The sequence below is a fragment of the Burkholderia savannae genome (genome assembly GCF_001524445.2).
GTDB lineage: Bacteria > Pseudomonadota > Gammaproteobacteria > Burkholderiales > Burkholderiaceae > Burkholderia > Burkholderia savannae.
The window spans coordinates 1946896-2177581 of the sequence record NZ_CP013417.1 but is presented as its reverse complement, the minus strand read 5'-3'; the positions used below and the strand labels follow the sequence as shown (position 1 = coordinate 2177581).

The window sequence follows — 230686 nt, the reverse complement described above, 5'->3', positions numbered from 1 at the left end:
ACGACCCGTGCGTTCGCGCGGGTCTCGGTGGCCCCGTCGCCTATCCTCGTAGGGCGACGGTTTTGCCCGCGCTTCTCGTGAAGCGCGGGCTATTTTTTTGGGTGGTCGGGCGTGAATGCGCGAAAGCCCGCTCGTGTCGATTCGCGTATGCTGAGCCCTTTGTCACGCAGCAAAGGAGATCTGCATGTCCGAAGTCGCCGTCGTCGCGTTCATCGTCGCCAAGCCGGGCGCGGAAGCAAAACTGTTGGAGCAGCTCGAGGGAATCGTCGGGCCGACGCGCAACGAAGAGGGCGCGCTGCAATACGATCTGCACCGCGATCTCCATGAGCCGCGCCGTTTCATCTTCATCGAGCGTTGGGCCAGCGAGGCGGCGCTCGCCGCCCATGCGCGTTCCGCTCACATCGGCGCGTACAAGCGCGCGGCGGCGGACTGGATCGAGAGTTCGGAAATTCGCGTCGCGTCGAAGATCGCGTAGCGAAGAGGGCGGGCCGCGCGTCGCGCGGCCCGATGGGCGCATCGGCGATCAGTGCGATGCGTTCGGGACGTCGAGAATCAGGATGATCGTCCAGTCGGCGTCGCCGTCATGGTGGTATTGCCGCTCAGCGACGATGAACGGCTGCTGCTTGCCCTGCGGACCGAGGAAAAGCACGTCGCCTTCCGTCGGCAGGCATTCGATCGGCGGCAGCGCGAGGAACGCGTCGTCGGAGCCGCGCGGCATCAGTTGCTTGATCTTGCGCGTCGCGGCTTCGGTCCATTCGATGTCGAGTTGGATGTTGCTCATTCAGTCCTCCGCACCGGAGTGCGCACGGTTGAAAAGTACGGTGCGCGACTTTAGCATAATGCGCTACGCGCTCATTGGGGCGCGCCAATGAAAAAGCCGAACCCGGCATGCCGGATTCGGCTTTCGCGCAAGCGGGGCGTGCCGTTATTGGCCGGCGTCGCTCGCCGGAGCCGCCTTGGCGGCTTTCTTCGCGCCCTTATGAGCCTTCTTCGCGTGATGCTTGTGCTGCTCGTGCATCGGTTTCGCCTCGGCGGCCGGCTCGGCTGCCTGCTGTTGTTGCAGCGCTTGTGCGCGTTGCTCGATTTCTGCAATCTTTGCCGGATCGGTGATCGTCCTGATTTCCGTGCTCTCTTGCGCATGCGCTGCGCCAGCCAGAGCCGACATCGATACCAGGATAGCCATGGTCATCTTCTTCATTGCTTACCTCCGCTAAGTGGTGATGGACCCGAGTGTTGCCGATTTGTCTGGCGTCTGCAATCGAGTGAGGCGAGTTTATCAAAAGTGACGGATCAGTGCATTCGATTGCGTCATGGCGCCTGGTGGCGTGGATCGGGCGCAACAGTGCGGCAACCCGTCATCGCCGCGCCATTCGCGTGCGCAGAATGGGGGGCTGGCGGCAATGGAGCCGTGACGATCGGGCGCGCCGAATGTGCGCCGAATGTCGCATGTGCCGCTAGAACCAGCCGAGACGGCGATACACGTGGAACTGCGCGACACCGACGATTTCGTGCAGCGCCTGCTCCGCGTTGACGAGGTTGGCCGCGCGCGGCAGCCAGCCGAGCTGCGCGTTCCTGCGATTCGCGTAGACAGGCTGCGGCACGATCCCGAATCGGCCGAAATCGAGCAGCGCGCGTTTCATCTGATATGACGAAGTGACGAGAATCAGATCATCGTAATGTTGGGCGCGTAATATGGGAGCAGTGAAACGCGCGTTCTCGTAGGTCGTGTGGCTGCGCTTCTCGCGGATCAGGTCGCCGTTCGCGACGCCGCGCGCGAGCAGATAGGGCGCATACGTGTCCGCTTCCGTGACGCCGCGCACCTGCGGATCGCCGCCCGACACGACGACCGTGCAGCGCGTCGCTGTTCGTTGGCATGCCGAATAAAGTTCGGCTGTCTTGTCGATGCGGGCGAGCGCGTCGCGCGGCGGCAACGCGATGCCGTCGCGGCGCTTGATGCCCGAGCCGAGCATCACGATTGCCGTTTCGCCCGTCATCGCCGGATGCGCGACCGGTCGCACGCCCGATTCGGCGAGCGCGATGAGCGGTGCGGCGAGCCAGCCCGAAGCGATCGACCATAGGAGCAAGATGCCGATCGCGAGTATCGCGGAGGCCCCGCGGCGTTTGCGGCAGAGCAGAAAAACGACGAAGAGAATTCCAAATGAAATAAACAGAATCAATTTGATTGCGGTAAGGTAGTTCTTTGGGAAACGATTGGCGATCTGTCCCTGCTTTGCGCGAACGAAGCATCGGGGAACGGGTCGGAAGGAGTGGAGGGATTATAAGGACCCCTCTTGAGCTGCGTGGCGGTGCCGGCGGGCGAGGAGTCCGCTTGGCGGAGCCGCTCTGCAATGTCGCCGCACTTTAAGAAAGAATCGAGATGGCCACGTATTCCAACGAAGCAGTGCTCGACGCGCTGAGGCGCGTCCAGTACCGTCAGGTTCCGTGGGCGAGGCGTCCGGGTGTGTTCGAATACCTGCGTGCGCTCGGCTTGATGGATACGGTTCGGCAGAAGACTGTCGCGCCCGCGCCCGGTTTCCACGCGCCCGTCGATATCGCCGTTCTGACGGACAATGGTCGAGCCGAATTCGCACGGCTCGAGCGAGACGAGAGGCAGCCCGACTGGGAGGCGCGCCGGATCGAAGATTACGCGCTCAGCGAAGCGAGCGCCGTGTCGATTCTCGAGAGTCGCTTGTAGCGCCGGCTTCGCGCTGCATTTTCCGCACGAAAAAAAGCCCGTATCGCGAGGATACGGGCGGTACCGGGTACATTGCTGCTGCCACGCTGTGCTCATGGCAACGATCAGACTCGGCGCGCGCCGCGCAGTTCCCGGGGGTGCGGATTTTTCCCGTTGTCGCTTCAGGGGTGGTTCGTATAACTCGGCGGACGTTGCGCGTCGTTGCGCGCGCGCGCGTTGCTGGCGATGTCGCCGCGCAGATCGCCGCGCGGCACGTTTGGCCGTGCGCCGCGCGCGGCCGCGCCCGCTTGCGTGCGGGCGGCTTGTTCTCGCTGTCCGTGCTGCTTCGGAGAAAATTGATCGGCGCGCGAAGGAGCGGCGAGCGCCAGCGAAACGACAATGCCGCATGCCGTGAGAAGTGACATGGGTTTCATCGTTGGGAGCTCCCTTTCAAGCCGTCGAACGGCTCGTTCGTATACCGCTACGTTATGCGGGGGAGCGAAGGCGCGCTGTAAATATTAGTAAATAGATGTATCGCCGGATCGCATCGTCAGGAGTCCGTGCGAATGGGTGGCCATGCGCCGCGGCGGGCGCCAAAAATGATTCTGGGCGGCCGATGCCGCCCAGAAATCGAATTCATGCCATCTTGACGGGAGCGCGCCAGGATTCCGGGTTGGTCCAGAACGCGCCGCGCAGTCGGTCGCGGCTCGGCGGGGCGGGCGGCTTCACCGCGCTTGCGCCGATGCGTCCGCGCAACGAAATCTGGCGGCCGCTGGAGCCGAGGCGCTTCACCACTTCGGCGAGCGTGCCGTCGGCCTGCCATTCGTCGAAGCGTCGACGGCAAGTCGGCGGCGACGGATAGCGGCCGGGGAGCTTCGACCAGCCTTCGCCCGTCGACAGCACCCAAAGAACGGCGTTCACCACCGAGCGGGCTTCCACGCGGGGACGACCACGGCGTTCACTGCGTGCGGGCTCGGAGCAGAACAGTCCCTCGACCAGCGCCCATTCGTTGTCTCTCAAATCGTCGAACAGCATCATGTCCTCACCTCAGCGAAGCTAACTCCGGTGCGCCGCCCTGCGCTGCGCACTCAATGAGCACTCGATTCAACGAGTGCCGGGTGAAGGCGTCGGCTTCATGGAGCGGCGGATGTTGCGCGATCCGCCGCGAGAAGTTCGAAAGCCCGCAGCCCTGTGCGCCTGCTAACGCAGGAAGCGTGCCACGTTGGCGACGACCGCCCCAAAGCCGCCTGGCAGCGAGCTGACAGCCGCGTCAGCTAGGGGCGTATAAGACGCCAAAATGGCCGTCGAGCAAATAAGGACAATCACCAATCTTGTGCAGTCTGGCCCGTGAGACGTGCGTTTCGGCCGTGTGCTGCACCGCACCGACACACGGCACGGGATCGCGCGGGCACAATACAATTGCGCATCGATGCGTTCGATTGATGAGGGAATCCCATGAATATCACGCTGAGGCAATTGCGCGTGTTCATTGAAGTGGCGCGGCTCAAGAGCTTCAGCCGGGCGGGCGACGAAATCGGCCTCACGCAATCGGCCGTGAGCCGCTCGGTGCGCGAGCTGGAGGGCGAGATCGGGCTCAAGCTGATCGACCGGACGACGCGCGACGTGCAACTAACCGACGTCGGCACGAATCTGATTGCGAGCGTGTCGCGCCTGCTCGGCGACCTCGACGACACGTTGCGCGAAATCCGCGAGATCGGCGAACAGCGTCGCGGGCGCGTGATCGTCGCGGCCAGCCCGACGATCGCGTGCCGGCTGATGCCGCGCGTCGTCGCCGCGTGCGAGCGGCGCTTTCCGTTCGTCGCGCTTGGCCTGCGCGACGACGTGCAGAGCGACGTGCTGCGCAAGGTGAAATCGGGCGAGGTCGATTTCGGCGTCGTGATCGGGCCGCTCGCGACGAGCGATCTGATCAACGAACCCTTGATGACCGACTCGTTCTGCCTGGTCGCGCGCGCCGATCACCCGCTCGCCGCGCGCGAGCGGGTGCCATGGACGGCGCTCGCGGGCGAGCGGCTGGTGCTGCTCGACTATGCGTCGGGCAGCCGGCCGCTGATCGACGCGGCGCTCGCGACTCACCGGGTCGCGGCGGCCGTCGTGCAGGAGCTCGGGCATTCGGCCACGGTGTTCGGCCTCATCGAGGCGGGCGTCGGCGTGAGCGTGCTGCCGTGGCTGTCGTTGCCGCTGCCGGCCGGCTCGTCGCTCGTCGCGCGGCCTCTGACGCCGCGTGCGGAGCGCACCGTCGAGCTCGTGCGGCGGCGCGACCGCTCGCTGTCTCCGGCGGCGGATGCGGTCTGGGGGCTCGTCAAGGAGATGCCGGCGCGCGTCGAGGATCTGAACTGAGGGCGCGGCCGCGCGGGCCGGTTCGATGCGTGCCGGCGCGCGGCGGCGCGGCGCTTTTCGTGGCGTTCGGGGCGGAGCGGATCGTCGTTCGAATGGGCGGGCGCGCCGATTGCGAATGCGGCGGGACGCGCGGCCGCGGTCTTTTTTCCGGCCGGCGACGGGACAAAAGATATGTCTTTTGGCGTACGTTCTTTGTCTTTACGCACTGGGTAATTTTGCGTAAGATGGCGCTCAGTCACGCGGTTCCAACGTGGTTCCGCGCTGTTCCGTCCGGTTTGGGTTGGGCTTGAGAGTAGGTTCGCCGCCCCCGGTTCGTGCTCCCATCAATATGACCGATCAGAATCGGGCGAGCGCGTCTTCCGTTCCTTTCGTCTGTTCGATTGATCCGGTTCGTTTGACCACAGGGTCTGACCTAGCTGCATGAATACCCAAGAGGCGAAAATCGTCCTCGAGACTGCTTTGATCTGCGCGCAGGAACCGCTGAAGCTCGGCGATTTGCGCAAGCTCTTTGCCGACGGCGTGTCGGCGGACACAGTCCGAACACTGCTCGAAGATCTGAAACGGGAATGGACGGGGCGCGGCGTCGAACTCGTCGCGCTCGCGTCGGGTTGGCGCTTTCAAAGCACGCCCGCGATGCGCACGTACCTCGACCGGCTGCATCCGGAGAAGCCGCCCAAGTACTCGCGGGCCGTACTGGAAACGCTCGCGATCATCGCGTACCGGCAACCGGTGACGCGTGGCGACATCGAGGAAATCCGCGGCGTCACCGTGAACACGCAAGTCGTCAAGCAGCTCGAGGATCGCGGCTGGATTGAGGTGATCGGCCATCGCGACGTGCCGGGCCGCCCGGCGCTCTACGCGACGACGAAGCAGTTTCTCGACGACCTCGGCCTGAAGGCGCTCGACGATCTGCCGGCGCTCGAGGAGCCGGCCGCGCACCTGGAGGCGAGCCTCCTCGCGCAGCAGGCGATCGACTTTCCCGAGGATGCGCGCGCCGACGGCGACGCGATTGCGGACGTGTCGGTGGCCGATGTCGGTGAGGCGGGCGCGTCGGCGGTGGGAGCGGACGAGGCCGGCGGCGAAGCGGCGCCGGCGGCGCACGTATCCGTTGCGTCGTCCGACGGCGCGGATGGCGTGGATGGCTCGACGGCAAGGATTGCCGATCCGGCTGATAATGACGAGCGGGCCGGTGCTGAAGCGAGCGTCGAGGCGACGTGCGTCGCGAGCGAGGCCGAGGCGTCACGCGTCGCGGGCGGCGACGCGTCCGAACACGCTGCCGGCCATGCCGACGGCCGAATCGAGTCCGGCGAAGTCGTCGCCGATCCGGCGTTGGCGGACGATGAGGACGCAGCTGCGGCGCGTGATCGCAAGGCGGCGCGCGGCGATGCGCAGGATTCAGCGGACGCCGCCACGGCGCCGCATGCCGAGGCGGCTGAGCGCGCCGTCACGGCGGACGGCGAGCCCGTCGAATCGCCCGTGCCGGCGAACGAATACGCACACGCCGTCGCGCGGTCGGACGCAGTTCCGGCCGGCGCGGCGAACGCAGCAACCCGCGAGGCGGCCGCCGACCCGGCGGCCAACCGAGCGACGAAGGGAGACCAACGCGCGATCGGCGGCATCCCGCACGATGCCGAGCCGGTCCCGGCGCACACGGAGGAGGCGTTGGACGACACGTCCGACAGCCTCGCCGACGCCGTGCGCAGTGCAAGCGAGGCGGCCCCCGAGCGCGAGTTGCAGGACGACGACGAAGCGCCTGCGAAGCGTCGCGCCTGAGGCGCGCGACCGTACCTTAGCCGTGCCCGCGACGGGCGCGAGACCTGACATTTTGAGGTTGTTTTGACTGATACCCACGACATCGATTCGTCCGAATCCGCGCATGCCGTCGCGACGGCGCACGCCGACGGCGCACCCGAGCAGTCCGCTCAGGACGCGGGCGGCGAAGAGCGCCCGCGCCGCGGTCTGCGGCGCGGGCCGCGCAGCCTGATCGCGCGCCGCCGCGCGGCCGCGAAGTCGAAGAGCGCTGACGCCACGGAGGGCGGCGAAGCCGCCGCCGCGGCGACGGACGCCGGCGCCGCAGCCGCGAAGGCGCCGGCGCGCGCGCCGCGCAGCAAGGAAGCGGCGGCAAAGGCGCCGCGCAAGCCGGCGGCCGGCAAGCGCGAGGGCGAGGGCGAGGGCGCGGCGGCACGGCAGGGCCCGGCGAAGCGCGGCGCCGCATCGGCTGCGGCTGTCGCGGCATCCGCCGACGCCGGCCAGGACGATCTGTTCGCCTACGTGATTTCGCCCGCGTTCGACGCCGACAACAATGCGTCGGGCGGCGGCGTGCGTGCGCCGATGCTGCGCCGGGGCCGCCAGAACCAGCCGAAGCGCGTGCTGTCGCCGGACGACGACGCGCCGAAGCTGCACAAGGTGCTCGCCGAGGCCGGGATGGGTTCGCGCCGCGAGATGGAGGAATTGATCATCGCCGGCCGCGTGTCGGTGAACGGCGAGCCGGCGCACATCGGGCAGCGGATCATGCCGACCGATCAGGTCCGGATCAACGGCAAGCCGGTCAAGCGCAAGCTGCCGAACAAGCCGCCGCGCGTGTTGCTGTATCACAAGCCGGCGGGCGAGATCGTGAGCCACGCGGACCCGGAGGGGCGCCCGTCGGTGTTCGACCGGCTGCCGCCGATGAAGACCGCGAAATGGCTCGCGGTCGGCCGCCTCGACTTCAACACCGAAGGCCTGCTGATGCTGACGACGTCGGGCGATCTCGCCAACCGTTTCATGCATCCGCGCTATAGCGTCGAGCGCGAGTATGCGGTGCGTGTCGTCGGCGAGCTGTCCGAGGCGTCGCGCCAGAAGCTGCTGCACGGCGTCGAGCTCGACGACGGCCCGGCGAACTTCCTGCGCATCCGCGACGGCGGCGGGGAAGGCACGAATCATTGGTATCACGTCGCGCTCGCCGAAGGGCGCAACCGTGAAGTGCGTCGGATGTTCGAGGCGGTCGGCCTGATGGTGAGCCGCCTGATCCGCACGCGCCACGGCCCGATCCCGCTGCCGCGCGGGCTGAAGCGCGGCCGCTGGGAGGAGCTCGACGAAGCGCAGGTGCGCCGCCTGATGACGACGGTCGGCCTGAAGGCGCCGGCCGAGGAGAAGGGCGGCAAGCGCGGCGGCGCGGCGGAGCGCCGCCAGCCCGACCCGATGCAGACGTCGATGGGCTTTATCAATCGCGAGCCCGTGCTGACGACTCACGGCCAGCTCGATCAGCCGCGTCGCGGTCGGCGCGGCACGGCGGGCGGCGGCTTCAACGCGGGCCTCGGCGGCTACGCCGGCCTGCCGGGCTACGGCGGCGGCAGCGGCAGCGGTGGTGGCGCGCGCCAGGGCGGTCGCGACGTCGACGGCAATCGCGCGTCCTACGGCACGGGCGGCAACAAGCCGCGCGGCGGCGCCGGCAAGGGCGGCCGCAACCCGAACGGCAATCGCGCGGCTGAAGGCGGCGGCCCTCGCGGCGGCCAGCGCACGCCGCAGCGCAATCGTTCGCGCGGCCGCTGATCGTCCGAATCGGCATTCGCAACCGCGCTCGCGCGTTGCGAATGCCCCGCGAAATCGCCGTTTCGGGCCGATTTTGCGGGCCCAAGCTTTGCGTTCGGGCCAAAAATCGCTATAATCGCCAAGTCGCTGGGCGTACGGATTCGATGTGTAGCTCAGGTGCGACCACCGGTAACAAGATGGGCGTTGCGCCCATTTTTTTTTGCCGAAACGGTTGGGCATCTCGGGTAGCGCTTCCTGCGCCGGCTAAGGCGCGCGTTCAGCGGGTGAATCGCGAGGGGCGGGCGCGGACACCTGAGAGGACACTGTGCAACTGACGGAACTGATAGAAACTACGGTCACGGGGCTCGGCTACGAGCTCGTCGATCTCGAGCGCACCGGGCGCGGCATGGTCTGCGTCTACATCGATCAGCCCGCCGGCATCACGATCGACGATTGCGAGAAGGTCACGCGTCAGCTCCAGCACGTATTGACGGTCGAAAACATCGATTACGAACGGCTCGAGGTCTCGTCACCGGGGCTCGACCGGCCGTTGAAGAAGCTGGCTGACTTCACGCGTTTCGCGGGCAGCGAGGCCGTCATCACCTTGAAAAAGCCGCTGGACGGGCGCAAGACGTACCGGGGCATTCTGCACGCGCCGAACGGCGAGACGATCGGTTTGGAATTTGAGAGGAAGAAGGGCGAGGCGGCCATGCTGGATTTCACGCTGGCAGACATCGACAAAGCCCGCCTGATTCCGCACGTTGACTTTAGGAGCCGCAAACAATGAGTCGCGAAGTGTTGATGTTGGTGGATGCGCTGGCGCGTGAGAAGAACGTCGACAAGGACGTCGTGCTGGGCGCGCTCGAAGCGGCCCTCGCATCGGCTTCCAAGAAGCTGTTCGACGAAGGCGCCGAGATCCGCGTACATATCGATCGCGAGAGCGGCGAACACGAGACGTTCCGTCGCTGGCTCGTCGTGCCCGACGAAGCCGGCCTGCAAGAGCCGGATCGAGAGATCCTGCTGTTCGAGGCACGCGAGCAGAAGCCCGACATCGAGATCGGCGACTACATCGAGGAACCGGTGCCTTCGATCGAGTTCGGCCGCATCGGCGCGCAGGCCGCGAAGCAGGTGATCCTGCAGAAGGTCCGCGACGCGGAGCGCGAACAGATCCTGAACGACTACCTCGAGCGCGGCGAGAAGATCATGACGGGCACGGTGAAGCGCCTCGACAAGGGCAACTTCATCGTCGAATCGGGCCGCGTCGAGGCGCTTCTGCGCCGCGACCAGCTGATTCCGAAGGAAAACCTGCGCGTCGGCGACCGCGTGCGCGCGTACATCGCGAAAGTCGACCGCACCGCGCGCGGCCCGCAGATCGAGCTGTCGCGCACCGCGCCCGAATTCCTGATGAAGCTCTTCGAGATGGAAGTGCCGGAAATCGAGCAGGGCCTGCTCGAGATCAAGGCGGCCGCCCGCGATCCGGGCGTGCGGGCGAAGATCGGCGTCGTCGCGTACGACAAGCGGATCGATCCGATCGGCACGTGCGTCGGCATCCGCGGCTCGCGTGTGCAGGCCGTGCGCAACGAGCTCGGTGGCGAAAACATCGACATCGTGCTATGGTCGGAGGATCCCGCCCAGTTCGTGATCGGCGCGCTCGCGCCGGCGGCCGTCCAGTCGATCGTCGTCGATGAAGAAAAGCATTCGATGGACGTCGTCGTCGATGAGAACGAGCTGGCCGTCGCGATTGGCCGCAGCGGCCAGAACGTTCGTCTTGCCGGCGAGCTGACCGGCTGGCAGATCAACATCATGACGCCGGACGAATCCGCCCAGAAGCAGAACGAAGAGCGCGACACGCTGCGCGGCCTCTTCATGGCGCGCCTCGACGTCGACGAGGAAGTCGCGGACATCCTGATCGACGAAGGTTTCACGAGCCTCGAAGAGATCGCTTACGTGCCGCTCAACGAAATGCTCGAGATCGAGGCGTTCGACGAGGATACCGTCCACGAGCTGCGCAACCGCGCGCGCGACGCGCTGCTCACGATGGCGATCGCCAACGAGGAGAAGGTCGAGACGGCCGCCCTCGATCTGAAGAGCCTCGACGGCGTGACGCCCGAACTGCTCGCGAAGCTGGCCGAGCATGGCGTGCAGACGCGCGACGATCTCGCGGAGCTTGCCGTCGACGAGCTGGTCGACATGACCGGTACTGACGAGGAAGCCGCGAAGGCGCTGATCATGAAGGCGCGCGAACACTGGTTCCAGTGAGAAATGACCATGGCGCAATGATTTGCTGGCGGCCGGAAGGCCTGACCCGATGCTAACCGCAAGGAATCGGTCCTTGCACTAAGAGGAATGAATGGCGAGTAACAACGTAGCCCAATTTGCCGCGGAACTGAAAATGCCTGCTGGTGTGCTGCTCGAACAGCTGCAGGCGGCGGGCGTCCAGAAAGCGAGCGAGGACGATGCGCTGTCGGAGACGGACAAGGCGCGTCTGCTCGATCATTTGCGCAAGTCGCACGGCGCGACCGATGGCGACAAGCGCAAGATCACGCTGACTCGCCGGCACACGTCGGAGATCAAGCAGGCCGACGCGACGGGTAAGGCTCGCACCATTCAGGTCGAGGTGCGCAAGAAGCGCACGTTCGTCAAGCGCGACGACGTGAGCGAGACGGGCGCCGACCAGGCACAGGCGCAGGCCGACGAGCAGGCGGAAGCCGAACTGAAGCGCCGCGAGGAAGAGGCGCGCCGCGAAGCCGAGCTGCTCGAGAAGCAGGCTCAGGAACTGCGCGAGCGTCAGGAGCGCCTCGAGCGCGAGGAAGCCGAGCGCCGTGCGCGCGAAGAGGCGGCTGAAGCCGAGCGTCGCCGTGCGGAAGACGAAGCCGCGGCGAAGCACGCGGCGGCTGCCGCGCAGGCCGAAGCAGTGCAGCAGGCCGAGGCCGCGGCCGCCCGCGAGGAAGCGCAGCGTGCGCAAGCCGGGCAGACGACTCAGGACGAAGCGCGCGCGGCCGCCGAGCGCGCCGCGCAACGCGAAGCGGCGAAGAAGGCCGAGGACGCCGCGCGCGAAGCGGCCGACAAGGCGCGCGCCGAGCAGGAAGAGATCCGCAAGCGCCGCGAAGCCGCGGAGGCGGAAGCGCGCGCGATCCGCGAAATGATGAACACTCCGCGCCGCGCGCAGGTGAAGGCGGTCGAGCCGCCGAAGCCCGCGGAGCCGCCGGCTGCGAAGGCGGCCGAGGCGAAGGGCACGCTGCACAAGCCGGCGAAGCCCGCCGGCGCGGCGGCTGCGGCTCGCCCCGCGGCGAAGAAGCCGGCAAGCGGCACGGCGGCGCCCGCCGCCGCCGCGCCCGCGGGCGACCGCAACAAGAAGCCGGGCACCGGCAAGAGCGGCTGGCAGGACGACGCAGCGAAGCGCCGCGGGATCAAGACGCGCGGCGATTCGAGCGGCGGCGTCGATCGCGGCTGGCGCGGCGGCCCGAAGGGGCGCGGCAAGCATCAGGACAACGCGTCGTCGTTCCAGGCGCCGACCGAGCCGATCGTGCGTGAAGTGCATGTGCCGGAGACCATCTCGGTGGCCGATCTCGCGCACAAGATGGCAATCAAGGCGTCGGAAGTCATCAAGATGATGATGAAGATGGGCCAGATGGTCACGATCAACCAGGTGCTGGACCAGGAAACGGCGATGATCGTCGTCGAGGAGCTGGGCCACCGCGCGGTCGCCGCGAAGCTGGACGATCCGGAAGCGCTGCTCGTCGAAGGCGAAACGGGCACCGACGCGGAGCAACTGCCGCGTCCGCCGGTCGTCACGGTGATGGGCCACGTCGACCACGGCAAGACGTCGCTGCTCGACTACATCCGTCGCGCGAAGGTCGCAGCGGGCGAAGCGGGCGGCATCACGCAGCACATCGGCGCATATCACGTCGAAACGCCGCGCGGCGTCGTCACGTTCCTCGATACGCCGGGTCACGAGGCGTTCACGGCGATGCGTGCGCGCGGCGCGAAGGCAACCGACATCGTCGTTCTGGTGGTCGCGGCCGACGACGGCGTGATGCCGCAGACGAAGGAAGCGATCTCGCACGCGAAGGCGGGCGGGGTGCCGATCGTCGTCGCGATCAACAAGATCGACAAGCCGGAAGCGAACCCCGATCGCGTGAAGCAGGAGCTCGTCGCGGAAGGCGTCGTGCCGGAAGAGTACGGCGGCGATTCGCCGTTCGTGCCGGTGTCGGCGAAGACGGGTTCGGGCATCGACGATCTGCTCGAGAACGTGCTGCTGCAAGCGGAAGTGCTCGAGCTGACGGCGCCCGTCGAGGCGCCGGCGAAGGGCATCGTGATCGAAGCGAAGCTCGACAAGGGCAAGGGCCCGGTCGCGACGGTGCTCGTGCAATCCGGCACGCTCAACCGCGGCGACGTCGTGCTCGCCGGGACGGCCTACGGCCGCGTGCGCGCGATGCTCGACGAGAACGGCAAGCCGACGAAGGAAGCCGGCCCGTCGATTCCGGTCGAGATCCAGGGCCTGTCCGAAGTGCCGGGCGCGGGCGAGGAAGTCATCGTGCTGCCGGACGAGCGCAAGGCGCGCGAAATCGCGCTGTTCCGTCAAGGCAAGTTCCGCGACGTCAAGCTCGCGAAGCAGCAGGCGGCGAAGCTCGAAAGCATGCTCGAGCAGATGGGCGAGGGCGAAGTGCAGAACCTGCCGCTCATCATCAAGGCGGACGTGCAGGGCTCGCAGGAAGCGCTCGTGCAGTCGCTGCTCAAGCTGTCGACCGACGAAGTGCGGGTGCAGATCGTGCACAGCGCGGTGGGCGGCATCAGCGAGAGCGACGTCAACCTCGCGACCGCGTCGAAGGCCGTCATCATCGGCTTCAATACGCGTGCGGACGCCCAGGCTCGCAAGCTCGCCGAGGCGAACGGCATCGACATCCGTTACTACAACATCATCTACGACGCAGTGGATGAGGTGAAGGCGGCGATGTCGGGCATGCTCGCGCCGGAGAAGCGCGAAGTCGTGACGGGCATGGTCGAGGTGCGCCAGGTGTTCAAGGTGCCGAAGGTCGGCGCGGTCGCCGGCTGTATGGTCACGGACGGCGTCGTCAAGCGCACGTCGTCGGTGCGCGTGCTGCGCAACAACGTGGTGATCTTCACGGGCGAGCTCGATTCGCTCAAGCGCTTCAAGGACGACGTGAAGGAAGTGAAGCAAGGCTTCGAATGCGGTATGTCGCTCAAGAACTTCAACGATATCGTCGAAGGCGATCAGTTCGAAGTGTTCGAGGTCACGGAAGTCGCGCGTACGCTGTAACGCAGGCGTGACGGCTTGAATGGGCGGGTCGGGCTTGGGCCCGTCCCGCCCATTTTCATGAACGGCGCCGCGCGGCGCGCCGATCAACCGGATGACGGATTAATCATGTCGAAAAAACGCAGTTCTCCCAATCGCAACGTGCAGATCGCCGATCAGATCCAGCGCGATCTGTCGGAGCTCATCATGCGCGAGGTCAAGGACCCGCGCATCGGGATCGTGACGATCCAGTCGGTCGAGCTCACGCCCGATTACGCGCATGCCAAAGTCTATTTCACCGCGCTCACGGGCAATCCGGCGGACACGCAGGAGGCGCTCAACCACGCGGCCGGCCATCTGCACAATCTGCTTTTCAAGCGCCTGCACATTCATACGGTGCCGACGCTGCATTTCCATTACGACCAGACGATCGAGAAGGCCGTCGCGATGTCGCGCCTCATCGACGAGGCGAACGCGACGCGCGCGAAGGACGAATGAACACCGCACGAGCCACTGCGCGCCGACCATGACGACTGTTTCGCCACGCCCCCGGATTCCGCGTCGCGCGCTCGACGGCGTGCTGCTGCTCGACAAGCCGGTCGGGCTCTCGAGCAACGACGCGCTGATGCGCGCGAAGCGCCTGTACCTCGCGAAGAAGGCGGGCCACACGGGCACGCTCGATCCGCTCGCGTCGGGGCTGCTGCCGCTTTGCTTCGGCGAAGCGACGAAGTTCTCGCAGGATCTGCTCGACGCCGACAAGACCTATGAGGCGACGATGCGTCTCGGCGTGCGCACGACGACGGGCGACGCCGAAGGCGACGTGCTCGACACGCGCGATGTGACCTGCGACGAAGCCGCGGTCGTCGCGGCGCTCGCGCGCTTCGTCGGCGACATCGTGCAGGTGCCGCCGATGTACTCGGCGCTCAAGCGCGACGGCAAGCCGCTTTACGAATACGCGCGCGCCGGCCAGACGGTCGAGCGCGAAGGGCGCGCGGTGACGATCCGCTCGCTCGAGTGCCTGTCCTGCGCGCTGCCCGACGTCACGTTTCGCGTGACGTGCAGCAAGGGCACGTACGTGCGCACGCTCGCCGAGGATATCGGCGAAGCGCTCGGCTGCGGCGCGCATCTGACGATGCTGCGGCGCACGGGCGTCGGTTCGCTGTCGCTCGAGCATGCGGTGACGCTCGATGCGCTCGATGCCGCGACGCAGGACGAGCGCGATGCGCGGCTTGCGCCCGTCGATGCGCTGCTGTCGACGTTCCCGCTCGTGGAGCTCGACGCGGCGCTCGCGAAGCGCTTCCTGCACGGCCAGCGCCTGAAGCTTGCCGAACTCGCGGCGCAGCCCGATGCGGACGAAGGCGCACGCGTGCGCGTCTACGACGGCGACGGCCGGCTGCTCGGCGTCGCGCGGGCGGCGGAGGGCGTGCTCGCGCCTGAGCGGCTTGTCGTGACGGGCTCGTAGGCGCGCGCACGCGCGGGCGGCTCGTATGTAAGCGCGAATTTAACCCCACCTAGAATCGAAAGCTGAACGAGCGCAGGCTTGCGTCCGCAACTACAACTTGCGGACGCAACCGATGACACAGAACGAAGTTGATTTCCTGCCACTGCGGGTGACCGGCGTGACCGCGACGGGCAAGCGCAGGTTTGACGCCGAGGGTAAGCGCAAGCTGATTGAAGCCTGCCTGCAGCCGGGCGCGTCAATTGCCGGACTGGCGTTGAAGGCGGGTGTGAACGCGAACCAGCTGCATAAGTGGATTCAATTGCGCGAACGCGCGAATGCTGCTGTGACGGCGTGCGTCGAGCCCTTGCCATCGGCATTCGTGCCGGTCGTTCCGATCAACGAGGTGGCACCGGTGCGCACGAACCCCGAGCCGGTGAACGTACGGCGAACGTCACACAGGTACGAAGCGGCGAAGGCAATGACGCCGGCGCGACTATCAGCGCAGTTGCCCAACGGCGTAACGCTACAGCTCGAATGCGCCGCACACGATGGCGCTCTCGTGAAGGCGATGATCGAAGCGTTGGGGGCACGCTGATGTTCCGCTTCGACGCGGACCTGCAGATCTACCTGCACCGCGAGCCCATCGACTTCCGCGCCGGCATCAACAGCCTCGTCGCGCTGGTCGAGCAGTCGATGCTGCTCGATCCGCTTGCGCGAGCCGTCTTCGCGTTCCACAACCGCAAACGCGATCGCGTGAAGCTTCTGCTGTATGACCGGGCCGGATTCTGGCTCCTATTGAAACGCCTCGAGGCCGACCGTTTCGTTTGGCCCCGCCGTCAGCAAGCCGTGATCGAACTGACGGCCGAGCAGCTTCACCTGCTGCTCGACGGCGTCGATATCGACGCCGTGCGCCGCCACCCAGCGCGGCAGTACTGCCACACGAACTGAAGCAGGGTATCGCCGCTGTTGCCAGTAAACAACGGCGGCTTTAGCTGTTACAAATTCGCGTAAACCTATTTGGCTCTGCGTTTCGCTATCGTTGAGCGCATGTCCCCTCCCAATCTCCCCCGACTTCCGCGCACCGCCAAGGCCTATATCCACAAGCTGGAGGAGCGGGTGGCGGCCGATGCTCAGGTCATTGCCGAGCGTGACGCCAGGATCGACGAATTGACCAAGCGCCTGGATGCGCTGGAAGAGCAATATCGTCTCGCGTTGGCCCGACAGTACGCGCCGAAGAGCGAGAAGCGCCGCGACCGCGTGTTCAACGAGGCCGAAGAGGCAGCCCACGCTGAGCCGGCCGAGGAGGACGACGGCGAGCCGCTGACGTTGCCCGATACCGGGTTGCCGGAACCCGGCCAGCCTGAACCGCGCAAGCGTGGCCGCAAACCGCTGCCCGCGGACCTGCCGCGCGAGCGAATCGAGTACGACCTGCCCGAAGACCAGAAGATCTGCCCGTGCTGCAGCAAGGCAATGCATCGGATGGGCGAGGAAATCAGCGAACAGTTGCACATGCAGGTCAAGGTCTCGGTGCTGCAGCACGCGCGTTTCAAGTACGCGTGTCGGCACTGCGAGCGTCACGGCACGCACACACCGATCGTGGTCGCGCCGATGCCGGCGCAGCCCTTGCCGGGTAGTCACGCCAGTGCATCGATGATCGCCGCCGTCACGGCCGGCAAGTATGTCGACGGCACGCCGCTGTACCGGATGGAAGACGTGCTCGCACGCTCGAATATCGCAGTCAGCCGCGGTACGCTGGCGAACTGGATCATCCGCCCCGCCGAGCTTCACTACACGCGCCTGTTCAAGGCGCTCAAGAAGATTCTGCTCAGCCAGTGGCTGATTCACGGCGACGAGACCACCGTCCAGGTCCTGAAGGAGAACGGCCGAAACGCGCAGGACAAGTCATACATGTGGGTCTACCGAAGCGCGGAGGATAGCGAGCAGCCGGTGGTGCTGTTTGAGTACCAGCCGGGGCGTGGCCAGCAGTACCCGAAGGAGTTCCTCGGAGACTACGCGGGCACGCTGATGACGGACGGCTGGCCTGCGTGGCGGACGGTCAAATCGGCCACGCACCTCGGATGCCTTGCGCATGGACGCCGGATGTTCACGGATGCGCTCAAGGGGCAGAAGAACAAACCGAGCCCCCGCATCACGAAGGCGCTCGAATTCTTCCAGGCGCTGTACCAGGTCGAGACGCTCGCCAAACAGACGTTGCCCGAAGGCGAGACGCTGGCCGATTACCGGTACCGCTTGCGCCAACAGCACAGCGTGCCGTTGCTAAACGCCTTCAAGAGTTGGCTCGACGAGCTCGCGCCGAAGGTTCTGCCCAAGAGCCTGCTAGGCGAGGCGATCGGCTACTGTCTCCGGCAATGGCCTTACCTGAGTCGCTATGTGGACGATGGCCGGTTTGCAATAGACAACAACGTCATCGAACGCGACATCAGGCCGTTTGCCACGGCGAGAAAGTCGTGGCTCTTCAGCGATACGGTCGACGGCGCGAAAGCGAGCGCGATGGTCTACAGCCTGATGCTCACGTGTCGAGCCTGTGGCGTCGATCCCCATGCCTATCTGCTGCACGTGCTGACCGAATTGCCGCAGCGCGCACCGGATGCCGATATTAGCGACCTGCTACCGTTCAACTTCGCTCGACAGCAAGCCGTTACCGGGTAACTCCGATCGCTACCGCGCTGGGCCGAAGTATTGGTCCCACTGTTCCGAATCGGGATCGAGTCGGCGCACAATCGCGTCGTCTGCCCGCGCGATCAACCGTTCCAGCATCTGGCGCTTCGTTACCGAGTAACGGCGAGCTAACCGCGTCAGAGCAAGATACGCTTCCGTGCTCATCCACATATCCAGACGTCGATCACCGTTGCCGTCCTTGCCTGCCGTCTCGCGCCTTGCCCGATAAGCCGCCTGCCGCTGCGCCGTCGTTTGCGTCATCTCGCATCTCCTTCGTTACCCGGTAACTATCGATTCGAAACATGTTACCCGGTAACACGTCACCTAACGACGTGTGGCGGATTTAGCGCTTACGCTCGTATGCGCGGGCCGCGCGGAGAGCGGAATCCGCGTTGCGGGGCGCTCGCATTTGGCGGCGGCGTATCAGTCGCCGTGCGAGCCCGCCAATGGAGGCGGATTCTGCACGACGCCAACGCAACGATCCCCGCGCGGATCGCATTTGCATCGCCAGATACGAAAACGCCCGGCTCGAAAGCCGGGCGTTTTGCTTCGCACGCGCGAACGGCGCGGGACGCCGCTCAGTGCGCGGCCGACGCCGCCGCGCTCGAATCGCCGCCGCCCGCGCGCTCGGGCTTCGTGATCCAGATGAGCGCGATGAGCAGCACGAAGATCGCGGCCGAGATGTAGAACAGATCGTTCACGCCCAGTTGCGCGGCCTGCTGCGTCGCGATGTTGTTGATGAGCCCGTGCGCCTGGTCGCGCGTGAGCCCGAGCTGCCCCATCTGCGTGACCGCCTGGTTGAAGGTCGGGTTGTACGGGTTCGCCTGCTCGACGAGCTGCGCGTGGTGGAAGTTGTTCCGATGATCCCACGCGGTCTGGAAGATCGACGTCCCGATGCCGCCGCACATGATCCGCACGAAGTTCGACAGGCCCGACGCCGCCGGAATCCGGTGGCCGGGCAGGCCGGACAGCGTGATCGACACGAGCGGGATGAAGAAGCCCGCCATCGCGATCCCCTGCACGAAGGTCGGCGCCATCAGCGACCACTCGTCGACGCCCGTCGTGTAGCGCGAGCGCATCCAGAAGCACAGCGCGAACGTGAGGAACGCGGCCGTCGCGATGTAGCGCGGGTCGGTGCGCGACAGGAACTTACCCGTGAGCGGCGACAGCAGGATCGCGAAGAAGCCGACGGGCGCCATCACGAGCCCGGCGTCCGTCGCCGTGTAGCCGATCTGCGTCTGCAGCCACAGCGGCAGCAGCACGAGGTTGCCGAAATAGAGCCCGTAGCCGACCGACAGCGCGATCGTGCCGCCCGAGAAATTGCGCATCCGGAACAGCGACAAGTCGACGACCGGATGCTCGGCCGTCAGTTCCCACACGACGAAGAACGCGAATGCGATGAGCGCGGTGAGCGCGAGCACGACGATCGTCGTCGACGCGAACCAGTCGAGATCCTTGCCCTTGTCTAGCATGATCTGCAGCGAGCCGACCCAGATCACGAGCAGCGCGAGCCCGACGCCGTCGATCGGCGCGCGGCGGACCGCCGATTCGCGGCTGCGATAGATCATCCACGTGACGGCCGCGGCGGCGATGCCGACCGGAATGTTCACGTAGAAGATCCACGGCCACGAGTAATTGTCCGAGATCCAGCCGCCGAGAATCGGGCCGGCCACGGGCGCGATCAGCGTCGTCATCGACCAAAGCGCGAGCGCCATCGGCGCTTTCGCGCGCGGATAGCTCGACAGCAGCAGCGCTTGCGACAGCGGGATCATCGGCCCGGCTACCGCGCCCTGCAGCACGCGCGACGCGAGCAGAAACGGCAGCGTCGGCGCGAGGCCGCACAACCACGACGAGATCACGAACAGGATGATCGACGCGAGGAAGAGGCGCACCTGGCCGATACGCTCGGTGAGCCAGCCCGTGAGCGGCACCGAGATCGCGTTCGCGACCGCGAACGACGTGATGACCCAGGTGCCCTGGTCGGACGACACGCCGAGGTCGCCCGAGATCGTCGGGATCGCGACGTTGGCGATCGACGTGTCGAGCACGTTCATGAACACGGCAAGCGATACCGCGATCGTGCCGAGTATGAGCTGTCCGCCCTTGAGCGGAGGAAGAGGAGCTTGGGGCTGTGCCATGCTTCGTGGTCCGGCCGAGGGGCGCTTACATCAGGTTCGACGTGCGGCCGACGGCCTTCGCGGCCGGCGCCGGCGTGGCCGAGACGGCCGACGTGCCGCCGCCCGCATTCGTCGCGATGATGCGCGCGATCTCGGCGTTCGCTTCGTCGCCGTACTTCGCGAACACGTCGGTTTCGTACACGGTGTTCTGCACGTTGCCAAGCTGGTTGCCGCTTTCGTTCTTGATGTCGACGTCGACCTGCATCGACAGGCCGATCCGCAGCGGATGATCCTTCAGCTCCTTCGGATCGAGCTCGACGCGCACGGGCAGGCGCTGGACGACCTTGATCCAGTTGCCCGTCGCGTTCTGCGCGGGCAGCAGCGAGAACGCGGCGCCCGTGCCGGCCGAGAAGCCGACCACCTTGCCGTGGTACTGCACCGACGAGCCGTAGATGTCGGCCGTCAGCTCGACCGGCTGGCCGATCCGCATGTGCTTCAACTGCACTTCCTTGAAGTTCGCGTCGACCCACACCGCGTTGAGCGGCACGACCGACATCAGCGGCGTGCCCGGCGACACGCGCTGGCCGACCTGCACGGAGCGCTTCGCGACGTAGCCCGTGACGGGCGCGGGCAGCGTGTTGCGCGCGTTGTTCAGATACGCGTCGCGAACCTTCGCGGCGGCGGCGAGCACGTTCGGGTGATCGGCGATCGTCGTGTTCGCGGTGAGCGCGCGATTCGACGCGAGCTGCTGCTCGGCGGCGTCGAGCGACGCCTGCGCGGCCTTCACCGCGTCGCGCGCGTGCGAGATCTCTTCCTGCGACACGGCGCCCGTCTGCGCGACGGCGAGCCGGCGACGCAGGTCATCCTGCGCCTTCGACAGATCCGACTGGCGCAGCGAGACCTGGGCGCGGTATTGGTCGTCGTTCACGTAGAGGCCGCGCACCTGGCGCACCGTTTGCGCGAGGTTCGCCTCGGCCTGCTGCAGCGCGACTTGCGAATCGGCCGGATCGAGCACGACGAGCGGGTCGCCCGCCTTCACGGTTTGCGTGTCGTCCGCCTTCACCGCGATCACGGTGCCCGTCACCTGCGGCGTGATCTGCACGACGTTGCCGTTCACGTACGCGTCGTCGGTGGTTTCGTGGAAGCGCGCGACGAGCACGTAATAAAGGCCGTACGCGATCGCGGCGATCGCGATCACCGCGACGAGCAGCGTCATCATTCGCTTGCGCTTGCCGTTGCTCTGCGGCTGCGCGGGCGCTGCGTTTTGTTGAGGGTCGCTCATGGCGAGTTTCTCCGTCTTCTATCTAAAGCGATTAAAGCGATGGTTCGGGTGTGATCCGGGAATTCAGTTCGACGCGTGCTGCGCGGAGGCGGCGCTCGCCGATGCGGGCGCGGGCGCGGCGAGCCGCGTGCCCGTCGCGTCGAAGCCGCCGCCGAGCGCTTTCACGAGGCCGATCTGCATGTCGCGCCGGCGCATCTTCAGGTTCGTCACCGTCTGCTCGGCGGCGAGCCGGCTGCTGTCCGCGTTCAGCACCTGCAACTGCGGCGACAGGCCCGCCTTGTAGCGGATCACGGCGAGCTCGTACGCGCGCGTCGACGCGTCGAGCGCGCGCTGCGCGTCGCCCATTTGCGTGTCGATCGAGCGGATCGACGCGACTTGCGTCGCGACGTCGTTGAACGCGCCGATCAGCGTCTGGTTGTAGTTCGCCACCGACAGGTCGAAGTCCGCATAGCGGCCCTTCAACTGCGCGCGCAGCGCGCCGCCGTCGAATATCGGCAGGTGGATCGCCGGGCCGAACTGCGCCTGGCGGCTCGCGAAGTTCAGGAATTTGCCCCAGCCGAAGGCGTCGAAGCCGAAGCCCGCGGCGAGGTTGATGTCCGGATAGAACTCCGCCTTCGCTTCCTTCACGTCGTGCATCGCCGCCTCGACCTGCCAGCGCGCGGCGACGATGTCCGGGCGGCGCGACACGAGATCGGCGGGCAGGTTGTCCGGCAGCGCGACCGCGCCGCCCGGGCTCAGCACCGGCTGCGCGATCTGCAGCCCGCGGTCCGGGCCCTTGCCGAGCAGCGCGGCGAGCTGATAGCGGAGGTTCGTGATCTGGCCGTCGAGATCGGACAGCGCCTGCTGACTCGTCGCGACGTTGCCGCGCGCGGTCTGGCGCTCGACGTTGGTGTCGAGGCCCGCGCCGACGCGATCGTCGGTGATCTTGCCGACCGTCTGCCGGTTCGAGATCTCGCGCCCGGCGATGTCGCGCAGCGCGTACAGCTGCGCGAGCTGGTTGTAGGCGCGCGCGACCGACGTCGCGAGCGTCACGCGCGCCTGCTGCATGTCGGCCTCGGCGGCCTTTTCCTGCGACACGGCCGCATGCAGGCGCGCGCGGTTCTTGCCCCACAGGTCGAGCTCCCACGACGCGCTCGCGAGCGCGTTGTTCTCGCTGTACCACTGGCCGCCGAACGGCGGCGGGAAGAGAGCGTTGCCCGAGTACAGCTCGCGGGTCCACGAATACTTGGCGTCCGCCTGCGGCAGGAGCGTCGAGCGCGACGTCTCGATGTACGACGAGGCCTTCGCGATTCGCGCCTGCGCCTGCGCGATCGTCGGATTGCCTTCGAGCGCCTCGTCGATCAGCTTCGGCAGTTGCGGGTCGCCGAACTGGTTCGCCCAGTCGAGCGACGGCCACTGGCCGCCTTGCGCAGGCAGGCTCTGCGCGCTTTCGAACTGCGTCGCGGGGGCGAGCGCCTTGTCGCTCTTGATGCCGAAATAGTTCGCGCATCCCGCGAGCGCGAGCGCGGCGACCGCGACGGCCATGGCGGTCCGGCAAGCGGACAACGGGAAGGTCTTCATTGCTGGGTTTCCTGACTCGGAATCTGATTCGGCGTGAATAGTGGACACTGCAAGGATTTCCTTACATTTATCTGTCTGAATTACTTGTTGCGGCAATATTTACGACAGGGTTCCGCTCGTGCCCGGGCATTCGCCCGAATTCACGAGAATGCGGCGCAGCATGCTCTTCAGGAAGCCGACTTCCTCGGGCGTGAAGCCGTCGAGCACCTGATCGAGCACGCTGCGGAAGATGGCCGGCATGCGCTTCGTGAGCTCGCGCCCCTCGTCGGTCAGTTCGAGCCGCACGACGCGCCGGTCCTCGCTGCTGCGCACCCGCTGCAACAAGCCGCGCTTCTCGACGCGGTCGAGCAGGCGCGTGATCGCGCTCGCGTCGATGCCGTATTCGCGTGCGAGTTCGGCCGCCGTCGAGCACTTGCCGACGGCGAGCATGAACAGCATCGTCGCCTGCGTGCCGGTAATGCCGAGTTCGGTCTGCGTGCGCTGCGTGATCATGTTCGTCATCAGCGATTTCACGCGCGACATCAGGTAGCCGACGCTATCGTTGATCTGGTACAGGGACAGATCCAGGTCGTGCTGCGAGGAAGAGGGAGCCGACATAAATTCTCTGAAGCTGCAATAGTTGACTAGGCATCAGTATAGGCGCGATTTAGTTGCTGCGGCAAATGTTAATTGAAGCGCGATTTGGTTGCAGGACTGCAAAAATGGCCCTGACGCGAGTGGGTTCATCGGCATCCGGGCAACCGCGCGCGCGGTTGCCCGGATGCCGCGTCGCAACGGACGGCTCAGTCCGCGACATCTTGACGTGCTATAATTTGTGGCTTTCCAAGCTGCAAGTCGCGCGCGCATCGGGCAACGGTGCGCGCGCGTTTGCGCGTTCCATCCGTTTTCAGGTTTCTATGACCCGCGCCCTTCGCAACATCGCCATCATCGCCCACGTCGACCACGGCAAGACGACGCTCGTCGACCAACTGCTCCGCCAGTCCGGCACCTTCCGCGAGAACCAGCAGGTCGCAGAACGGGTGATGGATTCGAACGACATCGAAAAAGAGCGCGGGATCACGATTCTCGCGAAGAACTGCGCGGTCGAATACGAAGGCACGCACATCAACATCGTCGACACGCCGGGGCACGCGGACTTCGGCGGCGAAGTGGAGCGCGTGCTGTCGATGGTCGACTCGGTGCTGCTGCTCGTCGACGCGGTCGAGGGCCCGATGCCGCAGACGCGCTTCGTCACGAAGAAGGCGCTCGCGCTCGGCCTGAAGCCGATCGTCGTCATCAACAAGATCGACCGTCCGGGCGCGCGCATCGACTGGGTGATCAACCAGACGTTCGACCTGTTCGACAAGCTCGGCGCGACCGAAGAGCAGCTCGACTTCCCGATCGTCTACGCGTCGGGCCTGAACGGCTACGCGTCGCTCGACCCGGCCGCGCGCGAAGGCGACATGCGCCCGCTGTTCGAAGCGATCCTCCAGCACGTGCCGGTGCGCCCGGCCGACCCGGAGGCGCCGCTGCAACTGCAGATCACGTCGCTCGACTATTCGACGTACGTCGGCCGGATCGGCGTCGGCCGCATCACGCGCGGCCGCATCAAGCCGGGCCAGCCGGTCGTGATGCGCTTCGGCCCGGAAGGCGAGGTGCTGAACCGCAAGATCAATCAGGTGCTCTCGTTCCAGGGCCTCGAGCGCGTGCAGGTCGAGGCGGCCGAGGCGGGCGACATCGTCCTCATCAACGGGATCGAGGACGTCGGCATCGGCGCGACGATTTGTGCGGTCGACGCGCCCGAAGCGTTGCCGATGATCACCGTCGACGAGCCGACGCTGACGATGAACTTCCTCGTCAATTCGTCGCCGCTCGCGGGCCGCGAAGGCAAGTTCGTGACGAGCCGCCAGATCCGCGACCGCCTGATGAAGGAGCTGAACCACAACGTCGCGCTGCGCGTGAAGGACACGGGCGACGAAACGGTGTTCGAGGTGTCGGGCCGCGGCGAGCTGCACCTGACGATTCTCGTCGAGAACATGCGCCGCGAAGGCTATGAGCTCGCGGTGTCGCGTCCGCGCGTCGTGATGCAGGAAATCGACGGCGTCAAGCATGAGCCGTACGAACTCCTGACGGTCGACCTCGAGGACGAGCATCAGGGCGGCGTGATGGAGGAGCTCGGTCGCCGCAAGGGCGAGATGCTCGACATGGTGTCGGACGGCCGCGGCCGCACGCGCCTCGAATACCGGATTCCGGCGCGCGGCCTGATCGGCTTCCAGGGCGAATTCCTGACGCTCACGCGCGGCACGGGCCTGATGAGCCACATCTTCGATGCGTACGCGCCGGTCAGGGAAGGTTCGGTCGGCGAGCGCCGTAACGGCGTGCTGATCTCGCAGGACGACGGCGCGGCCGTCGCCTATGCGCTGTGGAAGCTACAGGATCGCGGCCGCATGTTCGTGAAGCCGGGCGACGCGCTCTACGAGGGCATGATCATCGGCATCCACAGCCGCGACAACGATCTCGTCGTGAACCCGATCAAGGGCAAGCAGCTGACCAACGTGCGCGCGTCGGGCACCGACGAGGCGGTGCGCCTCGTGCCGCCGATCCAGATGTCGCTCGAATACGCGGTCGAATTCATCGACGACGACGAGCTCGTCGAAGTGACGCCGCAGTCGATTCGCCTGCGCAAGCGTCACCTGAAGGAGCACGAGCGCCGCCGCGCGAGCCGCGAGGCCGAGGCCGGCTGAGCGTTCGGCGGGCGGCCCGCCCGCGCGCGTTTCGCACGGCATTCGCCGTGCATCGGAAGGCCGCCTTCGGGCGGCTTTTTCGTATCCGCGCGAAGGGGCGGGCGCGCCGTTTGTAAAACAGTGTTGCGCGGTGCCGGCGGAATCGCCGCGACCGGCGCGAAAGCCCGTCTGGACGGGCTTTCAGGGCGCTATCGCCGCGTTCGCCGCAGGTTTTTTTGTGCTATGCTGCGCGCACGCAAGTTTTAGGTCCTTCCAAGCAAGACTTGATTCGCGCAATCCGCTAAACGGTCAGGCCGTGTCGCGGAAGGTTGAGTAACCCGCTATTTCTCGAGAAGCTCGAAGAAAGGTGAGCGTCAAATGTCAGATGTAATGAAGCAGTTCCAGCTGAACTCGTATTTGTTCGGCGGCAATGCTTCGTATGTTGAAGAACTGTACGAAGCCTATTTGGATAACCCGGCGTCGGTGCCGGATAACTGGCGCGAATATTTCGACGCGCTGCAGAACGTCCCCGCAACCGACGGTTCGAACGCGAACGACGTGGCTCACAACCCGATCGTCGAGTCGTTCGCCCAGCGCGCGAAAGCCAACGCTTTCATTCCGCGCGAAAGCGGTGCCAATCTCGCCACCGCCCGCAAGCAAGTCCACGTTCAGTCTCTCATCAGCGCGTATCGCTTCCTCGGCTCGCAATGGGCCAACCTCGATCCCCTGAAGCGCCGCGAACGCCCCGCGATTCCCGAGCTGGAACCCGCGTTCTACGATTTCTCCGAAGCCGACCTCGACCAGACGTTCAGCGCGAGCAACCTGTATTTCGGGTTCGAGCAGGCGTCGCTGCGCGACATCGTCAAGGGGCTGCGCGACACGTACTGCGGCACGATCGGCGCCGAGTACATGTACATCAGCGATCCCGAGCAGAAGCGCTGGTGGCAGGAGCGCCTCGAGTCGACCCGCGCGACGCCGAACTTCTCGGCTGACGAGAAGAAGCACATCCTGAACCGCCTGACGGCCGGCGAAGGCCTCGAACGCTACCTGCACACGAAGTACGTCGGCCAGAAGCGCTTCTCGCTCGAAGGCGGCGAGAGCTTCATCGCGGCGATGGACGAAGTCGTCCAGCACGCGGGCTCGAAGGGCGTGCAGGAAATCGTCATCGGCATGGCGCACCGCGGCCGGCTGAACGTGCTCGTGAACACGCTCGGCAAGATGCCGGCGGATCTCTTCGCCGAATTCGAAGGCAAGCACGTCGACGACCTGCCGGCAGGCGACGTGAAGTACCACAAGGGCTTCTCGTCGGACATCGCGACGCAAGGCGGCCCGGTGCATCTGTCGCTCGCGTTCAACCCGTCGCACCTCGAAATCGTGAACCCGGTGGTCGAAGGTTCCGCGAAGGCGCGGATGGATCGCCGCGGCGACGCCGACGGCCTGCAAGTGCTGCCCGTGCAGATTCACGGCGACGCGGCGTTCGCCGGCCAGGGCGTCGTGATGGAAACGCTGAACCTCGCGCAGACGCGCGGCTACGGCACGCACGGCACGCTGCACATCGTCATCAACAACCAGATCGGCTTCACGACGTCGGACCCGCGCGACGCGCGCTCGACGCTGTACTGCACGGACGTCGTCAAGATGATCGAGGCGCCGGTGTTGCACGTGAACGGCGACGATCCGGAAGCGGTCGTCCTCGCGACGCAGATCGCGATCGACTACCGGATGCAGTTCCACAAGGATGTCGTGATCGACATCGTCTGCTTCCGCAAGCTCGGCCACAACGAGCAGGACACGCCGGCCGTCACGCAGCCGCTGATGTACAAGAAGATCGCGCAGCACCCGGGCACCCGCGCGCTGTACGCGGAGAAGCTCGTGCAGCAGGGCGTGATCACGGCCGAAGAAGGCGACGGCTTCGTGAAGGCGTACCGCAAGGCGATGGACGACGGCCATCACACGGTCGATCCGGTGCTGTCGAACTACAAGAGCAAGTACGCGGTCGACTGGATGCCGTTCCTGAACCGCAAGTGGACGGACGCGGCCGACACCGCGGTGCCGCTCGCCGAGTTGAAGCGCCTCGGCGAACGCATCACGACGGTGCCGGAAAACTTCAAGGTTCACCCGCTCGTCGAGCGCGTGATCAACGATCGCCGCAACATGGCGCGCGGCGATCAGCCGCTCGACTGGGGCATGGGCGAGCATCTCGCGTACGCGTCGCTCGTCGCGTCGGGCTACGCCGTTCGCCTGACGGGCCAGGACTCGGGCCGCGGTACGTTCACGCACCGTCACGCGGTGCTGCACGACCAGAACCGCGAGCGCTGGAACGACGGCACGTACGTGCCGCTGCAGAACATCTCGGAAGGCCAGGCGAAGTTCAACGTGATCGACTCGGTGCTGTCCGAAGAGGCGGTGCTCGGCTTCGAATACGGCTACTCGACCGCCGAGCCGAATACGCTCGTGCTGTGGGAAGCGCAGTTCGGCGATTTCGCGAACGGCGCGCAGGTCGTGATCGACCAGTTCATCTCGTCGGGCGAAGTGAAGTGGGGCCGCGTGTCGGGTCTCACGATGCTGCTGCCGCACGGCTATGAAGGCCAGGGGCCGGAGCACTCGTCGGCGCGCATCGAACGCTATCTGCAGCTGTGCGCGGAGCACAACATGCAGGTCGTCCAGCCGACGACGCCCGCGCAGATCTTCCACCTGCTGCGCCGCCAGATGATCCGCCTGTTCCGCAAGCCGCTCATCGTCGCGACGCCGAAGTCGCTGCTGCGCCACAAGGAAGCGGTGTCGGACCTGTCGGAGCTCGCGAAGGGTTCGTTCCAGCCGGTGCTGGGCGAAGTCGACGGCGGCATCGACGCGAAGAAGGTCAAGCGCGTGGTCGCGTGCTCGGGCCGCGTGTATTACGACCTCGTCGCGCATCGCCGCGAAGCGAAGGCGAACGACGTCGCGATCATCCGGATCGAGCAGCTGTATCCGTTCGCGCACAAGCAGTTCGAAGCGGAAATGAAGAAGTACGAGAACGCGACGGAAGTGGTCTGGGTGCAGGACGAGCCGCAAAATCAGGGGCCGTGGTTCTACGTCGAACACCACCTGAAGGAAGGCATGAAGGAAGGGCAGAAGCTCGCGTACAGCGGCCGCCCGGCTTCCGCCTCGCCGGCTGTCGGCTATTACGCGAAGCACTACGAGCAGCAGAAGGCCCTCGTCGAAGGCGCATTCGGCCGCTTGAAGAGCGCATCGATCGCGAAATAAAGAGGCGTAGCGAAGCGGGAAGGCGCGATGCGCTTTCCCGCGCGCTTTCGACCGCAGGCGCCGCGCGCCGCGACACTCGACAGCGCTCGCAGACGCCTCGTCGTTACCCAGATTAAGCATCCAGGAAATTCACATGGCTATCGTAGAAGTCAAAGTCCCCCAGCTCTCCGAATCGGTTTCGGAAGCGACCATGCTGCAGTGGAAGAAGAAGCCCGGCGAGGCCGTCGCGCAAGACGAAATCCTGATCGAGCTCGAAACCGACAAGGTCGTCCTCGAAGTGCCGGCGCCCGCCGCGGGCGTGCTCGCGCAAGTGCTGCAGAACGACGGCGACACGGTTGTCGCCGACCAGGTGATCGCGACGATCGACACCGAAGCGAAGGCAGGTGCCGCCGAAGCGGCGGCAGGTGCAGCCGAAGTCAAGCCGGCGGCGGCGCCCGCCGCAGCCGCACCGGCGCCGGCCGCGCAGCCGGCCGCCGCGACGGCGTCGAGCTCGGCGGCGGCATCGCCGGCCGCGTCGAAGCTGCTGGCCGAGAAGGGCCTGTCGGCCGGCGACGTCGCAGGTTCGGGCCGCGACGGCCGCATCACGAAGGGCGACGCGCTGGCCGCAGGCGCGCCGAAGGCCGCACCGGCTGCCGCACCGGCGAAGACCGCCGCCGCGAAGCCGTCGCTGCCGGAAGTGAAGGTGCCGGCGTCGGCGACGACGTGGCTCAACGACCGTCCGGAGCAGCGCGTGCCGATGTCGCGCCTGCGCGCACGCATCGCCGAGCGTCTGCTCGAGTCGCAGCAGACCAACGCGATCCTGACGACGTTCAACGAAGTGAACATGCAGCCCGTCATGGATCTGCGCGCGAAGTACAAGGACAAGTTCGAGAAGGAGCACGGCGTGAAGCTCGGCTTCATGTCGTTCTTCGTGAAGGCCGCCGTGCACGCGCTGAAGAAGTTCCCGCTCGTGAACGCGTCGATCGACGGCAACGACATCGTCTATCACGGCTACTTCGACATCGGCATCGCCGTCGGCTCGCCGCGCGGCCTCGTGGTGCCGATCCTGCGCAACGCGGATCAACTGAGCCTCGCCGACATCGAGAAGAAGATCGCCGAATTCGGCCAGAAGGCGAAGGACGGCAAGCTGTCGATCGAGGAAATGACGGGCGGTACGTTCTCGATCTCGAACGGCGGCGTGTTCGGCTCGATGCTGTCGACCCCGATCATCAACCCGCCGCAGTCGGCCATCCTCGGCGTGCACGCGACGAAGGAGCGCCCTGTCGTCGAAAACGGCCAGATCGTGATCCGTCCGATCAACTACCTGGCGCTGTCGTACGACCACCGGATCATCGACGGCCGCGAAGCGGTGCTGTCGCTCGTCGCGATGAAGGACGCGCTCGAAGATCCGGCGCGCTTGCTGCTCGACCTGTAAGCACGCTTTTCACACCGTATCGAACCGCTTCGGCGGGCCGCGCGGGCGCCCATTGCGAGGCGCCTGCTCGGCTTGCCGGAGCCAAACCAAAGGATTGTCATGTCGAAGGAATTTGACGTCGTCGTGATCGGCGCGGGCCCGGGCGGCTACATCGCCGCGATCCGCGCCGCGCAACTGGGCAAGACCGTTGCCTGTATCGAGAAATGGAAGAACCCGGCCGGCACGCTGAAGCTGGGCGGCACGTGCCTGAACGTCGGCTGCATCCCGTCGAAGGCGCTCCTCGCTTCGTCGGAGGAGTTCGAGAACGCGCAGCACCACCTCGCCGACCACGGCATCAGCGTCGACGGCGTGAAGATCGACGTCGCGAAGATGCTCGTGCGCAAGGACGCGATCGTCGAGAAGATGACGGGCGGGATCGAGTTCCTGTTCAAGAAGAACAAGATCACGTGGCTCAAGGGCCACGGCAAGTTCACCGGCAAGACCGATGCCGGCGTGCAGATCGAAGTGAGCGGCGAGGGCGAAACCGAAGTCGTCACCGCGAAGAACGTGATCATCGCGACGGGCTCGAAGGCGCGTCACCTGCCGAACGTGCCCGTCGACAACACGATCGTCGCGGACAACGAAGGCGCGCTGACGTTCGACACGGTGCCGAAGAAGCTCGCCGTGATCGGCGCGGGCGTGATCGGCCTCGAGCTCGGCTCGGTGTGGCGCCGCCTCGGCGCCGAAGTGACGGTGCTCGAGGCGCTGCCGGCGTTCCTCGGCGCGGCCGACGAAGCGCTCGCGAAGGAAGCGGCGAAGCTGTTCAAGAAGCAGGGCCTCGACATCAACCTCGGCGTGACGATCGGCGAAGTGAAGACGAGCGCGAACGGCGTGTCGATCGCGTACACGGACAAGGACGGCAACGCGCAGACGCTCGACGCCGACCGCCTGATCGTGTCGGTGGGCCGCGTGCCGAACACCGACGACCTCGGCCTCGAGTCGATCGGCCTGAAGGCGAACGAGCGCGGCTTCATCGACGTCGACGACCACTGCCGCACCGCGGTGCCGAACGTCTACGCGATCGGCGACGTCGTGCGCGGCCCGATGCTCGCGCACAAGGCGGAAGACGAAGGCGTGCTCGTCGCGGAAGTGATCGACGGCCAGAAGCCGCACATCGACTACAACTGCATTCCGTGGGTGATCTACACGCACCCGGAAATCGCGTGGGTCGGCAAGACGGAGCAGCAACTGAAGGCCGAAGGCCGCGAGATCAAGTCGGGCAAGTTCCCGTTCTCGATCAACGGCCGCGCGCTCGGCATGAACGCGCCGGACGGCTTCGTGAAGATGATCGCGGATGCGAAGACCGACGAGCTGCTCGGCGTGCACGTGATCGCCGCGAACGCGTCGGACCTGATCGCGGAAGCCGTGGTGGCGATGGAGTTCAAGGCGGCGTCGGAAGACATCGCCCGCATTTGCCACCCGCATCCGTCGATGTCCGAAGTGATGCGCGAAGCGGCGCTCGCCGTCGACAAGCGCTCGCTCAACAGCTAAGCGCGAAAACGCAGCACCGCGCGCCGGCCGTCGCGGCCGGCGTCGCTGTCTCTCGGCGAAGGCGGGCGGGATTTCCCGCTCGCCTTCATTTTTGCCGGTTTGCATGATGAACGTCACCGAATACTACGAGCACGAGCTGAAGACGCGCGGCTATCAGTCCGATGCCGCGCAGCGCGCCGCGGTCGAACGCCTGCAGCGCTGCTACGCCGAATGGGTCGCCTACAAGGCGCGTCGCTCGAATGCGTTCAAGAAACTCGTCATACGCCCGGATTTGCCGCGCGGCGTCTACATGTGGGGCGGCGTCGGGCGCGGCAAGAGCTTCCTGATGGACAGCTTCTATGCGATCGTGCCGGTGCAGCGCAAGACGCGGCTGCATTTCCACGAGTTCATGCGCGAGGTGCATCGCGAGCTCGAAGAGCTGAAAGGGCAGGCCGATCCGCTCGACGAGCTCGCGCGCCGGATCGCGAAGCGCTACCGGCTCATCTGCTTCGACGAATTTCACGTGTCCGACATCGCCGACGCGATGATCCTGTACCGGCTGCTCGACCGGCTGTTTTCGAACGGCGTGCAGTTCGTGATGACGTCCAATTACGACCCGGACGATCTGTACCCCGACGGCCTGCATCGCGACCGGATGCTGCCCGCGATCGCGCTTCTGAAGGACAGGCTCGACGTGCTGAACGTCGACGGGGGCGTCGACTATCGGCAGCGCACGCTCACGCAGGTGCGGATGTATCACACGCCGCTCGGCGCGGACGCCGATCGCGCGCTGCGCCATGCGTTCGGCCAGCTCGCCGCGGTGCCGGACGAGAGCCCGATCCTGCACATCGAGAAGCGCGAGATCAAGGCGCTGCGCCGCGCGGACGGCGTCGTCTGGTTCGATTTCGCGACGCTCTGCGGCGGCCCGCGCTCGCAAAACGATTATCTCGAGCTCGCGAGCCGCTTTCACGCGATCGTGCTGTCGGAAGTGCCGCAGATGTCGCCGCGGATGGCGTCCGAAGCGCGCCGCTTCACGTGGCTCATCGACGTGCTGTACGACCACAAGGTGAAGCTGCTGATGTCGGCCGCGGTGGCCGCGGAAGATCTGTACATCGAAGGACCGATGGCGAACGAATTCAGCCGCACGGTCTCGCGGATCGTCGAGATGCAGTCGAAGGAGTATCTCGAGGCGCCGCGCCGCCTGATCGATACGTCGCTCACCTGATCCGAACCGCCGGGGCGGCGGGCGCGCATCGCGCCTCGCGCGCCCCGAATGACCCGACCCGAATTCGAAAAGCGCGTCAGACGGTTAACTTCGGTTAATTCGGTATTAACTATTCTTAAATCGGCGCGCGCCGTGTTTCCAACGCCGGCTCGTCTCGATATCGTTGCGCCATGTTCTTCATGAACGGAGAAACACATGACGCCGTATCGCGATATAACCGATGAGGAGTGGCAGCGCGTCGCTCCCTTGCTGCCCGAGCTGCGCCCGCGCAAGGAGATGCGCGGCAGACCGCTCGCGGATACGCGCGCGGTGCTCAACGGCGTGCTGTGGGTGATCTACAGCGGCGCGAACTGGTCGGCGATGCCGCGCCGTTTTCCCGCGTATCAGACGTGTCATCGCCGCTTCAAGGCGTGGCACGAATCGGGTGCGTTGAAGCGCGTGCTCGTCGAATTGTTCGGCGCGGAGAGCGAGGATCTGTGCGAGCTGATGACGATGCGCATGCGCACGCATGCGCGCTCGAAAGCGGCTCACGCGCGCAGCGTCGCAGCGTCGACGACATCGACCGCGCCGCGTCTCGATTGCACGCTCGAGCACGTTGTCTGACGCGTCGCGGGCGGCATGCCGCGCGCATGAAAAAACCGGCCTGGCGCAAACGCACAGGCCGGTTTTGTTTTCGTCGCTCGGCGCTCGCTCGCGAGACCCGGCGCGCGAGCGGCAATGTCGGCGCGACGAGGCCGACGTGCGAGGCGCGTTACTGCGCGCGCATCCAGGTCTGCGAGCGGCCGAGCAGCGACACGCCGATGTAGCCGCGCACGACGAGCTTCTGGCCGCCTTCCTCGAGCGTCATCTTGCACTTGTAGACCTTGCCGTTTTCCGGGTCGAGGATGTTGCCGCCGTCCCAGCCTTCGCCTTCCTTCTTCATCGCCTTGATGATCGTCATGCCCTTGATCAGCTGATCCTTGCGCTCGTCGGAGCACGCGGTGCAGCGGCGATCCGGCGTGTCGTTCTCGCCGAGGCCCTTGACGACCTTGCCCGACAGCTCGCCGCTCGCGTCTTCGCTGATCTGCACGAGCGCCTTCGGCTTGCCCGTGTGGTCGTCGATCGTCTGCCACGTGCCGATGGGGCTGTTCGCTTGAGCGAGTGCGCTCGCGGCGCATGCGAGCAGCGCGCCTGCCACGGTGAACGAGCGCAGTGAACGAGTCATTTGAAACATGTCTTCCTCCTTGGATCGCACGATGTCGTTTTCGTCGGCTCGCGGGCCGTTTGCGTCGAACGGCGTTGCATGCGAGCTGTGCGCAGAATACGTGAATCTGCGCATCGCGTTTGATACAAGTGCTTCTAATCGAAGCACCGATGCGAAATGAAAAACTGAAAACGCGCGCGGCCCGCCGGATCTCGACGGGCCGCGTGAGCGCAGCGGGAAGGGCGCGAGCGCGTCAGTAGAGCTGATACGAGAACGATGCGTTCACGCGCGGGCTGCGCGACGCGCTTTCGATCGGCGCATCGCCGACGGGTTTCGCGATCGACACGTCAAGATTGTAGAAGCGGCTGTCGGTCAATCGCACGCCGAGCGCGACCGACGACAGGCGGTGCGGCACCGGCGTGCCCGAATGCAGATACACGCGCGCCATGTCGTACGCGACGTATGGCGTGATGCTCTTCAGGTACGTGAAGCCCGGCGCGAATGCGCGATTGAGCTCGAGCGACGCGCCCCATCCCGAATCGCCCGACGTCTCGCCCGGTTGATAGCCGAGCGCGAAGCGCTGCGCGCCGAACGAGATCTGCTCGGTGGTCGGCAGCGAATCCGGGCTGTACTGGCCGGTGAGCTGCACGGTCGAGCCGATCTTGAACGGCCACTCGTTCGTCTGCACGAAGGTCGCGCCGGTGCGCACGAACGTCGTCGACGCGGGATTCGTCGCGACGACGCCCGGGATGTTCGTGATGCCCGATTTCGACGCGCCGAGAATGTCGAACGCCTTCGCGACATTGAAGCTCAGCTTCTGCACTTGTTTCGGCTGCACGCTCGTGTAGTCGAGCTGCATTTGCAGCACGCGCACCTGCGAGCGCGTGCCGATCATCGCGCCGGTGATCTGGTTCTGGTAGCGATCCTCGCTGTGCGACGCATAGCCCGACACCGTGCCGAGCAGACTGCGCTGATTGCTCAGCATCAGCGGATACGATGCGGACAGGCCGAGCTTGTCGTTGATCACGGTGCGCTGGACGTTCGGCAGCACGGTCTGGTCGACGGACGGATTGCCGCGGTAGTGGCTCGCGTCGAGGCGCGTGACGAGGCCGTTGCTGCCGATCGGCACGGCGCCGCTAAACGACACGTACGTCTGGTTGTTCGGCCCCTTCGGGAACAGCGCGGAGATGCTCATCTGCTCGCCGAGCGACGTGAGGCCGTTCTCGGTCATCGTGAAGAGCCCCTGCAGACCAGGGTTGTTCGTATTGAGCCCCGCGCTCACGTTGAACGGCTTGCGATCGACGTTCAGCTCGAGCGTCGTCGCGCCGTCGGTGTTCTGCGGCGGCGGCACGTTCGCCTTGACGGCCACGCCGGGCAGCAGGCCGAACGTGTTCACGTAGCGCTCGAACGTCGCGCGGCGCAGCGGCCGATCATCCATGATGTGCGCGGCGATCGCGCGCACCTTCGGTTCCATCGCGCCGGGCCGGCCGGTGATCTTCACGTTCGCGACGTAGCCTTCGACCACCGTCACGCGCACGGCGCCGCCTTCGAACGTCTGCGCGGGGATGAACGCGAACGAGAGGGCGTAGCCGCGCTCCTGATACAGCTTCGTCACGCCGTTCGCCGTCTCGATCAACTGGCCGATCGTGATGTCCTTGCCGACGAGCGGCGTGAAGCGCTGCGAGATCTCTTCGAACGGAATCGACTTGACGCCTTCGACCTGGAACGAGGTCGGCGTCAGATGCCGCGCGAGCAGCGCCTGCACCTGGACTTCCTGCGGCGCGACCTGCACGGTCACGCTCGGCCGCTGAGGAGTGTTGATCTGTGGCAGCGCTTCGAGCGGGTTGCCGCCCGAGCGGCTCTGCGCATGCGCGGCACCGGCGGCCGCGACGAGCGCGAGCAAGAGCATCCAAGATTCGTGTCTGGATTTCATTGTGATTCCTCGTGGGCCTCTTTGTGCTTGTGATCTTCTAATGTCGATGCGCGGCGTTTGGCGCGCCGCGCATCGTGGTCTTCCGTTGTTCTAATCCGACTGCCACCGCGCCGCGCACTCCTTGCCGGAAGGAGCGCGCGGTACTTCGCATCACTTACCAAAGCTGCCCAGCGTGCCGAGCGCGCCCGTCACGGGAGCGAGGAGCCCCGTCGTCGAGCCGCTCGCCGTCGACGACGACGTGGCGCCGGACAACGTGCCCGTGACAGTATTCAGCAAACTGGTAACGGGCGCGAGCGGGTTTGTACTAGCACCCGTGCCGCCGCTCGCGAGGCTCGTGATCGGCGCAAGCGGGTTGCTCGCGCCGCCCGACGTCGTGCCGCCGCCGAGCGCGCCGGTCGGCAGCGCGCCGCCGCCGAGGCTCGACAGCAGGCCGTTCAGCGGGCTGCCGAGCGTCGAGCCCGAGCTCGAACCCGAGCCGCTCGCGACCGTCGCCGTCGAGCCGCCGACGAGGCTCGTGATGAGACCGGGGATCGGCGCCGCGCCGTTCGGTGCGGCCGGATTGACGAGGCCGCCCGCGTTCGTCACGGTGTTGCCGAGCGTCGACACGAGCTGGCCGACGTCGCCGACCACCGGCTGCGACGACGTGCCCGCGATCTGAGTGCCGGCCGAGCTGATCGCGCCGCCGACCTGCTGCAGCAGGCCCGACACCGGCTGGCCGACGCCCGTCGTCGTGCCCACCGTCTGCGTGACCTGGCCCGCCGTGATGACGAGCGGCGTGACCGCCGAGCTGATCGGTTGCGTGATCTGCTGGACCGGGCCCGTCGACAGCGCGTTGCCGAGCATCGTGCCGGCCGCGTTCACGCCGTTCGCCGCCGTCGCGAGCGCACCCGCGACGGGCGTCGTGACGGGCGAGAGCGGCGCGAGCGGGCCGGTGCCGAGCGCCTGCACCGTCTGGCTTGCGCCTTGCACGGTATTGCTCGCGGCGCTCACGACGTTGCCGAGGCCCGCGACCGTCGTGCCGACCGGATTCTGCGTCGAGCCGATCTGGCCGAGGCCGTTGCTGATCGCGTCGGCGGCGGCGTTGACGATGCCGCCCGTGCTGCTCACCGTCGCGCCGACGCCTTGCGTGACGCCGCTGCCGAGGCCCGGCACGCTCGTCGAGCCGACCGTGTTGCCGATATCGGTCGCGGTCTTGCCGAGCGTGTTGACGACGCCGGACGTGCCGGTCGTGGTCGTCGTCGGGTTGTTCGGGTTGGTCGGCGTCGTGTTGTTGCCGCTGCCGCCGTTGTTCGCGGACGGCGGCGCGGTGACGTCGCTGCCGCCGCACGCGGCGAGCACGCACGCGGCCGCGAGCGCGGTGAGCGGAACGCGCCAGGCCGCGACCGCGAACGACGGGACGAAACGTTTCTGGTTCATGATGTTCTCCTCGCTGTCTCTTCTCTGATGCTGGACGGGCGCCCGCCCTGTTGGGCGGACGGGCGCCTGCCTGTTACTTCTTGATGCCGCCGAGCAGGCCGCCGACGAGCGACGTAACGGGCGACAGCAGGTTGGTCGTGCCGCTCGTGCCGGTGCTCGTGCCCGTCAGCGGCGCGGTGAGGCTCGCGACCGGATTCGTCGCGGTCGACGTCGAGCTCGTCGCCGGCGCCGCCGTTGCCGCGCCGCTCAGCGCGCCCGTCGCGGTCGACACGAGGTTCGTGATCGGGGCGAGCGGGCTCGTCGACGTCGTCGCGCCGCCCGTTGCGCCCGTGAGCGCGCCGGTGACGGTCGACACGAGGCCCGTGACGGGGGCGAGCGGGTTGCTCGAGCCCGTCGTGCCGCCCGTTGCGCCCGTGAGTGCGCCGGTGACGGTCGACACGAGGCCCGTGACGGGGGCGAGCGGGTTGCTCGAGCCCGTCGTGCCGCCGGTTGCGCCCGTGAGCGCGCCCGTGACGGTCGACACGACGTTCGTGAGCGGCGCGAGCGGGGTGCCCGAAGTTGCGCCGCTCACGCCGCTCAGCGTGCCCGTCAGGCCGCCGACCGCGGCCGTGATCGGCGCGAGCGGATTCGTCGAACCGGTGCCGCCCGTCAGCAGGCCGCCGACCGACGTGATCGTGTTGCCGGTGGCCGACACGGTCTGGCCGAGGCCCGTCGTGACCGGGTTGTTGCCCGTCTTCGAGATCAGCGCGCCGGCCTGGTTCAGGCCGCCGCCGATCGTGCCGAGCAGCGTGTTGACGGGCGCGCCGAGGCCCGTCACGTTGCCGACCGTTTGCGTCGCGCCCGTGACCATCGACGTGATCGGCGTGATCGCGGAGCTGACCGTCTGCGTCAGTTGCTGGACGGGGCCCGTCGACAGCGCGGTGGTGAGCGTCGTGCCGCCCGCGGTGATCGCGTTGCCGAGCGTGCTGACGGCGCCGCCGAGCGGCGACGTGAGGGGCGACAGCGGCGCGAGCGGGCCCGTGCCGAGGCTCGTGACGAGATTGCCCGTCTGCGTGACGGCACCGCCCAACTGGCTGACCACGCCGCCCGTGCTCGCGACGGTCGTGCCGATCGGATTGGTCGACGAGCCGAGCTGGCCGATGCCGCTCGTCACGCCCGAGCCGAGCGCGCCGACCGCGCCGCCGAGGCTCTGGACGACGCCGCCGAGCGCCTGCGTCGTCTGCGGGTTCACGCCGGGCAGCGCCTGGCTGCCGACGACGGTGCCGAGGCCCGACACGGTCGAGCCGGCGCCGCTGATGATGCCGCCCGCGTTGCCGGCGACCGTGCCGAGCGCGTTGACGCTCGACGAAGTCGACGTGCCGCCCGAGGTCGAACCGCTGCCCGACGTGGAGCCGCCGCCGGAGGTCGAGCCGCCGCCGCCCGACAGGCCGCCCGTCGAGCCGGCGCCGCCGCTGCCGCCGGAACCCGAGCCGCTCGAGCCGCTCGTGCCGCCCGAACCCGAACCCGAACCCGAACCCGAACCCGAACCCGAACCCGAACCCGAACCCGAACCCGAACCCGAACCCGAACCCGAACCGTCGCCCGTCGTGGAAATCGCGTTGCCGCCGCCGGAGCCGGAGCCCGAGCCGTCGAGGCCCTTGCTGATCGTGCCGGAACCGCCGCAAGCGGAAAGGGAGAGCATGGCTGCCACGGTGGCCGCGATCAAAGTCGTCCGGAGCGTGCCATGAGAAATGGTCTGAATATTCATCATCGTCCTCGCATTGGTGTGTTGTCTGTTCATTGGTGTGCTGCCCCTGCGGACGACTTCTCTGCAACTGGCGTGCCATTTCGCTGGACGGTCTTTTCGGTGCGTGAGGAGATGGCCAGCAAACCCTTGTCGGTAAAGGATTTGAGGCGAACGGGAGGTTTCGGGTGATGAAGGGGAAGGCGCGTGCGGCGGGCGTGTTTTTATGTGTTCGTAACGTAACGCCGCGCGCTTTGCGTTACGCGTGCGGCGTAACGTGCGACAAATGCAGGGCACGATTCATCGATATTTGAATCGTCTGATTTACTAATGGATTAGATATGTAGATCTAACCTATCGTAAGTCCTTATGGGTAAGGGCTACCGATAGGCCGTAAAAATAAGCGTGCGCGCTGTCATAATGTCTGATCAAAATTGACAAAGATGTGGAACGAAAAAAAGTTCGGATATATGATGCGCCCGTGCGTAATTTGTACGACATAGTACATCAGGGAATACGAGGAGGGAGCCGCCGACATGAATGTTAACTTGTATCAAATTGTTAGAAACTCTTGAAAAAAGAGTTATAACCAAACCGCCCGAGCCGGCATTAAAGTCGGACTGGCGGGGCAAGGTCGGCCGATAGCGAAAAGCAAGGCCAGTGAAGACTCAAGGCACGAGGATCAACATGAAACAACTGATGAAGCGCTTCCTTAATGAGGACGCAGGGGTAACCGCGATCGAATACGGGTTGATCGCGGGTCTCATCGCGGTGGCCATCGCGACGACCGTCGGCACGCTCGGTACCGATCTGAGCGCGCTGTTCAGCACGATCGCCAGCAAATTGCCAGCGGCTTGACTTTCACATCCAATTGCGCGTTATCACGAATTGCGGATTGCTTCGGCAATCCGCAAACGTTGCTGGGCGGCCGGGGTTGAAATGATTCACCTCTTCAGTATTGGATTCTTTTTCGCCTGGACTGCGGCCGTTGCAATTTCCGATTGTCGCGATCGCCGTATTTCCAACGAATTGGTGCTTGTCGGTCTTGCCGTCGTTATCATTTTTACAGTCTGCCGACAAAACCCATTCAATACGACGTTGACAGGCGCATTGATCGGCGGGGTAGTCGGCCTGGTTTCGCTTTTTCCGTTTTTCGCGCTGCGCGTGATGGGTGCCGCGGACGTCAAGGTATTCGCGGTGCTCGGCGCGTGGTGCGGCCTGTCGGCGCTGCCGTGGCTGTGGATCGTCGCGAGCGTCGCGGCGGGCATTCACGCGCTCGGCCTCATGTTCCTGAGCCGCACGCCGTTCGGCTCGCTCGGCCGCAGCGGCGCGCCCGCGTTCGCGCTCGGTGCGCACCGCTCCGCGCCTTATGCGGCGTTTCTCGTCGCGCCCGCCGCCGCGTGGCTCGTCTACCTGATTCACACCGGAGGCACGCGATGAAGCGCGCGCTCGGGCGGTTCGCGTCGTTACGGCGCCAGCGCGGCGCGACCGCGGTCGAATTCGCGATCCTGTTTCCCGTCTTCTTCATGATCCTCTACGGAATCATCACGTACGGGATGATCTTCGCCGCGCAGCAGAGCCTGACGCTCGCCGCGACGGAGGGCGCGCGCGCGGCGCTCAACTACCAGGTCGCGCAAACGCCCGCGGCGGCGCTCGGCCTGCGCGCCGCGGCCGCGTGCACGGCCGCGAACAACCTGACGGGCTGGCTGTCGGGCGCGACGTGCTCGACCTCGCAGAATTTCACGTGCTCGTACGACTCGACGATGTACTGCATCCAGGTGACGGTCACGTATCCGTACGCGGCCAATCCGCTCGTGCCGACGGTCGCGCTCTTCAACGCGGTGCTGCCGACGGCGCTGACGAGCCAAGCGACGGTGCAGATCAACCCGACGAACATTATATGAACGCGATCGACTAGGCCGGGCCGCCGCGCCGCGCCGCGCGCCGGCGGCCTTCTCCAACGACTTCTCTTGCGCTGCACTGATAACAACCATGGCCAATCACTTGACCAAGATCGTCGCGGGGCTGCTGATCGGGATCGCGATCCTGCTCGGCATTTACGCGTGGCTGCTCGGGCGCAAGCCCGCGCCCGCCGCGCCGGTTGCCGCGCCCGCCGTTGCCACGGCGATGGTGCCCGTCGTCGTCGCGAAGCGCGCGCTGCCGGCCGGGCAGCCGATTCCCGCCGATGCGCTGAAGGTGCAGCAGACGCCGACGCCGATCGCGGGCGCATTCCCGAATCCGATGCTCGTCACGGGCCGCATCCCCGCGAGCGACATCGTCGCGCAGGCGCCCGTGCTCGAGAGCGAGCTGATGTCGGGGCTCGCCGACCAGATCGCGCCGGGCGAGCGCGCGATCGCGATCAAGGTCGACGACACGAACGCGGTCGGCAATCGGCTGCGGCCCGGCAACTTCGTCGACGTGTTCGTGAATCTGAAGCGCGAAGCCGGCTTCGGCTCGAACGGCTCCGAGATCACGCGATCGCAGGCGCGGCTGCTGCTGTCGCGGGTGCGCGTGCTGTCGTTCGGCGATGCGACGACCGATCGCGACGGCTCGCCGGGCCCGACGGGCGCGGGCGCGCGCACCGCGGTGCTCGCCGTGCCGACCGCGCAGGTCGACGCGCTCACGCTCGCCGAAGCGAGCGGCCGGCTCGTGCTCGCGCTGCGCAGCCCGCGCGACGAGGACGTCGCCGCGCAGACGGTCGCGATGCGCGCATCGAGCGCGGGTGGGCCTTCGAATCAGGCGGCGGGCGGGCTCGTGCTGGGCGAGCTGTCGGGCAGCGGCGGCGTGCCGGCGCAGACGCCGCGCGCGGCGCCCGCGCGGGTGGCCACGGCGGCGGCCGCGCCGCGCGCGGGCGGCAGCATCGAAGTGATTCGGGGTGGGCGGGCCGAGACGGTCGCCTATTGATCGACGAGTGGATTCGAACAGTGACGGCAGGGAGAGGGCCGGCTCGCGCCGGTCTCCGACACGATGAAAAATAAACTGATTGCATGGGCGATGGCGTTCGGCGTGTTGCTGTCGTTCGCCGCGCGGGCGGCGCAGATGGGGACGATCGAGCTCGCGACGGGCGCGCAGCGGCAGATTGCCGTCGGGCGCGGCGTGCAGCGGGTCGCGGTGGGCGATCCGAACGTCGCGGACGTGCTCGTCGTCAAGGGCGGGCGCGGCGGCGTGCTGCTCGTCGCGAAGGCGGCCGGCTCGACGAGCCTGATGGTGTGGGAGCGCGGCCGCGACGAGCCGGCCGTGTACACGGTCGACGTCGTGAGCGGCGCCGCGCGCGAGCTCCTCGATTCCGGCTCGCCGAGCGTGAAGGCGTACAACGGCACGGCGGTCGTGTCCGGCTCGGCCGCGACGCTCGACGCGCATGCGCGCGCGCTCGCGCTCGGCAAGGGGATGGCCGGCAAGGACGGCGGCGTCGTCGACGCGTCGACGGTCGGCGGCAAGAGCGTGGTGCAGGTCGACGTGCGCGTCGTCGAGTTCAGCCGCTCGGTGCTCAAGCAGGCGGGCCTGAACCTCTTCAAGCAGAACAACGGCTTCACGTTCGGCTCGTTCGCGCCGTCCGGCCTCGCGTCGGTGACGGGCGGCGGGACGTCGTCGATGTCGGTGTCGGCGAACATCCCGATCGCCTCCGCGTTCAATCTCATCGTCGGCTCGGCGACGCGCGGCCTCTTCGCCGACCTGTCGATCCTCGAGGCGAACAACCTCGCGCGCGTGCTCGCGCAGCCGACGCTCGTCGCGCTGTCCGGGCAGAGCGCGAGCTTTCTCGCGGGCGGCGAGATTCCGGTGCCGGTGCCGCAGGGGCTCGGCACGACGTCGATCGACTGGAAGCCTTACGGCGTCGGCCTCACGCTGACGCCGACCGTGCTGAGCCCGCGCCGGATCGCGCTCAAGGTCGCGCCGGAGTCGAGCCAGCTCGACTTCGTGCATTCGATCACGCTCAACGGAATCACGGTGCCCGCGCTCACGACGCGCCGCGCGGACACGACGGTCGAGCTCGGCGACGGCGAGAGCTTCGTGATCGGCGGGCTGATCGATCGCGAAACGACGTCGAACGTCAACAAGGTGCCGTTCCTCGGCGACCTGCCGATCATCGGCACGTTCTTCAAGAATTTGAGCTATCAGCAGAACGACAAGGAACTCGTGATCATCGTGACGCCGCATCTCGTCGCGCCGATCGCGAAGAACGCGTCGCTGCCCGCGACGCCCGGCGAGCTGTCCGAGCAGCGCGACGGTCCCGTGTGGCGGTCGTATCTCGGCGGCGTGCTGTCGCCGGACGCGGGGCCGGGATTCTCGAAATGAGTGCGCGACGTCACGACAGCGCGAGCGCCGCCACGCGGCGCGCAACCGGGATGCTTCATCATGAACGCGAGAACACTATCTTTGGCTGAGCCCGCCGTCACCGACTACTTCGTCTGTGCGTCGCTCGAGGGCGAGCATGTGCGCTGGCTCGCGCAGACGCTCGTTTCGGCGGGCGCGGTGGAGGCCGCGCCGCTCGAGCCGGCGGCGCTCGCTCAGCGGATCGCCGGGCTCAATCCGGTGCTCGTCTTCGTCGATTTCTCGGGCGGCCACGCGCAGGCGGCGAGCGCCGTGGCGGCGGCCGTGCGCCTGTCGCATCCGGGGCTGCCGATCGTCGCGCTCGGCTCGCTCGGCGAGCCGGAAAGCGCGCTCGCCGCGCTGCGCGCGGGCGTGCGCGACTTCATCGATTTTTCCGCGCCCGCCGAGGATGCGCTTCGGATCACGCGCGGGCTGCTCGACCACGTCGGCGACCAGCCGAGCCGCCACGGCCGGCTGATCGCGCTCCTCGGCGCGCGCGCCGGGATGGGCGCGAGCACGCTCGCCGCGAACCTGTCGGTGCTGTTGCAGCGGCGCTCGGCCGCGCAAGGGCGGCAGACGGCGCTCATCGATCTCGGGCTGCCGGCGGGCGACGGCGCGCTGTTCCTCAACACGCGCTGCGAATTCGATTTCGTCGAGGCGGTGCGCAACCTGCGCCGCTTCGACCGGACCTTCGTCAACACGGCGCTCGCGCGCCACGCGAGCGGCGTCGCGCTGACGTCGCTGCCGCCGAACCTCGCCGGGCTGCGCGACGTGTCGTACGCGTCGTGCGTCGGGCTCCTGAACCGCCTACGTGCGTTCTTCGACTACCAGATCGTCGACTTGGGCGGCTTCTCGAACCGCGATTTCGTCGTGCAGACCGCGAACGCGGCCGACGAATCGTGGCTCGTGTGCGACCAGGGCGTCGCTTCCATCGTGTCGGCCGTCGAGCTGCTCGAGTCGCTGCGCGACGCGGGCGTCGATACCGACAGTGTGCGTCTCGTCGTCAACCAATACGATCCGGCGCTCGGCCTCGCGCCCGCGCAGATCGCCGAGCGCCTCGGCCTCGCGCTCGCCGCGACGTTGCCGTCGCGGCGCGTGCCGGTCGGGCATGCGGCCAATCAGGGCAAGCTGATTGTCGACGTTGCCGAGCGCGATCCGTACGTGCGCGCGCTCGAGCCGCTCGTCGAGTGCGCGACGGGCGGCTCGGGGGCCGCCGCATCGCGTCCGGCGAGCGGTCTTTCCGCGCTCAGGCGCTTCATTCAACCCACCTCCAAGCGGTCGTAAGAGATGGCACACGACATTCAATTTGCCGACGGGGCGACGCCGTTCTCGCAAACGCAGCAGTTCCACGACATCAAGAACGCCGCGCACGAACATCTGCTGACGCGCATCGAGGAGCTGGGCGCGGAGTTCGGGCGCTGGTCGCGGCAGGCGATCAACCAGTTCGTCGATCTCGAGATCGACAGCTTCGTGAGGCTGCGCCGCATTCCGCTCAACGAAAACGAAGTGCGCGCGGTCGCGCAGGCGCTGACGAAGGAGCTCGCGGGCTTCGGCCCGATCGAGGACCTGCTCGCCGATCCGCACGTCGAGGACATCCTGATCAACGGCTACAGCGACGTGTACGTGTCGAAGCACGGGATACTGGCGAAGCTGCCCGTGCGCTTCACCGACAACGCGCACCTGCTGCGGATCGTGCGGCGCATCCTCGCGCCGATCGGCCGGCGGCTCGACGAGTCGAATCCGATGGTCGACGCGCGGCTGCCCGACGGCGGGCGCGTGAACGTCGTGATCGAGCCGCTGTCGATCGACGGCCCCGTCGTGTCGATCCGCAAGTTCCGCAAGGACCCGCTGAAGCCCGCCGATCTGCTCGCGAACGGCACGTTCAACGACGAAATCGGCACGCTGCTCGAGGCCGCGGTCGCGGCGCGCTGCAACATCCTCGTGTCGGGCGGCACGAGCTCGGGCAAGACCTCGCTCCTGAACGCGCTCGCGTTCCACATCCCCGAGGCCGAGCGCGTCGTGACGATCGAGGACACGGCCGAGCTGTCGCTCAACCACCCGCACGTCGTGCGGCTCGAGAGCCGGCCGGGCGGTTTCGACGGCACGGGCGTCGTGACGATCCGCGACCTGCTGCGCAACACGCTGCGAATGCGGCCCGACCGGATCATCGTCGGCGAAGTGCGCGGCGGCGAGGTGCTCGAGATGATGCAGGCGATGAACACGGGCCACGACGGCTCGATGGGCACGATCCACGCGAGCTCGCCGCGCGAATGCCTGTACCGCCTCGAGATGCTCGCCGGCTTCGCGGGCTTTCAGGGCACCGAATCGAGCCTGCGCCGGCAGATCGCGAACGCGGTCGACTTCATCGTGCAGATCGGGCGGCTGTCGAACGGGCGGCGGCGCATCCTGTCGGTGACCGAAGTGACGGGGCTGTCCGACAACATCATCGCGACGCAGGAGCTCTATCGCTACGAGCCGCGCGTGAACGCGGACGGCGACGAGACCGACGCGTGGGAGTCGCTCGGCATCCATCCGCATTCGCCGAAGCTCGCGCGCTTCAGGCAGGCGCTCGCGGGCGGCGGCTTCGGCGGCGAGCCGTTCGGCCGCGGCGGGGGCTTCAATGTCTAGCGCGGCGCTTTGGGCGCTCGCGCTCGCGCTGCTGTGCGCGGCCGGGGCGCTCGCGCTGTGGCGGCGCGGCGAGGCGACCAAGGAGCGCGCGCACGCGGCGCGCTACATCGACAGCCGGCTCGAGCCCGGCGCGCGCCCGGGCGCGCCGCCGAAGGCGCCGCTCGCGGGCGAGCCCAAGCGCGCGGCCGCGGCGGGCGACGCGCCGGGCGCGAAGCCCGCCGAGGGCCTCACGCGGTGGCGCGAGCGCGTGGCGCACGCATGGCTCAACGTGTCGAACCGCGCGGGCGTGCCCGAGATCCGCACGCCGCTCGTCGCACTCGTCGCGGCGACGGGCGTCGCGGCGCTGTGGATGGGCCTGCGCGCCGGCTGGCTCGCGGCCGTCGCGGTGCTCGTGGCCGGCGCGACGCTCGTGCTGTTCTGGCTCGTGTCGCGGATACAGAAGCGGCGCATGCAGATCGTCCGGCAACTGCCGTCGTTCCTCGACGGCATCGTGCGGCTCGTCACGCTCGGCAACAGCGTGCCCGCCGCGTTCCAGGCGACGCTGCAGACGACCGAGGCGCCGCTGCGCGGCTGCCTCGACCACGTGTCGCGGATGCTGCGCTCGGGCGTCGAGATCGATCGCGCGATGGTCCACATCGCGGCGCTCTACCGGATCAAGGAATTCGAGCTCGTCGGCTCGGTGCTGCGGCTGTCGGTCAAGTACGGCGGCCGCGCGGACGTGATGCTCGACCGGATGGCCGTTTTCATGCGCGACCTCGAGCAGGCGGAGCGGGAGCTGATCGCGATGTCGGCGGAGACGCGGCTGTCCGCGTGGGTGCTCGGCCTGCTGCCGATCGGCCTCGGCAGCTTCGTGATCGCGACCAACCCGAAATATTTCAGCACGATGTGGCTCGATCCGTCAGGCCGGCAGCTCGTGTATCTCGCGTTCATGTTGCAGATCGCCGGCGGCTACTGGCTGTACCGGCTGGCCCGATTGAGGTGACGACGATGGACCCCAGCCGTCTCGGCGCAATCGCGCTCGTTCTCGGCGCGCTCGGCGTGCTGCTGCTTGCCGTGCTCGCGATCATGCGGATCGTGCTCGCGCAGCGCTCCGATCGCGCGCTCGCCGACGCGCTCGGCCAGCGCGCGGCCGCGCTGGAGGCGGCCGTCGCGCGCACGACGGCGCGCGCCGCGCCAGCCGGCGGCGCGGCGCGCGCGAGCGCAGCGGAAGAGCCGGCGCCGGTCGCGCGCCGTGCGCGCTTCGCGACGCTGCTCGACCGCGCGGGCACGTTCGGCATGCGGATGCTCGACACGCGGCTCGGCAAGCAGATCGTCGCCGACGAGGACCGGATGCTGCTCGAGCAGTGCGGCTATGTCGACGCGCACACGCGCGGCATCTTCCTCAGCGCGCGGATCGCGTGCGCCATCGCGCTGCCGGCCGCCGCGGCGATCGTCGGCGGCGAGACGGTCCGCACGCATCTGAGCGCGTGGGTCGCGATGTCCGTCATCGCCGGCTTCATGCTGCCGAAGATCCATGTGCGCCGCCGTGCGGCGGCGCGCCGCCAGTCCGTCGTCGACGAGATGCCGCTCCTCGTCGACATGCTGCGGCTGCTGCAGGGCGTCGGGCTGTCGCTCGACCAGAGCATCCAGGTCGTCACGAACGATTTCAGGGGGATGCTGCCGGTGCTGTCGTCGGAGCTCGCGATCGCCCAGCGGCAGTTCGCCGCGGGCCGGGCGCGCGAGCAGTCGCTGCAGCGCCTCGCGACGAGCTTCGACAACGAGGACCTGCGCGCGATCGTGCGCCTGTTGATTCAGGTCGACAAGCACGGCGGCGCGGTGCAGGAACCGCTCAAGCAGTTCGGCGACCGGCTGCGCGAAGTGCGGCGCGCGATGCTGCGCGAGCGGATCGGCCGGCTCACCGTGAAGATGACGGGCGTGATGATTCTCACGCTGCTGCCCGCGCTCTTCATCGTGACGGCGGGGCCGGGGATGCTCGCCGTGACGCATGCGCTCACGGCCGCGCGCCGTTGACCACATCGGCCGGCGCGCAATGAAGGAAGGCACGACATGAGACGAAACAGCTTTTCAAAGATGATGACGACGGCGGCGCTTGCGACGCTCGCGCTGTCGCTCGCCGCGTGCGGGGTGTTCAAGGAGTCGGGCTACGGCATCGGCGCGCAGGCCGAGCGAGCGGCGCTGATGCAGGCCGCGGCCGACAAGAACGCGACGCCCGACACGCCCGGCATGTATCTCGGCCTCATCGGCCGGATGCAGTCGCAGGGGCTCTATTTCGCGTCGCTCGCGCACATCGATGCGTACGAGAAGCAGTACGGCGTGTCGCCGGACACGATCCTGCTGCGCGCCGACGCGCTGCGCGCGACCGACCAGCCGGCCGCGAGCGCGGTCGCGTACAAGCAGCTGCTCGGCACGCCGCTCGCCGCGCGCGGCTATCGCGGGCTCGGCCTGCTGGCCGGCGCGTCGGGCGACTTCGACGCCGCGTCGCAAGCGCTCGCGCAGGCGGCGGCGCTCGCGCCGACCGATTCGCCGACGCTGTCCGATCTCGCATACGCGCGGATGCGCGGCGGCGACGTCGCGCTCGCGCGCGTGCCGCTGATGAAGGCGGCGGAGCTCGACCAGAACAATCCGAAGATCCTGAGCAACCTCGCGCTCTTCCTGCTCGCGACCGGGCAGACGCGCGACGCGCTCGGCCTGATGAATCAGCTGAAGCTCGCGCCTGCGGTACGAACGGAAATCCGCAACGACGCGGCGAAGATCGCGGCTGCGTCGCGTGCGCGGCAACGCGCGCTCGCGCGCCCGGGCGCGCCGAATGCGGCGGGCCAGACAGGGGCGGCGGGGGCGGCGGGAGCCGCCGGTGCGGCGGGGACCGGTGCCGGCGCTGGCGCGATCGGCATCGTCGGCGCAACGGGTGCGATGGGTGCGGCAGGTGCGGCGGGCGGCAAGGGGGAGGCGACCGTCGCGGGAGCGCCCGCGCCCGTCGCGTCCGCTTCCGCGTCGGCCTTCGAGCCGACGGTGCCGCTCTTGCAGCGATTCTCGCAATGACAGACGTGACACGGAGCCGATATGACGACGCATGACCAAACCAAGACCGCCGCGGCCCGCTCCGGACGCGCCCGCGCGCTGCGCGCGGCGACGCTCGCGGCCGCGCTCGCGGCCGCGACGGGCGCGGCATGCGCGCAAGCGCCTCAATCGCCTCAATCGCCGCAAGCCGCGACGCCGCCCGCATCGGAGATTGGCCACGCGACGCAGACGTGGTTCGAATTGCAGGCGAGCAACCGCGACGCGGCGCCGTCGCAGCCGATGATCGGCGAGGCGGCGTCGCTTGCGTACGCACGCTATATCGAGTCGTTCAAGACGAAGATCCCGGCGTTCTACGGATCGGCGGCGGGCATGGGCGGCGGTGGCGGTGGCGGCGGGGCGGACTCCCTTCTCGCGCCGGCGTCGCATTCTCAGTGAGGGCCGCATGCCGTTAGCTCGCCGTTTCGCCGAACGCCGATCGTTCGCTCGCGGGCGTCGGTCGATCGCGCGCGAACGCGGCGCGTTCGCCGTCGTCGCGGCGGTCTGGATGCTCGTCGCGATCGCGGCGCTCGGTGCGATCGACATCGGCAACGCGTTCTTCGTGCGCCGCGACTTGCAGCGGGTTGCCGACATGGCCGCGCTCGCCGCCGCGCAGAAGATGGACAACCTGTGCGCGCGGCCGAACGCCGCCGCCGCGGCGAACGCGAGCTCGAACGGCTTCGATCCGGCGAAGAGCGGTAACACGCTCGCGGTCGCGTGCGGGCGCTGGGACACGCAGAGCAACGCGGGGCCGAGCTACTTCAATACGGCGTCGACGCCGCTGAACGCGGTGCAGGTGACGGCGACGCAGAGCGTGCCGTACTTCTTCCTCGGCCCGTCGCGCACGGTGAGCGCGATATCCACCGCGAAGGCGACCAACATCGACCAGTTCACCGTCGGCACGACGCTCGCGAGCCTGCAAGGCGGCCTCGTGAACAACGTGCTGAACGCGTTGCTCGGCGCGAATCTGGGCTTGAGCGTGCTGTCGTATCAGGCGCTCGCGTCGACGCAGATCAAGGTGGGCGACCTGATGGCGGCCGCGAACGTGCTGACCGTCAACGAGCTGCTGTCGACGCAGGTGACGGCGGGGCAGTTCGCGCAGCTGATGCTGACCGCGCTGTCGCGCACGCAGGTCGTGAACGCGAACCTGCAGGCGAGCGTCGCCGCGTTGCAGGCGATCGTCGCGGCGAATCTCGGCGGCGGGAAATTCAGCATCGGCAGCCAGTCTGGCGGGCCCGGCGTGTTCGCGCTCGGCCTGTCCGACACGCAGGCGGCGGCCGACGCGAAGATCAACGTGTTCGACGCGCTGATGGTTTCGGCGGAAGTCGCGGCGGCGGGCCAGCCGGCGGTGAACGTCGCGACGGGGCTGCAGCTCGCGGGGCAGGGCGCGACGCTGATGTTGCAGGTCATCGAGCCGCCGACGATCGCGATCGGCGAGGCGGGAACGGACCCGAAGACGGGCGCGTGGCGCACGCAGGCGAACAATGCGCAGATTCGGCTGTATCTGAACGTGGGTCTAGGCACGGCGGGTTTGTTGCCGACCGGCGTGCTGTTTCCGGTTGCGGCGCTCGTGAGCCTCGTTGAAGGCATCATTCAGGTCAATTTGAATCTGCCGCTCACGTTGCAGGTCGCGACGGGCTCGGCATGGCTTCAGTCGACGAACTGCGCGGCGACTGCCGCGTCGAGCAGCGCGACGATCACCGTGCAGCCGGGCCTTGCGAACCTGTGCATCGGCGACGTGCCGACGAATCTTCCCGCGCAGCAGACGTTCGCCTGCAACGTGCCCGCGACGCTCGCGACGCTCGGCGTGCTGAACGCGCCGCTGCTGCAGATCAAATCGGCGCTCGCGTTGCCCGTGGTGGTGCCGCAGTCCAATGCGGCGACGCTCACGTTCAACGGCGTGACGGGCGACGCCGACGACTATCAGACGACGAATTCGAACGCGGTGGGCTCGGTGCTCTCGAACGCGCTGTCGGGCGCCGCGCAGTCGCTGACGGGGCCGAACGGCCTGACGCTCTACGTGTTCGGCCAACCGGTTGCGGTCGGCAGCATGCTCAATCCCGTGGTGTCGCTGCTGCTGAGCCAGCTCGGCCCCATGCTGAATTCGCTCGACCAAGTCGTCGTCCCGCTCCTGAACCTGCTGGGCGTTCAGGTCGGGGCGGCGACGGTCCACAACCTGGCGCTGACCTGCGGCACCGCGCAAACGGTTTATTGAAGAAGTCACGATAACGATGAGAAACACGAACGCAATCGAAGGACTCGACCTGTACGTCTGGGAGGGCAAGGCCGACATTGTCGACCGGGTCGCGCGCTGCATGTCGAGCTTCGAAGTCGAGGTGATCCGCGCCGACAACGAGGTCGTCTCGCCCGAGCGGACCGCGATGCGCCCGTCGCTCGCGATCATCAGCGTCACGATGATCGAGGCCGGAGCGGCGTTCCTGCGCAGCTGGCAGGCGGACATCGGCATGCCGGTGGTCTGGGTCGGCGCCGCGCGCGATCACGATACGTCGCTGTACCCGCCCGAGTATTCGCATATCCTGCCGCTCGATTTCACGTGCGCGGAGCTGCGCGGCATGATCTCGAAGCTCGCGGTGCAACTGCGCGCGCACGCGGCGAAGACGCTCGAGCCGAGCACGCTCGTCGCGCATTCGGAGTGCATGCAGGCACTGCTGCAGGAAGTCGACACGTTCGCCGATTGCGACACGAACGTGCTGCTGCACGGCGAGACGGGCGTCGGCAAGGAGCGGATCGCGCAGTTGCTGCACGAGAAGCACTCGCGCTACTGCATGGGCGAGTTCGTGCCCGTGAACTGCGGCGCGATTCCGGACGGCCTGTTCGAATCGCTGTTCTTCGGGCACGCCAAGGGCTCGTTTACGGGCGCGGTGGGCACGCACAAGGGCTACTTCGAGCAGGCGGCGGGCGGCACGCTCTTTCTCGACGAAGTCGGCGATCTGCCGCTCTACCAGCAGGTCAAGCTGCTGCGCGTGCTCGAGGACGGCGCGGTGCTGCGCATCGGCGCGACGGCGCCCGTCAAGGTGGATTTCCGGCTCGTCGCGGCGAGCAACAAGAAGCTGCCGCAGCTCGTCAAGGACGGCTTGTTCCGGGCGGACCTATACTACCGGCTCGCGGTGATCGAGCTCAGCATTCCGTCGCTCGAGGAGCGCGGCCCCGTCGACAAGATCGCGCTGTTCAAGTCGTTCGTCGCGTCGATCGTCGGCGAGGAGCGCCTCGCCGCACTGCCGGAGCTGCCATATTGGCTCGCCGAAGCGGTCGCCGATTCGTATTTTCCGGGCAACGTGCGCGAGCTGCGCAACCTGGCCGAGCGCGTCGGCGTGACGGTGAGGCAGACGGGCGGCTGGGACACGGCGCGGCTGCAGCGGCTCGTCGCGCAGGCGCGCAGCGCCGCGCAGCCGGTGCCGGCCGAGAGCGCGCCCGACGTGTTCGTCGATCGCAGCAAGTGGGACATGGCCGAGCGCAGCCGCGTGATCGCCGCGCTTGACGCGAACGGTTGGCGTCGGCAGGATACCGCGCAGCATCTCGGGATCAGCCGCAAGGTGCTGTGGGAAAAGATGCGCAAATATCAGATTTTCGACGAGGAGCCCGAAGCCAGGGAAAGCGAATGAAGCAGGGCTGCGACGCAGCCGACCAACATGCATTCGAATAACGACAACACATCGAAGCAGGAAAAACATAATGAGCCACATACGGGGAATGGGGCGCGTCTTCGTCGCGATCGCGGCGGCGGGCGGCCTCAGCGGCGCGCATGCGCAGGCATTGGGTAGCGCCGACGGGGCGTTGCAGGCATCGCCGGCGTTGACCGCGTCCGCCGTGCCGGTGCCGGCGGCGGCCGTCTCGGCGAGCGCCGTCGTCAATCTGTCGGCGCCCGGCGCAACGGCGGCCGCGAGCGCCGACGCGAACGGGGCGAGCACGATCGACGAGCTGCAACGGCAAATCCAGGCGCGCGAACTGACCGAGATGCGCACGACGTACAACGGCAGCTACGGCGCGAGCCTGCTGCTCAACGTCGACGAAGGCACGTACTTCGTCGCGCTGTTTCAGCAAAAAGCGTTCTGGCGCGTGATCAAGACGGCGAGCGACGCGCGTGCGGAGGCGGTCTACCGCGATTTCGCGAAGCAGTCGGAGACTCTCGCGGTCAACGAGCTGCAGGCCGCGAAGCTCGAGTCGCAGAAGGCGCAGGCCGACCGGCAGATCGCCGCCGCGCAGGAGCGGGCGAACCGGTTGCAGGCCGATCTGAACATCGCGCGCGAGCAGCGGGCGGCCGTCGCGAGCCGGCAGAAGGACAAGCTTGACGAGACGGTTGCGCTGCGCGATCAGCGCAACGAGCGGCAAGATCAATTGCGCAAGCTGCAACAGCAAGTGCGCTCGCTGCAACGGCAGGCCGACGCTGGATTGCCGAAGGCGCGTTGATCGCAAATGGAGCGGGGCGGAGCCGGACGGCTTCGCTTCGCGCAAGCGCCGGCTTTCGCGGCGGCGCGAACTCGCGACGCTCGATGTGAAGCGACGCTTGACGAAAAAAGGGCAAGCCGCGATGAACGGCTTGCCCTTTTTGTTTGGACGGAGTCGGCTTATTGACCGTCCGTCGGCCCGAGCGAGCGGCGGCGGCGCGTGACGATCACGGGGCCGTTGCCGTTGCGCTCCTGTGCGCCGGACGGCGTCGACACGCCATCTTGCGGCTCGCGCGGCGCGCCGTACGATTCGCGGGGTTCGCGCGGCTCGCGGGAGCCGTAGCCGTCGCGGGGTTCACGGGAGCCGTAGCCGCCGTCGCTGCGTTCGCGTGCGCCGTAGCCGCCGTCGCCGCGCTCACGCGCACCGTAACCGCCGTCGCCACGGGAATCGCGGGAGCCGTAGCCGCCGCCGTCGCCGCGGGATTCGCGTGCGCCGTAACCGCCGCCTTCGCCGCGCGGCTCGCGGGAGCCGCCGTGCGAGCCGTACGGACCGTGGCCGCCGCCTTCGCGCCCGCCGGGGCGACCGCCGCCATGGCCGCCGCCCGGACGCGGGCCGCGCGGGCCGCCCGGACGGGAGCCGCCCGTATCGAGCTGAATCGTCGAAATGGCGCGTTTATAGATGCCTTGCAGGCCGACGGGCGTGCGCAGCATCACCAGATACTGGTCGAACGACTCGATGCATCCCGTCAGGCGAATGCCGTTGACGAGATAAATTTCGACGCGCTTGCGTTCCTTGCGCGCGGCATTGATGAAGTCGTTTTGCGGATGGGATTCTGCAGGATTGGCCATTAAAAAGCGGCAGGTGCCGGCGTCAATTAAGAGTTATGCGTTTCGCCGCATGCGAACTTACACAGCGTTTGGCGGGATTTTACCCTGTTCGAACCCGATGCGCGCGCGAGCGTTTGTGTCTAACCGTTACCCACTATAGACGGTCCGGGCGATTTGCGCGATCCGTCCGATCGGCCAGTGCGTGTTTGCGCGCACTTCCGTTACGTCGCGTTACAGCTCTCGCAAGGCCGTTTCACCTGGCGGCGGACGGGGCGGCTACAGTCCATGCATGAAGCCGGCAGAGCCGGCGAAACGAGGTGACGAACATGAAAAAGTTACTGACGAGCATGATGCTGGGCGTCGCGGCGCTCGCCGTATCGGGTGCCGCGACGGCGGGCGGCGTCGATCTGTCGATCGGAGTCGGCGTGCCGGTCGCGCCCGTGTACGTGGCGCCGCAGCCCGTCTACGTCGCGCCGCAGCCCGCCGTCGTCGGATATCCGGCGTACGGGTGGCGCGGCGACGATGACGAAGACTACTGGAAGCACGAGCGCAAGCACTGGCGCAAGTGGCACCGCCATCACGACGATGACGATTGACCCTGCGGGCGGCCCGGCCGGGCAGGCCGGCCGCCGTGCCGACGCAGCGAAACGCCGCGCGGGCCGCCAAGGCCGCGCGGCGTTTTTCATGGGCGCCCGTCTTGGCGATTCGTGACGAAACGATGACGGCTCAGAACTTGTACTCGGGATTCTTCGGATCGAACGCCGTTTCGTCGAACGACTTCGGCGTGATCCTCTCGAACACGACCTTCTCGAACACGCGCCCGTCGTTGTCGTACGACTCGACGGTGCGGAAATACGGCTGCCGCAGATCGAGCCCGAGCGTTTCCTTCTTCGCGTAGAACTGCGGCCGGCCGCCGGGCGTCTCGTAGGTGAGCGCGACGACGCGCACGCCCTTGATCGTTTTCGCCTCGACGTGCGTCGGCTTCAGCACGCCCGCTTCGCGGTACTTCTTCGCCTCGCTCAAATACAGGTTCGCGACGAACTCGGTGCCGAGATCGCGCACCTGGTGGTTCGACTGCGCGCGCGAGAGGGCGCCGTCGAGCGCCGTCCACATCGGCACCTTGCCGAGCAGGCCGCCCAGGTGGCCGTACATCTCGTCGGCGCGCTTCGTCGAGTCGTAGATCACTTCCTGGCCCGAGTGCGCGCTGTCCGGCAGCCACTTCGCGTACACGCGCAGCGGCCCGCGCGTCACCTTGACGAGCATGTGATCGGGCGTATCGGACCATTTGCCGCTGAGGCGCTCCTGGCGCAGCATCGTGAATTCGTACGACGAGTAGCCGATCGGGCCCGCGGCGACGTACTCGGGCACCGTCTGCGGATCGAGCGACTTGAAGAGCGCGGTGAGCATTGCGTCGTCGAGCTTTTCGAGCGCGCCTTCGCGCGCGGCCGTGCGCAGCCAGCGCGCCTGCTGGTCGACGGGGAGCTTCGCGACCTTCGCGAGCTCGGGCGCAAGCGCGGCGTCGGGCGCGCCGGATTCGACGGCGGCGTGCGCGTCGGCGCCTGCGCTTGACTGCGCGTGCGCGGCGCCGCCGGCGAACCCGAGCGCGAGCGTAAGCGCGAGTGCGCTCGCGGCCGAAGCGGCGACGAGCCGGCGCCGCGCGAATCGCGTTCGCTGCGACGAAGATGGGTGCTGCGGTGACGCGTGTGACATGCATTCCTCCCAGAACGCGTTCGAAAATTCGTGTGGTCGTGCCTCGGTTGGCCGAATCAATGCCGCGCCGACGGATTCGCCGGCGCTTTCGCGAGCTTCGCGAGTTCCTCGTCGCGCAGCGCGCGGCGCAGGATCTTGCCGACATTGGTCTGCGGCAGCGCGTCGCGGAATTCGACCGCCTTCGGCATTTTGTAGCCCGTCAGGTTCTTGCGGCAGTGCGCGAGCACGTCCTCGACCGTCAGCGACGCGTCGCGCGGCACGACGAACACCTTGATGCGCTCGCCGTGCACGGGATCGGGAATGCCGATCGCCGCCGCCTCGCGGATGCCCGGATGCGACACGAGCACGTCCTCGATCTCGTTCGGATAGACGTTGAAGCCCGACACGAGAATCATGTCCTTCTTGCGATCGATGAGGCGGATGAAGCCGCGTTCGTCCATCACGCCGATGTCGCCCGTCGCGAGCCAGCCGTCGGCGTCGATCACCTTCGCGGTTTCGTCGGGGCGCTGCCAGTAGCCGCGCATCACCTGCGGGCCGTGCACGCATAGCTCGCCCGATTCGCCGACGTTCGCCCACGCGCCGTCCTCCTTGCGAAAGCGCACGATCGTCGACGGCGCGGGCAGCCCGATCGAGCCGCTGAACGCGCGCTTCTCGTTCACGTCGTACGGGTTCATCGTGACGATCGGCGAGCACTCGGTGAGCCCGTAGCCTTCGACGATCGGGCAGCCCGTCACCTGCTCGAAGCGCTCGGCGACCGCGCGCTGCATCGCCATTCCGCCCGCCATCGCGAGCTTGAGCTTCGAGAAGTCGCGCTTGCGGAATTCCTCGTTGTCGAGGAACGCGTTGTAGAGCGTGTTGATGCCGGTGATGCCCGTGAAGGTTTCGTGGCGCAGGATCTTCATCATCATCTTCGTGTCGCGCGGATTCGCGATCAGGATGTTGCGACCGCCGAGGCCGAGGAAGATGAACGCGTTCACCGTCAGCGAATAGATGTGATAGAGCGGCAGTGGCGTGAGCACCGTTTCGACGTCGCCCGTCAGTTGATCCTCGATCCACGCCTTCGCCTGCAGCAGGTTCGCGATCAGGTTGCCGTGCGTGAGCATCGCGCCTTTCGCCACGCCCGTGGTGCCGCCCGTGTACTGCAGGAACGCGAGGTCGTCGCGCTTGAGCGCGACGGGCGCCGGCGCCTTGCGCGCGCCGGCGGCGAGCGCCGCGCGCAGGCGCACGGCCTGCGGCAGCCGGTACGGCGGCACGAGCTTCTTCACGTGCTTGAGCACGAAGTTGATCAGCCGGCCTTTCGGATTGAGGCCGTCGGCGAGCAGATCGCCGAGCGCGGTCACGACGACGTGCTTGATCTGCGTTTCGGGCAGCGCGTCCTCGAGCGTCTTCGCGAAATTCTCGAACACGACGATCGTCTGCGCGCCGCAGTCCTTCAGCTGATGCGCGAGCTCGCGCACCGTGTAGAGCGGGTTGACGTTCACGACGATCGCGCCCGCCTTCAGCGCGCCGAACAGCGTGACCGGATACTGGAACGTGTTCGGCAGCATGATCGCGACGCGGTCGCCGGGTTTCACGCCGAGGCTCTGCAGGTACGACGCGAACGCGACCGCCTTGTGCGCGAGCGCCGCGTAGGTGAGCCGCGCACCCGCGCTGATGAACGCGACGCGCTCAGCGTAGCGCGTCGTGCATTCGTCGAAGTACTGGGCAAGCGATTCGTACTGCGTGACGTCGATGTCGTGCGGCACGCCTTTCGGGTACGACGCATGCCAGATGCCGTCGGTGTTCGGTGCTTGCGTGTGGGCGTGGGCGGGCGCGGGCGCAACGGGGGCGGTCATCGCTTGTCTCCTGAATCGCTGAATCGTTATGATGGGCCGACGCGCGGGCGTCGAAGGCGCGATGCGCGGTGCGCCGCGCAGCCGGGGTGGGCGATCGGGCGGGGCGTCGGATCGCGACGCGCCCGGCGCCGCCGCGCTCGGCCGCGTGCCACGCGGCCGATGCTCGCAGCGTTGGACCTCGATCAGGTCGCGTGGGTTTCGTGCGCGGCCGCGACCATGGGCTCGGCCGCGATCGGTTCAATGCACGGTGCGGCGGCAGCCGCAGCGGCGGTCGGCATCGGCGCGGCGGGTGTCGCAGCGGCCGACGTCGGCGGCGCGGGGTTCGGCGCGGGCGCCGAAACGGCGGCCGGCGCGATCTCCGGTGCGGCGGCGGGCGCGGACGGCGCGATGGCGGCAACGGCGGCGCCTGCCGCCGCCGCCGCCGCCGCCGCCGGCTCGGCCGGATGCGTCGCGTCGGCCGACGCCGCAGCGCCGTCGAGCACCGACGCGAAGATCGTGAGCTGCGCCGTGTCGGGCATCGGCGCCTTCAGCGCGGCGACGATCAGCGACGACAGCCGCGCGATCATTTGCACGTCGTTCATCGAGCGGCCTTGCGTGAATTCGTCGATGAGGCTTTCGGTCTCCGCGCCCGCGAGCGCGCCGGACAGCGCGCCGATCGCGTAGTGCAGCCGCCAGCCGAGCTCCGCGCGCGGCAGGTTCGGCAGCGCGCGCTGGAACGCGTCGAAGAAGCGGCCGGCGACGCTCGCGTAGTGCGCGGTCAGGAAATTGCGCACGAACGCCGACGGATCGGTGTACGCGCGGCCGATGAGTCTGAGGAATGCGCGGCCGCCGCGTTGCGGATCGCGCGACGCCTGCAGCGCCGGAATGAACATCGCGCCCAGCACGTGCTCGCACGTGACGTGCGGGCCGAGTTGCGCGTCGAACCGATCGAGGATGCGCAGGCGCTCCTCGTTCAGCTGATCGAGGCGCCGCGACAACATCGCGTGGATGAGCGCTTCCTTGCTACCGAAGTGATAGTTGACCGCGGCAAGATTCACCGCTGCGCGCGATGTGATTTGCCGCATCGACATCGCTTCGAAGCCATGCTCGATGAAAAGATCTTCGGCCGCATCGAGGATGCGCGCCTTCGTCCCGCCGGATTGCCGGCTGGCCTGTCGAACTGCCATGTTCCGCCTCCCTTGCCGGTTTCCCGGTACGCGAACAAGCGATTCAAATCTGTAATTGAAACAGCTGTTTTCATTAAGATAAAAAGCGGTGCGGGGCGGCGGCAAGCGTTCTTTATGGACAAATTCCTCTAGAGCGTTCAGTGCAATGCAGCATGAATCACGCGCCGCGCGCAGTACGGCGCGCGCTTGCGCAATGGTGCGCCGCCGCGTGCGGGCGCTATCCCGTCGTCGGGCTCATCGCGGCCGCCTGCGTCATGTCGATCCCGCGTCGCTCGCGGCTGAACACAATTAAAACGCAGATGACGACGGCGACGATGCCCGCGACCGTCGCGAGCGCCATGCTGTAGTCGTTGCCGTGATTGACCGCGAGTTGCGCCTGCATCGTCGCGTTGCCCGACGCGAGCAGATTGCCGAGCTGATACACGAAGCCGGGGAAGGTCGCGCGAATCTCGTCGGGCGAAATCTCGTTCAGATGCACGGGGATCACGCCCCATGCGCCCTGCACCGAGATCTGCATCAGGAACGCACCGGCGGCGAGCGCGAGCACGCCGGTCGAGAACGCCCAAAGCGGCAGCACGGGCAGCGAGATCATCGTTGCGATGAAGATCGCGCGGCGGCGGCCGATGCGCTCCGACAGCCAGCCGAACGTGAGCCCGCCGACGATCGCGCCGATGTTCAGCACGATCGTGATCCCCGACACCGTGTGCGGATCGAAGTGATGCTGTTCGCGCAGGAATGTCGGATAGAGATCCTGCGTGCCGTGCGAGAAGAAGTTGAACGCGGTCATCAGCACGACTGCGTAAATCGACAGCTTCCAGTTCTGCTTGAGCGTCTCGACGAGGCTCGGGCGCGCGCGCTTTTCCATCTGCTTCCACGCGGGCGACTCGGGCACTTTCGCGCGCACGTACAGCACGAGCAGCGCGGGCAGCACGCCGATCATGAACATGCCGCGCCAGCCGATGTACTGGTAGAAGAGGCCGAAGACGATCGACGCGAGCAGATAGCCGCTCGGGTAGCCCGCCTGCAGCAGGCCCGACACGGCGCCGCGCGCGCGCGTCGGGATCGTTTCCATCGTCAGCGCGGAGCCGACGCCCCATTCGCCGCCCATGGCGACGCCGAACAGCGTGCGCAGCACGAGCAGCGCGGCCAGGCTCGGCGCGAAGCCGGACGCGAGCTCGAGCAGCGAATAGCATGCGATGTTGATCATCAGCGTCGGCCGGCGGCCGAAATGATCGGCGAGGCGGCCGAAGATCAGCGCGCCGATCGGGCGCGCGGCGAGCGTCAGCGTGATCGCGAACGCGACGGCGGGAATCTTCGTGTTGAATTCGGCGGCGATGTCCTTCAGCACGAACACCATCAGGAAGAAATCGAATGCGTCGAGCGTCCAGCCGAGGTAGGCGGCGATCGTGACGTTGCGTTGTTCCCGGGTCCAGCTCATGGTCATGGCGGCGGTCTCCTCGAGGGAAAGCGCCGTCGTGGCCCGCACCGTCCGGCTGGCGCTGCGCGCAGGCGGTAATGCGAGTGTACGCCGCTCATCGCGCGCGCGAGGGCTCTGAACGATCCGATCCGGATTTATCCCTATGAAATACCTTGTTGCCCAGGACGTAACCGATGTGTGCGCCGCATTCGTCACGTCGAGCTCATCGCGTCGCGCCGCATCGCGTCGAGCGAACGGCGCGGGATCGCCCGGCTGCGCGTGCGAACCGGCGCGATTCGCCGCGGTTTTCGCGATGCGGCGGGCGATGCTAAGGTAGCGCCGTCCTCTTTCTTTCATGTGCTTACAGATGGATTCGGATTCGCAAGCTCTCCCGGCGCTGCCGGTTCTCGAAACCGATCGCTTGTGGCTGCGCCCGCGCATGCTCGCCGACCTCGACGCATGCATCGCGATGGATCGCGATCCGGACGTGACGCGCCACATCGCCGGTCCGTGGAGCGATCCGCTCGAGCATCGCCGTTTCGTCGAGCATCGGATCACGCGCGCGTATCCGCCCGGCCTCGGCTATTGGTCGATCTTCGAGAAGGCGCGGCCCGAGCGCTTCGTCGGCTGGACGCTGCTGATTCCCGATTTCGCCGAAGGCGGCCGCGACGTCGAGATCGGCTGGCGCCTCGTGCGCGAAGCATGGGGGCGCGGGATCGCGAGCGAAGCCGCGCGGCGCGTCGTGCGGCACGCGTTCGAGACGGTCAGGCTGCCGCGCATCGTCGCGGACATCGCCGCGCAGAACGACGCGTCGCTGCACGTCGCGCGCAAGCTCGGGATGCGGCGCGTCGGCATCGTGCAGGACGGCATCCCGTACGTCCGTCACCGGCTCGAGCGCGCGGACCTCGCGACTCTTTCGACTGTCGCGGCTCGCCGCTGACGCCCGGGTGCCGCCGCGCGCGCCGCGCACCGTGCGGCAGTACGCATGGCGCAAGCCTCGGGGGCAATGCGGTATTAACGCGAGCGCCGATCCCATGTATCGTTGCCGACATCCTATTCGGGAGTCCCACCATGACGATCGGCCACGACGTGCATCTCATCCCCGCCAAGCTCGACGCGCTGCGCCCGACGCAGATCACGGTCGGGTATCGCGAAGTGAAGGCGAAGCGCAAGCACTGGAAATCGCTCGGCAAGAAGGCGCGCAAGGCCGCGATCGATTCGCACTGGTTTCCGGCCGTGTTGGGGCCGGGCGGCGAGTACTTCATCACCGATCATCATCATCTCGGGCTCGCGCTCATCGAAGAGGGCGTGACCGAGGTGAGGGCGATGCTGCTGAAGGATCTGTCATGGCTCGACGAAACGATCTTCTGGCGGATGATGGAGCACAACCAGTGGGTGCATCCGTTCGGCACGAACGGCGTGCGCCATGACTACGCCCGCTTGCCGAAGTCGCTCGTCGGCCTGAAGGACGATCCTTACCGCAGCCTGGCGGGCGAACTGCGCACGGCGGGCGGCTACGCGAAGGACGCGACGCCGTTCAGCGAATTCCTGTGGGCCGATTTCCTGCGCCCGAAAATCGCGCTGACGCAGATCCGCAAGGATTTCGCGACGGCGCTCGAAGCGGCGCTCGGCCACGCGCACACGCAGGAGGCGCGCTATCTGCCGGGATGGTCCGGCGTGATCGCGGCGCCGCGCTGAGCGCCGCGTCCTCATTCGATCGACGGACAACGAACACGGAGCGCGCATGGACTCTCGTACGAAGCGTATCGACGCGCCGCCTCAGCAGGCCGAGCATTTCGCCGCGCTCGACGCGCCGCCCGCGCCGCGCGGCCGCCGCACGGCGCTCGACGCACTCGCCGGGCTGTCGATCGCGGGCCTGCTGATTCCCGAGGCGGTCGCGTACGCGGGGCTCGCGAACCTGCCGCCGCAGGCGGGGCTCATCGCGCTGCTGGCCGGGCTCGTCGTCTATGCGATCGCGGGCAGCAGCCGTTTCGCGATCGTGTCGGCGACATCGTCGTCGGCCGTCGTGCTCGCCGCGACCGTGATTTCCGAGGCCGGGCCGAACGTCGCCGCGCAACTTCTGTTAGCGGCCGCGCTCGTCGCGACGACGGGCATCCTGTTCATCCTCGCGGGCGCGGCGCGCCTCGGCGGCATGTCGGATTTCATCGCGCGCCCGGTGCTGCGCGGCTTCACGTTCGGTCTCGCGCTCACGATCGTAATCAAGCAGTTGCCGAAGATCCTCGACGTGCCGATCCACCACAGCGATACGCTGCGCTTCACGTTCGACCTGCTGCTCGGGATTCCGAACGGCAACGTGCACAGCGCGGCGCTCGGCGCGACGGCGCTCGCGATCCTGTTCGCGCTCGGGCGGCGCTCGCGCGTGCCGGCGACGCTCGTCGTCATCGTGCTCGGCATCGCGGCCGGCTATTGGATCGACTGGCATCGCTACGGGATCGCGGTCGTCGGCACGATCGACCTGCAGAATCTCGCGTTCGGGATGCCGGTGCTCGGCCGCTCCGCATGGATGCAGACGGCCGAGTTCGGCTTCGCGCTGATGCTGATCCTGTACGCGGAGTCGTACGGGTCGATTCGCAACTTCGCGCTCAAGCATGGCGACGCGATTTCGCCGAACCGCGATCTCGTCGCGCTCGGCTGCGCGAATCTCGTCTCCGGGCTGCTGCACGGAATGCCCGTGGGCGCCGGCTATTCGGCGACGTCGGCGAACGAGGCGGCGGGCGCGCAGACGCGCATGGCGGGCCTCTTCGCGGCGGCCGTGATCGCGCTGATCGTCTGGCTGCTGCTGCCGCAGCTCGCGCGCATCCCGGAGCCCGTGCTCGCCGCGATCGTGATCTTCGCGGTCAGCCATTCTCTGCATCCCGAAGTGTTCCGGCCGTACTGGGCATGGCGTCGCGACCGGATCGTCGTGATCGCCGCGCTGTCGGCCGTGATCGTGCTCGGCGTGCTGCACGGCCTGCTCGCCGCGATCGGCGTGAGCTTGCTGCTGACGCTGCGGCAACTGTCCGAGCCGAACGTGAGCGTGCTTGGACGGCTGCGGGAGAGCCACGATTTCGTCGACGTGTCGATGCACGAGGATGCGAAGCCGATCCCGGGCGTGGTGATCGTGCGGCCGGAGGCGCAGCTCTTCTTCGCGAACGCGGAGCGCGTGCTGAACATGGTGCGGCATCTCGCGCGCGATGCGCAGCCGCCCGTGCACACGGTGATGCTGAGCCTCGAGGAATCGCCCGACATCGACGGCACGACGATCGAAGCGCTGAAGACGTTCGCCGCCGAATGCGACGCGCGCGGCTGGCGCCTCGTGTTCGTGCGCCTGAAGCCGAACGTGCTGCGCGTGCTTCAGCGCGCGGCCGACGGAGCGCTGCGGGCGGGCGCGCTGTCCGAGCTGAGCGTCGACGAGAGCCTGCAACTGCTGGCGGCGGGCGAGCCGCAGCATGCGTGATGCGTCGGCGGCGTCCGCCGCCGCGCGTGCATGGCGCCGATGCGCGCGGCGCGATCGTCGCGCCGGCCGATCGTGTCGCTCCGTGCCGCTTCGTGTCGCCCCGCTTCGTTTGTGCATCGCGCCGGCGGCCGCTCGGTTCGTCCGTTCGCATGCCTCGCGCTTACGGCGCCCGTCGGCGCCCGTCGGCGCCCGTCGGCACGCGAGCGCAAGCGTCACAGTGTGGCCGCGCGCATGCCCGGCCGCACCGCGCGCAATTCGGAGAACGGCACGCGTGACAGATCGAGCAGCGTTTGCGTCGTCGCCGCGATTTCGTGGCGCAGGCGCACATAGTCGATCTTCTCCGCGGTCGTCACGCCGTCCGTAGTTGAGGAGATACGTCGGGCCCGTGATGACGTTGATCGTCGGCACGCGCCCGCGGCCCCAGAAATACTGGCCCTCGCCGGGCCAGGCGGCGTCGTCGGCGCTGCCGCCTCCGTTCGGATTGAGCGGCGGCATCACGAACGCGGGCGCGGCGTTCGCGCGGCGCACCAGCGCGTCGGCCGCGTCGACGAGCGCGGGCACGGGCGGCATGAAGAGCGCCGCCGGCTCCGCGCGGCCGGTCGGCGCGAGCGCGCCGCGCGCATTCGGCAGCTATTCCTGCGCACCCAGATGCTCGATCGTGACGACGCACGCGATTCGCGCGACGAGCCCGTCGTGCGCGTGGCGAGCGAGGAAATCCTCGATGCCGAGCCCGCCCGCGAAGTGCCCGCTCGACAGCATGATCGTGCGCGGCAGCGCCGCGCGGGGCAGGCGGTACAGGTACTGCGCGATCGCGACGATCGCGTTCGGGCCGTTGTCCTCGATTCCGTTCGTGCCGTCGGTGTGGCTGTTGACGACGGTCAGCTCGTCAGTCGCGCCGGGGATGATGCCGATCAGGTTGCGCGTTTGCACGCGCTCGACGCTCGCGTCGAGCGGCAGCCTGAGCGTGGCGCCGCGCTTCGCGAGCGTGACGAGCTTTGCGCCCGTCGCGCGATCGACGAACAGGCCGGGCGCACGTCGCGGCCGGCCGTCGTACGGTGCATAGAGCCTGGTCGCCTCGGCGGCGGACGTGTCGGCGATCATCACGACGCCGGCCGCGCCCGCCGCCTGCAGCGCGTCGAGCATCGCGGTGAGTGCGCCGAGCATGAAGCTCGTGCGCACGTACGGCGCCGACGGCGGGAACGCATTGTCCGGATCGAACACGCGCAGCGCGCGCTCGCGGAAGAACGCGTCCGGCTTGCCGGCTCGCGCCGGGTCTCGGATTCGTGTGCTGAAAGTGCGTCGGGCGCGTGATCGTTATACGAATGGGGGCGGCGAAGATCAAATGTGATGCGCCGGTAAAGCGACATGGCGCGCGCTCCGCGGCGGGCGCAGGCGCGTTCGGACGCGGATCGGCGCACGCTTGCGAATTGCGCCGACCGTCTTGCGCGGCGCTCGGCAACGCGAGCATGCGTTCGTGCCATTGCGAGCGCCGCGCGCATCGGATGTGCGGTGTGGGTGACGTGAAAGCGTTTCGTTGGTTGTCCCGAGCGAGGTCGCGTGACGGGCCGGCTCGGCCGGGTTCAAAGCGGAGCGAAGAGCGGACGAAGAGGACGCAAGGACGGAGCGACACGGACGCGCGGCGATGAAGCGGCGACGATCGCGATGGCGTCGCATGCGCGATGCATGCCGCCGACATCACACGAGACGCGATCGAACGGCGCGGCGTGTGCGAGAAACAAAAAACCCCGTACGCGATGCGTTACGGGGTTCGTTGTTTTGCTCGATAAGAGATGGTGCCCAGGAGAGGACTCGAACCTCCACGGTGTTGCCACCGCTAGGACCTGAACCTAGTGCGTCTACCAATTCCGCCACCTGGGCACTGCTGCATCGAGCAAGACCGCTATTTTAGACGTCTTATGAATTCTGTCAACAGAAATTTAGGGAGAGACCAAAAATTCATTGAAGACAGTTTTCACGAGACATAGGCAGCCTCACACAAAAAGAAAAAGCCAGCGCAAGCTGGCTTTTTCGAATCTGGTGCCCAAGAGAGGACTCGAACCTCCACGGAGTTACCCGCTAGTACCTGAAACTAGTGCGTCTACCAATTCCGCCACCTGGGCAGGTGCGTGTGCTGCAAAGACCGCAATTATAGACGGTCGAATGAGCCTGTCAACACTTTTTCATCGTGCGCGCAGGGCGCGGCGCATCCCGCGCAACACGCGGCGTGCGGTCCGTTCGGTGCGGCGGCGGGTGTTAGAATGGGGCGGCATGAGCGGCGCGCCCGTTCGGCTCCGCTTGCCGCGGTCGCGCAAGCCAAACGCAACGAGAAAAATCATCGACAAGCCCTTGAGCAAGTATCCGTATCCCATTCCGAGCCGCGAAGAGATTCTCGGCGTGCTGCGCACGAGCGACGCGCCGCTTGCGGCGAACGACATCGCTGAAGCGCTGTCGATCAAGCGTCAGGAGCGCGAAGGATTTTTCCGTCGCGTCGCCGCGATGGAGCGCGACGGTCAGATCCGTCTCGACAAGCGCGGACATTATCAGTTGACGCATCCGTCCAACTTCGTCGCGGGCCGCGTGCAGGGCCATCGCGACGGCTACGGCTTCGTGATCCGCGACGACGGCCAGGACGACCTGTTCCTGCCGAACGCCGAGATGCAGAAGGTCATGCACAACGACCGCGTGCTCGCGCGGATCGTCGGCTATGACCGGCGCGGGCGGCCGGAAGGGCATGTCGTCGAGGTGACCGAGCGTGCGAACAAGCGCGTGATCGGGCGTCTGCTGAACGAGAACGGCGCGCTCATCGTCGCGCCCGAGGACAAGCGGATCAGCCACGACATCCTCGTCACGCAGAACGTGAAGAAGGCGAAGGTCGGGCAGGTCGTCGTGGTCGAGCTCACCGATTTTCCGAGCCGCCATTCGCAGCCGCTCGGCCGCGTCGTCGAGGTGCTCGGCGACATCGACGATCCCGGCATGGAGATCGAGATCGCGGTGCGCAAGTACGGCGTGCCGCACGAATTCGGCGCGCACGCGCTCGGCGAAGCCGCGGCGCTGCCGGACAAGGTGCGGCCCGCGGATTTGCGCTATCGCGTCGATCTGCGCGACGTGCCGCTCGTCACGATCGACGGTGAGGACGCGCGCGACTTCGACGACGCCGTATACTGCGAGCCCGTCGCGGTCGGCCGTGGCGAAGGTTTCCGGCTCATCGTCGCGATCGCCGACGTGTCGTACTACGTGCAGCCGGGCAGCCCGCTCGACGGCGACGCGGTCGAGCGCAGCACGTCGGTCTACTTCCCGCGCCGCGTGATTCCGATGCTGCCGGAGAAGCTGTCGAACGGGCTGTGCTCGCTGAATCCGCAGGTCGACCGCTGCGTGCTCGCGTGCGACATGATCATCAACGCGCGCGGCGACATCAAGGCGTATCAGTTCTATCCGGCCGTGATCCACTCGGCCGCGCGTCTCACGTATACCGAAGTGGCCGCGGTGCTCGCGAACACGAAGGGGCCGGAGGCCGCGCGCCGCGCCGAGCTGATGCCGCACCTGCAGAACCTGTACGGCGTCTACAAGGCGCTCTTCGCCGCGCGGCAAAAGCGCGGCGCGATCGATTTCGACACGACCGAGACGTACATCGTCTGCAACGCGCAAGGCAAGATCGAGCAGATCCTGCCGCGCCAGCGCAACGACGCGCATCGCCTGATCGAGGAATGCATGCTTGCCGCGAACGTCTGCGCGGCCGATTTCCTCAAGCGCAACAAGCATCCGGGCCTCTACCGCGTGCATGCGGGCCCGACGCCCGAGAAGCTCGAGAACCTGCGCGCGTTCCTGCGCGACATGGGGCTCACGCTGGGCGGCGGCGACACGCCGCACGCGAGCGACTATGCGGCGCTGATGGCGCACATCCGCGATCGGCCCGATGCGCAGATGCTGCAGCCGATGCTGCTACGCTCGATGCAGCAGGCGGTCTACAGCCCCGACAACATCGGCCACTTCGGCCTCGCGTACGACGCGTACGCGCACTTCACGAGCCCGATCCGCCGCTATCCCGATCTGCTCACGCACCGCGCGATCTACGCGATCCTGTCCGGCAAGAAGTACACACCGAAGTCGCCCGAAGGCGTCGAGCTCAACACCGCGCTGTCGCCGCGGGCCCGCGCGATGCAGCGCGAGGACGACGAGGCGCGCGGCCGCGCGCGGTCGAACACGGCGATCTGGGAAGAGCTCGGGCTTCATTGCTCGTCGAACGAGCGGCGCGCGGACGAGGCGTCGCGCGACGTCGAAGCGTGGCTCAAGTGCTATTTCATGCGCGACAAGCTCGGCGAGGAGTACGGCGGGATGGTGAACGGCGTCACGTCGTTCGGCATCTTCGTGCAGCTCGACGCGCTCTTCATCGAAGGCCTCGTGCACGTGACCGAGCTCGGCGCCGACTACTTCCAGTACGACGAAGTGAAGAACGAGCTGCGCGGCGAGCGCACGGGCATCCGCTATCGGCTGTCCGATCGCGTGCGCGTGCAGGTGAGCCGCGTGGACCTCGACGCGCGCAAGATCGATTTCCGGCTCGTGCGCGAAACGCCCGTCAAGGCGCCGCGGCCGGCGGCTTCGGCGGCGGCTGCCGAAGCCGCCGGGCCGCGCGTGCGTTCGCTGCCGCCCGCGGAAGGGCCCGCGCGGCGCAAGAAGGCCGCGAGCGCGCCGAGCGCGGCGGTGAATGAGGCGCGGGCGGCGCGCAAGAAGGGCGCCGCGTCCAAGCCGGCCGCGAAGAAGGCGCGTTCGCGCAAGAAGTACTGATCGAGCGCGCCGCCCGCGAGAGGCGGCGCCGACTGATCGAGACGCCGCGCACCCGGAAGGGCGCGCGGCGCTTTCCATTTTCAATGCGGCCGTGCAATGCGCGGCCGCGCGTTTTGATCGAAGGTTGTTCCAGCCATGTCACGTCTGAAGGTTCTCTACGGTTTTCATGCGGTGACCGCGCGCATGCGGCACGATGCGTCGACGGTCGCGGAGGTGTTCTACGATGCGACGCGCCGCGACCGCCGGATGCAGGACTTCCTGCAGACCGCGAAGGAAGCGGGCGTGCGTCTCATCGCCGCCGACGAGACGCGGCTCTGGGGGCTCGCGCACACCGAGCGCCACCAGGGGGTCGTCGCGCGCGTCGAGGATCTGCCGCTCGCGCAGAACCTCGCCGAGCTGCTCGACGGGATCGCGGGGCCGGCGCTTCTGCTCGTGCTCGACGGCGTGACCGATCCGCACAACCTGGGCGCATGCCTGCGCGTCGCCGACGCGGCAGGCGCGCACGCGATCATCGCGCCGCGCGACCGCGCGGCCGGACTCAACGCGACCGCCGCGAAGGTCGCGAGCGGCGCGGCCGATACGGTGCCGTACATCACGGTGACGAACCTCGCGCGGGCGCTGCGCGAGCTGAAGGACGCGGGGGTGTGGGTGATCGGCACGTCGGACGATGCGACGGCGAGCCTCTACGACACGAAGCTCGACGGCCCGGTGGCGCTCGTGGTGGGCGCGGAAGGCGAGGGGATGCGGCGCTTGACGCGCGATACGTGCGACGAAGTGATGTTCATTCCGATGGCGGGGAGCGTCGAGAGCCTGAACGTGTCGGTCGCGAGCGGCGTGTGCCTGTACGAAGCCGTGCGGCAGCGAGGCGCGAAGAAATAAGCAAAGCGCGCGGCGCGTGCGCGCGCCGCCGACTATGAGCGATGCGCGCCGCTTCGTGCGCGACGCGCGACGGCGAACGCCGGCGGCATGCGAGGCGGCGCGCTCGAGCGTATCGCCGCCGCAAGCGCGAGTCCGGTCGCGGAGCGCGAGCGTCGGGCTGGGTCGATCGCGACGCCCGCACGCTTCCGTTTTCGTCGTGACGCGCAGCCGTCATATCGCCGCACCGCGCGCAGTTCCCGTAAAACAGGCGCAAAACGCGCAAGAATACGATCGACGAAGCGTCTAGAATGGGGCGCTCGTGTCGGGACGAATCGTCCCGACGACCGCAGATTCATCGAGCGCCGTCATCATGAAAATCCCTTTGCGCCATGCGCTTCTCGCGAGCCTCAGCCTGCTCGCCGCCTGTACGGCGCCCACGCTCGTCAATCACGGCGACTACTACGCCGACACGAGCCTGCCCGCGCGCAGCGTCGATTCGCGCATTCGCTTCCTCGTCATGCACTACACCGAGATCGGCGAAGCGCAGTCACTGCGCGTGCTCACGCAGGAAAACGTGAGCTCGCATTACGTCGTGTCCGACGCGCCGCGCACCGAGCGCGGCTTGCCCGTCGTCTATCAGCTCGTGCCGGAAAGCGAGCGCGCGTGGCACGCGGGCGTGAGCTCGTGGCAGGGCGCGACCGAGCTGAACGGCGTGTCGATCGGCATCGAGAACGTCAATCGCGGCCCGATCGATACGCCGCACGGCCGCATGTGGGCGCCGTATCCGCCCGCGCAGGTCGACGCGATCGTTCGGCTTGCGAAGGATATCGTCACCCGTTACCAGATTCCGCCGACGCGCGTCGTCGGCCACAGCGACATCGCGCCGCAGCGCAAGATCGATCCCGGCCCGCTGTTCCCGTGGCGCGCGCTTGCGAAAGCGGGCGTCGGTGCGTGGCCCGACGACGCGACCGTCGCCGCGCGCCTCGCGGGCCGGCCGCCGAAGTCGCTCGTCGACGTGCGCGAACTGCAACTGAAGCTCGCGCGCTACGGCTATGACGTCGCGACGGACGGCGTGCTCGACGATCGCGCGCGGCGCGTGATCGCCGCGTTCCAGATGCATTTCCGGCCAACCGACTACGCGGGCAATCCCGATGCGGAAACCGACGCGATCGCGCAGGCGCTGCTCGACAAGTACATGTCGTCGCAGCCGGCGCCCGAGCGCGACGTGGCGACGGACGGCGCAAGCGCGGCGAGCGGGGTGGCGGCGCAGTGAACGCGTTCGACGGGCGGCCACGCGAGCGCGCCGCCCGATTCGACGCGGCCGCGTGGGCGAGCGTCAACGCGGCCGAGCGATTGTCAATCTGAGAAACGGCGGGCGTCGGCGCCGCGCGTGGCTTCGCCGTCGCGATCGCATCGAAAAAAGCCGTCGAGCGGAGCGTCTCCGGTAAACTTGCGTTTTTCGCACTTCGATTGCTCGACGCTTCTCATGACACAAGACGAACTCAAACGCCTCGTCGGCGAGGCCGCCGCCCAATACGTGACCGACAACGTGCCGCAAGGCGCGGTGATCGGCGTCGGCACGGGCTCGACCGCCAACTGCTTCATCGACGCGCTCGCGGCCGTCAAGGATTGCTATCGCGGCGCGGTGTCGAGCTCGGTCGCGACGACGGAGCGCCTGAAGTCGCATGGCATCAAGGTGTTCGATCTGAACGAGATCGAGTCGCTGCAGGTGTATGTCGACGGCGCGGACGAGATCGATGGGAGCGGCGCGATGATCAAGGGCGGCGGCGGCGCGCTCACGCGCGAGAAGATCGTTGCTTCGGTCGCCGAAACGTTCGTCTGCATCGCCGATGCGAGCAAGCGCGTCGCGATGCTCGGTCAGTTTCCGCTGCCCGTCGAGGTCGTGCCGATGGCGCGCACCGCGATCGGCCGCCGGCTCGCCGCGCTCGGCGGCGTGCCCGTGCTGCGCGTGAAGCAGGACGGCGCGCCGTACCTCACCGACAACGGCAACGAGATTCTCGACGTGAAGGGCCTGCGAATCGACGATCCGCGCGCGCTCGAAGCGACGATCAACGGCTGGCCCGGCGTCGTGACGGTCGGCCTGTTCGCCGAACGCGGCGCGGATCTGTGCCTGCTCGGCACCGCGCAAGGCGTCGAAACGCTCCGCTACGTGCGGCGTTAATTCAATCATTTGAAAATGAATTTGCTGTGCGAAAGCAATAAAGTCGGTTAAATCCAATCTCAATAAATTCAGATTGCCGACGCTTTCGGCAGGCCTTCGATCCGAGGTCCAGCGAGCTTGCAACAAGCTTGCTGGACCTATTTTTTTAGGGCTGTTTTTTTTCTGGATATAGTAAGAGGGATTACCCTGTCAGGTGTTTACCAGATAGCGGAATTGCGACGAACTCAGCAACGTATCGTTCATAAGAACAAAGGCTGATAGTCATGTCATTTCGATACAGAGGGCCGGCGAGACTGCGAGGGCATTGTGCCAACACAGGTGATGTTCGGGGAGAGGTCTCATGGAGCAGGGAAAGGACCGGTCACTGGTCAGTAAAGTGATGGATGGGCTTGTCACGGGAATCGTCGAGGACAAGTATGGGGGCGTGTTGCCGCCGCAGGACGTGTTGTCGAAGGAGTTCGACGTCAGTCGCACCGTGATGCGCGAAGCGCTCTCGATGTTGCTGGCGCGCGACATGCTGGACGTGCGCCCGAAGGTCGGCACGCGCGTTCGGCCGATGAGCCATTGGAGGATGATCGACGAAGATGTCGTGAACTGGCGTTTCCGGGCGAAGCCCGATCGGCAGTTCCTGCGCGACGTGATCGAGTTCCGGACGCTGATCGAGCCGCGCGCGACCGCTCAGGCGGCAAGCCGCGCGACGGCGGCCGAAATCGCAGGCATTCGGGAGGCATTCGAGCTGTTCAAATTGGCCGAGCCGGGGACGCCGGCATACGACGAGGCGGATGAGCTGCTGCATACGCGCATCGTGCATGCGAGCGGCAATCAGTTCTTCCAACAAATGGCGGCGATCATTCGCGGCGCGCTGCGCGTCGTGAACCCGCGAATGAGCCAGCGCGACGATATTCGCGCGCTCGCGCTCAAGTCGCACGGGCGGGTCGTCGAGGCGATCGAGCGGCGCGATGCGCGCGAGGCGGAAGCGGCCGCGCTCGAGCTGATCGACTACACGGCGGAGGAGATGCGCGACTTCGCGGTCGAGATGCCCGAGCGCAACTGAGCGCCGCGCCGTGTCGCACGCCGGAGGCCGGCCGTTTATCATGACGGCCGGCCGGGCTGCGAGTCCGACGCCGGATATCCTCAGCGACACGGAATTGATTCGATGACCGATTACCAACCGACGCCGATTCGTTTCGGCATCGTCGGCGCGGGCAGCATCGCGCGCCGGTTCGCACAGAGCATCGCGCACGTGCGCGATGCCGTGCTCTCGCACGTGTGGGCGCGCCGCGCCGACGCGGCCGCCGCGTTCTGCGACGCGCGCGGCGGCGCGCCGTGCGCGAGCGTCGACGCGCTCTTCGCATCCGAGATCGACGCCGTCTACATCGCGACGCTGAACGACAGCCACGCGCATTACGCGCGCGCGGCGCTCGCGGCCGGCAAGGCAGTGCTCTGCGAAAAGCCCGCGACCGTCAACGCGCGCGAGCTCGATGCGGTGCTCTGCGACGCGCGCGCCGCGAAGCGCCTGTTCATGGAGGCGATGAAGCCGCCGTTCTATCCGCTGTACCGAAAGCTGCGCGCGCATCTCGAGCGCGATCCGATCGGCGACGTCGCGCTCGTGCGTGCGGGCTGCGCGTCATCGACGGTGCCGGCCGATCATCCCGTCTACCGTTTCGAGCAGGCGGGCGGCGCGCTGCTCGACATCGGCGTCTACGAAATGTTTCTCGCTGTCGACTGGCTGGGCGCGCCGCTCGACGTGCAGGCATTCGGTCGCGTCGGCGCGACGGGCGTCGACGTGTTCGCGAGCGTCAACGCGCGGCACGAGCGTGGCGTGTCGCAGCTTTTCTGCGGGCTCGACGTGATGGGGCGCGGCGACGCGCTCCTCGCGGCCGCGGGCGGCTACGTGACGATTCACGAAAACTGGTGGAACCCCGCGCGGGCGACGATCCGCTATGCGGACGGCCGCGTCGTCGAGCTCGACGAGCCGTTCGACGGCGGCGGCCTCAATTACGAGATCGCGCACTTCTGCGAGCTGCTGCGCGCGGGGGAGCTCGAAAGCCCGGTGATGACGCACGATCATTCGCGGCGGATGATCGCGATGACGGATGCGGCGCGCGCGGCGCTCGGCGTACGCTATCCGATGGATTGACGGGCGACGTGGGCGCTGGACCTGCGCGCCGCCGCGCTTGTGGCGCGCGGCGGCGTCGCACGCGCGATCAATGCCGGCTCGGCAAAGCGAGCCGGCGTTCGTACCAGCGCTGCACCCATTCGAGAATCTGGCACAGCACCCAGTAGACGCCGGCCGCCGCGAGATAGAGCGGCAGCGGCTGATAGGTCGACGCGATGATTTCCTGCGCGCTGCGCAGCAGCTCGGTGACGGTGATCACCGACACGAGCGACGTGTCCTTGATCAGGCTGATGAGGCTGTTCGACAGGCTCGGCACCGCGATGCGCAGCGCCTGCGGGCCGATCACGTAGCGCAGCGTCTGCCGCCACGACAGCCCGAGGCTGTAGGCGGCGAGCCATTGCCCCTTGTCGATCCCGTTGATCGCGCCGCGCATGCTTTCGGACATGTAAGCGGCGACGTTCGCGGACAGCGCGATTACGCCGGCGGGCGTCGGATCGAGCGAGATGCCGAGGCTCGGCAGTCCGTAGTAGACGACGAAGATCTGTACGAGGAGCGGCGTGCCGCGCATCACGCTCACGTACGCGCGCGCGACGCCGGCCAGCACCGCGCTGCGGCCGATGCCCATTAGCGCGAGCGCGACGGCGCCGACGAGGCCGAGCACCATCGACAGCACGGCGAACTTGACGGTCAAAAGCGCGCCCTGGAGGAGGACCGGGAGCGATTGGGCGAGGAGGGAAGTGATCGGCATGTGAAGCGGTGACGAGGCTTACGCGAAAGCGCAATCATAAACCGGACGCGCAATGCAAAGGGCGGCACCGTTGCGGATGCCGCCCTCGTTTGCCGCCGGACGCGGGCGGCGCGACGACGAGCTTACGCGCTCACTTGACGGGCTTCGTCACGTCGATGCCGAACCACTTGTCCGAGATCTTCGTGAACGTGCCGTCGGATTCGAGTTGCGCCATTGCGTCCGCAATCGCCTTCGCGAACTTCGGGTTGCCCTTCTTGTACGGGATGCCGGACGGATTCGCCGAGCCGACGTTCGCGCCCGGGCGCAGCGGCAGCTGCGAGTTCTTCGTCAGGTACGCGAGCATCAGGCGGTCGTTGAGCGCCGCGTCGAGGCGGCCGGCCGCGAGATCGCGCAGATACTCGGGCGCGCCCGGATACGTCTTCACGTCGATGCCCGGCACCGACTTCGCCATGTCCATGTAATTCGTGCCGAGCGCGACGCCGAGCTTCTTGCCCTTCAGCTCTTCGAGCGACTTGAACTGGCGCGCGTCGTCCTTGCGCTGGATCAGTTGCGCGGACGAGTAGGTGTACGCCGGCGAGAAGTCGAGCGTTTCGCGGCGCTTGTCGGTGATGCCGACCTGGTTGACGATCACGTCGAACTTGCCCGCCTGCAGGCCCGCGATGATGCCGCTCCATTCGGTCGTGACGAATTCGGGCTTCACGCCGAGCTTCGCGGCGATCGCCTTGGCGATGTCCACGTCGAAGCCGACGAGCTCGCCTTGCGGGTTCTTCGAGTTGAACGGCGGGAACGTGCCTTCGAGGCCGATCCGCAGCGTGCCGCGTTGCTTGACTTCGTCGAGCAGATCCGCCGCGTGCGCGGTGGCGGCGACGAACGACGCGCCGATCAGGCCGGCGACCAGAAGCTTCTTCAGCGACGCAATTTTCATTGTGTTGTTTCCTTGCCTGGGAGGGGGTCTTCGATGAGGCCCTGATATCGATCGCGCAATGGTAGCGAAATAACAATCGATATCTAAATATCGTTTGTTTATTTCTATATCACCGCGCTTGCTCGCGAGCGATCGCCTTCACGCATTCGGCGACGAGCGCCGGGCCGCGATAGATGAAGCCCGTGTACACCTGCACGAGCGACGCGCCCGCCGCGAGTTTCGCACGCGCGTCCTCGCCGGAGAAGATGCCGCCCACGCCGATGATGGGCACGGCGTCGCCGAGCTCCGCGTGCAGCTTGCGGATCACCGCGTTCGACGCGTCGAACACCGGCCGCCCGGACAGCCCGCCCGCTTCGTCGGCGTGCGGCAGGCCCTTCACGGCGTCGCGCGACAGCGTCGTGTTGGTCGCGATCACGCCTTCGATCTGGTGGCGCAAGAGCGTCGCGGCGATCTCCTTCACCTGCTCGTCGTCGAGGTCCGGCGCGATCTTCAGCGCGAGCGGCACGAGCTTGCCGTGCAGGTCGGCGAGACGCCGCTGCTTGTCCTTCAGCGCGGCGAGCAGCGCGTCGAGCTCGCCCGCGCCCTGCAACTGGCGCAGGTTCTTCGTATTCGGCGACGAGATGTTGATCGTCACGTAGCTCGCGAACGGATAGACGCGCTCGAGGCAGTACAGGTAATCGTCGGCCGCGCGCTCGATCGGCGTGTCGGCGTTCTTGCCGATGTTCAGCCCGAGCACGCCGCGATAGCGCGCCGCCTGCACGTTCTTCACGAACTGGTCGACGCCGCTGTTGTTGAAGCCCATCCGGTTGATGATCGCTTGCGCCTCGGGCAGCCGGAACATCCGCGGGCGCGGATTGCCGGGCTGCGCGCGCGGCGTGACCGTGCCGACCTCGATGAAGCCGAAGCCGAGCGCGGCGAAGCCGTCGATCGCCGCGCCGTCCTTGTCGAGGCCGGCCGCGAGTCCGACCGGATTGCGGAACTCGAGCCCCATCACGATGCGCGGCGCGTCGGGCACGTGCGAGGAGAGCGCGCACGCGAGGCCGGTGCGGCCCGCGGCGCCGAGCATGCGCAGGGTCAGATGATGGGCGTCCTCGGCGTCCATCTTGAAGAGAGACGCGCGGGCAAGCGGATAGAGGGAGCTGAACACGGAAGAGGCGGCGGCAGCCGAAAAATTGACAACCCGCTATTTTAGCCGAGAAGCGCCGACGCGCCTTCGCCGGGCGGGCGGCGGCGCACGTGCGCCACGCCGTCAGCGCGTGCCCGAATGGCCGCCCGGCAGCGGCGCGCGCGCGAACGCGGCATCGACGGGCGGCAGGTCGACGAGCGTCGGATCGAGCACTTTCCAGCGGCCGTCGACGAGCCCTTCGAGCGGATGGAAGTTCGCCTTGTACGCCATCTTCGGGCTCTCGCGAATCCAGTAGCCGAGATAGACGTACGGCAGGCGCAGGCTCTTCGCCTGCTCGATCTGCCAGAGGATGTTGTAGGTGCCGTAGCTCGCGTGCGGCTCGTCGGGATCGAAGAACGTGTAGACGGACGACAGGCCGTCGCCGAGGATGTCGATCATGCTGACCATGCGCAGCGCGCTCGCTCCGTCCTGCGCCGGATCGAGATCGCGGAACTCGACGAGCCGCGAGTTGATCCGGCTCTGCAGCAGAAATTGCTCGTATTGATCGCGGCTGTCGCGATCCATGCCGCCGCCCGCGTGGCGCGCCGACTGATAGCGCATGTAGAGCGCGTAATGCTCTTCGTCGTAATGGAGCGGCGACACCGTCGCGACGAGCGCGCGATGACGCTTCCATGCGCGCCGCTGCGTGCGGCTCGCCTTGAACGCGTCGACGGGCACGCGCACCGGCACGCACGCACGGCAGCCGTCGCAGTAGGGGCGGTACGTGAACACGCCGGAGCGGCGAAAGCCTGCCTTGACGAGCTCGGTGTAGATGTCCGAATTGATCAGATGACTGGGCGTCGCGACTTGCGAGCGCGCGATGCGCCCGTCCAGATAACTGCACGGGTAGGGGGCCGTCGCATAGAATTGCAACGCCGAAAGCGGTGAAAGCGGCAGCTCAGTGGGATGAGTCATGGGCAGCTCTCGATGTATTGATGTTTTGCCGCGCTAACGATCGAACGCATCCGCTGCCGTCGCCGAAGCGGCATGGCCGAGCAGCCCGGCGACGACGGTCTTGTCGAACCGCCATGGTATCGGCGCTTCGCCGACGGCGCGGCGCACGTGGGCGACGAACGCCTTGCGCGCGATTTCCCGGCCGCCGAGCGACGCCAGATGCGACGTGTTCTGCTGGCAGTCTATCATTTCTACCCTGTGCTCGCGCAGGTGCGCGACGAGCGCCGCGAGCGCGATTTTCGACGCGTCGCTCACGTCCGCGTACATCGATTCGCCGAAGAACATCCGGCCGAACGACACGCCGTAAAGGCCGCCCACGCGGCGGCCGTCGAGCCAGGTTTCGATGCTGTGCGCGTCGCCCGCGCGGTGCAGCGACGAATACGCGTCGACGATCTCCGCGGTGATCCACGTACCGCGCTGTCCGGGCCGAGGCGCCTGCGCGCACGCGCGCATCACGCCGGCGAAGTCGCTGTCGACGCGAATCTCCCAGCGCGGCTCGCGCAGCACGCGCTTGAGCGTCTTTCTGAACGTCGCGGAAATCTTGAATTCGGTGGGCGCGAGGATCATCCGCGGATCGGGGCTCCACCAGAGCACCGGCTGGCCGTCCGAATACCACGGGAAGATGCCGCGCCGGTACGCGTCGATGAGGCGCGACGGCAGCAGGTCGGCGCTCGCGGCGAGGAGGCCGGGCGCGCCGCTCGCCGCGCCGAGCGCGCGCTCGACGCTCGGAAACGGATCGTCGGGGCCGAGCCAGGGAACCATGCGCGCGCCTAGCCGTTGCGCAGCGAGCGGAAGATGTCGCCCGTGTGGACGCCGTAGTCGCCCGCCTCGCGGTCGGCGAAGAAGAACCGCAGCGTCTGGCTGACGGTCGGGAACGCGATGTCGTCCCACGGAATGTCCGCTTCGTCGAAGAGCCGCACTTCGAGGCTTTCCTCGCCCGCCTCGAAAGACGGATCGACGAGGCGCGCCAGATAGAAGAGATGCACCTGATGGACGTGCGGCACGTTCAGCAGCGTGAAGAGATTCTGCACCTCGACGCGCGCGCCCGCTTCCTCGAGCGTTTCGCGCGCCGCGGCCTCGGCCGTCGTCTCGCCCATCTCCATGAAGCCCGCGGGCAGCGTCCAGAAGCCGTAGCGCGGCTCGATCGCGCGCCGGCACAGCAGCACCTGCTCGCCCCACACGGGAATCGTGCCCACGACGTTGCGCGGGTTCTGATAGTGGATCGTGCCGCAATGGTCGCAGACAAAGCGCTCGCGATTGTCTCCCGGCGGGATGCGCGCAATGACTTCGTGACCGCAAACGGAACAGAATTTCATAGGAAGGGGATGGGAAATGGTGATGCGAGTGTATCACCGGGCGGGGGCATTCTCGAACGCTCGCCGTGGAGCGCCGTGCTGAACGGCGCGTGCGCGGCGTCGCGTTCGCGACAGGCTTTTCGCGCGATCGTGGTTGCCCGCGCTCGCGCGTTGCGCTTTCGTTCGGCGCGTGTCGCGCCGGCTGCGCGCGATGGCGTTCGGATGCAGATCGGCGACGCAATCGAGCAGGCGCCCGAAAAGCAAAAAGCCCACCGTTGAGGGCGGGCTTTCTGATCGGTTTCGACGTGGATTCGTCCGTTTTCGCATGATCGCGCACTCGGCGCCGCTTGCGAAAAACCTGGCTTGGTTGCGGGGGTAGGATTTGAACCTACGACCTTCGGGTTATGAGCCCGACGAGCTGCCAGACTGCTCCACCCCGCGTCCGTCGAAAGATGAAATTATAAGGAGATACCCGGAGAAATGCAACACCTTCCTGACGATTTCCGTTCGCCGCCGCGCCCGAACGGCTCGGAAGCGGCGCTGCGCTAGAATCGGAGCGTTTCACCGGACTGTTTCGCCGGCCGCACCGCACGGGCCGCGCAGCGCGCCGGCCGCCCGAGGCGGCGCGGCATTTCCTTCTTGCATTTTCTCTATCGTTCGCACACACGCGTCATGGACATCGCTCTCGATCTGCAGTCGATCGCCGTACAGGAAAAGACCCTCGTGTTCCCGCAGTTCGACGCCGCGCGCGCATGGGCGCTCGGCTCGCAGCTGCGCGAGCTCGCGCTCGCGCGCGGCCATGCCGTCGCGATCGACGTGCGCACGTTCGGGCAGCCGCTCTTCTTCGCGTTGCTCGACGGCGCGACGCCTGACAACGTCGATTGGGCGCGCCGCAAAGGCAATGTCGTCGCGCATTTCCGGCGCAGCTCGTATGCGGTCGGCCTGTGGATGCAGCAGGCCGGTGCGACGCTCGCCGACAAGCACGGGCTGTCCGCGTCCGAATACGCGTCGCACGGCGGCGCGTTTCCGCTCGCGGTGGCCGGGGCGGGCGTGATCGGCTCGGTGACGGTGTCGGGGCTGCCGCAGCGGGGCGATCACGAGCTCGTCGTCGAAGCGCTGTGCGCGCAGCTCGGCCACGCGTACGAAACGCTGGCGCTCGTGAGGAGCTGACGCGATGCAACTGCCCAGCTATGCATGGCTCGCGATCGCGATCGTCGCCGAGGTGATCGGCACGTCGGCGCTGCGCGCGGCCGAAGGTTTCACGCGGCTCTGGCCGACGCTCATCGTCGCCGCGGGTTACGGCACCGCGTTCTATTGCCTGTCGCTGACGCTCAAGAGCATGCCGGTGGGCGTCGTGTATGCGATCTGGTCGGGTGCGGGCATCGTGCTCATCACGCTCGTCGCCGTCGTGCTGTATCGGCAGGTGCCGGACTGGCCGGCGGTGGTCGGGCTCGCGCTCATCGTCTCGGGCGTGGTGGTGCTCAATCTCTTTTCGAAAATGCAGGCGCATTGACGGCCGCGCCCGCCCACTTCCCATCGTCATGAACGCTTCCCTTACCGATTCGCCCGAGGCTGACGTCCGCGCGCACGTCGCGAACCGCATCGGCTTTCTCGAACTGAACCGTCCGCAAGCGCTCAATGCGCTGTCGACCGGCATGATCCGCGCGCTGCACCGCGCGCTCGACGCGTGGCGCGACGATCCCGGCGTGCTCGCGGTCGTGATCCACAGCCCGCATCCGCGCGCGTTCTGCGCGGGCGGCGACGTGCGCTTCTTCCACGATGCGCACCGGCGCGGCGATCAGGCGTCGATCGACACGTTCTTCATCGAAGAGTATTCGCTGAACCACGCGATCTTCGCCTATCCGAAGCCGTACATCGCGCTGATGCACGGCGTCGTGATGGGCGGCGGGATGGGCATCTCGCAGGCGGCGAAGCACACCGGCGGGCTGCGCGTCGTCACGGACTCGACGAAGATGGCGATGCCGGAGACGCGCATCGGGCTCTTTCCCGACGTCGGCATGAGCTGGTTTCTCGCGCGCACGCCGGGCGCGCTCGGCCGCTATCTCGCCGTCACGGGCGCGACGCTCGACGCGGCGAGCGCGCTGTATGCGCAGCTTGCCGACGCGTATCTGCCGGATGCGGCGCTGCCGGCGCTCATCGACGCGCTGCGCACCGAGCGCTTCGACGACGGCGCGGCGGTGACGGCGCGCGTCGCGGCCGAAGCGGCGCGGCACGCGCCGGCGCCCGCGCCCGACGCGTCGACGCTCGCGGCCGCGCGCGCGTCGATCGACAGGCATTTCGCGCGGGCCGACGTCGCCGCGATCGCCGCGTCCCTCGACGCCGAGCGCGACGCTTCGGTGCGCAGCGCGTGGCTCGACAAGGCGCGCGATGCGATGCGCGGCGGCGCGCTGTCGCCGCTGTCGATGGCGGTGTCGCTCGAAGTCGTCGAGCGCGCGCGCGGCGCGACGATGGCGGATTGCCTGCGGCGCGATCTCGACCTGACGCGTTCGACGTTCGCGCGCGGCGACGTGATCGAAGGCGTGCGCGCGGTGATCGTCGACAAGGATCACGCGCCGAAGTGGCGTTATCCGACGATCTCGGACGTGACGGCGGAGGTGGTCGCGAGGATGTTCGAGAGCCCGTGGCGCGCGGACGAGCATCCGCTCAGAGGTTTGCGCGACTGACGGCGGGGCGTTGCGCGGGTTGCGTGGTGCGCGGCGACGCATGCGAAGGCGAGGAAGCGAGGAGGCCGTCGGCCTCGACCGCCGACGAGCACGCTCCGCGGTTTCCGCGCGCTTCCGGGCGCGCCATGCGCGGGGCCGCGCGCGCATAGCGCGGCGCGCCCGATGCTGCACGACGCGGCGCGGGTCATTCGATCGGCGCTCGACGAGCGCGTCACGATCGATCCGAACGATCGCCTCGTCGAAGACAATTCAACCGATTCGCCGAAGGCTCCCCGGCCGACGCGCCGAGAATTTTTTCGACCGGCGCGACGCGGAAACGTCGATCCGTCGGCGACCGCGGCCATCCGCCATCCATTCAGGTATCGGCGCGATCGTCCGTCGAACGATGGACGATCTTCGCGTCGCGCGCGGTCAGCGCGGCGCGCGACGGCGGTGGTGAACGCCGCGCCCGATCGGCGGCGCTCACGCGTCGTCGCCGTTGTCCGACATGAACGCTCGCATGAACACGAGCGCGCCCCAGCCCCAGACGGCGTTCGCGACGAAGCCGACGACGAGGGGCGGCAGCATGTTGCCGGCCGGCCAGAAGCCGCGCAGCGGATCGATCGCGAACACGCGCGCGGCGGTGAGCACGATGCCGCCGAACATGAGCGACGGCACCCATGGCGCCGCGCGCTCGGGCGACACGCGCAGCAGCCACGCCATCAGGATCGCCCAGCACGCGCTCATGATCGCGTTCGCGACGAATTCAGGAATGCCGAGCGGGACGAATGGCACGGTCGAGAAGCCGGTCGCGTCGATGAGGCCGGCCGTATGCAATAGCGCGAGCGTCGCTTCACGGAAGAAGAGCGCGGCGAGAAAGCCGGACAGAAACGGCAGGATCACTTTCTGCATCGAGAGCGTCACGTAAAGGCGCGGCGCCGTGCGGCGCGCGCCGGGTTGTTAGGGACTTGGGCAACATTATAGGGGCCCGTGCGCCCATATTCGCTGCAGCAGCACGCTATGCACGAAAGCGGAAAACCTAAGCTCAAAAAAATCGTTCCTATACGAAACCGCGCTCCCTAGACTGGTTCCCCAGAGACGGCCGGGCCGCCCATCGCGCGAAAGCGCACGCAAGCCGAGCGGTTCGCCGCGGCATGCGTTCCCCAACTCATCCGCGAGTGCCGCGCCGCCGCCCACTTCTTCGCACGATCAGTCAGGCAGGAGCATCGCATGAATGTGTTTTGGTTCATCCCCACGCACGGCGACAGCCGCTATCTCGGCACGGCCGAGGGCGCACGCGCCGCGGATTACGATTACTTCCGGCAGGTCGCCGTCGCGGCCGACACGCTCGGCTATGACGGCGTGCTGCTGCCGACGGGCCGCTCGTGCGAGGATGCGTGGGTCGTCGCGTCGAGCCTCATTCCGGCGACGAAGCGCCTGAAATTCCTGGTCGCGATCCGGCCGGGGTTGTCGTCGCCCGGGCTGTCCGCGCGGATGGCGTCGACGTTCGACCGGCTCTCCGACGGGCGCCTGCTGATCAACGTCGTGACGGGCGGCGATTCGGCCGAGCTCGAAGGTGACGGCCTCTTCGCCGATCACGACACGCGCTACGCGATCACCGACGATTTCCTGCACATCTGGCGCAAGCTGCTCGCCGAATCGCACGGGAACGGCAGCGTCGATTTCGACGGCGAGCACCTGCAGGCGAAGGGCGGCAAGCTGCTGTATCCGCCCGTTCAGCATCCTCATCCGCCGCTGTGGTTCGGCGGCTCGTCGCCCGCCGCGCACGCGATCGCGGCCGACCACATCGATACCTATCTGACCTGGGGCGAGCCGCCCGCCGCGGTCGAGAAGAAGATCGCCGACATTCGCGCGCGTGCGGCCGAGCGCGGCCGCCAGATCAAGTTCGGAATCCGCCTGCACGTGATCGTGCGCGAGACCGAAGAGGAAGCGTGGCGCGACGCCGATCGCCTCATCAGCCGGCTCGACGACGACACGATCGTGCGCGCGCAGCAGGCGTTCTCGAAGATGGATTCCGAAGGTCAGCGCCGGATGGCCGCGCTGCACGGCGGCAAACGCGGTTCGCGCCAGGAGCTCGAGGTCTATCCGAATCTGTGGGCGGGCGTCGGGCTCGTGCGCGGCGGCGCGGGGACGGCGCTCGTCGGGAATCCCGAGCAAGTCGCCGCGCGGATGCGCGAATACGCGGCGCTCGGCATCGAGACGTTCATCCTGTCCGGCTATCCGCATCTCGAGGAATCGTACCGCTTCGCCGAGCTCGTGTTCCCGCTTGTCAAGGGCGGCGGCGCGCGTCGCACGGGGCCGCTGTCGGGGCCGCTGTCGGGGCCGTTCGGCGAAGTCGTCGGCAATCAGTATCTGCCGAAGGCGAGCCAGAGCTGAGCGGGGAGGGCATCGACATGGCAACGACGCATTCAAGCCCGAGCTTCGCCGTGCGCCGCGCCGGGCAAGCCGCGCGCGCGATCGCGCCGTGGCTCGTGCCGCTCGCGCTCGTGCTCGCGTGGGAATTCGCCGCGCGCTCGGGCGCGCTGTCGAGCCGCGTGCTGCCCGAGCCGTTCGCCGTCGTGCGCGCTGCGTGGGCGCTCGTCGAATCGGGCGACATGTGGGCGAACGTGAAAGTCAGCACGTGGCGCGCGCTCGTCGGCTTCGTGATCGGCGGCGGCGTCGGGCTCGCGCTCGGCCTCGCGACCGGGCTCTCGAAGGCGGCCGAAGTCGCGCTCGACTCGACGATCCAGATGATCCGCAACATCCCCGCGCTCGCGATGATTCCGCTCGTGATCCTGTGGTTCGGCATCGACGAGAAGGCGAAGCTCTTCCTCGTCGCGCTCGGCGTGTTCTTCCCGGTCTACATCAACACGTATCACGGAATCCGCTCGGTCGACGCGGGCCTCGTCGAGATGGCGAGGAGCTACGGCGTGAAGGGCTTCGCGCTCTATCGCGACGTGATCCTGCCGGGCGCGCTGCCGTCGATTCTCGTCGGCGTGCGATTCGCGCTCGGGCTGATGTGGGTGATGCTGATCGTCGCCGAGACGATCTCCGCGCAATCGGGCATCGGCTACATGACGATGAACGCGCGCGAATTCTTGCAAACCGACGTGGTGGTGGTCGGCATCCTGCTGTACGCGGTGCTCGGCAAGCTTGCCGACGTGCTCGCGAAATGGCTCGAGCGCGCGACGCTGCGCTGGCACCCCGCGTATCAACCGGGAGCCCAGGCATGAACGGAACCACGCTGGCCGCCACGTATGGCCCGATCGCGGGCGCGGATCTCGAGGCCGAGCTCGCGCAGCCGCGCACCACGGACGGCGACGCGCAGGACGCCGCGGTGCTGGAGCGCGACGGCGGCGCGCACGTGCTGCCGTTCGCGTCGGGCGGCGAATTTCGCCGTGCGCCGCGCGACGGCGCCGCGGACGCATCGGTGCGCCTGCAACGCGTGAGCAAGCGCTACGGCGAGCGGACCGTGCTCGCCGACGTCGACCTGTCGATCGAGCGCGGCAGCTTCGTCGCGATCGTCGGCCGCAGCGGCTGCGGGAAATCGACGCTGCTGCGGCTCGTCGCGGAGCTCGAGACGCCGAGCGCCGGCACGCTCGTCAAGCATGGCGAAGGCGGCGGCGCGCTCGATACGCGAATCATGTATCAGGATGCGCGCCTGCTGCCGTGGAAGACCGTGCTGCAGAACGTGATGCTCGGTCTCGGGCGGCGCGCGAGGGACGATGCGCGCGCCGTGCTCGACGAAGTCGGGCTGCTCGCGCGCGCGAACGACTGGCCCGCGCAACTGTCGGGCGGCCAGCGGCAGCGCGTCGCGCTCGCGCGGGCGCTCGTTCACCGTCCGCAACTGCTGCTGCTCGACGAGCCGCTCGGCGCGCTCGATGCGCTCACGCGCATCGAGATGCATGCGCTGATCGAGCGCCTCTGGCGCGAACATCGATTTACCGCGCTGCTCGTCACGCATGACGTTCAGGAGGCGGTTGCGCTCGGCGACCGGATTCTGCTCATCGAGGCGGGCAGGGTCGCGTTCGATCAGCCGGTGCCGCTCGAGCGGCCGCGCGCACGCGCGTCGGCGACGTTCGCCGCACTCGAGGAGCGCGTGCTGCAACGCGTGCTGACGGGCGCGGACGCGGCCAATACGGCGCCGGCCGCCGCGCTTGCGGACGGCGTGCGCGGCCGCGCGGCCGCCGCGGGCGGATTGCGCTGGGCGGTATGACGGGCGCGCGGCGCTCGCGCCGCCGCCTGCGCGATCGAACCGGTCGCATCGATCAATCAGACGAACCATTCGGAGCGAATACTCGATGAGCATCACGGCAATCAACGTACGAAATCAATTCCGAGGCAAGGTGAAGGAGATCATCCGCGGGCCCGTCGTGTCCGAAGTCGACGTCGACACGCCGTTCGGCATCGTCACGTCGGTCATCACGACGCGCTCGATCGACGAACTCGAGCTGAAGGTGGGCACCGAGGTGGTGGCGCTCGTCAAGTCGACTGAAGTATCGATCGCCCGCCTCTGAGCGGGCGGCCGCCTCGGCTACGCCCGACCGGCGCGAGGCGGCTTCTCGCGCCGGCCCAGCGCCGCTTGCGTCGTTTTTCCCGGCATGTGCGAAAGTGCTAGGATGGAACGAAACCGACGGCGGAGGCGGGCCATGTTTCCTACCCTGAGTCCAGAAGCGATCGAAGCGCTGAAATGGATCGACCAGTTCGGCTCCGGCCGGCCGCTGCCGGCGGGTTTCCGGCTGGCGCTCGAAGAGCTTCTGAACGACGGCTTCGTCTATCAGAGCGGCCCGGACCGGGCCGACATCACCGACGACGGCAAGGCTTACCTGTCTGAAGCGTACGATTGACGGAGGCGGCGCGCGCCGCAGGGCTTGCCCGCGACGACGCAGGCGCACGAACCGTCCGGGTTCGGGAGGCGGCGAAATGGAACCGAAAGGCAATGACATCGGCGACTTCGGCGAGTCCTACAAGGGCTACGAGATCGAAGTGAAGACCGAGCAGGTGTGGGCGGGCGAGAAGGCGCATTACCGGGTGCTGCAGGGCGGCACGGTGATGATCGACTGGCGGCTCGTGCATATCGACGGGCTGCTGCTCAGCGAGCGCAGGGTGATCGAGCAGACGCTCGCCGTTGCGCGATCGGCGGTCGACCGGGAGTTGCTGGGCGCGGGCGTCGTCTGACGGGATTCGGCTTGGGTCTTGATGGTCGTGTGACGGCCGTGCGGCGGTCGTGGCGGCGCGATCGGTCCGCGGATCGTGCGCGGGCGCGAGCGCGTGGCGTGATCCGATTCGGGCGGAGCGTCGGGGGCGGGACGCGCGTCGTTCGCGCCGTGGTGGCGGGATGCGGCGCGCCGCAGGCGGGAATCGGATCGATCCGCGCGATCGAACCGGTTTTCACGAGAGTGCTTAACTGGCGATACAAATATTCACAAAGAATCGGCATGCCGCCCGGCGCGCGTCGAATATACTGCAAGGGCATCTTCTCCTCGTGCCAAAGGATCTGATGCAAAAGAAGGCCCCGGCTGCGTAATGCGGTTGGGGCTTTCGCGTTTTGAGCGTCGGAGTTTTGCGCGTCGGATTTCCGGAGATTCGATCGATGAGGGGGCGGCGCGCGAATGATGCGCGACGAGTCGCCCGCGATGAAGGTGATTCGATGCTTCGCACGCGATGCGTGCATTGAGGCCGACGCGACATCCGGGCGACTTCGGAAGGTTCACGCCTTTGCGATCATGATCGAGGTTCGATTGCCGGCAAGCCGGCGACTATGGCGTCATGTTCTTGGCGAGGGCGGCAACGCACATTCGTCGGGATGCAGGCGAAAGAGGGAGTGCGCAAGGCGAAAGCGGCGAACACGGCTGCGTGAAGAAAGCGAATCCCCGGGAAAGCGAATCCGCGGCGTCGCTCCGACGTTATCTGGCCGCAGAAAGCAAAACAGGCGCCGAAGCGCCTGTTTTGCTTTGAAACTCTGGGGTGGCTGATGGGACTCGAACCCACGACGACAGGAATCACAATCCTGGACTCTACCAACTGAGCTACAGCCACCACTATTTTTCTCCGCTAATTCGCCGCAGCGGCGGCATCAACGAAGAAGCGAGATTATACAAACGCTGTTTAACTTTGCAAAGCCCTTTTTTCAAAAAATTCTTCCGGGCTTGCAAGGTGCGCGCGCGCTTCGTCGAAGATCGACAGATCGCCGCGTGCGAGGCGCTTGTTGTCCGACAGCACGCGGCGCCAGCCGCGCGCGCCCGCGACGCCGCGATACAGGCCGAGCGCATGCCGGACGATCGCGCCGAGATACGTGCCGCGCGCGAGCTCGGCCGCGCAGTATTCGACGAGCTTCGCCTCGATTGCTTCGCGCGTCGGCGCCGGCGCTGTCGCGCCATAGAAGCGTGCGTCGACATCGGCGAGCACGTACGGATTGTGATAAGCCTCGCGGCCGAGCATCACGCCGTCGACGTGCTGCAGATGCCGCTCGACTTCGTCGAACGTCGTGATGCCGCCGTTGATGACGATCTCGAGCTGAGGAAAGTCGCGCTTCAGTCGATACGCATAGTCGTACTTGAGCGGCGGAATCTCGCGGTTTTCCTTCGGCGACAAGCCCTTCAGGATCGCGTTGCGCGCGTGCACGACGAATACGCCGCAGCCGGCCGCGGCAACCGTGCCGACGAAGTCGCGCACGAACGCATAGTCGTCGATTGCGTCGACGCCGATCCGGTGCTTGACCGTCACGGGGATCGACACTGCATCGCGCATCGCCTTCACGCAATCCGCGACGAGTTGCGGCTCGTTCATCAGGCACGCGCCGAATGCGCCGCGCTGCACGCGCTCGGACGGGCAGCCGCAATTCAGGTTGATTTCGTCGTAGCCCCAGCGTTCGCCGAGCTTCGCGGAATGCGCGAGGTCGGCGGGCTCGCTGCCGCCCAGTTGCAGCGCGACGGGCGCTTCGTCGGGCGTGAATGCGAGATGGCGCGCGACGTCGCCGTGGATCAGCGCGCCCGTCGTCACCATTTCCGTGTAGAGCCACGTGTGGCGCGAGATCGTTCGGTGAAACGAACGGCAATGGCGATCGGTCCAGTCCATCATCGGGGCGACGGACACCCGGCGTGGGCTGAGGGCAGGCGAGGCGGACATAGGCGGGACGGAAATGGCGCGGCGGCGCGTGAACAACCCGGTATTTTACTTCAATGCGGCCGACGAGCTGGCGTGCCGTGTGGCGCGTCCTCCATCCGCGGCTAATGTGCCGGCGGAGCGCGCATGTGGGTGCGCATATGAACGCCGCTTGCGGCGAGACGAGTCTTCACTCGTTCCTCGCGCACGTCTGGCTTTTCGTTTCCGGAGCAATTCGCAAGACGCTGCGATGCGTGGCTCGGCGGACGCGCTGCTCGCCCGCGATGCCGCGGCAAGCCGGCGCGCTGCGAGCAAGGGCGGCTGTCCGCATTGGACGTCGGCGCGACGAGACGGCAAAGGGCCGCTATGCGTCGTCGCCGAATGAGATGCGGAAGTGTGCCGATGCTGCGTTTGCCGCATTCGGCTACGTGGGCGGGGGCAACGGTTCCTGCGCCTGCGCCGATCGCGATCCCGTGGATCTGAAGCCGTGACGCGCGTTTTCAGGGCGGCCAACGGTGATCGGCGCGAACCTGGCGAGCTTGCGGCGGTGCCGCCGCATTGGCTCGCCGGGCCGCCGCCCGGGAGCGTCGCATTGCACGGACGGCCGGCCTGGCGACGCCGGGCCGGCCCGCGCAAGCGGCCACCGCTATACGCGCTCCGTGATTCGCGGCGGCTCGCTCGACGCCATGCCGCCATCCGAGCCGGAGTCGGCGTCGTCGCGCGGGTCGCCGAGCTGGCCTTCCCACTTCGCGACCACGGCGGCCGCGATCGAATTGCCGACCGCGTTGGTCGCGGAGCGGCCCATGTCGAGGAACATGTCGACGCCCATGATCAGCAGCAGCCCCGCTTCGGGCAGGTGGAACTGGTTGAGCGTCGCCGCGATCACGACGAGCGACGCGCGCGGCACGCCCGCCATGCCCTTCGACGTCAGCATCAGCAGAAGCAGCATCGTGATCTGCGTGCCGAGCGGCAGATGGACGCCGTACACCTGCGCGATGAACAGCACCGCGAACGTGCAGTACATCATCGAGCCGTCGAGGTTGAACGAATAGCCGATCGGCAGCACGAAGCTCGAGATCTTGCGGTTCACGCCGAAGCGGTCGAGCGCGTCGAGCAGTTTCGGATACGCGGCTTCCGAGCTCGCGGTCGCGAACGACAGCAGGAACGGCTCGCGGATCAGGCGGATCAGCGTGAACGTGCGCTTGCCGAGGAACACGATGCCCGCGAGCGTGAGCACGCCCCACAACAGCGCGAGCGCGATGTAGAAGCTGCCCATGAACTTCGCGAACGTGAGCAGGATGCCGAGTCCTTCCGTCGTGATCGTCGACGCGAGCGCTGCGAACACCGCGACGGGCGCAAACCACATCACCGCGCCCGTGACCTTCAGCATGACCTGCGCGAGATCCTCGATCACGCCGGTCAGGCGCTTGCCGGTGTCGCCGAGCGCGGACAGCGCGGTGCCGAAGAAGATCGAGAACACGACGATCTGCAGGATCTCGTTGTTCGCCATCGCCTCGGCGATCGATTTCGGCACCAGGTGGATCACGAAATCCTTCAGCGTGAACGAGTTCGTTTTCAGGTTGACGGCGGCATCGGTGGCGGGCAGCGGCAGGCTCAGATGGCTGCCGGGCTGCAGGATCGTCGCGGCCATGAGGCCGAGCAGCAGCGACGTGAACGACGCGATGACGAACCAGCCCAGCGCCTTCACGCCGACCCGGCCGACCGCTCCCGTGTCGCCCATGTGCGCGATGCCGACCGTCAGCGTCGCGAACACGAGCGGTGCGATGATCATCTTGATGAGACGCAGGAACACGTCGGACAGCAGCGAGACGTAACCGGCGATTTCCTTCGCGATCAGCGGGTCCGGAAACGCGCTATGGCAGCCATAGCCGACGGCGATGCCGAGGATCATCGCAATCACGATGTACGAGGTGATGTTGCGTCTATTCTTCATGAGGAATCCAAATTGCACGGCGGATGTTGCAAATGACGGCGCCGCCGCCGGCGTGCAATCAGTGGACTTGGAATCTGAGCTGTTCGCGCGCCTTCCGGTACGGCACGCACCAGGCAATTCTTGCGGGACGCGCTCGGCAGGAAGCGGTCGCTGTGTGCAAGAGGCGATATGTTACCTCAATCGCCCGGATTGCTTTCAAAAGCGAAAGAGTTTGCTCGGGGTTTCGCTTGTCGCGCGGGCGGCGCGGCTGCTTCGACGGGCGCGCGGTGCGGCGCGGCGGCGGCGATGCAGGGGGCTTGTTTGGGCGGTTGGCGGTCGCGGTTGGGCCGAAACGCGGCTTGGACGAAGCGGCATCGGTGGCAAATGCTCGTTTGCGTGTGCGCGGCGACGTTTCCATGCGTGTCGCGTCCCGTCGTTTCGGTGCGCAGGGCGTGCCTGAAATCGTGGCCGGCGTGTGCGTGCGCGCTCCGTGACGAACCGGTTCGCTCGGCGGGCTGTGGTGCGGCTACTGGATACGGCAGGAAGGCCTGCAATTGACGCACATCGCGCGCGTCGTCTGGTCGATCGCCGCCTATCTGCTGTTCCAGTTTGCGCGGTCCCGGGCAGGCGCGCTTCGCGCACGTTCCGCGTCGCGAAGCGTGCGCATGCGCGTCGAGCGCATCGCACGCGCTCGCTTTCGCTCACGCAAGCGACAGGCGACAGGCGACATCATCGTCGACGCAGCGGCGTCCGTCCGCCGCCCGCCGTCACTCGACTTCGTCCGTTTGCCGCGCGATCCAGCCCGGCCCCGGCAGCGGCTCGACTTCCCGCGGATCGATCGGCTCGCCGCATTCGGAGCACACCATCACCGGCTGCATCACGTGCCCGCATTTGCGGTGCCGCAGCACGACGGGGGGGCCGTTGCCGTCGTCCTTCCAGCGGTCTCCCCACGCGGTGAGCGCGAGCAGCACCGGATAGAGATCGAGGCCTTTCTGCGACAGCCGATATTCGAAGCGCGGCGGCCTGTCCTGATATGCGCACTTCGCGAAGATGCCTTCGTCGACGAGCCGTGCGAGCCGCTCGGCGAGCACGTGGCGCGTGAGTCCCAACTGCGTCTGGAACGCCTCGAAGCGGCGATGGCCGAGAAACGCGTTGCGCAGGATCAGCATCGTCCAGCGGTCGCCGAGCACGGCAAGCGTGCGCGCGACCGAACACGGCATCGAGCCGACGTCGTCCCATTTCATGATCGGATTCCGTATAGGCAGGGAAAGTGCGTTCGATTATAGAACGCACGCTCGAACCGGCGGCGCCTTCGTGTGTTGACAGCGGTTGAGCGTCTGCGAATAATGGGCGCCATTATAAGTTCTTTTTCAGAACTTTATGGTGCGCGGTACGCGCGCCGCGTTCCGCATCCCAGCGAGGAGTGTGTCGATGAATCCGCTTTCCATGTCCGGTCTCGAACTGTTGCGCGCCGCAGCGGCGGGCGATTTGCCCGCCGCGTCGATCGCCGAGACGATCCCGATGCGGCCCGAGAGCATCGAGCTCGGCTACGTGAAAATGACCGCGCGCGCCGACGGCCGACATCTGAACCCGCTCGGCGGCGTGCACGGCGGCTTCGCCGCGACGGTGCTCGATTCGGTCACGGGGTGCGCGGTGCATACGATGCTCGATCCGGGCGTCGGTTACGGCACCGTCGATCTGCACGTGAAAATGCTGCGCCCGGTGCCGCGCGACGTCGATCTCATCGCCGAAGGGCGCGTGATCCATCTGTCCAAGAGTCTCGGCGTCGCCGAAGGGACGCTGAAGACGCCGGACGACAAGGTGGTCGCGCATGCGTCGGCGACGTGCTTCATTCAGCGGCCGGCGTGAGCGGTGCGCCGGCGCACGGCGCGCGGCGCGCGATGCGTTGCGTGAGGTGCCGGCGCTAGTGCCGGTGTTGTGCCGGTGTCGGTGTCGGTGTCGGTGTCGGCCGAGCGTCGGTCGCCGGGCGGCCGCGCGGGAGGGCCGAGCGCATGCGCGTCGCCGACGCGTCGACGCCGTAAGCGCAGCCTCGGCGTCGCTTCGCCGCGCGCGTCCTGAAGCAATCGCGCCGATGTGTTAGCTTCGAATTTTTGCACGCGAAGCGACAGGAACCTCAGCATGGAATACCGCACACTCGGCAATTCGGACGTCAAAGTCAGCTTGATCGGTCTCGGCACGATGACCTGGGGCGAGCAGAACACCGAAAGCGACGCGCACGCGCAGCTCGACTATGCGATCGACCAGGGCGTCACGCTGATCGACACCGCCGAGATGTATCCGGTGCCGCCGATGGCGCAGACGCAGGGGCGCACCGAGGCGCATCTCGGCACGTGGCTCGCGAAGCGGCCGACGCTGCGCGACAAGCTGACGATCGCGACGAAGATCGCCGGCCCCGCGCGCCAGCCGCACAACCCGACGCACATTCGCGGCGCGGGCAACCAGTTCGACCGCAAGAACCTGACCGAGGCGCTCGACGGCAGCCTCAAGCGCCTGCGCACCGACTATGTCGACCTGTACCAGTTGCACTGGCCGGACCGCAGCACGACGACGTTCGGCCGCCCCGCGTATCCGTGGATCGACGATTCGTACACGGTGCCGATCGAGGAGACGCTGGCCGTCCTCGGCGACTTCGTGAAGGCGGGGAAGGTGCGCCATGTCGGCGTGTCGAACGAAACGCCGTGGGGCGTCGCGCGGTTCCTGCGCGCGGCCGAGAAGCTCGGCCTGCCGCGCATCGTCAGCATCCAGAATCCGTACAGCCTGCTGAACCGCACGTTCGAGAACGGCTTGTCGGAATTCAGCCATCGCGAGCGCATCGGGCTGCTCGCGTATTCGCCGCTCGCGTTCGGCTGGCTGTCGGGCAAATACGAAGAGGGCGCGCGTCCCGCCGGCGCGCGCATCACGCTGTTCGAGCGCTTTCAGCGCTACAGCAAGCCGCACGCGGTGCAGGCGACGTCGCGTTACGTCGCGCTCGCCAAGCGGCACGGGCTGTCGCCCGCGCAGTTCGCGCTCGCGTTCGTCAACAGCCGGCCGTTCGTGACGAGCAATCTGATCGGCGCGACATCGCTCGAGCAATTGCGCGAAAACATCGCGAGCGCAGACGTGAAGCTCTCGCCCGACATCCTCGCCGAAATCGACGCGCTCCACGAGCAGCAGCCGAACCCCGCGCCGTGACGGCCTTCGGGCGGCGGCCCGCAGGCGCGCGTCGCGTGCCGCCGCCCGGCCTCGTGCTGCCGGGCGACGCACGCCGCAGCAGCGAATGCCCCAATCGGAGAATCGCGCGGCACGTGCGATAATCGCCGCTTTCCGTCGGCTGTCCGGCTCGCCCGACCCGGACATGAAATTCCGCATTCGAAATCGAGGCGCCGATGAGCCGCCGTCCGCCGCGCCGTGGCGCGATGCGGCGTTCGTCCGTTTCCGGCATTTCGCAACGATGCGCAACGACGCACAACCACACGCATTCACGGCGACCAGCATGAACAGTTCCCGTTCCTACACCCCGCACCCGGCGCTCGGCCTCGCGACGTTCGTCGTGCTGGCGGTCGCGGGCCTTTTTTACGTCAAGTGGTTTCCTTACTATCACAAGGCGTTCGTCGCGGCCGAGCATCATTCGATCGGCCAGTCGATCCTGATGGGAACCGCGGCGCACGCGCCCGAGCCGTCGCTGCAGGCGGCGCTCGACTACGCGTGGGCGTACGGCAAGGCGATCTGGCAGGCGATGGTGCTCGGCCTGCTGCTCGGCTCGGCGGTGCAGGCGCTGCTGCCCGCGCACTGGGTCGCGCGCGCGCTCGGCGGGACGGGCTTCGGCAGCGTCGCGGCGGGCGGCCTGCTCGCGCTGCCGGGCATGATGTGCACGTGCTGTGCGGCGCCCGTCGTCGCGGGCCTGCGCGAGCGCGACGCGTCGCCGGGCGGCGCGGTCGCGTTCTGGCTCGGCAACACGGTGCTCAATCCGGCCGCGCTCGTGTTCATGGGTTTCGTGCTCGGCTGGCACTGGAGCGCGCTGCGGCTCGTGCTCGGCGTCGCGATGGTGTTCGGCGTCGGCTATCTGATCAACCGCCTCGCGGGCGCGAAGACGCAGGATATCGACGATACGCTGCGCGCGAAGCTCGTCGCGGAGCAGGCAGCGGCCGGCAACGCGTTCGTGCGCTGGATGAAGATCTTCGCGCGGATGACCGTGCGCCTCGTTCCCGAATATCTGCTGCTCGTCCTGCTGCTCGGCGCGGCGCGCGCATGGTTGTTCCCGCACATCGGGCCGGACATCGGCAACGGGATCGGCTGGATCGTCGCGTTCGCGGTGGCGGGCATGCTGTTCGTGATTCCGACTGCGGGCGAGGTGCCGATCATTCAGGCGATGTTGTCGCTCGGCATGGGCGTCGGTCCGGCGGGGGCGCTGCTGATGACGCTGCCGCCCGTCAGCGTGCCGTCGCTCGCGATGCTCGCGCGCTCGTTCAAGCCGACGACGCTTACGCTCGTGGCGGCGCTCGTCGTTGCGTTCGGGGTGGTCGGCGGGCTGGCGGCGGTCGCGCTCGGATTCTGAGCGCGACGCGGACGGCGACTGTCGCGGCGGCGGTCGGGCTGTTCGCTCGGCGGGCGCTCAGGCGGTGCGTCCTCCGTTGCGGGCGCGTCTGCGGGCAAGCCGGGCGAAATGCTGGATCGGCTTCGGGAGGCGGGCCGCGGGCGATCGCCGATCACGCGCCGGCGAGCCGCAGTCGACATGTGCCGCGCGGCGCACGCCGTTGCGGATGCGGCGGGCAGGGCACCGCACGCGCGCCGATCGCCCTCGTGTCGCGCACATAAGCAATCGGGCCGGTTTCGGAATCGAGGCCGGCCGTCATTTTCAGAAGCAGAAGCAATCAGGAAAACGCATGACGAAACACAAGGTACATCCCCGCCTCGAACAGGCGCTCACGCGCGGCGATCTCGCGATTCGCCAGGCCAACTCCGCGCGCGCGACCGCCGTGCTGAACGCGCTGGGCAAGATGATCGTCGAGGCGTCGGCGACGATCGGCGTCGAGGCGAGCATCGACATTCCGCAGGGCGAGCGCGTCTACGATCCGCTCAACGGCGTGTGGCCGCAAAAGATGCTCGTTTCGTTCGACGGCCCGGTCGAGGACGCCGATCCGGAAGAACTGCGCACCGTGTATCTGCTCGCCGACGACCCGACCACCATGTTTCGCGTCGAATGGCACCGCGCGGACGGCAAGCTCGGCCGCCAGGAAGGCGGGCCGCTCGCGACCGTCGCGTTCCTGACCGACGTCGAGATGCCTTGGGGCGACGACGAAGAGTGAGCGTCGCGCTCGAGCCCGCGCGGCCGGCAACCGGGCGACGCGGCGCGTGAGCGCCGCACGCTCCGAAAGGCCGCATGCCCGGCGCTCGGTCGGGCATGCGCGCCGCCGCTGCGAGCCGACCGGGCGGCACGGCCCCGTCAGCGCATCATTCGCCGCCTGAACAGGCGCGCGCAGACGAAGAATCCGCCCACCGCGTACGCGACGAGTATCGCGACATGGAGCGCGACGTCGGTCGCCGGGCGGCCGAGCATCGCCGGACGGATCAGGTCGACCGCGTTCGCGAGCGGCAGCGCATGCGCGACGTGCCGCGCGAATTCGGGCAACTGCGCGAGCGGGAAGAACACGCCGGACAACAGCAGCATCGGCGTCAGCACGAGCGTCTGGTAGAACATGAAGAAGTCGTACGACGGCGCGAGCGCGGTGACGATCATCGCGAGGCTCGCGAACGCGAGGCCGGCGAGCGCGATCACCGGTAGCGCGGCCAGCATCGACGGAAACTTCGCATAGCCGAGAATGCCCGCGACGAGCATGATCGCCGCGCCCGACAGCATCGCCTTGCTCGCCGCCCAAACGATCTCGCCGAGCACGATGTCGCCGAGCGACAGCGGCGTGTGCATGATCGCCTCCCAGGTGCGCTGCACGTGCATCCGCGAAAAGCCCGAGTACATCGACTCGAAGCTCGCCGAAATCATCACGCTCGAGCCGACCGTTCCGGCCGCGAGAAACGCGATGTACGACACGCCCTCGACGTGCCCGACCATCAGCCCGAGCCCGAAGCCGAGACCGAACAGATAGATCATCGGATCGGCGAGGTTGCCGAACATCGACGCGATCGCGAGCTTCTGCCAGACGAGATAGTTGCGCCGCCAGACGGCGATCCAGTTGGTGGCGTTCGCGGGCAGCGCGAGCGCGAATGCGGATGCGCGCTCGCGGGGGGCGACGGCCGGCGACGGCGAGTAGTGGCGAGTGTCCATTTGTCTCAATCCTGCATCTCGCGGCCGGTCAGCCGCAGGAATACGTCTTCGAGATTCGCGGGGCGGTGCAGATAGCGCAGGCCCGTGCGGCCCTTCAGGCGCGCGTGGATCGGCTCCGGATCGTTGACGTAGCAAAAGAGCGTTTCTCCGCTGATCTCGGCGCGCTCGGCGAACGGCGCGAGCTCGTCGCGAAGCCGTGCGGGATCGGCGCCGTAGATCTCGATCACGTCGCAGCCGATTTCCGTTTCGATCAGCGTGCGCGGCGCGCCTTCCGCGATCTTGCGGCCTTCCTCGATCACGCACAGGCGGTGGCACAGACGCTCGGCCTCTTCCATGAAGTGCGTGGTGAGCAGAATCGTCTTGCCGCGCGCGAGGAGCGAGCGCAGCCGCTCCCACATCAGATGTCGGGCTTGCGGATCGAGGCCCGTCGTCGGCTCGTCGAGCACGAGCACGTCCGGGTTGTTGACGAGCGCGCGCGCGAGCGTGAGCCGGCGCTTCATTCCGCCCGACAGCTCGCCCACCTTCGCGTTCGCCTTGTTTTCGAGCTTCGCGAATTCGAGCAGCGACGGCACGAGCGCGCGGGACTCGTGCGCGGTGAGACCGAAATAGCGGGCGAATACGAGCAGATTCTCGCGAACGGTGAAATCGGGATCGAGGTTGTCGAATTGCGGCACCACGCCGACGCGACGCCGTGCATGCCGCGCGCGGGACGGCACGGGCTCGCCGCACAGGCGGATCGAGCCTGCGTCCGGATGCGTGATGCCGAGCAGCATCTTGAGCGTGGTGGTCTTGCCGGCCCCGTTCGGGCCGAGCAGGCCGAAGCATTCGCCGGGCTGCACATGAAACGACAAGCCGTTGACGACGAGCTTGTCGTCGTAGCGTTTCTCGACTTCCTGAAAATCGATTGGTGCGACGGACATGGGCAAGTGAATATCTATTTTGGAGTCGTGCGACACGAACGGGCCATTCTAGTGCATCGATCGCATTGCTTCAGCGCGCTTGCCTCATCCCGGCGCAGGCGGCGCTGGCTCCTGCATTGCATCATCGCGCGTTCGCGGTGCAACGCGAATCAGCGTTTTCCAGCGCTTGCATCTGGAATTGCGGTGCAGCATGATGAATTCACGCGCTGGTCGCGCACTAGGGAGACCAAAATGGCTAGTTATAAAAAAATATTGTTGTGCTACGACGGTACGCTCGAGGGCCGCAAGGCACTGCGATGCGGTGCCGATCTGGCGCTCGAGCTGAAGGCCGAGACGCACTTGCTGTCGGTCGTCGACATGCGTTCGAGCATTGCGCAAAGCGCCGGTCTGCTGACCGACGTCGCGTGCAGCCGCTTCGAAGAAACCGCACGGGAGATCCTGCAAGAAGGCGTCGACTGGCTGACCGAGCGCGGCGTGCAGGCACAGGGGCATTTCGCATTCGGCTACCCGATCGACGAAATCGCGAATCTCGCGACGAAGCTGAACGTCGATCTCGTCGTGGTCGGCCATCGCTGCCGCAGCGGCTTGTCGCGGTGGTGGATGGGCTCCGGCAGCACGCAACTGCTCGATCGCGTGTCGTGCAGCATTTTGGTCGCGTGTTCGTCGCCCGCCGAGCAGAAGGCGGAAAGCGCGAGGGAAGCGGCCGCGGCGACGACCGGGCACTGACGCATTCCGGCGTCGGGGCGGTGACATGCCAATCGGCCGCGCGCGGCCGAGGCTGGTGTTCGCTGCTTCGGCCGTTGCCGGTGTCCGGCATCGGTTGAGCGTGTAGAAGGACAGAACCGGTTCCAGTGCGTCTGGGAGCGCACGCGGCATTCAGGTGAGCGGACTTCCGGCTCCCCGCTGCAAGGCGCTCCCACCGGATGGTCGGCGAACTGTACATGGTTTACGCGTATACGCGATGTACGCGGCATGTGTCTTGGCCTACTTGCTTGGTGAAGCGGGCGGTCGACGCGCGGATTCACATTCAATCGTCGTGCAAATCGACCGCTGACAATTTCCACCCGAAGACTCCGCTGCGGCGAAATATCGCCGCATAGCGCGTGCTACCGTCGTCGCGACGATACGTGACGACGAATTCGTCGAAGCTCCGGTAGTGCGCGCTCGTCTGCGGCGATGCGTCAGGATGCGCACCTGCGGCGGCGGGCACGCTTGCCGCAGACGACGGCCCAGCTTGCGCTGCGGCGCTGCTTGCCGCGGGCGTCGGGCCGCTCGAAGCGGTGGCGGAGTTGCCGGCGCTGCTTGCCGGGGCAACCGCGCCGGGTGCCGACGACGCGGGCAGGCTTGCCGTTTGATCACCCGGTTGATTCAATTCGGGCGGCCGCTGTCCCGGCTGCGCGCGCGGTGGCAAGCCGCTCAACAGCGCGGCGACGCCGTCGGGCGTTGCATAGGCGTCGACGAGCGGGCCGACGAGCGCCGAGCCGATCAACGCGCCAATGATCGCGAGCGGATTGTCGCGCTTTTGCGCGTCGATGCGCCGCATCAATTCGTCGGTGAGCTGCTGCTTCAGGCTGATCCGCAGCGCGGGGAAATCGACGTGCGCGCTGATCGCCTGTGCGTCGCGCGAGTCGATCGCCTGCTTGATTTGCCTGAGCGCGAGATACGGCGACGCATACGCATACACGGCGACGACGACCGCGATGACGATCGACACCGGCTTCAGAAAACGCTTTTGCGGGCGCACGGCAGGATTCAAGCGGCCTCCACGGCGAAACGGACGGACCCGGAAGATCAGAGACCTTGCTGAGTCAACGAACGTTCCTCGGCAATGCACCGGTCGATCATTCGGCAGATCGCGTCGACCGTCCCCACCATGATGAATCGCGACGGCCCGTGATAGACGCGCACCGGCGCGCGTCGCGCGGGCTCCGCGTGATGGAGCGAACCGTTCAGCGACACGCGCGCGAATGCCGGCAAAGCGGACAACGGCAGCTGCGTGTCGGCATCGCCGGGCGGCTGCGCGGCGGCGGCGAGCGGCGCACATGGCGTGCGCCCGCGCAGATGACGCAGGCGGCCGAATTGGCGGAAGGGCAGCAGGCGGGCGAGGCGTTCCATAGGGTTCTCCTGATCCAGTCGAATGGCGGATAGACGGGCGGGGCCGCGGCTGGCCGAAAGGCGCTTAGAACTCGCCCGGGCGGATCAGCCCGACGGCGACGCCTTCCAGCGCGAATTCCGCGCTGCCGGCCTTCACGAAGATGTTCTCGTAATCGGGATTCTCGGCGATCAGCTCGACGCCGCCCGGCCGGCGCTTCAGGCGCTTGACCGTGACGTCGTCGCCGAGTCGCGCGACGATGATCTGCCCGTCCTTCGCCTCGGTTCGCTTCTGCACGGCGAGCAGATCGCCGTCGAGGATGCCGGCGTCGCGCATCGACAGGCCGCGCACCTTCAGCAGGTAGTCCGGCTTGCTCGAGAAGAGCGCGGGATCGCACGCGTAACGTTGCGAAATGTGCTCCTGCGCGAGGATCGGGCTACCCGCCGCGACGCGGCCCACGAGCGGAAGCGACAGTTGCATCAGCGCCGCGTGCGGCAGCGTCAGCTGGTGCGGCGCGTCTTCGAGGCCGAGCAGGCGGATGCCGCGCGACGCGCCCGCCGCCAGTTCGATCACGCCCTTGCGCGCGAGCGCCCGCAAGTGCTCCTCGGCCGCGTTCGGCGAGCTGAAGCCCAGCTCGGCGGCGATTTCCGCGCGCGTGGGCGGAAACCCCGAGCGCTCGATCGCGCGACGGATCAAGTCGAACACTTGCTGCTGACGGGCGGTGAGTTTGATCATGGCATGACTGTATGGATAGACAGTGAGCTGTATTTTTATACAGTGCCCGAGGAAATTCAAGCGTTACTTGAAGTTCGGCGCTATCGCGGCGGTTCCGCCGCGATCCGGCTGCGTCGCAGCGGCGCTTCGGTCGCGATAGCCGTCGATCGGGCGGTCGTTACCACTTTTGAGTATTAAAAAATGAGGAACGATTATTTTTAATGATGAAACCTGTTCGTTAGACTGGCCCGACATCGCAATCCATGACCCACACATTTGGAGAACAACGGATGGTCAAGCGCAATACGGGGCTGGCGGGCGGCGCGCGCCGTCTCATCGCATCACTCGCGCTCGGCGCGGCGGCGGCGCTTGGCGCGCTCACGCCGGCGCTCGCGGACACGACGTTCCTGAACGTCTCCTACGATCCGACGCGCGAGCTCTACCAGGACGTCAATCAGGCGTTCGGCAAGGCGTGGAAGGCGAAGACGGGCGAGACGGTGAACTTCAAGCAGTCGCACGGCGGCTCGGGCGCGCAGGCGCGCTCGGTGCTCGACGGGCTGCAGGCGGACGTCGTGACGCTCGCGCTTGCGTACGACATCGACGCGCTCGCGAACAAGGGCATCGTCGACAAGGACTGGCAGAAGCGCCTGCCGGACAACGCGTCGCCGTACACGTCGACGATCGTGTTCCTCGTGAGGAAGGGCAATCCGAAGGGCATCAAGGACTGGGACGATCTCGTGAAGCCGGGCGTGTCGATCGTCACGCCGAACCCGAAGACGTCGGGCGGCGCGCGCTGGAACTATCTCGCCGCGTGGGCGTACGCGCAGCACAAGCCGGGCGGCAACGCGCAGACGGCGAAGGACTTCATCACGAAGCTCTACAAGAACGCGGGCGTGCTCGATTCGGGCGCGCGCGGCGCGACGACGAGCTTCGTGCAGCGCGGCATCGGCGACGTGCTGATCGCATGGGAGAACGAGGCGTTCCTGTCGATCAAGGAGTTCGGCGCCGACAAGTTCGAGATCGTCGTGCCGTCGGCGAGCATTCTGGCGGAGCCGCCCGTCGCGGTGGTCGACAAGGTCGTCGACAAGAAGGGCACGCGCAAGCTCGCCGAGGCTTACCTGAACTTCCTGTACAGCAAGGAAGGGCAGGAGATCGCCGCGCGCAATTACTACCGGCCGCGCTCGAAGGACGTGCCGGCGGCGCTCACGAAGCAGTTCCCCAAGCTGAAGCTGTACACGGTCGACGATACGTTCGGCGGCTGGACCAATGCGCAAAAGACGCATTTCGCCGACGGCGGCGTGTTCGATTCGATCTACAAGCCGCAATGAGCGAAGGCGGGCGCGCGCCGTGACGGGCGCGCGCCCGCCGCAACACAACGATACCGGGCCGACGGACGCGCGTGCAACGCGCGTCCGTCGAGCCGTTGAACCCATGTGCATCACCCTGGAAGAGCATTCCGCATGACGACGTTCACCTTCCGCAAGCCGAGCGCGCTGCCCGGATTCGGCGTGACGCTCGGCATCACGCTGGCCTACCTGAGCCTCGTGGTGCTGATCCCGCTCGCCGCCACCTTTCTGAAGACGGCCACGCTCACGTGGGATCAGTTCGTCGCCGCGACGACGTCGCCGCGCGTCGTCGCGTCCTATCGGCTCACGTTCTCGGCCGCGCTCGGCGGCGCGCTCGTCAACGCGGCGTTCGGCTTTCTCGTCGCGTGGGTGCTCGTGCGCTACTCGTTCCCGTTCAAGCGGCTCGTCGACGCGATCGTCGACCTGCCGTTCGCGCTGCCGACGTCGGTCGCGGGCATCTCGCTCGCGGCCGTCTACGCGCAGAACGGCTGGATCGGCAGCTATCTCGCGCCGCTCGGCATCAAGATCGCGTTCACGCCGTTCGGCGTGCTCGTCGCGCTGACGTTCATCGGCCTGCCGTTCGTCGTGCGCACCGTGCAGCCGGTGCTCGAGGATTTCGAGCGCGAGCAGGAAGAGGCGGCCGCGTGCCTCGGCGCGTCGCGCTGGCTCACGTTCCGCCGCGTCGTGCTGCCCGCCGTCACGCCCGCGCTGCTGACGGGCTTCGCGCTCGCGTTCGCGCGCGCGCTCGGCGAATACGGCTCGGTGATCTTCATCGCCGGCAACGTGCCGATGAAGTCGGAAATCACGTCGCTGCTGATCATCACGAAGCTCGAGCAGTACGACTACGCGGGCGCGACGGCGCTCGCGGTCGTGATGCTCGTCGTGTCGTTCGTGATGCTGCTTTTCATCAACACGCTGCAGTGGTACCTGCAGCGCCGCACGAGCCGCGGCGCAAGCGGCCCGGCGCCCGCCGCGCAGGCGGTGACGGCACTCGGAGGCGCGCAATGAGCCAAGACGCCGCTCAGTCCCGCGCAGTCGCGGCGCCCGCCGATGCGAGCCGCGGGCCGCGCCGCGCCGCCGACGCGGGCGTGCGCGCACGCCGCCTCGATCCCGTCAGCGAGCCGCGCGCGGTGCGTTGGCTGCTCACGGGCGCGGCGCTCGCGTTCCTCGCGCTCTTTCTCGTCGTGCCGCTCGCGGCGGTGTTCGTCGAGGCGCTGCGCAAGGGCTTCGATTTCTACGTCGAATCGCTCGCCGACCCGGATGCGTGGTCGGCGATCAAGCTCACGCTGACCGTGGCCGCGATCGCGGTGCCGCTCAATCTCGTGTTCGGCGTGTGTGCGTCGTGGGCGATCGCGAAGTTCGAGTTCAAGGGCCGCGCGCTCCTCACGACGCTCATCGACCTGCCGTTCTCGGTGTCGCCCGTGATCTCGGGCCTCGTCTACGTGCTGCTGTTCGGCGCGCAGGGCTGGCTCGGGCCGTGGCTGCAGGCGCACGATGTGCAGATCATCTTTGCCGTGCCGGGCATCGTGCTCGCGACGATCTTCGTCACGTTCCCGTTCGTCGCGCGCGAGCTGATTCCGCTCATGCAGGCGCAGGGCAGCGACGAGGAGGAAGCGGCGCGCGTGCTCGGCGCGTCCGGCTGGCAGATCTTCCGGCGCGTGACGCTGCCGAACGTGAAGTGGGGCCTGCTGTACGGCGTGATCCTCTGCAACGCGCGCGCGATGGGCGAGTTCGGCGCGGTGTCGGTCGTCTCCGGCCACATCCGCGGCCAGACCGACACGATGCCGCTGCACGTCGAGATTCTCTACAACGAGTACAACTTCGCAGCCGCGTTCGCGGTGGCGTCGGTGCTCGCGCTGCTCGCGCTCGTCACGCTCGCGCTCAAGCTGTTCGCCGAGCGGCGGCTGTCCGCCGACCTCGCGCAGGGGCGCGACGGCGCGCCCGCCGCGCACCCGAGCGCCGCCGTCACTTCGTCGATTTCGTAAAGAGGCAAACCAGATGGGCATCACCGTTCGTAATCTGCACAAGCGCTTCGGCGATTTCACCGCGCTCGACGACGTCACGCTCGATTTTCCGGCGGGCGAGCTTGTCGCGCTCCTCGGGCCGTCCGGCTGCGGCAAGACGACGCTGTTGCGCGTGATCGCGGGCCTCGAGCACGCGGATGCGGGGCAGGTCGTGCTGCAGGGGCTCGACGTCGCGTCGGTCGGCGCGCGCGAGCGGCAGGTCGGCTTCGTGTTCCAGCATTACGCGCTCTTCAGGCACATGACGGTGTTCGAGAACGTCGCGTTCGGGCTGCGCGTGAAGCCGCGGCGCGAGCGGCCGGGCGAAGCCGCGATCCGCGCCAAGGTGCATGAATTGTTGTCGCTCGTGCAGCTCGACTGGCTCGCGCAGCGCTATCCGTCCGAGCTCTCGGGCGGCCAGCGGCAGCGGATCGCGCTCGCGCGCGCGCTCGCCGTCGAGCCGAAGGTGCTGCTGCTCGACGAGCCGTTCGGCGCGCTCGACGCGAAAGTGCGCAAGGAGCTGCGCGGCTGGCTGCGCCGGCTGCACGACGATTTGCACATCTCGACGATCTTCGTCACGCATGATCAGGAAGAGGCGCTCGAAGTGGCCGACCGGATCGTCGTGCTCGATCACGGCCGCGTCGAGCAGGTCGGCAGCCCGCAGGACGTCTACGATCATCCGCAAAGCGCGTTCGTCTACGAGTTCCTCGGCGCGGCGAACCGGCTCGACGGCACCGTGAGCGGCAAGGGCTTCGTCGCGCACGGCGCGGCGGATGCGATCGCCGTCGACGCCGATTTCGCGGGCCCCGCGCGCGCGTACGTGCGGCCGCACGACCTCGAGCTCGTCGCGCCCGATGCGCGCGCGAACGGCATCGCGGCCGACGTGCGGCGCGTCGTGCCGCTCGGCGGCTCGGTGCGCATCGAGCTCGCCGCGCGCGCGGGCGGCGTGCTCGAGGCCGAGCTCGATCGCAACGCGTGGCGCGCGCTGTCGCTCGACGTCGGTGACGCGCTTACCGCCGTGCCGCGCGCGGTGCGCGTGTTCCCGGCGCGCTGACGGCGCGCGGCGGGCGACTCGCGCATGCGGATTTCACAGACCAACAAAGACAACGCCTGAGAGGCTACCCATGAACTTTCAACAATTGCGCTTCGTGCGCGAAGCGGTGCGTCAGAACATGAACCTGACGGAAGTCGCGAATGTGCTCTACACGTCGCAGTCGGGCGTGTCGAAACAGATCAAGGATCTGGAGGACGAGCTTGGCGTCGACATCTTCATTCGTCGCGGCAAGCGCCTGACGGGCCTCACGGAGCCCGGCAAGGCCGTTCATCAGCTGATCGAGCGGATGCTGCTCGACGCGGAGAACCTGCGCCGAGTCGCGCGCCAGTTCGCGGACCAGGACAGCGGCCACCTCGTCGTCGCGACGACGCACACGCAGGCGCGCTACGCGCTGCCGAAGGTGATCCGCCAGTTCACCGAGGTCTATCCGAAGGTGCATCTCGCGCTGCGCCAGGGCAGCCCGCAGCAGATCGCGCAGATGATCCTGAACGGCGAGGCGGATCTCGGCATCTCGACCGAGGCGCTCGACCGCTATCCGGACATCGTCACGTTCCCGTGCTATTCGTGGCATCACGTCGTCGTCGTGCCGAAGGGGCATCCGCTCGTCGGCCGCGAGAACGTGACGCTCGACGATATCGCCGAATACCCGATCATCACGTACGACCAGGACTTCACCGGCCGCTCGCATATCGACCAGGCGTTTGCGAACGCGGGCGCGGTGCCGGACGTCGTGCTCACGGCCATCGACGCCGACGTGATCAAGACCTACGTCGAGCTCGGGATGGGGATCGGCGTCGTCGCCGCGATGGCGTACGACGCGCAGCGCGACACCGGGCTCGTCGCGCTCGACACGCAGCACTTGTTCGAGGCGAGCACGACGCGCGTCGGCCTGCGCCGCGGCGCGTTCCTGCGCGCCTATGCGTACCGGCTGATCGAGATGTTCGCGCCGCATCTGTCCGAAGGCGAGATCGCCGGGCAGTTGCGCGAAGCGGCCTGAGTGTGCGTCGGGTGCGCGCGACGGCTCGCGCGCGGCTGCGGTGACGGAGCCGCGCGGCGCGGTTCCGCACGACCCGGCCCGGCCGTCGTGCGAAGCCGCCGCGCGCCGGCGCGCGGTCGCCGGGCCGACTCCAGCTCGCCGCCCGATCGCCGCGTAACGGTTGGGTTGCGTGCGTTCGCTGCGGCGCGTTCGGCGCGCGTCGTTCCTTCGTCGTGCGCCGACAGCACACGCGGCCTGCGCGCGAAATGCGCAGAACGCATCGCCGCGGCCGGCTGGCCGGCCTTCGACCATTCGACCATTCGACCATTCGACCATTCGACCATTCGACCATTCGACCATTCGACCATTCGGCCGCACGCGAGACGGCGGCGCGCTCGCCGCCCCGCGCACGCGGCACGTTTCGATTGTGCCGATCCGGCGTCGCGCTTCCGTTCTGCGCCGCGCCCGCATTTTCGCTGGCCTCCCGCGCACCGCGCCGCGCCGTATCGCGCCGTCGGTCGTTTTTCCGGCCGTTTTCTCCGAACAAACCCTTAATTGCCCGAATCGGCGTTGCGTAACGCGCAGAAAAAGCTGACGATAGGCGCTCCCGATATCAAGAAAAAGGACCGGGATGCGCAGTTTGCGCGGCCGACCATACGCAGGCAGTCACTTCCGTCGTATCCCCTTCGTGGCGCAGATCGTTGAAACGTCGTGTCGGGCCGGTTCGCGCAAACGTTTGCTCGTCGTCAAAACGACACTCGGTCCGCCCGGGACAACAACCACTGCCAGGAGAGTCGCATGGATGTCAGCCTCCGCCGCCGCGTGCTAGCCGCCGCGGCCGTTTGCGTCGCCGTCGCCGCCGCCGGACCGTTCTCGGCCGCCCGGGCGCAGACCGCGCACAAGCCGAAGGTCGCCCTCGTGATGAAGTCGCTCGCCAACGAGTTCTTTCTCACGATGGAGAACGGCGCGAAGGAATACCAGAAACACAACGCGAGCCAGTTCGATCTCGTCACGAACGGCATCAAGGACGAAACCGACACCGCGAGCCAGATCCGCATCGTCGAGCAGATGATCGTGTCGAAGGTCGACGCGATCGTGCTCGCGCCCGCCGATTCGAAGGCGCTCGTGCCCGTCGTCAAGAAGGCCGTCGACGCGGGCATCATCGTCGTCAACATCGACAATCGGCTCGATCCGGACGTGCTCAAGTCGAAGAGCCTGAACGTGCCGTTCGTCGGCCCGGACAACCGCAAGGGCGCGCGGATGGTCGGCGACTACCTCGCGAAGCGGCTGAAGGCGGGCGACCAGGTCGGCATCGTCGAGGGCGTGCCGACGACGACCAACGCGCAGCAGCGCACCGCTGGCTTCCAGGACGCGATGAAGGCGGCGGGCGCGAAGGTCGTGTCGGTCCAGTCGGGCGAATGGGAGATCGACAAGGGCAATGCGGTCGCCTCCGCGATGCTCAACGAATACCCGAACCTGAAGGCGCTCCTCTGCGGCAACGACAACATGGCGATCGGCGCCGTGTCCGCGGTGCGCGCGGCGGGTCGCCAGGGCAAGGTGTACGTGGTCGGCTACGACAACATCAACGCGATCAAGCCGATGCTCAGGGGCGGCCGCGTGCTCGCGACCGCCGACCAGTACGCGGCGAAGCAGGCCGTGTTCGGCATCGATACTGCGTTGAAGGCGCTCGCCGAGCACCGCAAGCAGGCCGACATGACGGGCATCGTCGCGACCCCGGTCGATCTCGTGACGAAGCCTTGACCCGGCGCGGCGGCTTCGGCTCGCCGCTCAAGATCGCCGCGGCGCGGCCGTTATCCGGTCAGAGCGTGACCCCGGCCGCCTCGCGTCCCCGTCCGCGCGGCTGCGCGGATCGCGACAACCGTATTTCATCAGGATCGCGATGGATTCGACCGACCCAGATTCGATGCCCGACGCGCCGACGCTCGTCGTGACGGGCATCGGCAAGACCTATGCCGAGCCCGTGCTCGCCGACGTGTCGCTCGCGCTGCACGCGGGCGAGGCGCTCGCGCTGACGGGCGAGAACGGCGCGGGCAAGAGCACGCTGTCGAAGATCGTGGCCGGGCTCGTCGCGCCGACGGCGGGCGCGATGCGGCTCGCGGGCGCGGCGTACGCGCCGCTGAGCCGCGCGCACGCGGAGGCGCTCGGCGTACGGATGGTGATGCAGGAGCTCAATCTCGTTCCGACGCTCACCGTCGCCGAAAACCTGTTTCTCGATCGCCTGCCGCACCGGTTCGGCGTGATCGACCGCCGGCGGCTCGCCGACGACGCGCGCGCGGCGATGGCGCGCGTCGGGCTCGACGCGCTCGACCCTAACACGCCCGTCGGCGCGCTCGGCATCGGCCATCAGCAACTGGTCGAGATCGCGCGAAGCCTCGCGGGCGAGTGCCGCGTGCTGATCCTCGACGAGCCGACCGCGATGCTGACCGCGCGCGAAGTCGAGCTGCTGTTCGACCAGATCGCGCGGCTGAAGGCGGACGGCGTCGCGCTCGTCTACATCTCGCACCGGCTCGAGGAGCTCGCGCGGGTCGCGGAGCGGGTCGCCGTGCTGCGCGACGGCCGGCTCGTGCACGTCGATCGGATCGACGCGCAGCCGACCGAGCGGCTCGTCGCGCTGATGGCCGGGCGCGAGATCGCCGAGCAGGCGGTGCATGGCGCGCGCACGCCGGGCGCGCCGTGCTTGAAGGTCGAGCGCCTGTCGCGCGGCGACGCGGTGCGCGAGGTGTCGTTCGACGTGCGCGCGGGCGAGATCTTCGGCATTTCCGGGCTGATCGGCGCCGGGCGCACCGAGCTGCTGCGGCTCATCTACGGCGCGGACGAGGCGGACGGCGGCACCGTGTCGGTAGGCGATCCGCCGCGGCCTGCCGCGATCGGCTCGCCCGCGGACGCGGTCCGGCACGGCATCGCGCTCGTCAGCGAGGACCGCAAGGGCGAGGGGCTGCTGCTGCCGCAGTCGATCGCGGCGAATCTGTCGCTCGGGCAGCTCGCGCGCGTCGCGCGCGGCGGCATCGTCGACGGTGCGCGCGAGACGGCGCTCGCCGCGCGGCAAATCGACGCACTGCGGATTCGCGCGCGCGGCCCCGCGCAGCCGGTGTCGGAGCTGTCGGGCGGCAATCAGCAGAAAGTCGCGATCGGCCGCTGGCTCGGCCGCGACATGAGCGTGCTGCTGTTCGACGAACCGACCCGCGGGATCGACGTCGGCGCGAAGTTCGACATCTACGCGCTGCTCGACGCGCTCGCGCGCGAAGGCCGCGCGATCGTCGTCGTGTCGAGCGACCTGCGCGAGCTGATGCTGATCTGCGACCGGATCGGCGTGATGTCGGCGGGGCGGATGGACGCCGTGTTCGAGCGCGGCGCGTGGACGCAGGACGCGCTCCTCGCCGCCGCGTTCGCCGGCTACGCGCGCCGCGACGCGGCGCTGCACGCGCCCGGCGACGCGCGAACCGCCACGTAAGCGCGCTTGGCGCGACCGATCCGGCCCGCGGCCGACACCGCACGCCTCAATTCATCGAAGCAGCAACACACAGGACATTCACGATGAACGACCGATCCATCGACCGAAACGCCGGCGCCCGGCCCGGGCAGGCGGGCGGCGTCGCGGCGAAGCCGGCCGGCGTGCGGCTCGGCCTGTCGAACTACATCGGGCTCGCGCTCGCGCTTCTCGCGCTGATCGCGCTCTTCTCGATGCTGAGCTCGCACTTCCTCACGTACGACACCTTCAGCACGATCGCAAATCAGATTCCCGACCTCGTCGTGCTGTCGGTCGGCATGACCTTCGTGCTCGTCATCGCGGGCATCGATCTGTCGGTCGGCTCCGTGCTCGCGCTCGCGGCGTCGGTCGTGAGCGTGGCCGCGCTGCGCTGGCAGTGGCCGCCGCTCTTCGCCGCGCTCGCCGGCGTCGCGGCGGCGGCCGCGACGGGCACGCTGACGGGCGCCGTCACGGTCGGCTGGCGGATTCCGTCGTTCATCGTGTCGCTCGGCGTGCTCGAGGCGGCGCGCGGCGTCGCATACCAGTTGACCAACTCGCGCACCGCCTACATCGGCGACGCGTTCGACTTCCTGTCGAACCCGATCGCGCTCGGCATCTCACCCGCGTTCCTGATCGCGGTCGCGGTGATGGCCGTCGCGCAATTCGTGCTCGCGCGCACTGTGTTCGGCCGCTACCTCGTCGGCATCGGCACGAACGAGGAAGCAGTGCGACTGGCCGGGGTTAACCCGCGCCCGTATAAAATCATCGTTTTCGCGCTGATGGGCGCGCTCGCCGGGCTCGCCGCGCTGTTTCAGATCTCCCGGCTCGAAGCCGCCGATCCGAACGCGGGCGCGGGCCTCGAGCTGCAGGTGATCGCGGCCGTCGTGATCGGCGGCACGAGCCTCATGGGCGGTCGCGGCTCGGTCGTCAGCACGTTCTTCGGCGTGTTGATCATCTCCGTGCTCGCGGCCGGTCTCGCGCAGATCGGCGCGAACGAGCCCACCAAACGCATCATCACGGGCGCCGTGATCGTCGTGGCCGTCGTGCTCGACACGTATCGCAGCCGGCGCGCGCGGGGATAGCAAGAACAACGAACCAGAGAGAAAGGGAATGGCGACGATCAAGGATGTGGCGGCCATCGCCGGCGTGTCGTTCACGACGGTATCGCACGTGGTCAACAATTCGCGGCCCGTGTCGGCCGACGTGCGGGCCAAGGTCGAGCGGGCGATCCGCGAGCTGAACTACGTGCCGTCGGCCGTGGCGCGCTCGCTGAAGGCGCGCTCGACGGCCACCATCGGCCTCGTGGTGCCGAACAGCACGAACCCGTACTTCGCCGAGCTCGCGCGCGGCATCGAGGACCAGTGCGCGCTGTCCGGCTACTGCGTGTTCCTGTGCAACTCGGACGACGATCCCGAGAAGCAGCGCAACTACCTGCGCGTGCTGCAGGAAAAGCGCATCGACGGGCTCATCATCGCGTCGGCGGGCGACGACGCGGTGCTCGCGCACACGCTCGCCGACACGCGCGAGCCGCTCGTCGTGGTCGATCGGAACATCGAGGGGCTCGCGGCCGATCTCGTGCAGATCGACCACGAGCGCGGCGCGTATCTCGCGACGCGGCATCTGCTCGAGCTCGGCCACGCGAAGATCGGCTGCATCACGGGCGCCGTGTCGACCGCGGTGAGCGCGATGCGCGTGCACGGCTTCATTCGCGCGATGGCCGAGCGCGGCATCGACATCGTGCCGGGCGCGATCGCCGAGAGCGACTTCTCCTGCATCGGCGGCTATCACGCGGCCGTGCGCCTCTTCGACACCGTGCGCCCGAGCGCGATCTTCGCGGGCAACGACCTGATGGGGCTCGGCGCGCTGCGCGCGGCGGCCGAGCGCGGCATTCGCGTGCCGGCCGATTGCTCGATCATCGGCTTCGACGACATCGAGCTGTCGCGCTATACGTATCCGGCGCTGTCGACGGTCGGCCAGTCGGTGCGCGCGCTGGGCGAAATGGCCGCGCAGACGCTGATCGAGCGGATCGGCGGCGGCGCGTCGGGCGCGCCGAAGCGTCGGCGCGTCGTGTCGCCGCGCCTCGTGCTGCGCGAATCGACGACCGTCTACGTGGAGCCGGCCGACGCCGGGTATCGCGGATGACGACCGAAATCGAACGGACCGCGCCCGCGAGCGGCGGCAAGGTGATGGTCGTCGGCAGCCTCAACATGGATCTCGTCGTGCGCTCGCCGCGGCTGCCGCGGCCGGGCGAGACGCTCGCCGGCCGCTCGTTCGCGCAGGCGGCGGGCGGCAAGGGCGGCAACCAGGCGGTCGCGGCCGCGCGGCTCGGCGCGCGGGTCGCGATGCTCGGCCGCGTCGGCGCGGACGAGCACGGCGCCGCGTTGCGCGCGGGGCTCGTCGCCGAAGGCATCGATTGCGGCGCGCTGTCGGCCAGCGAGACGGCGACGACGGGCGTTGCGCTCATCGCCGTCGACGACGCGAGCCAGAACGCGATCGTGATCGTCGCGGGCAGCAACGGCGAGGTGACGCCCGAGTCGATCGCCGGGCACGAAGCCGCGCTCGCCGCGGCCGATGTGCTGATCTGCCAGCTCGAGACGCCCGCGGATGCGGTCCGCGCGGCGCTTGCCGCGGGCCGCCGGCTCGGCAAGACGGTCGTGCTGAATCCGGCGCCCGCCGTCGGGCCGCTGCCCGCGGACTGGCTGCCGCTCGTCGATTATCTGATTCCGAACGAAGTCGAGGCCGCCGCGCTGACCGGGCTGCCGGTGCGCGATCCGGCGGGCGCCGAGGCGGCGGCGCGCGCGCTCGCGGCGGCGGGCGCGCGCAACGTGATCGTCACGCTCGGCGCACAGGGCGCGCTCGCGCTGACGGCGGACGGCGCGGCGCGCCACTATCCGGCGCCGCGCGTGGCGCCCGTCGACACGACGGCGGCGGGCGACACGTTCATCGGCGGCTTCGCCGCCCGGCTCGCCGCGGGCGACGCGCCGCACGACGCGATCCGCTTCGCGCAGCGCGCGGCGGCGCTGTCGGTCACGCGCGCTGGCGCGCAGCCGTCGATTCCGACGCTCGCCGAGCTCGACGCATTCGCGCCGGACTCGGCGTGACACGCGCCGCGCGACACCGGTCTTCGTCAGCAAAAAGAAAGAAAATATAGGGCCGATGCACGTGGAGAACAGGATTTTCCTCGGATCAATCGTCACACGGATCAAGTCTTCCTGTCGAAAGCCGTAAACAGGCGAGACGAAGCAAACGTTTCGTCGTCGCGGGCCGCAGAGCGGGCGGCTTGCGTCGTCTTCACGATGCGTCACAGGAAGAACCATGCTGCTGAAGAACATCACGATCAGGTCGCGCCTCGCCGTCACGATGACGCTCCTTTCCCTCCTGCTGTGCGTCGTCGGCGCGCTCGGCCTGTTCGGGATGAGCCGGGCCAACGACGCGAACGAGCAAACCTCGTCGAACCAGTTGCCGAGCGCGATCGACGTCGCGAGCGCCGAGCTGTTCGCCGCCCGCGAGCGCCTCGTGCTCGACCGCGCGGCGCTTCTCGCCGGCACGCCGGACGCCGCGCAGGCGATCGAGCGCGCGCGCGGCATGCGCGGGATCTCCGATTCGTGGTGGAAGAAGTACCTCGACCTGCCGCGCAACGCGCAAGAGGAGCGCCTCGCGCAGGACGTCGCGTCCAAGCGGCAGATCCTGCAGCGCGAGCTCGACGGGTTCGCCGGGGTCATCAACGCGAACGATCGCGACAAGATTCTCGAGTCCGCAAAGCGGATGCAGGTGGTGTTCAACGACTTCGCGCTCGCGAGCGAGGCGTTGCGCGCATTCCAGATCAAGCAGGCGAGCATCAATTTCAACGACGCGCAAAGCGTATATTCGACGAGCCGAATCGCGAGCATCGCCGCGCTCGCGCTCGGCCTTGCGATCTCGGTCTATTGCTTCCTGAGCCTGCGCGCGGCGATCGCGCGGCCGCTCGCCGACGCGCTCGGCCATTTCGACGCGATCGCGGCGGGCGAGCTGCGCCGCCCGATCGTCGCCGCGCGGCGCGACGAGATGGGGCTGCTGCTCGAAGGGCTCGCGAAGATGCAGGCGAGCGTCGCGGACACCGTGCGCTCGGTGCGCGGCGGCAGCGAATCGATCGCGACGGCGGCGCGGCAGATCGCGGCGGGCAACATCGACCTGTCTTCGCGCACCGAGCAGCAGGCGGCGGCGCTCGAGGAGACGGCGTCGAGCATGGAGGAGCTCACGGGCACGGTGCGGCGCAACGCGGACAACGCGCGACAGGCGAGCACGCTCGCCGCGAGCGCGTCGGAGATCGCGAACAAGGGCAATGCCGTCGTGGGCCAGGTGGTCGGCACGATGGGCGACATCAACCAGAGTTCCGCGAAGATCGCCGACATCATCACGATCATCGAGGGCATCGCGTTCCAGACCAACATCCTTGCGCTGAACGCGGCCGTCGAGGCGGCGCGCGCGGGCGAGGAAGGGCGCGGCTTCGCGGTCGTCGCGGGCGAGGTGCGCAGCCTCGCGCAGCGCTCGTCGGCGGCCGCCAAGGAGATCAAGGAGCTGATCGACACGTCGGTCGAGCGCGTGCGCACGGGCTCGACGCTCGTCGACGAGGCGGGGCGCACGATGAGCGAGGTGATCGGCGCGGTGCGGCGCGTGACCGACATCATGGGCGAGATCGCGGCGGCGTCGGAGGAGCAGAGCACCGGGATCGATCAGGTGTCGCGCGCGGTGTCACAGATGGACGAGGTCACGCAGCAGAACGCGGCGCTCGTCGAGGAGGCCGCGGCCGCCGCGCAATCGCTCGACGAGCAGGCGGCGCGGCTGCGCGCGACCGTTTCGGTGTTTCGCGTCGACGACGGCGATGCGCGCGACGCCGCCTCGCAGGCGCGGCCCGCGGCCGGCGCGGCACGCCGGGCGGCGGCGGGCGCGGTTGCGCCGGCGCAGGGCGGCGCGCATTCGGGCGCGACTGCCGGCGCGCCGTCTGTCGCGCCGCCCGTTGTGTTGCCGGTCGCGCCGAGTCAGGCGGCGCCCAAGCCCGCGCCGCCCGCGAAGCCCGCGCATGCGGCCGCGGCCGCGGCCGCCAAGCCGAAGCCGGTGCCCGTGCCGCGCGCGGCGCCGGCCGCCGCGGCGGCCGTGGCGAGCGGCGACGATTGGGAGACGTTCTGACATCGGATGGAGATCGTATCGGACAACGATCTATCCCCAATTAGACTGAACGACAGCGCTTGCCGCCAGCGGGCGTTTTTGCATCGCAAACAGCCGCTCACACGTTCGTCGCGCGGTGGCCGGCGCGCGCTTTCCGATGCGTGGGCGCTCGGCGCGCGACGAGCGCGGCATCGCCATCTCGAAAATCGCCGCGAGCGCGCGTCGCGCGTACGGGCGCGCCCTGGGCGGGCACGTCATGGAACAGGCGCGTGCTGGGCACGCACGTCTTGGACAGACGGGCATGTCCTAGACAGGCACGTCCTGAATATGGACAGATCCCGAACGGAAACATCCCCTGCGGCCGCATTGCCGTTGCCTCCGCCGCGAACGTGCCCGCTCGGGCGACGTACATGTAACCGACACGCACTCGTCGCGCGCGCTCGGCAGCCGTCTCAGCCGGCGCGCCGCGCGTTTCCGCCGCGCGTGCGCCGCAAGCAATCGCCCTCATCGCCGTCAGGGGCATCGCGCCGTTGCGCGCAACGCAAAAAAATTGTAACGGCGCGTTTGCGATGTCGTCGCAGACGACGCGTCGCGCGTATATGGAAAGAAGCGGGAAGGTGGTTCGGCGAGTGCGGGAACGTCAACGGAGGAGACGATCCGCTGCCTGAATGGAGAGCGCCGATGCAGCGTTGGCGCGAAGCGGGAGAACCATTCTAGAGCAGCAGAAAGTGCTTTCCAAGCAGCGTTTTCCGCAATGCAGAGAACTGCAACGGGGCCGTTGAAGTAGTTCGTGAAAAAAAAAGTAAATGGGTTTAGGATGAAATCGAACGGTCCTGCTTCGACACGATCTATACGAAGGCAAGATCGTCTTCAGACTCAGGCGAGGAGGTAGCATGGATATTTATAGCAGCTTCGCGAACCGCTTCGAAAAAACGCGAGAAGAAGAGTTCTCGCTAGAGGAGTATCTCGCGCTCTGCAAGAACGATCCATCGGCGTACGCCACGGCCGGCGAACGCATGCTGGCGGCCATCGGGGAGCCGGAACAGATCGACACTCGCAACGATCCGCGCCTGTCGCGGATTTTCGCGAACAAGGTCATCAAGGTGTACCCTGCGTTCCGCGAGTTTTACGGGATGGAAGAGGTGATCGAGCAGGTGGTCGCCTATTTCCGCCACGCGGCGCAGGGGCTCGAGGAGAAGAAGCAGATCCTCTACCTGCTCGGACCGGTGGGCGGCGGCAAGTCGTCGATCGCCGAGCGCCTGAAGCAACTGATGGAGCGCGTGCCGTTCTACGCGCTCAAGGGCTCGCCCGTCAACGAATCGCCACTCGGCCTGTTCGACTACGACGAAGACGGTCCGATCCTCGAAGAGCAATACGGCATACCGCGCCGCTATCTGAAGAGCATCCTGAGTCCGTGGGCGGTCAAGCGCCTGCACGAGTACAACGGCGACATCCGGCGCTTCCGCGTCGTGCGCCGCTATCCTTCGATCCTGCGGCAGATCGGCATCGCGAAGACCGAGCCCGGCGACGAGAACAATCAGGACATCTCGTCGCTCGTCGGCAAGGTCGACATCCGCAAGCTCGAGCAATACGCGCAGGACGATGCCGACGCGTACAGTTATTCGGGCGGCCTGTGCCTCGCGAACCAGGGCCTTCTCGAGTTCGTCGAAATGTTCAAGGCGCCGATCAAGGTGCTGCATCCGCTCCTGACCGCCACGCAGGAAGGCAACTTCAAGGGCACCGAAGGATTCGGCGCGATCCCGTTCGACGGCATCATCCTCGCGCATTCGAACGAATCCGAATGGAAGGCGTTCCGCAACAACCGCAACAACGAGGCGTTGCTCGACCGGATCTTCGTCGTCAAGGTGCCGTACTGCCTGCGCGTGTCCGAGGAAATCAAGATCTACGAGAAGCTGATCCGCAACTCGTCGCTCGCCGAGGCCGTGTGTGCGCCCGGCACGCTGAAGATGATGGCGCAGCTCTCGGTGCTCACGCGTTTGCACGAGCCGGAGAATTCGAGTCTCTTTTCGAAGATGCAGGTGTACGACGGCGAGAATCTGAAGGACACCGATCCGAAGGCGAAGTCCTATCAGGAGTATCGCGACTACGCGGGCGTCGACGAAGGGATGACGGGCGTGTCCACGCGCTTCGCGTTCAAGATCCTGTCGCGCGTGTTCAACTTCGATTCGACCGAAGTCGCGGCGAACCCGGTGCACCTGATGTACGTGCTCGAACAGCAGATCGAGCGCGAGCAGTTCCCGCCTGAAACCGAGCAGAAGTATCTGTCGTTCGTGAAGGATCTGCTCGCGTCGCGCTACGCGGAGTTCATCGGCAAGGAGATCCAGACCGCGTATCTCGAGTCGTATTCGGAATACGGCCAGAACATCTTCGACCGCTACGTCACGTACGCGGATTTCTGGATACAGGATCAGGAGTTCCGCGATCACGACACGGGCGAGAGCTTCGACCGCGCGGCGCTCAACGCCGAGCTCGAGAAGATCGAGAAGCCGGCGGGCATCAGCAATCCGAAGGATTTCCGCAACGAGATCGTGAACTTCGTGTTGCGCGCGCGCGCCGCGAACGGGGGCAAGAACCCGGCGTGGGTCAGCTACGAGAAGCTGCGCGTCGTGATCGAAAAGAAGATGTTCTCGAACACGGAGGAATTGTTGCCGGTCATTTCGTTCAACGCGAAGGGCTCGGCGGAGGAGCAGCGCAAGCACGAAGACTTTGTGAACCGGATGGTCGCGAAGGGCTATACGCCGAAGCAGGTTCGGCTCCTGTGCGACTGGTATCTGCGCGTGCGCAAGTCGTCATGACGCGCGCAACGCGACGCCCGCGCGGCCGCGCACGGGCACCTTGAGAGACGTCGCCCGCATTGCGGCAAGCCCGCGTGCGCGGCGTGCGTCCCGGCGTATCGACATTCGAGCGGGAGACTGGGTGTGCTTCATCAAATCATCGACCGCAGGCTGGCCGGCAAGAACAAGAGCATTGCCAATCGCGAGCGCTTCCTGCGCCGTGTCAAGAACTACATTCGTCGTGCAGTGTCCGACGCGGTGCGCGATCGCAGCATCAAGGACATCCAGAGCACGCAGAGCATCACGATTCCCCGCAAGGACATCGCGGAGCCGACGTTCCGGCACGGGCCGGGCGGCCGGCGCGAGCTCGTGCACCCGGGCAACGCCGATTACGTGCGCGGCGACAAGATCCCGCGTCCGCCGGGCGGCGCCGGAGGCGGCGGCAGCCAGGCGAGCAACGAGGGCGAAGGTCAGGACGACTTCGTGTTCGAGCTGTCCCGCGAGGAATTCATGCAGTACTTCTTCGACGATCTCGAACTGCCGCGCCTCGTCAAGACCCACCTGCTGACCGTACCGAGCTGGAAGAACGTCCGCGCGGGCTGGGCGGCGGAGGGCACGCCGAACAACATCGACGTCGTGCGCTCGCTGCGAAGCGCGCTCGGCCGGCGCATCGCGCTCGGCTCGCCGCTCGTCAACGAACTGCGCGAGCTCGAGGAAAAGCTCGCCGCGCTGAAGGAAGAATCGGGCGACCATCGCGTCGAGATCGCGCAGCTCGAGGAGGAGATCCATCACCTGAAGGGCCGCATCTGGCGCATTCCGTTCATCGATCCGTTCGATCTGCGCTACGTGAACCGCGTGAAGATGCCGCAGCCGTCGAGCCAGGCGGTGATGTTTTGCCTGATGGACGTGTCGGGCTCGATGGACGAGCAGCGCAAGGATCTCGCGAAGCGCTTCTTCATCCTGCTGTACCTGTTCCTCAAGCGCAACTACGAGCGCATCGAAGTGGTGTTCATCCGCCATCACACGCGCGCGGAGGAAGTCGACGAGGACACGTTCTTCCATTCGACCGAAAGCGGCGGCACGGTCGTGTCGAGCGCGCTCGAGCTGATGCGCAAGGTGATGGACGAGCGCTATTCGCCGACCGAGTGGAACATCTACGGCGCGCAGGCGTCGGACGGCGACAACTGGACCGACGATTCGCCGAAGTGCCGCAAGATCCTCGACGAGGACATCCTGTCGAAGGTGCGTTATTTCGCGTACATCCAGGTGACGCCCGAAGAGCAGAACCTCTGGCTCGAATACGCGCAACTGGCGCTGTCGCAACCGCATCTCGCGATGAAGAAAGTGGAATCGGCTGCCGACATTTATCCGGTGTTCCGTGAACTCTTTGAAAAGCACGTGGAATCCTGATGACGACTCGCCACCTGCATAACGAAGCGCGCGGCTACGAGCCGCGCCGCAAGAGCGACGAAGCGTCGGAACCCGCCGCGAACGAGCGCGGCGCATCGCCCGACGCGGCGGCGCAGCACCCAGAAGCGCCCGCAAGCGGGCTCAAGGAAGCGCGTATGAACGTTGCCGACCGCAAACCGCTGCCGTGTCCGTCCGACTGGACCTTCGAGCTGATCGAGGAGTACGACACCCACATCTCGCAGGTCGCGGAGCAGTACGAGCTCGACATCTACCCGATCCAGCTCGAGCTGATCAGCGCCGAGCAGATGATGGACGCGTACGCGTCGGTCGGCATGCCCGTCAACTACCGTCACTGGTCGTTCGGCAAGCACTTCCTGTCGACCGAGAAGAGCTACCGGCGAGGGCAGATGGGGCTCGCGTACGAGATCGTCATCAATTCGAACCCGTGCATCGCGTATCTGATGGAAGAGAACACGATGACGATGCAGGCGCTCGTCATCGCGCACGCGGCGTACGGGCACAACTCGTTCTTCAAGGGCAACTACCTGTTCCGCTTGTGGACCGACGCGCACGCGATCATCGATTACCTCGTCTACGCGAAGAACTACGTCGCCGAATGCGAGGAGCGCTACGGGCTCGATCGCGTCGAGGAACTGCTCGACTCGTGCCACGCGCTGATGAACTACGGCGTCGACCGCTACAAGCGTCCGCAGAAGCCGTCGCTCGCGAAGGAATCCGAACTGCGGCGCGAGCGCGAGGCGTACCTGCAGTCGCAGGTCAACGAGCTGTGGCGCACGCTGCCCTCGAGAAAGCTCGAGCTCGCCGAGGAGCAGGAGGAACGCTATCCGCCCGAGCCGCAGGAAAACCTGCTGTACTTCGCGGAGAAGAACGCGCCGTTCCTCGAGCCGTGGGAGCGCGAGGTGATCCGGATCGTGCGCAAGATCGGCCAGTACTTCTATCCGCAGCGGCAGACGCAGGTGATGAACGAAGGCTGGGCGACGTTCTGGCATTACACGCTGCTCAACACGATGTACAACCAGGGCAAGCTCGCGGACGGCTTCATGATGGAGTTCCTCCATTCGCACAGCAACGTGATCTACCAGCCGCCCGTGATGAAGCCGTACTACAGCGGGATCAATCCGTACGCGCTCGGCTTCTCGATGATGAGCGACATCCGCCGGATCTGCGAGGCGCCGACCGAGGAGGACTACAAGTGGTTTCCCGAGCTCGCGGGCAGCCCGTGGCTGCCGGCGCTTCACTATGCGATGCGCAACTTCAAGGACGAGAGCTTCATCGCGCAATATCTGTCGCCGCATCTGATTCGCGAGATGCGTCTGTTCTCGGTGCTCGACGACGACATGCGCGATGCGCTCGAAGTGTCGGCGATCCATGACGACTCCGGCTATCAGTACGTGCGGCAGGCGCTGTCGCGGCAGTACGACATCCATCATCGGGAGCCGAACATCCAGGTGTGGTCGGTCAATACGCGCGGCGACCGCAGCCTCACGCTGCGCCATTTCATGACCGACAACCGTCACCTGTCCAACGACAGCGAGGAGGTGCTCAAGCACATGGCGCGGCTCTGGCAGTTCGACGTGTTCCTCGAGAGCGTCGACGAGACGGGGACGGTACGCAAGCGCTACGAGTGCCCCTACACGGCGCCGGAAATCCGGATCTGACGGCGCGGCGCGCCCGTCGCGCGCCGCGCGGCGATATCGGTGGATATCGGCGATATCGTCGGCGTGGCCCTCGCTCCGGCCGCCGCTTGCGCGGCGCCACCTTGCACGAAACGCGAGCCGCCCGGCTCGCGTTTTCGTTGAATGGCCGGCCGAGCGGAAATTATTTTTTGACATCGGGGCGATCCCGGGCAGCCAGATAGATTACATTTCGCTAAAATCGCCGCCACGCCGAGGTGGAACCGGTATCACCGCGTGCGTCGAACAAGAAGGCGGCAGATCGTCACCGCCAGGCCATCCAGAGAACTTCAAGGAAAAGACCCATCCATGAATGACCAGACCGCCGTCGCCGCCGTCACGCGGCAAGACGTCCGGCGTCGCGTGCTCGCGATCGTCGGCGCATCGTCGGGCAACCTCGTCGAGTGGTTCGACTTCTACATCTACTCGTTCTGCGCGCTGTATTTCGCGCCGGCGTTCTTTCCGAACGGCAACACGACGACGCAGCTGCTCAACACGGCGGGCGTGTTCGCAGCGGGCTTCCTGATGCGTCCGATCGGCGGCTGGCTGTTCGGCCGGATCGCGGACAAGCACGGCCGCCGCGCAGCGATGATGATCTCGGTGCTGATGATGTGCGGCGGCTCGCTCGTGATCGCGGTGCTGCCGACGTATGCGCAGATCGGCGCGCTCGCGCCGTTCCTGCTGCTCGTCGCGCGGCTGTTCCAGGGCCTGTCGGTCGGCGGCGAATACGGCACGAGCGCGACCTACATGAGCGAGGTGGCGCTCAAGGGCCGCCGCGGCTTCTTCGCGTCGTTCCAGTACGTGACGCTGATCGGCGGCCAGCTCTGCGCGCTCCTCGTGCTCGTGATCCTGCAGCAGACGCTCTCGGCCGCCGAACTGAAGGCGTGGGGCTGGCGCATTCCGTTCGTCGTCGGCGCGGCGGCCGCGCTGATCTCGCTGTACCTGCGCAAGTCGCTCGACGAGACGTCGACGAGCGAGTCGCGCAAGGCGAAGGACGCCGGCACGATTCGCGGCGTGTGGCAGCACAAGGGCGCGTTCCTGACGGTGGTCGGCTTCACGGCCGGCGGCTCGCTGATCTTCTACACGTTCACGACGTACATGCAGAAGTACCTCGTCAACACTGCAGGCATGCATGCGAAGACCGCGAGCAACGTGATGACGGCCGCGCTCTTCGTCTACATGCTGATGCAGCCGGTGTTCGGCGCGCTGTCGGACAAGATCGGCCGCCGGAAGTCGATGATCCTGTTCGGCACGGGCGCCGTGATCGGCACCGTGCCGCTGATGCATGCGTTGGGCGGCGTGACGAGCCCGTTCGCGGCGTTCGGCCTCATCGTCGTCGCGCTCGCGATCGTCAGCTTCTACACGTCGATCAGCGGCCTCATCAAGGCCGAGATGTTCCCGCCCGAAGTGCGCGCGATGGGCGTCGGGCTGTCGTACGCGGTCGCCAACGCGATCTTCGGCGGCTCGGCCGAGTATGTCGCGCTGTGGTTCAAGTCGGTCGGCAGCGAATCGAGCTTCTACTGGTACGTGACCGTGCTCTGCGCGATCTCGCTCTTCGTGTCGTGGCGCATGCGCGATCCGAGCAGGGAAGGGTATCTGCGCAACGAGCCCTGATCGCGGGCCGCCGCGCGGCGGGCGAAGGCCGGTTCGGCGCTCGCCGCGCGAAGCGATGTCGAATGCGCGCGACGCCTGCGGGCAGCCTGCGTCGCGCGCGGGAAAGACGGCGTTTCGCGTCATCGCGAAGCGCCGTTTTTGTACGCGTGTCGTGCCGTTCGCGTGCGCGCCGTTATCGTCGCAGCCGATAAGCGTAGCGGATTTGCTTCGTTGACCCGGGCGCACGGGCGCCCCTAGATTCGCTGTCTCGACGGAATTCATGGAGTCGTCATGACACGCGCATCGTTCTTCGGGCGGCGCCCGCTCGCGGCCGTGCTGGCCGCCGCGCTCGCCGCCGCATCGTTTCTCGCCGCGCCCGCGGCCCGCGCCGAGGGGCGCATCCGAATCGCCGAGCAGTTCGGCATCGTCTATCTGCTGCTGAACGTCGCGCGCGACCAGCATCTGATCGAGCAGGCGGGGCGCGCCGAAGGCGTCGCGATCGACGTCGACTGGGTGAAGCTCTCGGGCGGAGCAGCGATCAACGATGCGCTGTTGTCCGGCTCGATCGACATCGCGGGCGCGGGCGTCGGGCCGCTACTGACGATCTGGGACCGCACACACGGCCGGCAGAACGTGAAGGGCGTCGCGTCGCTCGGCAACCTGCCGTACTACCTCGTCAGCAACAATCCGCGCGTGAAGACGATCGCCGATTTCACCGAGCGTGACCGCATTGCCGTGCCCGCGGTGACGGTGTCGGTGCAGTCGCGCGTGCTGCAGTTCGCGGCCGCGCAGCGCTGGGGCGATCGCGCGTACGATCGGCTCGACCGGCTGACGCAGGCGGTCCCGCATCCGGATGCGGCGGCCGCGATCATCGCGGGCGGCACCGAGATCACCGCGCATTTCGGCAATTCGCCGTTCCAGGAGCTGGAGCTCGCGGGCAATCCGAACGCGCACGTCGTGCTGAGCTCGTATGACGTGCTCGGCGGCCCGAGTTCGTCGACGGTGCTGTACACGACCGAGAAATTCCGCCGCGACAATCCGAAGACCTACCGCGCGTTCGTCGCGGCGCTCTCGCAGGCGGCGCGCTACGTGCAGGCGCATCCGGACGGCGCGGTCGACGCGTATCTGCGCGTGAACGGCTCGAAGGCGGACCGTGCGCTGCTGCTGAAGATCGTCAACGATCCGCAGGTGCAGTTCAGGATCGCCCCGCAAAATACGCTCGCGCTCGCGCGGTTCATGCATCGCGTCGGTGCGATCCGCAACGAGCCGAAGACCTGGCGCGATTATTTCTTCGACGATCCCGCGACCGCGCAGGGCAGTTGACGCGCGAGCCGTTCGCGCCGGGCCGGGCGGCTCGCAGGTCCTGCGCGAGACGGCGGGGATGCGAGACGGTGAGATGGCGAGGCCGGGCGGCAAGACGACGGGCGGCCCGCCCGGCCCGCGCGCGGCGTCGCGCCAACGTCAATGCGGCGCGCGCGATATCGATATCGAAAATGCTTCGTTGTGGAGAGCGCCCACGGGCCTTAATCTGAACTCGTAGTTCGTGTGACACCTCCTTGACTGGGATTCTCGCCCGCTTTCACAGCGGGCATTTTTTTGCATCGTCCCGGCGGGAACTCGATGGAGTGCGACGCGTGGCGGCAGAACCGTCAACCCTGTTTTCAAATCCGGCCGACGCGGCGCGCGGGCAGGCGACGAGCGGCAAGCTGCTCGCCGTCGATCGCGTGACGCTCGAATATCGCAGCCGCGAGCGCGCCGTGCGCGCGACGCAGCAGGTCAGCTTCGATGTCTACGGCGCGGATCGCTTCGTGCTGCTGGGGCCGTCCGGATGCGGCAAGTCGACGTTGCTGAAGGCGATCGCGGGCTTCGTCGCCCCCGCCGAAGGCACGATCACGCTCGCCGGCGAACCGGTGCGCGGGCCGGGCGCCGATCGGATCGTCGTGTTCCAGGAATTCGATCAACTGCCGCCGTGGAAGACGGTGCTCGAGAACGTGGCGTTTGCGCTGCGCGCCGCGAAGAAGCTGCCGCGCGGCGAGGCCGCCGAGCGCGCGCGTGCGGCGCTCGACAAGGTGGGCCTCGCCGCGTTCGCCGACGCCTATCCGCACACGCTGTCGGGCGGGATGAAGCAGCGTGTCGCAATCGCGCGCGCGCTCGCGATGCAGCCGCGCGTGCTGTTGATGGACGAGCCGTTCGCCGCGCTCGACGCGCTCACGCGCCGGCGCATGCAGCACGAACTGCTGCGGCTGTGGGACGACGCGCGCTTCACGCTGCTGTTCGTCACGCATTCGATCGAGGAGGCGCTCGTGATCGGCAACCGTATCCTGTTGCTGTCGCCGCATCCGGGGCGCGTGCGCGCGGAGCTCAACAGCCATCGTTTCGACGAGCGCAGCGTCGCATGCGCGGACTTTCAGCAAATGGCCGGCCGGATACATCGGCTATTGTTCGACGAGCAGGGCGCGCCGGCATGAGCGCGAGTACGAATACGCGAATCGAGCCGCCCGTGCGCGACGAGTACGAGGTCGCGCTCGCGCCGGTTGCCTGCGCGGCGGGCGCTCGAGCCGGCGATGCGTCAGCCGCGGGCGAAAACGGTGGAGTCGCCGCGCCGCTCGTGCGGCGTTCGACGATTGCGCGTCTGCGTGAGTCCGGATGGCTGCGCAAGGCGCTGATCGCGCTCGTGCTGATCGCCGGATGGGAAATCGCCGCGCGCGCGATCGACAACGATCTGCTGCTGCCGACCTTCACCGCGACCGCGCTCGCCTTTGCTCAGGGCATCGCGAACGGCGAGTTGCCGGCGAAGATCGCGGCGTCGCTGTCGGTGCTGTTGCGCGGCTACGCGCTCGGCGTCGCGAGCGCGTTCTTGCTGAGCGCGCTCGCGGCGACGACGCGCGTCGGCCGTGATCTTCTGACGATGCTGACCGCGATGTTCAATCCGCTGCCGTCGATCGCGTTGCTGCCGCTCGCATTGCTGTGGTTCGGCCTCGGCACGGGCAGCCTGCTGTTCGTGCTCGTGCATGCGGTGCTTTGGCCGCTCGCGCTGAACACGTTCGCGGGATTTCAGGCGGTGCCCGCGACGCTCAGGATGGTCGGCCGCAACTACGGGCTGACGGGCGTGCGCCACGTGGTCGCGATCCTGATTCCGGCCGCGCTGCCGTCGATTCTCGCGGGGCTGCGGGTCGGCTGGGCGTTCGCGTGGCGCACGCTGATCGCGGCCGAGCTCGTGTTCGGCGCGAGCGCGGGCGGCGGCGGGCTCGGCTGGTACATTTTCCAGAACCGCAACGAGCTCTATACCGATCGCGTGTTCGCCGGGCTCGCCGCGGTGATCGTGATCGGGCTCGTCGTCGAGCATGGCGTGTTCGATGCACTCGAGCGCGCGACCGTCAGGCGCTGGGGCGTTCACGCGCAGTAGCGCGTCATCGCGAAAGCGGCGCAAGCGACGGACGTGACCGGGGCGGACGAAAGACTGCGCGTTTGTCCGCGCTGCGCGTGCGTGCGCAGCTCATCGCGCTATCTTGCCACCGCGCCACCGCGCTATCGCGCTATCGGCCAAGTCCTGTCGTTCATTCCGGATCGATGCCGCCGCCATGCGGCCGGCCTCGTCCCGTCGTTCGTTTCGTATGCCGAATCGTCCGCAGCCCTTCATTCGCGGCTCGCTCCGCATTTCTTCATTCGATTGAGCAGCGTCGGAAGCTGACGTTTGCATTTCGCATTGCCTTCGAAGCTTGCATCGGATTCCAAAGTAAATTGTGCGAATGAGGGTTTGCCCCACTGCGGAATGTTTGCGTTGTGCCCGTTATGCAACGTGGAAAGTGTCTCTTTCCGGCGCCGTACCCACGGTGCACAGATCCCACCGCCGTTCTTTCAGGAGACTCTCATGCTGCGTTTCATCCAATCGCTCTTGCGCGACGAGCGCGGGGTCAGCGCACTCGAATATTCGGTGCTGGCCGGCATCGTGGTTGTGGCAGTCGCTGCGGCAGGCGCCATTTTCGGCGGCGGTTCCGGTCTGCCGGAACTGTTTCAGAACATGATCACCAAGGTGACGAGCGTACAGACCAACGGCCATTGAGACGAACGGCCGGCGCCGCCGCTGCGGCGCAGCCGGCCGACTTTCCCCGATTACACGAACGCCGATGATTCTCCCGCTCAAGCTCGTCGCCAGTTGGACGCTCGCGTCGCTCGCGCTCGCCGATCTGCGCACGCGGCGGCTCGCCACGTGCGCGGTCGCGCTCGTCGGCGCGCTGTATTGCGCGCAAGCGCTCGCGGGCGTGCCGGGCGACGGCGGCTTCGCCGCGCATGCGGCGCTCGGCGCGCTCGCTTTCGTGCTGGGCGCATCGATGTTCCGCCTCGGCTGGATCGCCGGAGGCGACGTCAAGCTGGCGGCCGCGGTGTTTCTTTGGGCGGGCCCCGCTTACGCATGGCCGGTCGCGTTCGCGATCGGCACGGGCGGTCTCGCCGTCGGCGCGGTGTGCGTCGCGGCTGCGCGCGCGCCGCATCGGCTCGCGTGGTTCGCGCCGGCGCGCGGCGTTCCGTACGGCGTCGCGCTCGCGGCGGGCGGTCTTGTCGCCGTGTGGGCGCCCGCCGCATGCCGGCTGCCCGCATGCGCCGGATGACAGGTGGCCGACATGTCCCATTTCCTCAAGCTCGCCGGCCTGCTTCTCGTCGCCGTGGTCGGCGCGTTCCTGTTTCGCGCGTTGTATGTCGCGGCGTCCCGGCCGCGCCCGGCCGCGCCGCCGCAACAGGTGCGCGTGCGCGTTGCGGCCGCCGATCTCCCGGCCGGCCTGCTGCTGCGCGACGCCGATCTCGGCTGGAAGACGATGGCCCGCGGCGAGGCGCCCGCCGGCGCGCTGATCGACGGCGATGCGCGCGGCAACGGCGCGAGCGCGGCCGCCGATGCGAGCGCGGCGGCGGCGGGCGATCTGAAGGGCGATCTGCTGCGCCATCCGGCGCGCGCGGGTGCGCCACTCGGCCCCGCCGACGTGATTTCGCCGAGCGCGCCCGGGTTTCTCGCGGCCGCGCTCAAGCCCGGCATGCGTGCGATCTCGGTCGCGATCGACGACGTGTCGGGCAATGCGGGCCTCATTCAACCGGGCGACTACGTCGACGTGCTGCTCACGCAGCAGCTCGCCGCGCCGGGCGGCGCGAGCGTCGCCCCGGAGCGCGCGGTCGAGTCGGAGACGATCGTCGCGCGCGTGCGCGTGCTCGCGGTGGGCTCCGCGTTCCAGCGTCCGAAGGACGACGCCGCGCAGCCGAACACGCGTGCGCGCACGGTGACGTTCGAGGTGAGCTCGCACGATGCGCAGGTGGTCGCGGTCGGCGCGCATCTGGGGGCGCTGTCGCTCGCGTTGCGCAGCTTCGCGACGGCCGATCGCGGCGCGGGCGCCGCGCCGTCGCCCGAGCCGCCCGCGCCGCCCGTGTGGGCGGGCGACGTGTCGCGTGCGCTGCGCGCCGAGACGCCCGCCGCGACGCCCGCGCTGCCGCGCCGCATCGGCGCCGCGCATGCGGGGGGCGAGCGGCAGGTGCTCGTCTATCGCGGCTCGAAGCAGGGCGATGCGGCGGGCGCCGGCGCGGGCGCGCCGCTGCCGAGCGGCACACCGCCGATCCCGACGCTGCCGCCGCTGCCGGGCGCGGCGAGCCCGTCGGGCGGCGCGCGTCCGGCGGCATGAAAGTGTCGATCGATCAGGAGGGCGAATCGAAATGATGAGTGTGATCGACGCGATCGGCGTGCGGCAAACGGCTTCGGCGGCGCCGCACGCGCTGCGTGCGCGAACGCGCACGCACGCGCGACGACGCAATGCGGCCGCCGCGCTGTTATGGCTCGCCGCGGCGCTCTGCACGAGCGCCGCGCTTCGGCCCGCGCGCGCGGCCGAGCCCGCGCGCGTGCTCGCCGTGCCCGCGGGCGGCGGCGAGATGGTGAAGCTGCCGGAGCCCGCGGTTGCGGTGTTCGTCGCGGACCCGGACGTCGCCGACGTGCACGTGCCGACGTCGCAGGCCGTGTTCGTGCTCGGCAAGAAGGCCGGCACGACGACGCTCTTCGCGCTCGGCGCGAACAACCGGACGATCCTGCGCGAGACCGTCGTCGTCGACGTCGACACGCCGTCGCTGCAGCGCATCCTCGACGCGCGCTTCCCGCAACTGCATCTGACGCTCGCGGGCGCGCCGGGCTCGCTGATGGTGAGCGGCCGCGTGCCGAGCGCATCCGACGCGGACGCCGTGATGGAGACGCTCAAGCCTTATCTGCGCCAGCAGGAATCGCTCGTGAACCGGCTGGCGCTCGAGAGGCCGATTCAGGTGCATCTGCGCGTGCGGATCACCGAGGTCGACCGCAACGTCACGCAGCAGCTCGGCATCAACTGGAGCGCGCTCGGCTCGAGCGGCAATTTCGTCGGCGGGCTGTTCAACGGCCGCACGCTGTTCGACACGACGTCGAAGGCGTTCGATCTGTCGCCGTCGGGCGCGTTCTCGGTGCTGGGCGGCTTTCACACGTCGCGCTACTCGATCGACGGCGTGCTCGACGCGCTCGACCAGGAGGGCCTCATCACGATGCTCGCCGAGCCGAACCTGACCGCGATCTCCGGCCAGACCGCGAGCTTTCTCGCGGGCGGCGAGTTCCCGGTTCCGGTCGCGCAGGACACGACGGGCGCGATCACGATCCAGTTCAAGCCTTACGGCGTGTCGCTCGACTTCACGCCGACCGTGCTCGCCGACAACCGGATCAGCCTCAAGGTGCGCCCGGAAGTGAGCGAAATCGATCCGACCAACAGCGTGACGACGGGCAGCGTCAAGGTGCCGGCGCTCACGGTGCGGCGCGTCGACACGACGGTCGAGCTGTCGAGCGGGCAGAGCTTCGCAATCGGCGGGCTGCTGCAGAGCAAGAGCAGCGACGTGCTCGCCGAGCTGCCGGGGCTCTCGCGGCTGCCGGTGCTCGGCAAGCTGTTCTCGTCGCGCAATTATCTGAACGACAAGACGGAAGTGGTCGTGATCGTCACGCCGTACATCGTGCAGCCCGCGAATCCGGGCGAGCTGCGCGACGCGCTCGATGACGTCACGCGGCCGAGCAGCGATATCGAGTTCGTGCTGCAACGCTCGCTCGGCATCGATCCGCTCGGCGGCGACGCGCCGCGGCTCGCGGGACCGGCGGGATTCGTCTACTGACGCCGCAAGACAGCGTTTCACGGAGGCATTCGATGGCGATTCGATCGGAACCCAAGCCGCGCCGCCGCGCGCACGGCGCACACGGCGCGCACCGCGCTCGCCGAGCGGCGGCGGCGTGCGCGGCGGCGGCGCTCGCGGCGCTCGCCGGCTGCATGTCCGGCCATCCGCCGTACGGGATGCCGGACGCGTCGGCGATCGGCTACGACGCGCGCACCGGGCTCGCGCGCGCGCCCGACTGCGCGGCGCTCGAGCAGCGCTCGCAGATGATCGACGCGGGCGGCGCGCGGCCCGGCGTGAGCTTCGGCTGCGCGACCTACGGCAACCTCGCGGCGATGCTCGCGCGCCCCGCCGATCTCGTCGCGCCGCTGCCTTACGCGGGCGCGGACGCGGCGCTCGGCGCGAGCGCGGTGCGCCGCTACGACGAAGGCCGGACGACGCCGCTCAACGCGACGTCGACGACCACCGCCGTCACGCATTGACGGAGGCGAGATGGGCGCATTCGACCTGATGAGCGGCGCGTCGCGCGCGAAAGACCTGCGCGCGGCGGCGAGCGGCGCGCGCCTGATCGCGATCGTCGCCGACCCGGCAAGCGACGAAGTGATCCGCAATCTGATCGTCGATCAGGCGATGGCGGGCGCGCACGTCGCGCGCGGCTCGATCGACGACGCGATCGCGCTGATGCGCGATCTCGCGCACGGGCCGCAGCACCTGATCGTCGACGTGTCGGGCGCGGCGATGCCGCTGTCCGATCTCGCGCGGCTCGCCGACGTCTGCGATCCGTCGGTGAACGTGATCGTGGTCGGCGAGCACAACGACGTCGGCCTGTTCCGCAACATGCTGCGCGTCGGCGTGCGCGACTATCTCGTCAAGCCGCTGACCGTCGAGCTCGTGCATCGCGCGCTGAGCGCGGCCGATCCGGGCGCGGCCGCGCGCACGGGCAAGGCGATCGGCTTCGTCGGCGCGCGCGGCGGCGTCGGCGTGACGAGCATCGCGGTCTCGCTCGCGCGCCATCTCGCGGAGCGCACGCGCCGCCGCGTCGCGTATGTCGATCTCGACTGCCACGGCGGCGCGGCGTGCTCGATGTTCGGCGTCGTCAGCAACCAGGGGCTCGTCGAGCTGCTGCAGAATCCGCAGCGGCTCGATGCGCAACTGATCAACCAGGCGATGGTCGCGCAGAGCGACCGGCTGTTCGTGCTGTCGGCCGAGCTGCCGTACGACAGCGAGCCGCCGCTGCGCGCGGGCGCGATCGCGGGGCTCGTCGGCGCGCTCAGGCATCAGTTCCATTACGTGCTGCTCGACCTGCCGGAACGCGCGGGGCGGCTCGTCGACGACGCGCTCGCCGCGTGCGCGAACGTCTACATCGTCGCCGACCGCTCGGTGCATGCGGCGCGCGAGGCGGCCCGGCTGTTGCGCCATGCGGAGGCCCGCGACGGCGGCGCGCACGCGTCGCTGATTCTCAACAACGCGCAGCAACCGGTGCGCGGCCGCGTCGAGGCGGCCGATTTCGCGCGCGCGGTCGGGCGCGCGTCGATGCTCGAGCTGCCGTACGAGCCGCAGACGCTCGCCGTCGCGGAGAACCTCGGCGCGGCGCTCGACGCGGCGCGCGGCGGTGCGTTCGCGGCCGGCATCGTCGCGCTCGCGCAAGGGCTGACGGGCGCGGATGCGGCGCCCGCCGAACGCCGGCCGTGGTACGCGCGGCTCGCCGGCGCGCGCGGGAGGCGGTGATGTTCGGCCGGCGCGTTTCGTCTTCGTTCGTTCCCGGCGCGAGCCGCGACGCGCGCGAGTTCGCGGACGCCGCCGCGCCCGGCGCCTGCGCCGACGCGACGACGGCCGACGCCGGCGGCCGGTCGCACGCGCAAGACGAGGCCCGCGCGCCGCGCGCGAATTCGCCCGCCGACGCGCGGCAGGGAAGCGGCGCGCCGCCCGCGGCCCCGCCTGCGCCGCGTGACGATCGCGACAATGCCGACCATCGCGACCATCGCGACGATCACGACGATCACGACGATCGCGACGATCGCGACGATCGCGACGGTCACGCGCAAGACCGCCACGAGGCGCTGATCCGCTCGGAGACGTTCAAGACGATCCGCGCGGTCGTGTTCTCGTCGATGAACATGTCGGCCGCGCTGATGATGTCGCGCGCGGAGGTGCGCGAAGGCATCGAGCAGACGGCCGCCGACGTGATCGCGCGCGAGCGCCTCACCGTGACGCTCGCCGAGCAGGCGCTCATCGTCGACGAGATCCTCAACGACATGTTCGGCGTCGGCCCGATCGAGCCGCTCCTCGCGGACGAGCGCGTGACCGACATTCTCGTGAACGGGCCCGATCAGGTGTACGTCGAGCGCGCGGGCAAGCTCGAGCTCACGCCGCTCAAGTTTCGCGACAACGCACACGTGATCAACGTCGCGCAGCGCATCGCCGCGGCGGTCGGGCGGCGCGTCGACGAGAGCAGCCCGATGGTCGACGCGCGGCTCGCGGACGGCAGCCGCGTGAACGTCGTGCTGCCGCCGATCGCGATTCGCGGCGCGTCGATCTCGATCCGCAAGTTCGCGAAGCGCAACATCACGCTCGCGCGGATGGCGCAGCAGGGCAACCTGTCGCAGCCGATGGTCGAGGTGCTGAAGATCGCGAGCGCGTGCCGCCTCAACATCGTGATCTCGGGCGGCACGGGCTCGGGCAAGACGACGCTGCTCAACGCGCTGTCGCACTTCATCGATTCGCACGAGCGCATCGTGACGATCGAGGACGCGGCCGAGCTGCAGTTGCAGCAGCCGCACGTGGTGAGCCTCGAGACCCGCCCGGAAAACAGCGAGGGGCTGGGCGGCGTGTCGCAGCGCGATCTCGTGCGCAACGCGCTGCGCATGCGCCCCGACCGGATCATCCTCGGCGAGACGCGCGGCCCCGAGGCGTTCGACGTGCTGCAGGCGATGAACACGGGCCACGACGGCTCGATGACGACGATCCACGCGAACACGCCGCGCGACGCGATCACGCGCCTCGAAAGCATGGTGATGATGGCCAACGGCAACCTGCCGCTCATGTCGATCCGCCGCCAGATCGCGAGCGCGGTGCACATGATCCTGCAGATCGAGCGGATGCGCGATGGCGTGCGGCGCGTCACGCGCGTGACCGAGATCGCCGGGATGGAGGGCGACGTCGTGATCACGCAGGATCTGTTCGCGTTCCGCTACGACGCGAGCGCGTTCCAGGAGCAGGTGCACGGCATGTTCGAATCGTCGTCGCTGCGTCCGGCGTTCGCGCAGCGCGCCGCGTATTACGGGCTCGAGGGCGCGCTGCTCGGCGCGTTGCAGCCGTGAGCGCGGCGGACGTCGTCGCCGTCGGCGCGTTCTTCGCGATCGTCGTCGCGGGCTTCATCGCGCGCGCGCTGCGCGATCTCGCGTGCCGGCGGCCCGCCGCGCGCGTGCGCTCGCGCGTCGACGCGCTGCGCGATCCGCGCGCAGCGGCGCGGCCCGCGCAGGCGGCGCGCGTCGGCTTGCAGCTGTTCACCCGCACCCACGGCGACGGCGATGACGGCGTGTTGCGCGCGTGGCTGCGCGCGCGCGGCGAGCGCGTGCGCACCGCGGCGGGCAGCGGCGGCATGCGCGCGATCGCGCTCGCGGCCGCGCTCGCGGCGCTCGCCGGCTTCATCGGCGCGTCGCTCGCGGGCGCCGCGCCGTGGCTGCGCGTCGCGATCGCGGCGTCGCTCGCGGCCGGCGCGGCGCGCGCCGTCTACCGAATCCTGATCGCGCGCTTCAAGCAGCGTTTCCTCGCGGTGTTTCCGGACACGCTCGATCTCATCATCCGCGCGGTGCGCGCGGGCATTCCGGTCGCGCAGGCGATCGGCACCGCGGGCCGCGAAAGCGAGGAGCCCGTGCGCGCGACGTTCCGCGCGATGGGCGATGCGCTGCACGTCGGCGCGGATCTGAAGGATGTGCTCGAGCGGCAGGCCGAGCGCCTGCAGCTCGCCGACTTTTCGTTCTTCGGCGTGTGCCTCGTGCTGCAGCGCGAGACGGGCGGCAACCTGACGGAGACGCTCGAGAACCTGTCCGGCATCATCCGCACGCGCCGCGACATCCGGATGAAGACGCGCGCGCTGACGGCGGAAGGGCGCATCGCGAGCAAGATCATCGCGGCCGTGCCGTTCGCGATCGCCGCGTTCCTGTTCGTCGTCAATCGGCCGTACGTCGCATTGCTGTTCGACACGCGCGCGGGGCACAAGATGCTGATCCTCGCCGCCGTGCTGCTCACGATCGGTCTCGCGATGATTCGCAAGATCGCCAACCTGGATACGTCGCGATGAACCCCGCCGCGCTGTCGATCGCCGTCCTCGTTGCGCTCGCCGCCGCCGCGGCGCTGCTCGCGTGGCTGCTCGCGCGCGACGTCGCGATGCGCAGGCGCGTCGCGCAGCGCGCGCGCTCGAGCGCCGCGCGCGCGTCGGCCGTCTACGCGAGCGCCGGCGACGGCGCGCGCAGCGTGCCGCGGCGCGTCGCGCAACGGGTCGCGTCGCTCGGCGAGCGCGTGCCCGTCGTCGATGCGACGCAGCGGATGAAGCTCGCCGCGCGGCTCGCGAACGCGGGGTTTCGCGAACGCCGCGCGGTGTCGGTGATGGCGGGGCTCAAGCTCGTCGTCGGCGCGAGCGCGGGGCTCGCCGCGCTCGTCGTCGGCGCGCACGTGCCGCGCGTCGGCGACTACTTCGTGCTGCGCGCGCTGATGATGGCGGGCGCGTTCGTGATCGGCATGATGCTGCCCGAGCATGCGCTCGGCTTCGCGGTTGCGCGCCGCCAGAAGACGATCGCCGCGTATCTGCCCGACGCGCTCGATCTGCTCGTGATCTGCACGAACGCGGGCAACAGCCTCGCGGTCGCGGTGCGGCGCGTCGCATCCGAGCTGAAGGCGATCTGCCCGCCGCTCGCCGACGAATTCTCGGTTTGCGCGGACGAGCTGCAGATCGGCGGCGACGCGGCGTTCGCGCTCAACGCGATGGCCGCGCGGATCGGCCTGCCGTCGATGCGCGCGCTCGTGACGACGCTCGTGCAGTCGCAGCAGTACGGCACGCCGATCACGCAGTCGCTGCGGATGCTGTCGCGCACGGAGCGCGCGATGCAGATGATCGCGCTCGAGGAAAAGGCGGCGAAGCTCGCGCCGAAGATGACGCTGCCGATGATGCTGTTCGTGATGCCGACCGTCGCATTGATCGCGGCGGGGCCGGCGGTGATTCGACTGATAGCGGTGTTCCACAAATGAACGAGCGACATTTCGACGACGCATGCGATCGCGCATGCACGGCGCCGCGCATCGGGCGCGGACGGCACGGAAAGCGTGGGGAGCTTGAGGGGCCTGAGGGGACTAAGGGGCGCGGCGCGCACGTGGGGCGCGCGGGCCGCATCCGCCGCGCGATGCCGCTCGTGCTCTTTTGCGCGGCGCTGCTCGCGGGCTGCGCGAGCCATGGCGCGTTACAGCCGCGGCCGCTGATGTCGCAGCGCGGCACGCTCGGCGACAGCGATCTGACGGTCGCCGAGAGCGCGCTCGCGGCCGGCAACACGGAGCTCGCGGCGACGCTCTTCGAGCGCGCGCTGAAGGCCGACCCGCGTTCGCTGCCCGCGCAGGTCGGGCTCGGCGACGCGATGTACCAGACGGGCGACTTCGCGCGCGCCGGCGTGCTGTACGCGGGTGCCGCCGCGGCCGCGCCGGACGATCCGCGCGCGCAGCTCGGCTTGGCGCGCGTCGCGCTGCGCGAGCGCCGTCTCGACGACGCGCTCGCGCGCTACGCGAAGCTCCACGGCGCGCATCCGGAGAACATCGCGGCAGCCGCCGGCCTCGGCACGGTGCTGGATCTGCAGGGGCGGCACGACGACGCGCAGCGCGTCTATCGCGCGACGCTCGCGCGCCATCCGGACGCGCAGGCGCTCAGGACCGATCTCGGCCTGTCGCTCGTGCTCGCGAATCGCGCGCGCGAAGGCGCGAACGTGCTGCTCGACGTCGCGGGGCTGCCGAACGCGCCCGCGCAGGCGCGCGAGGATCTCGCACTCGCGTACGGGATGCTCGGCAACGACGCGGCCGCGAAGCGCATTCTCGTTCACGATTTGCCGGCGGCGTCGGCGGAGGACAACTTGCGCTTCTATCGCAACGTGCGCGAGCGGCGCGCGGCAGCCGCGACGACCGGGGCTACGGGGGCTACAGCGGCAGGCACAGACGCGGCGGCGACAGCGGCGACCGGCGAAGCCGGCGCGACCGCCGCCACGCGGGCGACCGGCGGCGCCCGCGCAAACGGCGCGGCTGCCGACGCAGTCGCCGACGCCGGGCGCGCGTCCGTTCGCGCGGAGGCCGTCAAATGACACGCGTGGCCCGCCTCGCGCACGACGAGCGCGGCGTGGTGTCGCTCGAATTCGTGCTGGCGTTTCCGTTCATGATGCTCGTGCTGTTCGGCATCGTCGACACGAGCCTGCTTCTCTGCGACAAGGCGGTGATCACCAACGCGAGCCGCGAGGCCGCGCGCGCGGGCGTCGTCGTGCGCGTGCCGCAGCTGGCCGCGGCCGACATCGAGAACGTCGCGCTGTCGTACGCGCAAGGCAGTCTCGTGAGCGGCGGCACGGTCGGCGCGCCCGTCGTCGCCGTCGACCAGTCGGCCGGCACGTCGCCCGGCAGCCCGCTGAAAGTGACCGTGAGCTACACGTATCAGGGCCTCGTGCTCGGCTCGGCGCTGAGCTCGCTGACGGGCCCGATCACGCTGACGGCCGTGACGGTGATGAACTATGAATGAGCGTCGCGCCGCCGCGCGCCGCCGCGAGCGCGGTTCCGTCGTGCTGTGGTTCCTGCTGTTCCTGCCGGTGCTGCTGCTCTTCGGCGCGTTCGCGATCGACTTGCCGCGCGTCGCCGCCGCGCGCAACGAACTGCAGAACGCGGCGGACGCGGCCGCGCTCGCCGGCGCCGCGTCGCTCTCGTCGAGCCCGGGCGCGCCCGCATGGGCCGCCGCCGCGAGCGCGGCGAGCGCGGCGCTGCCGCTGAACGCCGCCGACGGCGCGACGCTGTCGGTCGGCGTCGTGCAGACGGGCTACTGGAACCTGACGGGCACGCCCGCCGGCCTCGAGCCCACGACGCTCGTGCCCGGCGCGTACGACGCGCCGGCCGTGCAGACGACCGTCACGCGCGCGGCGGACCAGAACGGCGGGCCGCTCGCGCTGCTGATGGGCGGCTTCCTCGGCCTCGTCGGCACGCCCGCCGCGGCGACGGCGGTCGCGGTCGCCGCAGCGCCGTCGACGGTCGGCGCGGGCGGACTCTTTCCGATGGTCATCGACCGGTGCGTGCTCGATCAGTACTGGAACGCGCAGACGGGCGCGCCGAGCGTCGATCCGACGACAGGCGCGCCGTACGAGTTCCAGGTCGGCAACGGCCAGACATACGGCGGCACCTGCTATGCCGGGCAGTGGACGTCGTTTCTCGTCAACGCGAACGACGTGCCGACCGTTCGCGCACTGATGGCGAACGGCAATCCGACGCCGCTTTCGATCGGCGACGCCATCTGGATCGAGCCCGGCGTGAAGACCGCGCTCTATTACGACGTGCCGGTCGGCGCGACGGTCGTCGTGCCGGTGGCCACGCAGATCAGCAGCAAGACTTACGTGCCCGTCGTCGCGTTCGCCGCGTTCCACATCGACGCGTCGGACGGCGCGAACATCAAGGCGGTGACCGGCCACTTCGTCGGCGGCTACCGGATTCCGGCGAGCGCGGGCGGCGTCGGGCCCGCGTACGGCGCGTACGTCGCGCCGCGTCTCGCGTATTGAGCGCGGCGCGGGCCGGCCCGCGGATTGGTGCGCGGGTGGGCGCGCGGATTGGCGTGATCGAGCGGCCACGCCTGTCGCCGCGCCGCGCGGGCCCGGCGCGAACGCGCCGCCTCGGATGTCGCGTGCGCATGCGATAGCACGAAAACTGCTGAGTTCAGCAGCATTTCTTGGTTCGAAAATGGTGCATGCACTGATACGGTGACGAACTCGCAGCGCGTCGCGCTGCGTCGCTCATCCGGCCGGACGCGTCGCGCCGGCACCTTCCTAGAACAAGAGAAACGCGCCAATGAAACTCAAGCCACTCGCTACCTGGCTCATCGGTTTGTCGCTCGTCGCCGCGCATGCGGCCGCGCACGCGGACCGTCTCGACGACATCAAGAAAGCCGGCGTGCTGCGCGTCGCGACGTTCGACAGCAACCCGCCGTTCGGCTTCGTCGATCCGAAGACGAACCGGATCGTCGGCCTCGACGTCGACTACGCGCAGGCGCTCGCCGACAAGCTCGGCGTCAAGCTGAAACTGCAGCCGACCAATCCCGCGAACCGCATTCCGTTCCTGACGTCGGGCAAGGTCGATCTCGTGCTCGCGAACTTCACGATCACCGACGAGCGCGCGAAGCAGGTCGACTTCAGCATTCCGTATTTCGCGTCGGGCCAGCAGTTCCTCGCGAAGAAGGGCGCGCTGAAATCGGCCGACCAGTTGAGCAGCCTGCGCATCGGCGCGGACAAGGGCACGACGAACGAAGTCACGCTGCGCGAGAAGTATCCGAAGGCGACGATCGTCGCGTACGACGACACGCCGTTCGCGTTCGCCGCGCTGCGCGCGGGCAACGTGCAGGCGATCACGCAGGACGGCCCGAAGCTGATCGGCCTGCTCGCGAACGTGCCGGACAAGCAGAACTACGAGATTCCGGCGTTTGCGATCTCGAACGACTACATGGGCGTCGGCGTGCCGAAGGGCGAGACGCGGCTCGTCGCGTTCGTCAACGGCGCGCTGAAGGACCTCGAGGCGAACGGCCGCGCGGGCCGGATCTACGACGCATGGTTCGGGCCGGGCACGAAGACGCCGCTCACGCGGATCTTCAAGATCGGCGACAAGAGCTGAGCGCGCGCGCGATCCGCGCCCGACGCTCTCGCGTGCGAAGCCGGGCGTGCGCAAGACGCGCGCATTCGGCGTCGCGCGGAGCCTGGCGCGGGCCGCATGCAAACCGCACGCGGCCCGCAATCGAATCGTGCATGATCCGTGCGCGATCGCGCGCGGCCGGCGCCTCACCCGACACGCAACATGCGGCCGCCTCGCCGGCGGCCCGAAGCAGACAAGATGGACGCCTGGCTCGCTCCGAAGTATCTGATGTGGTTGTGGCAGGGCTTCCTGCTGACGCTCGGCCTGTCGCTCGCGGCGGCGGTCACGGCGACGTTCGCGGGCTTCGCGCTCGCGATCGCGCGGCATGCGAGGCGCGCGTGGCCGCGGCGCGCGGCGGCCGCTTACGTCGTCGCGTTTCGCAACACGCCGCTCGTCGTGCAATTGCTGTTCTGGTATTTCGGCGTCGCGTCGCTGCTGCCGGAGCCGCTGATGGCCTGGCTGAACGCGCGCCACGCGATCGCGGCGGGCGGCGTGGAGCTGCGTTGGCCGTCGTTCGAATTCGTCGCCGGCTGGGTCGGCCTCAGTTGCTACACGAGCGCGTTCGTCGCCGAGGAGTTTCATGCGGGGCTGCGCGGCGTGCCCGCCGGGCAGTATCACGCGGCGAGCGCGCTCGGCCTTTCGCCGCTGCAGACGTTGCGCTTCGTCGTGCTGCCGCAGGCGGTGCGAATCGCGCTGCCGCCGCTCTTCGGGCAATACATGAACCTCATCAAGAACTCGTCGCTGACGATGGCGATCGGCGTCGCCGAGCTGTCATACGCGTCGCGGCAGGTCGAGACCGAGACCTTCCGGACGTTCGCCGCGTTCGGCGTGTCGACCGTGCTGTACGTCGCGGCGATCGCGGCAGTCGAAGCGTTCGCGCAGTGGATGGTCCGGCGTCGCGATCGCACGTTCGCGGGGCGCTGACGATGGATCTGTCGATACTCGCGAACAATCTGCCGTACCTGCTCGTCGGCGCGTTTCCGGACGGCCCGCTCGGCGGCGCGGCGCTGTCGCTCGCGCTTGCGCTCGCATCGGCGCTCGCGTCGGCCGTGCTCGGCGTCGCGGGGGGCGTCGCGCTCGCGCTCGCGACGGGCGCGCTGCGCGGCGTGCTCGTCGTCGTGATCGGCTTTTTCCGCGCGATTCCGGTGCTGATGCTGATTTTCTGGACGTACTTCCTGCTGCCCGTGTTGCTGCACGCCGACGTGCCGGGGCTCGCGGCCGTCGTGTGCGCGCTGTCGCTCGTCGGCGGCGCGTATCTCGCGCACTCGGTGCACGCGGGCATTCGCGCGGCGGGCGACGGGCAGTGGCAGGCGGGGCTGTCGCTCGGGCTCACGCGCTGGCAAACGGTGCGCCACGTGCTGCTGCCGCAGGCGGCGCAAATCATGACGCCGTCGTTCGTCAACCAGTGGGTGTCGCTCGTGAAGGACACGTCGCTCGCCTACATCGTCGGCGTGCCGGAGCTGTCGTTCGTCGCGACGCAGGTCAACAACCGGCTGATGGTGTATCCCGCGCAGATCTTCCTGTTCGTCGGCGTCATCTATCTGATTCTCTGCACCGCGCTCGACGTCGCGGCGACGTGGCTGCTCGCGCGCAACCGGCGCGCTTCGCCGCGCGGCGGCGAAGCGCCGCATGCGGGCGCCGCGCAGCCGGCATCGAGCGGGCCGAGGTAGCGTCGCGGCTTCGCCGCAGCTCGACGAAAGGCGCGGGAGGGCAGGGGCGCGTCGTCTTGGCGAGCGGCGCGATGGAGCTCGACGCATGCACGCATGCATCCATTCGACCCATTCGACCCATTCGACGCATTCGACGCGCGCGGCGTGTCCGGCGTAGGCGCCGCCAGCGACGCATCGAGCTCGATGCGTCGACATCGATGGCGCGTGCGACGCCCACGACGCCGGTCACGGCAACGCATGCGCCTGGCGACGAGCTTTTCGCGGCGGCCACGAGGCGTAGCCGAATGCGTCGCGTCGCGCCGCGCGAATCGAGATCCCGCGCACCGGCGCACGCGGGGTTTTGCACGCTACCGCATCGTCACGACGACGCGTAATGCGTGTTGAAGATCGCGCGCAGCGTCGACGAATCGGTCGCGAACTCGGCCCACAGCGGCGCGTCGATCTGCGCGAAGCCGAGCGGCCGCGCGTCGCTCGACGCGAGCCGGAAGCGCGCCTCGCTCGCGACGCGGCGGAACGCGTCGAGCTGCATCGCCGACAGCGTGTTCTGCGCGTCGGCGAGCGCGACGAGCGGATCGACCGGCTGATCGTCGACGCGCACCTCGAAGTGCAGATGCGGGCCCGTCGCCGCGCCCGTCGCGCCGACCGCGCCGATTCGCTGGCCCTGCGCGACCGTCATCCCGGCCTCGAGCCCCGGCGCGAACGCCGACAGGTGCGCGTAGTAGGTCGACGTGCGATCCGGATGATCGATCACGACGTACTTGCCGTAGCCGCCCGGATCGTAGCCGACGAACGACACGACGCCCGCCGACGCGGCGTTCACGCGCGTACCGGCCGGCGCGGCGAGATCGACGCCCGTGTGCATCTGCAGGATGTGCGACAACGGATGGATGCGCTCGCCGAAGTACGAGCTGATGCGCGTGCTGACGACGGGTATCGTGAGCGCGGGCGCGTCGAGCGGCGCGCCGTCGAACGCGTAGTACGCGCCGCTCGCCGCGCCGGGCGCCTTGAACCAGACCGCGCCGAAGCGGCGGCCCGCGACGCGCAGCTCGAGCGCCGTCACGCGCGGCTTGGCCGATGCGGCGTCGAACGCGATCCGGTAGCGGTCGCCCGGCTGCGCGTTCGCGTGCGACTGCACGCGGTCGGCGATCAGGTCGCCGATCTGTATCCGCACTTCGGGCGGGATGTCGATCCGATTGAGGGTATCGGCGAGCGACTGCTCGATCGGCCCGGCGCGCACGCCGCTGTCGATCGGCGCGAGCACCGAATCGGCGAGCGAGAACGCGCGGCTGCCGTAGCCGAGCAGCTCGTTGCGGTGCTCGGCGAGCGGCGCGAAGAGGCCGGGCGGCGCTTGGCCGGGCATCGGGGCGGCGGCCGACGCAGCGGTTTGCGCGGCGAGCGTTCGCAGCGGCGCGTCGGGCGGGCTTTGCTCGCCGATCACGCGTTCGAGCTCGCCCGTGACGAAGCGCTGCGCGCTCGGAAACGGCGCGTCGGCGAACACGCGCTGCGGCGCGCGCGCGGCGTTCGCGGTCGACGAATCGGGCGGCTTCGACACGGCGGGCAACGCCGCGAGACCGAACGCGATCAGCGCGCCGAGCGCGCCCGCCGTGGGCAGCTTGCGTCTGAGCGATCGGGCAGAGGCGGCTTGCGCCGGCGATCCGGCGACGGACGCGGGATCGTCGGAAGAAACGAAAACGGTATGCGCGATTGGCTTGGCCAAGGGGGTCCACATCCTTGAAAAAGGCAGTTCGAACGAAAGGGTGTGGGCGGCGGCTGCGGCGAGGCACGCGTCGGGGCGGGCCGGCAGCGCCAGGGCGTTCAACGCAGCGGGGCGCGATCACGACCGGACCGCGCCCCGCTGCGCGCCGTTCGGCCCAACGACGCGGACCATGTCCGCTCCGAACGGCGATTCGAATTCCGAGGGTTCAAACCCATATGAAGAATCGACACCAGCTAGAGTGACCGCCGCGCGCGCGCAATTGTTCCGCAGTCTTGACGACTTTATAAAGGGGCCCGACTGTCGATGCGCGGCGTGCACGCTCAGCGCGCGGCCGTGCGCGCCATGCAATCTTCGGCGACGCGCAGCGCGGGCGACACGCGCAGCGCGTCGACGCCCGCGTCGAGCATCGCTTCGGCATCGTCCCAGCGGTCGCCGCGCAGCCGCGTCGTCCAGATCATCGAGCCGAAGATGCCTTCGAGCAGCGACAGCAAATAGACGCCCGCGAGATGCACGTCGAGCGACGCGTCGAGTTCGCCCGCGCCGACCGCGCGGCGCAGCAGCGCCTTCGTGATCCGCAGCGCCTGCAATTCGTAGAGCGCGCGCCGGCGCAGCAGCGGCGCATTTTCCTCGCTCTGCTCGCACTTCATGTAGAGGATCTCAAGCACGCGCTGCATCGAGCCCGGCTCGCCGCATTGATGCAGGTAGTGCGACGCGGCGAAGCGCAGCGTCGCGAGCGCGGGCCGCTCGTCGGACAGCTCGAAGCCCTCGACCGCGCGCGAGAACGCGCGGTCGCACATCGCGACGCACACCTCGGTCTTGCCTTTGAAGTGCCCGTAGACGGCTCCGCGCGACATCCCGGCCGCCTCCGCGATGTCGGCCATCGCGGTCTGGCCGACGCCTTTCTCGAGCAGCACGAGCTCGGCGGCGTCGAGGATTCGGTTCTTCGTGTTCAACGATTCTTCGCGCGTCTTGCGGGCCATGTGGGTCGATTCTCCCTTTCTTTCGATTGTTTGTCGCTTTATTACGACATTCTATCAAGCGACACTATTTAATCAGTCGTGACTGATTATAATCGATCGCCCTGACCGGCCCCGATTTGTCCCGGGCCGAGCGAATCGCGAGGAAAACAATGACATACGAATGGGCACGCACGCGTCGCAGGTGGGCGGCGCTCGCCGCCGCGGCGTTCATCGCGGCCGGCTGCGGCAAGCGCGAAAGCGGCGACGAGGCAGCCGCGCCGCGCGAGGCGAGCGTCGTCACGGTGAAGAAGACGTCGGTGCCGCTCACGGTCGAATTGCCGGGCCGGCTCGACGCATACCGGCAGGCGGAGGTGCGCGCGCGCGTCGCGGGCATCGTGACCGCGCGCACGTATGAAGAAGGGCAGGAAGTGAAGCGCGGCGCGGTGCTCTTCAAGATCGATCCCGCGCCGTTCAAGGCGGCGCGCGACGCGGCCGCGGGCGCGCTCGACAAGGCGCAGGCCGCGCATCTCGCGGCGCTCGACAAGCGCCGCCGCTACGACGAGCTCGTGCGCGACCGCGCGGTGAGCGAGCGCGACCACACCGAGGCGCTCGCCGACGAGCGGCAGGCGAAGGCCGCCGTCGCGTCGGCGCGCGCGGAGCTCGCGCGCGCGCAGCTCGAGCTCGACTACGCGACCGTCACGTCGCCGATCGACGGCCGCGCGCGCCGCGCGCTCGTCACGGAAGGCGCGCTCGTCGGCCAGGATCAGGCGACGCCGCTCACGACCGTCGAGCAGCTCGATCCGATCTACGTGAACTTCTCGCAGCCGGCCGCCGACGTGGAATCGCTGCGGCGCGCGGTGAGGAGCGGGCGCGCGGCGGGCATCGCGCAGCGCGACGTCGAGGTGACGCTCGTGCGCCCGGACGGCAGCGCGTATGCGCGCAAGGGCAAGCTGCTGTTCGCGGATCTCGCGGTCGATCCGTCCACCGACACGGTGGCGATGCGCGCGCTCTTCCCGAATCCGGAGCGCGAGCTGCTGCCGGGCGCGTACGTGCGGATCACGCTCGATCGCGCGATCGCGCGCGACGCGATCCTCGTGCCGCGCGACGCGCTCCTGCGCGCGGCCGACAGCGCGACCGTCAAGGTGGTCGGCGACAACGGAAAGATACGCGACGTGACGGTCGAGGCCGAGCAGATGAAAGGCCGCGACTGGATCGTCACGCGCGGGCTCGCGGGCGGCGAGCGCGTCGTCGTCGACGACGCCGCGCAATTCGAAGCAGGCGCGACCGTGAAGGCGGTCGAGCGCGGCGCGCCCGCGCAACCGGCGTCGCAGCCGGCCGCGGCGGGCGCGCCCGCGAAGCGCCAAACCTGACAAGCACGACACGATCATGGCTCGTTTCTTCATCGGTCGCCCGGTGTTCGCCTGGGTGATCTCGCTATTCATCATGATGGGCGGCGTCTTCGCGATCCGCGCGCTGCCCGTCGCGCAGTATCCGGACATCGCGCCGCCCGTCGTCAGCATTTACGCGACATATCCGGGCGCGTCCGCGCAGGTCGTCGAGGAATCGGTCACGGCCGTGATCGAGCGCGAGATGAACGGCGTGCCCGGCCTGCTGTATACGTCGGCGACGAGCAGCGCCGGCCAGGCGTCGCTGTACCTCACGTTCAAGCAGGGCGTGAGCGCCGATCTCGCGGCCGTCGACGTGCAGAACCGCCTGAAGACCGTCGAGGCGCGGCTGCCCGAGCCCGTGCGGCGCGACGGCATCTCGGTCGAGAAGGCGGCCGACAACATCCAGCTCGTGGTGTCGCTCACGTCGGAGGACGGGCGGCTGTCGGCGGTGCAGCTCGGCGAATACGCGTCGGCGAACGTCGTGCAGGCGCTGCGGCGCGTCGAGGGCGTCGGCAAGGTGCAGTTCTGGGGCGCCGAATACGCGATGCGGATCTGGCCGGACCCGGTCAAGATGGCGGCGCTGAACCTGACGGCGTCGGACATCGCGGCCGCCGTGCGCGCGCACAACGCGCGCGTGACGATCGGCGACATCGGCCGCAGCGCGGTGCCCGACAGCGCGCCGATCGCGGCGACCGTGCTCGCCGACGCGCCGCTCGCGACGCCCGACGCGTTCGGCGCGATCGCGCTGCGCGCGCGCGCCGACGGCTCGACGCTCTTCCTGCGCGACGTCGCGCGCGTCGAGTTCGGCGGCAACGACTACAACTATCCGTCGTTCGTGAACGGCAAGACGGCGACCGGCATGGGCATCAAGCTCGCGCCGGGCTCGAACGCGGTCGCGACCGAGAAGCGCATCCGCGCGACGATGGACGAGCTGTCGACGTTCTTCCCGCCGGGCGTCAAGTATCAGATTCCGTACGAGACGTCGTCGTTCGTGCGCGTGTCGATGAGCAAGGTCGTGACGACGCTCGTCGAGGCGGGCGTGCTCGTGTTCGCGGTGATGTTCCTCTTCATGCAGAACCTGCGCGCGACGCTGATTCCGACGCTCGTCGTGCCCGTCGCGCTTCTCGGCACGTTCGGCGCGATGCTCGCCGCGGGCTTCTCGATCAACGTGCTGACGATGTTCGGGATGGTGCTCGCGATCGGCATCCTCGTCGACGACGCGATCGTCGTCGTCGAGAACGTCGAGCGGCTGATGGTCGAGGAAAAGCTGCCGCCGTACGAGGCGACCGTGAAGGCGATGAAGCAGATCAGCGGCGCGATCGTCGGGATCACCGTCGTGCTGACGTCGGTGTTCGTGCCGATGGCGTTCTTCGGCGGCGCGGTCGGCAACATCTACCGGCAGTTCGCGCTCGCGCTGGCGGTGTCGATTGGCTTCTCGGCGTTTCTCGCGCTGTCGCTCACGCCGGCGCTCTGCGCGACGCTGCTCAAGCCGGTGGCCGACGACCATCACGACAAGGGCGGCTTCTTCGGCTGGTTCAACCGCTTCGTCGCGCGCTCGACCGGCCGCTACACGCGGCGCGTCGGGCAGGTGCTCGAGCGCCCGCTGCGCTGGCTCGTCGTCTATGGCGCGCTGACGGCGCTCGCGGCGCTGCTGATCACGAAGCTGCCGACCGCGTTCCTGCCGGACGAGGACCAGGGCAATTTCATGGTGATGGTGGTGCGCCCGCAGGGCACGCCGCTCGCGGAGACGATGCAGAGCGTGCGGCGCGTCGAGGAATACGTGCGCGGCGAGGAGCCGAGCGCGTACACGTTCGCGCTCGGCGGCTTCAACCTGTACGGCGAGGGGCCGAACGGCGGGATGATCTTCGTCACGCTGAAGGACTGGAAGGAGCGCAAGCGCGCGCACGACCAGGTGCAGGCGATCGTCGCGCGGATCAACGAACGCTTCGCGGGCACGCCGAACACGACGGTGTTCGCAATGAATTCGCCCGCGTTGCCCGACCTCGGCTCGACGGGCGGCTTCGATTTCCGCTTGCAGGATCGCGGCGGGCTCGGCTACGCGGCGCTCGCCGCCGCGCGCGAGAAGCTGCTCGCCGACGGGCGCAAGAACCCCGTGCTCGCCGATCTGATGTTCGCCGGCACGCAGGACGCGCCGCAGTTGAAGCTCGACATCGATCGCGCGAAGGCGTCGGCGCTCGGCGTGTCGATGGACGAGATCAACGCGACGCTCGCGGTGATGTTCGGCTCCGACTACATCGGCGATTTCATGCACGGCGCGCAGGTGCGCCGCGTGATCGTGCAGGCCGACGGGCCGCACCGGCTCGATCCCGACGACGTGACGAAGCTGCGCGTGCGCAACGCACGCGGCGAGATGGTGCCGCTCGCGGCGTTCGCGACGCTGCAATGGACGATAGGCCCGCCGCAGCTGACGCGCTACAACGGCTTCCCGTCGTTTACGATCAACGGCTCGGCGGCGGCCGGGCACAGCAGCGGCGAGGCGATGGCGGCGATCGAGCGGATCGCGTCGGCGCTGCCCGCGGGCGTCGGCTATGCGTGGTCCGGGCAGTCGTACGAGGAGCGGCTGTCGGGCGCGCAGGCGCCGATGCTGTTCGCGCTGTCGGTGCTCGTCGTGTTTCTCGCGCTCGCGGCGCTGTACGAGAGCTGGTCGATTCCGTTCGCGGTGATGCTCGTCGTGCCGCTCGGCGTGATCGGCGCGGTGGCGGGCGTCACGCTGCGCGCAATGCCCAACGACATCTATTTCAAGGTGGGGCTGATCGCGACGATCGGGTTGTCCGCGAAGAACGCGATCCTGATCGTCGAGGTCGCGAAGGATCTGGTCGCGCAGGGGAGGTCGCTCGCCGACGCGGCGCTCGAAGCGGCGCGGCTGCGGCTGCGACCGATCGTGATGACGTCGCTCGCGTTCGGCGTGGGCGTGCTGCCGCTCGCGTTCGCGACGGGCGCCGCGTCCGGCGCGCAGGTCGCGATCGGCACGGGCGTGCTCGGCGGCGTGATCAGCGCGACGCTGTTCGCGATCTTCCTCGTCCCGCTCTTTTTCGTGTGCGTCGGCCGCGTGTTCGACGTGAGCCCGCGCCGCCGCGGCGGCGCGAATGCGGCCCTGGAGATCAAGTGAAAGCGATGATGACACCTCTGTCCGTGCGAAACGGATCATGCCGTTCGGGGCGGCCGGGCGCGCCTCGGGCGTGGCCGATCGCGCTCGCGGCGGCGCTTGTCGCGGGCTGCACGCTCGCGCCGCGCTACGAGCGGCCGGCCGCGCCCGTGCCGGCGAGCTATGCGCGAACGGACGCGGCGGCGTCGCGCGATGCGGCGGCATCGGCGGCCGACGGCGGCGCGCGCGGCATGCCCGGCGCGCGTGACGCGGCGAACGCGAGCGGCGCGCACGAGATGCATGAGCTGCACGAGCTGCAAGAGGTACACGACACGCACGACACGCACGACATGCGCCTCGACGACTGGCGCGCGTACTTCACCGATCCGTCGCTGCGCACGCTGATCGACGCGGCGCTCGCGAACAATCGCGACCTGCGGATCGCGACGCTGCGCATTCAGGAAGCGCGCGGCCTGTACGGCGTCGCGCGCGCGGACCGGCTGCCGTCGATCGACGGCAATCTCGGCTACGAGCGCACGCGCCAGTACGACCCGGTGCTGCGCGAGAGCGCGACGAGCACGCTGTATCGCGCGGGCGTCGGCGTGAGCGCGTTCGAGATCGATCTGTTCGGCCGCGTGAAGAGCCTGTCCGACGCGGCGCTCGCCGAATACTTCGCGACGGCCGAAGGGCGGCGCGCGGCGCACATCAGCCTGATCGCCGAGGTCGCGTCCGCTTACGTGGCCGAGCGCGCGCTCGTCGATCAACTGGCGCTCGCCGAGCGCACGCTCGCCGCGCGCGACGCGACGTACGCGCTCACGCAGCGCCGCTACGCGGCCGGCACGAGCACGGCGATCGAGCTGCGCACGGCCGAGATGCTCGTCGCGTCGGCGCGCGCGTCGAAGGCGGCGCTCGAGCGCGAGCATACGCAGGCGACGAGCGCGCTGAAGCTGCTCGCGGGCGATTTCACGACGACGTTGCCCGCCGGCGCGCCCGCGCTCGACGAGTTCGCCGTCGCGCCGGTGTCGCCGGGGCTGCCGTCGGATCTGCTCGAACAGCGGCCGGACATCCGGCAGGCCGAGCAGCGGCTCGTTGCGGCGAACGCGAACATCGGCGCCGCGCGCGCGGCGTTCTTCCCGCGCATCACGCTGACCACCGACGCCGGTTCGGTCAGCGATGCGTTCTCGGGGCTCTTCTCGGCCGGCTCGAGCGTGTGGACGTTCGCGCCGCGACTCACGCTGCCGATCTTCGCGGGCGGGCGCAATCGTGCGAACCTCGACGTCGCCGACGCGCGCAAGGACATCGCGGTGGCCGACTACGAGAAGACGATCCAGACGGCGTTTCGCGAAGTCGCCGACGCGCTCGCGGCCCGCGATCAGATCGACGCGCAGCTCGCCGCGCAGCAGGCGGCGTACGGCGCGGACACCGAGCGGCTGCGGCTCGCGCAGCGGCGCTACGGCAGCGGCGTCGCGAGCTATCTCGAACTGCTCGACGCGCAGCGCAGCACGTTCGAATCCGGGCAGGAGCTGATTCGCCTGAAGCAGCTGCGGCTCACGAACGCGATCGCGCTGTATCGCGCGCTCGGCGGCGGCTGGTCGCGCGCCGCGTGCGGTGGCGGGGACATCTGTCCGCAAGCCTGAGCTAGCGTTCGAGCTGATCGGGCGCGCCGCGTGGCCTCGGCATGCGTGCCCGTCGGCTCAGGTAGTGCGCCGTGCGTGGCGTTGGCGCGTCGCAGCGTCGGATTCGTTGCGCGCCGGTGCGCCGCTGTCCTGGTTCGCTGAGCGGTGAGGGCCGATCGTCCGGCCGTTGTGACGCTCGGCACGTCGATACGGAGGTCGATACGCGGGTCGATACGCACGTCGATACGCACGTCGATACGCAGATTCGGCGCGGCAAGCGCCGCTAATCGACCCGCGCGCGTCGCCCGCGCGTGAATTCGCGAAGCATTCCCGCGACGCCGAACGCGTCGCTTCGCATCCGCGCCGCGGTTTTCAATTCTCGTCTTGTTGCCTCGCTGATTCCGCGTGGGCGACGCGCGCCCGCGAAATCCTATCCACCGCCTGCGCATTGCGCATCATCGCCCGGCTAACGGGCGCTCTCGCGCGTTAGCCGGGCCGGCCGCGTCGGCCGTGCGCGATCCGCATATTGGCGGCCTTCGCGATGCGCAACACGCGATGCGCACCCGTCGGCGAGCCGCACCGCTGCCGCTCGGCATCGTCGGCGAAGCGCCCGGCGCTCGCGCTCGGCGGGCGATCCGGCCGCTTCGCTTTCCGTTTCGCTTCCCGCTTTCCGCTTCGCTTCGCACGTCGCTTCCCATTGCACGCGTGACGCCGTTCGAACGTGCGTCGGCCGATCGTCTCGATCGGGGTAGCTCGCGCCAGCGCGCCGCCATCTCGCAACCCCGCGCGGCGCTCGATCGATTCGGGGCCCGCCGGCGCGTTGCGGATCGCATCCGGCAGCCGCCGAATCGCCGAATTGCCCCGATCCGCACGGCGGGGGAGGGCCGCCCCCGAGCGAATTCCACGGTCTTTTCGTTCGGCGACATCGGCAAACGTTTGAGCACGCGCACTCTCAATCGGCAAACGATTGCAAATGAATTAAGTCGCGAATCGACTTATCTCATAAATACAAATGTGCAATTTAATTGTCAAATAAATTCAAATTCATGAATATTGAAATGATTGCATAAAATGAAAACATGTGGGCCGTGAGATTTCATGGATTCGCAAACGATTGCGTCAATAATTTTTAATGAGATTGATATCTCATAATTGATTGAAAGGAATTTTTTGACGTTGCGATTTGACAACTCTTACAGAAAAGTCAAAAAGCAAACGTCTCTTCGGCACCTCGGGGCAGATCTGTCGGCGGCCTTCCATACCTATGTCGACACGCCGGAGAAAGGCCAATATTCCCAATTAAAACAATGCATTAACATCAAATAATCGGAGTCGCCGCTTGGCGTAAAAGTGCGGCAAATCGCCGCATTTCCGAAATTCTCCGGCACCACGAGCAAATCGTTTGTAAGGCGATAATCTGACAATGATTTACAAAATACTTTCCAAATCATATTGATAATTCGGCCCGTCGCGACGAACCAGGCCAACGCATTGCGGCGCATTTCCTTGCATTGCGAACACGTCCGACAAATCGTCAAAACCTCATTAGTCACGTTACGGAATCAGCCATGAAAAAAGCACTCCTGTCCGCCGTCGCCTTCGCCGCCCTGTCCACATCGGCGTTCGCCGCCGGCAACGGCATCATCAACTTCACGGGCGAGATCGTCGCGGGCGCATGCGGCATCGACGCGGGCTCGGTGGATCAGACCGTGCGTCTCGGCTTCGTCCCGACCAACAAGTTCAAGGCGGCGGGCGACAAGTCGACTCCGCAGAACTTCGACATCAACCTCGTCGACTGCGACACGAGCGTCGCGAAGAACGCGTACTTCACGTTCACGGGCACGTCGAACGCGACGCAGCCGAAGCTGATCGCCACTGTCGGCTCGGCGAAGAACGTCGGCATCCGCCTGCAATCGGCGTCGGGCGAAGATCTCGACAACGGCGTGGAGCAGAAGGGCCCGCTCGTGCTGAGCAACGGCACGAGCGTCGCGCGCTTCTCCGCGATGTACGAAGCGACCGCCGCGAGCGTCACGCCGGGCACGGCCGACGGCGTCGCGAATTTCACCGTTCGCTACCAGTAAGCCCGCGCGGCTCGACGAGCCGCCCAGCGAGGAAAGGGCGCGCGCGCCCCTTCCTCGCGCGAATCCTTCTCGCATTCCCGTTTTCCCCGCGATCCCCATCCCGTTACGGTTTCAGTCAGTCGGCGTGCGAATCAGACTTTTCTTCCTCTGCGTGTCCATGCTGGTCGCCGGCAGCCATGCCCGGGCGACGGAGTTCAATTCGTCGTTCCTGAGCATCGACGGCAAGAACGAAGTCGACCTGTCGCAGTTCGCGCAGGCGGACTACACGCTGCCGGGCACCTATCTGCTCGACGTGCAGGTGAACGACGTGTTCTACGGCCTGCGGCAGATCGAATTCGTCGGCGAGCGCGAAGGGGCGGGCGCGCGCGCGTGCATCACGCCCGAGCTCGTCGCGCAGTTCGGCCTGAAGAAGTCGCTCGTCAACGACATGCCGCGCGTGATGGGCGGGCGCTGCGCGGATCTTTCCGCGATCGAGGGCGTGACGATCCGCTACCAGAAGGGCGAAGGGCGCCTGAAAATCACGATTCCGCAAGCGGCGCTCGAATTCACCGACACGTCGTACCTGCCGCCCGAGCGCTGGAGCGACGGCGTGAGCGGCGCGATGCTCGACTATCGCGTGCTCGCGAACGCGAACCACGCGTTCGGCGGCGGCGCGCAGCAGAACAACTCGGTGCAGGCGTACGGCACGATCGGCGCGAACTGGGGCGCGTGGCGCTTTCGCGGCGACTATCAGGCGCAGACGAACGCGGGCGGCTCCGTCTACGCGGACCGCGCGTTCCGCTTCAACCAGCTCTACGCGTACCGCGCGCTGCCGTCGATCCAGTCGACGCTGTCGTTCGGCGAGATCTACGTCGATTCGGACATCTTCAGCACGTTCTCGATGTCGGGCGTTGCGCTGAAGAGCGACGACCGGATGCTGCCGCCGTCGATGCGCGGCTACGCGCCGCTCGTCACGGGCGTCGCGCGCACGAACGCGATCGTCAAGGTGATGCAGGACGGCCGCGTGCTGTACATGACGAAGGTGTCGCCGGGCGCGTTCGCGCTGTCGAACCTCAACACGAGCGTGCAGGGCACGCTCGACGTCGTCGTCGAGGAAGAGGACGGCTCGGTCCAGCGCTTCCAGGTCGCGACCGCGTCGGTGCCGTTTCTCGCGCGCGAAGGGCAACTGCGCTACAAGAGCGCGCTCGGCAAGCCGCGCACGTTCGGCGGCGCGGGCATCACGCCGTGGTTCGGCTTCGCCGAGGCCGCGTACGGGCTGCCGTTGGACGTGACCGTCTACGGCGGGCTCATCGCGGCGTCCGGCTACACGTCGGTCGCGTTCGGCGTCGGCCGCGATTTCGGCCGCTTCGGCGCGCTGTCGGCGGACATCACGCATGCGCGCGCGACGCTCTGGTGGAGCGGCCGGACGAAGCACGGCAACTCGTACCGGATCAACTATTCGAAGCACTTCGACGCGCTCGACGCCGACGTGCGCTTCTTCGGCTATCGCTTCTCCGAGCGCGACTACACGAACTTCCAGCAGTTCTCGGGCGACCCGAGCGCGTCGAGTCTCGCGAACAGCAAGCAGCGCTATTCGGCGATGCTGTCGAAGCGCTTCGGCGACACGTCGGCCTACTTCTCGTACGACCAGACGACCTACTGGGCGCGCCCGTCCGATCAACGCATCGGCGTGACGCTCACGCGCGCGTTCTCGCTCGGCGGCCTGAAGAGCGTGAACATGAGCTTCTCCGCGTTCCGCACGCAAGGCGCGGGCGGCGGCGGCAACCAGGTGTCGCTGACGGCGACGCTGCCGCTCGGCGAGCGCCAGACGCTCACGTCGAGCGTGTCGGCCGGCCAGGGCGGCACGAGCGTGAACGCGGGCTACATCTACGACGGCATGAACGGCCGCACCTATCAGCTATACGGCGGCACGACCGACGGCCGCGCGTCGGCCAACGCGAGCTTGCGGCAGCGCACGCCTTCCTACCAGCTCACCGCTCAGGCGTCCACGGTCGCGAATTCGTACGCGTCGGCGTCGCTCGAGCTCGACGGCTCGTTCGTCGCGACGCGCTACGGCGTGACCGCGCACGCGAACGGCAACGCAGGCGACACGCGCCTGCTCGTGTCGACCGACGGGGTGCCCGGCGTGCCGCTGTCCGGCACTTACGCCCGCACGAATGCGCGCGGCTTTGCGGTGATCGACGGCGTGTCGCCGTACAACGTGTACGACGCGGCCGTGAGCGTGGAGAAGCTCGGCCTCGACACCGACGTGACGAACCCGATCCAGCGCACCGTGCTGACGGACGGCGCGATCGGCTACCTCAAGTTCAACGCGGCGCGCGGGCGCAACGTGTTCGTCACGCTGACGGGCGACGGCGGCGCACCGGTGCCGTTCGGCGCATCGGTGCAGGACGCCGCGACCGGCAAGGAGCTCGGCATCGTCGGCGAGGCCGGTGCCGCGTACCTGACGCAGGTGCAGCCGCGCGCGAAGCTCGTCGTGCGCGCCGGCGCGAAGACGATCTGCACGCCCGCCGCGCTCCCCGACACGCTGCAGCTCGACGGCACGCCCGCGCCCGTCGCTTGCGAATCCGCGACGCAGCACGCGTCGCGCTGACCGATCCGAACGACCGAACGACCGAACGACCCGATGACGACCATGACCCCACGACTCCTTTCCGTTTCGAACGCGCGGCGCGTGGCCGCCGCGCTCCTCGCCGCGCTCGCGGGCGCCGCGCATGCGGCGATCGTGCCGGACCGCACGCGCGTGATTCTCAACGAAGGCGAGCAGGCCGCGATCGTGACGATCTCGAACAAGAGCGACGCGTATCCGTACCTCGTGCAGTCGTGGCTCGAGGACGAGCACGGCAACAAGATCACGACGCCGCTGATGGTCGTGCCGCCGCTGCAGCGCGTCGAGCCGAAGGAGCGCAACGTGCTGCGGATCGCGCGCATGCCGGGCGCGGCGCTGCCCGCCGATCGCGAATCGGTGTTCTATCTGAACATCCGCGAGGTGCCGCCGAAGACCGACACGCCGAACGCGCTGCAGATCGCGCTGCACACGCAGATGAAGCTGTTCTACCGGCCGGCCGGCGTGCAGCCCGCGCGCGACGAGGACCCGACGCTGCCGATGACGCTGCGCGTCGATGCGGCCGCGCGCCGGCTCGTGCTCGACAATCCGACGCCGTATCACATCACGGTCGTCGCGCTCGCGGCGGGCGCGAACAAGGCGCCGCTGCCGCTCGATCCGGTGATGGTGAATCCGAAGAGCGCGGCGAGCGTGCCGTTCTCGGCGTCGGCGGCGGGCGGCATCGCCGTTACGCACGTCGACGACTACGGCGGCCAGGTCACGGTCGAATACGCGTGCGACGGCAACGCATGCCGGAGCGTGAAGCAATGAGCGCGCGCCTGCGTTTTCCGCCGCGGCGCATGCCCGGCTGGCTCGCATGGATGTGCGCGGCGCTGCTCGTCGCGCTCGCGCAGCCCGCGTGGGCCGTGCGGTGCCTGACGAACAGCGGCCAGAGCTCGCTCACCGAGCCGATCGGCAACGTCGCGTCGTATCCGACCGACGCGCCCGACGGCTACGTGATCTGGATATCCGCGCCGCGCACGACGGACGGCTATTGCTACAAGGATCTCGGCGGCAAGGGCAATCTGGATATCGTCGACAACATCTACTTCTACGCGAATCCGGACGGCAAGAATCCGGCCGCGTGGGGGCTCGAGATCGGCATCCGCTATCAGGGCGTCGATCATTTCGGCGCGGGCAGCCGCCCCGGCACCGGCGTGCCGACGGGCTTCGCGGTGCCGCCGTGCCCGCAGGCGGACTTCAACGCGAAGCGCTGCCCGAAGATTCCGATCAGCATCACGTACCAGGTGGTCGTGCGCAAGAAGGGCGCGTGGGTGCAGCCGCCGAGCGACGTCTACACGGTGTTCCAGTTCGACGGCGAGAAGGGCTTGAACAACACGAACCCGAGCTTCCAGTACCGGCTGAGCGGCCTGCAGAACCTGAAGCCGACGCCGTGCATGGTCGACGTGACGGTCACGCCCGAGCCGGGGATCGTCAAGTTCGGGCAGATCCAGGCGTTGGGCAACGGCTTTTCGCCCGCCGTGCCGCGCAAGCAGTTCAGCCTCGCGCTCGCGAAGAAATGCAGCGTCCCGGTGCGCGTCGACGGTTACTTCGAGACCTCGCAGACCGTGCGCAACGGCCTGCTCGTGCCGCAGAGCGACAGCAACTTCGGCATCGGCATCGAGGACAGGAACGGCACGGCGATTCCGTTCAACCAGCAGTTCGTGCTCACGCAGATGCCGGGGAACGTGTCGTATCAGAACATCGTGCTCGACGCGGTGCTGAAGTCGTTCGGCGCGCCGAAGATCGGGCCGTTCACCGGGACGGCGACGATTCGGCTGTTCATCTACTGAGCGCGCCCGACCGGCCCGCGGCCGCCGCCGCGCACCGATGCCCCCCGAGCGTCATGCGTTCGACACCGCCGGTTCGGGCTGGCGGCGCCAGAACGTGCGGTACTCGTCGCAGGTATCGATGAGGCGCCGATGCGGGCCCGCCGCGACGAGCCGCCCGGCCGACAGAAACAGCACCTGGTCGGCCGCCTCGACGTTCGCGATACGGTGGGTGATCAGCACGAGCGTCGTGCGTCCGCGAAGACGCTCGCGAAGCATCGCGATGCCGAGCGCGTCGCTGTGCGGATCGAGCCCCGAGGTCGTTTCATCGAGGACGATCGCGGGGACGTCGACGCCCATCAGCCTGACGAGCTCGACCTTCTGCACCTGGCCGCCCGACAGGCGCGCGCCGCCTTCGCCCACTTCGCCGTCGAGATCGATGCGCCGGCCGTCCTTGTGGAACGCGAGGCGTTCGAGCAGCCGGGTCGCGTCGTCGTCGGTGAGCGTCGACGGGTAGTAGCGCACGTTCTCCCGCAGCGGGCGGTTGAAAAGCGCGACGTCCTGCGGGACGTATAGCGCGAAGCCGCTGCGCGCGGCGTCGTCGACGCCGTACAGGTCGACGCCGTCGTATGCGACGACGCCGTCGTCGGGCGGCAGCAGCCCGGCGACGATCTTCGCGAGCGTGGACTTGCCCGAGCCGTTGTGGCCGACGATCGCCGTGTAGCTGCCCGCCGGCAGGTCGAACGACAGCGGTTCGATCGCGAAGCGATCCGCCCGGCGAAACGCCAGCCGGCGAACCGCGATGTGCGCGGCCGAGCCGCCCGGCTGCGCTCGGGCGGCGCCGGCAGCGGGCGCGCGGGGCGCGATCTCGAGCGCTTCGCGCACGTTCGCGAGCGCCGCGCCCGCCTGGCGGAGCACGAACCCGTACGCGCCGAGCGGCAGCGCGAACTGCAGCACGTAGGTCTGCAGCAGCATGAAATCGCCGAGCGTGATCCGCGCGGCCGCGATGTCGCGCACGCACAGCACGAACATCGCCGCCATGCCGAGCGCGATGATGCCGTACTGATAGACGGCCGCGCGCGTGAGCAGCCACGACCGCCGCCAGTTGACGTCGAGCCGCGCGCCGGCTCTCGCCGCGACGTAGTCGATCTCCCGCGGCACCGCGCCGTTGTAGACGACGCGCGGCGCATTCGCGAGCACGTCGCCGAGCGCGGCCGACAGCGCGCCGGCGGCCTCGTTCGTCGTCGCGGCGCTCTTCTCGTACTGCTCGGCCGACAAGTGGGAGAACAGGAAATAGGCGGCCAGCACCGCGAACAGGATCGCGGCGTACCGCAGCGGCATCAGCAGCGAGATCAGCGCGAACGCGACGGCGAGCTGGATCACGACGGGCGTGATCTTCCACAGCACGCCTTCGACGATCACCTGCAGGCTGTACGGCAGGCGTTCGAGGAGGCCCTGCACGTAGCCGCTGTCGGCGCACGCGCGGCCGGCGAGCGCGGGAAGCTGCGCGCGCAGTGCACGACGCAGCAGCGCGTTCGACGCGGCGTTGACGATCCGGCCGGTGTACGCGAGCAGGACGATCGACGAGATCGCGGACGCGGACCACAGCACGGCGAACAGCACGATGTCGACGGACGCCTTCACGGTGTCGAAATGCGGGCGCGACAGCTCGTCGACCGCGAGCTTCAACGTGACCGGGCCGAGCAGCATGAACGCCGACGTCAGCGCCTCGATCAGCACGCCGGCGACGATCAGCTTTCTCGCATTCGTTTCCTTGTCGAGCATCAGACGGACGACGTCCGCCAGCGAGCGTAGTGCGGCAAGTTTCATGTCGATTCGCAATCGTGCCGGAAAACCGGCGTTCGGGACGGGAGGGCGGGCATCTCGGCGCGCGGCGGCGCGATCCGCGGCCGCAACGAATGCAACGAATGCAATGGCGAGGGCGTCATGCGGGGCGCGGCCAAACGCTTCGTCAGCATGCCACAACGCGCCGGTTCGCGACGAAATTCTGCCAGGATGCGCAAAAAACCTCCACGCACCCGACGAGCGCGAGGCTGATCGCGGCCGCATTCTGACCGACGCGCACCGCCTTGAGCGCGTGTTCGAGTTCGGCCTCGTCGATCCTGCCGCTTCGCATCAGCACGCCGTCGCGGATCAATGCGCGAAAAGCGTCGTCATGCGACACGATCCCTTTCACGAAGCCGATGCCGAACGACCCCTTGGTTCTGCGCCACAGCACGTCGACGGGCGTGTGCGCCGAGGCGATCTCGCGCAGCACGATCCGGTCGTTCCGGTGATCGAAGCTGTCGTAGCTCGGAAGGCCGAATGTCGCCTCGACGACCGGCTGCGCGAGATACGGATTGAGCCGGCTCGTATACGCGGCGTCGGTGACGGGCGTCATGATCGACACGAACCGGTCGAGCACCGAGATCGACTCGTCGGACGGCGCGTCCGCGCGCAGGTCCCGCCGCGTGCGGCCGCGCGCCTGCCGGGCCGCGGCGCGCGGCGCGAACAGCTTCGACATCGTCGGCTGCGACACCGACGCGTCCCGCCCGAACAGCCGCCTTCTCAGCGCGATCTTCGCCGCCATCAGCAGGATGCGCGGAATCGAGTCGTTGTGAAGCGTCGCGAGCTTCTCCGCCGTGCGAAGCGCGAACGACCATCCTTTGCCGCGAAGCGCGTCGAGCACCGCGTTCGCGTCCGGCACCGCCTTGAACAGCAGATCGCCGCCCTGGCCCTCGAGCAGCACCGACGAGGGGCCGATCGCGCTCGACACCGCCTTGTCGATGCCGAGAAACAGCATGTCCTGGCTCAGTGCGGCGGGCGGCGTTTGCACGATCCGTTCGGAGAACGGCAAATGGCGGTCGATGTCGATGCAGATGAGTTCCGCGCCGATCGAATCGGCCACGCGCGCCGCCATGTCGCGCTCGTAGAAATCGGGCGACGACGTGGAGAACAGGTGGACGGCCGCGAGCGGCGCGCCCGCGCCGAGCGCCTTGCGCAGCAAGATCGCGCCCGCGGACGAATCGACGCCGCCCGACAGCGCGGCGCACACGTTCGGATGGCTGCTCGCGATGCTCGAATAAACGCCGTCGAGCGCGGCCGCGCACGACGCGCGGATATCGTCGGCCGCGTGCGCGCGCGGAAGCCACGCGCGCTCGATCGTGCATCGCCCGTCGGCGTCGACGACGAGCGCGCATCCGGGCGGCACCGTGCGCACCGCCGCGAATGGCGTTTCGTCGAGCGGGCCGAACTGCGTGCACGCGAATTCGATCAGGTAGTCGAGGTTCCAGTCGATCGACGCGCCGTCGAGCAGGTTCGCCGCCTGCGGATCGACGTCGACGCGGCCGTTCTCGCCGGTCCGGTAATAGAGCCGGACCGAATGCAGCGGGTCGGGCAGGAACAGGCGGCGGCCGCTCGCCGCTTCGTCGAGCACGGCGATGTACGCGCCCCAGACGAAGCGGGTGACGACCTCGCGCGCATCGGGCAGCGTGCGGGCGCGCGCGAGCGCGCGATCGAGGTTCGAGTGCGTGTCGCGCAGGTACGCGCGGCCGCGGCCGCCGGCTTCGAGCAGCGTGACGCCGATCGGCCGGTCGGGGCCGCCTTCGCCGGACAGCAGGCTGCGATAGCCGATTGCATCCGTCCACGCGCGCCGTTCAAGCCGCCAGCCCGAGCGGGGCGGCGCGTTCGTCGGGTCGGGGCGTTCGATAGATTTCGCCATAGCTCTTTTTCAGGTCCGGTTCGTCGCCGCACACGCGCCCGTCGACTTCGACCCAAGCATGGGCGACGAACGGCATCGGCCTCACGCCGATCACGAGTTGAGCGGGCACGTTCTCCCGCCTCAGATGCGTGGCGAGCGCGAGCGACATTTGCAGGCACGTGATGCGAAAGGGCGACCAGATCGACGCGCGCAGAAAGCGCTCGACCGTGTGCGACGCGTCGTTGCCGCGCGCCGGCGCGCCGTTCGCGGGGCGGGCGTCGAGCCGCTCGAGCACGGAAAGCGCGTGAAAGCCGCGCAGCTTGAGCGACGCCGCGCCGCGCACGATGCGCCAGAACGGCAGCCACTCGAAGCCGGACGCGTTGCGCTCGCCGAGCGCCCGGCTTGCCCAGATGCCCGAGTCGAACGTGTCGAAGCCCCACCCGCGGTAATCGGCGATGCGGCTTCGGGCGGGCGCCAGCGCTTCGGCGACGATAATTCGGTCGGATATCAACGGCCCCAATGCGCGCGGCGCATCGATTGGCTTGAAATCCAGATAATGGTCGGAAAAAGCCTTCGCACAGGCTTCGTCATAAAGAAAATAACGCGACCGTCGCATATCGAGTGCGACGATCGCTTGATCGAATACCGCAACATGACAACGGCGGGCTAGCATCATGGCTGTTTGTTCCGGTGGGGCGCGATGCCCCACCGGTTTCACGAATCGCTAATTAATTGAATCCGAAGCGCGAAATGACGCGATTGTCCGGCGTTTGGAAGCCCGGCGTGCCGTGCGTCGAGGAAACCGCGTCCAGGCTGACGCCGCTGGAGCCTTGGGCCGTGATACGGAGAAGCTTCGCCAAAAGTCGAACCATTTTAATCTCCTAAAAAGTATCGAATTCGCCAACCTCCTTACGTGTTAGTAAGGTGCCGGCGTTAGGTTTATAGCATCGCCCGGAAGGAAATTCAATCGGAATATCCTTTTCTTTTCGGAAGTAATTTTATATACGCGAATTCGATAATTTATCTCGTGCGGACGATTTATCTTTGATTGAAAATGGAAATCCGGATTTGTCGACTGAATTCCGGAATTTGGAAACAAAATAATATTCGCATTGCTTATCGGCGATCGCGCTTTCGCGATCACGGAGATCGGCGCGCCCGGCAGCGCCGGGCAATCCCGCCGAACTGCCGCGCCCGGCGATGCGTCAGCGCGCCGCCGGCCGCGCGCGAAGCCTGCTGCTTCGCACCAAATTTGACGCCCGCGCCCTCCGCATTCGTCCAATTTCAAAAAAATACCAGTCGGGTGTCTGATTTTTAGTGGCCCGCCGCACGGTCGGCGGCTATCGTTCGCACTACACAAGACGAACGGCGAAAGGCGCTGGCCCGATGCGCGCCGCACCGGAGACGCGCCCCGCGCGCCGTGGCCTGGAGAATAGGAGGAGCGAGTGCAGCCCGATCTCGAAGTCGTCGACGTGCGCCGCGGCGAGTCGTTCAAGGCGTGGTCGCATGGCTACCCGTACCGCACCGTGCGGTGGCACTTTCATCCGGAGTTCGAAGTGCATCTGATCGTCGAGACGACGGGCCAGATGTTCGTCGGCGATTACGTCGGCGGCTTCGGGCCCGGCAATCTCGTGCTGATGGGGCCGAACCTGCCGCACAACTGGGTCAGCGACGTGCCGGAAGGCAAGACGATCGCCGAGCGCAATCTCGTCGTGCAGTTCGGCCAGGCGTTCGCCGCGCGCTGCGCGGACAGTTTCACCGAGTGGCGGCACGTCGAGGGGCTGCTCGCCGACGCGCGGCGCGGCGTGCAGTTCGGCGCGCGCACGAGCGACGCGGTCAAGCCGCTCTTCGCCGAGCTGATCCACGCGCGCGGGCTGCGGCGCATCGTGCTGTTCCTGTCGATGCTGCAGCTCCTCGTCGACGCGCCCGATCGCGAGCTGCTCGCGAGCCCCGCGTATGAAGCCGATCCGTCGACCTTCGCGTCGACCCGCATCAACCACGTGCTCGCATACATCGGCAAGAACCTCGCGAACGAATTGCGCGAGACGGATCTCGCGCGGCTCGCCGGGCAGAGCGTGAGCGCGTTCTCGCATTACTTTCGCCGCCACACCGGCCTGCCGTTCGTCCAGTACGTGAACCGGATGCGCATCAATCTCGCGTGCCAGTTGCTGATGGACGGCGACGCGAGCGTCACCGACATCTGCTTCAGGAGCGGCTTCAACAACCTGTCGAACTTCAATCGCCAGTTCCTTGCGGTGAAGGGCATGTCGCCGTCGCGATTTCGCCGCTATCAGGCGCTGAACGATGCGAGCCGCGACGCGTCGGAGGCGGCCGCGCAGCGCGGCGCGGGCATCGCCGACGCGCCGGCGATCGTGCCCGCCGAGCAGGCGCGCGGCGGCGCCCGGCCGACTTCCGAAGTCCTGCTGTCCGGCTGAGCCGGGCCGCGTTCCCGAGCAACCCAGCAGTCACGCGTCTTCGGCGTGCCGCCCGAGCGGCGCGCGGGGCGCGCTCATGCCTAGAAAACGGAGACAACCATGATGCTTACCGCTTCCTCGACGCCGGCCGCCGGCAACCGGGCCGCGCGCGCGCTGCGCGCCACGGCGTTCGCAATCGCGCTCGCCGGCGGCGCGGGCGCCGCGCACGCGGCGCCGCTCAAGATCGGCATGACGTTCCAGGAGCTCAACAATCCGTACTTCGTGACGATGCAAAAGGCGCTCAACGAAGCGGCCGCGTCGATCGGCGCGCAGGTGATCGTCACCGACGCGCATCACGACGTCAGCAAGCAGGTGAGCGACGTCGAGGACATGCTGCAGAAGAAGATCGACATCCTGCTCGTGAATCCGACCGATTCGACGGGCATTCAGTCGGCCGTCGCAGCGGCGAAGAAGGCGGGCGCGGTCGTCGTCGCGGTCGACGCGAACGCGAACGGCCCGGTCGATTCGTTCGTCGGCTCGAAGAATTTCGACGCGGGCGCGATGTCGTGCGACTACCTCGCGAAGGCGATCGGCGGCAGCGGCGAGGTCGCGATCCTCGACGGCATTCCGGTCGTGCCGATCCTCGAGCGCGTGCGCGGCTGCCGCGCGGCGCTCGCGAAATTCCCGAACGTGAAGATCGTCGACGTGCAGAACGGCAAGCAGGAGCGCGCGAGCGCGCTCACCGTCACCGAGAACATGATCCAGGCGCGCCCGTTGCTGAAGGGCATCTTCAGCGTCAACGACGGCGGCTCGATGGGCGCGCTGTCCGCGATCGACGCGTCGGGCAGGGACATCAAGCTCACGAGCGTCGACGGCGCGCCCGAGGCGATCGCCGCGATACAGAAGCCGAACTCGAAGTTCATCGAAACGTCCGCGCAGTTTCCGCGCGACCAGATCCGCCTCGCGATCGGCATCGGGCTCGCGAAGAAGTGGGGCGCCAACGTGCCGAAGACGATTCCGGTCGACGTGAAGCTGATCGACAAGGACAACGCGAAGAGCTTCAGCTGGTGAGCGAGCGAAGCGACGAGGCCGACGGCATGGACGAAGCCATGGACGAAGCGGGCGACGCGCGCCGAGCCGCCGCGGCCGGCGCGCTCGCGCGGACGGACGGCAGGCGCGGCGCGGCGCGCGCGAGCGAGGATGCGATGGACACGATACTGGCGCTGACCGGCATCACGAAGCGGTTTCCGGGCGTCGTTGCGCTGCGGGGGATCGATCTGCGCGTCGCGCGCGGCGAAATTCACGCGCTGCTCGGCGAGAACGGCGCGGGCAAGTCGACGCTGATGAAGATCCTGTGCGGCATCTACGAGCCGGACGAAGGCACGATCACGATCGACGGCGCGCCGCGCCGCTTCGCGAACTATCACGACGCGATCGCGGCCGGCGTGGGCATCGTGTTCCAGGAGTTCAGCCTGATTCCGGATCTGAACGCGGTCGACAATCTGTTCCTCGGCCGCGAGTGGCGCAACCGGCTCGGGCTGCGAGACCGCGCGCGGATGCGCCGCGCGGCGGCGGACATTTTCGCGCGGCTCGGCGTCGCGATCGATCTGTCGGCGCCGGTGCGCGAGCTGTCGGTCGCGCAGCAGCAGTTCGTCGAGATCGGCAAGGCGCTGTCGCTCGACGCGCGGATTCTGATCCTCGACGAGCCGACCGCGACGCTCACGCCCGCCGAGGCCGCGCATCTGTTCGGCGTGATGCGCGAGCTCAAGCGCCAGGGCGTCGCGATGATCTTCATCTCGCATCATCTCGACGAGATCTTCGAGGTGGGCGACCGGATCACCGTGCTGCGCGACGGGCAGTACGTCGGCACGACGGAGTGCGCGCGCATCGACGTCGGCGCGCTCGTCGAGATGATGGTGGGCCGGCGGATCGACAACACCTTTGCGCCGAAGCCGCGCCTCGCGCGCGACGCCGCGCTCGTGCTCGAAGTCGACGCGCTGCAGGTGCGCGAGGACGGCCCCGTGAACCGCTTCGCGCTGCGCGAGGGCGAGATCCTCGGCTTCGCGGGCCTCGTCGGCTCGGGGCGCACGTCGAGCGCGCTCGCGCTGATCGGCGCGAAGCCCGCGCGCGTGCGGCAGATGCGCGTGCGCGGCCGCGCGGTGCGCTTGGCGGACCCCGCCGACGCGCTCGCCGCAGGCATCGGCATCCTGCCGGAGAGCCGCAAGACGGAAGGGCTCATCACCGCATTCTCGATCCGGCACAACGTGGCGATCAACAACCTCGGCAAGCACCGCAGCCTGCGCTGGTTCATCGACGCGGGAGCCGAGACGCGCGCGACGCGCGAGCTGATGAAGCGGCTCGGCGTGAAGGCGCCGACGCCCGAGACGCGCGTGGATACGCTCTCGGGCGGCAACCAGCAGAAGGTCGTGATCGCGCGCTGGCTGAACCACCACACGCGAATCCTGATCTTCGACGAGCCGACGCGCGGCATCGACATCGGCGCGAAGGCCGAGATCTATCAACTGATGCGCGAGCTGACCGCGCGCGGCTATTCGATCGTGCTGATCTCGAGCGAGCTGCCGGAGATCGTCGGGATGTGCGATCGCGTCGCGGTGTTCCGGCAGGGCCGCATCGAGGCGATCCTCGACGGCGACGCGATCGATCCGAACACGGTGATGACTTATGCGACTTCAGACGTACGCGGAGCGAATCATGAACATGCATGAGCGGACGACGCCGCCGTCGTCTTCCTCTTCCGCGCCCGCCGCCGCCCGCCGGCGCGCGCGCGCGGCGCGCGTTCGCCGCGCTCAGGCGCTCGACGACGTTCTATCCGCTCGTCGGGCTCGCCGTCGTGTGCGTCGCGATGATGTTCGCGAGCGAGAGCTTCCTGAGCGCCGCGAACCTCGAGAACGTGCTGCGGCAGGTGTCGATCAACGCGATCATCGGCGTGGGGATGACCTGCGTGATCCTGACGGGCGGCATCGACCTGTCGGTCGGCTCGGTGATGGCGCTGTCGGGCACGCTGACGGCGGGCCTGCTCGTCGCGGGCGTGAACGGCGCGTTGGCGCTCGCCGCGGGCGTCGGCGCCGGCGTCGCGCTCGGCGCGGCGAACGGCTTTTTCGTCGCGTTCGCCGGCATGCCGCCCATCATCGTCACGCTCGCGACGATGGGCATCGCGCGCGGCCTCGCGCTCATCTACACGGGCGGCTATCCGATCGACGGGTTGCCCGACTGGGTCCGCTTCTTCGGCAGCGGCAACGTGCTCGGCGTGCAGACGCCCGTCGTCGCGATGCTCGCCGTCTACGCGCTCGCGTGGCTCATGCTGGAGCGCATGCCGTTCGGCCGCTACGTGTACGCGATCGGCGGCAACGAACACGCGACGCGGCTCTCCGGCGTGCGCGTCGCGCGCGTGAAGCTCGTCGTCTACACGTTCGCGGGGCTCACGTCCGCGCTCGCCGCGCTCGTGCTGACGGGACGCCTGATGAGCGGGCAGCCGAACGCGGGCGTCGGCTTCGAGCTCGACGCGATCGCGGCCGTCGTGATGGGCGGCACGTCGATCGCGGGCGGGCGCGGCGCGATCGTCGGCACGCTCGTCGGCGCGTTGCTGCTCGGCGTGCTGAACAACGGCCTGAACATGATCGGCGTGAATCCGTACGTGCAGAACGTGATCAAGGGCGGAATCATCCTGCTCGCGATCTACATCGGCCGCGAGCGGCGCAAGTGATGCACTTGACGCAAGTGACGCACGCGATGCGCACGCTGCGCGCGGCGGCGACGCGTACGGCGCGCGTCGCGCACTTCATGCACTCAACGCACCCAATGCACCCAATGCACCCAATGCACCCAACGCGCGTCGCGCACCTCACGTGCGTCATGCACGTCATGCGCCGCGCCGCGCCGCGTCGCGGCAAGCGGCGGCCGATGCGGCTTGCGCCGCGCGGGCCGCACACGTGACGTACGCGGCGCGCGGAACGCCGAGCACGCGCGCCTCGCGCATCGGCCGCCCGGGCGTTGCCCGCTCGCCGGCCGTTTCATCCGGCATCCCTTTTCATCGAACCCAGCCAGACAAGCCCAGACCATGACGAATCGAGACAACGAAACCCGGCAGATGACGGCGATCGTCTGCCACGCCCCCGAGGACTACCGCGTCGAGCGCGTCGCGAAGCCGCGCGCGCGCACGCGCGAGCTCGTGATCCGCATCGGCGCGTGCGGGATCTGCGCGAGCGACTGCAAGTGCCATTCCGGCGCGAAGATGTTCTGGGGCGGCCCGAGCCCGTGGGTCAAGGCGCCCGTGATTCCCGGCCACGAGTTTTTCGGCTACGTCGAGGAACTGGGCGAGGGCGCGGCCGAGCACTTCGGCGTCGCGCTCGGCGATCGCGTGATCGCCGAGCAGATCGTGCCGTGCGGCAAGTGCCGCTATTGCAAGTCGGGCGAGTACTGGATGTGCGAGGTCCACCACATCTTCGGCTTTCAGCGCGAGGTAGCCGACGGCGGGATGGCCGAATACATGCGGATTCCGCCGAACGCGATCGTCCACAAGATCCCGCTCGGCATCTCGCTCGAGGATGCCGCGATCATCGAGCCGCTCGCGTGCGCGATCCACACCGTGAATCGCGGCGACATCCAGCTCGACGACGTCGTCGTGATCGCGGGCGCGGGGCCGCTCGGCCTGATGATGACGCAGGTCGCGAGGCTGAAGACGCCCAAGCGGCTCGTCGTGATCGATCTCGTCGCCGAGCGGCTCGCGCTCGCGCGCGAGTACGGCGCGGACGTGACGATCGATCCGGCGCGCGAGGATGCGCTCGCGATCATCCGCGACCTGACGGGCGGTTACGGCTGCGACGTCTACATCGAGACGACCGGCGTGCCCGCGGGCGTCACGCAAGGCATGGACCTCATCCGCAAGCTCGGCCGCTTCGTCGAGTTCTCGGTGTTCGGCAAGGACACGACGCTCGACTGGTCGATCATCGGCGATCGCAAGGAGCTCGACGTGCGCGGCGCGCATCTCGGCCCGTATTGCTATCCTGTCGCGATCGATCTGCTCGCGCGCGGGCTCGTCACGTCGACGGGCATCGTCACGCACGGCTTCTCGCTCGAAGAGTGGGACGAGGCGATCCGGGTCGCGAATTCGCTCGACTCGGTCAAGGTGCTGATGAAGCCGCGCGGCTGACCGCGCGCCGCTCACCGAAACGCGGAGGCGACATGGAATGCGTGATTGGTGTCGACATCGGCACCCAGAGCACGAAGGCGATCTTGGCCGGCGTCGACGGCGCGATCGTCGCGCAGCACGCCGTGGCGTACCGGCCGGACACGCCGAAACCGCTGTGGGCCGAGCAGTGGCCCGCCGTGTGGTTCGACGCGGTGCGCGAATGCATCGCGCGCGTGGCGGCCGACGCGCGCGCGGCGGGCATCGGCGCGGCGTCGATCAAGGCGCTTTGCGTGAGCAGCCTGTACGGCGGCTCGGGCATTCCGGTCGATCGCGACATGCGGCCGCTCCATCCGTGCCTCATCTGGATGGACCGGCGCGCGACCGACGAAGTCGACTGGGTGCGCGCGCACGTCGACGTCGAGCGGCTCGGCGAGATCACGGGCAACGGCGTCGACAGCTACTACGGCTACACGAAGATGCTTTGGCTGCGGCACAAGCGGCCCGACGTGTGGGCGAACGTCCGCTACTTCGTGCCGCCGAACGCGTACGTCGCGTATCTGCTGACGGGCGAGCTCGCGGTCGACCACAGCGCGGCGGGCAACATCGGCGGCGTCTACGATCTGGGCCGCCGCGATTGGTCCGACGAGGCGCTCGACATGCTCGGCATCCCGGCGACGATGATGCCGGAGCGGCTCGTCGATTCCGACGCGGCGGTGGGCTGGCTGCTCGCGCGATGGGCAGACGAGCTCGGCCTCGCGGCCGGCACGCCCGTCATCGCGGGCGGCGCCGACGCGGCCGTCGCGACGTTCGCGGCGGGCGCCGCGCGCCGAGGCCGGCACGTCGCGATGATCGGCACGAGCATGTGCTGGGGCTACATCGCCGAGACGACCGACGCGCGGCGCGGCCTCGTCAGCATGCCGCACGTGTTCGACGGCCGGCGCGACCTGTACGTGTTCGGCGGCGCGATCGCGGCGGGCGCGTCGGTGTCGTGGTTTCGCGAGCAGTTCTGCCACGCGGAGATCGAGGCCGCGCGCGCGAGCCCGGGCGGCGACGCACATCGCCTGCTCGAAGCCGCCGCCGCACAGGTGAGCGCGGGCAGCGACGGCGTGATGTTCCTGCCGTACCTGATGGGCGAGCGCAGCCCCGTGTGGGACGCGAAGGCGAGCGGCGCGTTCGTCGGCCTGTCGCTTTATCACACGCGCGCGCATCTGTATCGCGCGGTGCTCGAAGGCGTCACGTACGCGCTCAGGCACAACATCGCGGCGGGCGCGGCCGGCGCGCTCGCGCTCGACGAGCGGCTCGTCGTGGTCGGCGGCGCCGCGCATTCGGATCTATGGATGCAGACCGTCGCGGACATCACGGGCTACCCGGTGTGGACGATCGCCGAGGACGTCGAAGCCGCGATGGGCGCGGCGCTGCTCGCGGCGCTCGGCGCGGGGCTCGTGTCGCGCGCCGCCGCGCGGCGCGGCTGGGTCACGCTCGCCGAGCGCGCGCGCCCTGACGCGCGGCGCACGGCGCTTCACGACGCGCGCTTCTCGCTCTACGCCGGGCTCTACCCGGCGCTCAAGCCCTTCATGCACGGATTGCAGACATCATGAGCGTCGCCTTCGATTTCAACGGCCGGTCGTTTCTCGTGACGGGCGCGTCGAGCGGGATCGGCCGCGCGACGGCGGTTGCGCTGCGCGGCTGCGGCGCGCGCGTCGTCGCGGCGGCGCGCAATCGGGGCGCGCTCGGGCGGCTCGCGGACGAGACCGGCTGCGAGCCGCTCGAGCTCGACGTCGGCGACGACGCATCGGTGAGCGCGGCGTTTTCCGGCGAGCGGGTGCGCGGCGCGTTCGACGGGCTCGTCAACTGCGCGGGCGTGACGAGCCTCGCCGCGGCGATCGACACGACGGCCGACGACTTCGACCGCGTGATGGCCGTCAACGCGCGCGGCGCGTTCGGGGTCGCGCGGCGCGTCGCGCGCGCGATGATCGGCGCGGGGCGCGGCGGCAGCATCGTCAACGTGTCGAGCCAGGCGGCGCTCGTCGCGCTGCCGTCGCATCTGAGCTATTGCGCGTCGAAGGCTGCGCTCGACGCGATGACGCGCGTGCTGTGCGTCGAGCTCGGGCCGCACGGCATCCGCGTGAACAGCGTGAATCCGACCGTCACGCTCACGCCGATGGCCGAGGCGGCGTGGAGCGATCCGGCGCTGAGCCGGCCGATGCTCGCGTCGATTCCGCTCGGGCGCTTCGCGAGCGAAGCGGACGTCGTGGCGCCGATCTTGTTCCTGTTGAGCGATGCGGCCGCGATGGTGAGCGGCGTCGCGCTGCCGGTCGACGGGGGCTACACGGCGCGGTAGCGCGGGCGGTTCGGCGCGTGGCGGGCAATGTGGGTGAAGAGGGCGAAGACGGCGAGGCGCGCCGGACGCCTGGCGCGGGGGCCGCGCACGCCGGCGGGCCCGCTCGCGCCGCCGCGCATCACGAGCACGTCACGCGCGCAGAAGGCTCGCGAGCGCGGCCTGCGGCACCGTGAGCGGCGGCGGCCCGAGCGTCACGTCCGGCGCGGCGATCGCCATCGACGTCTGCGCGAACGCGACGACGTCGAAGCGCTGCGCGTACGCGGCGTCGGCCGCCTGCGCGAGGCGCGCGCGGTAGCCGGCCGCATCGCCCGCATGAAAGCGCGCCCATGCGTCCGGCACGATTCGCACCTCCACTTGCGCGCCCGCGCCGCGCGCCGCCGCTTCGAACAGCCGGCGAGTCGGCCCTTGCGTGCTCGGCGCCGCGCACAGCACGGCAATGCGCCGGCCGGCGCGCGCGCATGCGCGAGCGAGCGCCGCGTCGGCGCGCACGATCGGCGTCGGATGCGCGGCGAGCGCGTCGACGCTCGGCCCGAGCGTCGAGCACGTGAGGAGCGCCGCATCGGCCCCGCGCGCAAGCGCGACGAGCGCCGCGCGGGTCGGCCCGGCGACCGATTCGGGCAGGCCGGCGCCGGCCGCGGCCGCGCGCTCGGCGGCGGCGAGCAGGTCGGAGCGCACGCCGTGCATGAGCGATCCGGGCGCAAGACCGAGCGCGGCGGCCGCCTGTTCGAAGAGCGGCACGTTGCTGTCGGCGGTGTGCAGGCATGCGATGAGCGGCATCGAGGGAAGGGTCGCGACGGACGCGATGGAAAGGGCGGATGCCGCATCGTACCGTCATCGTTGCATCCGCAGCAATGATTGACGACCGAAGCGCCGCAATACGAGATATCCCGCGAGATTATCAGGTTATAAATAAATCAGATTGAGAACGATTCGCGTTTACGTTAGATTGCCGCCATTGAGCAAACATCTGGAGAATCCATGGCGGCAGTGCTCGCCCGGCCGGCGCCGGCAAAACCGTTACCGATCCCCGATTCGCACGCGGTGCTTCCGCCTGGCCCGCGCGCGGCGTCCGCTCCCGCGCACGGCGCGCTCGTGGACGTGCTCGTCGCGAACCGGCCGATGCTCGTCAAGCTCGCGCGCGGCTTCGTCGGCTGCGCGAGCCGGGCCGAGGACGTCGTGCACGACGTGTTCGTCAAGCTCGTCGATTTCCCGAACCAGGAGGCGATCCGGCAGCCGGTCGCATACGTGACGCGGATGGTGCGCAACGCGTCGATCGACGCGTGCCGCCGCCAGACGCTCGAGAACACCTACCACGCCGACGAGGACGACGGCCTCGACGTGCCTTCGCCGGAGCTGTCGCCCGAGGCGGCGCTCGTCGTGCGCGACACGCTGCGCCACGTGTACGACGCGCTCGCGCAACTGCCCGCGCGCAGCCGCGCCGCGTTCGAGATGGTGCGGCTGCGCGAGGAGACGCTGCAAAGCGCCGCGCGCGCGCTGAACGTATCGCAGACGCTCGTCCATTTCATGGTCCGCGACGCCGAGCGGCACTGCATGGCGTGCGTCGACGCGTCCGAGCGCGGGCTCGCATGCCCGGCGTTCTGCGGCGGCCGCGCGCGCGGCCGGTAAAAAAATGCGCGCGCGATTCGTCTATCGAGTAGACGCGGCGCACGCCGTGCGCCGTCCATCCAACTTTTCCAGCGAGCTTTCCCGATCATGACGCAAGCCCAGCCACCCGCGAGCGCGCCGGCCGACGCCGACGACGTCGTCTACGCGGTCGTCGTCAACGACGAAGAGCAGTACTCGATCTGGCCGACGTTCCGCGCGGTGCCGGCCGGCTGGCGCGAAGTCGGCGTGCGCGGCCCGAAGGCCGACTGCCTCGCGCATATCGAGGCCGTGTGGACCGACATGCGTCCCGCGAGCCTGCGCCGTCACCTGGACGCGGCGAACGCGTCGTAAACCGGCGCGCGTCGCGTCCGTATCGCAAGAGGATTCCCGGATGACTCAGCTTTCGATGCCGGCCGTAGCAGCCCGCCCGACGCTCGACGACCTGCGCGTCGAGCCCGGCCTGCCGACCGTCGTGTCGCCGCGCGATGGCGCGGACATCGCGCTGCACGAAGCCGCGCCGCTGTTGCGCGAGATCGCGAACGACGTCGTCGAGCGCGCGGGCGGCGTGCTCTTCACCGGCTTTCGCGTCGCGTCGATCGAGACGTTCCAGCGCTTCGCGGCCGATTTCGGCGATCCGCTGATCGGCTACGAGTTCGCGTCGACGCCGCGCAGCCAGGTGGAGGGCGCGGTCTACACGTCGACCGAATACCCGCCGCACCGCTCGATTCCGCTGCACAACGAGCAGTCGTACACGCGCGAATGGCCGCTGCGGATCTGGTTCCACTGCGCGCTCGCCGCGCGCGCGGGCGGCGCGACGCCGATCGCCGACAGCCGCGCGGTTCTTCGCGCGCTCGATCCGGCGCTCGTCGCACGCTTCGCGCAGCGCGAGCTGCTGTACGTGCGCAACTTCGGGCAAGGGCTCGATCTGCCGTGGCAGCAGGCGTTCGGCACCGGCGATCCGCGCGAAGTCGAGCGCATCTGCGCCGCGCGCGGCATCGACTGCGAATGGCGCGAAGGCGACGACGACGAGCCGCTGCTGCGCACGCGCGAGCGCTGCCAGGCGGTCGCGCGCCATCCGCGCACAGGCGAGCTCGTGTGGTTCAACCAGGCGAATCTCTTTCACCTGTCGGCGCTCGACGAGGACATGCAGGAGGCGCTCGTCGACGCGGTCGGCATCGAGAACGTGCCGCGCAACGTCTATTACGGCGACGGCGCGCCGCTGGAGGCGGACGCGCTCGCGCAGATCCGCGGCGTGCTCGACGGGCAGCGGATCGTGTTTCCGTGGCGGACGGGCGACGTGCTGATGCTCGACAACATGCTGAGCGCACATGCGCGCGATCCGTTCGAGGGGCCGCGCAAGGTCGTGGTCGCGATGGCGCGGAGCTACAGCGAAAAGAAGGGGAGTTAGCGGATGACGAAACAATGAAGAACGAAGCGGTGGCGGCACTCGCGGCGCGTGCGTTGAGTGTCGGCTACCGGGATCATCGGGTGCTCGACGGCCTCGATCTGTCGATCGCGGCGGGGCGCGTGACGGCGCTTTGCGGGCCGAACGGCTGCGGCAAGAGCACGCTGTTGCGCACGCTCGCCGGGCTGCAGCCCGCGCTGGCGGGCGCGGTCGAAGTCGATGGCGCGCCGCTCGGTTCGTACCGGCGGCGCGCGCTTGCGCGCACGCTGACGATGCTCGCGCAGTTCAACCAGATTCCCGCGGGGCTCACGGTGCGCGAGCTCGTCGCGTACGGCCGCTACGCGCACGGACGCTGGCTGCGCGGGCTATCGCGCACCGATCGCGCCGCGATCGACGAAGCGCTCGCGGCGACGGGCCTCGAGCGGGACGCGGCGCGCGACGTCGCCGCGCTGTCGGGCGGCGAGCGGCAGCGCGCGTGGATCGCGATGGCGCTCGCGCAGCAGGCGCCCATCGTGCTGCTCGACGAGCCCACCACCTATCTCGACATCCATCACCAGCTCGACATCCTGCGCGAGTTGCGCCGGCTCAATCGCACGCGCGGCCTCACGATCGTCTGGGTGCTGCACGACCTCAACCAGGCGGCCGCGTACAGCGACGAGATCGTGCTGATGCGCGCGGGCCGGATCGTCGCGCAGGGCACGCCCGACGCGATGCTCGAGCCGCATCATCTGCAGACGGCGTTCGGCGTGACGATGCTGAAGACGTCGCACCCGCTCACGGGCGCGCCGATGTGCGTGCCCGCATACGAAGGCGTGCTCGACGCCGATCCGGCCGCGGGCGTCGGCGAAATCGGCGGCGACGGTGAAGGCGACGCGCGCGGCGAAGACGAGGGGGCCGGGGAATCCGGGGAATCCGCCGCGCGTCGCGCCGACGCGCGTGCGCCGCAACGGGATCTCGCCGCATGACGACGCTCGCCGTCCGCAAGCGCCTGCGCGGCGGCGCGCGCGCGCGCGAAGCGTCGCGCGCGGCGCCGGCGAGCCGCGTCCGCGCGATTGCCGGCGCGCTCATCGCGCTCATCGTCGCCACCGCCGCGATGCGGCTCGCGCCCGAGCTGCGCGCGTGGCTCGCCGCGCCGGACGGCAGCGACGCCGCGCAGCTCGCGCACATCATGCTGTTCGAGCTCGCCGCGCCGCGCGTCGCCGCGGCGCTCGTCGCGGGCGGCTGCCTCGCGGTCGCGGGCGCGCTGTTCCAGTCGCTCACGCGCAACCCGCTTGCCGCGCCCGATCTGCTCGGCATCACGGGCGGCGCGCAGCTCGGCCTGGTCGCCGCGATGCTGGTGCCGGCGCTGGCCGCTCATGCGTCGGTGCCGCTGCTGTTCGTCTGCGGGCTCGCCGCCGCCGGCTGCGTCGCGGCCGCCGCGGGCGGCTGGCGCGCGACGCCGTTGCGGCTCATTCTCGCGGGCAGCGTGTGCATGCTGCTGTTCTCGGCGATCACGACGCTGTTGCTCGCGTTCTTCGAGGAAACGGTCGCCGGCGCGTCGCTGTGGGCGAGCGGTAGCCTGTATCAACCGGGCGCGGCCGGGCTGCGCGACGCGCTGCTGTGGCTCGTCGCGCCGCTCGTCGCGCTGCCGCTCGTGATCCGGCCGCTCGATCCGCTCGCGCTCGGCGACGACGCGGCGGCCGCGGCCGGCGTGCGCGTCGATGCGACGCGGCTCGCGGCGACGCTCGTGGCGGTCGGCTTCGCGAGCGTGGCGGTCAGCATCGCGGGGCCGCTATCGTACGTCGGCCTGATCGCGCCGAACCTGATGCGGCAGGTGCGCGGCGCGAAAGCGTCGAAGCTCGGTGCGCTCGTGCCGCTTGCCGTGCTCGCGGGCGGCGCGCTCGTGCTCGTCACCGACAGCGCGGTGCTCGCGTTCGGCCTCGATTCGACGCTGTCGACGGGTGCCGCGATCGCGTTCGTCGGCACGCCGCTGATGCTCGCGATGATCCGGCGCGGCGCGGCGTGGTCGGGCGCGGCGCAGCAGGCGGCTCACGCGCAGGCGAGCACGCGAGGCGGCGCGCGCGTCGTCCGCGCGCTCGCCGCGCTGCCGTGGCCCGCCGTCGCGGCGCTGCTGCTGTTGACGGGCGCTGCGGCGCTCGCGGCGGGCGCCTCGTTCGGTCCGGTGTGGATCGGCCCCGGGCGCTGGATCGCGGCGCTCGCGCAGCGCGACGACGTCGCGCGAATGATGCTCGAGCTGCGCGTGCCGCGGCTGCTTTGCGCGCTGCTCGCGGGCGCGCTGCTCGGCGCGTCCGGCGTGCTGATGCAGAGCGTCGTGCGCAATCCGCTCGCCGGGCCGGAAGTGCTCGGCGTCACGCAGGGCGCGGGGTTCGCGACGCTCGCCACGCTCGTCGCGTGGCCGCTCGCCGCGCACGGCACGCTCGTCGCCGCGTCGCTCGCGGGCGGCGGCGCCACGCTCGCGCTCACGCTCGCGCTCAATCGCAGGCATCGCTATGCGCCGCTCGCCGTCGCGCTGTCGGGCATCGTGATCGGCACGCTGTGGACGACGCTCGCGCAATGGCTGATCACGCAGGAGAGCGTGCAGCCCGCGCGCTTCGTCGTATGGCTCGTCGGCGGCACGTACGGGCGCAGCTGGGGCGAGGTCGTCGCGCTGCTGCCGTGGTGCGCGCTCGCGCTGCCGGCGCTCGCGCTGCTCGCGAAGCCGCTCGATCTGCTCGCGCTCGGCGACGACCAAGCGGCCGCGCTCGGCTTGCCGATCGCCGCGCTGCGCCCGCTCGTGCTGACGATCGCGACGCTCGCCGCCTGCGCCGCGGTCGCGGCGGTCGGCCCGGTCGGCTTCATCGGGCTGATGGCGCCGCATCTCGCGGCGATGCTCGGCGCGCGCGCGCATGCGACGCGTCTCTGGGTGGCCGCCGCGTGCGGCGCGCTCGTGCTCGCGGCGGCCGACATCGTCGCGCGCACGCTGCTCGCGCCGCGCGAGATTCCGGCCGGCGTGCTGACGGCGCTGATCGGCGCGCCGTATCTGCTCGCGTTGCTGATCGCCGAAGCGCGGCGCGAGCGGCGGGGCGGACGGTGACGGCGCGCGTTCGCGCGACGCGCTTTTCGACGTTCGCGCCGGCATCGATCGCGCATTACCTCGAGCATGTGTGGCTCGGCGCGCCTGACGCGGGCGACGAGCCCGCGCTCGCCGCCGACGGAGGCGAACCGCCGGAGCTGATTCCGGCCGCGGCGCTCGCCGGACGGCGCGACGCGCTCGTCGCCGCGATGGTCGCGCTGTACGGCGGCGACGCGTGCGCGCACGCGCGCGCGCTGCTGTCGCAATGGAGCAAGTACTACTTCAACCTGGCCGCGTCGGCGGGCTTCGCCGCCGCGCTGCTGCTCGGGCGGCCGCTCGACATGACGCCGCAGCGGATGCGCGTCGTGCTGCGCGCCGGCATGCCGAGCGCGCTGATCTTCGACGCCGACGCGCTGCGGCCCGCGCAAGCCGAGCCTGCGCCGCGCTACGCGGCGCTTGTCGACCACCTGCGCGCGACGATCGATTCGCTCGCCGCGCTCGCGAAGCTGTCGCCGCGCGTGCTGTGGGCGAACGCGGGCAACCTGCTCGACTACCTGTTCGAGCAATGCGCGCACGCGCCGCGCGCGGCGGCCGACGCCGCGTGGCTGTTCGGCCCCGTCGACGCGCGCGGCGAAGCGAATCCGCTGCGGTTGCCGGTGCGCCGCGTGAAGCCGTGCTCGGAGCGGCTGCCCGATCCGTTCCGCGCGCGCCGCGTGTGCTGCCTGCGCAATGAAATTCCTGGGGAAGACCAACTGTGTGGAAGCTGTCCGCTGTTGTTGACGATGTGCGACGACGAGCTCGCGAAGCAGGACGCCGCGCATTGACGGCGCGGGCGCGACGCTCGCCGGCCGGCGAGCGCGCGGCATCGTTCGTTCGGGCGATGCCGGTCGCGGGTGCGACGCTCGCGACGCGCGCGTGGCGAGCGCAGCCGTCAATCGGAGCGGCGGGCGGCGCGCGAGGAGCGCCACTGCGGGCCGCCGCCGTCGCGACGCTCACCGTCGTCGCGCTCGCATTCGCACCGCTCGCATACGCCGGCGAGCCGCCCGCCGCCTGCCGGCCGCTCGCCGGCGATCCGACCGTGTCGCAGTTCAGCCGCGCGTTGCCGGTGCGGCCGATGCGCATCATCGTGCTCGAATTCATGTTCGCCGAGGATCTCGCCGCGCTCGGCATCACGCCGGTCGGCATGGCCGATCCCGCGTACTACCCGATCTGGATCGGCTATGACGACGCGCGGCTCGCGCGCGTGCCGGACGTCGGCACGCGGCAGGAGCCGAGCCTGGAGGCGATCGCGGCCGCGAAGCCGGACCTGATCCTGGGCGTCGGGCTGCGGCATGCGCCGATCTTCGACGCGCTGTCGCGAATCGCGCCGACCGTGCTGTTCAAGTACAGCCCGAACTACGTCGAGGACGGCCGGCAGGTCACGCAATTCGACTGGGCGCGCGCGATCCTGCGCACGATCGGCTGCCTGACGGGGCGCGAGCAGCAGGCGCGCGAGGTGTTGGCGCGGGTCGACGCGGGGCTCGCGCGCGACGCCCGGCGGATCGCCGCGGCGGGGCGCGCGGGCGAGCGCGTCGCATGGCTGCAGGAGCTGGGCTTGCCGGATCGCTACTGGGCGTTCACGGGCAACAGCGCGTCGGCGGGCATCGCGCGCGCGCTCGGCCTCGATCCGTGGCCGGGCGAGCCGACGCGCGAGGGCACCGCGTACGTGACCTCGGAGGATCTGCTGAAGCAGCCGGACCTCGCCGTGCTGTTCGTCAGCGCGACGCAGCCGGGCCTGCCGCTCGACGCCAAGCTCGACTCGAAGATCTGGCGGTTCGTGCCGGCGCGCAAGGCGGGCAGGGTCGCGCTCGTCGAGCGGAACATCTGGGGGTTCGGCGGGCCGATGTCGGCGTTGCGGCTCGCCGACGAGATGACGGAGCGGTTGCTGGCGTTGCCGAAACCGGATTCGCGCGCGCAAACGCGGTGACGCTTGCTGTCGTCGTCAACGACCAACAGCCAACGGCCAACGGCTAACGGCTAACGGCTAACGGCTAATGGCTAATGGCTAACTGCTAATGGCAATGGCCGGGGGCCGACGGCGACGGGCTGTGCGACAAGCGCGCTTGCGGATACTCCGTCCCCGGCCGAGGCTCGCTAGGGTGGCAGATTCGGGCGGTTCATTTCAAGTCGTCTCCTTTCGGGAGGGGAACCCGAAAAAAACGCCCGCCCGGCGAACCGGGAGGGCGTCTTGAAACGGCTTCGATTCCGTGGGCCGCGTCACCGACCGACGACGACGCGCCGCGCGCTCACGCTACCGTCGCGTTCTCGTTCGCGAGCGCCGCGTGTCGCGCGCCGTATGTCTCGCTGACGATCTTGCCGTTGTCGAGCTTGAGCACCCGGTCCGCGATCGGGAAGTACCGATCGTCGTGGCTGATCACGACCACCGTCTTGCCGCGCGCGCGCAGCTCCGGCAGCAGTTGCTCGTAGAACACCGCCTTGAACGCCGGGTCCTGATCCGCCGCCCATTCGTCGAACAGATACAGCGGCCGATCCTCGAGATACGCGACGACGAGCGCCAGCCGCTTGCGCTGCCCGGTCGACAGCGCGCGCGTCGAGAACGCGCCGTCGACGACCTGCACCTTGTGGTCGAGCGCGAGTTTCGCGACGAGCGCGTTCGCGCGCGCGTCGGCCTGCGCGCGCGCCGCGTCGTTCGGATCGACGATGCCGAGCAGCGCGTCGAACAGATGGAAATCGTTGAACACGGCCGAGAAGCGCTCGCGGTACGCGGCGCGCTCGGGCAGGCCAACCGGCTTGCCGTCGAGCTCGATCGCGCCGCTTTCCGGCTCGTAGAGGCCCGTGAGCACCTTCGCGAGCGTCGTCTTGCCGCTGCCGTTGCCGCCGACGATGAACACCAGCTCGCCCGGCTTCAGCGTGAGATCGATCGGGCCGACGCGGAACATCCGCTCGTCGCGCTCGTGGAAGTACGAGTGCGTGACGCCGCGCAGCGCGAGCGTGTCGAACGGCGCGTGCGACGCGGATTCGTCGGGCGGCGGGGCCGTGCGCAGCGCGCCGAACTGCGCCATCAGCTTCTCGATGCGCTCGAGCGACACGCGCGCCGCGTTCAGCGTCGGCACGTTGTTGAGCAGCCCGTCGAGCGGCAGCAGCATGAACAGGAACACGACGACGTAGCCGGACGCCGCGGGCGCGTCGCCGCGCACGCCGAGCGCCGGCCAGAACGCCGCGACGCCGAGGAACACGTAGAACAGGAACACGATCCAGCCGACGCCGATCGCGTATGCGCTGAACGCGCGGCGCCGGTGGTCGCGCACTTCGGCGATCGCGGCGCCCAGTTGGCCGTCGACGAACTGGCGCGAGCGCGCCTGGTGCAGCTTCAGCTCCTTCGCGCCCGAAAAGAGCGCGCCGAGATAGCCGAACAGCTTGTCCTGCGAGCGGCCGGCGTCCTCGAGCCACGCGATCGCGCGCTTGTCGCCCGCGTGGTAGCCGAGCGAGCCGACGACGATCGCCGCGACGGCGAGCAGGCACACGGGCCACGACAGCCACGCGAGGTAGCCGAGGCAGCCGAACACGATCGAGCCGTGCATCACGAGGTTCGGCAGCGCGAAGAACAGCATCGACACGTTGGTCGCGTCGTCGGTCAGCACCGACTGGACGGGCGCCGCGCCGATCCGCTCGACGTCCTGCAGTTCGGCCGCCGCGACGCGCCGCGCGACGTGCTCGCGCAGCTGCGCCATCGTGTCCTGCGACAGGCGCGCGAACAGCACGCCCGTCACGATCCGGGTCACGAGCGCGATCACCGCGCACAGGCCGAAGCGCCACGCGAGCATCGCGTCGGCCGCCTGCGGCTCGGACAGCGCGCGGCTCAGCGTCGCGACGAGCAGCACGCTCGACGCGCCGTTCAGCACGCACGCGGCGAGCGCGATCCCGAACGTGCCGCGGGAGCGGTTCAGGAGCGCGAGGATCAGGCGCCGCGCGTACTTCGCGGCGGGTTGGGAATCGGTCGAGGGCGGGGCGTCGAGGCGCCCGGTGGCATCGGTCATCGGCGGAGCACTGGTCAAGAGGAGTCGGAGCGGCGCTTCGGCGCGGCGAAGCGAACGGCGAGGCGTGAGCGCGCCTCTCTGACTGCTAGACGAACGGGCGCGCGCAATCTTTACCCGCGCGGCGTTACCCGCGCGATGCGCCGGCGAACGGCGCAGGCGGCGCCGCTGCCCGCCGGCTCGGGAAGCGAGGCCGACGTGCCGCGCATCGGGCGTCGCGCCCGGCACGCGTGCGAGTGCGGGCGGGCGCGGGCGAGGCAGGGCGAGGTAAACAACTCGGTAAAAAATTTCGCGCGTGATTCGTCTCACTGTTGAAGCGGCCCTCTCGCGGCCGGCGACATGAACGAAGCGGCCGAAGCGGCCGGAACCAACGGACTTCACGCCCTATGACGAGCTTTCCGACTGCGCTGCATCATCGAATCCACGCGCTCGCGCGACTCGCCCCCGACGCGCCCGCGCTCGCGTCGTTTGCGCCCGACACCGTGCGCCTCACGCGCGGCGAACTCGACGACCGCGCGGCGCGCCTCGCCGCGAAGCTGCGCGCGGCGGGCGTGACGACGGAGGTGCGCGTCGGCGTGTGCGTCGCGCGCTCGTGCGATCTGTTCGTCGCGCTTCTCGCGGTGATGAAGGCGGGCGGCGTGTTCGTCGCGCTCGATCCGCGCCATCCGGCCGCGCGCCTCGACTGGGTCGCGCAGGACGCGGGGCTCGCGCACGGCATCGTCGACGCGTCGGCCGACGCCGCGATGCGCGCGCGCTTCGCGCAGTGCTTCGATGTCGCGAGCGTCGCCGGGGCGGCCCCGTCCGAGCCGCGCGTGCACGGCGACGAGGCGGGCGGCGCGGTCCATCCGCGCGCGGCCGCCTACATGATCTACACGTCCGGCTCGACGGGCACGCCGAAGGCGGTCGTCGTCGAGCACGGCCCGCTCGCCGCGCACGGCGATGCGCTCGCCGACTCGCTGCCGATCGGCCCCGACGACCGCGTGCTGCATTTCGCGTCGGTGAATTTCGACGTCGCGATCGAGGCGTGGCTCGTGCCGCTCGCGGTGGGCGGCAGCGTCGTCATCAGCGATCCGCCGCCGTTTCCGCCCGACGCCGCGCATGCGCTGATCCTGCGCGAGCGCGTGACGAACACGACGCTGCCGCCCGCGTACCTGCGCGAATTCGCGGCGGTGTGCGCGCGCGAGGGCGTGCCGCCGTCGCTGCGCGTGCTGCTGTTCGGCGGCGAAGCGATGTCGCAGGACGCGTTCGACGAGATCCGCCGCGTGTTTCCGTCGATCCGGCTCGTGAACGGCTACGGGCCGACCGAAACCGTGATCTCGCCGATGCTCTGGCCGGTCGATCCGGGCACTGCGCCCGCGCTCGACGACGGCAACGGCTACGCGTCGCTGCCGATCGGCTGGCCGATCGGCCGGCGCGTCGCGCGCGTCGAGCAGGCGAACGGTCCGGTCGCGCGCGGCGACGCGGGCGAGCTCCTGCTCGGCGGCGCGTGTCTCGCGCGCGGCTATCACGGCCGCCCCGCGCTGACGGCCGAACGCTTCCTGCCGGACCCGACCGGCGAGCCGGGCGCGCGGATCTACCGGACGGGCGACCTTGCGCGCGAACGCGCGGACGGCTCGTTCGACTATCTCGGCCGCATCGACGATCAGGTGCAGGTGCGCGGCGTGCGCGTCGAGCCGGGCGAGATCGCCGCGTGCCTGCTCACGCACGCAGGCGTGCGTGACGCGGGCGTGCTCGCCGAGACGGCGGGCGGGCGCACGCAACTGATCGCGTGCGTGGCGCTCGCGAGCCGTCGGGGCGACGCGCCCGCGGGCGCCGGCGATTCCCGGTCGAACGCGCAGCCGGACGACGACGCGCTGCGCGCGCACATCGCCGCGCACCTGCCCGCCGCATGGCTGCCGCACCGGTTCGTGCGTTTCGACACGCTGCCGTACACGCTGAACGGCAAGCTCGACCGCGCGGCGCTGCGCGACGCGGTCGCGGCGCAGCCGATCGAGGCCGCCGCCGATTTCGACGCGCCGCGCACCGACACCGAGCGCCGCGTCGCCGCGCTGTGGCGGCGCCTGTTGAACGATCCCGCGCCGATCGGTCGCGTCGACCGCTTTTTCGTGCGCGGCGGCGATTCGCTTGCCGCGATGCAACTGCAGGCGGCGATCCGGCTCGAATGGCGCGTGAACGTTCGGCTCGACGCGATTTTCGACGACGCGCCGCTCGCCGAGCTCGCCGCGCGCATCGACGGCGCGCAGCCCGAGATGGACAGGCCGGTGGCGAGCGCCATGCCGGCGATGCGCGCCGCGACGGCCGACGCGGCCCAAGCGGGCGGCGCCGTCGAGCGCCCCGCGTCGTTCGCGCAGCAGCGCTTCTGGGTGCTCGCGCGCACGCAGGACGCGGGCGCCGCGTATCACGTGTCGTTCCATTGGAACGTCGACGGCGCGCTCGACATCGATACGCTGCAGCGCGCGCTCGACGCGCTGATCGCGCGCCACGAGGCATGGCGCACGACGCTCGTCGAGAACGACGACGGCATCGTCGTCCAGCGAATCCACGCGGCGCTGCCGGTGCGGATCGCCGCCGTCGATCTGCGCGGCGAGCTCGAATCGTCGCGCGCCGCGCGCCTGGCCGAGCTGACCGAGCGCCACACGAGCGCGCCGTTCGATTTGTCCGACGGCCCGCTCGTGCGTGCGCTGCTCGTGACGCTCGCCGACGGCGCGCAGCGCTTGCTGTTGACGACGCACCACGCGGTCAGCGACGGCTGGAGCTCGCGCTGCGCGTTCGACGAGCTGACGCGCGCGTATGCGGCGTTCGCCGGCGGTCGCGCGCCCGAGCTGCCGGCGCTGCCGATCCAGTATGCGGACTATGCGCAATGGCAGCGCGACGCGCTCGACGCGGACGAGACCGCGCGCCAGCTCGCCTACTGGCGCGGCGCGCTCGCCGACGCGCCCGCGCCGCTCGCGCTGCCGCTCGACCGGCCGCGCGCGGCCGAGCGCGACTATCGCGGCGGGCGGCTCGCGCGGCGTCTTTCGCCCGCGGCGTCCGGCGCGGTGCGCGACGCCGCGCGCCGGCTGCACGCGTCGCCGTTCACCGTGCTGCTCGCCGCGTTCGACGCGTGGCTCTTTCGCGTCACGGGCGAGCGCGACGTCGTCGTCGCCGCGCCGATCGCGCAGCGCGCGCGCCCGGAAACCGCGCCGCTCGTCGGCCTGTTCCTCAACACGCTCGCGCTGCGCGCGCGCGTGTCGCCCGAGCAGTCGTTCGAGTCGCTCGTCGCGTCGGTGCGCGACGCCGCGTTCGGCGCGTTCGCGCATCAGGACGTGCCGTACGACAAGGTGATCGACGCGGCGAAGCCGCCCGTGCGGCGCGGCGACGAGTGGCTGCGGGTCAAGTTCGCGCAGCAGTTCGATCTCGAGCTGTCGGCAACGCTGCCGGGCGCGGCCGTGCGCATGGCGCCGGGGCTCGATCCGGCCGCGCGCTTCGATTACGCGCTCGATTTCACCGACGACGCGCGCGGCATCGAATTCGTCGCCGCGTACGCGCAGGACGGGATCGACGAAGCGACCGCGCACGCTTGGCTCGACAGCTTCGCCGCGCTCGTCGAGGACGCGGTGCGTCACCCGCGCCGCGCGATCGCCGAGCTCGCGATCGCGCACGGCGGCGCGCCGCGCGCGTGGCTCACGGGCCGGCCGCTCGCGACCGCGTCCGACGTGCTCGCGCTCTTCGCGCGCGAGGCGGCCGAGCATCCGCATCGCGTCGCGCTCGCGGACTCCGACGCGCAGCTCACGTTCGCCGAGCTCGACGACGCGTCGAACCGCGTCGCGCTCGCGCTGCGCCGCGACGGCGCGCGCGCGGAGACGCCGGTGGCGATCTGCATCGAGCGCTCGGCGCGCTTCGCGGCCGCGTTCGTCGGCGTGCTGAAATCCGGCGCGTACGCGGTGCCGCTCGATCCGGCGTCGCCGCGCGAGCGGATTGCCGCCGCGCTCGCCGCGTGCGGCGCGCGCCGCATGCTCGCGGCGGGCGATCTCGACGCGCTCGGCGCGTTCGACGGCGTCGCCGTGCAGGACGTCGACGCGTGCGCGCGCGACGCGTCGCTCGCGCACGCCGCCGCGCCGCGCGTGCCGCCGCTGCCCGAGCAGGCCGCCTATCTGATTTTCACGTCGGGCTCGACGGGCGAGCCGAAGGGCGTCGTCGTGCCGCATCGCGCGCTCGCCGACTACGTCGCCGGGATGCTCGACGAGCTCGCGTTCGCGCCCGGCGCGTCGATGGCGATGGTGTCGACGGTCGCGGCCGATCTCGGCCATACGACGCTGTTCGGCGCGCTGTGCTCGGGCCGCACGCTGCATCTGCTGCCCGCGCACGCGGCGTTCGATCCGGACCGCTTCGCGCACGAGATGGCGACGCGCGACGTCGGCGTGCTGAAGATCGTGCCGAGCCATCTGCACGCGCTCCTCGACGCGCAGCGCGCGGCCGACGTGCTGCCCGCGCACGCGCTCGTGACGGGCGGCGAGGCGCTGCCGTGGGCGCTTGTCGAGCGGATCGAGGCGCTCAAGCCCGGCTGCCGCGTGATCAATCACTACGGGCCGACCGAGGCGACCGTCGGCGCGCTCGTGTGCGACACGTCCGCGCCCGAGCAGGCGGATCTGCGCGCGACGGCGGCGGGCGCGAACGGCGTGGCGACGCCCGTTGAGGTGACGCCTGATGCCTCGGCGCGCGGCGTGCCGCTCGGCCGGCCGCTGCCGAACGCGCACGCGTGCGTGCTCGACGCGCACGGCGCGAGCGTGCCCGTCGGCGCGATCGGCGAGCTGTACCTGGGCGGCCCCGGCGTCGCGCGCGGCTATCTGGGCCGCGCGGGCGCGACCGCCGAGCGCTTCGTCCCGCATCCGCACGAGGCGGGCGCGCGCGTCTACCGGACGGGCGACCGCGTGCGGCTGCGCGCGGACGGCCGGCTCGACTTCCTCGGGCGTCTGGACGATCAGGTGAAGATCCGCGGCTACCGCGTCGAGCCGGGCGAGGTGAGCGCCGCGCTGCGCGCGCTGCCCGGCGTCGCGCAGGCGCAGACGCTCGCGATCGAGCAGGACGCGCGGCTGCGCCTCGTCGCGTTCGCGACGCCCGCATCCGGCGCGCGCATTGCGGGCGAAGCGTTGCGCGACGCGCTCGCCGCGCGCCTGCCCGACTACATGGTGCCCGCCGCGCTCGTCGTGCTCGACGCGCTGCCCGTGACCGCGAACGGCAAGGTCGATCGCGCGGCGCTGCGCGCGCTCGCGGCGACGCCCGCCGCCGCGAGCGCCGCCGACGAGGACGCGCCGCAAGGCCACGTCGAAGAAACCCTCGCGGCCGTCTGGCGCGACGTCCTGAAAGCGCCGCGCGTCGGCCGTCGCGACAACTTCTTCGAGCTCGGCGGCGATTCGATCCTCGTGCTGCAGGTGATCGCTCGCTCGCGCAAGCGCGGCGTCAAGTTCACGCCGAAGCAGCTGTTCGACGGCCCGACGGTTGCCGAGCTCGCGCGCGTCGCGGCGGAAATCGACGCCGTCGCGCCGAAGGACGGCGCGACGGCCGCCGCGCGGCAGGCTTTCGCCGCCGTGCCGGACGAAGCGCGGCTCACGCCCGCGCAGCTGCATTTCTTCGCGCTCGACATTCCGCGCCGCGGACACTGGAACCAGTCGATCGAGCTCGACGTCGCCGGCGCGTTCGATTTCGACGCATTCGCCCGCGCGTTCGACGCGTTGCTGACCCACCATCCGGTGTTCCGCGAGCGCTTCGTGCAAACGGGCGCGAGCGGCGCGTGGCGGCTTCGCGTCGCGCCGCGCGCGTTCGACGCGCTGCCGCTCGCGGCCGCCGCCGCGCGCGACGAGGCGGACGCGCTCGCGCAATTCGACGCGCTGCAAAGCACGCTCGACGTGACGCACGGCCCGCTCGCGTGCGCGTTCGCGGCGGCGCTGCCGAATCGGGCAGCGGGAACAGCGGGAACAACGGCGGGCGCGACGAAGCTCTATCTAGCGATCCATCACGCGATCGTCGACGGCGTGTCGTGGCGCGTGCTGCTCGACGATCTCGACGCGGCGTACCGCGCCGCATGCGAGCGCCGCGCGGTGCGGCTCGGGCCGACGGGCGCGAGCGCGTCCGAATGGGCGGCCCGGCTCGCGCGCGCGGCCCGCGATCCGGCGGGGCCGTTCGCGGCCGAGCTGCCGTACTGGGCGGCGCTCGCCGCGCCGCACGACGACCTGCGGCTCGACCGCCCCGACGCCGCGGCGACCAACGCGCACGCCGACGTCGTGATCCAGACGCTCGATCCGGCGCTCACGCGCGACGTGCTGACCGAGGCGAACGCCGCGTACCGCACGCATGCGGTCGAGCTGCTGATCGCGGCGCTCGTCGCCGCGCTCGGCGGGCATGCGGGCGCGGCGTCCTGCCGGCTCGAACTCGAAGGGCACGGCCGCGAGGCGCTCTTCGACGACGTCGACGCGAGCCGCACGCTCGGCTGGCTGACGAGCCACTATCCGGTTGCGTTCGCCGTCGAGCCGACGCCGGCCGCCACGCTCGCCGGCGTGAAGGACGCGCTGCGCGCGGTGCCGAACAAGGGGCTCGGCTTCGGCGTGCTGCGCCACTACGGCGACGACGCGACACGCGCGGCGCTCGCCGCGGTGGAGCGGCCGCGCGTGACGTTCAACTACCTCGGCCAGTTCGACACGCCGCGCGACGCCGCGCTCGTGCCGCGCTTCGGCGGCGCGGGCCGCGAGCGCGACCCGGCTGGGCCGCTCGGCAACGCGCTCGCGATCCACGCGTACGTCGACGCGAACGATGGCCGTGCGCTGAAAGTGCATTGGGTGTACGGCGCGACGCAGTTCGAGCGCGCGACGATCGAGACGCTCGCCGCGCGATTCGACGCCGCGCTGCGCGAGCTCGCCGCCGCGTGCGCGGCGCGCGTCGCCGAGCGCGGCGCGGGCGCGACGCCCGGCGACTATCCGCTCGCACGCGCGGGCGGCCTCACGCAGGAAGCGCTCGAGCGCCTGCCGTTCGACGCGCGCGCGATCGACGACATCTATCCGCTGTCGCCGATGCAGCAGGGGATTTTGTTTCATTCGCTGTTCGCGCCGGAGCGCGCGACGTACGTGAACCAGCTCGTCGCGACGCTCGTCGCGCCGGACGTCGAGCGGCTGCGCGCCGCGTTCGACGCGGCCGTTCCGCGCCACGACATCCTGCGCACCGGCTTCGCCGCGCACGAGGCCGCGCCGATGCAGATCGTCCATCGCCACGCGCGGATGCCGGTCGAGATCGTCGACTGGCGCGGCGCGCACGCGAGCGCCGAGCGGCTCGATGCGGCGCTCGACGCGTGGCTCGCCGCCGACCGCGCGCGCGGCTTCGATCTCGCGACGCCGCCGCTGATGCGCGTGACGCTGATTCAGACGGGCGAGACCGAATGGCGTCTCGTCTGGACCCGCCATCATCTGCTGCTCGACGGCTGGAGCACCGCGCGACTCTTCGCGGACGTGCTGCGCGATTACATCGAGCCGCCGCGCGCGAATCCGTTCGCCGCGCCTGCGCGCACGCGCTATCGCGATTTCATCGCGTGGCTCGCGCGCCGCGACGCCGATGCCGACCGCGCGTTCTGGCTCGAATGCCTCGCGCGGCTCGACGAGCCGACGCACGTCGCCGAGCGCGAACATGGCGCGCACGATGCCGCGCGCGGCGGCGACGCGGCCCGCCGCGCGAACTGGCGCGCGGCGCTGCCCGCCGCCGACACCGCGCGCGTGGCCGAAGCGGCGCGCCGCCTGAAAGTGACCGTCAACACGATCGTGCAAGGCGCCTGGGCGCTCGCGCTGCAGCGCACGACGCACCGCGCGGCGGTCGCGTTCGGCGCGACGGTCGCGGGGCGCCCGGACGCGCTGCCCGACGTCGATACCGTGCTCGGCCTTTTCATCAACACCGTGCCGGTGATCGCCGCGCCGCAGCCGCAGCTCGTCGCGCGCGACTGGCTCTCGAGTCTGCAGCGCGAGAACGCGGCGGCGCTCGAGCACGCGCACACGCCGCTCTACGAAATCCAGCAATGGGCGGGCGCGGGCGGCGCGCTCTTCGACACGCTCGTCGTGTTCGAGAACTACCCGGTCGACGAAGCGTGGCAGGGGCGCGATCCGCGCGCGCTGCACAAGCGCGATCTGCGCAACATCGAGGCGACCGACTTCGCGCTGACGCTCGTGGTCGAGGCGGGCGACGCGCTCGCGATCGACTACGGCTACGATCCCGCGCGGATCGGGCAGGCGCGGGTCGAGGCGCTGCACCGCGCGTTCGCCGCGTGCATCGACGGGCTGATCTCGAACCCGGACGCGCCGCTCGGCGCGATCTCGTGCGCCAGCGCCGACGATCTCGCGCTGATCGCGCGCTGCAACGCGACGAGCGTGAACTGGCCCGACGCGCAGCACGCGCCGCTCTTCACGCAATTCGAAGCGGCCGCACGCGCTCGGCCCGACGCGATCGCGCTCGAATTCGCCGACGCGGCCAGCGGCGGCGCCGGCGACGGTCCGCTCGCGCGGATGCGCTACGCCGAGCTCGACGCGAAGGCCGACCGCGTCGCCGCGGCGCTCGTCGCATCCGGCGTGCGGCCCGATTCGGTCGTCGCGCTGTGCGTCGAGCGCTCGTTCGACATGGTCGTCGCGCTCCTCGGCGCGATGAAGGCGGGCGCCGCGTATCTGCCCGTCGATCCGGACTATCCGGCCGAGCGGATCGCCCACCTGCTCGGCGACGCGAAGCCGCCCGTCGTGATCACGCAAGCGCATCTGCGCGCGCGCGTCGACGCGGCGCTGTCGGGCGGAGCCGCCGCCGCCGTCGTGACCGTCGACGCGCTGCTCGAGCGCGCGCCGGCCGCGCGTCCCGGCGGGGCGGCTGAAGGGGCTGAAGGGGCTGAAGGGGCTGAAGGGGCTGAAGGGGCTGAAGGGGCTGAAGCGGCAGAGCTCGCCGAAACCGCTGAGTGCGCCGCTGCGCGGGCCGCCGCGCCCGGCCAGCTCGCCTACCTGATCTACACGTCGGGCTCGACCGGCAAGCCGAAGGGCGCGGGCAACACGCACGCCGCGCTCGCGAACCGGATCGCATGGATGCAGCATGCGTATCGCCTCACGCCCGACGACGTCGTGCTGCACAAGACGCCGTTCGGCTTCGACGTGTCGGTGTGGGAGTTCGTGTGGCCGCTCGCGGTCGGCGCGAAGCTCGCGATCGCGGCGCCCGGCGACCATCGCGATCCGGCGCGCCTCGTCGCCGCGATCGAAACGCACCGCGTGACGACGCTGCATTTCGTGCCGTCGATGCTCGCCGCGTTCGTCGCGCATCTCGACGATTTCGGCGCGGCCGCGCGCTGCGCGAGCGTGAGAACGATCGTCGCGAGCGGCGAGGCGCTCGCGCCCGAGCTCGTCGCGCGCGTCGCCGCGCTGCTGCCGCACGCAAGGCTGCACAACCTGTACGGCCCGACCGAAGCCGCGATCGACGTGTCGCACTGGAGCTGCACCGCGGACGACGCGTCAGCGGCCGCGGTGCCGATCGGCCATCCGATCGCGAACGTGCAACTCCATGTGCTCGACGCCGCGCTGCAACCGGCGCCCGTCGGCGCGGCGGGCGAGCTGTACCTCGGCGGCGCGGGGCTCGCGCGCGGCTATCTCGGCCGCTCGGCGCTCACGGCCGAGCGCTTCGTGCCCGATCCGTTCGCACCGGGCGCGCGCCTCTACCGGACGGGCGACCTCGCGCGACGGCGCGCCGACGGCGCGCTCGACTATCTCGGCCGGATCGACACGCAGGTGAAGCTGCGCGGCCAGCGAATCGAGCTGGGCGAGATCGAGGCGCTGCTGCGCGCGGCCCACGGCGTGCGCGACGCGGTCGTGATCGTGCGCGACGAGCGGCTCGTCGGCTACGTCGCATGCGCGGCGCCCGCCGAATTCGACGCCGCCGCGCAGATCGAGCGGCTGCGCGCGCAGTTGCCCGCGTACATGGTGCCCGCGCAGCTCGTCGCGCTCGCCGTGCTGCCCGTGACGCCGAACGGCAAGTGCGATCGCCGCGCGCTGCCCGAGCCCGCGTTCGACGAGCGCGTCGTCGACGCGCCGCAAACCGATACCGAGCGCGCGCTCGCGGCGATCTGGCAGCGCGTGCTGAAGCTCTCCGACATCGGCCGCGACGACGATTTCTTCGCGCTCGGCGGCCATTCGCTGCTCGCCGCGCAGGCGAACGCGCAGGCGAACCTGCAGTGGTCGCTGACGCTGCCGCTGCGCGTGATCTTCGACGAACGCACGCTCGCGCGCTGCGCGGCGGCGATCGACCGCGCGTGCGACGCCGGCCGCGACCACCACGCCGCGAGCGCGATCGACGCGCTGCTCGGCGAGCTCGAAGCCCAGTAAGGAGCCCGCATGACCACACCCGATCTGCTGTCGCTCGCCGCGCGCTTCGCGCGGTTGCCCGACACGCAGCGCAAGCAGTTCCTCGCGAAGCTCGGCGACGCGGGGATCGATTTCCGGATGCTGCCGATTCCGCCGCGCGAAGACCGCGCGGCGAGCGTGCCGGCGTCGTTCGCGCAAACGCGCCTCTGGCTGCACGCGCGCTTGCTCGGCGAATCGGCCGCGTATCACATCACCGAGCGGCTGCGCCTCGACGGCGCGCTCGACGCGAACGCGCTGCGGCTGTCGTGCGACGCGCTGATCGCGCGCCACGAGGCGCTGCGCACGACGTTCGCCGAAGGCGCCGACGGCGTGCTGCAGACGGTGCACGCGCCGATGCGCTGCCCGTGGCGCTACACGGATCTCGCCGACGCCGATGCCGATGCGGCCGACACGCCCGCCGCGCCGCGCGACGCGCGCGCCGCGGCCGTCGCCGCGCGGGAGGAGGCGCAGGCGTTCGACCTCGCGCGCGGCCCGCTCGTGCGCGCGCACCTGATCCGGCTCGACGCGGCGACGCACTGGCTCGTGCTGACGACGCACCACATCGTGTCCGACGGCTGGTCGGCCGACGTGATGCTCGCGGAGCTGTCGTCGTTCTACCGGTCGTTCGCGACGGGCGAGGCGGTGTCGCTCGCGCCGCTGCCGATCCAGTACGCCGACTACGCGCTGTGGCAGCGCCGCTGGCTCGACGCGGGCGAGGGCGAGCGGCAGCTCGCGCACTGGCGCGCGGCGCTCGACGCGAGCCGCGACGCGCTGCTTTTGCCGGGCGCGGCGACGCGCCCCGCGCAGCGCAGCGCGAGCGGCGCGCGCCACGCGTTCGACGTGCCCGCCGCGCTCGCGCGGCGCGTGCGCGCGCTCGCGCAGGCGCGCCGCGCGACGCCGTTCGCGGTGCTGCTCGCCGCGCTCGCGACGCTGCTCGCGCGCGCGTCGGGCGAGCCCGAGATCCGGATGGGCGTGCCGTCGGCGAACCGCGAGCGCGGCGAGACCGTCGGGCTGATCGGCTTTTTCGTCAACACGCTGACGCTCGCGGCGCAAACGGGCGCGACGCGCGCGTTCGACGCGCTCGTCGACGCGACGCAGCGCGGCCTCGTCGATGCGCAGTCGCATCAGGACGTGCCGTTCGATCAGGTGGTGGACGCGCTCGGCGTCGCGCGCAGCGCGAGCCACCATCCGCTCTTTCAGGTGATGGCCGCGTACGGCGCGCGGCGCGCGCTGCCGTCGTTCGCCGACGTGCGCGCAACCGAATTGCCCTCGGGCATGCCGTACGCGAAATTCGACCTCGCGCTCAGCTTCGACGAGCGTGACGACGGCGGGCTCGACGCGCGCTTCGTGTACGCGACCGACATCTTCGGCGCCGACGCGATCGAGCGCTTCGCCGCGCGCTACGTCGAGCTGCTCTCGCACGCGCTGGAGGCGCCCGGCGCGGCGCTCGGCGATCTGCAATGGCTGCCCGAGGCGGAGCGCCGCCAGCTCGCCGCGTGGAACGGGCAGACGCACGATTTCACGGATCGCGAGCGCGGCGGCGCGGCGTCGGCGCGCGTTGTCGTCGAGACGCCGGGCGAGCGGGCCGGCAGGCCCGTCGACGCAACTTTCGGCGAGCTTGCCGGCACGCCTTCGGGCGCGGCTTTCGATGAACCGTTCGTGTCGGTCCACGACCGGATCGCGGAACACGCGCGGCGTCGCCCGGATGCGCGCGGCGCCGCCGATGTCGAGCGCGCGCTCACGCGCGGCGAGGTCGAGCAGCGCGCGACGCGGCTCGCGAAGCGGCTCGTCGCGGCGGGCGTGCGCGCGGAGACGCGCGTCGGCGTCGCGCTGTCGCGCTCCGTCGATCTGCTCGTCGGCCTGATCGCCGTGCTCAAGTCGGGCGGCGCGTTCGTGCCGCTCGATCCGAGCCACCCGCGCGAGCGGCTCGCGCAGATGCTGGACGACGCGCAGATCGCGCACGTAATCACCGAGCGCGGCAGCATCGACGCGCTGCCGCTCTCGGGCGCCGCGCACGCGTGGCTCGTCGACGACGCGATCGCCGACGCCGGGATCGACGGCGTCGCGCTGCCGGAGGTGTCGCCGCACCAGGCCGCGTACGTGATCTACACGTCGGGCTCGACGGGCAAGCCGAAGGGCGTCGTCGTCGATCACGGCGCGTTTGCACGCCATTGCGAGGCGATCGCCGCGCGCTACGGGGCGACCGAGCGCGACGTGTTCATGTTGTTCCAGTCGGTCAATTTCGACGGCGCGCACGAGGGCTGGTTTTCGCAATACATGTCGGGCGCGGCCGTCGCGGTGACGGCCGACACGCTGTGGCCGCCCGCGCGAACCTGCGCGCTGATCGCGCGCGAGGGCGTGACGATGACGTACGTGCCGCCGGGCTGCGCGACGCAGCTCGCCGAATGGGCGCTCGAGCACGGCGCGCCGCCGTCGCTGCGCTCGATCACGGTGGGCGGCGAGGCGACGTCGCGCGAGGCGTTCGCGCTGATGCGCCGCGCGTTTCCGAACGCGCGCGTCGTCAACGGCTACGGGCCGACCGAAACGGTGATCACGCCGATGCTGTGGATGTTCGAGCCGGGCGACGATCCGGCAAAGCTCGCCGACGCGGCGTATCTGCCGATCGGCACGCTGGTCGGCGCGCGCACCGCGCACGTGCTCGACGCGCGCCTGAATCCGCTGCCCGTCGGCGTGATCGGCGAGCTGTATCTGGGCGGCGAGGGGATCGGGCTCGCGCGCGGCTATCTGGGCCGCGCCGCGCTCACGGCCGAGCGCTTCGTGCCCGATCCGTACGGCGCGCCGGGCGCGCGCCTGTATCGCACGGGCGACCTCGTGCGCCGCCGCGCGGACGGCGTGTTCGATTTCCTCGGCCGCATCGACCATCAGGTGAAGCTGCGCGGGCTGCGCATCGAGCTGGGTGAAATCGAGGCGCAGCTCGCCGCGCACGGCGACGTGCGCGAGGCGGTGGCGGTGGTGTTCGGCAAGGGCGCGCAGGCGCGGCTCGTCGCGTTCGTCGAACTGACGGGCGACGCGCGCGAGCGCGCGGCGCGCGCCGACGCGGCCGAGCTCGACGCGCACCTGCGCCGCACGCTGCCCGACTACATGGTGCCCGCGCACATCGTCGTGCTCGACGCGCTGCCGCGCAACGCGAACAGCAAGGTCGACCGCGCGGCGCTTCCCGAGCCCGCGCACGCCGCGCGCGCGTACGAAGCGCCCGTGAACGACATCGAGGCGGCGCTCGCCGAGATCTGGCGCGAAGTGCTCGGCGCCGAGCGGATCGGCCGCGCCGATCACTTCTTTGAGCTGGGCGGCCATTCGCTCGCCGCGGTGCGCGTCGCGACGCGCGTCGCCGAGCGGCTCGCGCGCGACGTGCCGGTGCGCGCGCTCTTCGAGGCGCCGATTCTCGCGCCGTACGCGCTGCGCGTCGCGGCCGCCGCGCAGGTGGAAGCGGCGCACGGCGCGGGCGATGCGCCCGCCGCGCCGTACGCGCGGGACGCCGACGGCGTGCTGCCGCTGTCCGCCGCGCAGCGCGGGCTGTGGTTCCTGTGGCGCGCGCAGCCGGACAGCGCCGCGTACAACATTCCGGTCGCGCTGCGGCTGCGGGGCGCGCTCGACGCCGACGCGCTCGCCGATGCGTTCTCGCATGCGGACGCCCGCCATCCGGCGTTGCGCACGAGGATCGTCGCGCGCGCGGACGGCGCGCCGGGGCAGCGGATCGCGCCCGCGCGGCGCGTCGAATGGCCGATCGTCGATCTGCGCGCGGCCTCGGGCGCGGCGGACGACGACGCGCGGCTCGCCGCCGCCGTCGCGCTGACCGACGAGGACGCGCTCACGCCGTTCGATCTCGCCGCCGACGCGCCGCTCTGGCGCGCGCGCGTGATCCGGCTCGGCGCTGACGATCACGTGCTGTCGCTCGTCGTCCATCACATCGTGTCGGACGGCCAGTCGATCGAACTGTGGCTCGACGAGGTCCGCTCGGCGTACGTCGCGCGGCGCGTGGGCGGCGGGCAAGCGGCCGCGGAGCCATCCACGGCGTCCGGCGCGCCGGCGGAATCGCTTGCGGAAAAGCGCTCGGCCGCGCCGCCGGCAACGCTTGGCGAAACAGTTGCCCAAACGCGCGCGGATTCGCTCGACATCGACACGCCGGTGCTGCCCGCCGCCGCGCCGCACGCGCGCCTCGCGTTCTGGCGCGAGGCGCTCGCGGGCGCGCCGTCGCACGCGCTGCCGCCGCCGCGCGCGGGCCGCGCGGCGGCGCCGCGCTGGGACGCGGGCCGTCTCGCGTTCGAGCTTGACGGCGCGCTCACGCGCCGCGCGCGCGCGATGGCGCTCGATGCGCACGCGACGCTGCCGATGCTGCTGCACGCGGCGTTCAACGCCGCGTTCTACCGCACGACGGGCGCGACCGACCAGCCGGTCGGCGTGCTCGCGTCGACGCGCGAGCTGACGGGCGAGCCCGCCGAGCGCGCGCTCGGGCTCTTCATCAACGCGGTCGTCGTGCGCACGCGCATGACGAGCGCCGATACGCCCGCGACGCTCGTCGCCGCGGTGCGCGACGCGGCGCTCGCCGCGTATGCGCACGCGGACGCGCCGTTCGGCGACGTCGTGGCCGCGCTGCGCACGCCGCGCGCGGTCAACGGCAATCCGCTGTTCCAGGTGATGTTCAACTACCTGCGGCCAGCGGGCGCCGCCGCGCGCGACTGGGCGGGGCTTGCCGTCGAGGCATTCAACGACGTCAGGCACCGCGTGGTGTTCGAGCTGGAGCTCGACCTCGTCGAGCATCCGGACGGCCGCGTGACGGGCGCGTTCTCGTACGCGACGGAACGCGTCGACGGCGCGTTCGTCGCCGCGCTCGCGGCCGATTATCTCGACGTCGTGCGCGGCTTCGTCGACGCGCCCGCGCGCGCGCTCGGCGCATCCGCCGCGCGTTTTCCGCTCGACGCGCACGACGTGCACGACCCGCGCGACGTGTGCGACGCGCTCGCCGCACGGTCGTCGTCGTCATCGCGCGCGGCGGGCGGCGACGAGCGCGCGCGCGAGGCGGGCGGCCGCGCGCACGCGCTCGCCGACGTATGGCGCGCGTGCTTCGGGCGCGCCGCGCCCGCGCCGGAGCACGACCTGTTCGAAGCGGGCGCGACGTCGTTCGACGTCGTGCGCTTCGTCGACGCGGCGCGCTCGGCCGGCTTCGCGCTCGCGATCGCCGACGTGTTCGCCGCGCCGAGCTTCGCGGCGCTCGCCGCGCTCGGGGCGCACCCGGCCCGCGCGGCCGGCCAGCCCGCCACCGAGGCGCGCGATGCCGATTGAGCGCCGCCTGCCGCCGTCACGCCCGGCCCGGATCGGCCGCGTCGCCGATGCGCGCGATCCGCGTCACGTTTTTGTCCAGCCGGCGCCGTCAGTGCGCCGGCCACACCGTTAAGGGAATCAGAGACATGCAGAGAGATACCGTATTCGACCTGATCGGCGTCGGTTTCGGACCGTCGAACCTCGCGCTTGCCGTGCGCCTCGCGGAAGCGGGCGACGCGGCCGCGTTCACGCATTGCCATGTCGAGCGCCAGCCGGCCTTCGGCTGGCACCGCGGGATGCTGCTCGACGACTGCCGGATGCAGATTTCCTTCCTGAAGGATCTCGTCACGCTGCGCGATCCGAAGAGCCGCTTCACGTTCGTCAATTACCTGTACGAGCACGGACGCCTGAGCGAATTCGTCAACCTGAAGAACTTCTATCCGACGCGCGTCGAGTTCCACGATTACCTGAGCTGGGTCGCGAACGCGTTCGACGATCGCGTCCACTACGGCGAGACGGTGACGGCGATCGAGCCCGTCGCCGCGCCGGGCGCGAGCGGCGAGATCGACGCGCTGCGCGTGTTCTCGAAGGACGCCGACGGCCGCGAGCGGCAGCGCGTCGCGCGCGCGCTGTCGGTCGGCGTCGGCGGCGCGCCGAGCGTGCCCGACGCGTTCGCCGCGCTCGGGCCCGATCTCGTCGTCCATTCGTCGAACTACCTGACGTCGATCGACCGGCTCGTCGGCGCGCCGGAAGCCCGTACGCCGGATGCCCGTTCGAAGAAACGCGTCGCGGTGATCGGCGCGGGGCAGAGCGCGGCGGAGGTGTTCGTCGATCTCGCGCGGCGCTTTCCGCACGTGGAGGCGAGCCTCGTGATCCGCTCGGGCGCGCTCAAGCCGGCGGACGACAGCCCGTTCGTCAACGAGATCTTCAATCCGGCGTTCACGGACGTCGTCTACGCGCAGCCGGCGAGCGGCCGGCGCTCGCTGATCGAGCGCTTTCGCGACACGAACTACGCGGTCGTCGACCGGCCGCTCATCGAGCAGATCTACGAAATGCTCTACCTGCAGCGCGTCGCCGACGCGAAGGGCGATGCGCCGCGCCACCGGCTGCTCGCGAACGCCGCGATCGAATCGGCCGCGCGCACCGCGAACGGGCAGGCTGAACTCGTGCTGCGCGACCGCCTGACGGGCGACGCGCGCACCGAGCGCTTCGACGCGCTCGTGCTCGCGACGGGCTATCGCCGCGACACGCATCTCGCGCTTCTCGACGGACTCGCGCCGCATCTCGGCGACGCGCTCGCGGCGGGCGACGTCGCGCGCGACTACCGGCTCGCGACGCCCGCGCACTTCAAGCCGCGCATTTATCTGCAAGGTTGCTGCGAGGACAGCCATGGGCTGTCCGACACGCTGCTGTCGGTGCTCGCGCGCCGCGCCGACGAAATCGCCGCGTCGCTCGCCGAGTGCGCGCACGGAGCAGAACACGAAGAAGCCGCCCGGCCTGAAGGCCGCGCGCGGCCACGACACGATAACAACGGGGTGAGCGGCGGCCGGCTGGCCATCGCTCTTTGATGAAGGCGCGGCCTCGCGGCCGCTTTGCAACTTGGAGCAACGGAAGATGGAGTGGGCAACCAGCACGCGCGTGCGTGCGATCGCGGCCGCGGCGGGCGTGGCGTTTTACGCGGCGGCGAGTCATGCGCAGGCACAGGCGGTGCAGCCGGGGGGAGACGCGCGGCAGCCGGGCAGTCAGGTGAATGGGGATACCGCGTCGGGCGGCACGTTGCCCGCGATATCGGTGTCGGCGGATGCGCCGCGCGACGCGACCATCGGTCTCGTCGCGCGGCGCAGCACGAGCGGCACGAAAACGGATACGCCGATCGTCGAGATCCCGCAGACGATCAACATCGTCACCGCGCAGCAGATCGAGGCGACGGGCGCGACCGACATCAATCAGGCGTTCCGCTACATTCCGGGCTTTTCGAGCTACGGATCGGACAACCGCTCGGACTGGTACGCGGCGCTGCGCGGCTTCACGCCGACCGTGTTCGTCGACGGGCTGCAGGTGCCGAACACGCTGAACCTGTCGAGCTGGCGCGTCGATCCGTACATGGTCGACAGCATCGCCGTGCTGCGCGGCCCGACGTCGGTGCTGTACGGGCAGGGCGACCCCGGCGCGATCGTCGACGTGCAGAGCAAGCTCGCGAACGGCGAGCGGATTCGCGAAGTCGGCGTGCAGGTGGGCAACTACGCGCGCAAGCAACTGATGTTCGACGTCGGCGACAAGATCGACAAGGACGGCACGCTGTCGTACCGGATCGTCGGCGTCGGCCGCGACGGCAACGCGCAGACGGGGCCGCTCGCCGATCAGCGCGTGTCGTTCGCGCCGTCGCTCAAGTGGCAGCCGAACGCGGACACGTCGCTCACGCTCGCCGCGACGTACCTGCAGGACTGGGGCGACACGTCGAGCAACTTCCTGCCCGCGCAGGGCACGGTGCTGCCGAACCCGAACGGCACGATCTCGGACGATCTGTATACGGCCGACGCGAATTTCGACCACTACCGGAAGAAGCAATGGTCGCTCGGCTATCAGTTCGAGCACAAGCTGAACCCGGTATGGACGTTCCGTCAGAACGTGCGCTGGATGCACCTGTCGCTCGACGACGCGTCCGTCTACGGCGGCGGCCTCGACGGCGCGGACCCGACGATGGCGACGCTCACGCGCTACGCGGGCCTGTTCCAGTTCAACTACAGCCGCTTCGACGTCGACAACCAGGCGCAGGCGAAATTCACGACCGGCCCGCTTTCGCACACGCTGTTGTTCGGCTTCGACTACAACCGCCAGACGACGACGGACAGCGAATGGCTCGCGAAGGCGCCGAGCCTCAACCTGTACCGGCCGGTCTACACGCCGATCCCGGCCGATATCTTCAGCGGGCCGGGCGCGTATCCGCGCACCGACACGAAGACGACGCTCAACGTATTCGGCCTGTACGTGCAGGACCAGATCAAGTGGCAGCGCTGGGTGCTGACGCTGGGCGGCCGGCAGGACTGGACGCGCACGTTGCAGGACGACATCGCGAATTCGACGAGCTTCAAGCAGAACGATCACGCGTTCAGCGGGCGCGTGGGCCTGACCTATCTCGGCGACTACGGCCTCGCGCCGTACATCAGCTATTCGACGTCGTTCAATCCGCAAATCGGCCTGAAGCTCTCGGGCGGCGGGCTCGCGGTGCCGACCAAGGGCCGCCAGATCGAGGCCGGCCTGCGCTGGCAGCCGCCCGGCAAGAACCTGATGCTGAACGCGGCCGTGTATCAGATCAACCAGACCAACGTCGCGATGAGCAATCCGAACGATCCGACGAGCAGCACGTTCGTGCAGGTGGGCGAAGTGCGCTCGCGCGGCATCGAACTGAGCGCGGTCGGCAATCTGTCGCGCGAGCTGTCGGTGATCGCCGCGTATGTCTATCAGGACGTGAAGAACGTGCAGGCGAACGACAACACGCTGAACAAGTGGCCCATCGACGTTCCGCGTCCGCGCCAGATCGCGTCGCTGTGGGCCGACTGGACGTGGCGCAACGGGCCGCTCACGGGCTTCGGGATCGGCGCGGGCGTGCGCTACATGAGCGCGGCGGCGGGCGCGGCCGACAACTCGCTGACGGTGCCGAGCTACACGCTCTTCGACGCCGCGCTGCATTACGAAATGCGCAACTGGCGCTTCGCGGTCAATGCGACGAATCTGTTCAACCGGCGCTACGTGTCCGGCTGCCAGTCGGATTCGGTATGCATGTACGGCAACCAGCGCACCGTGATCGCGACGGCGAAATACAACTGGTAAGCGCGTCTCATCATCCCATGGGCGGCGCGGCGGCGCGCCGCCCGAACGAGAGGACAACACTGCGATGGCAAAGAAGAAACTCGTCTACATCTGGTCGCTCAGAAACGCCGCCGCCGACAAGGCGGGGCAGCAGGTCGACTACAGGGGCGGCAAGCGCTACATGAAATCGGTGCTCGAATCGCTCGTCGGGGCGTTGAACGACACCGAGCTCGGCGACGCGTACTCGCTCGAGCGCGTGATCTACGACGACGACGCGGGTTCGCCGCTCGACCGCGAAAAGCTCGCCGAATACGGCTTTGCGTACGAGCCCGGCAAGCGCTGGTTCTATCCGCCCGAGCTGCGCGTAGCGGGCCGGCTCGTCAACGACCTGCTGCTCGCGATTCCGTCCGAATACCGGCGCGAGCCACTCGATTCGCCCGCGCGGCCGGCGGGCAAGCGCGCGTTCGAAGCGCATCTGCGCGACACGCTCGACGCGCTCGGCGCCGATCTCGTCGTGCTCGACGGGCTGCTCGTGATCCTCGACGAACTGGTGCGCCCGGGCGCGCCGTACTGCCGGCGGATCGTCAACATCCATCCGGGCATCACGCGCGCGGAGTCGCCGTACGAGCGACGCGGCGCATATGCGACGCTCGACGCGCTCTTCGGCGCGCGCGGGCAAAAGGTCGTCGACTGGAAGACGATGGAGACCGTGCCCGTCGAGCCGGTGAAGATGACGGGCGCATCGTTTCATTACGTCGACAACGGCGTCGATTCGGGCGAGGTGATCCACGACGTGCTGAACACCGAGATCGATCCCGGCGACACGATCCTCGAGCTGCGCTGGAACAATTTCAACCGCAGCCTCTTTCCGGCGTTGAACGAAGGGCTCGCGATCATGGCGGGGCTCGACGCGCGCGTCGAGTGAGCGGGCCGCGCAAGCAGCGGTTCTTTCGGCTCGGTAAATGAACGAAGCGGGTACGCCGTATCGGCGGCATGCCCGCTTCGTTGCGTGTCGTTTGCCGGCAAGGCGAGTGCGGCGCCATCGCGCACGCCGGCCGGGCCCGTCGAGCCGGCCGGCCACGCCGTGCCGTGCCGTCGATTTTGGCGTCGTATAATCCGATGCGCATCGCCAGTCCGACCGCAGCAGCCTTTCTTTTGCCACGACCCGGCAGGCGCTGACCGACCGCAATGCTTCGCGAAAGAAGGGGTGTGTGACATGGAAGACGACGCGTCGCAAGTATTCCAGAAGATCTACGACGAAAAAGGTTGGCATTCGCAGGAGAGCGTGTCCGGCTGGGGTTCCGAGCTGAAGAATGCGGCGCAGATCATTCGCGAATTGCCCGGGCTGCTGCGCCGCTTCGGCGTGAAGTCGATGCTCGACGTGCCGTGCGGCGATTTCAACTGGATGCGCCACGTCGATCTCACCGGCATCGACTATATCGGCGCCGACATCGTGCCGGATCTCGTCGCCGCCAACCAGCAGGCGTGGGCGGCGGCGAACCGCCGCTTCATGCATCTCGATCTCCTGCACGACGCGCTGCCGCAAGCCGATCTGATTCTGTGCCGCGACTGCCTGTTCCATTTTTCTCACGCCGACGTGTTCCGCGCGTTCGAACGTTTCGCGAACACGTCCGCACGCTTTCTGCTGACCACCACCTTCGTGTATCGCACGTATCCGCGCAACGCGGACATCGTCACCGGCCAATGGACGCCCATCAATCTGGAGATGGCGCCTTACGATCTCGATGCTCCGCTGTCGCTGCTGATCGAGGGGAGTCACGAAAGCATCATCTACGGGCCCGACATCGGCGTGGTGCCGATGTCCGATCGCTGCCTCGGGCTATGGGACATGGACAGCGTGCGCAAGCGGGTCCGGCGCCGGGCCGAGGAGCTGCAGGCCACGCCATGATCGTGCTCAGCCATTTTTGCCATCCCGCGCCGGCCAGCCTCGCCAATCATCGGCAGTATGCGCGGCTGCACGGATATCGCCACGAGGTGATCGACGCCTGCGCGATGCCGCAAGCGCTTCCGCTGCGTGCGCTGTACCGCTACGAAGCGCTGCTCGACGCGTTGCGGCGCGCGCGGCCGGGCGAGCTTGTGCTGCTGCTGAGCGAAGACGCGGCGATCGTCGAGCCCGTTGCGATCGAGCGCCTGATGGCCGGTCGCGACATGCTGCTCGTGCGCACGTCCTCGCATGCGCTGCCGCAGGTCGACGTGCAGTTCTGGCGCAACACGCAAGCCGTGCGAGAGGCCGTGCTGCGGCTCGTGAAGCAATGCCGGCTCGGCGGCGAGGGCCCGCCGACGTCCGAAGCCGCGTTGCTCGCCGGTCTCGACACGCAGCACTACATGACGTTGATCGACGGGATCTGCGCCGTCATGCCGACCGGATACAACTACGATCCGCTCTGGAGCCGGGTGCCGACGTTCGCGGTCAGCATCGACGACGCGCCGGATTCGCCGGATCACAAAGGCGTGACGCCGCGCTTCCGGGACGTGCTCGTCGAGCACGTCAACCGGTGCCGCGCCGCCGCGCTGCCGATGTTTTCGTTTCCGCAGTATCCGGCCGCCGACGCCGCCGAGCGCAGCACGTACAATCCCGGCCGCGCGATCGCGCTCACGACGCTCTATACCTCCCACATCGAAAGTTATGCGCGAATCGCGGAAGGCAATTTCCGCCGCTACTGCGAAGCGCAGGGCTACACGCTCTACGTGCATCGCGACATTCCGCGCGAAATCGGCCTGGACGCAACCGGCAACTGGTTCAAGCCGTGGCTGCTGCACAGCTACCTGCAACATCACGACTGGGTCGTCTGGCTCGACGCCGACGTGCTGATCGCCGACCCGCATCGCAAGCTCGAGCCGATGCTCGAAGGCCGCGACGTGCTGCTCGCGCGCGACGTCGGCCAGTGGCCGTTCAACTCGGGGGTGATGGGCTTTCGGCGCACGCCGCGCAACGACGCGATGCTGCGCGATCTCATGGCGACGATCGCCGCGATGCCCGACCGATCCGGCGTCTATGCCGGCGACGGCGACCAGCTCCAGTTCATCGAGGCGATGTCGAGGGCCGGCTTGCTTCAGGACGAAGCCGTCTTGGACATGATCGGCATCAACACGCCCTGGCTGTTTCGCCGCCCCGACAGCTTCATCGTGCATTACTACGGAATGTGGCACGACATGCGCACGCTGATGATGGCGCACGACGACACGCTGCTCGCTTGATGCCCGCGGCCGCCGCGGCGAGAGGCGCTTGCGGCGCGCGCCGCGCGCGGGCGAAGCGTCGCCGCCGAGCGTCGCGCCGGCCGGCTGCCGCGCATGTGCGGAGCGGCTGCCGCGGCGCGGCGCGAACGCGCGGCCTGCTGAAATTCAACCCCGCGTTGCAATTCCGCGTTGCCGCCCGGCGAGGCATGACGGCGGGCGCGACCCGGCTGCCCGAGCCGGGCGGCAACGCGTCAGAGCATGTCGCCCGCGAAAAGCGCCGCCGCCGCGCGCGGATTCGACGGCCAGTACGCATGCAGATAGGTCGCGACGATCGGGCCGTGCCGATACACGGCTTCGCCCGCCGCGCCGTCGTCCGGCCGCGTCGCGGCGGCGGCGGGCGCAAGCGGCGTCGCGAAGCGCGAATAGTGGAACGTATGGCCCGTCATCGCGCCGAAGCGCGTCGCGAGCGTCTGCATGCCGAGCGCGGCGAAGCGCCGCTGCATCGCCGCGTGGCCGGGCACCAGGCCGAGCATCGGCGTTTTCACGCCGTCGGCGTCCGTCAGCGAATCGCTCAGGTACAGCATGCCGCCGCATTCCGCGACGACGCGCCGGCCCGCCGCCACGTGCGCGGCGATCGAGCGCGCGGCCGTCGCGTTCGCCGCGAGCCGCGCCGCGTGCAGCTCCGGATAGCCGCCCGGCAGATAGAGCGCATCGGCGCCGTCCGGCACCGGCTCGTCGGCGAGCGGCGAGAAGAACGCGAGCTCGGCGCCGAGCGCCTCCAGTTGATCGAGGTTCGCCGGGTAGATGAACGAGAACGCCGCGTCGCGCGCGATCGCGATCCGTTTGCCGGCGAGGCGCGACGCGGCGTCGTTGGTCGCGCGGGCCGGCGCGGCGGACGCGGCGCTGTCGCCGTCGCCGTCCGAGTGATTGGCCGCCGCGATCGTTTCGCGCGCACGATCGGCGGCGTCCGCCTCATCCGCCTCATCCGCCTCATCCGCCTCATTGGCCTCGTTCGCCTCGGTGGCCGCATTCGCCGCCGCCGCGACATCGTCGCGATCGTCGGCGGCGCGGGGCGTCGAAGGCGCGCGATGGCGGGCGTGAGCGGCGCACGGCGTCGCGATGGTGCCGCCGCCGTCGCGGCCCGCTTCGAACGCGAATTCGACGACGGGCGGCAATTCCGCGAGCGCCGTGTGCGCGATCGCGTCGGCCGCGCGGTCGAGGCGCGCATCGAGATCGGCGACGTCGTCCGGCTGATGCAGCCCGAGATGCCGCTCCGGCAGCGCGATCTGTGCGTCACGCGGCAGATGGCCGAGCCAGCGGATCGAGGCGGGCAGCGCGCCGCGCAGCAGCTGCGCGTGACGCTCGGAGCCGACGCGGTTCGCGAACACGCCGTGAAACGGCACGCCGGGGCGGAAACGCGCGAGCCCGAACGCGAGCGCGGCGAAGGTCTGCGCCATCGACTGCGCGGAGATCACCGCGGCGACCGGCACGCCAAACGCCTGCGCGAGATCGGCGCTCGACGGCGTGCCGTCGAAGAGCCCCATCACGCCTTCGATCAGGATCACGTCCGCGTCGGCCGCCGCGCGCGCGAGCAGCGTGCGGCAGCCGCGCTCGCCGACCATCCCGAGATCGAGCGAATAGACGCTCGCGCCGCTCGCGCGCGCGAGCAGCATCGGATCGAGAAAATCCGGGCCGGTCTTGAACACGCGCACGCGCCGCCCGAGCCGCCGGTGATGGCGCGCGAGCGCCGCCGTCACCGACGTCTTGCCCTGGCCGGACGCGGCGGCGCTCACGAAGAGCGCGGGGCAGGCGGGCATCGCGTCAGAACTCCACGCCGCGCTGCGCCTTCACGCCTTGCTCCTTGTACGGATGCTTGACGAGCCGCATCTCGGTGACGAGATCGGCCGCGTCGACGAGCGCGTCGGGCGCGTGCCGGCCCGTCACGACGACGTGCAGCGTCGGCGCGCGCGCGGCGAGCGTCGCGAGCACTTCGTCGAGCGGCAGGTATTCGTACTTGAGCACCGTGTTCAGCTCGTCGAGGATCACCATCCGGTAGTCGCCGCTTTCGATCATCCGGCGCGCCTCGTCCCAGCCGCGGCGCGCGGTCGCGATGTCGGCGTCGCGGTTCTGCGTGTTCCACGTGTAGCCGTCGCCCATCGTGACGAAATCACACTGCGCGTTCGCGCCGAGAAAATCGCGCTCGGACGTATGCAGCGCGCCCTTGATGAACTGCACGACGCCGATCCGCATCCCGTGGCCGAGCATGCGCACGGCCATCCCGAACGCGGCCGTGCTCTTGCCCTTGCCGTTGCCCGTGTGGACGATCAAGAGGCCTTTCTCGGCGGTCGCGGCCGCCTGCTTTTTCTCGTGGCCCGCGCGGCGGCGCTCGGCCATGCGTTGATGCGATTCGGAATCGGTTTTCATCGACTGGAGTCCTGTGAGTCGTGTCGTTCGTGGATCGGAAGAGGGCGCGCGTTACAGCGGGCCGGCGAGCGCCGCCGTCACGCCGTCGAGCGCGAGCTTGCGCACGACGAGCGCGCCGTTCGGCGCGGCGAGGAGCGCGCATGGCTCGCAGACGCCGTCGACGCCGAAGCGCGCGCGCGCGGCGAGCGACGGCGCGGCGCCGGCCGCGCGCCGCGCGTCGCGGGCGAAACGCGCGAGCTGCGCGGCGATCTCGTCGCGCGAAAACGCGGCGAGCGGCCAGCCGTTGCGCGCGCAGCATTCGACGAGGCCCGGCTCGCGCGCCTTCGCGTCGAGCGTGGCGACCACGCCGACGTCGGCGAGCGACGCATCCGGCAGTTGCGCGAGCGCGGCGCGAATCGCGGCCTCGATCGCATCGGCGGGCCGTCCCGCGCGGCAGCCGATGCCGAGCGCGACGCGCATCATCGGGCGGTGCGCGAGCGAGTCGCGCTCGCGCGGGTTCCGGCGGCTTGGAGCGAATGGAGTCATGCGGCCTCGGCCATCGACGGCCGGCTCGCGAGCCGGCGCGTCATGCTGCGTGGGTTGCGCGCCCGGTTCCGTCCCCCGCGGAACCGGGCGTTCGGCGAGCGCGGCTCGCCCCTTGCGTCGGCCGGTATCCGGGCTGGCCGCTTGCCATTCCGCCGCCTTCCCGTCCGTGGCGAGGACAGTGGCGCGATGGCGGAATGCGCGAACGCGGCGGGCGCGTCGCAGGCGGCGTACCGTTGCGGGGACAGCACAGGCTGCGCGGGCTCGCCGCTTCCTGTTTCCCGTTTGACTGAGCGCGCGGGTCGCGCGCTCGAGCACCGAACGCGCGCATACGATAGCACAGCGCCGAACACGCGAGGGCACGCCGCCGAAGGCGCGCGGCGGGCGGGCAGCGGGCGTCGGCGCTCGCGGCCGGCGAGGGCCGACGGCTCCGCCCGGATCGCGCCGGGCGGGCGGCGCGGGCAGCGCGGCATGCGCAGGCGGCCGACCGGGCCGACCGCGCGGGGCGGCGCGAGCCGGCCGTCGGCGCGGCGTCCGGCTTGCGCGCGCGAGCGCCGTCTGCGCCCGCTCGCGCGCCGGGCAGCCGTGACACGCCGCATCCGGCGCGCGGTGTCGGCTGATCCGGCGCGGCTCCGATCGACGCGCCGCTTCGGCCGCGGCGCGGCGATCGACGCCGCTCGCGCGCCGGCCCGCCATCGGTCGTGACGTGTTCCAGCCGCCGTGCTGCGCGACACCCGCCGCGCCCGCGTCGTCCTTCCGCGCCTTTTGTCCGCCTTGACGCACCGCGCCCGCGCGCCTACACTCGCTCGCGTTTCGGTGCTCGCGTGCGGGTTCTTGTCGCACGCAGTCAAACGGGAAGCAGGGAGCGTCGCCGCGTCGCGGCTCGCCAACCTGCGCTGCCCCCGCAACGGTAAGCGAAGGCATCGCGCGAGCGATGCGGCGCCCGCTTCTCCGCATGCCCGCCGGCATGCGCGGCCAACCACTGGACGCATCGCGTCCGGGAAGGTGAAGCGGCGTTTTCGTCAGCCCGGATACCGGCCGAGACACGGGGCCCGTTCGCCGTTCGAGCGCATCCGCCGCCGCGACGGCGAGCGGCCCCAGGGTTCAGCGCCGCGGGGATGCGGCGCGTCGTCCACGGCTTCATCGCGTCGCTCGACGCCGCCTTGCCTGGCTCATCCCCGTCCGGTGCCGCGTGCTTCGGCCCGCGCCGCGCGAGTCGCATCTGCGCGAGCGGCCGGCGCGCACGTTGCATATGCGCATGTCGCAAACGCGCGCGTTGCAAATGCGCAGCGGCGCGCAGTGCGCGCGGACGGACGACGAACCGGGCGCGGCGGCACGCGCATCGCGCGCGATGTCGCGCGTGTTGGCATTCGTCTTGTTTGTCGACCGGTTCGCAAAGGGAGCGCCATGCTCAAATCGTTTCTCCGTCTCTTCAACGACAGCCCCGCCGAGCTCCGCAGCAAGATCGTCGGCATCTACGCGCTGCTGATCGCGTTCAACGTCGGCGCGTGGATCTGGGCGTTCGCCGCGTTCCACGGCCAGCCGGTGCTGCTCGGCACGGCGCTCCTCGCCTATACGTTCGGGCTGCGCCATGCGGTCGACGCCGACCACATCGCCGCGATCGACAACGTCACGCGCAAGCTGATGCACGAGAAAAAGAATCCGCTCGGCGCGGGGCTCTTCTTCTCGCTCGGCCACTCGACGGTCGTGATCCTGATGACGGTCGCCGTCGCCTTGACGGCCGCGACGCTCGCCGAGCGCTTCGAAGGGATGAAGGCGTGGGGCGGCGTGATCGGCACGAGCGTGTCGGCGTTTTTCCTGCTCGTGCTCGCGTTCGCGAACCTGCTGATCCTGATCTCCGTGCACCGGACGTTCCGCGCGGTGCGGCGCGGCGAGCCGCTCGTCGAGCAGGATCTCGACCTGCTGCTCAACCGGCGCGGCTTCTTCGCGCGGATCTTCCGGCCGCTGTTCGCGATCGTGTCGCGCAGCTGGCACCTGTATCCGATCGGCTTCCTGTTCGGCCTGGGCTTCGACACAGCGACCGAGATCGCGCTGTTCGGCATCTCGGCCACGCAGGCGCACGGCGGGCTGTCGTTCTGGTCCGTGATGGCGCTGCCCGTTCTCTTCACCGCGGGCATGACGCTCGTCGACACGACGGACGGCATCATGATGATGGGCGCGTACCGCTGGGCGTTCGTGCGGCCGATCCGCAAGATCTACTACAACATGACGATCACGTTCGTGTCGGTGCTCGTGGCGGTCGTGATCGGCGGCATCGAGGCGCTCGCCCTCGTCGGCGACAAGCTCGCGCTCAAGGGCGGCCTCTGGGACTTCGTCGCGATGGCGGCCGAGCACTTCGGCGTGCTCGGCTATTTCGTGATCGGACTGTTCGTCGCGAGCTGGGCCGTCTCGGCGCTCATCTACCGGATCAGGCGCTACGACGACATCGACGTGACGATCTCCGCATGAGCCGCGCGTTCGCGGCCGCCTTGACATCGAACCGATTCGAACCGATACCGACCAACGGAACCACCATGCAAATGCGCAAAATTCCCGTGACGATCGTCACGGGCTTTCTCGGCAGCGGCAAGACGACGCTCTTGCGCCACATCCTCCAGAACGCGGGCGGCCGCCGCATCGTCGTGATCGTCAACGAGTTCGGCGAGCTCGGCATCGACGGCGAGATCCTGAAGGGCTGCGGCTTCGGCTGCGACGAAGCGGGCCGCGCAGCCGACGGCCAGCTCTACGAGCTCGCGAACGGGTGCCTCTGCTGCACCGTGCAGGAAGAGTTCTATCCGGTGATGGAAAAGCTCGTCGAGCGCCGAGCCGGCATCGACCACGTGCTGATCGAGACGTCCGGCCTCGCGCTGCCGAAGCCGCTCGTGCAGGCGTTCAACTGGCCGTCGATCAAGAACAGCTTCACCGTCGACGCGGTGCTGACCGTGGTCGACGCGCCCGCCGCGGCGCTCGGCCAGTTCGCCGAGAACCCGGTCGCCGTCGACGCGCAGCGCCGCGCGGACCCGAACCTCGATCACGAATCGCCGCTGCACGAGCTGTTCGCCGATCAGCTGTCGTCGGCCGATCTCGTGATCGTCAACAAGACCGATCTGCTCGACGACGGCGCGCTCGCGTCGGTCGAGACGACGATCCGCGACGAGATTGCGCCGCAGGTGAAGATCGTGCGCGCGCAGCGCGGCGAGCTCGATCTCGCGACGCTGCTCGGCCTGAACGCCGCGTCCGAGGAGACGATTCACCTGCGCCACGATCACCACGGCTCGGCCGACGATCCCGATCATCACCACGACGAGTTCGATTCGGTCGTCGTCGAGGCGCGCGTGAGCTCGCGCGAGGCCGCGCTCGCGGCGCTCGCGGCGCTCGTCGAGGCGCACACGATCTACCGCGTGAAGGGCTTCGCCGCGCTGCCGGGCGCGCCGATGCGGCTCGTCGTGCAGGGCGTCGGCCGGCGCTTCGACAGCTATTTCGACCGCCGCTGGCGCGACGGCGAAGCCGACCTGAGCCGCTTCGTGCTGATCGGCGAGGACCTCGACGCGGCCGCGCTGCAGCGCGCGTTCGACGCGGCGCTCGCGGCCCGCGCGCAGGCCGCGTGATGCCGCGCGGCGCGGAGTAGAGCGATGCATTTGTTGCGCACGACGCCGGGCGGCTTTGTCGACGATACGCAGGGCGTCGTCCGGATCGACCAGCGTCCGGCCGACATCGTGATCCTGAGCTCGGCCGACACGACGCTGTCGCTGCTCGCGAGCGTCGTGCCGACGCTCGGCGACGGCTTTCCGAGCGTGCGCCTCGCGAACGTGACGTTCCTGAGGCAGCCCGCGTCGGTCGATTTCTACGTCGACGACGTGCTGCGTCACGCGCGCGCCGTCGTGATCGACCACCTCGGCGGCGAGACGTACTGGCCGTACGGGATCGAGCAGGCCGTCGCGCTCGCGGCGCGCGCCGGGCAGCAGCTCGCGATGTTCTCGGGCGACCTGCAGGAAGATCCGAACCTGATCGCGAAGAGCACGGTCGCGCCCGAGCTGTGCCGGCTGTGGTGGCGCTATCTGCGCGAGGGCGGGCCCGCGAACGCCCGCGCGCTGCTGCGCAGCATCGCGCACCACGCGCTCGGCGTCGGCGACGAGCCCGAGCCGCCGCGCCCGCTGCCCGCCGCCGCGCTCTATCATCCGGCGCTCGCGAGCCCGAGCCTCGACGACTGGCGCGCGCGCTGGCGCGAGCATGCGCGCGTGGTCGCGATCCTGTTCTACAAGGCGCACTGGCAGGCCGCGAACACCGCGGTGTTCGACGCGCTTGCCGCCGCGCTCGAGCGAGAAGGGCTCAACCCTTTGCCGATCGCGGTGACGTCGCTCAAGGACGCGATGAGCCGCGCGGTCGTCGAGAAGCTGTGCGCGGACGCGAACGTGTCGCTCGTGCTGAACACGACCGCGTTCGCGGCGGGCGCGCTCGGCGCCGACGAGCCGGAGGTGCTCGCGGGCGACGCGCCCGTGCTGCAGGTGATCCTGTCGGGCGGCAATCGCGACGCATGGCTCGCCGATCCGCACGGCCTGAACGCGCGCGACATCGCGATGCACGTCGCGCTGCCGGAAGTCGACGGGCGGATCGTCACGCGCGCGGTGAGCTTCAAGGGGCTCGCGTACCGCTGCCCGCACACCGAGGTCGACGTCGTGCGCTATCAGCCGGACGACGAGCGGATCGCGTTCGTCGCCGAGCTGAGCCGCCGCTGGTGCCGGCTGCGCACGCTCGAGAACGCGGACAAGCGCGTCGCGCTCGTGCTCGCGAACTATCCGGCGAGCGAAGGGCGGATCGGCAACGGCGTCGGGCTCGATACGCCGGCGTCCGCGCTCGCGGTGCTCGCGATGCTGCGCGACCAAGACTATCGGATCGGCGAGCTCCCCGAAGACGGCGACGCGCTGCTCGCGCGGATCACCGAAGGCGTGACGAACGATCCGTCGACGCGCGCGCTGCGCCCGGCGTTCCAGAGCTACCCGCTCGACGATTACCTGCGCCGCTTCGCGCAATTGCCCCAAGCGGCGCGCGACGCGCTGAACGAGCGCTGGGGCCCGCCCGAAGCGGACCCGACGCTGCGGCAGCGGCGCTTCCCGATTTCCGGCTGGCGCGCGGGCCACGTGTTCGTCGGCGTGCAGCCGTCGCGCTCGCGCGGCGACGACGATTACGCGAACTACCACGACGCCGATCTCGTGCCGCCGCACGCGTATCTCGCGTTCTATTTCTGGCTGCGCGACGCGTTTCGCATCGACGCGCTCGTCCACGTCGGCAAGCACGGCAATCTCGAATGGCTGCCGGGCAAGAGCGTCGCGCTGTCGCCCGCGTGCTGGCCGGACCTGATCCTCGGGCCGATGCCGCACCTGTATCCGTTCATCGTCAACGATCCGGGCGAGGGCAGCCAGGCGAAGCGGCGCGCGCAGGCGGTGATCGTCGACCATCTGATGCCGCCGCTCACGCGCGCGGAAAACTACGGGCCGCTGCAGGATCTCGAGCGGCAGGTCGACGAATACTACGATGCGCTGATGGTCGACGCGCGCCGCGCGAAGGTGCTGCGCGAGACGATCCTCGAGACGATCGTCGAGCACAAGCTGCACGAGGAGCTGAGCATCGCGCCGCCCAGCGGGCGCGATGCCGAGGATGCGCTGCTCACGCGCGTCGACGCGTGGCTTTGCGAGCTGAAGGAGGCGCAGATCCGCGACGGGCTGCACACGTTCGGCAGCTCGCCGCGCGGCCGCCAGCGGCGCGATACGCTCGTCGCGCTCGCGCGCTTTCCGTCGGGCGACGGGCGCGGCGAGCACGCGGGGCTGATCGGCGCGCTCGCGCGCGATCTCGCGCTCGGCGAGCACTTCGATCCGCTCGCGTCCGACTGGGCCGCGCCGTGGACGGGGCCGCGGCCCGACGCGTTGCGTGCGGTGAGCGGCGAGCCGTGGCGTCACGCGGGCGACACGCGAGAGCGGCTCGAAGGGCTGGCGCGCCGGCTGATCGAGCGGATATGCGGGGAGGGCGGCGACGCGCCGGATTCCGCGCGCGGATCGACCGGCGCGCGCGACGACGGCAGCCATGCCGACGCGTGCGGCGGCGACGCGCCCGATCGCGCGCGTGGCCGGCACGGTGCGCGCGACGACGGCGAATACGCGGCCGACGCGTGCGTGGCGAATTCGCGCGACGTGCGCGGCGCGGAGCGCGATCCGAATGGCGCGGCGCGTTCGGCAACGCTTCGCGGCGCGCCCGCGAACGGCCGCGCGCCGCACGGCCGCCCGACGGAGCGCGGCATCCGCGCGGCGGACCGGCAGACGGCGGATCGCGCGTCGGCCGCCCACGCGGCGCAACCCACGCAGGCGAAGGACGGCGACGCGCCGACAGGCGTCGAGCCGCGCGCCGGGGGGCGGCCGGCCGCCCACGCCGCGCATGACGATTCCGCGGCAAGCCCCGCGTTCCCGAACGCCGCGCCGCGATCGAACGCAACGGACTTCGCCGATCCCGCATACGTCGCCGCGCACTGGCCGCACACGCACGCGGTGCTCGAGCGGATCGCGCGCGACGTGCTGCCGCGCCTCGACGCATGCGGCGACGAAGAGCTGCGCCAGTTGCGGCGCGGCCTCGAAGGCCGCTTCGTGCCGCCGGGGCCGAGCGGCTCGCCGTCGCGCGGGCGGCCGGACGTGCTGCCGACGGGCCGCAACTTCTATTCGGTCGACACGCGCGCGGTGCCGACGCAGGCCGCATGGACGATCGGCCTCAAATCCGCACAGCAGCTGATCGAGCGCCATCTGCAGGAACACGGCGACTACCCGCGCGCGGTCGGCCTGTCGGTGTGGGGCACGGCGACGATGCGCACGGGCGGCGACGACGTCGCGCAAGCGCTCGCGCTCCTCGGCGTGAGGCCGAAGTGGGCGCACGGCAGCCATCGCGTGACCGATTTCGAGATCCTGCCGATCGAGATCTTCGACCGGCCGCGGATCGACGTGACGCTGCGCGTGTCGGGCTTTTTTCGCGATGCGTTCGCGAACGTCATGCACCTGTTCGACGCGGCCGTGCAGGCGGTCGCCGAGCTCGACGAGCCCGAGCATCTGAACCCGGTTCGCGCGCGCGTGCGGCGCGAGACCGACGCGCTCGTCGCGCGCGGCGTGCCCGCCGACGAAGCGCGCCGGCGCGCGGGCTGGCGCGTGTTCGGCGCGCGGCCGGGCGGCTACGGCGCGGGGCTGCAGGCGCTGATCGACGGCCGCCGCTGGCAGACCGATGCCGATCTCGCGCACGCGTACCGCACCTGGGGCGGCTACGCGTATGCGCAGAACAGCGCGGGCGAGGCCGCGCACGACGCGTTCGGCGCGCGCCTCGCGACGATCGACGCCGTCGTGCAGAACCAGGACAGCCGCGAGCACGACATCCTCGATTCGAACGATTACTATCAGTTCCACGGCGGGATGGCGGCCGCTGTGCGCCACGCGTCGGGGCGGCAGCCGAGCCTCTATCACGGCGACCACAGCAATCCGGCCGCGCCGCGCATGAACACGCTGCGCGAGGAGATCGCGCGCGTGATCCGCTCGCGGGTCGTCAATCCGAAGTGGATCGACGGCGTGAAGCGGCACGGCTACAAGGGCGCGGCGGAGATCGCGGCGACCGTCGACTACCTGTACGGCTATGACGCGACCGCGCGCGTGATCGCCGATCATCAATACGCGCTCGTCGCCGACGCGTACCTGCACGACCCCGACACGCGCGCGTTCCTCGAGCGGCACAATCCGCACGCGCTGCACGGGATCTGCGAGCGCCTCGTCGAGGCGATGCAGCGCGGCCTGTGGCAAGCGCCGGGTGTGCACCGCGACGCGATCGAAGGCTATCTGCTCGACAGCGAGCAGCGGCTCGAAGGGGCGCGGCGATGAGCACCCGGGCGATTGCAGGCGGGCGCGCCGCGTGCGGCGCGACGGCAATGAACAAGGCGGCGCGATCGGCGCACGGCGCGCGCGCACCGGATGCGGCGAACGGCGCGACGGCGGCGCACGCACCCGCGCACGCGCCGCAAACCGCCCGGTCGATCCGAACCTCGCGCACGATGCGCGCCATGCAACCGTCACCATCACGGGAAGCCACGTGAACGACACGAACCCATCGCACGCGGCGGCCGCCGCATCCGACGAGCGCGCGCTGCCCGCCGCGTATCCGTTTTCCGCGCTGATCGGCGAGGAGGCGCTGCAGCAGGCGCTGCTGCTCGTCGCCGTCGATCCGGGCCTGGGCGGCGTGCTCGTCAGCGGCCCGCGCGGCACCGCGAAATCGACCGCCGCGCGCGCGCTCGCCGAGCTGCTGCCCGAAGGGCGCTTCGTCACGCTGCCGCTGTCGGCCACCGACGAGCAGGTGACGGGCTCGCTCGACCTCGCGAGCGTGCTCGCCGACAACGCGGTGCGCTTCTCGCCCGGCCTCATCGCGCGCGCGCATCTCGGCGTGCTGTACGTCGACGAGATCAACCTGCTGCCGGACGCGCTCGTCGACGCGCTGCTCGACGCCGCCGCGAGCGGCGTCAACACGGTGGAGCGCGACGGCATCTCGCACAGCCATGCGGCGCGCTTCGCGCTCGTCGGCACGATGAATCCGGAGGAGGGCGAGCTGCGGCCGCAACTGCTCGACCGCTTCGGGCTGATGGTCGAGCTCGCGAACTGCTACGACGCGGCGACGCGGCAACGGATCGTCAAGACACGGCTCGCGTTCGACCTCGATCCGGACGCATTCCGCGCGCAACACCGCGACGCGCAAGCCGCGCTCGTCGCACGGATTCGCAGCGCACGCGCCGCGCTGCCGGCGCTCGCGTTCGGCGACGACGCGCACGCGCGCGTCGCCGAACGTTGCATCGACGCGGCCGTCGACGGCCTGCGCGGCGACCTCGTAATGTTGCGCGCGGCGCGGGCGCTGGCGGCGCTCGAAGGCGCGACGATCGTCGAGGCGGCGCATGTCGAGCGCGTCGCGGCCGACGTGCTGCGGCATCGGCGCACGCGGCCGGAGGATGAAGCGGGCGCGCGGGCCGGGCGGCGCGAATCCGCGCGCGCCGGCGAAACCGACCGCGCGAGCGATTCGGCGCGGCTCGACGCGCCGCCGCGCGACGCCGCGGCTGACGCTCACGCAGACGACATGCGGCGTGCAAGCGGCGCCGGTTCGCCGCGCGAGCGATCGCCCGCCGCAACCGGCACCGCGCGGCACGCAGCCGGCAATCGCGATGCGGCACGCGAAAGCGGCCGCCCCCCGCAAACTGACGACGGCGACTGGGGCTACCTGCCGCCCGAGCCGGCGGGCATGACGCCAGTCAAGGGCGTGATCCCGTTGTCGCCAAAAAAACGCTGAGCCATCGGACGGATGCCGCCGCTGCCGTCGCGAACGCGCCGGGCAGCGGACTTCGATGGCTCGAACGAGGCATGCGCACGGACGACGCGCGGGGCCGCCCCGGCGCGCGCATCGCGTGGCGCGCGACACTCGCCGCGACGCGCGGCGCTGCGCTGCGCGCCGATCATCTGCGCTACCGGCCGCAGACGGGGGCGCCCGGCGCGCTCCACTGCTTCGTGCTCGACTGCTCGGCGTCGATGCTGACGGCCGAGCGGCTCGCGCGCGCGAAGGGGCTCGTCGTCGCGCTGTTCGATTGTCTGGCGCGCGAGCGCGCCGACGCGGCGCTCGTCTGCTTCGGCGGCGGCTCGGCCGACGTGCGCTTCGGGCCCGCCGTGCCGCGCTGGTGGAACGAGCGCTGGCTCGCCCCCGTCGGCGGCGGCGGCGGCACGCCGCTCGCGCAAGGCATCGACGCCGCGGCGCGGCTGCTCGCGCGCGCGGCGCGCCGGCGCCCGCAACAGCGGCGCTGGGTATGGCTGCTGTCGGACGGGCGCACGGCCGAAGCGCCCGCGCGGCCGGCGCTCGCCGAGCGGATCGTCGTCGTCGACTTCGACGACGCGGCCGTGCGGCTCGGCCGCTGCGAGCGGCTCGCGCATGCATGGGGCGCGACGCTCGCCACGCCCGATGAGCTCGCGCGCGGGATCGCTTGACGCTCGGGCGATCGCGGTGCCGGCGCACGCCGCGGCCGCGCCGGCCGTCCATACCGCGCGCGGCAGTCGATTGCCGCGGCGATATGCGATCATCGATGCGCTTTTCCCCATCCATCCCATCTCGCGGAGCCTCAGCATGCTCGACGACCAGCCGACGATCGAAATCGAAACCGGCCCCAACCCCGCGTTCGCGGTGATCCTGATGCACGGCCTCGGCGCCGACGCGAACGATTTCGTGCCGCTCGTCCCCGAGCTGCGGATCGCGAACGGCCCGGCCGTGCGCTTCGTGTTCCCGAACGCGCCCGAGATCGCGGTCACCGCGAACAACGGCTATGTGATGCGCGCGTGGTACGACATCCTGTCGTTCGAGGGCGTGAACCGGCAGGTCGACGAAGCGGGAATCGACGCATCGTGCGCGACCGTGCGCGATCTGATCGACGAGCAGAACCGGCGCGGCATTCCGACATCGCGGATCTTCGTCGCGGGCTTCTCGCAGGGCGGCGCGATGACCTACACGGCGGGGCTCACGCATCGGGACGCGCTCGCGGGCCTGATCGTGCTGTCCGGCTACGTTCCGTCGCCGCGCTTCATCGACGAGCGGCTCGCCGACGCAAATCGCGCGACGCCGATCTTCGCCGCGCACGGCACCGACGACGACATCCTGCCGATCGCGCTCGGCGAGGCCGCGCGCGATTTTGCGCGCGGGAAGGGCGCGAGCGTCGACTGGCACGCGTATCCGATGCCGCATTCGGTGTGCATCGAAGAGATCGACGCGTTGCGCCAATGGCTGCATGCGCGGATCGCGGCGCTGCACGCGGCGTAATCGCTCCCTTTGCGCTGCGAAGCACGTGCGGCAGCAAGCGGCATGACGCGGCCGTCCACGTCATGTACCCGTCGCCGACGTGTTGCGCGGCGGGGCATGTCGCCGCGCGACGCATCCGATCGGCGGCCGGCGCCTGCAAGGTCGGGCTCGGGCGAATCGCGGAGCGTCCGGCGCAACTGCAAGATCGCGGCAGCAAGATCGCGAGTAAGCCGCCGGAGCTCGCACAACCGGGCGCATCGATGACATCCGCCGCGCCGCGCTCGCGCGAGACGTTCGAGCTCGAGCGCGCGTCAGGCGCGCTTGCGGCCGCCGTTGGCGCGAAGCCGCGGCCCGTCCGGGCGACGCCGTGACCGCGCCGATCGAACGGGCAGGCGCGCCACGAACACCGCGAGCGCCATGAGCACCACGAGCGCCACGAACGCCACGAACGCCACGAACGTCACGGATGCGAATAGAAGCTGTCGCGCTGCGCGCTGCGGGCGCGGCGGTGCGTCCGGTGGTGCTTCTTGCGGTGCACGGAATGCCGATGCGGCTTGGCCTGATGCGTGCGCGCCTGAGCGGGTGCCGAGGCAGGCTGGGACGTGACGCCCGTCGGCGTCGTGCCGCCTTCGTCGAAGTGGTAGGTCTGTGTTTGGGCATGCGCGGCGGGTAGCGCGAAGCAGAAGGCGGCGACGCACGGCAGGTAGCGTTTCATGGCGACTCCGGAAAAAAGCGACGTGCCCAGCATACTGCAGCCGCGCGGCATCGTTCCATCGTCCGATCGTCATATTCGCGTCGCGCGCCCGCGCGTGTTGGCGATGCCGGAACGATGCCCGGCGACGTTTTGACGGACAGCGTCGGTCGCATGCCACGTGACACAAAGGTTCGCGCACAAGGATATGACGTCGTCGGCGAGAACGTCGTCAGCGAGAATCTGTTGCGGCAACGTGAACGCAGCGAATCGCGCCGCGAGCGCGACAAACCGGTCGCCCCCGCGCGTATCCGGCGGCAGAGCCGCCGTACGCCACGTGCTTCGCACCGCCGCCGCGTTCCCGAATTCCCGCATTCCGGGCGCCGAACGAGCCGAGCATCCTGCCCGGCGACGCGCATCGCCGGCCAGGCGGGAGCGGCCCGCACGAGCGCCGATCCCGCGCGGCGGCCGGCTAGCGCGCGTCGCCGCGCGGCCCGGCCGCCGCCGTCAGGCCTTCGCCCACGGTCCGCCCGCGGTCGGCACGTCGCCCTGCGTCCACCATTTCGCGCAGTACTTCGCACCCTGATACATCACGCACGCGCCGCCCGGATACGCGGTCGTCGCGGACCACGCGGGCGAGTTGCCGCCGACCGGCTTCCACACCGACGACTGCCCCGGAATGTCGCCCTGCGTCCACCATTGCGCCTGATAGGTCGTGCCCTGATACGTGACCGTCGCGCCCGCCGTGTAGACCTGCGTCGGCGACCACGGCGCGCCCGGCTGCGGCTTGCCGCCGCCATCCGAGCCGCCGCCGTAGTTCGGGTCCTGCGTGACGCCCGAGCCCCAGTGCGCGCCCAGTTGCTTGAAGATCGACGAGAACGCGTACGGCTGCTGCGCGACGCCCGAGCAGATCGGCGATGCATACTGCGAGCCGCCGTCGCACGGCTTGTCGCGCGTGATCGACCAGATGCCGACGAAGCCGTAGCTGTTGTTCGCGACCGCCGTCTGCACGCTCTGCGCGTTCGCGAGCGTGAAGGTCTCGCCCTGCACGTCGTTCACGCCGATCATCGGCGTCACGCCGACGAGCTGCTTGAGTTGCGCGTCGGTCTGCGGCTGGCCGACCGATTTGTACGCGGTGTCGAGCTGCGAATAGAGGCCCTGCGCGGCGCTGATCGCGGCCGCGCCCATGTCGATGCCGGAGGGGCCGTAGTCCATCGTCATGATGTTCACCGCATCGAGCGCCACCTTGTTCGCGAGCGCCGCGTTCAGCACGTTCAGGCCGTCCTGGACGAGCCCCGTCGGCATCGCCGGCAGCGTGAGCGTCACGTGCAGCGGCTTGCCTTTCGCCGCGTAGTCGGCCTGCAATTGCGCGACCGCCTGGAAGTTGCGCGCGACGGCCGCCGAATCCTGCTGCGACGCGCCTTCGATGTCGAAGTCGACATGCGTGAGGCTATACGTGTCGATCACGGTCTGATACGCGCTCTTCAGCGCGGCCACGCTCGAGCAGGCCTGCATCAGCGGCAGGCCGGCCGCGCCGCCGAACGACACCGCGACGTCGCCGCCCTTGGCGCGATAGTTCGACACCGACGTCGCGATCGTGTTGAGCAGGTCGCCCGTCGCGCCGTTGCCGATCGACTGCACGCCGCCCCACGACGGCGCGCACTGGTTGCCGCCCGATACGACGAAGGCGAGCATGAATTGCTGGATGCCTTGCTGCACGCCGATCTGATCGACGAGCGGCGTCGGATAAAGCGTCACGTCGACGTACGGCGCGTAAGCGCTCGCCGCGTGCGACGCGCCCGCGGCCGCGAGAAGACAGCCCGCCGCGATCGCGCGCGGGACGATGCGTGACGACATGCTGAAGTTCATTGTTCTCTCCATGTTGATGGGTGGATATGCTGGCCTGCATATCGCCGTCGCGCCGCCGCGCTCGATGGGCGGTCGGCGTTTCGGCTCGCACATCATGGAGGAATCGTCCGCATTATGGAATCGTTAGTCGTTCTTTTTATTATTCGGATTCAAGGTTTGGCGAGCGACTTGATTCGCGATCCGAAATGATCGCGCGCATTGAGCGCAGCGATGCGATCGCGGCGCGGACTGCATGCGCGCCGCGCCCGGTTCGTCACGCGCGGCGCGACACGCGATGCGCGCCGCTTCACTCCGCTTCGGGATCAGCGATACCAGCGCGGCGTGTACACCCATTCGCGCGCGCCGTCGCGCACGATGCGCCGCGTCGTCGACGAGCCGACGATCACCATCGTGCGCATGTCGACCTGCTGCGAGGACAGCGCGCCGAGCGTCGTCGTCGCGAGCGTCGCGCCGGGGCGGCCGATGTCGCGCCCGAGCACGACGACCGTGTCCGGCGCGCGATGCCGGCGCACGATGTCGAGCGCGCGATCGAACTGCACGGGCCGCGCGCGCGACACCGGGTTGTAGAACGCGAGCGCGAAATCGGCGGCGGCCGCGCAATCGATGCGTTTTTCGATGATCGCCCACGGCTTCAGGTTGTCCGACAGCGAGATCAGGCAGAAGTCGTGGCCGAGCGGCGCGCCCGCTTCGGCCGCCGTCGCGAGCGCGGCCGACACGCCGGGCACGACGTCGAGCTCGACGGCCGACCAGCGCACATCGTCCGATCCGTCGAGCGCTTCGAGCACGGCCGCCGCCATCGCGAACACGCCGGGGTCGCCCGACGACACGACCGCGACACGCCGGCCTTGCGCGGCGAGCTCGAACGCATGCCGCGCGCGCTGCAGCTCTTCTCGGTTGTCGGACAGGTGCAACTGCTGATCCGCGCGGAACGGGCCCGCCATGTTCACGTAGGTCGCGTAGCCGACGACGTCGGTCGCATCGGCGAGCGCCGCGCGTGCGGCGGGCGTCATCAGGTCGGCGCGGCCGGGGCCGAGGCCGAGCACCGTGAGGCGGCCGCGCGCGGTGCCGAGCGTGTCGGCGTCGACGGGCGCGTCGGCGACGGCGATCGCGACGCCGGGCGATGTCGAATCGGCGTGCGGCATGCTGACGCGGCGGCTCGCGAGCGAGGCGGGCAGCGCGGCGTCGAGCACGCCGGCGGCGTCCTGCGCGGCCGTCTCGACGAAGCGCAGCGGCACGCGCAGCGCGCGAGCCGCGTCGGTCAGCGCGGGATCGGCGATGCGACGCGCCGGCGCGACGACGGCCGCGAGCGCGAGCGGCGCGAAGTCGTGCGCGGCGAGCGTCGCGACGATGCGCGCGGCGAGCGGCGGCAGGCCCGGCGTCGCGGCGTGCGCGGTTGCGCCCGAGCGCGGTGCATCCGGGTGCGCCGTCGGGCTGCGATCCGACGCGCCGCATGCGCTGCCGTCGCCCGCGCAGCCCTCGTCGCCGAACGCGAAGACAACGCTGCGCGGATGAATCAGCAACTCGCGCGCATCGCCGCGCGGCGCATGCGGCGTGATCCGGATCACGCGCGCCGCGTGCGCGTCGCGCGGCAGCGCGACGCCGTCGAGCCACGTCGCGTCGCCGTCGACGCGCGTGCTTTCGCCCGCGAGCAGATCGGACACGAAGCGCTTGCCCGCGTCGAGATCGGCGAGCGCGTAGCCTTCGGGCGGATTCAGCACGCATGCGCCGAAGCGTAGCTCGCCGCTCGTCGTGATCGCGGCCGCAACGCCGAGCGCGCCGGCGATCTCGCGCGCGAGCACGTTCGCGCCCGCGAGGCCGCCCAGCAGCGGCACGACCGCGCTGCCGTCCTCGGCGACCGCGAGCACGGGCGGCTCCGCGCCCTTGTCGGCGAGGCACGGCGCGACGCAGCGAATCGCGATGCCGGCCGCGAAGAGCGCGACGATCGGCGCGCCGCGCGCATACAGCTCGCGCAGGTGCGGACCGAGCTCGGCGAACGCGACGTCGACATCGGCGCCGACGGCGAGCCGCCCCGCGAGCGCATGCACCCGCGCGCCGTCGCAGCGCGCCCGAATCCGGCGCGCGGTCTCGAGCGCGCCGGGCCCGAGTATCACGATCGCGGGCGCGGCCGTCATCCTTGCCATTTTTCCCCCGGCACGACGAGCAGCGAAAAATACGGCGACGCCATCGGATCGACGTCCGCGAGCGGCACGATCCGCTGCGCGGCCATCGTCGCGCGCTCGACGTACAGCGCGCGCCGCGCGAGCCCGAGCTCGTCGAGCACGCGGCGCACCTTGTCGAAGTTGCGGCCGAGCTTCATCACGACGGCCGCGTCGGCCTTCGCGAGGCGCTCGCGCAATTCGTCCTCGGGCAGCACGCCGGAGAGCACCGAGAGGCTCTGGTTGCGATAGACGAGCGGCACGCCGAGCACCGCCGCGCCGCCGAGCATCGAGCACACGCCCGGCACGACTTCGGCGTCGTAGCGCGGCGCGAGGCGGTCGTGCAGGTACATGTAGGAGCCGTAGAAGAACGGATCGCCCTCGCAGATCACCGCGACGTCGCGGCCCGCGTCGAGATGCGCGGCGACGAGCGCGGCCGCCGTGTCGTAGAAATCGGCGATCACGCTTTCGTAGCAAAGGGGCGGCGGCAGCGCCTCGGTCGTCACCGGATAGACGAGCGGCAAATGCGTCTGCGCGTCGCTCAGATGCGTCTCGACGATGCCGAACGCGTTGCCTTTCTTGCCCTTCGCGACGAAATACGCGACGACGGGCGCGGCCCGCAGCACGCGCAGCGCCTTGATCGTCAGGAGTTCGGGGTCGCCCGGCCCGACGCCGAGCCCGTACAGGCGGCCGGTGTTGCGCGTCATTCGGCCTCCGAGGCGAGCGCGTTGACGGCGGCGGCGACCATCGCGCTGCCGCCGCGGCGGCCCGCGACCGCGACGAACGGCACGCCGCGGCTGTCGGCCGCGAGGAGCGCCTTCGATTCGGCCGCGCCGACGAAACCGACCGGAAAGCCGAGGATGAGGGCGGGGCGCGGCGCGCCCGCGTCGATCATGTCGAGCAGGTGGAAGAGCGCGGTCGGCGCGTTGCCGATCGCGACGATGCTGCCCGCGAGGTGCGCTCGCCACAGTTCGAGCGCGGCCGCCGAGCGCGTGTTGCCGATCTCGCGCGCGAGCCGCGGCACGTCCGCTTCGCCGAGCGTGCAGATCACCGGGTTTGCCGCGGGCAGCCGCGCGCGCGTGATGCCTTCGGCCACCATCCGCGCGTCGCACAGAATCGGCGCGCCGGCCGCGAGCGCCGCGCGGCCCGCCGCGCCCGCGCCGTCGGAGAATCGCAGGTCGCGGACGATGTCGACCATCCCGCACGCGTGGATCACGCGCACCGCGAGTTTTTCGAGGTCGGGCGGCACGCCCGTCAAATCGGCTTCCGCGCGGATCGTCGCGAACGATTCGCGGTAGATCGCTTCGCCGTCGCGAAGGTAGTCAAGCATCCAAGTCATCCTGAGTGGGCCGCGCGTCGCGCGCGAGCGCGGCGGCGGCCTGGTCGATCGTCAGTTGGCGCGCGACGGCGCGGCCGAAGCCCGTCGCGCCGTCGCGCCGATAGAGGTCGTAGCGGCCCGCCGCGTTCGCGACGAGCGTGTGCTCGGCCGCGTGCGGCAACGCGCAGGAGCGCGCGCAGCCGCTCACGTGCACGTCGACGGGCGCGGCGAGCCGCCCGGCGAGCGCGAGCGCGTCGCCTTTGGTGTCGGCGGGCGAGCGCGCGCAGCCCGTCGAGCCCGCGCACGCGACCACGTGCGCGAGCGGCGCCGACGCGTCGCAGACGAAGCCGAGCGCGGCCAGGCGCGCCAGCGCGTCGCGCGCGGCGTCGCGCGCGACGCCGGGCAGCATCACGCCTTGCCATGGCGTGATGCGCAGCGTGCCGTCGCCGTGCGTGCCGGCGAGCGCCGCGAGCGCGTCGAGCGTGTCGGCGTCGAGCCGGCCGAGCGGCGGCTGCGCGCCGACGACGCGGCGCGCCGGGTCCCGCTCGGGGAGGATGCCGAAACGCAGCGACGCGTCGACGCGCGCGCGTCGCCAGCCGGCAAGTTCCGCGCCGCGCCGCAGCGCGAACGGCAAGCTTGCTTCGACATCCGAAAGGAACGCGTCGGGCGCGCACGTCGCGAGCAGATCGCGCATGCGCGCCGCGCCCGCCGGCGCGCGCTCGACGAAGCGCGTCACGAGCGCGCGCACGCATGCGAGCGCCTGCGCCGGCGCGACGGCGGCGAGCGCGCCGGCGTGCGGCGCGACGGGCTCGCCGTCGACGGGCGGGCAGCCGGCGAGGCCGAGCGCGAGCCATGTGTCTCCGTGTGCGTCGCGCAGCGCGGACAGCCAGATGTCGTGCGGGTGATCGAGCGCGGCGAGCCGCTCGCCGCCGTCGAGCAGCACCGAGAACTTCGGCGACAGCGCGGCGCAGCGCGGCTCGGTCTGCAGCATGTCGAGAAGGCGCGCGGCGAGCGCGGCGCTGTCGACGAGCGCGTGCGGATCGCGGCCGGCCGTCGGGCTCAGCATCACGTTACGCACGTCGTCGCGCGCGGCGACGCATGCATCGAGCGACGCGGCGGGCAGGCCGTCCGCGAGCGGCCCGAGCCCCGCGTCGATCAGCGCGCGGCTCGCGCGCGCTTCGCTGCCCGCCTTCACGCCGCGCAACTGCAGGTTCGCGCGATTGGTCGCCTCGATCACGCCCGAGCCGAACGCGCGCGCGACGGCCGCCACCGCGCGCGCCTGCGCGGCGCGAAGCGCGCCGCCCGGCAGCTTGATCCGGCACAGGCCGCCGTCGCGCGCGGCGACGATGCGCACGAGCCCCGGGCACGCGCTCGCGGCGCGAGCGGCGTCGGAAGAAAAAACGGCGGCGGAAGGGTTCAACGGCGCTCCGGATCAGGCGTCGCGCGGCGGCCCGAGCCGGCCGGTCCGCGCGGGATGCGCACGGGCGGCGGGCTGCGGCATCGGTACACCCCGCCCGATGTTGGATGGCACGAACGAAACGTCCCGGCAGGTCTCCTGGCTGGCAGGTCGTCATCCGCAGCGGGCCTTCCCGGCGGCCGCGGGTGGGCGGCGTGACCAGTGGCGTGGATCGGATGCGGACTCGCTGCTCACAGTTGCGGGGGCAGCCGCAGCGGCGCGGCGCGCCCTGCGTTCCCTCTTGGGCCCCGTGGGGCGCCGGTCGACGGACGCTGTATTATGCCTTTTTTCGTGACGTCCGAGCGCGGGATGCGCTGCGCGGGCGACGCTTTCAGGATCGACAGGAACACGATGGAGTACGACGGATGACCGCGTGGCTGACGGTGGTGGGCATCGGCGACGACGGATACGCGGGGCTCGGCAGGAGCGCGCGGCGCGCGCTCGCCGAGGCGGCGGTGGTGATGGGCGGCGAGCGGCATCTGGCGATGCTGCCGGCGCGGCGTGGGGCCGAGCGCGCGCCGTGGCCGAAGCCGTTCGATCTCGCGCCGCTCCTCGCGCGGCGTCCGGCGCGCGTGTGCGTGCTCGCGAGCGGCGATCCGATGCTGTTCGGCGTCGGCGCGACGCTCGCGCGCGCGCTCGCGCCGCACGAATGGCGCGTGCTGCCCGCGCCGTCTTCGCTGTCGCTCGCGGCCGCGCGCGTCGGCTGGGCGTTGCAGGACGTCGACGCGGTGTCGCTCGTCGGCCGCCCGCTCGCGTCGCTCAATCGGCATTTGTATCCGGGCCGGCGTCTCATCGTGCTGAGCGCGGACGGCGCGACGCCCGCCGCGCTCGCGCTCGCGCTCGCCGCGCGCGGCTTCGGGCCGAGCGCGATGACCGTGTTCGAGCATCTCGGCGGCCCGCTCGAGCGGCGCATCGACGCGCGCGCCGACGCGTGGGGCGACGCGCGAACGGCGGCGCTCAACCTCGTCGCGATCGAATGCCGCGCATGCCCCGCGCGCGCCGACGCGCCGCGCCTCGCGCTCACGCCGGGCCTGCCCGACGACGCGTACCGCCACGACGGCCAGCTGACCAAGCGCGATCTGCGCGCGCTCGCGCTCGCACGGCTTGCGCCCGCGCCCGGCGAATTGCTGTGGGACGTCGGCGCGGGCTCAGGGTCGATCGGCATCGAATGGATGCGCGCGCATCCGAGCTGCCGGACGATCGCGATCGAAGCGCATCCGGAGCGGCAGCGCTTCATCGAGCACAACCGCGACGCGCTCGGCGTGCCGGCGCTCGAGCTCGTCGCGGGCCGCGCGCCTGACGCGCTCGCGGGCCTGCCCGCGCCCGACGCGGTGTTCGTCGGCGGCGGCGTGAGCCGCGACGGCGTGCTCGACGCGTGCTGGGCCGGCCTGAAGCCCGGCGGCCGTTTCGTCGCGCACGCGGTGACGCTGCAGGGCGAGGCGGCGCTCGTCGCGTGGCGCGAGCGGCACGGCGGCGCGCTCACGCGCGTATCGGTCGCGCACGCGCAGCCGCTCGGCGGCTTCGACGCGTGGCGGCAGGCGCTGCCCGTCACGCTGTACGACGCGCGCAAACCGCGCGACGCGCAGCCGGAGCACGGGTGATGCGCGACGAAACGCCCGAGCAGCCGGCACCGCTGCGCTTCGGCTACACGACGGGCAGTTGCGCGACCGCAACGTCGCTCGCGGCCGCGCGCCTGTTGCTGAGCGCTCAGGCGAGCGACCTGGTCGAGATCGTGTTGCCGAAGGGGCAGCGCGTCGCGATGCGCCTCGAGTTCTGCCGCGTGACGGGTGACGGCGGCGCCGAGGCGGGCACGATCAAGGACGCGGGCGACGACCCGGACGTCACGCACGGCGCGCTCGTGTTCGCGCGCGTGAAGCTCGCCCACGAGCCGGGCGTGCGCTTTCACGCGGCGGCGGGCGTCGGCACGGTCACGCGCGCGGGGCTCACGATCCCGATCGGCGAACCGGCGATCAACCCGGTGCCGCGCCGGATGATGGCGGAGCACCTCGCCGCGCTCGCGGCCGAGCACGGTTACGCGGGCGGCTTCGACGTGTCGATCGGCGTCGAGAACGGTGAGACGCTCGCGTTGAAGACGATGAACCCGCGCCTCGGGATCGTCGGCGGCCTGTCGATCCTCGGCACGACGGGCATCGTGCGGCCGTTCTCGTGTTCCGCGTACATCGCGTCGATTCATCAGGGGATCGACGTCGCGCGCGCGAACGGCGTGTCGCACATCGCCGCGTGCACCGGCAACGCGAGCGAGGACGCGGTGCGCGCGCGCTACGGCCTGCCCGACATCGCGCTCATCGAAATGGGCGACTTCGCGGGCGCGGTGCTCAAGTATCTGCGCCGCGCGCGCGTCGCGCGGCTCACGCTGTGCGGCGGCTTCGGCAAGCTCAGCAAGCTCGCCGCGGGGCACCTCGATCTGCACAGCCGACATTCGAGCATCGACTTGCCGCTCCTCGCCGCGTGGGCGGGCGAAGCGGGCGCGAGCGCCGTGCTGCAGCACGAGATCCGCGCGGCGAACACGAGCCAGCAGGCGTTGGCGCTCGCGCTCGCGCACCACGTGCCGCTCGGCGACATCGTGTGCGCGCACGCGCGCCGCGTCGCGCGCGATATCGTGCCCGACGAGGTCGACGTCGAAGTGCTCGCGATCGATCGAGCGGGCCGCATCGTCGGCGTCGCGCCATGAGCGCGCGCCGCGTGTTGCTGCTCGGCGGCACGGGCGACGCGCTGCGCGTCGCGCGCACGCTCGCGCCGCGCGACGTGTACAGCCTCGTGGGCCTCGGCAAGGTGCCGGACGATCTGGCGTGCGACGTGCGCGTCGGCGGCTTCGGCGGCGCCGACGGGCTCGCGCGCCATCTGCGCGAGCACGCGATCGCGCTCGTCGTCGACGCGACGCATCCGTTCGCCGCGCGAATCAGCGCGAACGCGGCCGCCGCGTGCCGCGCGGCGGGCGTGCGGTACTGGGCGCTGCGCCGCGCGCCGTGGCGGCCGCAGCCCGGCGACGACTGGCGCGGCGTCGCCGATTGGCACGGCGTCGCCGCCGCGATCGCGCCGTTCGCGCGGCCGCTGTTCACGCTCGGGCGCGAGCCGCTCGCGCATCTCGACGAGATTGCTCCGCATCAGCACTGGCTCGTGCGCTGCCTCGACGCGCATCCCGGCAACGCGCGCGCGCACGTGCTCGCCGCGCGCGGGCCGTTCTCGGCCGACGGCGAGCGCGTGCTCTTCGCGACAGCCGGAATCGACGTGGTCGTCAGCAAGAACAGCGGCGGCGCGGCGACCGAGGCGAAGCTCGACGTCGCCCGCGAGCGGGGCATTCCCGTCGTGATGGTCGAGCGGCCGGCGCTGCCCGACGCGGATCGCGAATTCGGCGACACGGCCGCGCTCGTCGACGCGTTGCGCACGTTTCGTGCAATTCGCGCGTCGTGACGGGCCGCGTGTGCGGTGCGCTCGCGCGTCGACGCGGGGCCGGCATGATGATCGAAGACGGCGGGCCGGATGTCCCGCGGGCCGCACGCGCCGGGCCGAGTTGCGTGCGCGGCGAGGCGTCATCAAAGCGGGACAGGTCGCGTAGGCGAGAAGAGCGACGAAAGTGACGAAAGTGACGAAAGCGGGCTGCCCGAGCGATGCGCGCAATGCGCGAGAACGCGCCCCGCGGCGCGCGCATCGCATCCTCGAATCGAATCATCGAATGACGGAGTATCTTGAATGACGGTGTATTTCATCGGCGCGGGTCCGGGCGATCCCGAGCTGATCACGGTGAAGGGCCAGCGCCTCGTGCGCAGTTGCCCGGTGATCCTGTACGCGGGCTCGCTCGTGCCGGCCGCGGTGCTCGACGGCCATCGCGCCGAACTCGTCGTGAACACGGCGGAGCTCGATCTCGATGCGATCGTCGCGCTGCTCGCTCAGGCGCACGCGAACGGGCAGGACGTCGCGCGCGTGCATTCCGGCGATCCGTCGCTGTACGGCGCGATCGGCGAGCAGATGCGCCGGCTCGCCGCGCTCCGGATTCCTTACGAGATCGTGCCCGGCGTGACCGCGACGGCCGCGTGCGCGGCGGCGCTCGGCGTCGAGCTGACGCTGCCGGGCGTCGCGCAGACCGTGATCCTCACGCGCTACGCGGGCAAGACGACGATGCCCGAAGGCGAGTCGCTCGCGAGCCTCGCCGCGCACCGCGCGACGCTCGCGATCCATCTCGGCGTGCGGCATCTCGCGCGAATCGTCGACGACGCGCTGCCGCACTACGGCGCCGATTGTCCGGTGGCCGTGATCTACCGTGCGAGCTGGCCCGACGAGGAGCGCGTGACGGGCACGCTCGCCGACATCGTCGACAAGGTCGCCGGCACGCCAATCGAGCGCACCGCGCTGATCCTGATCGGGCGCGTGCTCGACGCGCAAGGGTTCGACGAGTCGACGCTCTACGCGAAAGGGTGAGGACGGCGGCGCTCGGCGCAGGTCAGCATATCGGCAAGCGCCGGCGTGCGCAGGCATGCGGCGATTGCGCGCGTCGAGCGCGCGAACGGGCATGCAAGAGGCAAGGCAAGCTTGGGGCGGCACGCGCATCGATGCCGAATCCGACATCGACTCCGCCCCCAGACGCCGATGCGACCGTCGCTGCGCGAAGCGCGGGCTCGAACGCGTCGGCGACGCATCGCGATCCACGCGCGGCGTCCCGCATCGAGCCGAGCGCGAAATATCAGATGCCGATGCGCGGCGTCGCCCGTGTTCGCGTGAACGACGCTCCGCCGCCGGCGCATCCGCGCGAGCGCTTCAATGCGATCGCAAAGCCGGCGTCACGACGTCGACCGGCTCGCTTTCGTTCCAGAGACGATCGAGCGCGGTGACGACGTAGCGGTAGTCGCGATCGGCGTGCGCGGTGATGTCGACATAATCGGTTCCCCGAACCGTCGCGAGCAAATGGCGCGCGTCGTGGTCGTCGCACATGTCTTGCCGTCCCGTCTCGTGGCGATAGACCGCGTAAGACGCCGCCGCATTCGAGCGCGGCTTCCATCGCAGCCGCACGCCGTCCGGCGTGCGTTGCGCGCGGAGATCCTCAGCGGGCGGCGGCGGCGCTCCGTCGAGCGGGCGCATCGCCGGCACGAGCGCCGGCCGCGAATACCAGGTGCGGTTCACGCGCGTCGTCGCGCCGAGCCGGTCCGCGCGCACGTCCTTCGCGGAAAAGTAGACGTCGCCCTTCACCTCGGGCACGGTGAGATTGAACGCCAGATGATTGCTCAGCTCGGCCGGATCGGACCAGCCCGGCGATTGATTCGACGTGCCGACCTTGTACGCCGCCTGCCCGATGTACAAGTGCACGTCGCGGCCGCGTGCCTCGTTCGCCCACCACGACACCACCTTGTCGTAGTCGGCGGGTGCGAAGCCTTGCGCCCAGTACACCTGCGGGACGACGTAATCGATCCAGCGCTCGCGCAGCCATCGGCGCGTATCCGCATACAGGTCGTCATAGGTCTGCACGGCAGCCGACGTCTGCGAGCCCTGCGGATCGGTGGCCGCGTTGCGCCAGACCGCGAACGGCGAGATTCCGAACTTCACCCACGGCTTCGCGGCCTTGATGCGATGCGCGAGCGCTTCGACGAGCCGATCGACGTTATCGCGGCGCCAGTCGGCGAGCGTCGGGAAGCCCGCGCCGTATCGAGCGTAGGCCGACGCATCGTCGAACGTCTCGCCCGCGACCGGATACGGGTAGAAATAGTCGTCGAGATGCACGCCGTCGATATCGTAGCGGCCGACGGCGTCCATGATCGCGTCGACGACGAACGCGCGCGCGGCCGGCACGCCCGGGTTGTAGTACAGCTTCCCGCCGTAGCGAACGACCCAGTCCGGGTGCTGGCGGGCCGGATGCGTCGCGACGAGCGCGTCGATGCGCTCGTCCATCGCGATGCGATACGGATTGAACCATGCGTGCAGCTCGAGATTGCGCCGATGCGCTTCGGCAACCGCGAACGCGAGCGGATCGTAGCCGGGGTCGCCGCCTTGCGCGCCCGTCAGATATTTCGACCACGGCTCGAACGGCGACGGCCAGAATGCGTCCGCGGTCGGGCGAACCTGGAGGATCACGGCATTTCGATTCATGCGGGCCGCGTCGTCGAGCCACGCGCGCAGCTCGGCCTCCTGGTCGGCGACGGACAGGCCCGGGCGGGACGGCCAGTCGATGTTGATCACCGATGCGATCCACGTACCGCGGAACTGCCGCTTCGGCATCGTCTCGTCGGGCCGGCACGCGACGTCGGGCGCGGCGCTCGCCGGCGCCGCGAACGCGCCGGCGGACACCACGAGCGCGGCCGCGGCGAAATGACGGAATCGAGTCGACATCATGGGCATTTCCTTGGCCGGATCGGCGCGTTGGGGTCGTGACGTTCAATAGGGACCGTGGCGTGCCGTACGAGTTCCGGCTCGGGCAAAGCGCGATCCGTGCGGCCGATGCGCGGGCGCGCTCGGGATCGGGCCGGCGGCAGCTCGAGCATGAACAGGCACGCGCGCTTCGCGGCGAAGATGTGCGCGGCCGATTTGAGGCGGGCGCATCGCAGGCGTTCACCGCCGTGCGATCGGGCCGCGCGACGCGACATGGCCGCATTCGCGCATGTCAGCATGCGTAGTTCATCGGCGCGACGAACGCGCGCCATGCGTCGATTCGTAGTTTCGTCGTCGACACGCCGTCGAAACGTTGCGTCTTCGACGCGAGACGCAAATCGGCGCGCGCCATGCCGCCCCGAAGCGACGCCCGCGCATCGGCGATAGGGTAGCCGCCGCGCGCGCGTCGCGTCGGCGGCGCGCCGGCATCCGAGCGAGCGGGGATTCCTCCGGCCGCACCCATGCGGCGATACCGGCGAGCGGCGCTGCCTATACGACTGCAACGCAAGCAACCCACACCACGAATGCAACGCGACATCGCGCAAACGCCAGACGATACGCGTCGCGCGCCGCCATGCGTCACTCACTCGCCGCTGACTCGCCCCTCACGCGCCGTTTCGCGCGACGGCGAGCCGCAGCGGCGCGAAGCGCGCGGCCATCGCCGCCATCGCGACGCACACGGCGGCCATGAAGCCCCATGCCGGCGACAGATCGGCGACGTTCTGCCGGATCACGCCCGCGACGAACGGGAAAAGGCCCGCGATCAGATAGCCGATTCCCTGGACGAATCCGGTAAGCGCGCCGGCCTCGGCCGCGCTCGGCGCGTGATCGAGCGCGACGATCAGCGACAGCGGAAACAGCGCGCCGATGCCGAGGCCGAGCAGCAGCGACGCGGGCAGCGCGAAATCGATCGGCGCCGCGATCAGCACGATCAAGCCGACGAACAGCGAAGCGATCGCGGCGAAGAGCGCGGGACGGCGATCCGTCAGGCGGTCGATGAACGCCGACACGGTGAGCCCCGCGGCGACCTCGGCGAGCGTCACGCCGCCGAGCAGCCCGCCCGCCGCTTCGGGCGACCATCCGAGCGCCACGTAATACGGCGGCAGCCACGCGAGCACGAGCGTGTACGCGCCCGTGCCGAGGCCGAAGAACGCGGCGAGCAACCATGCGCGCGCGCCGCTCGTGCGCCGCGTGGCCGAGCGCGCCTGCGCGTCGCGGGCCGCCGCGCGCGTCGCGAGCGGCCACAGCAGCGCGGCGGCGACGGCGGGCAGCGTCCAGCCGGCCAGCGCGAGCGGCCAGCCGAGCGCGTGCGACGCAAACGGCGTCGCGACGCTCGCGAACACGGCGCCGCCCATGATCGACGTCGAATAGAAGCCCATCACGCTGCCCGCGCGCGCGGCGAACTCGGCCTTGATGAAGGCGGGCAGGAGCGCCTGCACCGCCGC

185 protein-coding genes, 4 tRNA genes, 3 pseudogenes and 3 riboswitches (1 of these 195 cut by a window edge) are annotated in these 230686 nt (G+C 69.2%); of the genes and pseudogenes, 133 read left to right on the top strand and 59 right to left on the bottom strand.

Going from position 1 to position 230686, the window contains the following annotated elements; all coding sequences use genetic code 11:
- Positions 1–184 precede the first annotated feature (184 nt).
- Positions 185–475, top strand: a complete 291-nt coding sequence (locus WS78_RS10655; protein ID WP_059583164.1) for a putative quinol monooxygenase — start codon at positions 185–187, stop codon at positions 473–475.
- Positions 476–523: 48 nt separating this feature from the next.
- On the opposite strand, the gene WS78_RS10650 is transcribed toward WS78_RS10655, so the two are convergent.
- From WS78_RS10650 to WS78_RS10640, 3 genes are all read right to left on the bottom strand, one after another.
- Complete coding sequence (locus WS78_RS10650) at positions 524–781, bottom strand: hypothetical protein (protein ID WP_038743283.1); 258 nt, start codon at positions 779–781, stop codon at positions 524–526.
- 144 nt (positions 782–925) lie between these two features.
- Complete coding sequence (locus WS78_RS10645) at positions 926–1198, bottom strand: hypothetical protein (RefSeq protein WP_038743282.1); 273 nt, start codon at positions 1196–1198, stop codon at positions 926–928.
- 256 nt (positions 1199–1454) lie between these two features.
- Complete coding sequence (locus WS78_RS10640) at positions 1455–2177, bottom strand: YdcF family protein (protein ID WP_038743280.1); 723 nt, start codon at positions 2175–2177, stop codon at positions 1455–1457.
- Between the two features lie 200 nt (positions 2178–2377).
- On the opposite strand from WS78_RS10640, the gene WS78_RS10635 reads away from it, so the two are divergent.
- Entirely contained in the window at positions 2378–2695 is a 318-nt protein-coding gene (locus WS78_RS10635) for a hypothetical protein (RefSeq protein ID WP_038743279.1), read from the top strand.
- Between the two features lie 161 nt (positions 2696–2856).
- Here the strand turns inward: WS78_RS10635 and WS78_RS37530 are convergent, their stop codons facing one another.
- Positions 2857–3108 (bottom strand): hypothetical protein, encoded by a 252-nt coding sequence (locus WS78_RS37530; RefSeq protein ID WP_038743277.1) that lies wholly within the window; start codon positions 3106–3108, stop codon positions 2857–2859.
- 202 nt (positions 3109–3310) lie between these two features.
- On the bottom strand, positions 3311–3712 hold the full coding sequence (locus tag WS78_RS10625) for a transposase (protein WP_038743276.1): 402 nt from the start codon (positions 3710–3712) through the stop codon (positions 3311–3313).
- Between the two features lie 417 nt (positions 3713–4129).
- On the opposite strand from WS78_RS10625, the gene WS78_RS10615 reads away from it, so the two are divergent.
- The 11 genes from WS78_RS10615 (at position 4130) to tnpC (ending at position 17910) form a co-directional block, all read left to right on the top strand.
- Entirely contained in the window at positions 4130–5032 is a 903-nt protein-coding gene (locus tag WS78_RS10615; RefSeq protein ID WP_038743274.1) for a LysR family transcriptional regulator, read from the top strand.
- A gap of 420 nt (positions 5033–5452) precedes the next feature.
- Positions 5453–6805 carry an SMC-Scp complex subunit ScpB gene (gene scpB, locus WS78_RS10610; RefSeq protein ID WP_059583167.1) on the top strand — a complete coding sequence of 451 codons (1353 nt, stop codon included), beginning with the start codon at positions 5453–5455 and terminating at the stop codon, positions 6803–6805.
- A gap of 63 nt (positions 6806–6868) precedes the next feature.
- Entirely contained in the window at positions 6869–8563 is a 1695-nt protein-coding gene (gene rluB / locus WS78_RS10605; RefSeq protein WP_059583169.1) for a 23S rRNA pseudouridine(2605) synthase RluB, read from the top strand.
- 304 nt (positions 8564–8867) lie between these two features.
- A complete protein-coding gene (rimP, locus tag WS78_RS10600; RefSeq protein ID WP_004193908.1) occupies positions 8868–9329 on the top strand; it encodes a ribosome maturation factor RimP in 462 nt (153 codons plus the stop codon).
- Entirely contained in the window at positions 9326–10801 is a 1476-nt protein-coding gene (gene nusA / locus WS78_RS10595) for a transcription termination factor NusA (protein WP_038743268.1), read from the top strand. Before rimP ends, nusA begins: the two co-directional genes overlap by 4 nt.
- Positions 10802–10892: 91 nt before the next feature.
- Positions 10893–13823: a translation initiation factor IF-2 gene (gene infB, locus WS78_RS10590; RefSeq protein ID WP_059583173.1), complete on the top strand. Its 2931-nt coding sequence runs from the start codon at positions 10893–10895 to the stop codon at positions 13821–13823.
- 105 nt (positions 13824–13928) lie between these two features.
- The gene (rbfA, locus tag WS78_RS10585) at positions 13929–14297 is read left to right on the top strand and encodes a 30S ribosome-binding factor RbfA (protein WP_038743264.1); all 369 of its coding nucleotides are present in this window, start codon (positions 13929–13931) and stop codon (positions 14295–14297) included.
- A gap of 55 nt (positions 14298–14352) precedes the next feature.
- Positions 14353–15261 carry a tRNA pseudouridine(55) synthase TruB gene (gene truB / locus WS78_RS10580; protein WP_394335879.1) on the top strand — a complete coding sequence of 303 codons (909 nt, stop codon included), beginning with the start codon at positions 14353–14355 and terminating at the stop codon, positions 15259–15261.
- Positions 15262–15373: 112 nt separating this feature from the next.
- Complete coding sequence (tnpA, locus tag WS78_RS10575) at positions 15374–15835, top strand: IS66-like element accessory protein TnpA (RefSeq protein WP_059584105.1); 462 nt, start codon at positions 15374–15376, stop codon at positions 15833–15835.
- Positions 15835–16188 (top strand): IS66 family insertion sequence element accessory protein TnpB, encoded by a 354-nt coding sequence (gene tnpB, locus WS78_RS10570; protein WP_059580646.1) that lies wholly within the window; start codon positions 15835–15837, stop codon positions 16186–16188. The genes tnpA and tnpB overlap by 1 nt, the downstream gene beginning before the upstream one ends.
- A 99-nt stretch (positions 16189–16287) precedes the next feature.
- A complete protein-coding gene (gene tnpC / locus WS78_RS10565; RefSeq protein WP_059670996.1) occupies positions 16288–17910 on the top strand; it encodes an IS66 family transposase in 1623 nt (540 codons plus the stop codon).
- Positions 17911–17919: 9 nt separating this feature from the next.
- Here the strand turns inward: tnpC and WS78_RS10560 are convergent, their stop codons facing one another.
- The 6 genes and pseudogenes from WS78_RS10560 to WS78_RS37525 form a co-directional block, all read right to left on the bottom strand.
- On the bottom strand, positions 17920–18180 hold the full coding sequence (locus WS78_RS10560) for a hypothetical protein (RefSeq protein ID WP_059574446.1): 261 nt from the start codon (positions 18178–18180) through the stop codon (positions 17920–17922).
- 317 nt (positions 18181–18497) lie between these two features.
- Positions 18498–20057: a DHA2 family efflux MFS transporter permease subunit gene (locus WS78_RS10555; protein ID WP_059575140.1), complete on the bottom strand. Its 1560-nt coding sequence runs from the start codon at positions 20055–20057 to the stop codon at positions 18498–18500.
- 25 nt (positions 20058–20082) lie between these two features.
- The gene (locus WS78_RS10550; RefSeq protein ID WP_038743258.1) at positions 20083–21318 is read right to left on the bottom strand and encodes an HlyD family secretion protein; all 1236 of its coding nucleotides are present in this window, start codon (positions 21316–21318) and stop codon (positions 20083–20085) included.
- Positions 21319–21381: 63 nt separating this feature from the next.
- Positions 21382–22878 (bottom strand): efflux transporter outer membrane subunit, encoded by a 1497-nt coding sequence (locus WS78_RS10545; RefSeq protein ID WP_059575138.1) that lies wholly within the window; start codon positions 22876–22878, stop codon positions 21382–21384.
- 99 nt (positions 22879–22977) lie between these two features.
- Positions 22978–23475: a MarR family winged helix-turn-helix transcriptional regulator gene (locus WS78_RS10540; RefSeq protein WP_038743254.1), complete on the bottom strand. Its 498-nt coding sequence runs from the start codon at positions 23473–23475 to the stop codon at positions 22978–22980.
- A gap of 208 nt (positions 23476–23683) precedes the next feature.
- Positions 23684–23822, bottom strand: a pseudogene (locus WS78_RS37525) (pyridoxal-dependent decarboxylase).
- On the opposite strand from WS78_RS37525, the gene typA reads away from it, so the two are divergent.
- The 6 genes from typA to WS78_RS10500 all read left to right on the top strand — a co-directional run bounded on the left by typA (position 23775) and on the right by WS78_RS10500 (position 33574).
- Positions 23775–25601 (top strand): translational GTPase TypA, encoded by a 1827-nt coding sequence (gene typA / locus WS78_RS10530; RefSeq protein WP_038743252.1) that lies wholly within the window; start codon positions 23775–23777, stop codon positions 25599–25601. The pseudogene WS78_RS37525 and the gene typA overlap by 48 nt on opposite strands.
- Before the next feature lie 357 nt (positions 25602–25958).
- On the top strand, positions 25959–28823 hold the full coding sequence (locus tag WS78_RS10525) for a 2-oxoglutarate dehydrogenase E1 component (RefSeq protein WP_038743250.1): 2865 nt from the start codon (positions 25959–25961) through the stop codon (positions 28821–28823).
- 133 nt (positions 28824–28956) lie between these two features.
- Entirely contained in the window at positions 28957–30237 is a 1281-nt protein-coding gene (gene odhB, locus WS78_RS10520; protein WP_059575136.1) for a 2-oxoglutarate dehydrogenase complex dihydrolipoyllysine-residue succinyltransferase, read from the top strand.
- Between the two features lie 99 nt (positions 30238–30336).
- Positions 30337–31767 carry a dihydrolipoyl dehydrogenase gene (lpdA, locus tag WS78_RS10515; protein ID WP_059575133.1) on the top strand — a complete coding sequence of 477 codons (1431 nt, stop codon included), beginning with the start codon at positions 30337–30339 and terminating at the stop codon, positions 31765–31767.
- A gap of 106 nt (positions 31768–31873) precedes the next feature.
- Entirely contained in the window at positions 31874–32971 is a 1098-nt protein-coding gene (gene zapE, locus WS78_RS10510) for a cell division protein ZapE (RefSeq protein ID WP_038743349.1), read from the top strand.
- A 195-nt stretch (positions 32972–33166) separates the two neighbouring features.
- Positions 33167–33574, top strand: coding sequence for a transposase (locus WS78_RS10500; RefSeq protein WP_038743244.1), 408 nt, complete (start codon positions 33167–33169; stop codon positions 33572–33574).
- Positions 33575–33722: 148 nt separating this feature from the next.
- Here WS78_RS10500 and WS78_RS10495 read toward each other — a convergent pair whose 3' ends face one another.
- The 4 genes from WS78_RS10495 to WS78_RS10475 all read right to left on the bottom strand — a co-directional run bounded on the left by WS78_RS10495 (position 33723) and on the right by WS78_RS10475 (position 39250).
- The gene (locus WS78_RS10495) at positions 33723–34184 is read right to left on the bottom strand and encodes a DUF2147 domain-containing protein (protein WP_059575162.1); all 462 of its coding nucleotides are present in this window, start codon (positions 34182–34184) and stop codon (positions 33723–33725) included.
- Positions 34185–34407: 223 nt separating this feature from the next.
- The gene (locus tag WS78_RS10485) at positions 34408–36063 is read right to left on the bottom strand and encodes a ShlB/FhaC/HecB family hemolysin secretion/activation protein (RefSeq protein ID WP_186448587.1); all 1656 of its coding nucleotides are present in this window, start codon (positions 36061–36063) and stop codon (positions 34408–34410) included.
- Between the two features lie 174 nt (positions 36064–36237).
- Positions 36238–37503, bottom strand: coding sequence for a collagen-like triple helix repeat-containing protein (locus WS78_RS10480; protein WP_038743240.1), 1266 nt, complete (start codon positions 37501–37503; stop codon positions 36238–36240).
- Between the two features lie 73 nt (positions 37504–37576).
- Positions 37577–39250, bottom strand: coding sequence for a collagen-like triple helix repeat-containing protein (locus tag WS78_RS10475; protein ID WP_059575160.1), 1674 nt, complete (start codon positions 39248–39250; stop codon positions 37577–37579).
- On the opposite strand from WS78_RS10475, the gene WS78_RS37025 reads away from it, so the two are divergent.
- The 15 genes from WS78_RS37025 to WS78_RS10405 all read left to right on the top strand — a co-directional run bounded on the left by WS78_RS37025 (position 39227) and on the right by WS78_RS10405 (position 53644).
- Entirely contained in the window at positions 39227–39418 is a 192-nt protein-coding gene (locus WS78_RS37025; protein ID WP_161788621.1) for a hypothetical protein, read from the top strand. The two genes, WS78_RS10475 and WS78_RS37025, sit on opposite strands and share 24 nt — an antisense overlap.
- Positions 39419–39886: 468 nt before the next feature.
- Entirely contained in the window at positions 39887–40084 is a 198-nt protein-coding gene (locus tag WS78_RS10470) for a Flp family type IVb pilin (protein WP_161788620.1), read from the top strand.
- Between the two features lie 81 nt (positions 40085–40165).
- Positions 40166–40666, top strand: coding sequence for an A24 family peptidase (locus tag WS78_RS10465; protein ID WP_059575131.1), 501 nt, complete (start codon positions 40166–40168; stop codon positions 40664–40666).
- Positions 40663–41130, top strand: coding sequence for a TadE/TadG family type IV pilus assembly protein (locus WS78_RS10460; protein WP_038743235.1), 468 nt, complete (start codon positions 40663–40665; stop codon positions 41128–41130). The genes WS78_RS10465 and WS78_RS10460 overlap by 4 nt, the downstream gene beginning before the upstream one ends.
- Before the next feature lie 88 nt (positions 41131–41218).
- Positions 41219–42130, top strand: coding sequence for a Flp pilus assembly protein CpaB (cpaB, locus tag WS78_RS10455; RefSeq protein WP_059575129.1), 912 nt, complete (start codon positions 41219–41221; stop codon positions 42128–42130).
- Positions 42131–42193: 63 nt separating this feature from the next.
- Positions 42194–43519 (top strand): type II and III secretion system protein family protein, encoded by a 1326-nt coding sequence (locus tag WS78_RS10450; protein ID WP_038743231.1) that lies wholly within the window; start codon positions 42194–42196, stop codon positions 43517–43519.
- 60 nt (positions 43520–43579) lie between these two features.
- Positions 43580–44818 carry a fimbrial protein gene (locus tag WS78_RS10445; RefSeq protein ID WP_059575127.1) on the top strand — a complete coding sequence of 413 codons (1239 nt, stop codon included), beginning with the start codon at positions 43580–43582 and terminating at the stop codon, positions 44816–44818.
- A 3-nt stretch (positions 44819–44821) separates the two neighbouring features.
- Positions 44822–46162: a CpaF family protein gene (locus WS78_RS10440; RefSeq protein WP_038743227.1), complete on the top strand. Its 1341-nt coding sequence runs from the start codon at positions 44822–44824 to the stop codon at positions 46160–46162.
- Positions 46155–47144, top strand: coding sequence for a type II secretion system F family protein (locus WS78_RS10435; protein WP_038743225.1), 990 nt, complete (start codon positions 46155–46157; stop codon positions 47142–47144). Before WS78_RS10440 ends, WS78_RS10435 begins: the two co-directional genes overlap by 8 nt.
- 5 nt (positions 47145–47149) lie before the next feature.
- Entirely contained in the window at positions 47150–48172 is a 1023-nt protein-coding gene (locus WS78_RS10430) for a type II secretion system F family protein (RefSeq protein WP_038743223.1), read from the top strand.
- A 36-nt stretch (positions 48173–48208) separates the two neighbouring features.
- Positions 48209–49201 carry a tetratricopeptide repeat protein gene (locus WS78_RS10425; protein ID WP_038743221.1) on the top strand — a complete coding sequence of 331 codons (993 nt, stop codon included), beginning with the start codon at positions 48209–48211 and terminating at the stop codon, positions 49199–49201.
- 21 nt (positions 49202–49222) lie between these two features.
- Positions 49223–49615: a DUF3613 domain-containing protein gene (locus WS78_RS10420; RefSeq protein ID WP_059575125.1), complete on the top strand. Its 393-nt coding sequence runs from the start codon at positions 49223–49225 to the stop codon at positions 49613–49615.
- 7 nt (positions 49616–49622) lie between these two features.
- Positions 49623–51431, top strand: coding sequence for a TadG family pilus assembly protein (locus tag WS78_RS10415; RefSeq protein WP_059575123.1), 1809 nt, complete (start codon positions 49623–49625; stop codon positions 51429–51431).
- Positions 51432–51447: 16 nt separating this feature from the next.
- Positions 51448–52839: a sigma 54-interacting transcriptional regulator gene (locus WS78_RS10410; RefSeq protein WP_059575121.1), complete on the top strand. Its 1392-nt coding sequence runs from the start codon at positions 51448–51450 to the stop codon at positions 52837–52839.
- 88 nt (positions 52840–52927) lie between these two features.
- Positions 52928–53644 carry a DUF2968 domain-containing protein gene (locus WS78_RS10405; protein WP_059575119.1) on the top strand — a complete coding sequence of 239 codons (717 nt, stop codon included), beginning with the start codon at positions 52928–52930 and terminating at the stop codon, positions 53642–53644.
- 158 nt (positions 53645–53802) lie between these two features.
- Here the strand turns inward: WS78_RS10405 and hfq are convergent, their stop codons facing one another.
- Entirely contained in the window at positions 53803–54471 is a 669-nt protein-coding gene (hfq, locus tag WS78_RS10400) for an RNA chaperone Hfq (RefSeq protein WP_038743212.1), read from the bottom strand.
- 305 nt (positions 54472–54776) lie between these two features.
- Here hfq and WS78_RS10395 point away from each other — a divergent pair, with 305 nt between their 5' ends.
- Positions 54777–55046 carry a PXPV repeat protein gene (locus tag WS78_RS10395; RefSeq protein WP_059575158.1) on the top strand — a complete coding sequence of 90 codons (270 nt, stop codon included), beginning with the start codon at positions 54777–54779 and terminating at the stop codon, positions 55044–55046.
- 130 nt (positions 55047–55176) lie between these two features.
- On the opposite strand, the gene WS78_RS10390 is transcribed toward WS78_RS10395, so the two are convergent.
- The 4 genes from WS78_RS10390 to WS78_RS10375 all read right to left on the bottom strand — a co-directional run bounded on the left by WS78_RS10390 (position 55177) and on the right by WS78_RS10375 (position 60605).
- Complete coding sequence (locus tag WS78_RS10390) at positions 55177–56160, bottom strand: DUF1571 domain-containing protein (RefSeq protein ID WP_038743210.1); 984 nt, start codon at positions 56158–56160, stop codon at positions 55177–55179.
- Positions 56161–56216: 56 nt separating this feature from the next.
- On the bottom strand, positions 56217–57995 hold the full coding sequence (locus WS78_RS10385) for an AMP-binding protein (RefSeq protein WP_059575117.1): 1779 nt from the start codon (positions 57993–57995) through the stop codon (positions 56217–56219).
- 182 nt (positions 57996–58177) lie between these two features.
- Positions 58178–59161 (bottom strand): TetR/AcrR family transcriptional regulator, encoded by a 984-nt coding sequence (locus tag WS78_RS10380; protein WP_059575115.1) that lies wholly within the window; start codon positions 59159–59161, stop codon positions 58178–58180.
- Positions 59162–59378: 217 nt separating this feature from the next.
- Positions 59379–60605 (bottom strand): MFS transporter, encoded by a 1227-nt coding sequence (locus WS78_RS10375; RefSeq protein ID WP_038743205.1) that lies wholly within the window; start codon positions 60603–60605, stop codon positions 59379–59381.
- 340 nt (positions 60606–60945) lie between these two features.
- Here WS78_RS10375 and WS78_RS10370 point away from each other — a divergent pair, with 340 nt between their 5' ends.
- The 3 genes from WS78_RS10370 to WS78_RS10360 all read left to right on the top strand — a co-directional run bounded on the left by WS78_RS10370 (position 60946) and on the right by WS78_RS10360 (position 64035).
- A complete protein-coding gene (locus tag WS78_RS10370) occupies positions 60946–61518 on the top strand; it encodes a GNAT family N-acetyltransferase (RefSeq protein ID WP_038743203.1) in 573 nt (190 codons plus the stop codon).
- Positions 61519–61649: 131 nt separating this feature from the next.
- Entirely contained in the window at positions 61650–62276 is a 627-nt protein-coding gene (locus WS78_RS10365) for a ParB-like protein (RefSeq protein ID WP_059575113.1), read from the top strand.
- A gap of 46 nt (positions 62277–62322) precedes the next feature.
- Positions 62323–64035 carry a SulP family inorganic anion transporter gene (locus WS78_RS10360; RefSeq protein ID WP_038743199.1) on the top strand — a complete coding sequence of 571 codons (1713 nt, stop codon included), beginning with the start codon at positions 62323–62325 and terminating at the stop codon, positions 64033–64035.
- A 212-nt stretch (positions 64036–64247) separates the two neighbouring features.
- Here WS78_RS10360 and WS78_RS10355 read toward each other — a convergent pair.
- The 3 genes and pseudogenes from WS78_RS10355 to WS78_RS10345 form a co-directional block, all read right to left on the bottom strand.
- A pseudogene (locus WS78_RS10355) lies at positions 64248–65283 on the bottom strand (PA domain protein); the annotation flags it as partial.
- A gap of 543 nt (positions 65284–65826) precedes the next feature.
- Positions 65827–65913, bottom strand: a tRNA-Leu gene (locus tag WS78_RS10350).
- A 157-nt stretch (positions 65914–66070) separates the two neighbouring features.
- Positions 66071–66155: transfer RNA gene (locus WS78_RS10345), tRNA-Leu, on the bottom strand.
- 226 nt (positions 66156–66381) lie between these two features.
- Between WS78_RS10345 and rnr the strand changes: the two genes are divergently transcribed.
- The 6 genes from rnr to WS78_RS10315 all read left to right on the top strand — a co-directional run bounded on the left by rnr (position 66382) and on the right by WS78_RS10315 (position 73997).
- Positions 66382–68817, top strand: a complete 2436-nt coding sequence (gene rnr, locus WS78_RS10340; RefSeq protein ID WP_059575156.1) for a ribonuclease R — start codon at positions 66382–66384, stop codon at positions 68815–68817.
- Between the two features lie 135 nt (positions 68818–68952).
- On the top strand, positions 68953–69696 hold the full coding sequence (gene rlmB, locus WS78_RS10335; protein WP_038743197.1) for a 23S rRNA (guanosine(2251)-2'-O)-methyltransferase RlmB: 744 nt from the start codon (positions 68953–68955) through the stop codon (positions 69694–69696).
- A gap of 349 nt (positions 69697–70045) precedes the next feature.
- Complete coding sequence (locus tag WS78_RS10330) at positions 70046–70948, top strand: N-acetylmuramoyl-L-alanine amidase (RefSeq protein WP_038743195.1); 903 nt, start codon at positions 70046–70048, stop codon at positions 70946–70948.
- A 213-nt stretch (positions 70949–71161) separates the two neighbouring features.
- The gene (rpiA, locus tag WS78_RS10325; protein ID WP_059575155.1) at positions 71162–71857 is read left to right on the top strand and encodes a ribose-5-phosphate isomerase RpiA; all 696 of its coding nucleotides are present in this window, start codon (positions 71162–71164) and stop codon (positions 71855–71857) included.
- 340 nt (positions 71858–72197) lie between these two features.
- Positions 72198–72911, top strand: a complete 714-nt coding sequence (locus WS78_RS10320; protein WP_038743194.1) for a FadR/GntR family transcriptional regulator — start codon at positions 72198–72200, stop codon at positions 72909–72911.
- A gap of 102 nt (positions 72912–73013) precedes the next feature.
- Positions 73014–73997 (top strand): Gfo/Idh/MocA family protein, encoded by a 984-nt coding sequence (locus tag WS78_RS10315; RefSeq protein ID WP_059575112.1) that lies wholly within the window; start codon positions 73014–73016, stop codon positions 73995–73997.
- A gap of 67 nt (positions 73998–74064) precedes the next feature.
- Here the strand turns inward: WS78_RS10315 and WS78_RS10310 are convergent, their stop codons facing one another.
- From WS78_RS10310 to WS78_RS10285, 6 genes are all read right to left on the bottom strand, one after another.
- Positions 74065–74724, bottom strand: coding sequence for an amino acid ABC transporter permease (locus tag WS78_RS10310; protein ID WP_038743190.1), 660 nt, complete (start codon positions 74722–74724; stop codon positions 74065–74067).
- A gap of 130 nt (positions 74725–74854) precedes the next feature.
- Positions 74855–75649, bottom strand: coding sequence for a cystine ABC transporter substrate-binding protein (locus WS78_RS10305; protein WP_038743188.1), 795 nt, complete (start codon positions 75647–75649; stop codon positions 74855–74857).
- Positions 75650–75758: 109 nt separating this feature from the next.
- Positions 75759–76796: a quinone-dependent dihydroorotate dehydrogenase gene (locus tag WS78_RS10300; protein ID WP_059575111.1), complete on the bottom strand. Its 1038-nt coding sequence runs from the start codon at positions 76794–76796 to the stop codon at positions 75759–75761.
- A 102-nt stretch (positions 76797–76898) separates the two neighbouring features.
- Positions 76899–77729 (bottom strand): arginyltransferase, encoded by an 831-nt coding sequence (locus WS78_RS10295; RefSeq protein ID WP_038743184.1) that lies wholly within the window; start codon positions 77727–77729, stop codon positions 76899–76901.
- 33 nt (positions 77730–77762) lie between these two features.
- Complete coding sequence (gene aat / locus WS78_RS10290; protein ID WP_038743182.1) at positions 77763–78530, bottom strand: leucyl/phenylalanyl-tRNA--protein transferase; 768 nt, start codon at positions 78528–78530, stop codon at positions 77763–77765.
- Positions 78531–78538: 8 nt separating this feature from the next.
- The gene (locus tag WS78_RS10285; RefSeq protein ID WP_038743180.1) at positions 78539–79084 is read right to left on the bottom strand and encodes an NUDIX hydrolase; all 546 of its coding nucleotides are present in this window, start codon (positions 79082–79084) and stop codon (positions 78539–78541) included.
- On the opposite strand from WS78_RS10285, the gene WS78_RS37020 reads away from it, so the two are divergent.
- A complete protein-coding gene (locus tag WS78_RS37020; RefSeq protein WP_197419480.1) occupies positions 79001–79342 on the top strand; it encodes a hypothetical protein in 342 nt (113 codons plus the stop codon). The two genes, WS78_RS10285 and WS78_RS37020, sit on opposite strands and share 84 nt — an antisense overlap.
- Before the next feature lie 85 nt (positions 79343–79427).
- Here WS78_RS37020 and WS78_RS10275 read toward each other — a convergent pair.
- Positions 79428–79504 (bottom strand) — tRNA-Met (locus WS78_RS10275).
- Positions 79505–79735: 231 nt separating this feature from the next.
- On the opposite strand from WS78_RS10275, the gene WS78_RS10270 reads away from it, so the two are divergent.
- Genes WS78_RS10270 through WS78_RS10260 form a run of 3 tightly spaced genes read left to right on the top strand, consistent with a single transcriptional unit; the run spans position 79736 to position 81747 of the window.
- The gene (locus WS78_RS10270; protein WP_059575107.1) at positions 79736–80233 is read left to right on the top strand and encodes a heme-degrading domain-containing protein; all 498 of its coding nucleotides are present in this window, start codon (positions 79736–79738) and stop codon (positions 80231–80233) included.
- Between the two features lie 10 nt (positions 80234–80243).
- Positions 80244–80576: a DMT family transporter gene (locus WS78_RS10265; protein ID WP_063889416.1), complete on the top strand. Its 333-nt coding sequence runs from the start codon at positions 80244–80246 to the stop codon at positions 80574–80576.
- A gap of 28 nt (positions 80577–80604) precedes the next feature.
- The gene (locus WS78_RS10260; RefSeq protein WP_059575105.1) at positions 80605–81747 is read left to right on the top strand and encodes an enoyl-CoA hydratase/isomerase family protein; all 1143 of its coding nucleotides are present in this window, start codon (positions 80605–80607) and stop codon (positions 81745–81747) included.
- Positions 81748–82209: 462 nt separating this feature from the next.
- Here the strand turns inward: WS78_RS10260 and WS78_RS10255 are convergent, their stop codons facing one another.
- Positions 82210–82638 (bottom strand): hypothetical protein, encoded by a 429-nt coding sequence (locus WS78_RS10255; RefSeq protein ID WP_059575153.1) that lies wholly within the window; start codon positions 82636–82638, stop codon positions 82210–82212.
- A gap of 318 nt (positions 82639–82956) precedes the next feature.
- On the opposite strand from WS78_RS10255, the gene ssuD reads away from it, so the two are divergent.
- From ssuD to WS78_RS10225, 6 genes are all read left to right on the top strand, one after another.
- A complete protein-coding gene (gene ssuD / locus WS78_RS10250; protein WP_059575103.1) occupies positions 82957–84123 on the top strand; it encodes an FMNH2-dependent alkanesulfonate monooxygenase in 1167 nt (388 codons plus the stop codon).
- 17 nt (positions 84124–84140) lie between these two features.
- Positions 84141–84959, top strand: a complete 819-nt coding sequence (gene ssuC / locus WS78_RS10245; RefSeq protein ID WP_038743168.1) for an aliphatic sulfonate ABC transporter permease SsuC — start codon at positions 84141–84143, stop codon at positions 84957–84959.
- Complete coding sequence (locus WS78_RS10240) at positions 84956–85942, top strand: ATP-binding cassette domain-containing protein (RefSeq protein WP_038743167.1); 987 nt, start codon at positions 84956–84958, stop codon at positions 85940–85942. The genes ssuC and WS78_RS10240 overlap by 4 nt, the downstream gene beginning before the upstream one ends.
- A gap of 85 nt (positions 85943–86027) precedes the next feature.
- Positions 86028–86243 carry a TOBE domain-containing protein gene (locus WS78_RS10235; RefSeq protein WP_006026606.1) on the top strand — a complete coding sequence of 72 codons (216 nt, stop codon included), beginning with the start codon at positions 86028–86030 and terminating at the stop codon, positions 86241–86243.
- Positions 86244–86375: 132 nt separating this feature from the next.
- Complete coding sequence (locus tag WS78_RS10230; RefSeq protein WP_038743165.1) at positions 86376–86573, top strand: hypothetical protein; 198 nt, start codon at positions 86376–86378, stop codon at positions 86571–86573.
- Positions 86574–86649: 76 nt separating this feature from the next.
- A complete protein-coding gene (locus WS78_RS10225) occupies positions 86650–86904 on the top strand; it encodes a hypothetical protein (protein ID WP_038743163.1) in 255 nt (84 codons plus the stop codon).
- 785 nt (positions 86905–87689) lie between these two features.
- Here WS78_RS10225 and WS78_RS10215 read toward each other — a convergent pair.
- The 4 genes from WS78_RS10215 to WS78_RS10195 all read right to left on the bottom strand — a co-directional run bounded on the left by WS78_RS10215 (position 87690) and on the right by WS78_RS10195 (position 92007).
- A tRNA-His gene (locus tag WS78_RS10215) sits at positions 87690–87765 on the bottom strand.
- A gap of 69 nt (positions 87766–87834) precedes the next feature.
- The gene (gene dusA, locus WS78_RS10210; RefSeq protein ID WP_059575102.1) at positions 87835–88854 is read right to left on the bottom strand and encodes a tRNA dihydrouridine(20/20a) synthase DusA; all 1020 of its coding nucleotides are present in this window, start codon (positions 88852–88854) and stop codon (positions 87835–87837) included.
- A 622-nt stretch (positions 88855–89476) separates the two neighbouring features.
- A complete protein-coding gene (locus WS78_RS10205; RefSeq protein WP_038743131.1) occupies positions 89477–90784 on the bottom strand; it encodes a dicarboxylate/amino acid:cation symporter in 1308 nt (435 codons plus the stop codon).
- Positions 90785–91530: 746 nt separating this feature from the next.
- On the bottom strand, positions 91531–92007 hold the full coding sequence (locus WS78_RS10195; RefSeq protein WP_038743129.1) for a winged helix-turn-helix transcriptional regulator: 477 nt from the start codon (positions 92005–92007) through the stop codon (positions 91531–91533).
- Positions 92008–92194: 187 nt separating this feature from the next.
- On the opposite strand from WS78_RS10195, the gene WS78_RS10190 reads away from it, so the two are divergent.
- The 4 genes from WS78_RS10190 to WS78_RS10170 all read left to right on the top strand — a co-directional run bounded on the left by WS78_RS10190 (position 92195) and on the right by WS78_RS10170 (position 96069).
- On the top strand, positions 92195–92632 hold the full coding sequence (locus WS78_RS10190; protein ID WP_038743331.1) for a PaaI family thioesterase: 438 nt from the start codon (positions 92195–92197) through the stop codon (positions 92630–92632).
- 270 nt (positions 92633–92902) lie between these two features.
- Complete coding sequence (locus WS78_RS10180; RefSeq protein ID WP_038743128.1) at positions 92903–93955, top strand: NADP(H)-dependent aldo-keto reductase; 1053 nt, start codon at positions 92903–92905, stop codon at positions 93953–93955.
- A 301-nt stretch (positions 93956–94256) separates the two neighbouring features.
- A complete protein-coding gene (locus WS78_RS10175) occupies positions 94257–95318 on the top strand; it encodes a permease (RefSeq protein ID WP_059575151.1) in 1062 nt (353 codons plus the stop codon).
- A gap of 328 nt (positions 95319–95646) precedes the next feature.
- The gene (locus tag WS78_RS10170) at positions 95647–96069 is read left to right on the top strand and encodes a hypothetical protein (RefSeq protein ID WP_038743126.1); all 423 of its coding nucleotides are present in this window, start codon (positions 95647–95649) and stop codon (positions 96067–96069) included.
- Positions 96070–96206: 137 nt separating this feature from the next.
- Here WS78_RS10170 and WS78_RS10165 read toward each other — a convergent pair whose 3' ends face one another.
- The gene (locus WS78_RS10165) at positions 96207–97043 is read right to left on the bottom strand and encodes an ABC transporter permease (RefSeq protein WP_059575099.1); all 837 of its coding nucleotides are present in this window, start codon (positions 97041–97043) and stop codon (positions 96207–96209) included.
- Between the two features lie 5 nt (positions 97044–97048).
- A complete protein-coding gene (nodI, locus tag WS78_RS10160) occupies positions 97049–97963 on the bottom strand; it encodes a nodulation factor ABC transporter ATP-binding protein NodI (RefSeq protein WP_038743123.1) in 915 nt (304 codons plus the stop codon).
- A gap of 231 nt (positions 97964–98194) precedes the next feature.
- Here nodI and WS78_RS10150 point away from each other — a divergent pair, with 231 nt between their 5' ends.
- Positions 98195–98689: a universal stress protein gene (locus tag WS78_RS10150; protein WP_038743122.1), complete on the top strand. Its 495-nt coding sequence runs from the start codon at positions 98195–98197 to the stop codon at positions 98687–98689.
- 301 nt (positions 98690–98990) lie between these two features.
- Here WS78_RS10150 and WS78_RS10145 read toward each other — a convergent pair whose 3' ends face one another.
- The 3 genes from WS78_RS10145 to lexA form a co-directional block, all read right to left on the bottom strand.
- Complete coding sequence (locus WS78_RS10145) at positions 98991–99719, bottom strand: DUF2939 domain-containing protein (RefSeq protein WP_059575097.1); 729 nt, start codon at positions 99717–99719, stop codon at positions 98991–98993.
- A gap of 35 nt (positions 99720–99754) precedes the next feature.
- Positions 99755–100078, bottom strand: a complete 324-nt coding sequence (locus tag WS78_RS10140) for a hypothetical protein (protein WP_059575095.1) — start codon at positions 100076–100078, stop codon at positions 99755–99757.
- A 64-nt stretch (positions 100079–100142) separates the two neighbouring features.
- Entirely contained in the window at positions 100143–100790 is a 648-nt protein-coding gene (gene lexA / locus WS78_RS10135) for a transcriptional repressor LexA (protein ID WP_038743119.1), read from the bottom strand.
- A 3-nt stretch (positions 100791–100793) separates the two neighbouring features.
- Between lexA and WS78_RS10130 the strand changes: the two genes are divergently transcribed.
- From WS78_RS10130 to WS78_RS09960, 34 genes are all read left to right on the top strand, one after another.
- Entirely contained in the window at positions 100794–100967 is a 174-nt protein-coding gene (locus WS78_RS10130; protein ID WP_082717394.1) for a sodium:proton symporter, read from the top strand.
- Between the two features lie 92 nt (positions 100968–101059).
- Positions 101060–102097 carry a sulfate ABC transporter substrate-binding protein gene (locus tag WS78_RS10125; RefSeq protein WP_059575093.1) on the top strand — a complete coding sequence of 346 codons (1038 nt, stop codon included), beginning with the start codon at positions 101060–101062 and terminating at the stop codon, positions 102095–102097.
- A gap of 132 nt (positions 102098–102229) precedes the next feature.
- Complete coding sequence (gene cysT / locus WS78_RS10120) at positions 102230–103123, top strand: sulfate ABC transporter permease subunit CysT (protein ID WP_059575091.1); 894 nt, start codon at positions 102230–102232, stop codon at positions 103121–103123.
- A complete protein-coding gene (cysW, locus tag WS78_RS10115) occupies positions 103120–104100 on the top strand; it encodes a sulfate ABC transporter permease subunit CysW (RefSeq protein WP_038743116.1) in 981 nt (326 codons plus the stop codon). The genes cysT and cysW overlap by 4 nt, the downstream gene beginning before the upstream one ends.
- Before the next feature lie 13 nt (positions 104101–104113).
- Positions 104114–105169 carry a sulfate/molybdate ABC transporter ATP-binding protein gene (locus WS78_RS10110; RefSeq protein ID WP_038743115.1) on the top strand — a complete coding sequence of 352 codons (1056 nt, stop codon included), beginning with the start codon at positions 104114–104116 and terminating at the stop codon, positions 105167–105169.
- 70 nt (positions 105170–105239) lie between these two features.
- The gene (locus WS78_RS10105) at positions 105240–106166 is read left to right on the top strand and encodes a CysB family HTH-type transcriptional regulator (protein WP_038743114.1); all 927 of its coding nucleotides are present in this window, start codon (positions 105240–105242) and stop codon (positions 106164–106166) included.
- A 777-nt stretch (positions 106167–106943) separates the two neighbouring features.
- Complete coding sequence (locus WS78_RS10100) at positions 106944–107906, top strand: sugar ABC transporter substrate-binding protein (RefSeq protein WP_038743113.1); 963 nt, start codon at positions 106944–106946, stop codon at positions 107904–107906.
- A gap of 139 nt (positions 107907–108045) precedes the next feature.
- Positions 108046–109617: a sugar ABC transporter ATP-binding protein gene (locus WS78_RS10095; RefSeq protein WP_038743112.1), complete on the top strand. Its 1572-nt coding sequence runs from the start codon at positions 108046–108048 to the stop codon at positions 109615–109617.
- An 83-nt stretch (positions 109618–109700) separates the two neighbouring features.
- Positions 109701–110714: an ABC transporter permease gene (locus tag WS78_RS10090; RefSeq protein WP_038743111.1), complete on the top strand. Its 1014-nt coding sequence runs from the start codon at positions 109701–109703 to the stop codon at positions 110712–110714.
- A 28-nt stretch (positions 110715–110742) separates the two neighbouring features.
- Positions 110743–111774 carry a LacI family DNA-binding transcriptional regulator gene (locus WS78_RS10085; protein WP_059575089.1) on the top strand — a complete coding sequence of 344 codons (1032 nt, stop codon included), beginning with the start codon at positions 110743–110745 and terminating at the stop codon, positions 111772–111774.
- Positions 111771–112733, top strand: a complete 963-nt coding sequence (gene rbsK / locus WS78_RS10080) for a ribokinase (protein ID WP_059575086.1) — start codon at positions 111771–111773, stop codon at positions 112731–112733. The genes WS78_RS10085 and rbsK overlap by 4 nt, the downstream gene beginning before the upstream one ends.
- A gap of 214 nt (positions 112734–112947) precedes the next feature.
- Positions 112948–114798, top strand: coding sequence for a methyl-accepting chemotaxis protein (locus tag WS78_RS10075; protein ID WP_059575084.1), 1851 nt, complete (start codon positions 112948–112950; stop codon positions 114796–114798).
- 872 nt (positions 114799–115670) lie between these two features.
- Positions 115671–117593, top strand: a complete 1923-nt coding sequence (locus WS78_RS10065; RefSeq protein WP_038743107.1) for a PrkA family serine protein kinase — start codon at positions 115671–115673, stop codon at positions 117591–117593.
- Positions 117594–117716: 123 nt separating this feature from the next.
- Positions 117717–118982: a YeaH/YhbH family protein gene (locus WS78_RS10060; RefSeq protein WP_038743106.1), complete on the top strand. Its 1266-nt coding sequence runs from the start codon at positions 117717–117719 to the stop codon at positions 118980–118982.
- Positions 118982–120661 carry a SpoVR family protein gene (locus WS78_RS10055; protein WP_038743105.1) on the top strand — a complete coding sequence of 560 codons (1680 nt, stop codon included), beginning with the start codon at positions 118982–118984 and terminating at the stop codon, positions 120659–120661. Before WS78_RS10060 ends, WS78_RS10055 begins: the two co-directional genes overlap by 1 nt.
- A gap of 324 nt (positions 120662–120985) precedes the next feature.
- Positions 120986–122290: an MFS family transporter gene (locus tag WS78_RS10050; protein ID WP_038743104.1), complete on the top strand. Its 1305-nt coding sequence runs from the start codon at positions 120986–120988 to the stop codon at positions 122288–122290.
- A gap of 270 nt (positions 122291–122560) precedes the next feature.
- Positions 122561–123592, top strand: coding sequence for an ABC transporter substrate-binding protein (locus WS78_RS10045; RefSeq protein WP_059575082.1), 1032 nt, complete (start codon positions 122561–122563; stop codon positions 123590–123592).
- A 311-nt stretch (positions 123593–123903) separates the two neighbouring features.
- Positions 123904–124737, top strand: a complete 834-nt coding sequence (locus WS78_RS10040) for an ABC transporter ATP-binding protein (protein ID WP_038743102.1) — start codon at positions 123904–123906, stop codon at positions 124735–124737.
- Positions 124734–125675, top strand: a complete 942-nt coding sequence (locus tag WS78_RS10035; RefSeq protein ID WP_059575079.1) for an ABC transporter permease — start codon at positions 124734–124736, stop codon at positions 125673–125675. Before WS78_RS10040 ends, WS78_RS10035 begins: the two co-directional genes overlap by 4 nt.
- 465 nt (positions 125676–126140) lie before the next feature.
- Entirely contained in the window at positions 126141–126332 is a 192-nt protein-coding gene (locus WS78_RS10030; RefSeq protein ID WP_038743100.1) for a Flp family type IVb pilin, read from the top strand.
- 64 nt (positions 126333–126396) lie between these two features.
- Positions 126397–126876 carry a prepilin peptidase gene (locus tag WS78_RS10025; RefSeq protein WP_038743099.1) on the top strand — a complete coding sequence of 160 codons (480 nt, stop codon included), beginning with the start codon at positions 126397–126399 and terminating at the stop codon, positions 126874–126876.
- A 12-nt stretch (positions 126877–126888) separates the two neighbouring features.
- Positions 126889–127929 (top strand): Flp pilus assembly protein CpaB, encoded by a 1041-nt coding sequence (gene cpaB / locus WS78_RS10020; RefSeq protein ID WP_059575077.1) that lies wholly within the window; start codon positions 126889–126891, stop codon positions 127927–127929.
- 31 nt (positions 127930–127960) lie between these two features.
- Positions 127961–129418 carry a type II and III secretion system protein family protein gene (locus tag WS78_RS10015; protein ID WP_059575075.1) on the top strand — a complete coding sequence of 486 codons (1458 nt, stop codon included), beginning with the start codon at positions 127961–127963 and terminating at the stop codon, positions 129416–129418.
- Positions 129415–129897 carry a CpaD family pilus assembly lipoprotein gene (locus WS78_RS10010; RefSeq protein WP_231752764.1) on the top strand — a complete coding sequence of 161 codons (483 nt, stop codon included), beginning with the start codon at positions 129415–129417 and terminating at the stop codon, positions 129895–129897. Before WS78_RS10015 ends, WS78_RS10010 begins: the two co-directional genes overlap by 4 nt.
- A gap of 10 nt (positions 129898–129907) precedes the next feature.
- On the top strand, positions 129908–131143 hold the full coding sequence (locus WS78_RS10005) for an AAA family ATPase (protein ID WP_038743095.1): 1236 nt from the start codon (positions 129908–129910) through the stop codon (positions 131141–131143).
- Entirely contained in the window at positions 131143–132735 is a 1593-nt protein-coding gene (locus WS78_RS10000) for a CpaF family protein (RefSeq protein ID WP_059575149.1), read from the top strand. Before WS78_RS10005 ends, WS78_RS10000 begins: the two co-directional genes overlap by 1 nt.
- The gene (locus WS78_RS09995) at positions 132732–133718 is read left to right on the top strand and encodes a type II secretion system F family protein (protein WP_059575072.1); all 987 of its coding nucleotides are present in this window, start codon (positions 132732–132734) and stop codon (positions 133716–133718) included. Before WS78_RS10000 ends, WS78_RS09995 begins: the two co-directional genes overlap by 4 nt.
- Complete coding sequence (locus WS78_RS09990; RefSeq protein ID WP_038743093.1) at positions 133715–134662, top strand: type II secretion system F family protein; 948 nt, start codon at positions 133715–133717, stop codon at positions 134660–134662. The genes WS78_RS09995 and WS78_RS09990 overlap by 4 nt, the downstream gene beginning before the upstream one ends.
- Entirely contained in the window at positions 134659–135753 is a 1095-nt protein-coding gene (locus tag WS78_RS09985) for a tetratricopeptide repeat protein (protein ID WP_059575070.1), read from the top strand. The genes WS78_RS09990 and WS78_RS09985 overlap by 4 nt, the downstream gene beginning before the upstream one ends.
- Entirely contained in the window at positions 135750–136178 is a 429-nt protein-coding gene (locus WS78_RS09980) for a TadE/TadG family type IV pilus assembly protein (protein WP_038743091.1), read from the top strand. Before WS78_RS09985 ends, WS78_RS09980 begins: the two co-directional genes overlap by 4 nt.
- A complete protein-coding gene (locus tag WS78_RS09975) occupies positions 136171–137199 on the top strand; it encodes a pilus assembly protein TadG-related protein (RefSeq protein ID WP_038743090.1) in 1029 nt (342 codons plus the stop codon). The genes WS78_RS09980 and WS78_RS09975 overlap by 8 nt, the downstream gene beginning before the upstream one ends.
- A 286-nt stretch (positions 137200–137485) precedes the next feature.
- Positions 137486–138301, top strand: a complete 816-nt coding sequence (locus WS78_RS09970; protein WP_059575068.1) for an ABC transporter substrate-binding protein — start codon at positions 137486–137488, stop codon at positions 138299–138301.
- A 216-nt stretch (positions 138302–138517) separates the two neighbouring features.
- Entirely contained in the window at positions 138518–139243 is a 726-nt protein-coding gene (locus tag WS78_RS09965; RefSeq protein ID WP_059575147.1) for an amino acid ABC transporter permease, read from the top strand.
- Positions 139244–139245: 2 nt separating this feature from the next.
- Positions 139246–139989 carry an amino acid ABC transporter permease gene (locus WS78_RS09960; RefSeq protein ID WP_038743088.1) on the top strand — a complete coding sequence of 248 codons (744 nt, stop codon included), beginning with the start codon at positions 139246–139248 and terminating at the stop codon, positions 139987–139989.
- 358 nt (positions 139990–140347) lie between these two features.
- Here the strand turns inward: WS78_RS09960 and WS78_RS09955 are convergent, their stop codons facing one another.
- Both WS78_RS09955 and WS78_RS09945 read right to left on the bottom strand, forming a co-directional pair.
- On the bottom strand, positions 140348–141706 hold the full coding sequence (locus WS78_RS09955; protein ID WP_059575066.1) for a M23 family metallopeptidase: 1359 nt from the start codon (positions 141704–141706) through the stop codon (positions 140348–140350).
- A 320-nt stretch (positions 141707–142026) separates the two neighbouring features.
- Positions 142027–142686 (bottom strand): TetR family transcriptional regulator, encoded by a 660-nt coding sequence (locus WS78_RS09945; protein WP_038743086.1) that lies wholly within the window; start codon positions 142684–142686, stop codon positions 142027–142029.
- Positions 142687–142835: 149 nt separating this feature from the next.
- On the opposite strand from WS78_RS09945, the gene WS78_RS09940 reads away from it, so the two are divergent.
- The 8 genes from WS78_RS09940 to WS78_RS09905 all read left to right on the top strand — a co-directional run bounded on the left by WS78_RS09940 (position 142836) and on the right by WS78_RS09905 (position 155254).
- The gene (locus WS78_RS09940) at positions 142836–144035 is read left to right on the top strand and encodes a MexX/AxyX family multidrug efflux RND transporter periplasmic adaptor subunit (RefSeq protein ID WP_038743085.1); all 1200 of its coding nucleotides are present in this window, start codon (positions 142836–142838) and stop codon (positions 144033–144035) included.
- 16 nt (positions 144036–144051) lie between these two features.
- Positions 144052–147183 carry a multidrug efflux RND transporter permease subunit gene (locus WS78_RS09935; protein ID WP_059575064.1) on the top strand — a complete coding sequence of 1044 codons (3132 nt, stop codon included), beginning with the start codon at positions 144052–144054 and terminating at the stop codon, positions 147181–147183.
- A gap of 5 nt (positions 147184–147188) precedes the next feature.
- Positions 147189–148796: an efflux transporter outer membrane subunit gene (locus tag WS78_RS09930; RefSeq protein WP_059575145.1), complete on the top strand. Its 1608-nt coding sequence runs from the start codon at positions 147189–147191 to the stop codon at positions 148794–148796.
- 489 nt (positions 148797–149285) lie between these two features.
- Positions 149286–149825 (top strand): hypothetical protein, encoded by a 540-nt coding sequence (locus WS78_RS35745; protein WP_156437594.1) that lies wholly within the window; start codon positions 149286–149288, stop codon positions 149823–149825.
- 518 nt (positions 149826–150343) lie between these two features.
- Complete coding sequence (locus WS78_RS09920) at positions 150344–150856, top strand: fimbrial protein (protein WP_038743082.1); 513 nt, start codon at positions 150344–150346, stop codon at positions 150854–150856.
- A 151-nt stretch (positions 150857–151007) separates the two neighbouring features.
- The gene (locus tag WS78_RS09915) at positions 151008–153449 is read left to right on the top strand and encodes a fimbria/pilus outer membrane usher protein (RefSeq protein ID WP_197419479.1); all 2442 of its coding nucleotides are present in this window, start codon (positions 151008–151010) and stop codon (positions 153447–153449) included.
- A gap of 33 nt (positions 153450–153482) precedes the next feature.
- On the top strand, positions 153483–154232 hold the full coding sequence (locus WS78_RS09910; RefSeq protein WP_038743080.1) for a fimbrial biogenesis chaperone: 750 nt from the start codon (positions 153483–153485) through the stop codon (positions 154230–154232).
- Positions 154229–155254 carry a fimbrial protein gene (locus WS78_RS09905; protein ID WP_059575012.1) on the top strand — a complete coding sequence of 342 codons (1026 nt, stop codon included), beginning with the start codon at positions 154229–154231 and terminating at the stop codon, positions 155252–155254. The genes WS78_RS09910 and WS78_RS09905 overlap by 4 nt, the downstream gene beginning before the upstream one ends.
- 51 nt (positions 155255–155305) lie before the next feature.
- On the opposite strand, the gene WS78_RS09900 is transcribed toward WS78_RS09905, so the two are convergent.
- The 4 genes from WS78_RS09900 to capA all read right to left on the bottom strand — a co-directional run bounded on the left by WS78_RS09900 (position 155306) and on the right by capA (position 159802).
- Entirely contained in the window at positions 155306–157060 is a 1755-nt protein-coding gene (locus tag WS78_RS09900) for an ATP-binding cassette domain-containing protein (RefSeq protein ID WP_038743078.1), read from the bottom strand.
- 142 nt (positions 157061–157202) lie between these two features.
- Entirely contained in the window at positions 157203–158951 is a 1749-nt protein-coding gene (locus WS78_RS09895) for a lasso peptide isopeptide bond-forming cyclase (RefSeq protein WP_059575010.1), read from the bottom strand.
- Positions 158887–159606, bottom strand: a complete 720-nt coding sequence (locus WS78_RS09890; protein ID WP_038743076.1) for a lasso peptide biosynthesis B2 protein — start codon at positions 159604–159606, stop codon at positions 158887–158889. The genes WS78_RS09895 and WS78_RS09890 overlap by 65 nt, the downstream gene beginning before the upstream one ends.
- A gap of 52 nt (positions 159607–159658) precedes the next feature.
- Positions 159659–159802, bottom strand: a complete 144-nt coding sequence (capA, locus tag WS78_RS35740) for a capistruin family lasso peptide (RefSeq protein WP_145986771.1) — start codon at positions 159800–159802, stop codon at positions 159659–159661.
- 573 nt (positions 159803–160375) lie between these two features.
- On the opposite strand from capA, the gene WS78_RS09880 reads away from it, so the two are divergent.
- The 7 genes and pseudogenes from WS78_RS09880 to WS78_RS09845 all read left to right on the top strand — a co-directional run bounded on the left by WS78_RS09880 (position 160376) and on the right by WS78_RS09845 (position 168834).
- Positions 160376–161365, top strand: coding sequence for an AraC family transcriptional regulator (locus tag WS78_RS09880; protein ID WP_038743075.1), 990 nt, complete (start codon positions 160376–160378; stop codon positions 161363–161365).
- Between the two features lie 99 nt (positions 161366–161464).
- Complete coding sequence (locus WS78_RS09875; protein WP_059575009.1) at positions 161465–162415, top strand: substrate-binding domain-containing protein; 951 nt, start codon at positions 161465–161467, stop codon at positions 162413–162415.
- Positions 162409–164070, top strand: a complete 1662-nt coding sequence (locus WS78_RS09870; RefSeq protein ID WP_394335878.1) for a sugar ABC transporter ATP-binding protein — start codon at positions 162409–162411, stop codon at positions 164068–164070. Before WS78_RS09875 ends, WS78_RS09870 begins: the two co-directional genes overlap by 7 nt.
- Positions 164063–165068 (top strand): annotated as a pseudogene (locus tag WS78_RS09865) (ABC transporter permease). Before WS78_RS09870 ends, WS78_RS09865 begins: the two are co-directional and overlap by 8 nt.
- A gap of 354 nt (positions 165069–165422) precedes the next feature.
- Positions 165423–166514, top strand: coding sequence for an alcohol dehydrogenase catalytic domain-containing protein (locus WS78_RS09855; RefSeq protein WP_059575005.1), 1092 nt, complete (start codon positions 165423–165425; stop codon positions 166512–166514).
- Between the two features lie 32 nt (positions 166515–166546).
- On the top strand, positions 166547–168091 hold the full coding sequence (locus WS78_RS09850; protein WP_059575003.1) for an FGGY-family carbohydrate kinase: 1545 nt from the start codon (positions 166547–166549) through the stop codon (positions 168089–168091).
- On the top strand, positions 168088–168834 hold the full coding sequence (locus WS78_RS09845; RefSeq protein ID WP_059575001.1) for an SDR family oxidoreductase: 747 nt from the start codon (positions 168088–168090) through the stop codon (positions 168832–168834). Before WS78_RS09850 ends, WS78_RS09845 begins: the two co-directional genes overlap by 4 nt.
- A 129-nt stretch (positions 168835–168963) precedes the next feature.
- Here WS78_RS09845 and WS78_RS09840 read toward each other — a convergent pair whose 3' ends face one another.
- A complete protein-coding gene (locus WS78_RS09840) occupies positions 168964–169611 on the bottom strand; it encodes an aspartate/glutamate racemase family protein (protein ID WP_038743068.1) in 648 nt (215 codons plus the stop codon).
- A gap of 201 nt (positions 169612–169812) precedes the next feature.
- Here WS78_RS09840 and WS78_RS09835 point away from each other — a divergent pair, with 201 nt between their 5' ends.
- The 7 genes from WS78_RS09835 (at position 169813) to WS78_RS09805 (ending at position 176862) form a co-directional block, all read left to right on the top strand.
- Positions 169813–170460 carry an RNA polymerase factor sigma-70 gene (locus tag WS78_RS09835; protein ID WP_059574999.1) on the top strand — a complete coding sequence of 216 codons (648 nt, stop codon included), beginning with the start codon at positions 169813–169815 and terminating at the stop codon, positions 170458–170460.
- An 87-nt stretch (positions 170461–170547) separates the two neighbouring features.
- A complete protein-coding gene (locus WS78_RS09830; RefSeq protein WP_038743066.1) occupies positions 170548–170790 on the top strand; it encodes an MbtH family protein in 243 nt (80 codons plus the stop codon).
- 40 nt (positions 170791–170830) lie between these two features.
- Positions 170831–171847: a TauD/TfdA family dioxygenase gene (locus WS78_RS09825; RefSeq protein ID WP_059574997.1), complete on the top strand. Its 1017-nt coding sequence runs from the start codon at positions 170831–170833 to the stop codon at positions 171845–171847.
- Positions 171848–171861: 14 nt separating this feature from the next.
- Positions 171862–172809 (top strand): ABC transporter ATP-binding protein, encoded by a 948-nt coding sequence (locus tag WS78_RS09820; RefSeq protein ID WP_059574994.1) that lies wholly within the window; start codon positions 171862–171864, stop codon positions 172807–172809.
- The gene (gene fhuB / locus WS78_RS09815) at positions 172806–174917 is read left to right on the top strand and encodes a Fe(3+)-hydroxamate ABC transporter permease FhuB (protein ID WP_059574993.1); all 2112 of its coding nucleotides are present in this window, start codon (positions 172806–172808) and stop codon (positions 174915–174917) included. The genes WS78_RS09820 and fhuB overlap by 4 nt, the downstream gene beginning before the upstream one ends.
- Positions 174914–175720: a siderophore-iron reductase FhuF gene (gene fhuF / locus WS78_RS09810; protein WP_059574990.1), complete on the top strand. Its 807-nt coding sequence runs from the start codon at positions 174914–174916 to the stop codon at positions 175718–175720. Before fhuB ends, fhuF begins: the two co-directional genes overlap by 4 nt.
- The gene (locus WS78_RS09805) at positions 175651–176862 is read left to right on the top strand and encodes an ABC transporter substrate-binding protein (RefSeq protein ID WP_226377226.1); all 1212 of its coding nucleotides are present in this window, start codon (positions 175651–175653) and stop codon (positions 176860–176862) included. Before fhuF ends, WS78_RS09805 begins: the two co-directional genes overlap by 70 nt.
- 319 nt (positions 176863–177181) lie before the next feature.
- On the opposite strand, the gene WS78_RS09800 is transcribed toward WS78_RS09805, so the two are convergent.
- Entirely contained in the window at positions 177182–178933 is a 1752-nt protein-coding gene (locus WS78_RS09800; RefSeq protein ID WP_059574986.1) for a cyclic peptide export ABC transporter, read from the bottom strand.
- A 383-nt stretch (positions 178934–179316) separates the two neighbouring features.
- Between WS78_RS09800 and WS78_RS09795 the strand changes: the two genes are divergently transcribed.
- From WS78_RS09795 to WS78_RS09765, 7 genes are all read left to right on the top strand, one after another.
- Positions 179317–189291: a non-ribosomal peptide synthetase gene (locus WS78_RS09795; protein WP_059574985.1), complete on the top strand. Its 9975-nt coding sequence runs from the start codon at positions 179317–179319 to the stop codon at positions 189289–189291.
- 9 nt (positions 189292–189300) lie between these two features.
- Positions 189301–194610 carry a non-ribosomal peptide synthetase gene (locus WS78_RS09790; protein ID WP_059574983.1) on the top strand — a complete coding sequence of 1770 codons (5310 nt, stop codon included), beginning with the start codon at positions 189301–189303 and terminating at the stop codon, positions 194608–194610.
- A gap of 125 nt (positions 194611–194735) precedes the next feature.
- The gene (locus WS78_RS09785) at positions 194736–196157 is read left to right on the top strand and encodes a lysine N(6)-hydroxylase/L-ornithine N(5)-oxygenase family protein (protein WP_059574981.1); all 1422 of its coding nucleotides are present in this window, start codon (positions 194736–194738) and stop codon (positions 196155–196157) included.
- A 46-nt stretch (positions 196158–196203) separates the two neighbouring features.
- The gene (locus WS78_RS09780) at positions 196204–198420 is read left to right on the top strand and encodes a TonB-dependent siderophore receptor (RefSeq protein WP_059574979.1); all 2217 of its coding nucleotides are present in this window, start codon (positions 196204–196206) and stop codon (positions 198418–198420) included.
- 64 nt (positions 198421–198484) lie between these two features.
- A complete protein-coding gene (locus WS78_RS09775; protein ID WP_038743055.1) occupies positions 198485–199324 on the top strand; it encodes a formyltransferase family protein in 840 nt (279 codons plus the stop codon).
- A gap of 291 nt (positions 199325–199615) precedes the next feature.
- Positions 199616–200308: a class I SAM-dependent methyltransferase gene (locus WS78_RS09770; protein ID WP_059574977.1), complete on the top strand. Its 693-nt coding sequence runs from the start codon at positions 199616–199618 to the stop codon at positions 200306–200308.
- Entirely contained in the window at positions 200305–201618 is a 1314-nt protein-coding gene (locus WS78_RS09765) for a glycosyltransferase family protein (protein WP_059574975.1), read from the top strand. The genes WS78_RS09770 and WS78_RS09765 overlap by 4 nt, the downstream gene beginning before the upstream one ends.
- A 230-nt stretch (positions 201619–201848) precedes the next feature.
- On the opposite strand, the gene WS78_RS09760 is transcribed toward WS78_RS09765, so the two are convergent.
- The 3 genes from WS78_RS09760 to WS78_RS09750 are packed head-to-tail and all read right to left on the bottom strand — an operon-like array spanning position 201849 to position 204483.
- The gene (locus tag WS78_RS09760) at positions 201849–203414 is read right to left on the bottom strand and encodes a cobyrinate a,c-diamide synthase (protein WP_059574973.1); all 1566 of its coding nucleotides are present in this window, start codon (positions 203412–203414) and stop codon (positions 201849–201851) included.
- Between the two features lie 4 nt (positions 203415–203418).
- Positions 203419–204021 carry a cob(I)yrinic acid a,c-diamide adenosyltransferase gene (cobO, locus tag WS78_RS09755; RefSeq protein ID WP_038743052.1) on the bottom strand — a complete coding sequence of 201 codons (603 nt, stop codon included), beginning with the start codon at positions 204019–204021 and terminating at the stop codon, positions 203419–203421.
- A gap of 51 nt (positions 204022–204072) precedes the next feature.
- Entirely contained in the window at positions 204073–204483 is a 411-nt protein-coding gene (locus WS78_RS09750) for a cobalamin biosynthesis protein (RefSeq protein ID WP_038743051.1), read from the bottom strand.
- A gap of 165 nt (positions 204484–204648) precedes the next feature.
- A riboswitch (cobalamin riboswitch) is annotated at positions 204649–204881 on the bottom strand.
- 459 nt (positions 204882–205340) lie between these two features.
- A riboswitch (cobalamin riboswitch) is annotated at positions 205341–205600 on the top strand.
- A gap of 350 nt (positions 205601–205950) precedes the next feature.
- Here WS78_RS09750 and WS78_RS09745 point away from each other — a divergent pair.
- From WS78_RS09745 to WS78_RS09720, 6 genes are all read left to right on the top strand, one after another.
- The gene (locus WS78_RS09745; protein WP_038743049.1) at positions 205951–207012 is read left to right on the top strand and encodes a HoxN/HupN/NixA family nickel/cobalt transporter; all 1062 of its coding nucleotides are present in this window, start codon (positions 205951–205953) and stop codon (positions 207010–207012) included.
- Positions 207013–207077: 65 nt separating this feature from the next.
- The gene (gene cobW, locus WS78_RS09740) at positions 207078–208151 is read left to right on the top strand and encodes a cobalamin biosynthesis protein CobW (protein WP_038743048.1); all 1074 of its coding nucleotides are present in this window, start codon (positions 207078–207080) and stop codon (positions 208149–208151) included.
- 24 nt (positions 208152–208175) lie between these two features.
- The gene (cobN, locus tag WS78_RS09735; protein WP_059574971.1) at positions 208176–212441 is read left to right on the top strand and encodes a cobaltochelatase subunit CobN; all 4266 of its coding nucleotides are present in this window, start codon (positions 208176–208178) and stop codon (positions 212439–212441) included.
- A 208-nt stretch (positions 212442–212649) separates the two neighbouring features.
- A complete protein-coding gene (locus WS78_RS09730) occupies positions 212650–213888 on the top strand; it encodes an ATP-binding protein (RefSeq protein ID WP_038743319.1) in 1239 nt (412 codons plus the stop codon).
- Between the two features lie 71 nt (positions 213889–213959).
- Positions 213960–214574, top strand: a complete 615-nt coding sequence (locus WS78_RS09725) for a vWA domain-containing protein (protein WP_038743045.1) — start codon at positions 213960–213962, stop codon at positions 214572–214574.
- Between the two features lie 136 nt (positions 214575–214710).
- Entirely contained in the window at positions 214711–215397 is a 687-nt protein-coding gene (locus tag WS78_RS09720; RefSeq protein ID WP_038743043.1) for an alpha/beta hydrolase, read from the top strand.
- A 439-nt stretch (positions 215398–215836) separates the two neighbouring features.
- Here WS78_RS09720 and WS78_RS09710 read toward each other — a convergent pair whose 3' ends face one another.
- Together WS78_RS09710 and WS78_RS09700 are read right to left on the bottom strand one after the other, a co-directional pair.
- Positions 215837–216091: a hypothetical protein gene (locus tag WS78_RS09710; RefSeq protein ID WP_059574966.1), complete on the bottom strand. Its 255-nt coding sequence runs from the start codon at positions 216089–216091 to the stop codon at positions 215837–215839.
- 483 nt (positions 216092–216574) lie between these two features.
- Entirely contained in the window at positions 216575–217936 is a 1362-nt protein-coding gene (locus WS78_RS09700; RefSeq protein WP_059574962.1) for a chitinase, read from the bottom strand.
- Between WS78_RS09700 and WS78_RS37015 the strand changes: the two genes are divergently transcribed.
- Entirely contained in the window at positions 217923–218063 is a 141-nt protein-coding gene (locus WS78_RS37015) for a hypothetical protein (RefSeq protein WP_162836166.1), read from the top strand. The two genes, WS78_RS09700 and WS78_RS37015, sit on opposite strands and share 14 nt — an antisense overlap.
- Before the next feature lie 175 nt (positions 218064–218238).
- Here WS78_RS37015 and cobJ read toward each other — a convergent pair whose 3' ends face one another.
- Genes cobJ through cobG form a run of 4 tightly spaced genes read right to left on the bottom strand, consistent with a single transcriptional unit; the run spans position 218239 to position 222830 of the window.
- Positions 218239–220068 carry a precorrin-3B C(17)-methyltransferase gene (gene cobJ, locus WS78_RS09695; RefSeq protein WP_059574960.1) on the bottom strand — a complete coding sequence of 610 codons (1830 nt, stop codon included), beginning with the start codon at positions 220066–220068 and terminating at the stop codon, positions 218239–218241.
- Positions 220065–220799, bottom strand: coding sequence for a precorrin-2 C(20)-methyltransferase (locus WS78_RS09690; protein ID WP_059574958.1), 735 nt, complete (start codon positions 220797–220799; stop codon positions 220065–220067). The genes cobJ and WS78_RS09690 overlap by 4 nt, the downstream gene beginning before the upstream one ends.
- A complete protein-coding gene (locus tag WS78_RS09685) occupies positions 220796–221422 on the bottom strand; it encodes a precorrin-8X methylmutase (RefSeq protein WP_059574956.1) in 627 nt (208 codons plus the stop codon). The genes WS78_RS09690 and WS78_RS09685 overlap by 4 nt, the downstream gene beginning before the upstream one ends.
- Entirely contained in the window at positions 221415–222830 is a 1416-nt protein-coding gene (gene cobG / locus WS78_RS09680) for a precorrin-3B synthase (RefSeq protein WP_059574954.1), read from the bottom strand. The genes WS78_RS09685 and cobG overlap by 8 nt, the downstream gene beginning before the upstream one ends.
- Positions 222831–222938: 108 nt before the next feature.
- A riboswitch (cobalamin riboswitch) is annotated at positions 222939–223146 on the bottom strand.
- A gap of 85 nt (positions 223147–223231) precedes the next feature.
- Between cobG and WS78_RS09675 the strand changes: the two genes are divergently transcribed.
- The 4 genes from WS78_RS09675 to cobM all read left to right on the top strand — a co-directional run bounded on the left by WS78_RS09675 (position 223232) and on the right by cobM (position 227303).
- Entirely contained in the window at positions 223232–224467 is a 1236-nt protein-coding gene (locus WS78_RS09675) for a bifunctional cobalt-precorrin-7 (C(5))-methyltransferase/cobalt-precorrin-6B (C(15))-methyltransferase (protein WP_059574952.1), read from the top strand.
- Positions 224467–225558, top strand: coding sequence for a cobalt-precorrin-5B (C(1))-methyltransferase (locus WS78_RS09670; protein ID WP_082717387.1), 1092 nt, complete (start codon positions 224467–224469; stop codon positions 225556–225558). Before WS78_RS09675 ends, WS78_RS09670 begins: the two co-directional genes overlap by 1 nt.
- Positions 225555–226298: a cobalt-precorrin-6A reductase gene (locus WS78_RS09665; RefSeq protein WP_038743022.1), complete on the top strand. Its 744-nt coding sequence runs from the start codon at positions 225555–225557 to the stop codon at positions 226296–226298. Before WS78_RS09670 ends, WS78_RS09665 begins: the two co-directional genes overlap by 4 nt.
- Positions 226299–226577: 279 nt before the next feature.
- The gene (cobM, locus tag WS78_RS09660) at positions 226578–227303 is read left to right on the top strand and encodes a precorrin-4 C(11)-methyltransferase (RefSeq protein ID WP_038743020.1); all 726 of its coding nucleotides are present in this window, start codon (positions 226578–226580) and stop codon (positions 227301–227303) included.
- Between the two features lie 336 nt (positions 227304–227639).
- Here the strand turns inward: cobM and WS78_RS09655 are convergent, their stop codons facing one another.
- Together WS78_RS09655 and WS78_RS09645 are read right to left on the bottom strand one after the other, a co-directional pair.
- On the bottom strand, positions 227640–229205 hold the full coding sequence (locus tag WS78_RS09655) for a glycoside hydrolase family 10 protein (RefSeq protein ID WP_038743018.1): 1566 nt from the start codon (positions 229203–229205) through the stop codon (positions 227640–227642).
- Between the two features lie 641 nt (positions 229206–229846).
- On the bottom strand, positions 229847–230686 hold the 3' portion of the coding sequence (locus WS78_RS09645) for an MFS transporter (RefSeq protein ID WP_059574946.1). It continues 333 nt past the right edge of the window; only the last 840 of its 1173 coding nucleotides appear in the window; its start codon lies off the right edge, out of view; its stop codon occupies positions 229847–229849.

What these genes read in the sequence shown, in the direction of transcription:
- WS78_RS10655 (WP_059583164.1), top strand. Translation starts at nt 185, where the DNA reads ATGTCCGAAGTCGCCGTCGTCGCGTTCATCGTCGCCAAGCCGGGCGCG.
- WS78_RS10650 (WP_038743283.1), bottom strand. Translation starts at nt 781, where the DNA reads ATGAGCAACATCCAACTCGACATCGAATGGACCGAAGCCGCGACGCGC.
- WS78_RS10645 (WP_038743282.1), bottom strand. Translation starts at nt 1,198, where the DNA reads ATGAAGAAGATGACCATGGCTATCCTGGTATCGATGTCGGCTCTGGCT.
- WS78_RS10635 (WP_038743279.1), top strand. Translation starts at nt 2,378, where the DNA reads ATGGCCACGTATTCCAACGAAGCAGTGCTCGACGCGCTGAGGCGCGTC.
- WS78_RS37530 (WP_038743277.1), bottom strand. Translation starts at nt 3,108, where the DNA reads ATGAAACCCATGTCACTTCTCACGGCATGCGGCATTGTCGTTTCGCTG.
- WS78_RS10625 (WP_038743276.1), bottom strand. Translation starts at nt 3,712, where the DNA reads ATGATGCTGTTCGACGATTTGAGAGACAACGAATGGGCGCTGGTCGAG.
- WS78_RS10615 (WP_038743274.1), top strand. Translation starts at nt 4,130, where the DNA reads ATGAATATCACGCTGAGGCAATTGCGCGTGTTCATTGAAGTGGCGCGG.
- scpB (WP_059583167.1), top strand. Translation starts at nt 5,453, where the DNA reads ATGAATACCCAAGAGGCGAAAATCGTCCTCGAGACTGCTTTGATCTGC.
- nusA (WP_038743268.1), top strand. Translation starts at nt 9,326, where the DNA reads ATGAGTCGCGAAGTGTTGATGTTGGTGGATGCGCTGGCGCGTGAGAAG.
- infB (WP_059583173.1), top strand. Translation starts at nt 10,893, where the DNA reads ATGGCGAGTAACAACGTAGCCCAATTTGCCGCGGAACTGAAAATGCCT.
- rbfA (WP_038743264.1), top strand. Translation starts at nt 13,929, where the DNA reads ATGTCGAAAAAACGCAGTTCTCCCAATCGCAACGTGCAGATCGCCGAT.
- tnpA (WP_059584105.1), top strand. Translation starts at nt 15,374, where the DNA reads ATGACACAGAACGAAGTTGATTTCCTGCCACTGCGGGTGACCGGCGTG.
- tnpB (WP_059580646.1), top strand. Translation starts at nt 15,835, where the DNA reads ATGTTCCGCTTCGACGCGGACCTGCAGATCTACCTGCACCGCGAGCCC.
- tnpC (WP_059670996.1), top strand. Translation starts at nt 16,288, where the DNA reads ATGTCCCCTCCCAATCTCCCCCGACTTCCGCGCACCGCCAAGGCCTAT.
- WS78_RS10560 (WP_059574446.1), bottom strand. Translation starts at nt 18,180, where the DNA reads ATGACGCAAACGACGGCGCAGCGGCAGGCGGCTTATCGGGCAAGGCGC.
- WS78_RS10555 (WP_059575140.1), bottom strand. Translation starts at nt 20,057, where the DNA reads ATGGCACAGCCCCAAGCTCCTCTTCCTCCGCTCAAGGGCGGACAGCTC.
- WS78_RS10550 (WP_038743258.1), bottom strand. Translation starts at nt 21,318, where the DNA reads ATGAGCGACCCTCAACAAAACGCAGCGCCCGCGCAGCCGCAGAGCAAC.
- WS78_RS10545 (WP_059575138.1), bottom strand. Translation starts at nt 22,878, where the DNA reads ATGAAGACCTTCCCGTTGTCCGCTTGCCGGACCGCCATGGCCGTCGCG.
- WS78_RS10540 (WP_038743254.1), bottom strand. Translation starts at nt 23,475, where the DNA reads ATGTCGGCTCCCTCTTCCTCGCAGCACGACCTGGATCTGTCCCTGTAC.
- typA (WP_038743252.1), top strand. Translation starts at nt 23,775, where the DNA reads ATGACCCGCGCCCTTCGCAACATCGCCATCATCGCCCACGTCGACCAC.
- WS78_RS10525 (WP_038743250.1), top strand. Translation starts at nt 25,959, where the DNA reads ATGTCAGATGTAATGAAGCAGTTCCAGCTGAACTCGTATTTGTTCGGC.
- odhB (WP_059575136.1), top strand. Translation starts at nt 28,957, where the DNA reads ATGGCTATCGTAGAAGTCAAAGTCCCCCAGCTCTCCGAATCGGTTTCG.
- lpdA (WP_059575133.1), top strand. Translation starts at nt 30,337, where the DNA reads ATGTCGAAGGAATTTGACGTCGTCGTGATCGGCGCGGGCCCGGGCGGC.
- zapE (WP_038743349.1), top strand. Translation starts at nt 31,874, where the DNA reads ATGAACGTCACCGAATACTACGAGCACGAGCTGAAGACGCGCGGCTAT.
- WS78_RS10500 (WP_038743244.1), top strand. Translation starts at nt 33,167, where the DNA reads ATGACGCCGTATCGCGATATAACCGATGAGGAGTGGCAGCGCGTCGCT.
- WS78_RS10495 (WP_059575162.1), bottom strand. Translation starts at nt 34,184, where the DNA reads ATGTTTCAAATGACTCGTTCACTGCGCTCGTTCACCGTGGCAGGCGCG.
- WS78_RS10485 (WP_186448587.1), bottom strand. Translation starts at nt 36,063, where the DNA reads ATGCTCTTGCTCGCGCTCGTCGCGGCCGCCGGTGCCGCGCATGCGCAG.
- WS78_RS10480 (WP_038743240.1), bottom strand. Translation starts at nt 37,503, where the DNA reads ATGAACCAGAAACGTTTCGTCCCGTCGTTCGCGGTCGCGGCCTGGCGC.
- WS78_RS37025 (WP_161788621.1), top strand. Translation starts at nt 39,227, where the DNA reads ATGAGAAATGGTCTGAATATTCATCATCGTCCTCGCATTGGTGTGTTG.
- WS78_RS10475 (WP_059575160.1), bottom strand. Translation starts at nt 39,250, where the DNA reads ATGAATATTCAGACCATTTCTCATGGCACGCTCCGGACGACTTTGATC.
- WS78_RS10465 (WP_059575131.1), top strand. Translation starts at nt 40,166, where the DNA reads ATGATTCACCTCTTCAGTATTGGATTCTTTTTCGCCTGGACTGCGGCC.
- WS78_RS10460 (WP_038743235.1), top strand. Translation starts at nt 40,663, where the DNA reads ATGAAGCGCGCGCTCGGGCGGTTCGCGTCGTTACGGCGCCAGCGCGGC.
- cpaB (WP_059575129.1), top strand. Translation starts at nt 41,219, where the DNA reads ATGGCCAATCACTTGACCAAGATCGTCGCGGGGCTGCTGATCGGGATC.
- WS78_RS10450 (WP_038743231.1), top strand. Translation starts at nt 42,194, where the DNA reads ATGAAAAATAAACTGATTGCATGGGCGATGGCGTTCGGCGTGTTGCTG.
- WS78_RS10445 (WP_059575127.1), top strand. Translation starts at nt 43,580, where the DNA reads ATGAACGCGAGAACACTATCTTTGGCTGAGCCCGCCGTCACCGACTAC.
- WS78_RS10440 (WP_038743227.1), top strand. Translation starts at nt 44,822, where the DNA reads ATGGCACACGACATTCAATTTGCCGACGGGGCGACGCCGTTCTCGCAA.
- WS78_RS10435 (WP_038743225.1), top strand. Translation starts at nt 46,155, where the DNA reads ATGTCTAGCGCGGCGCTTTGGGCGCTCGCGCTCGCGCTGCTGTGCGCG.
- WS78_RS10430 (WP_038743223.1), top strand. Translation starts at nt 47,150, where the DNA reads ATGGACCCCAGCCGTCTCGGCGCAATCGCGCTCGTTCTCGGCGCGCTC.
- WS78_RS10425 (WP_038743221.1), top strand. Translation starts at nt 48,209, where the DNA reads ATGAGACGAAACAGCTTTTCAAAGATGATGACGACGGCGGCGCTTGCG.
- WS78_RS10420 (WP_059575125.1), top strand. Translation starts at nt 49,223, where the DNA reads ATGACGACGCATGACCAAACCAAGACCGCCGCGGCCCGCTCCGGACGC.
- WS78_RS10415 (WP_059575123.1), top strand. Translation starts at nt 49,623, where the DNA reads ATGCCGTTAGCTCGCCGTTTCGCCGAACGCCGATCGTTCGCTCGCGGG.
- WS78_RS10410 (WP_059575121.1), top strand. Translation starts at nt 51,448, where the DNA reads ATGAGAAACACGAACGCAATCGAAGGACTCGACCTGTACGTCTGGGAG.
- WS78_RS10405 (WP_059575119.1), top strand. Translation starts at nt 52,928, where the DNA reads ATGGGGCGCGTCTTCGTCGCGATCGCGGCGGCGGGCGGCCTCAGCGGC.
- hfq (WP_038743212.1), bottom strand. Translation starts at nt 54,471, where the DNA reads ATGGCCAATCCTGCAGAATCCCATCCGCAAAACGACTTCATCAATGCC.
- WS78_RS10395 (WP_059575158.1), top strand. Translation starts at nt 54,777, where the DNA reads ATGAAAAAGTTACTGACGAGCATGATGCTGGGCGTCGCGGCGCTCGCC.
- WS78_RS10390 (WP_038743210.1), bottom strand. Translation starts at nt 56,160, where the DNA reads ATGTCACACGCGTCACCGCAGCACCCATCTTCGTCGCAGCGAACGCGA.
- WS78_RS10385 (WP_059575117.1), bottom strand. Translation starts at nt 57,995, where the DNA reads ATGACCGCCCCCGTTGCGCCCGCGCCCGCCCACGCCCACACGCAAGCA.
- WS78_RS10380 (WP_059575115.1), bottom strand. Translation starts at nt 59,161, where the DNA reads ATGGCAGTTCGACAGGCCAGCCGGCAATCCGGCGGGACGAAGGCGCGC.
- WS78_RS10375 (WP_038743205.1), bottom strand. Translation starts at nt 60,605, where the DNA reads ATGACCATGAGCTGGACCCGGGAACAACGCAACGTCACGATCGCCGCC.
- WS78_RS10370 (WP_038743203.1), top strand. Translation starts at nt 60,946, where the DNA reads ATGGATTCGGATTCGCAAGCTCTCCCGGCGCTGCCGGTTCTCGAAACC.
- WS78_RS10365 (WP_059575113.1), top strand. Translation starts at nt 61,650, where the DNA reads ATGACGATCGGCCACGACGTGCATCTCATCCCCGCCAAGCTCGACGCG.
- WS78_RS10360 (WP_038743199.1), top strand. Translation starts at nt 62,323, where the DNA reads ATGGACTCTCGTACGAAGCGTATCGACGCGCCGCCTCAGCAGGCCGAG.
- rlmB (WP_038743197.1), top strand. Translation starts at nt 68,953, where the DNA reads ATGTCACGTCTGAAGGTTCTCTACGGTTTTCATGCGGTGACCGCGCGC.
- WS78_RS10330 (WP_038743195.1), top strand. Translation starts at nt 70,046, where the DNA reads ATGAAAATCCCTTTGCGCCATGCGCTTCTCGCGAGCCTCAGCCTGCTC.
- rpiA (WP_059575155.1), top strand. Translation starts at nt 71,162, where the DNA reads ATGACACAAGACGAACTCAAACGCCTCGTCGGCGAGGCCGCCGCCCAA.
- WS78_RS10320 (WP_038743194.1), top strand. Translation starts at nt 72,198, where the DNA reads ATGGAGCAGGGAAAGGACCGGTCACTGGTCAGTAAAGTGATGGATGGG.
- WS78_RS10315 (WP_059575112.1), top strand. Translation starts at nt 73,014, where the DNA reads ATGACCGATTACCAACCGACGCCGATTCGTTTCGGCATCGTCGGCGCG.
- WS78_RS10310 (WP_038743190.1), bottom strand. Translation starts at nt 74,724, where the DNA reads ATGCCGATCACTTCCCTCCTCGCCCAATCGCTCCCGGTCCTCCTCCAG.
- WS78_RS10305 (WP_038743188.1), bottom strand. Translation starts at nt 75,649, where the DNA reads ATGAAAATTGCGTCGCTGAAGAAGCTTCTGGTCGCCGGCCTGATCGGC.
- WS78_RS10295 (WP_038743184.1), bottom strand. Translation starts at nt 77,729, where the DNA reads ATGACTCATCCCACTGAGCTGCCGCTTTCACCGCTTTCGGCGTTGCAA.
- aat (WP_038743182.1), bottom strand. Translation starts at nt 78,530, where the DNA reads ATGGTTCCCTGGCTCGGCCCCGACGATCCGTTTCCGAGCGTCGAGCGC.
- WS78_RS37020 (WP_197419480.1), top strand. Translation starts at nt 79,001, where the DNA reads ATGGTCGCAGACAAAGCGCTCGCGATTGTCTCCCGGCGGGATGCGCGC.
- WS78_RS10285 (WP_038743180.1), bottom strand. Translation starts at nt 79,084, where the DNA reads ATGAAATTCTGTTCCGTTTGCGGTCACGAAGTCATTGCGCGCATCCCG.
- WS78_RS10270 (WP_059575107.1), top strand. Translation starts at nt 79,736, where the DNA reads ATGGACATCGCTCTCGATCTGCAGTCGATCGCCGTACAGGAAAAGACC.
- WS78_RS10260 (WP_059575105.1), top strand. Translation starts at nt 80,605, where the DNA reads ATGAACGCTTCCCTTACCGATTCGCCCGAGGCTGACGTCCGCGCGCAC.
- WS78_RS10255 (WP_059575153.1), bottom strand. Translation starts at nt 82,638, where the DNA reads ATGCAGAAAGTGATCCTGCCGTTTCTGTCCGGCTTTCTCGCCGCGCTC.
- ssuD (WP_059575103.1), top strand. Translation starts at nt 82,957, where the DNA reads ATGAATGTGTTTTGGTTCATCCCCACGCACGGCGACAGCCGCTATCTC.
- ssuC (WP_038743168.1), top strand. Translation starts at nt 84,141, where the DNA reads ATGGCAACGACGCATTCAAGCCCGAGCTTCGCCGTGCGCCGCGCCGGG.
- WS78_RS10240 (WP_038743167.1), top strand. Translation starts at nt 84,956, where the DNA reads ATGAACGGAACCACGCTGGCCGCCACGTATGGCCCGATCGCGGGCGCG.
- WS78_RS10235 (WP_006026606.1), top strand. Translation starts at nt 86,028, where the DNA reads ATGAGCATCACGGCAATCAACGTACGAAATCAATTCCGAGGCAAGGTG.
- WS78_RS10230 (WP_038743165.1), top strand. Translation starts at nt 86,376, where the DNA reads ATGTTTCCTACCCTGAGTCCAGAAGCGATCGAAGCGCTGAAATGGATC.
- WS78_RS10225 (WP_038743163.1), top strand. Translation starts at nt 86,650, where the DNA reads ATGGAACCGAAAGGCAATGACATCGGCGACTTCGGCGAGTCCTACAAG.
- dusA (WP_059575102.1), bottom strand. Translation starts at nt 88,854, where the DNA reads ATGTCCGCCTCGCCTGCCCTCAGCCCACGCCGGGTGTCCGTCGCCCCG.
- WS78_RS10205 (WP_038743131.1), bottom strand. Translation starts at nt 90,784, where the DNA reads ATGAAGAATAGACGCAACATCACCTCGTACATCGTGATTGCGATGATC.
- WS78_RS10195 (WP_038743129.1), bottom strand. Translation starts at nt 92,007, where the DNA reads ATGAAATGGGACGACGTCGGCTCGATGCCGTGTTCGGTCGCGCGCACG.
- WS78_RS10190 (WP_038743331.1), top strand. Translation starts at nt 92,195, where the DNA reads ATGAATCCGCTTTCCATGTCCGGTCTCGAACTGTTGCGCGCCGCAGCG.
- WS78_RS10180 (WP_038743128.1), top strand. Translation starts at nt 92,903, where the DNA reads ATGGAATACCGCACACTCGGCAATTCGGACGTCAAAGTCAGCTTGATC.
- WS78_RS10175 (WP_059575151.1), top strand. Translation starts at nt 94,257, where the DNA reads ATGAACAGTTCCCGTTCCTACACCCCGCACCCGGCGCTCGGCCTCGCG.
- WS78_RS10170 (WP_038743126.1), top strand. Translation starts at nt 95,647, where the DNA reads ATGACGAAACACAAGGTACATCCCCGCCTCGAACAGGCGCTCACGCGC.
- WS78_RS10165 (WP_059575099.1), bottom strand. Translation starts at nt 97,043, where the DNA reads ATGGACACTCGCCACTACTCGCCGTCGCCGGCCGTCGCCCCCCGCGAG.
- nodI (WP_038743123.1), bottom strand. Translation starts at nt 97,963, where the DNA reads ATGTCCGTCGCACCAATCGATTTTCAGGAAGTCGAGAAACGCTACGAC.
- WS78_RS10150 (WP_038743122.1), top strand. Translation starts at nt 98,195, where the DNA reads ATGGCTAGTTATAAAAAAATATTGTTGTGCTACGACGGTACGCTCGAG.
- WS78_RS10140 (WP_059575095.1), bottom strand. Translation starts at nt 100,078, where the DNA reads ATGGAACGCCTCGCCCGCCTGCTGCCCTTCCGCCAATTCGGCCGCCTG.
- lexA (WP_038743119.1), bottom strand. Translation starts at nt 100,790, where the DNA reads ATGATCAAACTCACCGCCCGTCAGCAGCAAGTGTTCGACTTGATCCGT.
- WS78_RS10130 (WP_082717394.1), top strand. Translation starts at nt 100,794, where the DNA reads ATGACTGTATGGATAGACAGTGAGCTGTATTTTTATACAGTGCCCGAG.
- WS78_RS10125 (WP_059575093.1), top strand. Translation starts at nt 101,060, where the DNA reads ATGGTCAAGCGCAATACGGGGCTGGCGGGCGGCGCGCGCCGTCTCATC.
- cysT (WP_059575091.1), top strand. Translation starts at nt 102,230, where the DNA reads ATGACGACGTTCACCTTCCGCAAGCCGAGCGCGCTGCCCGGATTCGGC.
- cysW (WP_038743116.1), top strand. Translation starts at nt 103,120, where the DNA reads ATGAGCCAAGACGCCGCTCAGTCCCGCGCAGTCGCGGCGCCCGCCGAT.
- WS78_RS10110 (WP_038743115.1), top strand. Translation starts at nt 104,114, where the DNA reads ATGGGCATCACCGTTCGTAATCTGCACAAGCGCTTCGGCGATTTCACC.
- WS78_RS10105 (WP_038743114.1), top strand. Translation starts at nt 105,240, where the DNA reads ATGAACTTTCAACAATTGCGCTTCGTGCGCGAAGCGGTGCGTCAGAAC.
- WS78_RS10100 (WP_038743113.1), top strand. Translation starts at nt 106,944, where the DNA reads ATGGATGTCAGCCTCCGCCGCCGCGTGCTAGCCGCCGCGGCCGTTTGC.
- WS78_RS10095 (WP_038743112.1), top strand. Translation starts at nt 108,046, where the DNA reads ATGGATTCGACCGACCCAGATTCGATGCCCGACGCGCCGACGCTCGTC.
- WS78_RS10090 (WP_038743111.1), top strand. Translation starts at nt 109,701, where the DNA reads ATGAACGACCGATCCATCGACCGAAACGCCGGCGCCCGGCCCGGGCAG.
- WS78_RS10085 (WP_059575089.1), top strand. Translation starts at nt 110,743, where the DNA reads ATGGCGACGATCAAGGATGTGGCGGCCATCGCCGGCGTGTCGTTCACG.
- rbsK (WP_059575086.1), top strand. Translation starts at nt 111,771, where the DNA reads ATGACGACCGAAATCGAACGGACCGCGCCCGCGAGCGGCGGCAAGGTG.
- WS78_RS10075 (WP_059575084.1), top strand. Translation starts at nt 112,948, where the DNA reads ATGCTGCTGAAGAACATCACGATCAGGTCGCGCCTCGCCGTCACGATG.
- WS78_RS10065 (WP_038743107.1), top strand. Translation starts at nt 115,671, where the DNA reads ATGGATATTTATAGCAGCTTCGCGAACCGCTTCGAAAAAACGCGAGAA.
- WS78_RS10055 (WP_038743105.1), top strand. Translation starts at nt 118,982, where the DNA reads ATGACGACTCGCCACCTGCATAACGAAGCGCGCGGCTACGAGCCGCGC.
- WS78_RS10050 (WP_038743104.1), top strand. Translation starts at nt 120,986, where the DNA reads ATGAATGACCAGACCGCCGTCGCCGCCGTCACGCGGCAAGACGTCCGG.
- WS78_RS10045 (WP_059575082.1), top strand. Translation starts at nt 122,561, where the DNA reads ATGACACGCGCATCGTTCTTCGGGCGGCGCCCGCTCGCGGCCGTGCTG.
- WS78_RS10035 (WP_059575079.1), top strand. Translation starts at nt 124,734, where the DNA reads ATGAGCGCGAGTACGAATACGCGAATCGAGCCGCCCGTGCGCGACGAG.
- WS78_RS10030 (WP_038743100.1), top strand. Translation starts at nt 126,141, where the DNA reads ATGCTGCGTTTCATCCAATCGCTCTTGCGCGACGAGCGCGGGGTCAGC.
- WS78_RS10025 (WP_038743099.1), top strand. Translation starts at nt 126,397, where the DNA reads ATGATTCTCCCGCTCAAGCTCGTCGCCAGTTGGACGCTCGCGTCGCTC.
- cpaB (WP_059575077.1), top strand. Translation starts at nt 126,889, where the DNA reads ATGTCCCATTTCCTCAAGCTCGCCGGCCTGCTTCTCGTCGCCGTGGTC.
- WS78_RS10015 (WP_059575075.1), top strand. Translation starts at nt 127,961, where the DNA reads ATGATGAGTGTGATCGACGCGATCGGCGTGCGGCAAACGGCTTCGGCG.
- WS78_RS10005 (WP_038743095.1), top strand. Translation starts at nt 129,908, where the DNA reads ATGGGCGCATTCGACCTGATGAGCGGCGCGTCGCGCGCGAAAGACCTG.
- WS78_RS10000 (WP_059575149.1), top strand. Translation starts at nt 131,143, where the DNA reads ATGTTCGGCCGGCGCGTTTCGTCTTCGTTCGTTCCCGGCGCGAGCCGC.
- WS78_RS09990 (WP_038743093.1), top strand. Translation starts at nt 133,715, where the DNA reads ATGAACCCCGCCGCGCTGTCGATCGCCGTCCTCGTTGCGCTCGCCGCC.
- WS78_RS09985 (WP_059575070.1), top strand. Translation starts at nt 134,659, where the DNA reads ATGAACGAGCGACATTTCGACGACGCATGCGATCGCGCATGCACGGCG.
- WS78_RS09980 (WP_038743091.1), top strand. Translation starts at nt 135,750, where the DNA reads ATGACACGCGTGGCCCGCCTCGCGCACGACGAGCGCGGCGTGGTGTCG.
- WS78_RS09975 (WP_038743090.1), top strand. Translation starts at nt 136,171, where the DNA reads ATGAATGAGCGTCGCGCCGCCGCGCGCCGCCGCGAGCGCGGTTCCGTC.
- WS78_RS09970 (WP_059575068.1), top strand. Translation starts at nt 137,486, where the DNA reads ATGAAACTCAAGCCACTCGCTACCTGGCTCATCGGTTTGTCGCTCGTC.
- WS78_RS09965 (WP_059575147.1), top strand. Translation starts at nt 138,518, where the DNA reads ATGGACGCCTGGCTCGCTCCGAAGTATCTGATGTGGTTGTGGCAGGGC.
- WS78_RS09960 (WP_038743088.1), top strand. Translation starts at nt 139,246, where the DNA reads ATGGATCTGTCGATACTCGCGAACAATCTGCCGTACCTGCTCGTCGGC.
- WS78_RS09945 (WP_038743086.1), bottom strand. Translation starts at nt 142,686, where the DNA reads ATGGCCCGCAAGACGCGCGAAGAATCGTTGAACACGAAGAACCGAATC.
- WS78_RS09940 (WP_038743085.1), top strand. Translation starts at nt 142,836, where the DNA reads ATGACATACGAATGGGCACGCACGCGTCGCAGGTGGGCGGCGCTCGCC.
- WS78_RS09935 (WP_059575064.1), top strand. Translation starts at nt 144,052, where the DNA reads ATGGCTCGTTTCTTCATCGGTCGCCCGGTGTTCGCCTGGGTGATCTCG.
- WS78_RS09930 (WP_059575145.1), top strand. Translation starts at nt 147,189, where the DNA reads ATGATGACACCTCTGTCCGTGCGAAACGGATCATGCCGTTCGGGGCGG.
- WS78_RS09920 (WP_038743082.1), top strand. Translation starts at nt 150,344, where the DNA reads ATGAAAAAAGCACTCCTGTCCGCCGTCGCCTTCGCCGCCCTGTCCACA.
- WS78_RS09910 (WP_038743080.1), top strand. Translation starts at nt 153,483, where the DNA reads ATGACGACCATGACCCCACGACTCCTTTCCGTTTCGAACGCGCGGCGC.
- WS78_RS09905 (WP_059575012.1), top strand. Translation starts at nt 154,229, where the DNA reads ATGAGCGCGCGCCTGCGTTTTCCGCCGCGGCGCATGCCCGGCTGGCTC.
- WS78_RS09900 (WP_038743078.1), bottom strand. Translation starts at nt 157,060, where the DNA reads ATGAAACTTGCCGCACTACGCTCGCTGGCGGACGTCGTCCGTCTGATG.
- WS78_RS09895 (WP_059575010.1), bottom strand. Translation starts at nt 158,951, where the DNA reads ATGGCGAAATCTATCGAACGCCCCGACCCGACGAACGCGCCGCCCCGC.
- WS78_RS09890 (WP_038743076.1), bottom strand. Translation starts at nt 159,606, where the DNA reads ATGATGCTAGCCCGCCGTTGTCATGTTGCGGTATTCGATCAAGCGATC.
- capA (WP_145986771.1), bottom strand. Translation starts at nt 159,802, where the DNA reads ATGGTTCGACTTTTGGCGAAGCTTCTCCGTATCACGGCCCAAGGCTCC.
- WS78_RS09875 (WP_059575009.1), top strand. Translation starts at nt 161,465, where the DNA reads ATGATGCTTACCGCTTCCTCGACGCCGGCCGCCGGCAACCGGGCCGCG.
- WS78_RS09855 (WP_059575005.1), top strand. Translation starts at nt 165,423, where the DNA reads ATGACGAATCGAGACAACGAAACCCGGCAGATGACGGCGATCGTCTGC.
- WS78_RS09850 (WP_059575003.1), top strand. Translation starts at nt 166,547, where the DNA reads ATGGAATGCGTGATTGGTGTCGACATCGGCACCCAGAGCACGAAGGCG.
- WS78_RS09845 (WP_059575001.1), top strand. Translation starts at nt 168,088, where the DNA reads ATGAGCGTCGCCTTCGATTTCAACGGCCGGTCGTTTCTCGTGACGGGC.
- WS78_RS09840 (WP_038743068.1), bottom strand. Translation starts at nt 169,611, where the DNA reads ATGCCGCTCATCGCATGCCTGCACACCGCCGACAGCAACGTGCCGCTC.
- WS78_RS09835 (WP_059574999.1), top strand. Translation starts at nt 169,813, where the DNA reads ATGGCGGCAGTGCTCGCCCGGCCGGCGCCGGCAAAACCGTTACCGATC.
- WS78_RS09830 (WP_038743066.1), top strand. Translation starts at nt 170,548, where the DNA reads ATGACGCAAGCCCAGCCACCCGCGAGCGCGCCGGCCGACGCCGACGAC.
- WS78_RS09825 (WP_059574997.1), top strand. Translation starts at nt 170,831, where the DNA reads ATGACTCAGCTTTCGATGCCGGCCGTAGCAGCCCGCCCGACGCTCGAC.
- WS78_RS09820 (WP_059574994.1), top strand. Translation starts at nt 171,862, where the DNA reads ATGAAGAACGAAGCGGTGGCGGCACTCGCGGCGCGTGCGTTGAGTGTC.
- fhuB (WP_059574993.1), top strand. Translation starts at nt 172,806, where the DNA reads ATGACGACGCTCGCCGTCCGCAAGCGCCTGCGCGGCGGCGCGCGCGCG.
- WS78_RS09800 (WP_059574986.1), bottom strand. Translation starts at nt 178,933, where the DNA reads ATGACCGATGCCACCGGGCGCCTCGACGCCCCGCCCTCGACCGATTCC.
- WS78_RS09795 (WP_059574985.1), top strand. Translation starts at nt 179,317, where the DNA reads ATGACGAGCTTTCCGACTGCGCTGCATCATCGAATCCACGCGCTCGCG.
- WS78_RS09790 (WP_059574983.1), top strand. Translation starts at nt 189,301, where the DNA reads ATGACCACACCCGATCTGCTGTCGCTCGCCGCGCGCTTCGCGCGGTTG.
- WS78_RS09785 (WP_059574981.1), top strand. Translation starts at nt 194,736, where the DNA reads ATGCAGAGAGATACCGTATTCGACCTGATCGGCGTCGGTTTCGGACCG.
- WS78_RS09780 (WP_059574979.1), top strand. Translation starts at nt 196,204, where the DNA reads ATGGAGTGGGCAACCAGCACGCGCGTGCGTGCGATCGCGGCCGCGGCG.
- WS78_RS09775 (WP_038743055.1), top strand. Translation starts at nt 198,485, where the DNA reads ATGGCAAAGAAGAAACTCGTCTACATCTGGTCGCTCAGAAACGCCGCC.
- WS78_RS09770 (WP_059574977.1), top strand. Translation starts at nt 199,616, where the DNA reads ATGGAAGACGACGCGTCGCAAGTATTCCAGAAGATCTACGACGAAAAA.
- WS78_RS09765 (WP_059574975.1), top strand. Translation starts at nt 200,305, where the DNA reads ATGATCGTGCTCAGCCATTTTTGCCATCCCGCGCCGGCCAGCCTCGCC.
- WS78_RS09760 (WP_059574973.1), bottom strand. Translation starts at nt 203,414, where the DNA reads ATGCCCGCCTGCCCCGCGCTCTTCGTGAGCGCCGCCGCGTCCGGCCAG.
- cobO (WP_038743052.1), bottom strand. Translation starts at nt 204,021, where the DNA reads ATGAAAACCGATTCCGAATCGCATCAACGCATGGCCGAGCGCCGCCGC.
- WS78_RS09750 (WP_038743051.1), bottom strand. Translation starts at nt 204,483, where the DNA reads ATGATGCGCGTCGCGCTCGGCATCGGCTGCCGCGCGGGACGGCCCGCC.
- WS78_RS09745 (WP_038743049.1), top strand. Translation starts at nt 205,951, where the DNA reads ATGCTCAAATCGTTTCTCCGTCTCTTCAACGACAGCCCCGCCGAGCTC.
- cobW (WP_038743048.1), top strand. Translation starts at nt 207,078, where the DNA reads ATGCAAATGCGCAAAATTCCCGTGACGATCGTCACGGGCTTTCTCGGC.
- cobN (WP_059574971.1), top strand. Translation starts at nt 208,176, where the DNA reads ATGCATTTGTTGCGCACGACGCCGGGCGGCTTTGTCGACGATACGCAG.
- WS78_RS09725 (WP_038743045.1), top strand. Translation starts at nt 213,960, where the DNA reads ATGCGCACGGACGACGCGCGGGGCCGCCCCGGCGCGCGCATCGCGTGG.
- WS78_RS09720 (WP_038743043.1), top strand. Translation starts at nt 214,711, where the DNA reads ATGCTCGACGACCAGCCGACGATCGAAATCGAAACCGGCCCCAACCCC.
- WS78_RS09710 (WP_059574966.1), bottom strand. Translation starts at nt 216,091, where the DNA reads ATGAAACGCTACCTGCCGTGCGTCGCCGCCTTCTGCTTCGCGCTACCC.
- WS78_RS37015 (WP_162836166.1), top strand. Translation starts at nt 217,923, where the DNA reads ATGCTGAAGTTCATTGTTCTCTCCATGTTGATGGGTGGATATGCTGGC.
- WS78_RS09700 (WP_059574962.1), bottom strand. Translation starts at nt 217,936, where the DNA reads ATGAACTTCAGCATGTCGTCACGCATCGTCCCGCGCGCGATCGCGGCG.
- cobJ (WP_059574960.1), bottom strand. Translation starts at nt 220,068, where the DNA reads ATGACGGCCGCGCCCGCGATCGTGATACTCGGGCCCGGCGCGCTCGAG.
- WS78_RS09690 (WP_059574958.1), bottom strand. Translation starts at nt 220,799, where the DNA reads ATGACGCGCAACACCGGCCGCCTGTACGGGCTCGGCGTCGGGCCGGGC.
- WS78_RS09685 (WP_059574956.1), bottom strand. Translation starts at nt 221,422, where the DNA reads ATGCTTGACTACCTTCGCGACGGCGAAGCGATCTACCGCGAATCGTTC.
- WS78_RS09675 (WP_059574952.1), top strand. Translation starts at nt 223,232, where the DNA reads ATGACCGCGTGGCTGACGGTGGTGGGCATCGGCGACGACGGATACGCG.
- WS78_RS09670 (WP_082717387.1), top strand. Translation starts at nt 224,467, where the DNA reads ATGCGCGACGAAACGCCCGAGCAGCCGGCACCGCTGCGCTTCGGCTAC.
- WS78_RS09665 (WP_038743022.1), top strand. Translation starts at nt 225,555, where the DNA reads ATGAGCGCGCGCCGCGTGTTGCTGCTCGGCGGCACGGGCGACGCGCTG.
- cobM (WP_038743020.1), top strand. Translation starts at nt 226,578, where the DNA reads ATGACGGTGTATTTCATCGGCGCGGGTCCGGGCGATCCCGAGCTGATC.
- WS78_RS09655 (WP_038743018.1), bottom strand. Translation starts at nt 229,205, where the DNA reads ATGATGTCGACTCGATTCCGTCATTTCGCCGCGGCCGCGCTCGTGGTG.